Source organism: Streptomyces sp. NPDC028289 (assembly GCF_055565975.1).
The window spans coordinates 744,980-969,927 of sequence record NZ_JBVHTI010000004.1 but is presented as its reverse complement, the minus strand read 5'-3'; the positions used below and the strand labels follow the sequence as shown (position 1 = coordinate 969,927).

Below are 224,948 nucleotides of genomic sequence, written 5' to 3'. Positions count from 1 at the left end.
CCAACTCTGCGCGGGAGGGCTGGTCGTGGGGCAAGCCAGTGCGGCGCAGCTCGCGGCGTACCGTGTGGCCGTCGCTCCGGTCGACACCCGACTGGAGCACGATCCCCAGACCGGCGAGCTGTTCACGCTGGTGAAGTCGCTGGTGAAGGGAGCGAAGCCGGAACCCGCCCTTCACTGCTGATGCCCCTGGACCTTCCTGAGCGGGACCCGCGGACGGCCTTGGGCCGCACGATTCGGGGTTGACCGGCGGCTGAGCCTTCCCGAACGATCCGGCGGGCAGGGAGACGATTGCCGCGGACAGGATCGCCTTCGGCGACCACCGGGACCCGAGGGGAGGGCAGTGTCCGCCACCAACACGAAGCCGGGGATTTGACGGCAGGATTCCGCCGACGGGGAGCTGCGGAGCAGCGGGCCCTGCTGGCATGCGCGAGAGTTGTGCCATGGGTGCAGCTCCTCGGGAGGAACCGCCTCACCAGCGCAGGCCTGCGGACTCGCAAGTGATACGTGACCCTTCTGGACGCTCCGCACTCTCCAGCGGCGACCATCCAGCCGATCTTGGTTACGGCTGGTGGAGCCACCTGTGGTGTTCGACCAACGAGCAGCTGTACGTCGCGTGATCGGTTTGCCGAAGTCACAGCTCAGCCAGTCCCTCCAAAGGAGCTACACCCAACCCGGTTCCGTGCTCAGCCGAACCAGACCACGAGGCGGACGTGCTCCGGGCCATGCAGCTCGGCCAGCGTCCTCATCACGTCCCAGACCGGAGCCCAATGGGTCCCCGTCCCGGCAACCGTGCTTCGGCTGAGCGTGCCGGACCGATCGGTCCCGTCCCAGTCGGCGGCTGCCAACTCGGCCCAGCTGATCCACGTTGTTCCGTGCGCGTCCTGTGGCCCACCCCAGGCGCTGAAGGTCTCTCGCAGTCCCTCGGAAGCGTCCTCCGGCAGGCCGCGGTCCTCGGACAGCGGTCGGAATCCGGGAGTTCAGGGCAGTCATGAGGTCGAAGAGCTCTCCCAGTGCTGCCGGCGGTTCGGGCGCTGCTTCCGGGTATCGGCGTCGCTGCGCCCGTGACACCACACACCCCGGGCGGCTCGTGGGGGTGATGTCCCTAGGCGCTACTTGGTCCGCGACTGGTCCGGCGGGATCTCCCTTGGATGCCAGACAGTAACTCGAAAGACCCGATTGATTACATTCGGTACCTACAATGTTAGGTTGCCTGAAGCGCAGCAATGCCTCCAGGCAACCCGACTTCAGGCTCTAGAAAAAGCCAAGTTTCTGAGGGCTGTAAGAACAAAGAATGTTCTTCGTCTGCTGGTAGTGCTCCAGCATCATCTTGTGCGTCTCGCGGCCGATTCCCGACTGCTTGTAGCCGCCGAACGCCGCGTGCGCCGGGTACGCGTGGTAGCAGTTGGTCCACACCCGACCGGCCTGGATCGAACGGCCCGCGCGGTACGCGGTGTTGATGTCGCGGGTCCAGACGCCCGCGCCGAGCCCGTACAGGGTGTCGTTGGCGATCTTGATCGCGTCGTCGAAGTCGTCGAAGGACGTCACCGAGACGACCGGGCCGAAGATCTCCTCCTGGAAGATCCGCATCCGGTTGTCGCCCTCGAAGATGGTCGGCTGGACGTAGTAGCCGCCCTTCAACTCTCCGTCGTGGTCGATGCGTTCGCCGCCGGTGAGGATCTTCGCACCCTCCTGCCGGCCGATGTCGAGGTAGGAGAGGATCTTCTCCAGCTGGTCGTTGGACGCCTGGGCGCCGATCATCGTGTCGGTGTCGAGCGGGTGCCCCGGCTTGATCTGGCGGGTGCGGGCGACCGCCGCCTCCATGAACTCGGCGTAGTGGCCGCGCTGGACGAGGGCCCGGGACGGGCAGGTGCAGACCTCGCCCTGGTTGAGCGCGAACATCGTGAAGCCTTCGAGGGCCTTGTCACGGAAGTCGTCGTCGTGCGCCCAGACGTCGTCGAAGAAGATGTTCGGGGACTTGCCGCCGAGTTCGAGCGTAACCGGTTTGATGTTCTCCGAGGCGTACTGCATGATCAGCCGCCCCGTGGTGGTCTCGCCGGTGAAGGCGACCTTCGCCACCCGAGGGCTGGACGCGAGCGGCTTGCCCGCCTCCACGCCGAATCCGTTGACGATGTTCACCACACCCGGCGGCAGAAGGTCCGCGATCAGGCTCATCCAGTAGTGGATGGAGGCCGGGGTCTGCTCGGCCGGCTTGATGACGACCGCGTTGCCGGCGGCGAGGGCCGGTGCGAGCTTCCAGGTGGCCATCAGGATGGGGAAGTTCCAGGGGATGATCTGTGCGACGACCCCGAGCGGCTCGTGGAAGTGGTACGCCACCGTGTCGTCGTCGACCTCGCCCAGCGAACCCTCCTGCGCGCGGATCGCCCCCGCGAAGTACCGGAAGTGGTCGATGGCCAGGGGGATGTCGGCGGCCAGCGTCTCGCGCACCGGCTTGCCGTTCTCCCAGCTCTCGGCGACCGCGAGCGGTTCGAGGTGGGCCTCCATCCGGTCGGCGATCTTCAGGAGGATGTCGGAACGCTCCGTCACCGACGTACGGCCCCAGCCCGGCGCGGCCGCGTGCGCCGCGTCCAGCGCCCGCTCCACGTCCTCGGCGGTGCCACGCGCCACCTCGGTGAACGGCTGCCCGTTCACCGGCGACGGGTTCTCGAAGTACTGCCCGCGGGCGGGCGGCACGTACTCGCCGCCGATGAAGTGGTCGTAGCGCGCCTGGTAGGAGACGATCGCGCCCTCGGTGCCGGGCGCCGCGAAACGGGTCATGGTGGCCTGCCTCCTTGCAGATGCGCTGCCCTCCGTCGGGCAGCTCCCGGCGCGGAGGCTAGGGCAGCGGACGTTGCGAACACGTTGCGCGGCAGGTCAGCCGGCCGGCGCCGCGAGCTCCGCCTCCAGGGCCGCCAGCCGGGACCGTACGACCGCCGTCGGCCGCACCGCCGCCAGCGCCCGCCACACCTCGACGTCGTCCTCGCCCCACGGCGCGTGCGCCCACTCCGCGAGCAGATCCGGGTCCTGACACCCGATCAGCCCGGCCCGCAGCCCGTCCGCCAGCCGCTGCCTGAGCCGTACGACCCCGGGTGCCTGCGAGCCGGGCAGCAACGGGCCGGCGTACGCCCCTACGGCGGCCGTCACCGCGCCCGCCTCCAGCCGCCGCTCCACCACGGTCACGTCCGACTCGACCGGCGCGGCCAGCCGGTACGGCCGGGAGGCGAGCAGCCCCGGGCCCAGCAGCCGGCGCAGCCGGACCAGTTCCGCCCGCAGCGTCACCGGCGTCACCGACTCGTCCTCGTACAGCGCGTACAGCAGCTCGTCACCGGTGAGCCCCTCCGGGTGGCGGGACAGCAGCACCAGCAACTCGCTGTGCCGGCGGCCGAGCCGGATCCGGCGGCCGTCCAGCCGGAGCTCGGCCTCGTCCCGGCCGAGCGCCGTCAACGCGGGCGTCTCGTCGGTGGGCATCGGCGGATCGAGCAGCGCCAGCTGAGACTCGGCGGCCCGCGCCACCGCCTGGACGAAACCCAGGCTGTGCGGGTGCGCCAGCCGGTCGCCGCCGGTGATGTCGACGGCACCCAGCACCCGCCCGGTGCGCGGATCGTGCACCGGCGCCGCCGCGCACGTCCACGGCTGCACCCGGCGGATGAAGTGCTCCGCCGCGAACACCTGCACCGGCCGGTTCACGGCCACGGCCGTCCCCGGCGCGTTGGTCCCGACCGCACTCTCCGACCAGCGGGCGCCCGGCACGAAGTTCATCCGGTCCGCCCGGCGCCGGGTCGCCGGATGCCCCTCGACCCACAGCAGCCTGCCGTCCGCGTCGCACACCGCCAGCAGATGCTCACCGTCCGCCGCGAACGTCCCCATCAGCTCCCGGAACAGCGGCATCACCCGTGCCAGCGGATGCTCCGCCCGATACGCCCCGAGGTCACCGTCCGTCAGTTCCACGCGCGCCGCGCAGTCCGGCCCCACCCCGGCCCGGGCGGAACGCCGCCACGACTCGGCCACCACGGACCGCACCGGGCGCGGCACGGTGCCCGCCGTGGTGAACGTCTCGTGCGCCCGGCGCAGCACCCGGACGCGCTCGGCAGGGTCGGTCCCCGGCTCCAGGGCCACCCACGGATCGGTCAACTCGGCCTCCCGACGGCGATGCGGCTGGGGACATCGTCATGCGGGGTGTTCGCGCCGACAACCGTTTCGACCATCCTCCCTCCGAGGACCGGTCCACCGGCCTCACTCCGACTGTCCCACCAGCCTCATGTAGCGGACCCAGTCCCAGTGCCTGCCCGGATCGGTGTGGTCGGTCCCCGGCACCTCGACATGCCCGATGACGTGCTCCCGGTCCTTCGGGATGCCGTATCTCTCGCAGATCGACGCCGTCAGCCGCGCCGACTCCTTGTACAGGGCGTCGGTGAAGTACTCCGGCCTGTCCACCCAGCCCTCGTGCTCGATGCCGATGCTCCGCGTGTTGTACTCCCAGTTCCCCGCGTGCCAGGCCACGTCGGTCTCCCGCACGCACTGCGCGACGTGCCCGTCGGCCGAGCGCACCAGGTAGTGCGCGGACACCCGCTTCTTCGGGTTCTGGAAGATGGAGAGCGTGCCGGCGTACGCCTGCTGCGTCACATGGATGATCACCCGGTCGATCGCGTACTCGTCGGGACGCTGGGCCGGGGTCCGGTTCTCGCTGCTCGCCGCCTGCCACTCGGCCGACGGATAGTCGACGACTCCGGTCTGCGCGCCCGCCCGGCCCGCGGGCAGCAGCGTGTACGGGACGGCGGCGAGGGCCGCGCCCTTCAGGAGCCGTCGTCTGCTGGGGAGCGGTCGTACCCGGTCCATGGATGGGTGCCTTCCGGAAGCGTGCTCGAAGCACGGGGAGCCGAGGGGCGGTCAGCGGCCCAGGGCCGCCGCCGTCTCGCGCAGTCGCGCATGCAGTCCGCGGTAAGTCTCGCGCGCGGGCAGCCACTCCTTGCGGAGCTTGGCCACACACGTGTAGTTGGTGTCGCACACGTTGGCCAACGGCGCTTCCACCGTCTGGGTCGCGTACTGGTACGCGTCGAGTTCGCCGAACCCGTAGTCGCGCACCAGCCACTGCACCAGGTCGAGCTGCGATATCCGGAAGGCGTCCTCCAGCGGACGGGCCGACCCCGTCGAGACGATGTGCGTGTCCGACTCCAGCCGGGGCCACGGCGTCGCGATCCCCTTCAGCAGTTCGACGATCACCACGGTGTTCATCGCGCACTCCACCGCCACCCCGCAGGTCTCGCCCTCGCCCTGCCGGGCGTGCCCGTCGCCGAGGCTGAGCAGCGCTCCCTCGACGTTGACCCCGAGATAGCAGGTGACGCCCGCCCGCATCTCGGGCGTGTCCATGTTTCCGCCGTGCGCGTCCGGCACCAGGGCCGAGCGGACCTCCAGGTTCGCGGGGGCCACCCCGACCGTGCCGTGCATCGGGTCCATCGGCAGCTCCAGCTCGATGCCGCCCTCGTGCGCCCGGAACAGGGCCGTGCGCCGGGCCCGGTCCAGCTGCCAGATCCAGACCGTCTCCGGCAGCGGCGGCTGAAGGGTGGCCGTGGTGTGCGTGGAGGTGAGCGCGCCGAACAGGGGTACCGTCGTCGACGCCGCCCAGTCCCGGGCCGGTTCGATCGACACGAAGTGCACGGCGACGGTGTCGCCCGGCTCCGCGCCCTCGATGTGGAAGGGGCCGGTCTGCGGGTTCAGGAACGGGAACTCGCACACCTCGGAAACCAGGTCCTTCTCCGACCGCACCCGGCCGGCGAAGCAGTCCTCCGTGTACAGGTCGAGGACCGTGCCGGGCGCGATCCGCGCCACCGGCGGCACCCCGCCGAACGTCCAGGCGTAGTCGTCCGGTCCGGGACGGACGGTGAGGATACGGGAGTCGCTCATCGCGGTGGTGCTCCGTTCTGTGCGGCGACGGTGCCAGGGGTGTCCTCTTCGAGGTGGACCCGTGCGGTCTCGGCTATGCGCTCGGGGTGACGCCGGATCAGCACCAGCAGGACGACCACTCCGAGCGCCATCCACACCCCGACCACCGGACCGGCGTACGACACCGGGGCGGTCAGCTTCGTCACGAAGTCGAAGACGGGCAGACCGGCCGCGGTGAGCAGGGCGGGGACGAACGCCACGATGCCCAGCAGCGGGAGGAGCAGGTGCCGTACGGGCTTGAGGGACGGGCGACCGCGACGCAGGAAGTAGCCCGCGCAGGCCAGGTTCACGACGATGTAGACGCCGATGACGACCGTGACGATCACCGTGGCCAGCAGCAGGAACGCGGTCACCGGGTCGTAGCCGAAGCCCAGCCCCAGCACCGCGCCGACCGCCACGACCGTCTGGACCGCGATGCCGGCGACGGGGGAGCGGTACCGGGGGTGGAGCGTGCCGAGGACGCGCGGGAGGACCCGGATGCGGGCCAGCGCGAAGGCCGTTCGCGTGGAGACGTTGGCACAGGCGTTGGCGTTGGCGATCGTGGAGTTCACGACCGCCAGGAACACGAGCACCCAGAAGAGCCCGAAGGAGGCCCGGGCGACTCCCTCCCAGGACGCCTCGCCCGCCGCCCCGAAGGAGGCGAACTTGCCGGGGCCGAAGTACACGCTCATCGCATAGGTCGTCACCACGTAGAACAGGCCGATCCCCACGGCGGCGCCGAGCACCGCGCGGTGCATCGTGCGGCGCGGGTCGCGGGTCTCCTCGGCGAGCGGCGCGGCCGCCTCGAAGCCGGCGAACGCCAGCACGGTGTAGACGGAACCGGCGAAGACCCCGCTGACCCCTCCGTAGCCGTCCGCGGTGTGCGACGTACCGAACACGGAGAGGGTGTTGTGGCCGCCGGCCCGGATGATCAGCCATCCTGCGAAGACGAGGAACACCGCGATCTCGAAGACCCCGAGGACGGTCCCGAAGCGCGCCGAGGCCCGCACCCCCAGATATCCGGCGACGGCGATGACGGCGGCGCCGGCCAGCGCCCACGGCCACCACAGGTCGGCCGGACAGGAGGCCCACTCGTCATGCAGGGTCCCCGCCGCGGTGAACCCGAGCTGGAGCAGCAGCAACGGCGGAACCAGCGCCTCCACGAACACGTAGCCCCAGCCGACCAGGAAGCCCACGGCCGGATGCAGCCCCTGCGCCGCGTATGTGGCCACGGAGCCGGCCGCCGGCAACTCGCGCGCCAGCTCGGCCACGCACGACGCGGTGAACAGGCAGGCCACCAGAGCGATCAACACCGCCAGCGGCAGGCTGCCTCCGGCGAACGCCGCCCCCGCCGGAATGGACGCGGCGACGGCGGCGGCGGGCGCCATCGCCGTGATGCTCTGGAACAGCACCTCCCGCAAGCCCACCGCGTCCCGCCGCAGTCCCGCGGCCGCCTCTCCCGACATACGTCCCCCTGACGTGCGTGTTCCCCTCGTTCCGGCGGATGCCTCGCGTGAATCACGGTACGGCGCTTGCGGGTTGGGCAGAAGAGCGCCTGGGGGATCCGTGGACGGAGCGGCGACTGTGGACAACCGCGCCACTCGGACGGGTGATGGGGAGGGCGAGCCTCACACGGGCTCGCCCTCCCGCAGACAGACGCAGGAACCCGAACTCGCCGCCGAATGGAGCGCGACGAGGGCCGAGAGCGGCGCGACGAGCGGCGTCGACGCCAACTCCCGCAGGGAGAACAGCGCATACCGGTCGTGCTCGTCGCTGAGCCGTACCGCCGTCTCCTCGGGGAGGATCCCGCCGTCGAAGAAGCAGTCCAGGACGGGGCCGGTGCCGTGCACATCGGCCCGATGGTCGATACCGAGCAGCCTGAGCGTCGGACCGAGAACGATGCCGGTCTCCTCCAGGGTCTCCCGCCGGGCCGCGGTCAGGGGATCCTCGCCGTGGTCGAGCATCCCGCCCGGCAGCCACCACTCGCCCGCCACCGGCCGGCCGGGGCCGTAGCGCAACAGCAGGACCCGATCACGTTCGTCCCGTATGAACACGCATGAGGCGATGAGAGCCTGGGGCTGGGTCCTGATCCACTCCTCGCGGGGAACCCACTCGGCCACGCCAACCTCCCGAAGTCCGACGGAACTTCAGGGTGACTCCCCACGACGTGGCCGCCCCGAACCACCGCGCGCGAAGGCGGAGACTTCCGGCCGCGACTCGGTCAGACCCGCTCAGCCACGGTCGCCGGATCGTCCAGGACGGCACGGATCACCGAGTGGGCCGCGCCGAGGAGAGGGCCCTCGGAGCCCAGGCGGGAGACGGAGACCGGGCAGGCCGGGCCCGTTGTGCGGTCGGCCAGTTCCGCTTCCAGGGACGGCAGGAGCCAGGGGGCGAGGCCCGCCAGGGCGCCGCCCAGGACCACGGACTCGGGGTCGAGGAGGTTGACGGCACCGGTCAGGGCGATGCCCAGGGCCGTACCGGCGTCCCGCAGGGCGCGTCGTACGCCCTCGTGGTCCGCGCCCGCCCGCTGCGCGAGCAGCCCTACCGCGTCCTCGCGGGATTCGAGGCCGGCCGCGCGCAGCAGCGCCTCCTCGCCGGCGTACTGCTCCAGGCACCCGCGCCCGCCGCAGGCGCAGCGCGGCCCGTCGGGGTGGACCGGCACATGGCCGAGCTCGCCCGCGAAACCGCGCTTGCCGCGCAGCAGTTGTCCGTCCACCACGACGGCGGCGCCGATACCGATCTCCGCCGACACGTGCAGGAAGTCGCTGGGTGTCGCGTCCCCGAGCCACAGCTCGGCGAGGGCGCCGAAGTTGGCCTCGTTGTCCACCGTCGGCGGGAGGTCGGCGGGCAGCAGCGTGGCCAGGTCCGTGTCGTGCCAGTCCAGGTTCGGGGCGTGGACGACCGTGTGTCCGTCGCGGGCCACCAGACCGGGGACGGCGACCGCGAGACCGGCCGGCCACAGACCGTCCCGTTCCGCGTCCGCCGCGACCCGCCGGACCAGCCCGGTCAGCTCCGCCAGCACCGGGCGCGGATCCCGGCCCCGGTTCGCACCGTGCCGCACGGCACGCGCGCGTACCTCGCCGCGCAGGTCCACCGCGCACACGGCGAGATGGTCGACCCCGACCTCCGCCCCGAGACCGGCCGGTCCGTGCCCGCTCACCGCGAGCGCCGAGCCCGGCCGTCCGACCCGGCTGGGCCGCTCGGGACCCAGCTCCTCCAGCAGCCCCCAGCGGATCAGCTCGTCGACGAGGGTCGACACGGCCGCTCTGGTGAGGCCGATGCGTGAGGCGACCGCGGCCCGCGACAGGGAGCCCTCCGCACTGACCGCGTGCATCACGCGCGCGAGGTTGCGCCGGCGCATGCCCTGCTGGGTGTCCGGCAGGGCACGGCCGGTCGCCGTCGGACGGGCCTCGTGCAGCGGTGCGGTCATGCCTCCATCAATCCTCTGGGACCTTCTGGAACCCTCTCGACAGTCCTCTGCCGATCAGTGGTTCTCCGGCGCCCGCTCCAGCAGCGGGGCCGCGTCGGAGAGTACCCCGGAGATCCTGGACAGCGTCGCGGAGTCCCGCTCCACCGCGTCCAGCACGGGCCCCGCGGCCGTGTTCCAGCGCCGCGCCACCGCCGCCGGGTCCTCACCGGTGAGCAGCCCGGCCGCCTGCGCGGCGGCGCCGAGGGCGACCAGCTCCTTCGCCTCGGGCACCTGCACCGGCCGTCCCGACAGTCGCCGTACCGTCTCCTGCCAGGCCCGGCCCCGGGCGCCGCCGCCGATCAGCAGCAACGGGCTGGTCCGGTCGGCGTCCTCGTCGAGCACCAGGTCCAGGGCGCCGAGCAGCGCGTGCACGGCGCCGTCATAGGCGGCCTGGAGGAGCTGGCCGGCGGTGGTGTCGTGGCGCAGACCGTGCAGCAGCCCGGAGGCGTTCGGCAGGTTCGGGGTGCGCTCGCCGTCCAGGTACGGCAGCAGGGTCACCGAGGTGCCGGGCTCGACGGCCTCGCGGTCCAGGCCGAGGAGCGCCGCGACCCGGTCGACCGCGAGGGTGCAGTTCAGCGTGCAGGCGAGCGGCAGCCAGTCGCCATGCGCGTCGGCGAAGCCCGCGACCGTACCGGTCGGGTCGGCGGGACGGTGCTTCGAGACCGCGTACACCGTCCCCGACGTGCCGAGGCTGAGCACGGGCGTGCCCGGGCGCAGCCCGAGCCCCAGCGCGGCCGCCGCGTTGTCACCGGTGCCGGGCGCCACCAGGGTGCCCTTGGAGAACGGCAGGTCGTGACTGTCGCGCACGGTGCCGGCGACCTCGCCGGGACGGACCACCCGGGGGAGGAACGCCGGGTCCAGGCCCACGTGGGCCAGGGTCTCCTCGTCGTACGCCTCTGTCGCCGACGCCCACCAGCCGGTGCCGGAGGCGTCGCCGCGGTCGGTCGTGCCCTGCCCGGTCAGCCGCTCCGTGAGGTAGTCGTGGGGGAGCCGTACGGCCCTGGTCGCGCGCACCGCCTCCGGTTCGTGCTCCGCGAGCCAGGCCCACTTGGTGACCGTGAACGACGCGCCCGGCACGCTCCCGGTGCGCTCCGCCCAGGCCTTCGGGCCGCCCAGCTCCTCGATCAGCCGCTGGGCCTGCGGCGCCGAACGGACGTCGTTCCAGAGCAGTGCGGGCCGCACCGGCTCGCCGTGCTCGTCCAGTGTGACCAGACCGTGCTGCTGCCCGCCGATCGACACGGCCGCCGCCTCGTGCGCGGCGTCCCCGCACTGGCGCAGCGCCTCGCACAGTGCGTCCCACCACTGGCGCGGATCACTCTCCCGGCCCGCGCCGGTGGTCACGGTGTGCGGTGCCTGGCCGCTCGCCACGACCTCGCCGGTGGACGCGTCGACGACCAGCGCCTTGGTGGACTGGGTGGACGTGTCCACGCCGACGACGAGCGGACCCTCGGCTGCTGACATCGGGCTCTCCCTTTTTCCGCGGCTCGCGGTTTATCTGACCTGCAGTTTTCCCGGCTCGTCGGGGTGTCGCGACCCGGTTTTTCGTCCTTCGGGGACAGGGTGACCCTTCCCAGGGACGCGTCGGCATACTAATTTGTAAACCGCGATGACGAAATAGTCGGCACGACAGTCATCCATCAGTCATCCACCGCAGTCATCGAGCACAGCCCCCGAGCAAGGAGCCGCGGCATGAGCTTCCAGCCCACCCCCGAGGACAGGTTCACCTTCGGCCTGTGGACCGTCGGCTGGCAGGGAAGGGACCCGTTCGGCGACGCCACCCGCCGCGCCCTCGACCCCGTCGAGACGGTCCAGCGCCTGTCCGAACTGGGCGCCCACGGTGTGACGTTCCACGACGACGACCTGATCCCCTTCGGGTCCTCGGACACCGAGCGCGAGTCGCACATCAAGCGCTTCCGGCAGGCCCTCGACGCCACCGGCATGAAGGTGCCGATGGCCACCACCAACCTCTTCACCCACCCGGTCTTCAAGGACGGCGCGTTCACCGCGAACGACCGTGACGTGCGTCGCTACGCGCTGCGCAAGACCATCCGCAACATCGACCTGGCCGTCGAGCTGGGCGCCGAGACGTACGTCGCCTGGGGCGGCCGGGAGGGCGCCGAGTCAGGCGCCGCCAAGGACGTCCGGGTCGCCCTCGACCGCATGAAGGAGGCCTTCGACCTCCTCGGCGAGTACGTCACCTCCCAGGGCTACGACCTGCGCTTCGCCATCGAGCCCAAGCCGAACGAGCCACGCGGCGACATCCTGCTCCCCACCGTCGGCCACGCCCTCGCCTTCATCGAGCGCCTGGAGCGCCCCGAGCTGTACGGCGTGAACCCCGAGGTCGGCCACGAGCAGATGGCCGGCCTGAACTTCCCGCACGGCATCGCACAGGCCCTGTGGGCGGGCAAGCTCTTCCACATCGACCTCAACGGCCAGTCCGGCATCAAGTACGACCAGGACCTGCGCTTCGGCGCCGGTGACCTGCGCGCCGCCTTCTGGCTGGTCGACCTCCTGGAGAGCGCCGGCTACGCGGGCCCGAAGCACTTCGACTTCAAGCCGCCGCGGACCGAGGACCTCGACGGCGTGTGGGCGTCGGCCGCCGGCTGCATGCGCAACTACCTGATCCTCAAGGAGCGCGCCGCCGCCTTCCGCGCGGACCCGGAGGTCCAGGAGGCCCTGCGCGCCTCCCGTCTGGACCAGCTGGCCCAGCCGACCGCTGCGGACGGCCTCCAAGCCCTCCTCGCCGACCGCACGGCCTTCGAGGAGTTCGACGCGGACGCGACCGCCGCACGCGGAATGGCCTTCGAGCAGCTCGACCAGCTGGCGATGGACCACCTGCTGGGCGCGCGGGGCTGATCACGCACGCGCGCGTGAAGGCCGCTTTCGCAGCGACGCCCTCACGCGCGCGTGTCGTCCTCTGTGCCCGGATTTCGCGCCCGCACGGCCGGTTCGTACCGGAAATGCTCCGGAATCGTGCGGTCCACGGCATGAGTCGGTGCCAACTCCCGCGCCGGGCTCGCGCGATGACCGGAACGCGGTGACTCTGGGCGGTATGGCCACGCCGCCCGTACCGCCACGACCGCCCGGCCCGCCACACGGCACTCCGCCGCCCGGCGGAGGCTACGACCCGCCTCCGCACGGGGGTTACGGCCCGCCTCCGCACGGGGGTTACGGCCCGCCTCCGCACGGGGGTTATCGCCCGCCTCCGTACGAAGGCTCCGCACCGCCCCCGCACAGCGGCTTCGGCGCCCCGCCCGGCGACCAGGAGCCGCCCACCGCCGTCGGGTGGACGCCACCACGCCCACCGGAGCCGCCCCGCCGGCGCAGGGGCCCGTTGCTCGCCGTTCTGGCCCTGCTGGTGGCCGCGGTGGCCGTCGCCGCCGTCGTCCTGATGGTGTCCGGCGGCGACGGCTCGACCGACCGGAAACCCGGCGCGAGCAGCCCGAGCCCCTCCGGCCCGGCCCGCCCTTCGCTCGGCCTCCCGACCGAGCTGCCCAGCAGCCTGCCGTCGGGCCTGCCGAGCGCACTCCCTTCGCAATGGTCCTCGGAGCTGCCCAGCGAGCTGCCGAGCGGCCTCGACTCACTGCTGCCCTCACTGCTGGGGTAGCGAGTCGTCCCCGGAGGTCCGGCACGGCAGGCGACCGGGAGTGGTTACGCTGAGAGGGGGCTGCTTCACAATCTGTTCGAGCCGGTACGCCGGGGGCCGGTATCGGGGGCCAGTAGGGGGAGCTCGTCAGGGATGTCTCAGGGTCGTGGTCCGGAACCGCGGGAGCCGCGGGCCCGTTTTCAGATCAGAGAGCGGCAAGGGCCGCGAAGGAGGCGACGCTGATGTCGAAGAACGCGAAGATCGCCGCAGGAGGTGTGGCGGTCGGGCTCATCCTGCTGATATGGCTGCCCTGGTGGGTGACGTTCCTGATCGTGGTGGGCGTCCCGGTGGCCGCGTACCTCACCCTCGACCCCTCGCAGCGGCGCAGGCTGCGCAGGGTCACACGCAAGGAGATCGGCCGCTGAGCCACCGGCCCGGGAGGCTCACAGGGGCCGTACGGCCACCTTGTCGAGGGCTTCCAGGAGGCCGGGGAGCTCGGGCCCCCGGCCGACCGGGAGGACTTCGCCGGGTTCCTCGTCGAGGAGCACGAAGGCGATGTCGTCGGTCCGGGCCACGAGCGACCAGCCGGGCCCGTCGGCGCGCAGGGTGCGGGCGTCGCCCGGGGCGAACGAGGAGCGCACCCGGCCCAGCGGCGGAGGCGTGTCCACGTAGGCCCACGCCTCGGCCAGGACCCGCCGGACCCCGGCATGACCCTTCGGGGCCTCCGGGGCCGCCTCGGCGTCCTGCGGAGCCTCCTGGGGGGTTTCTGAGGCCACGGCGCCCGCCGCCGGTGCCGGGAAGTGGTCGTCGCTGATCTGTTCCCGCCAGATCGCCCACTGCAGCGCGATCTCGTCGGCGCCCAGCCGCCGCTGCGCCGGACCCCAGGTGCTGGTGTCCGGCGGGGCCAGCGGTGCCTGGTCCGCCACCTCCGGGCCGGGGTCGTGCGGCGCGGGGACGTCGGGAGCCGCCACGGCGACCGCCAGCGGCCAGCCGGGCAGGGCGGCGACCACCGTGCGCTCGTCGGGCGACAGGTCGTACTCCATGCCGCAGTCCCAGGACGCGATCGCGACGGCGACCAGCGAAACGTCGTCGATCACGACCGTCCAGCGCGCTCCTTCGCCGTCCTGGCCGAGCACCAGACCGTACCCGTCGGCGCGCGGTGCCAGCCCCAGCGCCGCACACGCCTGCGGATAGTCGTCGCCCAGCACACTCGGAAACTTCGCCGGCGTCAGCAGCACCGCCGTGAGCACGTACAGTGCTTCGTCCGCGGCGACGGCCTCCTCATCAGTCCCGGCCATCCCTGCCTCCCCAGTGGTTCGTCCAACGGCGCGCACCCTAGTGCGACCGGAAGGCCGTTGTCACGACCGGCCTCCACACCTAGCTGCAGGTTTCCACCGGGACGGGACGAAACGACCTCGCGAGCACGGAAGAGCCACGACCTCGGCGGTACCCAAGGGTCAGGCCACCGGCAGCCCGAGGAGGTCCCGCGCCACCGTCGCCGGCGACTCGTCGCGCTCGCGGGCCAGGGCGACCACGGCCCGGCACGCCAACTCGCTCACCCCGAACGACAGCGCCTCCGGCGACACCCAGCCCGCCGCTTCCTCGATCCGGTCCTGGTCGTCCTCCGTCCGGGCCGTGACATAGGCGGCCGCGGCCTCGAACAAGTTGTGCGCGCGACCCTCACGGTTCGCACGCCGTTCCGGCACCGCTCCGCCGCCGGCGCCGCGTCCTCTGCCTACGTACCTGCGGATCCGGTCGAACACGCGGGTCTCCTTCCCCTGTCGGCTCTCGCCTGCGAACGACTGCCCTTCTCCGTCGAACGTAGGGTTGAAGCTCCGGCAACAGAAGAGGGCGTGGCGAAGAGGGATCAGCCCCGACGCCTGAGCCGGGGTGCCGGGCACAACGTCATGTTCGGCCGTCCCGCCGCCTTCGCCGCGGCGGTCACCGGCTAGCGTCCGCGGACCGCCAGTGCCAGGAACCGGGCGTCCTCGTCCACGTACGACGTCATGTGCCAGCCCGAACCGGCCAGCAACGGGTCGAGGTTGGCCTCGGCGCGCAGGTCGTCCGGCGTGATCTGCCGTCCCTGGCGCGCGGCCAGGGCGGACCGGCCGATCGGGTGGAACAGGGCGAGGGTGCCGCCGGGGCGGACCGCGCGCGCCAACTCCCGCAGGTTCTCCGCCGGACGGGGCAGATGGGCGATCAGGCCCGCGGCGAAGACGGCGTCGAGGGACTCCGACCGCACCGGCAGCGCGGCGACGTCGGCGAGCAGCAACTGCCCGTCACGTTCGCGGCCGGCCCGCCGGGCGGCGTGGAGCATCGCCGGCGTGAGGTCCGTTGCGAGGACCACGCCGGTGGGCCCCACGGCCCGCCGAAGCGGCGGCAGGGCGCGCCCGGTGCCGCACCCCGCGTCGAGGACCCGGTCACCCGGGCGCAGCCCCAGCTGGGTGACCGCGGCCGCGTACGCGGGACCGTCGTCGGGGAACCTGCTGTCCCAGTCGGCCGCCCGTGCGGTGAAGAACTCCCGGACATGTGTGTGGTCGTCGCTCATGGTCTGCATGATCCCTCACCGTCACGGATGACGACCCTGCGCGCATGTTCGAGCGGGACGCGATCGTTCCGGCACATCTCTGAGTCATATTGCGGCACCTTTCGAAATGCGCCCCCTTTGTGCGCCCGTGCCCCCTAGCGTCCCTGGGCCATGGGACATCTGCACCACGCCACCTTCGGCTGGCTGACCCCCGTGCTGTCGTACGCCATGGCCTGCATAGGCGCCGCACTGGGGCTGCGCTGCACCGTCCGCGCGCTCGGCAGCACCGGCCGTTCGCGCCGCAACTGGCTGCTCACCGCGGCCTCCGCGCTCGGCACCGGCATCTGGACCATGCACTTCGTGGCCATGCTCGGCTTCAGCGTCAGCGGCACCGACATCCGCTACGACGTACCGCTGACCATCCTCAGCCTGCTCGTCGCCGTGGCCGTCGTCAGCGCCGGCGTCTTCGCCGTCGGCTACAGCCGCGACCGCAACCGGGCACTCCTGCTCGGCGGACTCACCACCGGGCTGGGCGTCGCCAGCATGCACTACCTCGGCATGGCGGCCGTCCGGCTGCACGGCGCCGTGCGCTACGACCCGATGCTCGTCGGGCTCTCCGTCCTCATCGCCGTGGTCGCCGCGACCGCGGCCCTGTGGGCGGCGCTCAACATCAGGTCGCCCGTCGCGGTCACCGTCGCCTCCCTGGTCATGGGAGCGGCCGTCAGCAGCATGCACTACACCGGCATGTTCGCCGTCAGCGTGCACGTCACGCCGTCCGGCAGCCCCCTGCCCGGGGCCACGGCGATGCAGTTCATCTTCCCCCTCGCCGTCGGCCTCGGGTCCTACCTGTTCCTCACCTCGGCCTTCGTCGCGCTCTCGCCCACGGCCGGGGAACGCGAGGCGTCCGCCTCGGCCCAGCGGCCCGTCGCGGGCGCCGCGCGCTGACCCGGTGCCGCCCCACCTTTCCTGAGCGAGGAGGCCATGCGTACATCCCGTAGGACCCCGACAGCAGGCCCGGAGACACCGTCACCGCGGCCGGTGCGCGGCCGTCGCGCGCACGCCGGACCACCCGCCGACGAACAGGTCGACGACCTTGGTGGCACCGCTGCGGACAACGCGGCCACCCGGCCCGGCGGCTGGCGGATCCGCCCACGGACCGTGCGGGCGAAGGTCGTCTGCCTGCTCATGGTGCCGGTGATGTCCCTGCTCGCCCTGTGGGCGTACGCCACGGTCACCACGGCACAGGACGTCGCCCGGCTGCGCCAGTCCCAGCACGTCGACGCCGCGCTGCGCACCCCGGTGGCCACCGCCGTCGCCGCGCTCCAGGCCGAACGGGCCGCGGCGGTCCGCTACGCGACCGACCCCGGCGCCGAACAGGCCGCAGACCTCAGGAAGCTGGGCACCGACACCGACCAGGCCGTCTCGGTACTACGGCTCGGCAAGGACAGCACCGTCGCCGACGGCGAGGAACTGCCCTCGGGCGTCGCCCAGCGCCTGAAGGCCTTCGTCACCGGCGCCGAGCAGTTGCGCACCCTGCGGCGCGCGGTGCAGAACCGAGGCGCCGGCTGGGACGCGGTCTACAGGCAGTACACCCAGGCCATCGCCTCGGCCTTCGGCGTGGACGGCGCCCTCACCGGCGTCCAGGCCGACGACATGGGCTCCGACGCGCGCGTGCTCCTCGAGTTCTCCCGGGCGGGCGAGGCGCTGGCCCAGGAGGACGCGGTCCTCGGCGGTGCCCGGCTGGCCGGCGGCCTCGACGGCGAGCGGCTGCGGCTGTTCACCGGCGCCGTGGACACCCGCCGGATCCTCACCGACGCGGCCGTCGCCGATCTGCCCGCTGTCCAGCGCACCGCCTGGCATCGGCTCGCCGACGGCGACGACTACACCGCGCTGGGCGCCGCCGAGGACAGGATCCTCGCGAGCTCACCCGGAGCCAAAGCGGTCGGCGCGGCCCCCGAAGCCACTTGGAACACCGCGCACGCGCGCGTGCAGGACGGCATGTGGAGCATCCAGGCCGGTACGGCACGCGCGGTGGCGGGCCGGGCCGACCCGTTCGCGCGCGGCCTGCTCACCCCGGCCGGCGCCGCCGTCCTGTTCGGTCTGCTCGCCGTGGTCGCCTCGCTCGTGATCTCCGTACGCATCGGACGCGGCCTCGTCGTCGAGCTGGTGAGCCTGCGCAACAGTGCCCTGGAAATCGCCCGCCGCAAACTCCCCGAGGCGATGCGCAGACTGCGGGCCGGCGAGGAGATCGACGTCCGTGCCGAGGCGCCCCCCGGGCCGCCCGCGGAGGACGAGACCGGACAGGTCGCCGAGGCCCTCGGTACCGTGCACCGCGCCGCCCTGCGCGCCGCCGTGGAACGCGCCGAACTCGCCAGCGGCATCTCGGGGGTCTTCGTCAACCTCGCCCGCCGCAGCCAGATCCTGGTCCACCGGCAGCTGAGTCTGCTGGACAGCATGGAACGCCGCTCCGACGACCCCAGCGAACTGAGCGATCTCTTCCGCCTCGACCACCTCACCACCCGAATGCGCCGGCACGCGGAGAGCCTGATCATCCTCTCCGGTGCCGCCCCGGGCCGGGCCTGGCGGATGCCCGTGTCCCTGATCAACGTGGTAAGGGCCGCCGTCTCCGAGGTCGAGGACTACGCGCGGGTGGAGGTGCGACAGCTCCCCGAGGCGTCCGTCGTCGGCGCGGCCGTCGCCGACCTCACGCATCTGCTCGCCGAGGTCGTGGAGAACGCCGCGCAGTTCTCGCCGCCGCACACGCGCGTGCGCGTGACGGGCGAGCCCGTCGGCAACGGCTACGCCCTGGAGGTCGAGGACCGCGGGCTCGGCATGGGCCAGGAGACCCTCGCCGAGGCCAACCGGCGCATCGAGCAGTCCGAGGCCCTCGACCTGTTCGACAGCGACCGGCTCGGGCTCTTCGTGGTCAGCAGGCTCGCGGCCCGCCACGGCATCAAGGTGCATCTGCGCACGTCACCGTATGGCGGCACCACCGCGGTGGTCCTGCTGCCGAAGGCCCTGCTGCACGGTGGCCAGGCGGAGCGTCCCGCCCGCCCGGCGGCCGACACCGAGCAGGCACCGGAACGCGCCTACGCGCGCGTACCCGGCACCGCCCTCCCGGAGCCCGCCCCCGTCGGCCGGCCCGCCCTCGCCGCCACCCACACCTCACCGCGCCCCGCGCCCGAACCGCCGCCCCCCGGAGTCACCACCTTGAGGCCGCACCGCCCACCGCGCGACTCCGATCACTCCGATAACTCCGATCATTCCGACGACGACCTGCCACGCCGGGTGCGGCAGGCGAGCCTCGCCCCCCAACTGCGTGATCCCCGCGCCGAGGAACCCGCGCCCGCCCGTGGCCGGGACGAGCGCACCCCCGAACTCGTCCGCGACCGCATGGCCGCCTACCGCGACGGCTGGGCGCGCGGCGGCGGCAGACGACCCGGCCGCGGCGCCGCCCCGGAACCCGAATCGGGCACCGACCGCACCGAAGGAGACCGCTCATGATCCAGGACCCGAGCACGAGGGCAGACCGGCGCTCCGGCGAACTCGACTGGCTGCTGGACGACCTGGTGCTGCGCGTCACCGAGGTACGGCACGCCGTCGTGCTGTCCAACGACGGCCTCGCCGTCGGCGCCTCGACCGGCCTCAAACGCGAGGACGCCGAGCACCTCGCTGCCGTGGCCTCCGGTTTCAACAGCCTCGCCAAGGGGGCCGGACGGCACTTCGGGGCGGGCGGGGTGCGCCAGACCATGGTCGAGATGGACGATGCCTTCCTCTTCGTGGCCGCCGCGGGCGACGGCTCCTGCCTCGCCCTGCTCACCGACGTGACCGCCGACATCGGCCTGGTCGCCTACGAGATGGCCCGCCTGGTCAAGCGCGTCGGCGAGCACCTCTACACCGCGCCGCGCGTCGCCGCCAGGCCGCCCGCCGCCGGCTGAGCCGGAAGACCGCCACCGATGACCGAGTACATGACCGACACCCCGCACGAGCCGGGCAGCCAGTGGTACGACGGCGAGGCCGGGCCCCTGGTCCGCCCCTACGCCATGACCGGGGGCCGCACCGAACCCGGCCCCGCCGGCGTGAAGTTCGACCTGATCGCCCTGGTCACGCTCGACCCGGGCAGGTCCGGCGCCGACGACGACACCCCGCTCGGCCCCGAACACCGCGCGCTGGTCGACCTGTGCCGGCTGGAGACGCAGTCCGTCGCCGAACTCGCCGCCGGTGCCGACCTCCCCGTCGGCGTGGTCCGGGTGCTCCTGGGCGACCTGCTGGAAATGGGCCGCGTCACGGTGAGCCGCCCGGTGCCACCCGCCCAGCTTCCCGACGAGCGGATTCTGCGCGAGGTCATCGAGGGATTGCGGGCACTGTAGATGAGCATCCGGAACCAACCGGGCCCGAGCCGGTCAGAACAGACGCGTTCCGGTCCAAACGCCCGCGACGGAACCGCAGTTGCCATGATGCTGGCTTCGCGTCGTCCCCTGCCGCTCCGCCGCTGTCCCGACGTCCGCCGCAGCAGGTCCTCCAGGCACTCCCGCAGGCCCTCCCGAGAGAAGTGATCATGGTCTCCGAGCACCCCGAGTCCACCACCGACGACACGTCGGCCATGGCGCTCAAGATACTGGTCGCCGGCGGCTTCGGCGTCGGAAAGACGACCCTGGTCGGCGCCGTCAGCGAGATCCGGCCCCTGCGCACCGAGGAGATGCTCAGCGAAGCGGGCCAACTGGTGGACGACACGGACGGCGTGGACCAGAAGGTCACCACCACCGTCGCCATGGACTTCGGACGTATCACCATCCGCTCCGGCCTCTCCCTGTACCTCTTCGGCACCCCCGGCCAGGACCGCTTCTGGTTCCTCTGGGACGAACTGTCGCAAGGAGCGCTCGGTGCCGTCGTCCTCGCCGACACCCGCCGCCTGGAGGACTGCTTCCCGGCAGTCGACTACTTCGAGCACCGGCACATCCCGTTCGTCGTCGCCGTCAACTGCTTCGCCGGCGCCCGCTCCTACGGTGCCCACGACGTCTCCCGCGCCCTCGACCTGGACCAGGGCACGCCCGTGGTCCTGTGCGACGCCCGCGACCGGGACTCCGGCAAGGAGGTGCTGATCCGGCTCGTCGAGTACGCCGGGCGGATGCACACCGCCCGGCTCCTCGACTCGGTGGGCTGAGCCTCAGCCCGTCAGGTCCTTGAGCGCCACCACCTTCTCCACGGTGACCCGGACCAGCAGTTCGCCCGGGACGCCGTTGCGGGCACCGAACTCCTCCGCGCGCTCCGCTCCCATGTAACGAGCCGCGATCCGGGTGGCCGAATCACGCAGTTCGCCCAGGTCCTCCGACAGCCGGGCGCGCCCGTTCAGCACCACGAAGTGGAAGGGGGGCCGGTCGTCGTCCACACAGAGGGCGACACGCCCGTCACGGGCGATATTGCGCCCTTTCACCGTGTCCTTGCCGGTGTTGAAGACCAGCTCGTCACCGTCGAGCAGGAACCAGATGGGGGCCACATGAGGGCTGCCGTCTGCGTTGACGGTGGACAGTTTGCCGGTGCGGGTGCCGTGCGAGACGAACGCCCGCCATTCCTCGTCGGTCATCTTCTCTGCCATGCCCCCATCCTCCTTGCCCGGACGCCGGTGGTGGGGAAGGCTGGCGGGGAGATCCTCCAGCCAGGGGGAGACGGCACACGGGGAGACGCGACGACATGGCGCAGAACCAGGGACTCGGCTGGCTGCTCGACGACCTGACCGAGCGCGTGGAGCACGTACGGCACGCGCTGGTCCTGTCGAACGACGGGCTGGTCACGGGAGCGAGCACCGGCCTCCGCCGGGAGGACGCGGAGCATCTGGCCGCCGTCGCCTCCGGGTTGCACAGCCTTGCCAAGGGCTCCGGACGGCACTTCGGGGCCGGCCAGGTCCGCCAGACGATGATCGAGTACGACGAGGCGGTCCTGTTCGTCACCGCGGCCGGAACCGGCAGCTGCCTGTGCGTGCTCAGCGGTGCCGAGGCCGACATCGGTCAGATCGCCTACGAGATGACCCTGCTGGTCAACCGCGTCGGCGAGCACCTCGCAGTGGACGCCCGGCAACCGGAACGCTCCTCCGCGATGGAGCTCTGACCAGCGGATTCACCCCCGCCCTGGAGTTATCCACAGGCCCGCCACGGGTCTCGCCGAACCGGCTACGGTTTTTTGCACGGCTAGCGCACCCGGCGCCAGCCACCCGCTCCACGGGGGAGAACGACCATGTCCGGTACCACTCTTGCCCACAACCGCCCGCCCACCTGTGCACCGAGCCGCGCCGCCCGCGAACTGGGGCTCAAGCGGGGTGAGTTCGACCTCGCGGTGCACCTCGGACGGATCCGCACCGTGCCCGACGAGGGAGGCGGTGGAGGCCGGCGGGTGCCACGGACCGAGATCGACCGGCTCCGGGGCCGATCCGCATCCCTCAGCGAGAGCGTGCGGGTCGTGGGGACGACCGAGGCCGCGGCCCTGATGGGGATCCCGGCGGGCAGGTTCACCCGCGTCGCGAAACTCGGCCTTGTGACCCCGGTGAAGTGGTACCCCAATCGCTACCGGGCCGTGGTCTGGCTCTACCTCGCGGAGGAGCTGCGGCGGTTCGCGGCCGAGGAGAAGAACACGCGGCTGCTGACGGGCCGTACGCCCGCGGAACTGAGCGACCGGCTGAGGGGCGGCGCGGACCAGCGGGCCCGGAACTGGCGCGGACGCCACTGCGGCTTCCTGCTGAGGCAGGCGGACGGACCGTGGGAGCGGGCCGGGGTGGTGGCCGGTTTCCTGGACCCCGGTGAGATCGACGACGTGCTCACCGACCCGCACGAGCGCGCCCACGTGACGGCCCTGCGGCCGGCCCCGCCCGCGCACGGCGCACCGGGTTCGCCGGCCGCGCAGCTCGCCGAGGACATCATGACGGCGGCCGACCCGGACGAGATCGACTGGTTCAGGCACGACCTGGCACGGGAAGCGGCGCAGGCCCGCGCACACCGGCCGGCACCCCGCCCGGCCGTACCGTCCAGGCACCCTGCGCCCGACCGGCCGGCACCCGCCCGAGGCCTGCGCGGCTGGCTGCTCCGCAGAAGCACGCGGCCCGTCCGGTGACCGGCGGCCCGGACCGCGCCCGCGCCGGCATCCGCTTCCGCCTCCGTCAGAGCGCGCGGAACAGCCCCTCCTGGACGACCGACACCAGCAGCCGTCCTTCGAGGTCGTAGACCCGCCCGCGGGCCAGGCCCAGGCCGCCCGTGGCGATGGGGGACTCCTGCTCGTAGAGGAACCACTCGTCCGCGCGGAACGGCCGGTGGAACCACATGGCGTGGTCGAGCGAGGCGATGTCGAAGTTCCGCGGCCCCCACAGCGGTTCGACGGGGACGCGGACAGCGTCCAGGAGCGTCATGTCGCTGGCGTAGGTCAGCGCGCAGGTGTGCACCAGCGGATCGTCGCCCAGTGGGCCGACCGCGCGCATCCACACGGCGCTGCGCGGCTCGGTGCCGGTTATCTCCTCCGGGTGCCAGCGCAGCCGGTCGACGTAGCGGATGTCGAAGGGCTGGCGGCGCGCCATCCGCTCCAGCTGCTCCGGCAGCTCGCCCAGATGCTTGCGGATCTCCTCCGCGAGCGTCGGCAGCGACTCCGGGTGCGGCACCTCGCGGAACTGCGGCAGCTGGTGCTCGAAAGCTCCCACCTCAGGCTCGTGGAAGGAGGCGGTCAGATTGAAGATCGTGCGGCCCTGCTGCACGGCGGTGACCCGGCGCGTCGTGAACGACCGCCCGTCGCGGACCCGCTCGACCTGGTACACGATCGGAACGCCAGGCCGGCCCGGGCGCAGGAAGTACGCGTGCAGCGAGTGGACAGGGCGGTCGCCCTCCACGGTGCGGCTGGCGGCGACCAGCGCCTGGCCCGCCACCTGGCCGCCGAAGACCCGCTGGAGGGACTCCTGGGGGCTGCGGCCACGGAAGATGTTGACCTCGATCTGCTCCAGGTCGAGCAGGTCGACCAGTCTCTCGGCCGGGTTGGTCATCGGTTGGATTCTCCTGTGCTGGGACCTGTGCGCGGATCTGTGCGCGGATCTGTGCGTGAAGCTGTTCCGGGGCTCGTGCTCAGAGCTGGCCGACATCGGTGACGCGGACGACCGCGCGGCCCTCGGCGTCGGAGGCCGTCAGGTCGATCTCCGCGCTGATGCCCCAGTCGTGGTCGTCGTTGGGGTCGTCGAAGATCTGCCGGACCCGCCACAGCCCGTTCTGCGGTTCCTCCCGGATCACGAGAAGCTTGGGACCGCGGGCGTCGGGGCCGGTGCCCAGGTCCTCGTACTCGTCCCAGTACTTGTCCATCGCCTCGCCCCAGGCATCGGCGTCCCAGCCGGAGTCCGCGTCCATCTCGCCCAGTTCGTCGACCTTGTCGAGGGCGGCGAGCTCCACCCGGCGGAACATCGCGTTGCGCACCAGGACCCGGAAGGCGCGTGCGTTGGCGGTGACCGGCTTGACCTCGTCGGCCTTCTCCTGGGCCTCCTCGGCGGTCATCTCCTCCGGGTTGGCGAGCTGTTCCCACTCGTCCAGCAGACTGGAGTCGACCTGGCGGACCATCTCGCCCAGCCACTCGATCAGGTCCTGCAGGTCCTCGGACTTCAGGTCGTCCGGGATGTTGTGGTCGAGGGCCTTGTAGGCGCTCGCGAGGTAGCGGAGCACGATGCCCTCGGTGCGGGCCAGCTCGTAGACCGACACCAACTCCGTGAAGGTCAGCGCCCGTTCGTACATGTCCCGGATGACCGACTTCGGCGACAGCGGGTGGTCGCCGACCCAGGGGTGGCTCTTGCGGTACGTGTTGTACGCGTGGAAGAGCAGCTCCTCCAGGGGCTTCGGGTAGGTGATGTCCTGGAGGCGCTCCATGCGCTCCTCGTACTCGACGCCGTCCGCCTTCATCGCGGCGACGGCCTCACCCTTCGCCTTGTTCATCTGGGCGGCCAGGATCTGGCGCGGGTCGTCCAGGGTGGACTCGACGACGGACACCATGTCGAGGGCGTAGGACGGCGATTCGGGGTCGAGGAGTTCGAACGCGGCCAGGGCGAAGGTCGACAGCGGCTGGTTGAGCGCGAAGTCCTGCTGGAGGTCGACGGTGAGGCGGACGATACGGCCGGTGGCGTCGGGCTCGTCGAGCTTCTCGACGATGCCGCCGTCGAGCAGCGAGCGGTAGATGGCGATCGCCCGGCGGATGTGCCGCAACTGCTGCTTGCGCGGCTCGTGGTTGTCCTCCAGGAGGTGGCGCATCGCATCGAAGGCGTTGCCCGGGCGGGCGATCACCGACAGCAGCATCGTGTGCGTCACCCGGAACCGCGACGTCAGCGGCTCCGGCTCGGACGCGATCAGCTTCTCGAAGGTGTTCTCCGTCCAGCCGACGAAGCCCTCCGGCGCCTTCTTGCGCACCACCTTGCGCCGCTTCTTCGGGTCGTCGCCCGCCTTCGCCAGCGCCTTCTCGTTCTCGATGACATGCTCGGGCGCCTGCGCGACCACCAGCCCCGCCGTGTCGAAGCCGGCCCGGCCGGCGCGGCCGGCGATCTGGTGGAACTCACGGGCGCGCAGGGTGCGCACCCGGTTGCCGTCGTACTTGGTGAGGGCGGTGAACAGCACCGTGCGGATGGGCACGTTGACGCCCACGCCCAGGGTGTCGGTGCCGCAGATGACCTTCAGCAGACCGGCCTGGGCGAGCTTCTCCACCAGGCGCCGGTACTTGGGGAGCATGCCGGCGTGGTGCACGCCGATGCCGTGCCGGACGTAACGGGAGAGGTTCTGGCCGAACTTGGTGGTGAAGCGGAAGTTGCCGATCAGCTCGGCGATCTGCTCCTTCTCCTCCTTCGAGCACATGTTGATGCTCATCAGCGCCTGCGCCCGCTCCACCGCCTGTGCCTGCGTGAAGTGCACGATGTACACCGGCGCCTGCCTGCTCTCCAGGAGCTCGGTGAGCGTCTCGGTCATCGGGGTGAGCTGGTACTCGTAGGAGAGCGGCACCGGGCGGGTCGCCGAGCGGACCACCGCGGTGGGGCGGCCGGTGCGGCGGGTCAGGTCCTTCTCGAAGAAGGAGACGTCGCCGAGGGTCGCCGACATGAGGATGAACTGCGCCTGGGGCAGTTCGAGGAGCGGGATCTGCCAGGCCCAGCCGCGGTCGCCCTCGGCGTAGAAGTGGAACTCGTCCATGACGACCTGGCCGACATCGGCCTGCTTGCCGTCGCGCAGCGCGATGGAGGCGAGGACCTCGGCGGTGCAGCAGATGACGGGCGCGTCGGAGTTCACGGAGGCGTCGCCGGTGAGCATGCCGACGTTCTCGGTGCCGAAGAGCTTGCACAGCTCGAAGAACTTCTCCGACACCAGCGCCTTGATCGGGGCCGTGTAGAAGGTGACCTCGTCCCGGGCCAGCGCGGCGAAGTGCGCGCCCGCGGCGATCATGCTCTTGCCGGAGCCGGTCGGCGTCGACACGATCACGTTCGCCCCGGAGACCGCCTCGATGAGCGCCTCCTCCTGGTGGGGGTAGAGCGTGAGACCGCGCTCCTGGGCCCACGCCTCGAAGGCTTCGTACAGGGCGTCGGGGTCGGCGGTCGGCGGCAGCTGATCGATGAGGGTCACGCCCCCATCTTGCCTGGCCCACCCGCCGAGGGGGGAATCGGCTTCGAGGACGAAGATCATGGCCGCTACGCTGTGTCGCCGACGGAGCGTCAACGCACCCGGTCAACTGGACAGCGGTACACGAGGAATGGGGCGGACAACGGCCATGATGGGACCAGCACACTCACTGTCGGGAGCCGCCGCCTGGCTCGGCGTCGGAGCGGCGGCCGCCGCGGCCGGGCACGCGATGCCCTGGCCGGTGCTGCTGGTCGGGGCGCTGATCTGCGCCGGTGCCGCGCTCGCCCCCGACCTCGACCACAAGGCCGCGACCATCTCACGCGCCTTCGGACCGCTGTCGCGCTGGCTCTGCGAGATCGTCGACAAGCTCTCCTACGCCGTCTACAAGGCGACCCGGAAGCAGGGCGACCCGCGCCGCTCCGGCGGCCACCGCACCCTGACCCACACCTGGCTGTGGGCGGTGCTGATCGGCGGGGGCTGCTCGGCCGCCGCGATCCTCGGCGGCCGCTGGGCGGTGCTGGCGATCCTCTTCGCGCACATGGTGCTGGCGATCGAGGGGCTGCTGTGGCGGGCGGCCCGCGGCTCCAGCAGCGACGTCCTGGTGTGGCTGCTGGCCGCGACCAGCGCCTGGATCCTGGCCGGCACCCTGGACAAGCCGGGCAACGGCTCGGACTGGCTGTTCACCCAGCCCGGCCAGGAGTACCTGTGGCTGGGGCTGCCGGTGGTGCTGGGGGCGCTGGTGCACGACATCGGGGACGCGCTGACCGTCTCCGGCTGCCCGATCCTGTGGCCCATCCCGATCGGCCGCAAGCGCTGGTACCCGGTGGGCCCGCCGAAGGTGATGCGGTTCCGCGCGGGCAGCTGGGTCGAGCTGAAGGTGCTCATGCCGGTGTTCATGGTGCTCGGCGGCATAGGCTGTGCGGCCGCCCTGAACGTGATCTGAGCCGTGGCCCGGCCGGCCGCCGGACCGGTGCGCCCCGCGGGTCAGCCCGCCGTCCCCGAGCCGCTCCCGTAACGGCGCTCGAACGCGGCGACGCGCCCCTCGGTGTCCACCGTGCGGGCCTTCCCGGTGTAGAAGGGGTGGCTCTCGGACGAGATCTCCACGTCGACCACCGGGTAGGTCTCGCCGTCGTCCCACTCGATGGTCTGGTCGCTGGTCGCCGTGGACCGGGTCAGGAAGGCGTATCCGGCGGCGCGGTCGCGGAAGACCACGGGGTGGTAGTCGGGGTGCTTGTCCTGCTGCATGGCGGCTCCTCGAAGGACGGGGCGGACGGGCAGGGGCGGGCGGGCTCAGCCGTAGGCGGTGTCCTCGTCGACGATGTGCATCGCGGCCTCCTCCGCGGAGGCCCCGGCGCCGTCGATGCCGATGTCGGTCGCGACGAGGCCGTTCTCGTCGTCCTCGTGCGCCCCCTCGTTCGGGGCCACGAGCCGGCCGGAGCGCAGGTCGCCCACCTCGTTGTCCAGAAGTTCGCCGTCGCTGCCCTGGCAGTCGCCGATGCCGTCGCCGTCGGGGACGGCCGGCTCGGGCAGCTCCTCGGCGAGCCGCTGGTCCAGGGTCTCGCCCCGGTGGCGCTCCGCCGCGGTCACCCCGGTGTGCTCCACCGCCCACGGCCGCTCGGGCGGGGACCAGCCACGGTCCAGGGGATCGCTGACGCCGTCGGACTCCAGTGTGTCCTCCACGTCGAGCAGCCCCGTGTCCTCACGGATCTCGGATCCGTCGGGCTGGTAGACGTCGTCCCCCCATCCGTCGGCGGTGGTCACGGCTACCTCCAGGGAGTGAGGACGCGGTCCGCGGGGCGGGCCGCCGGCACGCCCGGCACGGGTGCGCGGCGCGAACCGTACGGTTCCCGGCCGGTCCCCGAACCGGTGCCGCTCTCCAGCCTTCCACCCCAGCTCGCACCCGCGCAACGGCACGGGGCGCGACCTGCGGCGCACCGCACCCCGTGCCCCGGCCGCCGCGGCCTGTCACCCGTGCCACGACCGCCACAGCGCCGCGTAGGCGCCGTCGGCGGCCACCAGCGCGTCATGGCTGCCCAGCTCGCTGATCCGGCCGTTCTCCACCACGGCGATGACGTCCGCGTCATGGGCGGTGTGCAGCCGGTGCGCGATGGCGACCACCGTGCGGCCGTCCAGGACCCGGGCCAGGGACCGCTCCAGGTGGCGGGCCGCGCGCGGGTCCAGGAGCGAGGTCGCCTCGTCCAGGACCAGCGTGTGCGGGTCGGCCAGCACCAGACGGGCGAGCGCGATCTGCTGCGCCTGCGCCGGGGTCAGGGCGAGCCCGCCGGAGCCGACCTCGGTGTCCAGGCCCTCCTCCAGGGCCCGTGCCCAGCCGTCCGCGTCGACCGCCCCGAGCGCCGCCCACAGCTCGGCGTCCGCCGCGTCGGTCCGGGCCAGCAGCAGGTTGTCGCGCAGGGAGCCCACGAAGACGTGGTGCTCCTGGTTGACGAGGGCGACGTGGGAACGGACCCGTTCGGCGGTCATCCGGGACAGTTCGGCGCCGCCCAGGGTGATCCGGCCGGCCCGGGGCGCGTAGATCCCGGCGAGCAGCCGGCCGAGAGTGGACTTGCCCGCGCCCGAGGGGCCGACCAGGGCCAGCCGGGTGCCGGGCGCCACCTCCAGCGAGACCTGGCGCAGCACGTCGACGCCTTGCAGGTACCCGAAGCGGACCTCGTCGGCGTGCACCTCGCGGCCCGCGGGGGCCAGCGAGGCGTCGCCGGGGTCCGGCTCGATGTCCCGCACGCCCACCAGCCGGGCCAGCGACACATGCGCGACCTGGACCTCGTCGTACCAGCGCAGGATCAGGTTCACCGGTTCGACGAGCATCTGCGCGATGAGGGCGCCCGTGGTCAGCTGGCCGACGTCGAGCCAGCCGTGGAGGACGAAGACGCCCCCGATCAGCAGCACCGAGCCGAGCACGGTCGTGTGGGTGGCGTTGGTGACCGGGAAGAGCACCGAGCGCAGCCACAGCGTGTACCGCTCCCAGGCGGTCCATTCCTTGACCCGGCGATCGGACAGGGCGATGCGGCGGGCGCCGAGACGGTGCGCCTCGATGGTGCGCCCGGCGTCCACGGACTCGGTGAGGGCGGCGGCCACGGACGCGTACCCGGCGGCTTCGGACCGGTAGGCGGAGGGGGCCCGCCTGAAGTACCAGCGGCAGCCGACGACCAGGGCCGGGAGGGCGAGCAGCACGGCCGCGGCCAGCGGCGGCGCCGTGACCACGAGCCCGCCGAGCAGCAGCACCACCCACACGACACCGATCGACAGCTGCGGCACGGCCTCCCGCATGGCGTTGGCGAGCCGGTCGATGTCGGTGGTGATCCGGGACAGCAGATCGCCGGTGCCCGCCCGCTCCAGGACGCCCGGCGGCAGCCCGACCGACCGGACGAGGAAGTCCTCGCGCAGGTCGGCCAGCATCCGTTCGCCGAGCACGGCACCCCGCAGCCGTACCTCCCGCACGAACACGGCCTGGACGGCGAGCGCGAGCACGAACAGGCCGATGGTCAGGCCCAGACGGAGCTCGCGGGCACCGTCCGACATCCGCTCGATCAGCCCGCCGAGCAGGTACGGGCCGACCATGGAGGCGATCACGGCCACCGTGTTGACCAGTACGAGCAGGGAGAAGGCCCGGCGGTGCCGGCGGAACAGTTCGGCCACATAGGCGCGCACGGTGGAGGCGGCGCCGATGGGCAGGGTGGTGGCTGTCGTCGGGGCCGCCGGGTCGTAAGCCGGTGGTGCGACGCCGATCATGCGCTTTCCTCGATCTCTTCCAGCGCGCCGCTCAGCAGCGCGGTTTCGTCGGCCGTCTCCCGGGTCACGACCGCCCGGTACCGAGGCTCGGTGCGCAGCAGTTCGCGGTGTACCCCGACCGCTTCGACCTTGCCCTCGTGGACGAGGACGACCCGGTCGGCCCGGTCGAGCAGCAGCGGCGAGGAGGTGAACACCACGGTCGTACGGCCGGACCGCACCTCGCGGATGCCTTCCGCGATCCGCGCCTCGGTGTGCGAGTCGACGGCGGAGGTCGGCTCGTCCAGGACGAGCACCCCGGGGTCGGTGATCAGCGACCGGGCCAGCGCGAGCCGCTGGCGCTGGCCCCCGGACAGGGACCGGCCCCGCTCGGTGATCCGGGCGTCCAGCGGGTCGGTGACGTCCAGCGAGCCCTGGACCAGGGCCTCCAGGACGTCGGCGCACTGGGCGGCGGCCAGCGCGTCCTCCGCGCGCACGGACCCGGAGGCCGGCACGTCGAGCAGCTCCCGCAGCGAACCGGAGAGCAGCACCGGCTCCTTGTCCTGGACGAGCACCGCGGTGCGGGCGGACTCCAGCGGCAGTTCGTCGAGGGGGACATCGCCGAGCAGTACGGAGGGGGCGGCCTCGGCGGGGTGGCCGCCGAGCCGTTCGGCGAGGCGACCGGCCGCGTCGGGGTCGCCGCAGACCACGGCGGTCAGCCTGCCCGCGGGCGCCAGCAGACCGGAGTCGGGGTCGTGCAGGTCGCCGTCCGGCACGGCCTCCGCGCGCGAGCCGCCGATGTCCGTGGCCCGCTCCAGGGAGAGCACCCGGGCGGCCCGTTTCGCCGACGGCCGCGAGAAGGAGTACGCCATGGCGATCTCGGTGAAGTGCTGCAACGGGTAGTTGAGGATCATGACGGAGCTGTAGACGGTGACCAGTTCGCCGACGGTCACCCGGCCCTGCCGGGCGAGGTGGACGCCGTGCCAGACCACCGCGATCAACAGCAGGCCGGGCACCAGTACCTGGATCGCGGCGATCAGGGACCACATCCGGGCGCTGCGTACGGCGGCGTGCCGCACCTCCTGGGAGGCGCGCCGGTAGCGGTCGAGGAAGAGGTCCTCGCCGCCGATGCCGCGCAGTACCCGCAGCCCCGCCACGGTGTCCGAGGCCAGCTCGGTGGCCCGGCCGGCCTTGGCCCGCTGGAAGTCGGCGCGCCGGGTCGCCCGGGGCAGCAGGGGCAGCACGGCGAGCGCCACGAGCGGCAGCCCAGCCGCGACCACCCAGCCGAGCGCGGGCTGGTAGAAGAGCAGGCCGACGCCGACCACGACGACCGTCAGCGCGGCGGCGGTGAAGCGGGAGACCGCCTCCACGAACCAGCCGATCTTCTCGACGTCGCCGGTGGAGACGGCCACCACCTCGCCGGCCGCCACTCGCCGGGTCAGCGCGGAGCCCAGCTGGGCGGCCTTTCGGGCGAGTAGTTGCTGGACCCGGGCGGCCGCGGTGATCCAGTTGGTGACGGCGGCCCGGTGCAGGAAGGTGTCGCCGACGGCGATCGCCGTGCCGCACAGCACCAGCAGGCCGCCCGTCAGGGCCAGCCGGGTGCCGGAGCGGTCGACCACGGCCTGGACGGCGAGGCCCACGCAGAACGGGAGCGCGGAGACGGAGACGAAGTGCAGCAGTCCCCAGGCCAGTGCCTTGAGCTGACCGCCCAGCTGATTCCGCCCCAGCCACCACAGGAATCGGGGACCCGAACGCGCGTCCGGCACGCCTGGATCGGAGTACGGAAGATCTTGAATCTGCATGGCGTCCCAGCGGCTCGGGTCGGGGGAGGGGTGGCGACAAGCCGTGAAAGGTTCGCGTCGGAGCATCGTCGAAATCAAACGGTTTTCCCGGCCGGCCGTCGAAATCCGCCCCCTTCCGGCCAGGGCTTGCCGCTCAACACGCACCGAATGACAGCAGATCTAATAGATTGCTCGGTATGTGATGTCAGGATGGCCGGGTGCAGATCAAGAGCGTGCGGCGGACGACCGTCACGGCGGCGGCGGTCATCGGGGCCGTCCTGCTGACCCTGAGCGCCTGCGACGCCTCACCGAGCGGTGGCGCGAAGAACGGTCTGCCGCGGCCGCACGCCGGAGCCCCGAGAACCCCGTCGGCCCCGGGAACCGCCGTGTCGGCCCCGGACTGGCAGCAGCCGGACCGGGCCGTGCCCGCCGGGGATCCCGGCCGGCTGCCGGGGGTCGGCGAGCTGCTGCGGGCGGAGATCCCCGCGGACTCCCGCCAGGTCGTCGCCGTGTACGGGGAGGGCGCGGACTCGGCCGACTCCACGGTCGTGCTCTACACCCGGGACGAGGGCGGCTGGCGCCCGGTGGGCAGCTGGCCCGCCCACAACGGGCGGTCCGGCTGGACCACCGACCACTTCGCGGGCGACGGACGCAGCCCGGTCGGCGTGTTCACCGTCACCGACGCCGGCGGTGTGCTCCCCGACCCGGGCACCCGGCTCTCCTACGCCCAGGGCCGGGATCTCTACACGCCCCCGCGCTACTGGAGTCCGGCCTACCGGCACGACTTCGACTACGTCATCGCCATCGACTACAACCGCCTGCGGGGCACACCGCCGCACGACACCACCCACCCGTGGGGCGCCGGCCGGGGCGGCGGCATCTGGCTGCACCTCGACCACGGCAGCGGCACCTCGGCATGCATCGGCCTGCCCAGGGAGGCCATGGAGTACCTGCTGCGCACCCTCGACCCGGCCCGGGATCCCGTCGTGGTGATGGGGGACAGGCCGAACCTGCTGTCCTAGCGCGGCCCCGGGCCCCGGTGCGGTGGTCACTGTTCGTCCGGGACGGCCTCGCTCCCTGCCGAGCCCGTCGTGCCGATCGTGCCGGTGGTGCCGGAGGTGCCGGAGGTGCGCGAGTCCAGCACGTCCACGTCGTCCGCCCGGACGTAGGCGAGCCGGTGACCGAACTGGATCTCGTAGTACTTCTCCTGACCCACCACCACGGGCTGAGGAGTGGCGGAGAAGGTCGACCGGTCGACGTAGGAGCCGCCGAGGGCGGACTGCGTCACATACCGCTGGCCCGCCCGCAGGCTGTACGGCAGCGGCGACTCGTCCTCCTCCTCCATCCCGTCCGGGTAGGCCTCCTCCTCCGGGAGGGCCCGTCCGAACACCGGGATCTCGTCCAGGCCCTCCTTGGGCGTCACCATGCGGCCGCTCGCACCGACGGCCGTCGGGTGCGCCGTGGGGTTCTTGAACCACGCCTTGTTGCCCTGGTACCAGATCGCCGTCCACTCGCCGCTGCGGTCGGCCACGGCGAAGGTCTGGCCGGTGGAGACCCGCGAACCCAGGTCGCTCACGTCCTCCGTGGACGGGTCGCCGTCCGGCCGGCGGCCCGGGTCCTGGATGAGCGGGGCGTTCTCGTCCGGCCGGGTGTGGAGGCGGACGGCGCTGGAGCCGTGCGGCAGGCATCGTTTGCCGTCGCCGTCGCACCCCGTGTACCGCGGTTTGTGAGTGGCGTAGTCCGGCAGGATCATCACCATGGGGCTGTCCGGTCCTGCCGTGGCCTTCAGCGGTGCGCCGAGGAGGTCGAAGTAGTGCCGCCAGTCCCAGAACGGCCCCGGGTCCTCGTGCATCTCGGGGATGCTGTCGCCGGTCGGGGACGGCACGTTGTCATGGCCGAAGATGTGCTGCCGGTCGATCGGGACGCCGTACTTCTTCGCCAGGTAGCGCACCAGCCGGGCCGATGACCGGTACATCTGCTCGGTGTACCAGGTCCCCGGGTGGGTGAGGAAACCCTCGTGCTCGATGCCGATCGAGCGGGCGTTCACGAACTTGCTGCCGGAGTGCCAGGCCTCGTCCTTGGTCCTGACGTGCTGGGTGATGTGGCCGTCGCTGGAGCGGATCGAATAGTGCCAGGACGCCTCGGTCGGGTCCTGCACGGTCTTGAACATGTTCGGCAGCGTCGACTCGGTGTCGTGGATGACGATGTACTCGATCCGCTGGTCCCGGGGCCGGTCGGCGAGGTCGTGGTTGCCGTAGTCGCCGTCGTCGTCGATCTCCTCGTAGGGCGCGGCGAGCCAGTCGCAGGCCAGTTCGGGCGGGCACTCGACGTTCTTGGGCCGTTTGGGGGCCTGCGGGCCGGGGTGCGGGCTGACGCCGGGGGTGGCGGGGAGGGTGACCTCCTGTCCGTCGGCGGTGGTGCGGTGCGCGCCCCGGCGGATCAGACCGAAGACGTCGTTGGCGTACGTCGTCGCCGACGCGACGTCACGGGTGCCGGGGAAACGTTCCACCGCCTGCCACCAGTCCTCCGGGTCGGCGCTGAGCGGCTTGCCGAGATGCCGTTGCGTCGCGGCCAGCAGCGCCGCGCCGCCGCGTACGTTGGCGACGGCGTCCGTCCGCAGCTTTCCGGCGGGTACCTTGATCAGCCGTGCGGCGTGTTCCAGGTCCGCCGGCTGCACGGCGTGGCCGCCCACCGCGAACGCCGTTCCCGCGAGCGGGTCGCTCTTCCCGCCGTCCGGCGCCGCGGGGCCCGCTGCGGGTGACCGCTCCGCGACGCGGGTACGGGCGGTGTCCACCAGGTGCATCGGACCGTAGCCCCCCGCGATGCTCGGGGTGCCCGCGTGGATGTCCCAGCGCGACTGCATGTAGGACACACTCATGAGCACGCTGCGCGGCACGTGGAACTCACGTGCGGCGTCCGTGAAGGCGTTCTGCAGACGCTGGTCCTCCGCTTCGTCGGTGCCGGACGCCGGGAGGATCAGCAGGGGTGGCAGCAGCGCGGCCGTCGCGATCAGGCAGGCCGTCAGACGGCACGTCCGGAGGGCACCGGGCACACGTGGAGCGTCAGTTCTTCTCATACCAGAGGGTCTCCAACCGCTTGCTGAGGGTCTCCAAGCACGCTCGTCGCAACCAGGGCAAGGGGGTTGCCCTTCACGTCACCCCTCGTACGTTTCCGTGCCCGGCGCGACCCGGCGCGCCGAGCGTCGACCGGGTGGCCCAGCGGTCCGGCAGAGGCCACCCGGTCGGCGGCAGTGGCCGGGCAGCCTGGCGGGCCGCGACGCGCCGGGCGGGATCAGTCCTCGACCGGGTCCACGTGCCAGTCGGGGTGGCCCGGCATCGGCGGGGTGTCGGGCCCGTACAGCCACGGCGTCAGAAACGGCGTCAGATCCTCGCCCGCGACCCTGGAGGCGAGTGCGACGAAGTCCCGGGTGCCGGCCGCGCGGCCCCGGTACTCGGTCACCCAGGCCCGCTCGATCCGGTCGAACGTCTCGTCACCGACCTTCTGCCGCAGGGCATACAGCACCAGTGCCGAACCGTCGTAGCGCATCACCTTGAAGAGCGTCGGCCCGGTGGGCTCGGCGGGCGCCCCGTCGTCGTGGCGCCACTGGTCGTGCTGCTCGTACGCCGCCCGCATGGCGTCCTCCATGCCGACGCCGCCGTGCTCGTCGGAGTACAGCCGTTCGTAGTAACGGGCATGACCCTCACTCAGCCACAGGTCGGACCACCGCCGGACGGCGACGCTGTCCCCCGTCCAGTGGTGCGCCAGCTCGTGGATCAGATTGCGTTCGGCGTCGACCCGGTCGCCCAGCAGGTCGTCCTTCGGTACGAGGGACAGCGACTGCGTCTCCAGCGCCACCGGCAGATCGGTGTCCCCGACCAGTACGCCGTAGCGGCGGAACGGGTACGGGCCGAGCCGCCGTTCCAGCCAGGCGAGGTGCTCCGGGGTGAGCGAGCGTTCGGCCTCGGTGTCCGCGACCAGGTCGTCCGGCACCACGTCCCGCACGGCCAGCCCGCCCGGCCCCCTGCCGGCGACGAACGTGAACTTCCCGATCGCCAGCTGGACCAGCTGTGCCGCGATGGGCTCCTCGGAGTCGTACGTCCACTGCATCCGCCCGTCGGGCCGCCGGACGCGTTCGACGAGCCGGCCGTTGGCCACCGCGCTCAGACCGGGCGGGGTGGTGATGTGGAAGGTGACGGGCGCCCGGAGGCTGGGGTGGTCGTCGGCCGGGAAGATCATCTTGGCGCCGTCGGGCTGTGCGCAGACCAGGGTGCCGTCGGGGGTGGGCACCCAGCCGTACTCGCGGATCGCATCGCTCCGGTGCCGTCGCTGGGTCGGATCGGCCGTGTAGGCGACGTGGACGGTGAACGTGCTGCCGCGTGGGATCGGCCGCGCGGGCGTGACGACGAGTTCGTCGCCGTCGCGAACGGCGGTCGCCGGCGCGCCGTCGACGGTGACCCGGTGCAGCGTGTTGCCCGCGAAGTCGAGGTCGAAGCGCGACAGGGCCTGGGTGGCGGTGGCGCTGATGGTGGTACCGGCAGGGAAAGGTGTCCCGGGCGCCCGCCAGTCGAGGTCGAGCGTGTAACGGCGGACCGTGTAGCCGCCGTTGCCGTCCAGCGGCATGAGCGGGTCGCCGATCCCGGGGGCGCCGGGAGACGGGGCGGCGCCGGCCGGGACGGCCGAGGCGCCGGGGGCGGCGGAGCCGTGGCCCCGGTGCGGGACACCGCCCGAACAGCCGGTGCCGGTGAGCGCGACGACTCCCGTGAGCGCCAGGACGGTGCGCAGGGCGCGAGCGGTCATGATCTCCATGCCAGCACTGTGACAGCGTCATCCGCTAATAGCACTATTTGTGCCCATGGCGTGCGCCCGTCCGGGCCGGGTGGCCGAACGGGCCGCTGTCGACCGGCCCGGGCGTTGCGGCCGACGGCCAACTCCCCGTAGAACACCGGCCATGAGAAGACGGATCGTCATGTCCATGCTCGCAGGAGTGACCCTCCTGGCGAGCGCGCTCCTCGGTACGGGGGCGCCCGCCGCCCGTGCCGCCGACGTCCCGGCCGAGTTCGGCACCGACTGGCACGACCCGGTGACCGCGGCCCCGCCGGTGTCCGTGCCCAAGGCGGCCACGTCCTGCCAAGTCGTCCTGGCCGAGGCCCAGTTCCGCGACTTCACGCCGTACCGGGGAACGTACACGCCCCCGCAGGGCTGCGGCGACCGGTGGAGCAAGGTCGTCCTGCGGCTGGACGGCAAGGTGAAGGGCCGTCAGTACGACCGCCTGGGCTACCTGCACGTCGGCGGCGTCGAGGTGCTGCGCACCTCCACCCCCGAGCCCTCGCCGGACGGCATCGAGTGGCACGTGGAGAAGGACGTCACCCGCTACAGTGACACCTTCCGCGGCACGCAGGACGTCGAGATGCTCATCGGCAACGTTGTCGACGACACCTACACCGGCGTCATCGACGTCAAGGCCACGCTCACCTTCTACGCGGGACGCCCCGCGGCCTCGGTCCCCGACAAGGTGCTGACCCTGGCCGACGGCACCACCCTCACCACCCCGCGCAACAGCGAACGCGTCGTCGCCGAGGTGTACGCCACCGGATCCGGCGGCGGCTGCGAGGAGTTCTGGTATCTGACCGTGGCCGACCCGGCGTCGTACTCCTGCAAGGCGGACAAGGGCCCCTACCGGGAGGTGCAGATCAGGGTCGACGGCCGGCTGGCCGGAATCGCCGCGCCGTTCCCGAACGTGTGGACCGGCGGCTGGTCCAACCCGTTCCTCTGGTACGTCATACCGGGCCCGGGCGCCTTCGACGTCCGACCGATCGCATACGACCTGACGCCGTTCGCGGGACTCCTCGACGACGGCCGCCCGCACCAGGTCGAGGTCTCCGTCGCCGGCGTGCCCGAGGGCCAGGCCGGCTGGAGCGCCCCCGTGAACGTGCTGGTCTGGCAGGACGCGCACCGGTCCCAGGTCACCGGCGGGCTCACCGAGGTGAAGGCCTCCGAGCCCGTCAACTCCTCGGTCTACACACCGGGGTCGGGGGAGTACCGGGTCGACACCGACGCCGGGCACCGGCTCACCGTCTCCGGATACGTCGACACCTCGCACGGCCGGGTGACCACCACCGTCAGCCGCACGCTGGCCAACACCTCCGTGCACCGCTGGAACGACGGCGAGACGACGGACGCGCTCGACGCCACCTGGACGGACGACCAGAGCGTCACGGTGAAGGCCGGCGGTGCACCCCGGACGACCCGCACCGACCGGACCTACACCATGAACGGCGCCACCACCATCGGCACCGACGACCGGCTGCGCACCCAGCTCACCCTCGGCGACCGGGCGGCGGTCGGAGGGTCCGGAGGCGCCTGGGCACGGCTCGACGACACCTACAGCGGGGACGCGACGTACACGCTCGGCGTGCCGCGCGACCAGCGGCACGCGGTCGGGACGTCGAGCGAACGCTACCGGCTGTACGGCCCGGACGGCTGCTACGACCGCTCGCTGGCGACCGAACAAGGAGTGCTGACGGTGGACCGCAGCCGCTGCTGAGCGGTCGCTGCCGAGCGTCGGCCGCCGAGCCGAGCCGGCCGAGTTGTGTGCGACGCGTCACTCCGCCCGTGATTTACACGGCCGTGACACGGCGGTCTCGAACGGGATCAAGAACACCCCCAGAGTGATCGGCGCGGAAGCTGGTTTCCGTATCGCAGAAGTCCCGCTCGGCTTCGGCGAGTCGATCCCCCCACCAGGAGTGCCCGTGCCGCCGTCCGTATCGTCCCTGCCGGGACGCGTCGCACGCATACTGCGTACCTCTCTCTTCGCGCAGGTCGCCTGCGCGCTCGTGCTCGGCATCGTCGTCGGGCGGCTGTGGCCCGGGTTCGCCTCGGATCTCCAGCCGCTCGGCGACGGTTTCACCCGGCTCATCAAGACGATCATCTCGCCGCTGGTGTTCTGCGTGGTCGTCGTCGGCATCGCCAAGGCCGGCGACCTCAGGGCCTTCGGGCGGATCGGACTCAAGGCGCTGGTCTGGTTCGAGGTGGCCAGTACGCTCGCGCTGGTCATCGGACTCCTCGCCGCCAACCTCGTCCAGCCCGGCGCCGGGATGCACGTCGATCCGGCCACGCTGAGCGCCAAGGCGGTCGACGCCAAGACGGGCGGCGGCTCGCTGCCCTCGACCACCGAGTTCGTCCTCGACGCCCTGCCCACCAGTTTCATAGGCGCCTTCGCCGAGAACTCCCTGCTTCAGGTGCTCGTCCTGGCCTGTCTGGTGGGCGCGGCGCTGCTCCACCTCGGGCACACCAAGGTGCCCCAGGTGCTGCCCGCCGTCGAGCAGGCCCAGGAGGTCGTCTTCGCGATCGTCGGCTTCGTGATGCGCCTCGCCCCGATCGCCGTCTTCGGGGCGACGGCCGTCCTGATCGGCCAGTACGGGCTCGGGGTCATCGAGACCTACGCCAAGCTCATCGTCCTCTGCTACGCGGCCGCCGCGCTCTTCGTCGCCCTGCTCGCCGTCGCCCTGAAGGCGCTCACCGGGCTCAGCCTCTGGAAGTTCGTCCGCTACATCCGTGAGGAGTTGCTGCTCGCGCTCGGCACCGCCTCCACGGAGTCCGTGCTGCCGCGCGTGATGCAGAAGCTGCGCGGGGCGGGTGCCCGGGACGACGCGGTCGGCCTGGTGGTGCCCACCGGCTACTCCTTCAACCTGGACGGCGCCTCGCTCTACCTCTCCATCGGCACCTTGTTCATCGCCCAGGCCGTGGGCGTCGACCTGAGCCTCGGTCAGCAGATCACCGTGGTCCTGGTGCTGATGCTCACCAGCAAGGGCATGGCCGGCATCCCCGGTTCGGCCTTCCTCGCCCTGTCCGCGACCGTCTCCTCGCTCGGGGCGATCCCGGCCGGTGCCGTCGCCCTGCTGCTCGGCGTCGACCGCATCATGGACTCGATGCGCGTCGTCACCAACCTGCTCGGCAACTGCGTCGCCGTCTTCGCGGTCTCCCGCTGGGAGGGCGCACTGGACGTGGAACGGGCGAAGCGGGTGCTGGGCGGTGGGACCGCGGTCGTCGAGACGGCGGAACAGGCCGAGGAACTGGTGTCCGAGAGCTGACCGGACGACGAGAAGCGGCTCCCCCTCCGGAAGGACGGGCAGGGTGAGCCGCTTCGCCGTGCCTCAGCAGTGCTTCGCCGCCACCGGCCCGTCGACCAGCGTGTCCAGGAGTCTGCCCAGCACCTCCCGCTGCTCCGGCGAGAGTGGAGCCAGGATCTCCGCGGCCGCCGACCTCCGTGCCGCCCGCAGCTCGCGCAGGGTCTCGTGCCCCTCGTCCGTGATCTCGATCCGGGTCACCCGGCGGTTCGTCGGATCCGGCACCCGGCACACCTTGCCGCTCGCCTCCAGGCCGTCGACCAGGGTCGTCACCGCGCGCGGCACCACCTCCAGACGCTCGGCCAGGTCGGCCATGCGCGGGGGTGCCTCGTAGTGCGCGAGGGTGCGCAGCAGCCGAGACTGGGCCGGGGTGACGCCCAGATCGCGCGCCGCGAGATGGTGCTTCTGGATGCGCCACACCCGTCGTGTGAGGCGCAGCAACTGCTCGGCGAGCGGGCCGTCGGGGTCGGGGGTGCTCATACGGGAACAATATCAGGACTATGTTCATTGTGAGCATAGGTAACAGTGAGCTAAGCTCCGTTAGTCCGTACACACCGAACCATCCGTAGGAGCCATGCCCCGAGACGAGATCAACTGGACCCCTGACGCCACCGCGGCCGGTCAACCCCGCCAGGTGCGCCGCATCCTCAAGCTCTTCCGCCCCTACCGCGGCCGGCTCGCGATCGTCGGCCTGCTGGTCGGCGCCGCCTCGCTGGTCTCGGTCGCCACCCCCTTCCTCCTGAAGGCGACCCTCGACACCGCCATCCCGCAGGGCCGCACCGGACTGCTCAGCCTGCTCGCGCTGGGCATGATCCTCAGTGCCGTCCTCACCAGCGTCTTCGGCGTCCTGCAGACGCTGATATCCACCACGGTCGGCCAGCGCGTCATGCACGACCTGCGCACCGCCGTCTACGGCCGGCTGCAGCGCATGTCGCTCGCCTTCTTCACCCGCACCCGCACCGGCGAGGTGCAGTCCCGCATAGCCAACGACATCGGCGGCATGCAGGCCACCGTCACCTCGACGGCCACCTCCCTGGTCTCCAACCTGACCAGCGTCGTCGCCACGATCGTCGCGATGATCGCCCTCGACTGGCGGCTCACCGTCGTCTCGCTCGTCCTGCTCCCGCTCTTCGTGTGGATCAGCCGCCGGGTCGGCAACGAGCGCAAGAAGATCACCACACAGCGCCAGAAGCAGATGGCCGCGATGGCCGCGACGGTCACCGAGTCGCTCTCCGTCAGCGGCATCCTGCTCGGCCGCACCATGGGCCGCGCCGACTCGCTCACCGCCTCCTTCGCCGAGGAGTCCGAGCAACTGGTCGGCCTGGAAGTCCGGTCGAACATGGCGGGGCGCTGGCGCATGGCCGTGATCACCATCGTGATGGCCGCGATGCCCGCCGTCATCTACTGGGCCGCCGGCATGGCTCTCCGGATGGGCGGCCCGCAGATCTCGCTCGGCACCATCGTCGCCTTCGTCTCCCTCCAGCAGGGCCTGTTCCGCCCGGCCGTGAGCCTGCTGGCGACCGGCGTCCAGATCCAGACCTCGCTCGCTCTCTTCCAGCGCATCTTCGAGTACCTCGACCTGCCCGTCGACATCACCGAGCGCGACGAGCCGGTCCACCTCGACCGCGTGAAGGGCGAGGTCCGCTTCGAGAAGGTCGAGTTCCGGTACGACAGGGACAACGACAAGGTGGGTCCCGTCCTCGACGGCATCGACATCACCGTCCCGGCCGGCACCGGCCTGGCCGTCGTCGGCCCGACCGGCGCCGGCAAGTCCACGCTCGGCTACCTGGTGCCCCGGCTCTACGACGTCACCGGCGGCCGGGTCACCCTGGACGGCGTCGACGTCCGTGACCTCGACTTCGACACCCTCGCCCGCGCGGTCGGCGTCGTCTCCCAGGAGACGTACCTCTTCCATGCCTCGGTCGCCGACAACCTGCGCTTCGCCAAGCCGGACGCCACCGACGAGGAACTGCACGCGGCCGCCCGCGCGGCCCAGATCCACGACCACATCGCCGCGCTGCCCGACGGCTACGACACCGTCGTCGGCGAACGCGGACACCGGTTCTCGGGCGGCGAGAAGCAGCGGCTGGCCATCGCGCGCACCATCCTGCGCGACCCGCCGGTCCTCATCCTGGACGAGGCGACCAGCGCCCTGGACACCCGCACCGAACACGCGGTCCAGGACGCCATCGACGCCCTGTCGGCCAACCGGACGACCATCACCATCGCCCACCGGCTCTCCACGATCCAGGACGCCGACCAGATCGTCGTCCTCGACTCCGGGCGGGTGGCCGAACGCGGAACGCACGAGGAACTGCTGGAACTCGACGGCCGGTACGCGGCGCTGGTGCGCCGGGACGCCCGGCTGGAGACGGCGGCGGAGTCGGCACCGGGGCAGCCCGGAACCGGCGAGCCCGCTCAGCGGGGGGCGGCCCTGCGGCCGGTGCGCAGGCGGGGTGACCGGGGACGCAGGCACGCGACACCGCCGACAGGCTGAGGCCGACACATCGCAGCCGACAAGCTGAAGATATGTCGGGTTTGTAGCGTTGTGCGAGCTAACGTGCCCGCATGCAGACCAACACTCCGCCACGGAACCCGGGCCGTCGGACGGCCATCGGCCGTGGCGCCTCGACGCGCGGCAAGTCGATGCGGCTGACCCGCCGGGGCAGGCTCGTGCTCGTCGTGGCCGGTGCCGTCGTGGCCGGTGCCGCCGTGGCGGTGCCCCTGCTGTCCCTGGCCCGCGGCACGGCCGGACCCGCCACCCTGGTCATCCCGGAGGGCTGGCGCGCGTCCCAGGTCTACGACGCCGTCGACAAGGCCCTCGCCCTCCCCGCCGGAAGCACCAAGAGCTCCGTCGGCACCGCGGGCCTGAAACTCCCCGGCGACGCCGGGGGCAACCCGGAGGGCTATCTCTTCCCGGCCACCTACCCCCTGGACAAGGACGCGACCCCGCAGTCGGTGCTGCGGTTCATGGTCGACACGGCGAACCGGCGGTTCGGCTGGGCGCCCGTCGCGGCCGGCGCGCAGCGCGACGCGATGAACGTCTACCAGGCGGTGACCATCGCGAGCATCGTCCAGGCCGAGGCCGCCGACAAGGCCGACATGGGCAAGGTGGCACGCGTCGTGCTCAACCGGCTGCAGCGCGGCATGCCGCTCCAGATGGACTCCACCCTCAACTACGCCCTCAACCGCAGCACCCTCAACACCACGGTGAACGACACCCGCATCGAGAACCCGTACAACTCCTACCAGCGCATGGGCCTGCCGCCCACGCCGATCGACAACCCGGGCGAGGACGCCATGCGTGCCGCGCTCAACCCGCCGCCGGGCAACTGGCTGTACTTCGTCACGGTCAAGCCGGGCGACACGCGGTTCACCGCCGACTTCGCCGAACACCAGCGCAATGTCGCCGACTTCAACGCCGTGCAGAACACGAAGACGCGGCGGCCGCCGCAGGTCACGCAGCCACCGCAGGTCACGCAGCCACCGCAGGTCACGCAGCCGCCGCGGTGAGCCGCCGGTGCGTCAGGCGGCGACGGGTTCTCCGGCCAGCAGCCGCCTGATGTCCCGTACGGCGTCGCGCCCCGCGCGGTTGGCACCGATGGTGCTGGCGGACGGGCCGTAGCCGACGAGGTGGACGCGGGGGTCGGCGACCGCGCGGGTCCCCTCGACCTTGATCCCGCCGCCCGGCTCGCGCAGCCGCAGCGGCGCCAGATGGTCCAGGGCCGCCCGGAAACCGGTGGCCCACAGGATGACGTCGGCGTCGACGTGCCGCCCGTCGTTCCAGGCCACGCCGTCGGGAGTGACGCGGTCGAACATCGGCTGCCGGTCCAGGATCCCGTCCTCGAGGCCCTGCCGGATCGCGTCGTTGAGCGGGAGCCCGGTGACCGAGACCACACTCCGCGGTGGCAGCCCCTGCCGTACCCGCTCCTCCACGAGCGCCACCGCGGCCCGGCCCGCGCCCTCGTCGAAGGGGCCCTCGCGGAAGACCGGCGGGCGCCGGGTGACCCAGGTGGTGGCGGCCGCGTACGGGGCGAGTTCCAGCAGGTGCTGGGTGCCGGAGGCCCCGCCGCCGACGACCACGACCCGCTGACCGGCGAACTCCTCGGGTCCGGCGTACTGCGCGGTGTGCAACTGCCGTCCGTGGAAGGTCTCCTGGCCCGGGTAGCGCGGCCAGAACGGCCGGTCCCAGGTGCCGGTGGCGTTGATCAGCGCCCGCGTCGACCAGTCACCGCGGTCGGTCTCCACGAGCAGCCGCCCGTCCTCGCCCTCGCGCACCGCGCGGACGTCGACCGGCCGGTGCACCCGCAGATCGAAGGTCCGCTCGTAGTCCGCGAAGTACTCCCCGATGACCTCGGCGGACGGCCGCGCCGGGTCGGCCCCGGTCAGCTCCATGCCCGGGAGCGCGTGCATCCCGTGCACCTTGCCGTACGTCAGGGACGGCCACCGGAACTGCCAGGCCCCGCCGGGCGCGGGGGAGTGGTCGAGCACCACGAAGTCGCGGTCCGGCTCGAAACCGGTGCGCCGCAGGTGATAGGCGCTGGACAGACCGGCCTGACCAGCGCCGATGACGACTACCTCGACCTCTTCGACCGCACGCGCGTTGTTCACGCTTCTACCAACAGCCGGGACGGCCGTGGATCTTCCCGGCCCGGCCGCTTGCCCGCTCGCCCGCGCGTCCGGGGCATGGGTCACGATGGGGGCATGTCGGATGCCTTCACCACACGAGAACTCGATGTCGCCACCGGTAGCCGGGAGCGGGTCGTCGACCTGACCGGCGACTGCGAGGCCTTCCTCCGCGAGGCCGCGGCCGGCCGCGACGGACTGCTGAACATCTTCGTCCCGCACGCGACGGCCGGCATCGCGGTCCTGGAGACCGGCGCCGGCAGTGACGACGACCTCCTGGCCGCCCTGCACACCCTGCTCCCCGCCGACGACCGCTGGCAGCACCGGCACGGCAGCCCCGGGCACGGCCGCGACCACGTCCTCCCGGCGATCGTCCCCCCGCACGCCACCCTCCCGGTGATCGACGGCCGCCTGGCGCTGGGCACCTGGCAGTCGGTGTGTTTGGTCGACACGAACAAGGACAATCCCTCGCGAAAAGTCCGTTTCACCTTCCTGGCGGGCTCCTGACGGATTGACGGAAGTCGTGTACGGCAGGGCGAGTTGGCTATACGAATGGAGCTGTGCACTCACTGCGCCCGCGCGACAACCGGTGGTCACTGACGGTTCGCATACTGATCCACCTGCTGCCCGGGGTGGCGGTCGGGGCCGGGGCCCTGCTCGGGCTGGTCTCCGCCGACCGGGTCACACCCACCACGGTCGTACTCACCGTTCTGCTGGTGGTGAGTGGCACAGGGGTTCCACCGATCGTCGACCGGCTCAGGGCGCGAGCCGCACGCCAGACCGAGCGGCAACAACGCCTCGCGCAAAGGCTGGAGAGCGCGGCCACGGAGCGTGCGGCGCAGCTGCGCGGTCACTTCCGCCCGCGAGGGCGTGGTGTGCTGCCGTCCAGCCTCCGGGAAGGCTCCTACTTCGCGGGTCGGACGCAGGTGCTGAGCGAGCTGACGGCGTGGATCAACAGCGAGGGTCCGGACGTCGCGGGCTCCCGGGTGGTGACCGGGGCACCCGGATCGGGGAAGTCGGCCGTTCTCGGACGGTTGGTGAGCATGGCCGATGCCCAGGTGCCCGGTGGGACGCCCATGGGCGCCGCCCTCCACGTGCGAGGCCGGACGGCCGACGAGGTCGCCGCGGAGATCTCGCGGGCGCTGACCATCGACGAGGCGACGGCCGGTGGTCTGCTCGCCCATCTCCGAGACGCCCGGGAACGCCACTCCACCGTGGTGGTCGTGGACGGCGTCGACGAGGCGGTCGACGCCCAGCGGCTCATCGTCGATCTGCTGGAACCCCTTGCGACGGCAGGGAGCAGGACGGGCATACGTCTCCTCGTCGGCACCCGGCCAGGAGGCGAGGACGACCTGTTGCGCCTGTTCGGGGGTTCGGCACGCATCATCGACCTGGACGAGGCCCGCTATCTGGACCGGCGTGACATCGCCGAGTACGTCCGCCTGACGTTGCTCGCCGAGAGCGACCCACAGGTCTCCACGCCCTACCGGTCCCGTCCGGGACTCGCGGCATCGGTCGGCACCGCCGTGGCGGTTCGCTCCGGCCGCAGTTTCCTGGTGGCACAGCTCACCGCACTCTCCCTCATGGCAGCGGACGAACCCGTCGACACGGACAGTGCAGGCTGGCAGGAGACGTTTCCCACCACCGTCGGTGCGGCGATGGAACGCTACCTGCAGGACATGAGGCCCGGCGGACCGTGGTTGCGCGACCTGCTGATGGCGCTGGCCTGGTCGCAGGGGGATGGCTTCGACGACCCGCGCACCTGGGCGGCCGCGGCCACGGCACTGGGGACTGACACCTACTCGGAACGCGACGTCACCCGGTTGCTCCTGGACACCCCTGCGACCGACCTGTTGCACCGCACCGAACGCGGATCGGGAGTCCGGTTCCGCCTCTTCCACGAAGCGCTCGGTGAACACCTGCGCCAACTCAGCGTCCGGCAACGTCCTGCAGCCGAGATCCACCGGCGTCTCACGGAAGTACTTATCGAGCGACTGTCGCCGACGTCCGCGGACGGGCCGGTCTGGGCGGACGCCGACGCCTACACGCGCACGTACCTGCCCTTCCACGCGGGAGAGGGCCACCTGCTCGACAGTCTGCTGCGTGATGCGAGGTTCCTGACCGCGATGGATCCTGCCCGCCTGCTCGCAGCCCTGTCGGCGGCGCGCACCCCCTCGGGCCGGAGGGTGGCCCGCACGGTCCAGCGAGTCGGACAGCAACTGCTCGTGGCGCCCGAGGACGAGCGCGTCTGCTACCTGGAGATGGCGGCCCGCATGACCGGCGACGAGGACCTGGCCGCCGACCTGGCCGCCGCGTTTCCCGACCGGCCCTGGGCGGTGCGCTGGGCGCGTTGGGACGACCTCATCGCGACGCGCATGCTCGGCCACCACGACGACTATGTCCTCGCCCTCGCCACCGTCGAGCATCCGAGGGGCCCCGTGGTGCTCTCGGCGAGCGCGTGGGCCGTTCAGGCGTGGTTCCTCCGGGACGGCGCACCGCTGGCATCGGGGGTGCACGAGCCCGAATCGGCCGTCTTCGACATGACGGCTTTCATGGCGAGTGACGGCATCGCCGTCCTCACGCTGCACGACGACGGTCGTCTGCTGCGTACGGTGCCGGGCACGACCGACCGGCAGAGTGTTCTCGCGGACCGGCGTGCCCTCCATGGTGTGTGGCCCGTCGTCATCGGGGGCGAGGCCGCGATCGCGACCGTCAGCGAGGAAGGCGTCATCGAGGTTCTGTCCGCCGAGGACGGCCGGGTGCTGGAGCTGCCCCGCATCGTTCTCCGCGATCAGGATCAAGTCTTGACCGTGGGTGACGCGGGCGGACTCTGCCTGGCTGTGGTCACCACCGAGGGAGGTGAGGTCAGCACGTGGGACGTCCGGACCGCTCGGCCGATCGGCGAGCCGTTCAAAGCCGCTGTGGAGGTACCGAACTGGCGCGCGGACTTACATGTTTGGACCGCTTCCGTAGCGGATCACGAGGACGGACCGGTTGTCCTTCTCGGAACACAGACCGGCCTGGCGATGGCCTGGGATCCGGTGCGGGCGACGAGGATCGGCGAACCGGATCGCGGCGGAGCCGGCGTGTTCTCCACTCTGGTCGTCGGCCGGCACCGCGATCTGTGGTGCTGGGGCGATTGGAACGGAGACGTGTTCGCTCGTCCGTCAGGTCAGGGGGAGACAAGGCGACTTGCCGTCCACGACGGCGGAGTGCAGTCCCTGGCGCAGTGTGAGCTGGACGGAACCAGCTGGGTCGTCACAGGTGGCCGCGACGGCGCCGTCCGGGTCTGGGACAGCCGAACTCCTTCTCCGGAAGCACCGGCCAACGAGTACTACGGAGTGGTCGCGGGTGTCGGGGAGACGGGGACCCACTGTGTCGCGGCGCTCGGCGCGGACGGAGGCCTCGTCGTCTTCGATGCGGACACCGGCGACGTGCTCGCGAGACTCGAATCCTCGGCCGAGAGGCGTTACCGCGGTGCGGCGGCCCTGCCCGGTGATCCGACGGCCTTCCTCACTCTGGAGACGGAAGGGCGCGTCGCGCTGCGGCGATTCCCGAACGGTGAGATGTCGTACGAGCACCGACTTCCGGAGGAAGAGGAGTGGGCCCGTATCGCGGTCCTCGAGCGTGAGCGACCGCTGCTGCTGGCCACCGCCCTCAGCGGCCGGCTGGCGTTCTTCGATCTGCCCTCGGGCCAGGAGGTGCGGCCACCGCTGCACTGCCACCCGGGCAGATTCTCCGTGGCCCCTCTTCCCGATCAGCCGGACGACGTCCTGCGATTCGTCACCTGGGGCTGGGAGGAACGCCGAACGCTTTTGTGGACCGTTTCCGGCGAGGAGACCAGGACGGTGGATCTGGTCCGTTCCGCGGGCGTCGAAGGCCCGTTCCGGACCACGGCTGTCTCCTTCGGCCATTGGGGCCAGGGCTCAGTGGTCGTGGGTGTCGGGTCCTACTCACGGTTGCTCGTATGCAATGCCGAGGACGGGGCATTGATCACCCAGGTCCAACTCGAGCGCGGGCACCACATGGAGCTGACGGACGTCGACCTGGCTCAGTACGGCGAGCGTTCCATCGCTGTCACCGGCGGCCATACCTGTTCCGTCGGGCTCTGGTCCCTGGAAAGCGGACGGGAGCACCACGTGCGAGTCGGCTCACCCCTGTGGCGAACCAAGGTTCTCCCCCCACGTGGAGTGGTCATGGCCGGACCGCGCGGCATCATGGTGGTGGAGCTGGGCTCCCGGACATTCGACCGACTCGTCTAGCTGCTCACGAGGCGTCCGCGGCCGTCGGCAGCGCGACGGATTAGGTGTCCGCGCGCTGACCTGACGTACCCGCTCTCTCCGTATCTCGGTTGGGACAACGTTGTCGATCGGTCAGGGCGCCGCATTCAGCAGATCGACGGCGCTCTGCTGGCGGGCGGCGTCCACTTGGTCGAGCGGGCCGTACCAGCGCAGCCCGTACTGGTCGAGGGCGTTGCGGTCGCTCGCCCGGGCGCGGTCGGCCTGGCGCTTGAGGTAGGCGGTGTAAGGGTGGTCCGGGAGCACCGAGTTGAGCTTGCCGAGGCCGCGTACGTCCGCACCCTTGAAGGACGGGCCGTCGCCTCCGCAGTCGCCGCTCTCGCACGGATCGCGCAGGATGCCGTCGGAGGTGTGGAGGAGAGAGGTCGTGGTGGCGGCATCGGCGATCTGCCGGGCGCTGGTGAGCAGCCCGCCGTCGTCCGTGGCCCGGTACAGCTCGGCGAGCGCGCCGAGGAGCACACCCTGGTTGTACGACCACACGGCCTGCCCGTTGTTGCCGCAGGTGGACAGGTCGATGCCGTCGTTGACCAGGTGCGAGCCGTTGACCATGCCGGTGCCCTGGAACCAGGTCCAGCCGGCCCGGGCCCGGGCGAGGTATGCCGTGTCGCCCTGGACGCGGTTGTGGAGCGCCGCGTTGAGCTGGATGTAGAGGGAGTTGGCGATCGCGTTCTTGTAGGTCTTCGCCGTGCTCCACCACACCCCGCCGCCGCAGGTGGAGTCCCAGTAGGCGGCCATGTGGTCGGCGTCCGCGCGGGCCGTGTCCAGGTAGCGGCTGTCGCCGGTCAGGTCGTAGGCGGCGACCCAGGCGAGGCCCCACCACCCGGTGTCGTCGATGTAGTCGTTGCGGAACTGCCCGCCCTGCGCGTCGACGTTGAGGTCGTAGGTGCGGGCGATCGCGTACCGGTAACTGCCCATGCCCGTCACACGGATGTTGTCGATGACCGCCGTCAGCGCGTTGGCGGAGTTCCACCAGCCGGTGGTGTCGAACAGGCCGGTTCCGTAGTCGTAGAAGGTCATCAGGCCGGTGGCCGCGGCGGTGCGCGGCTCGCCCGCGTTCCAGGTGGTTCGGGCCCAGGGGGTGCACGCGATCTCGGCGCGGTCCCCGGCCTTTCCGCAGGCGCGCAGGGCGCCGACGCCGAGGTTGTTCCAGTCGTCGACGTTGTACATGAGCGTGCGCCAGCCGCGCTGACCGGTGGGCACGCTGGTGTCACCCAGTTTGCTGCCCGAGCTCCACGTGCGGCCGCCGTCGAAGGAGCGGTCGAGCCACACCTCGTCGCCGGGGTTGCCGTTGTCGATGGAGGCCCAGCCCATGGCGTCGGCGTCGTCGAAGTGCAGGACGACCGACCGCGAGTAGATGCTCGCCGTGACCGGGGTGCGGTCGCCCGGGGAGAGGGCGGGGTCCCGGGTGTCGCAGTACTTGTTGCAGACGGCGGCCGCCGCGCTGGTGTCGGCGGCGGACGCCGGGGGTGTGAGGGGGACGAGGACGGTGAACAGTGCCGGAGCGAGTGCCGCCGCCAGCCGGTGAAGGGGGCGGCCGGCGGGTCTGCGCACGGGGAACATGGCACCTCCCTGCTTCGATGGACCTGCTTCGAGGGACGGATGTGAGAGCGCTCTCGGAAGGTAGGGAAGGGGAGGATGGCCGTCAACGTTGCTCACGGGCACGGACGTTGCACTCAGGTCCGTACCAAGGTGCACTCAGGTCTGCACTAAAGGGCACCCGCCAGCACCTCTGCGGCGGCCACCCCGGAGGCGGCCGTGGCGCCGTGCGTGAAGATCTGCGCGGCCGAGGGGACGACGGTGCCCGGCAGGCCCATCTCCACGACGATCGCGTCGGGCCGGGCGGCGACGAGCTCCGCGAGGGCCTGCGCCATCCACGCGTGCCGGGCGGCATCGCGCACCACCACGACCAGCGGGCGCCCCGACGCGGGCGCGAGCGCTCGCGTCTCCAGGGTGCCGGCGCGGGACAGCAGCTCCTCGTGGCCCACCCGGACGGAGGTCGTCCCGGGCAGCCGCTCGCCCAGCGGGGCGGCCACGCCCCACGGGGTCTCCTTCCCGATGGCGAGGTTGGTGGTGGGCACCAGTTCCACCACGTGCGGCGCGTTGACCAGGGGCAGGACGTGCCGCACGGCTCCGGTCAGCCGGATGGCGCGGCGGGCCGCCGTGAAGCCGATGCCGTCCGCGTCCCAGACGGCGGCGCCGGCCGGGTTGAGCCCCGCCGACCAGACCGCGAACTCCCGCACGCGAAGGCTCGCCTCGGTGAGCCGCTCCTCCGGGAGGCCGCCCGCCAGGACGGCGTCCGCGAGTGCGTTCACGAGCAGGCCGGCGGTGGCCTCGTCGGCGTTCTCGCCGCCGACGCAGACGGCGTCGGCACCGGCGGCGACGGCCCGGACCGTGGCCCCGCCGATCCCGTAACGGCCGGTCACGGCGCCCATCTCGATGGCGTCGGTGACGATGATGCCGTCGAACCCGAGCTCCTGGCGCAGCAGTTCCTCCAGGATGCGGCGGCTCAGCGTGGCGGGCAGGTCGGGGTCGTAGGCGGGGACCAGCAGGTGGCCGCTCATCACCGCACGGACGCCCGCGTCGACGGCGGCCCGGAACGGCGGCAGGGCCTGCTCGGCGATCCGTTCGCGGTCGGCCTCGTAGACGGGCAACCCGTGGTGGGAGTCGACGGCCACGTCGCCGTGGCCGGGGAAGTGCTTGGCGCAGGCGGCGACACCGGCCGACTGGAGCCCCCGGATCCAGGCGCCGGTGTGCCGCGCCACCACCTTGGCGTCGACTCCGAAGGACCTGACCCCGATGATCGGGTTGTCGGGATTGGAGTTCACGTCCGCGCTCGGCGCGTAGTCGAGGCTCACGCCGGCCGTGCGCAGCTGGCGGCCCAGATCGGCGGCGACGGCCTCGGTCAGCTCGGTGTCGTCGACGGTGCCGAGTGCGAAGTTGCCCGGCCGGGTCGAGCCGGTCGCCGACTCGATCCGGGTGACGTCGCCGGCCTCCTCGTCGATCGCGATGATCAACTCCGGGTTCTCCGCGCGTAGTTGCCCGGTCAGGCGCGCCACCTGCTCGGGCGTGACGATGTTGCGGGAGAAGAGCACGACCGAGGCCAGCCCGTCACCGATCTCGCGCAGCACCCAGTCCGGGGCCTCGGTGCCCACGAACCCCGGCTGCAGGACGGAGCGCGCCAGTCGTCGCAACTCCTTGCTGTGCTTGCTGGAGACCATAGCGTGCGCCCTCCTGTTGGTACAGACCAATGCGTCTCCGCCAGGCTAACCGCACGTGTCAAGTGGGCCCGGAACGTGCCCTGTTGGCGGAAACGCGCCCTCAACTGCGATGTTTGACAGGAAGAGTTGGTCTAGTCCAAGTTGGAGGTACGCGAGTTCGAAGAGGGGCTGGTGTGGCCCGCGGTGCAGTGACCCTGCCGGCACGGTCCCCGCCCCTCACTCCGCGCAGTTGGCGACCCGGTCGGGCCGCCGGTACCTGATATCGAGGTGTGGAGCACCGCATGCCCACGACTGACCGTTATCTCCATCGAGCCCCCTCGGACATCCCCTACTTCAGCTCGGACGGCGAGACCTACCTCGCCCAGACACCCCTGCGGGACCTGACCAAGACCCGCCCGCTGCGAGTCCTCTCCGAGGAGGACCTCGCCTTCTGGCAGACGTACGGCTACGTGGTGGTCAAGCAGGCCATCCCCGCCACCTCGGCCCGCGAACTGCTGGACTTCGCCTGGGAGTTCCAGGGACTGGACCCCGAACGCCCCGAGACCTGGTACGAGGAGCGCGAGTACCGCTCCGACCTCGACCGGGACCTGCACATCTACGGCTTCGTCGAGGCCTACCACCACCAGCTCATCTGGGACAGCCGCCAGACCCGCCGGGTCTACGACGCCTTCGTCGACGTCTGGGACTGCGAAGAGCTGTGGGTGACGCTCGACCGGCTCAACCTGAACCCGCCCAACATCAGAAACCGTGACCGGGCGCTGATCCCGGGCACGGCCGAGGGCTTCGACATCGAGCTGCACTGGGACGTCGACACCACGCTCGGCGTGCTGCCGCAGCGGGTCCAGGGGATCATCGCCCTGACCGACACCAGGCCGGAACTGGGCGGCTTCCAGTGCTGCCCCGAGCTGTTCAAGCGGTTCGACCAGTGGAAGGCGTTCCAGCCGGAGGACCGCGACCCGATCCGGCCCAGGATCGACCGCGCAGAGTTCCCCGTGGTGCGACCCGAGCTCGAGGCCGGCGACCTGCTGATCTTCAACGGCCTGCTGGCGCACGGCGTGGCACCGAACACCTCCGAGCGGACGGTGCGCGCCGTCCAGTACCTGTCGATGATGCCGGCGCTGGAGTCCCACGAAGCGCTCCGGCGTTCCCGGGTCGAGTCCTGGCGCACCCTCGCCACGCCCGACTGGAACGCCACGCTGCTGGGCGACGCCACACGGCACGAGTCCCTGAGGTACGGCAGGGCCACGCTCGACGACCTCGGGGCCAGACTGCTGGGCCTCACGTCCTGGACCGGGGCGGACCTCGACGGCGCGCAGCGGCCGGCCGGAGAAGAGACATGCGCCGAATCTGCCTGACCCTGCCGACCAACAGGCCCTGCGCGGCGACGATCACGGCCCTGGCCGAGGAAGCGGCCTACGCCGCCCGGCACTTCGACGCCGAGGTGCACCTCCTGATCCTGGACTCCTGCGCCGCGCCGGCCTACGCCGAACACGCAGAAGCCGTGCGCCGGATACCCGAGCACCCGCGGATCGTCGTCCACCACCTCGACGAGGCACGGCAGCGGGACTTCCTGCGACGCGCGATCGACCGGTCCGCTGCCACGAAGCCCGACCTCCTGCTGGACCTGATGCTGCCGGCCGGCGTGTCCTACGGCGCCTGCACCAACCGCGCCTTCCTTCTGGCCGCCGCGCTCGGCTGCGAGTCCGTGCACCGCAGGGACTCCGACAGCCGGTACCAGTCCCTCGACGGCGAGCCCCTCTTCCCCGTCCACCACGAACTGCTCTCGCTCGGCAGGCGCGCGGCCGACGCCGCCCGCCACGTCACCGAGACCGCACTCGCCGCCGACCGCATGGACCGGCGGGTGGCGATGGTCGGCAGCTCCTTCGTCGGCGAACTGTCCGTGGACATCGGCGAGATACTCCGCATCGACCCGGACGTCTACCACGACATGGTCGCTCTGTGGGCCCCCGTGCACTGGTCGCCCGAGCAGAAGAGGGAACTCGTCGACGAGTCCTTCCGGGGCGCGGGCACGGACGCCTTCACCGCCGACCGCGCCACCCTGACCGTGGTCGACCCCATGCGCGTGGACATGTGCAACATCGCCTTCCACGGCGTGCACGAGCACGTGCCCCTGCCGCCCGCCACCGACACGATCGGCAGCGACTACTTCCTGATCCACCTGGTCCACGACGCCGCGCTGCCGGGCGTCCTGCACAACCGCAACATCGTCAACTACTACACCGGCGAACGCCGCACCGACTCCGGGTTCACGGCGTACCAGCTGCGCTTCGTCAAGTTCCTGCTGTCGATGCTCTACTTCAACTTCGTCTACGAGCACATGGCCCGGGCGGGCGAGTCGCTGCTCGACGCGCAGGGGCGGGTGCGCGCATCCGTCGTGGCCCGGCTGGCGAGGGAGAGCGCGGGACTCGACCGGAGCGAGAACGTCCACCGGCTGGACGTCCTCGACACCGCGTACCGGAAACTCGGCGGCCGCTACGCCGAGTTCGCCGACCTCCTGAGCGGGCGCCGCGAACGCCTCCTGGACGAAGCACGCGGCGACATCGAGGACTTCGCCCTGCTCACGGAGGCGTGGGAGCCGCTGGTCGGCGCGGCCCGCCGCACGTCCGTACCCCGGACACCCGGGCCGCAGCGGTGACGGCGACCACGGCCCACGCCTCCGCGCCCCTGCTCGCCGCACTGGCGGGCGCCACCGAGGACGGGATCTTCTTCGACCTGGCCGGAATCCGGCGCGGCTACGCCACACTGCGGCGTGAACTGCCCGGCGTCGACGTCAGGTTCGCCCTGAAGTCCTGCCCCGTGGACGAGGTGCTCGGCTGCCTCGCGAGCGAGGGCGCGGGGGTCGACGGGGCGAGCCCCCGCGAACTGGAGCAGGCGCTGCGCGCGGGCGTCCCGGTCGGCAGGACGCACTACGGCAACACCGTCAAGTCCGACCGGGACATCGCCGACGCCCACCGCCTCGGCGTCCGGGACTTCGCGACCGACAGCGTCGAGGACCTGGCGGCGATCGCGGCCCACGCCCCGGGAGCCCGCGTCTTCTGCCGGCTGGCGACGAGCGGCGACGGCGCGCTGTGGGGACTGAGCCACAAGTTCGGCTGCTCGCCCGCGGACGCGGTGCGGATCCTGGAGGCGGCCCAGGGGCTGGGGCTGACACCCTCCGGTCTGTCCGTGCACGTCGGCTCCCAGCAGATGACGGCCGACGCCTGGCACAGCGCCGTCGAGTGCCTGGCGGACGTCCTGACCGCCCTGGGCAGGCGCGGGATCGTCCTGGACCACGTCAACCTCGGCGGCGGACTGCCGGCCCTGGGCTACCTCGACCGGCACGGCCTGCCCCTGGAACCGCCGCTGGACAAGATCTTCGCCGTCATCCGCGAGGGGATGCGGCACCTCAGGAAGGTCCACGGCGAACACCTCTCGTTCGTCATGGAGCCGGGACGTCACCTCGTCGCCGACCACGGGGCCGTCCGCGCCCACGTGGCCCGCCTGGCCGAGCGGCGCCGGCCGGACGGCGAACGGCAGCACTGGCTCTACCTCAGCTGCGGCAAGTTCAACGGCCTCTACGAGATGGACGCGCTCCAGTACCCGCTCGTCTTCCCGACCCACCCCGACCACGACTGCGAGCACCTACCCGCCGTCCTGGCGGGGCCCACCTGCGACAGCGACGACGCCTACCCCCAGGGGCACGCCCTCGTCCACGTCCCCCGCAACCTGGCCTCCGGCGACCCGGTCTGGGTGCTCTCCAGCGGCGCCTACGCGATCAGCTACACGACCCAGGGCTTCAACGGCTTCGCCCCGCTCCCGTACACCTGCGTCGGCGGAGAACAGCCGTGAGCGGCGACGGCGTACGCATACGCCCCATCACCGAGGCGGACTGGGACGCCATCACCGCGATGGAAGCCCGGGCCTACGCGGAACTCGGCCTCTCGGAGGGGCGTGCCGCCCTGCGGTCCAGGGCGGACGCCTCGCCGGAGACGTGTTTCGTCCTGGACGTCGGCCCCCGCCCGGCCGGCTACGTGCTGGCACTGCCCTACCCGTCCTTCGGATACCCCGACCTCGAACGGGCGGAGCAGCCCGCGTTCCCCTCCCTCCCGCCACGCAACCTGCACCTGCACGACCTCGTCGTGGTGGAACGGCTGCGCGGCAGGGGGCTGGGACGGCGTCTCCTGAACCACCTCACGTGGACCGCGGCCGCCCGCGGATTCGAACGCATCTCGCTGATCGCCGTCGGCCGCAGCGAACCGTTCTGGTCGGCACGCGGATTCACCGTCCACCCCGGGATCTCCCCGGACGGATACGGCGCGAACGCCGTCTACATGTCCCGTACGACGGCCGAGTCGACGAAGCGAGTTGATGCGCGTGTTCCCTGCCCGTGATCCCTTCCAGCGCAGCCAGGTGGCGATCGCCGCGCTGTTCTGTTCCCTCGGCTTCCAGTACGCCACCTGGGCCTCCAGGATCCCCGCCGTCAAGGCGGACCTCGGGCTGACCGCGGCCGAGGTGGGGGTGCTGCTGATGGCGGCCGGTATCGGCGCCGTGGCGTCGTTCCCCCTGGTGCCGGTGCTCATGAGACGGCTGGGCTCGGCACGGCTGGCACTGCTGTCGGCCCTCTGCCTGACCCTGCTGCTCCTGGCACTCGCGCTCGCCCCGGACTATCCGGTCGCCCTGCTGGTCATGGTGGCCGACGGCGTGTTCGTCGGGTGCCTGAACGTGGCCATGAACGCACAGGGAACGGCCCTGGAGACCCGGTACACACGCAACACCATGGCCCGCCTGCACGCGACGTTCAGCGCCGGCTCCCTGCTCGCCGCGCTGCTCGCCTCCGGCATGAACGCGGCCACCTCCTCGGTCGCGGCGCACTTCGGCGTGGCCGCGGTCGTCCTCGTGCTCCTGGTGGCCCTGGCGCGCCCCGGTCTGCTCGAGGACGAGACTCCCGCGGCGGAGAAGGACAAGGACAAGGACAAGGAGAGCACGAGCCGTACCGGATGGAGCCTGCCGTCCCGGGTCACGCTCTGGATGTGCTGCGCCATGGCCTTCGGCACCGTGACCGAGGGCGCCATGAACGACTGGTCCGCCCTCTACCTGCGGGAAGTCGCCAAGGCGACCGCGGAGTTGGCGCCGATGGGCATCGCCGTGTTCTCCGGCATGATGGTCCTGGCCCGGCTCTTCGCGGACGGCTGGCGCAGCCGCTGGGGCGACGGCCGTGTCGTGCTGTTCGGCAGCGCCCTGGCCGCCGCCGGGCTGGCCTTCGCCCTGCTGAGCGGGGGAGTGGCGGCGGCGCTCGTCGGGTTCGCCTGCGTCGGACTGGGCTGTGCGGCGGTGACCCCCTGCGTCTACGTCGCCGCGGCGAAACAGGGCTCGGAGGCGCTGGCCCTGGTCGCGGCCATGGGCACGACGGGCCTGCTGGCCGGGCCGCCGCTCATCGGCTTCGTGGCGAGTTCCAGCAGCCTGGTGTGGGGCCTCGGAGTCGTCGCCGCGGCGGCTGTCGTGGTCTCCCTGTGCAGTACCCGGATCCAGTGGACGCCGGTGAGCGGCTGACCGGTGTCCGGGCCGGTCACTCCGGTTTGCGCCACACCGAGATGTGCTTCGTGGAGTCCTGGGTGAACGGCGAGCCGTCCCAGTCGGCCACCCGGCGCTCCAGCGCGAGGCCCGCGATCCGGGCCATCAGGTCCAGCTCCGCGGGCCACGCGTACCGGTGCCGGGAGGCGTTCCGGCGGTAGCGGCCGTCCTCGCCGTCGCGGGTGAGATGGTGCGAGACGAGGATCTGCTCGGTCAGGTCGAAGGTGTCGAAGCCGAGATGCCCCGCGGAGACGTCGAACGGCACCGCGACCTGGCCGGGCGGCAGCAGCCGCAGCGGTGGCACCCCCAGTTCGATCACGAACCGGCCGCCGGGCCGCAGATGCCGGGCCGCGTTGCGGAAGCACTCGACCTGCTCGTCCTGGGTGAGCAGGTTCGAGATGGTGTTGTAGACGAGGAAGACCAGGGCGAACTCACCGGGCACGGTGGCCGTGGCCATGTCCCCGACCACGACCGGCAGTGTCTCCTCGTCGGTCTTCTGCCGCAGGACCGCCACCATGTGCTCGGAGAACTCGATGCCCGCCACCGGCACCCCGCGCTCCCGGAGCGGGACACCGACCCGTCCGGTGCCGATGGCGAACTCCAAGGCCCGGCCGTCTCCGGCGAGTTCGGCGAGGAAGTCGACGGTCGGGCCGAGCACGGCGGCCGAGGACATCTCGGTCTCCTCGCCGTCGTAGCGGTCGGCCTCGGCCCGGCTCCACAGCTCACTGGTCGTCACGAGCGGTCACTGTGCCGGGCGGACGACGACGATGTCCACCGGGTTTCCCGGCCACCGGCCGCTTTCCGGCCCCGGCCGGACCGGGCGTCGGGACCAGCCCCAGCCGCTGGGCGTGCAGCACCGTGCCGAGGCGGTCGCGGGTGCCGAGCTTGCGGTAGATGTTCTCGACGTGCTTGTGCACCGTGCGCGCCGAGATGCCCAGCCGGCGGCCGATCGCGTCGGCGGTCAGGGCGTCGGTGAGCAGGAGGAGAACGGTGAGCTCCCGGGGCGTCAGCGCACAGTCCGCCGCGCTCTCCTCCGCCTCGCCGGGCGCAGCGGCCGACCGGCGCCACTGCTCCAGCAGCCGGCGCTGCTGCTCGACGGCCGCCAGCAGCGGCTGCGCGCGCTCGGCGATCCGCACGTGGTCGTCGGTGAAGTCCGCACCGGAGCGGTAGACCAGGCAGCCCGTGATCGGTGCGACCGAGTTGGGCAGCGGAAGCGCCAGCACCTCGTCGAGGTCCAGGCTGTCGCCGAGCACCCGCGCGGTCTCGCTCACCGGCCAGGCCCGGCCGGCCAGCCGACGGGCCGTCACCGGAGTACGGCCGAGGCCGGCCGCGTAGTGGTGGGCGAAGGGGTAACCGGATCGCAGCACCCCCAGCGCCTCGCCGCCGAGCCGGTCCAACGCGTCGGCGGCAGCGGGGGACAGGCCGAGCGTGCCCTTCCCCTCGCTCCAGTCGTCCAGTTTGTAGATCAGCGTCTCCCCGCCGCACAGGCCGGTCACGGCGTCGGCGAGCAGCGGCCAGAGCCGTTCGGGCTCGCGTTCGTTGAGCGCGGCGACGGCCAGTTCGGTGAGGCGTTCATAGGCCCTGTCCAGCCCCTGTACCACGTGTTCCTCTCCGCTCGTGCACCTACGCAGTTGTACGCATACCCAGGCGACGGCCGGGTGTCGCATGCTTCAACCGGGCACCGGCACCGGATGGGACGGCTCCGGTCGCACGGGCCGCCGGCACGGGGGAGCGGCGGCCCGCATCCGGTCGTCGTCGTGCCCGGTCATCCGCCCCAGGCGGCCGCACAGAGCACCCGGTCGACCTCGTCCGTGTAGCGCGCCGCGGTCAGCCAGGCCCGGGCGAACCGGCCGGTGTCCGCCGGAAGGAGACGGCCGAAGGCGTCGCGCGAGCGTTCCGCGGCCGCGGCGAGCAACGCGTCGAGGATATCGCCGGCCGTGCCCAGGCCGTGCTGGTGCAGACGGCGGGCGTCGGCCGCGGAGTCGCCGGGGAAGGCCAGCACGCGCCGCCCGCCCGAGGCCGCCTGCTCGATCCGGCGGCGCAGCAGGTGCAGGGGCGCCTCGTCGGGCGTGCGCACCACGCCGGCCGGCGCAGCCGGTGCGGAACCCGACAAGGCCGGCGGAGACGCCGGAGCCGGCAGGTCCGCGTGCCGGAGCCGGTCCAGTCCCAGGTCGGCACGGCTCCCGGTGCCCGTGGGGTGCTCGGTCGCGAGGAGCTGGGCGCGGGCGTGCGGGGCCGCGACGAGGCGGGTGATCACCCGCAGCCGGCTGCCCCGCGCGGCGGCCAGCAGCCGCAGGTTGTCGCGGTGCGGGAGCGCCGGATGGTCGTGCGCCGCCGTCAGCCGCAACGGCACACCGCCGCAGTCGGCCAGCAGACAGTCGCCCGTCGCCTCGCGCACCGCGCCGACCAGCGTCACCTCCAGGAAGAGCAGATCGTGGCCGCCGCTCAGGGCACGCCCGACCTGCTCGGCCACGGGTACCGCCCACAACCGGTCCAGAGGCTCGGCCCGCCACTCCGCCCCGGACGCGCGCACCGCCCGTACCCCCGCGCCGGCGCCCAGCCGGCCGGTCGGGGACACCGTCGCCCCCGACACCGCGAGCCCCGCCCGAGCCAACTCGCGGTGCGTGAGCGCCGTGTCCCCGACGCGTACGGCACGGTCGGCGGCGCCCACCGCCCGGCCCGCGCCGCCCGGCGCCACGTCCGAGACCGTGTACAGCCGCCCCCCGGCGTCGGCGGTCCAGGTGACGGCCCCCGCATAGCCGCTCGCGGTGAGCACCGGCTCCGCGAACAGGCCGTACAGCCGCAGCGAACCGTCCGGTGTGTACGGCTGCCGCACCGTGCCGCGCAATCCGGCCAGCTCGGCACCCGAGGCGTACGGGACACGGTGGGCCACGAACAGAGCCTCCGACACGGCGCCGACGAGTTCGGCGAGCCGGAACGCGGGGTCGGCCGCGCGGGCCGCGCGCAACGCGGTGACCGCGGAGACCGCCGCCGCGGCCGCCCGGGGCAGACCCGCGAGGCGCGCGGTGTGCGCAGCCCGCAGCAACTCCGCCTGGAGCACCGCACCGGAACCGTCCGTACCGGCGTCGAGCACGGCGGCCACGGCATCGAAAACGGCGTGCGCGGCGGCGCGTTGCGGGGGCGTCGCCGACTCGTCGACGACGGCTGCCGCACGGTCGCCCGAAAGGGGCGCCGCCTGCTCGGCGGTCCCCACGCCCGCGGCGTCGTGCGCGCCTTGTGCGCTCTCCGCAGTCCCCGTGCTCTCCGTGTTCTCGGCGGTGCCCGCCACGTCGGCCACCGGTGCCGCCGAGGCCGCCGCCGCGCGGTGCAGGCAGTCCGGGGCCAGCAGGCAGCCGCAGCGGATGGCCGCGGCGTCGGCCACGACGCCCCCGGGGGCGTGCAGTTCGAGCTCGGAGCCCTCGTCGTCGACGGTGACGCGCACGGTGTCGCCGTCGCGCGCGACCGGCCGGTCCGCCAGCTTGGCGATGCCCGCGTCCAGCCGCTTGCGCAACCGGGGCGAGAGGGCCGCGACCAGCTCGGCGGTCACGGCCGGGGCGACGGCGGGCAGTTCCCGTTCCGTGCTCATGCGATCTTCTCCCCTACCCAGCGGGCGAGTTCGAGCGGGCTGAGGGCTGCGACCGGCATCCCGGCGCCGACCAGCTGCCCCGCGATGCCGGTGGAGTAGCGGGGCCGCCCCGAGTCGTCGAGGCTCGCGCAGCCCAGGACCTGACAGCCCGCCCCGACCAGCGCCCTGACCTCGGCGAGCAGCCCGCCGACCGGATAGCCCTCCTCGAAGTCGCTCACCACGACCACCAGCGTGCGGGACGGCACGGTCACCAGCTCGCGCGCGTGCCTCAGCCCGGCCGCGATATGGGTGCCGCCGCCGACACTCACCTCGAGGAGCAGCGACAGCGGGTCGTCGACGTGGCCGGTGAGGTCGATGACCTCGGTGGAGAACGCGAGGAAGTGCGTGGACAGGGTCGGCACCCCGGCCAGCACCGAGGCGGTGAGCGCAGCCCAGATCGTCGACGCCTCCATGGACCCGGACACGTCCGTGACCAGGATCAGCCGCCAGTCGGCGGCGCGCCGGGCCCGGGTCCGGAAGACCGGGCGTTCCGGGATCACCCGGACGGTGCCGTCGGCCGCCCGGCGGGCGGTGGCCAGGTTGGCCCGCAGCGTACGCGGCAGGTCCAGGCCGCCGCCCGGGCGCCTGCTCGGCCGGGGCAGGGCGGTACCGTGCAACGCCGGGCGCAGTCGGGTCGCCAGCTCCCGGGTCAGCGCGTCCACCAGGCGCCGGACCAGCGGGCGGAGCGCGGCCAGCCGGGCCTCGGGCAGCCCGCCCGCGTGCCGCAGCACCGACCGCAGCAGGTCCACGGAGGGCCGCACGCTGTCCGGATCCAGCTCGGCCAGCACGTCCTGACGTCCCGTCGCGGCGGCCGCCGCCAGCACCTCCTCCCGGATGCCCGGCCCGAACAGGGCCGCCAGCTCCTGCGACCACTCCCGCACCCCGGGATACGACGCCTCGCGCCCGCCGCCGGTGCCGCCGAAGTCGCCCCGGCTGCCCTCGCCGCGCCCGCAGCCGTACAGTTCGTCCAGCGCGGTCGCCAAGGCGCGTGCCGACCTGGGGAGTTGATCGGCGCGGCGGCCGAGCAGCAGACGCCAGCGGTCGGCGGGGGCCAGCCGACGGCCCGGCAGGGCCGCCGCGGCCCGGTCCGGTTCGGACTCCGGGTGCGTGCGCGGCGGCGGCAACAGGCCGAGCGTGCGCAGGGATTCGCGGGCGGTGAGGTCCGCGCGGGTCCAGGTGGCCAGCGCGGCCGGGTCGACCGCGCCGGTGTCGGCCACCCGGTCGACGCCGAGCCGCTCCTCGACCCCGGACAGCAGCCGCTCGCGGTCGGCCGGGCTCAGCGTGTCGAAACCGCCGCGCAGGGCCGGCAACCGAGCCAGGAAGTCCTGGTCGGACAGGTCCGACACCCGCTCGACGAGGGGCTCCAACGCCGGTGCCGCCGCCTCCAGCAGCCGCCCGGCGGCCGTCAGCAGCCCCGTCAGCCGGGCGGTGAGCGCCGATCGCGACTCCGGGTCGGCCGCCCCGTCCACCCAGGAGGCGACCCGGTCGCCGAACGCCCCCGGATCCTCCTGCCCGAGCAGTACGCGGACGGCCCCGGCGGCACCCCGCATCAGCGGGGATCCGCCGGCGGCCAGCCGGGCCAGGGCGTCGGCGAGCCGGATGCCGCCCGCCAGGTCGGCGCGGTGCGCGAGTTCGAGCAGGGCGTGGGCGTCGGCCGGGTCCTCGGAGCCGGTCAGGCCGTCGACCTGGCGCACCGCGGCCGCCGTCAGCAGCCCGGCCACGGCGCCGGACCTGGCCGTACGGTCCTCGTCCGTGTCCAGTCCGGCGATGTGACCGGGCCGCAGCCGGTCCAACAGGGCCAGGCCGGCGAGGAGTTCGGGCAGCGTACCGGCGTCGGGCAGCACCTCGGCGGTGTCGCCGAGCCGCTCCTCGACCAGGCCCGCCAGGCCGCAGAGCGCCGCCTGCTCCAGGCCGTCGAGCACCTGCGCCGCCGTCGGGCCGCCCGCGTCCCGCTCCTTGCGGCTCCGCTCGCGCAGCAGGCCCTCGGCCGCCTGGGCCAGGGTGACCCCGCGGACTCCGGCCGCCGTCAGCATCGCGGCGGTCGCCGGGGTCCAGCGCACCTCCCAGCGCGAGGTGAGCGCGTCGGCCCCGCCCGCCCCGGTCACCGGTCTGGACTCGGCGTACGGCACGGAGCACAACGTCAGGCGGCGCAGCAGCAGTTCGCGGCGCCGGTCGAGATCCGAGCGGAGGGGGTCGAGCCGGAGGTCCCGGGCGGTGCCGCCGTCCGCGGGGCCGGGCATGCCGAGTTCGCTCAGCTCGGCCTCCACGGCCGGGGCGAGACCGCTGCGGGGCGCCTTCGGCGCGGGACGGCCGACGCGGTTGCCGACCAGGACGTTCTCCATCGCCCTCGCCACCGCCCGGCCCCTGCCGTAGGGCTCACCCTGTGCCAGTACGGTCTGGACGGCCTCGACCAACTCGCCGCGGCCCGCGGCGGGGAGGCCGCGGAGGCGGGCGAGGTCTCCGGCCAGGCGGGTGATCTCGCGGGCGTCGGCGGGGCCGGAGGGGTGGCCGAGACCGCGGAGTTCGGCGCAGATCCGGACGGCCGCGCGAGTCAGCATGTCCGTCAAAGCGCCGGGCTCACCTGCCGCTTCGAGGACCATGTGCTGCCACTCGGGGTCGCGGATTCCGGCCGGGTAGCCGGAACGCTCGTCCAGGAGGGCGTAGGTGTAGGGGATGAGGGAGGTTGTCCATTCGGGTGCGGGTGGGTGGGGGCTGGTCGCGCCCACGCGGCGGCAGCCGCATATCGAATGCAGCCCCGCGCCCCTGACGGGGCGCAGCAGTGCCGGTGTGTGAAAGGCACCCACCACCATGGCTGCCCGCGCACCGTTCTTCGTGGCCTCGGCCAGCCGGGACCGCATCCACTCCTCCCGCCGCAGGTCCACCTCCGAGACGGCCGACTCCGCCCGCAGTGCCCACCCCGTCAGCAGCGCGGCCCGCCGCAGTGCCTCCGGTGTCGAGCCGGGCGCGGCGGCCTCGACCAGCCGGTCCCAGAGGTCGTCGCCCGGCCGGCCGGTGAGTCGGCAACGCAGGGCGCCGGACAGCCGACCCGGCCCCTGCGGACCACGCTCTCCTTCCCGCCACCCCCGACCCGCGAGCGGCAGATCGCAGGCGACCACCGGCACACCGTTCCGCGCGGCCCACCGCACCGCCGCCAGTTCGGGGGAGAAGTCGGCGAACGGATAGAACGCCGGGCCGCCGCTGCCGTCGGCCGGTGCCGCGGCGAGGGCGACCGGGGCCCGGGTCTCCTCGTGGGCCAGCCACGGCAGCCACTCCTGCAGCTCCGCGGGCAGCTCGACGAGCAGAACGCCCGGGTCCGCCGCGTCCAGCAGGGCCGGGACGGCGGCGGCCAGGGAGGGCGCGTGGTGCCGTACGCCGATCAGGTAAGGCCCCGCCGGGTCGGTGAGAGCGGCGAGGGCCGCCTCGGGGGAGTCGGACACGACCGTCACGCCTCCAGGACCGTGCGCAGGTCCCACAGCGTGCGCCAGGTCGCCGAGCCCTGTTCCGCGCGCCGTCGTACCGGACCGTCCCAGTAGCCGCGCAGCCGGGCCGCGTCGGCGGGATCGTCCTTGCGCACGACGCCGAGCAGATGGCCCGGGAGCAGGCCGAGGACGTCGCGGTCCCCGGGGAAGTAGGCCGCAGCCAGGGCCAGCGCGCCCGCCACCGACACCGCTTCCGCCGTGCTCATCACCGTGGACGGGCGCTCCACCTCCCAGCCCTCCGCCGACCGTCCCTCGCGCAGGTCGCGGAACGCGGTGACCAGCGCTTCGAGGACCGCGTCGTCGACCTGGAAGGGCGCCCCGGCCCGCTCCACCGACGCCCGGGCCTGGCCGCGCACCAGCGCGGTCTCGGCGTCGAGGTCCGGAATCGGGCCCACGGTCTCGAAGTTGAAGCGCCGCTTGAGCGCGGCGGACATCTCGGAGACCCCCTTGTCCCGCAGGTTGGCGGTGGCGATGAGGGTGAACCCGGGGGCGGCATGCGCCAACGCGTCGTCCGTGCCGGCCAGTTCGGGCACCGCGATGCGCCGCTCGGACAGCAACGAGACCAGGGAGTCCTGCACCTCGGGGAGGCAGCGGGTGACCTCCTCCACGCGGGCGACGGCACCCCGGGACATCGCGGTGAGGACGGGCGAGGGCACGAGCGCCTGGCGGCTCGGGCCCTGGGCGAGCAACAGGGCGTAGTTCCAGCCGTACTTGAGCTGGTCCTCCGTCGTGCCGGCGGTGCCCTGCACGACCAGGCCGCTGGTGCCGCACACGGCGGCCGACAGCAGCTCGGACAACATCGACTTGGCGGTGCCGGGCTCGCCGACCAGCAGCAGCCCCCGCTCACCGGCGAGGGTCACCACACAGCGCTCGACGAGCGCCCGGTCGCCGACGAACTTGCCCTCCACGACAAGCCGGCGCGGCACCCCGTCCGGTGCCCCCGCGTCGTCGGGCAGCCGCAGCGCCTGGCCGCCGCTGCCCATGACGAACGTGACGACGGCCCGGGGCGTCAGCCGCCAGGCGGGCGGGCGCGGACCGGCGTCGTACGCGGCGAGGAAGGCCAGTTCGGTGGCGTACCGGTCCTCGGGCGGGACGATCTGGCGCAGGGGCGCGGTGCTGACGGTCATCGGCGGTCGTCTTTCGAGGAGGTTCGGGCGGTGGTGCGGATCGTGGTCATCGGCGGCGGCCTCCGCGGCCGGCCCGCGTGGTCAGTTGCTCGTACGCGGGGGCGTCCCCGGTGCGCACGCGCTCCCAGGCGCGGGCGAACAGCTCCGGCACCGGGACCAGAGGAAGGGTCCGGTGGCCGTCGGAGACCGGGTAGAGGGCTTCCTTCCAGGTCTCCGACGGCAGAGCCGGAGCCCTGAGATCGCGCCAGCCGCCGGGCAGGAAGAGGGTGCGGCCGGCCCGCGGGCGCTTCGCCTCGACGACGAGGCCGGTCGCCGCCAGTTCGGCGCGCGCCTTCTTGGTCCGGGCGGGCTTCCAGCCGGTCCAGCGCGCGCAGTTGCGGTCGGTGGGATCGGGCAGCGCCAGCAACTGGAGGTAGAGCGCCGCGGCGTCCGCGCCGAGACCGTGCGCCTCGGTCACCTCCGCGACCAGCGCGGGCACGGAGACCGTGGGGTCCTGGGCGTATCCGGCCGGGCCCTCGGCCGCGAGGGCCCGGGCGAGATCCTCGCCGAGAATCGTCCGGACGGCCCGCAGCCGGGACGCCCGCCCCTCGCCGAGCAGCCCCTCCAGGAGCCCGAAGACGGGGTCGTCGGCTCCGCCGAGCGCTCCCGGCCGGAGCAGCACGTGCTCCGTGTCCGCGTACCAGGGACGCAGCACCAGCGTGTCACCGGCCCTCGTCAGCCCGTGCGCGTCGCCGCCGCCGGCCTCGGGCAGGCCGAAGACCTTGCGCAGCTGCACGGAGGTCGGGCCGCCCTGCTCCGTCCACTCCAGGTCCAGGTCGAGCAGCAGCTCGGGATCGGCCAGCCGCCGGCGCAGGGCGCCGAGCCCGTCCGCCAGCCCGGCCCGCAGCGCATGCCCGTAAGGCAGCACGTACGCCAGCGCGGCCAGGCTCTCCATGGCTCCGGCCAGCGTGTACGAACCGGGCACCGCCGACGGGTCGGCAGGCATGAAGTCGCCGTCCTTGTCGGGCCGGAACACCGTGGTGCGGGCGAGCCAGGGGGTCCGCGCGGGGTTGAGCACCGCTTCGGCGTGCCCGGCGGCCACGCCGGCGAGATCCGTGCTGAGGTCCTCCGGCAGGCGCACCAGGGTGCCGAGGCGCTCCGTCCACAGTCGGCCCGCGGCGGCGGTGGCGGGGCCGGTCGTCCACAGCTCGGCCGGGTCGTCCGGCAGGAGCGCACCGAGGAGCGCCCGCTGCTCGTCCTGGCCCAGCGAGTTCAGCAGCTGTGCGCCGAAGGTCCGCTGCCGGGGCTTCAGTCCGACGGTGGCGAGCCCTTCGGCGACGGGGGCGTGCGGGTGGCCGGCCAGCAGCACGGTGGCCTGGAGGGGGCCGAGGGCGCCGTTCGTCGCGGTGACCAGTGCCTCGGGGGCCGCGGGGCGCCAGGGTGCGGCGCCCTTCTCCCGGACCAGCGTGGTCAGTTCGGCCAGCCGGTCCGCCGGGATCCCGGCGGTGTACCGGGTCTCCCGGACCAGCGTGAACGGCCCGACGGCACCGAACGCTCCGGACGGGTCGTGGTCCAGCGCCAGCCACTCGACCGCTCCCGACTGCCCGTCGACGCTCTGGCAGCCGAGCACCACCACCGTACGGCCGTCCCGACGGAGCACCTGCCCCACCCGCTGCTGCTTGTCGTGCGGCTCGCTCAGCACGACTTCGCGCAGCGTGGTCCCGAGCCCGGCGAGCGGTCCCTCGGTCAGCGCCTCGAACAGCAGGAGCAGCGGCTCGCGCTGGACGTCGGTCAGGGCCGGCGAGGCGGCGCGGTAGGCGAGGGGCCGCAGGGCGCCCAGGACGGGCGGCCAGACCGCGCCGAGGCCGGGAACGGTGTGCTCGTCGCTCAGCCAGCCGTCGCCGACGGCGGTGAGCCGCTCGTGTTCGGGCAGCGGCTTGCCGTCGGCCGGCCTGCCGGACAGCACGTGGTTCACCGCGCGGATCTGGCGGAGCGCGGCCCAGCCGCCGTGCCACGCGCTCTGCAGGGACACGACTCCGGCCGTGGCGTCGTGCAGCGTCCGGTCCGTGCCGTGCTCCGGGGAGTAGTCGGCGAACATGCCCTCGGTCCGCTGCCGGGGCTGCCGCGGCCGCTCCTGCGCGGGCCTGGAAAGGGACGCGGCCGCCTCGGCGATCCGCAGCGCGGCCTGGACGAGCGCGGCGACACCCGCCAGCAGCCGCCGGTCGGTCAGCCCGGGCAGCGCCCGTACCACCGCGGCCACGGCGACCTCGGCCGTGCTCGGCACCGCGGCCCTGGCCCTGTCGTCCTTCCCGGCCCGGGCCAGCGCCTGCTGCCGTTCGTCCAGCGCCGTCGCCGTCGCCCGCATCAGCGCACCGGCCGAGTCGTCGGTCAGGGCGCGCAGTACGGCCGATCCGCGCTCGTCGCGGGGGCGCAGCGCGTGCCAGAACGCGACCGGCGGCACCAGCCGGGTACCGGCCGCGTACGCCCCGCCGGACTCGCCGAAGGAAACCCGTCCGAGCTCGGTGCCGTTGCCCGCGTGCAGGGCGACGCTCTGGTACATCTGCGCGGCGATCGGCTCGGCCCCGCCCGGCAGCCGCAGGGCGCCCAACGGCACCCCCGGCACCCGGCCGTTGCGGGCCGCCCGCAGGGTCGCCGTCCGCCCGTCCGGCGTACCCGCGGTCGTCCGCGCCTCCGCTCCCTCGCCCTCCGCACGCACCCATCGCCCGAGGACCGTGCCGTCGGTGCCGAACGGGCTGTGCTCCAGCCCGGGTTGCAGCGGCAGCACCTCGCAGGAGCCGTGCAGCAGCGAGGCGTCCTCGCGGACGGCCGACGCCAGCAGCGCGGGCAGCGAGGCCCGCCCGTGCTCGCCGGTCGCCGGGTCGTACTCGAGCCACAGGGACTGCCGCCCCTGCCTGCCCTGACGCCAGTACGTGGTGCCGTCGCCGATGACCGGGCGGCTGGGCGGCAGCACGGTGTCCCCGGCGTGCAGGGTGCGGCCACCGGTGGCCCGGCCGCCGCCGGGCAGCGGGATCGACGCGTTGGCCGCGTCCATGCCGGACCACCAGCTCGGGATCTGCTCGCCGCCGAGGGCGACCACCTCGGACGGGCGGTTCGACCAGTAGCCGTACTGCTTCGAGCCGTCCCGCCACATCACCAGCAACTCTCCGTCGACGTACCGGAACCGGGGGCGCTGCCAGCGGTCCAGGTCCGCGGGCAGCCGCAGGTCGTGGGTGAGCAGGATCCCCTCGGGGCCGACGACGATCGCCTTGTGACCCCGGACCAGGATCAGCGCGGGCCACGCCTCGGTCACCGACAGCGCGTCGTCCCGGTCCCTGCGCACCTCGGCGTCGAGCAGCTCCAGCGCCTCCTCCAGCGCGGGCCAGCCCAGTTCGTCCAGGATCCCGGCGCGCAGCGTACGGCCGAGGACCGGGACGATGTCGTACCCGGTGAGCCGGCGCACCGCCTGCGGGCTCTCCTGCACCACCGCCCGGAAGGGGCGCAACCGCTCCAGCTGCGCGTCGGCGCCGGGCAGTCCGGCGGTGGCGGCGAACTCCGCGGTCGCCTCCTGCAGCCACTCGCGCAGCACGTCGCCGAGCACCGGATGCGCGGCCACCTTGGGAAGTTCCGCCGGCCCCTGCCCCCGGCCGAGGCCCTCGACGGCCTCGAACAGCAGCGCGCGGTAACGGGATTCGGCGGCGACGGCCTTCAGGTCCCGCTGTCCGGGCCGCTCGTCGCGCAGCCAGCCGGCCAGCGGCAGGTGCACATGGGTGTCCGCGTCGGGTACGGCCAGCCTGATTCCCTCCGCGACGCACAGGTCCAGCAGATCGAGGTCCGCCCCTGCCTGCCAGCGCCCGGTGAACAGGTCGACGGGGCGGCCGCCCGCCCGCAGCCGGGGCGCCATTCGCTCGGCGAGCGCCAGCGTCGCGGGGGAGCGGTGCGAGTACGCCGCCCCGTGCTTGCGGTGCTGGGCCCACCGGCCGAGCCAGTCCGCCGCGTCGACCTCCCCGCCGCCGTCCTCGGTGAGCAGCAGGTCCGCCCCGCACTCCGTGAGCAGCGTCAGCCAGAACTCGTCATCTTCCACGGTCCGGCCGAGTCCGGCCGGCATGATCTCCAGCAGCCGTACCCGGACCCCCGGCCGCCGCTCGGCGAGGACCGGCAGCACACTCCGGTAGGCGTTCCAGAAGGAGGCGGGCGCGCGGACGGCGGCCGGGGACGCGAGCAGGTCGGCGACGAGCACGCACTCCTCGGCGACCCGGTCGAGCCCCGCCGCCTTGATCAGCCCGCGCGCGTCCTGCGGCAGCGAGGCGTACGGCGGCATACCGGCCGCGCAGCGCTCCACCGTCAGCTGCCGGAACTGCGCCCAGGCGGTGGCCGGTTCGAGCCGCCGCGCGAGGTCCTTCACGTACTCCTTGAGCGCCTTGACGGTGAGCGCCCCGGCGAAGGCGAACTCCAGGAACACCGCCCGCTGCCGCTCCTCGTCCACGGCCAGGGCGTGCACCCGCTCGGCCTCGCGCGCCTTGCCGAAGAAGGCGGCCGCATAGGTCGTGTTCTCGTGCTGGAGGAAGATGCGGGCGGCCTGCTCGTAGAAGGTCGGCAGGAAGTGCGGGACCGCGCGGCCGAGCCGCTCGCCGAGCGCCTCGAAGCCGTCCTTCGCGTTGCCCGGCTTGGACTTGGCCTGCCGGGCCAGCCGCTCGACGTCCTTGACCAGGGCGAGGGCGTGATGGCCGTTGGCCGGGTCGTGCACCAGCGCCCAGGCCGGGAAGCCCAGGGTCTCCCGGCGCACCTGACCGACCTCGGGCGCCTCCGGCCGCCGGGTCAGGCCGAGGAACTCCAGCGCCAGGTCCTCGGCCTCGCCGAGGGTGCCCGGCACCAGCCGGACCACCGCCCGCCCGTCCAGGGCGGGGTGCGTGTAGGTGCGTGCGGTGAGGACGTCGGCGTCCTCCCGCGCGGTCGTGCCCGGGGGCAGGATCGCGCCGGCGTCGAGCAGCGCGGGCGTGGTGGTGTCGTCGTACGTGGTCATGCCGCCCGCTCCTCGTCCTCGATGTCCCGCCCCGCGTACAGCGCCGCCGCCATCCGCATCCCCTCCGACCAGGCGACCGGCCCGACCTGCCCCAGCCTCAGCGTGCGGCCTGCCGTATCGGTCCACGCCAGCGGGCCGGTCTCGGTCTCGAAGTAGCTGTCGTAGTCGCCGATCCAGACCCGGGCCTCGATCCCGCGGCCCTCCTCCAGCACGGAGCACACCGCGTAACCGCCGCGCACGCGGTACCCCAACTGCGTGGCCCTGCCGTGCAGGAACCGCAGCTCCTTGAAGACCCCGCCCGCGTACTCCTCGATCTGGGTGCCCTCGGCGTCCAGCGCGGCCGGGCGGTGCCAGACCTCTCGGAAGAGCTGCTGGGCCTTCTGCTCGACGCCGAGCTCGACGGCGAACTCCCGTAGCTCCGCCAGGTCTTCGAGGAGCACCGGGTGCGGCAGCCGGACCAGTTCCGGGGCGATGCGCACGGTGTCGCCGTCGAGGTCGACCAGGCCGAGCCCGCGCCCGGCCTCGGCGTCCCGCAGGAACCCGGCGACCTCGCCGTCGGCGCCGGTGACCACCAGGTCGCGCAGCGCCGCCTGCCAGGCGGGGTCCGGCCAGACCTGCGCAAGGACGGCGAGCGGCACCGGAAGGGACCGGGTCATCCACCGCTCCACGTCGGCCAGGCACTGCCGTTCGTGCCGCTCCAGCCACTCGGCGAGCTGCCGCAGCCCCAGCACGGCCGGGTCGTCCGCCAGCTTCGCGGGCACGGACCTCAGCCGCCGCCCCGCCGCGTTGCGGCAGACCACCTTCCCGTCGTCCAGGGCCACTTCGTAGTCCCCGGCCGTCACCCACCCCATGCGTGCCTCCCCGCACCCCAGTGATCAAGTGATGGCGACTGTAGGGGAGACCACTGACAACGCTTCGCGCGGTCCCCGCCGGGCTGGGGAAACCGCGGTTCAGCGGGGGAGCAGGAGGGGAGCCGGCCGGTACGGCGACGGCCCCGTCCGCAGGCGGAGGCGCCTGGGCCGGGGCCGTGGGAAGTCGTGCAGGAGGAGCGTCAGTTCTGCCCCGACTCCTTCTCCCGCTTCAGGTTCTTCAGCCGCACGGTCTCCTTGCGGACCTCGGCCTGCGTGGCGCGCTCCTTCTCCAGCCACTCGGGCAGTTCGCGCTTGAGCTCCTCGATCTGCTCGGTGGTGAGCGGTTCGGTCACCCCGCCGCGCGCCAGTCCGGCGATGGACACGCCCAGCTTGGCCGCGACCACCGGACGCGGGTGCGGCCCGTTGGCCTGCAGTTCGCGCAGCCACTCGGGCGGGTTCTTCTGGAGCTCGGCCAGCTCGGCGCGCGAGACGACGCCCTCCTGGAAGGCGGCGGGCGTGGCGGGCAGGTACACGCCCAGCTTCTTCGCCGCGGTCGCGGGCTTCATCGTCTGGGCGGTCTGGTGCGAACTCATGAGGTCAAGGGTATCGGCCGGGCGCGGAAGCCCTGACCACGGCCGATGGCGCCGGCCCTGCACCGCCGCCGGAGGCAGCCCGCCCCGGCCGTCGCCGGGGGCCGTCCGTGGCCGATGCCGGCCGGTCGTCCGCTCCCCGTTAACCTGGGCTGGTGACAGGCTCGGAGGAAACACCGTCGTTCCGGCTCGCGTACGTTCCCGGCGCGACGCCCGCCAAATGGGTTCGGATCTGGAACGAGCGCCATCCCGGCATCCCCCTCACCCTCCTCCAGGTCCCCGCCGCCGAGGCGTCCGGCCTGCTGCGTGCGGGCGACGCGGACGCCGGTCTCGTACGGCTCCCGGTGGACCGTACGTTCTTCAGCGCGATCCCCCTCTACACCGAGACCACCGTGGTCCTCGTCCCCAAGGACCACGTGATCACGGCGGCCGAGGAGGTCACCGTCGCCGACCTCGCCGACGAGGTCCTCTTCCACCCCCTCGACGACGTCTTCGACTGGGACGCCCCGCCCGGCGAGCCCGCCTTCGAGCGCCCCGCGACCACCGAGGACGCCGTCGAGCTGGTCGCGGCCGGCGTGGGGCTCCTGGTCGTCCCGCAGTCCCTGGCCCGGCTGTACCACCGCCGGGACCTCACCTACCGGCCACTCACCGACGGCCCGGAGTCGACCGTCGCCCTGTCCTGGCCCGAGGAGGCCACCACGGACATGGTCGACGACTTCATCGGCATCGTCCGCGGCCGCACGGTCAACAGCACCCGCGGCCGCCAGGCCGCACCGGCCTCGAAGCCGACGAAGGCGGCGCAGGCCGCGCCGGAGAAGGCCAAACGGGCGCAGAAGCCGGCCGCCGGGGCCAAGGCGACGCCGGGCGCCCGCACCGCACGCGGGCGTGCCGCCGGCGCGAAGTCCGCCAAGCCCGCGAAGCGCGGCAAGCCCCGCCGTCGCTCGTAGCCGCGGCCGGACGGGCGCCACCCTGCCTCGCACCCGCTCCCGGTCTGCTCCCTCGCGCCCCGATCGCTTTCCGTGATCCGGGGTCCGCGCAATGTCACGACGCCTGAGCGTCCGTCGGAAGGCCGAGGTCTGCCGGCTGCGGCGCCGTCGTGGCCGGTCGCGCAGTTCCTCCCCAGCCTTCGGCCGGGGGTGCCCCCAGCGCCCCTTCGGGGGCGCTGCTCCGGCCCCTCCTGGTCAGGGTGTCAGGCTCTCGGCCTCCGGCATGCCTTGCGCTTTCGGTGTCTCCGGCGCCTTCGCCCGCTCCCCCAGGTCGGCCACCGCCAGGCCCAGCGCCACCAGGATGAACCCGACGGAGGTGACCAGGCCCAGCTGAAGCGCCTCGGTGGCCGGGCCGCGGTGCGCGAGGTGGGCGAAGTACACCGAGCCCACCACCGCGATCCCGGCCGCCGAGCCGACGCGCTGGCCGGTCTGCAGCACCCCGCCGGCCGCACCGGCACGCTTCACGGGGACGCGGGTCAGGGTGAGCGTGGTGTTGGGGGAGACCGTGATGCCGGAGCCGATGCCGCCGACGATCATCGGCACCGCCGCGGCCCACCCGAAGCTCTCCAACGGCACCAGCCGCACCACCGCGATGATGCCGAGCAGCCCGAGCGTCACCCCGGTGAGGCCCATGACGACCACCTTGCGGCCGTGGCGCATCACCAGCCGGCCGCCCAGGGCGGCACCGACCGCCGAGGCGACCGCGAACGGCAGCACCGCGACTCCGGCCGCCAGGGCGCTGTATCCCGCCGCGTTCTGCAGGAACAGGGCGAGGACGAAGAAGACCGTGGTGAAGCCGGCGAAGTAGGACAGGCTGATCAGCGCGCCGAGGGTGAAGGACCGCGTCGAGAACAGGCTCAGATCGAGCAGCGGCGCCTTTCCGAGCCGGCCCTGCCGCCGCTCCCACACCCAGAACAGTCCGAGCAGCACCGCACCCACCGGCAGCAGTGCCCACTTCTCCTGTCCGGTCCACTGCTGCTCCTGCACCAGCGGCAGCATCAGCGCGAGCACGCCGCAGCCGAGGAGCAGCACCCCGAGCGGGTCGAACCGTTCCCGCCGGTCCGTCGACGCGGGACAGCGGGGCAGCAGCCGCAGGCCCGCGGCGAACGCGGCGACCCCGATGGGCAGGTTGACGAAGAACACCCAGCGCCAGCCGTCGTCGGTGCCGACGGCGTCGATGATCACACCGCCCGCCAGCGGGCCGACCGCCGTCGAGACCCCGATGACGCTGCCGAGCAGCCCGAAGGCCTTGGCGCGTTCGGAGACCTGGAACATCTGCTGGATCAGCGCCGAGGTCTGCGGCGCGACCATGCCCGCCGCCGCGCCCTGGATCAGCCGGAACACCACCAGCCGGTCGGGACTCGCCGCGAGCCCGCAGGCCGCCGAGGCCACCGTGAAGACGGCGAGCCCGATCAGGAAGGCCTGGCGCCGTCCGCGCATGTCGCCGAGCCGGCCCGCCGGGACGAGTGCCAGCCCGAAGGTCAGCGCGTACCCGGAGACCACCCAGGCCTGGGCGGCCTCCGTGGCGCCCAGGCCGCGCTCCATCGAGGGCAGCGCCACGTTGACGATCGAGGTGTCGAGCAGCGAGATGAAGCCGGCCGCGAGACAGACCCCGAGCGCCTTCCACCGCCGGTCGTCGGTGGCCGGCTGGGGCGGCTTTGAGCAGGTCGTGGTCATGCGGCCACGCTATGCAGGCATCCCGCGCCTCGCACGACCGGCGGAGCGAACGGATGGCCGGACTGCTCCTTCCGGGTGCCGGCCCGGGCGGCTTCCGCCGGAAGGCCGCCGTTCAGAGCGACGTGAGCCAGTCGTAGGCCGCGCGTGCCGTGAACTCCGCCTGGCCGCCGCGCAGGAGAAGATCGGCCGTGGTCAGGAGATCGGCCTGTGCGGCCGCATACGGGACCGCGATGCAGCGCATCCCGGCGGCGTGCGCCGCCGCCACGCCCGGAGCGGAGTCCTCCAGCACCACGCAGTCCGCCGGTGCGGCGCCGAGGCGGCGGGCCGCCTCCAGGAAGACGTCCGGCGCCGGCTTGCCGCGTGCCACCTCGTCGGCCGAGACCGCGGTGCGCAGATGCGCGCCGAGGCCCGTGCCGGCCAGGATCGCCTCGATCGCCTCGGGAGAGGAGCCGGAGGCCACCGCGGACGGGACGCCCTCGGCCGCCAGCAGCTCCACGAACTTCCGCATCTCCGGGTACGCGCGCGTACGGGTCCGGGCCAGCTCCAGATACCGCCGGTTCGTCTCCGCGAGCAGCTCGGCCACCGGGGGCCGCAGTCCATGACGGTCGCGCAGCAGGGTCACCGTCTCCAGCGTGCTGATGCCGACGAGGCGCTCGTGCACCGCCCAGGTGTAGTCCGTGACGCCGTGCCCGGCCAGCATCTGCCGCGTCGCCTCGTAGTAGTTCGGCTCGCTGTCCACGAGTGTTCCGTCGAGATCGAAGATGACCGCGAGGCCGCCGATATCGCTCATGCGATCAGGATGCCGTTAGCCGCGTGCGGCCCGGCCGACGGACTCCACCAGCGGCAGCAACCGGTGCGGAACCCGTTCGCGCAGCGCCACCTCGGTACGGGTGCGCACCACGCCCGGCAGGCTGATCAGCTTCTGGATCACGTCCTCCAGGTGCGCGTTGTCCCGCGCCACCACCCGGGTCAGCAGATCCCCGCCGCCCGTGATCGAGAACGCCTCCACGATCTCCGGCACGGCGGCCAGCGCGTCCCCGACGTCGTCCAGATGCCCCTGGGTGACCTCGATGTGGACGAAGGCCAGCACCGGGTGGCCGAGCGCGGCGGGGGAGAGGGAAGGGCCGGTGCCCGTGATCACACCGTCCCGCTCCAGCCGGTCCAGCCGGGCCTGGAGCGTGCCCCGGGCGACCCCGAGGACCCGCGCGTACTCGCGCACGCTGGTGCGCGGCTGCTCCAGCAGCAGCCGCAGGATGCGGGTGTCGAGCTCGTCCACGGTCATGACGTGCGACTGTACCAATGGCTCAGCGGTGATCCCGGCCGACCTGGACCATTGGCGCTTCGGTCGTTGAACCACACTCGTCATGACTGGACCATTGGCACAGCGGAATCGACGCCACTTGAGCCAGCAGCCCCTCTGGTGCTCTCATGGGTGTGTCGATGGCGCTGCGGATCCCCGCGGCGCCTTTTCTGTGCCGTCCGCGGGAGGGGAAGCAGTGCTGAAGAGGGTGTTCGTGGCTCCGGACCCGGGGCGGGTCCGGCTGCGCTTCGCCGCGCGCGCCGTGCTGGGCATCGGCCTCGCCGTCGTGGTCTGCGCACTGGCCGGGCACTCCGTCACGGGCGCCGTCACCGGCGGTCTCGCCGCGCTGCTGGCGCTGTTCACCGTCGCCGACGCCACCGTCCGCGGACAGGCCGTCACCACCGCGCTGCTGCCCGTCGCGGGCCTGCCGGTGCTCGCGGCCGCGGCCGAACTGCACGGCTTGCCGGTCGCCCGCGACCTGGTCTTCCTCGCCGTGGTCGGCGCGGGTGTGTACGCGCGCCGCTGGGGTCCGCGCGGACACAGCCTGGGCGTGTTCGCCTTCATGACCTTCTTCGTCGCCCAGTTCCTGCACGCCACCCCCCGACAGCTGCCCGAGCTGTACGCCGCCGTCCTGCTCTCCGTGCTCAGCGCCGCCGCCGTCCGCTTCGGTCTCTGGTGCTACGAGCGTCGCCTGCCCCCGCCGCCGGTTCCCGCTCCGCCCGCCGGCACCGGACTGGCCCGGGTGACCACCCGGCAGGCGGTCCAGGCGACCGCGGGCGCGGGTTTCGCGCTGGTCGCCGGTCAGCTGGTGTCCGGTCAGCGCTGGTACTGGGCGGTCGGCGCCACCTGGTGGATCTTCGTCAACACCGCCTCGCGCGGCGAGACCCTGGTGCGTGGCTTCCGCCGGGTCCTCGGCACCGCCATCGGCATCGCGCTGGGCCTGCTGGTCGCCGCCCCGGTGCAGGGCGCCCCGGTTCCCACCGCCGTCCTGGTCACGGCCGCCGTCTTCGGCATCTTCTACACGGCCGCCGTCTCCTACACCTGGATGATGCTCTGGGTGACCTTCCTCGCCGAGCTGCTCTACGGCCTGCTCGGCGTCCTCACCCCCGGCCTGCTGGGGCTGCGGCTGGCCGAGACCGCGGTGGGCGCCCTCGGCGCCGTCCTCGCCGTGCTGTTCGTGCTGCCGGTCACCACCCACCTCACCACCGACGCCTGGATTCGGCGCGCCCTGCGCTGCGTGCACGCCTGCACCGCCGAGGCCGCCGCCCGGCTCGCCGGCTCCGCCACCGCCGACCCGGCACCCCGGGTGGCCGAACTCGAACAGCTCCTCGGCCGGGTACGGCTCTCGGTCGCCCCGCTCGTGCACCCGCTCAACCCGATGCACGGCCGCAAGCGCCGCGCCCGCCGCGTCCTCGCCCTGCTGGACCACTGCGCCCGCGAGATCCGCGGCCTGGTGGCGGTCGCCGCCGACCCGGAGGCCTCGCACGACGCCCGGCTGGCCGCCGCCTGCTGGCGCGTCGAGGCCGCCGTCGAGGCGCTCACCAGGGGCTCGGAGCACATCACCGCCCCCGCCGAGCCGCCCGCCGAACCCGCCCTCGCCCATCTGCACGGCCTGGAGCGCGCCCTGTCCGAACTCGCCGAGCCACTGCGCGCCCCCTCGCGCTCACCCCTGGTCGGCGCCTGAGACGCGCCGCCCCACACGCCCTGGTCTAGACCGCCAGCTGCTACCGTCGGCCCGGGCGGGACCGAACCGGCCCGTTCTGACTCGTACCGGCTCGTGGTGGCTCGCAGCGATAGGGGACAGCGGTGGCAGACGGCGGCAGGCGGCGCAGGGCCTTCATCGGGTCGTTCACGGCCGCGGGCGGCCCGGGGGTCGTCACGGCGGCGGTCCGTCCGGACAGTGGCGCCCTGGCCCTCCTGGAGAGCGTCGACGGCGTCCCCGACCCGTCGTACCTCGCGCTCGCGCCCGGCGGGCGCATCCTGTACGCGGTCAGCGAGACCGCCGACGGCGCGGTGGCCGCGTACCACGTCCACGACGACAAGCCGCGCCTCGCCGGGCCGCCGGTTCCGGTCGACGCCAGCGGCCCCACCCACCTGAGCGTCTTCGACGGCCATGTCCTGACCGCCAACTACGGCTCCGGCAGCGTCACCGCCGTCCCCGTCCGCCCCGACGGCACCCTCGCCCCCGCCCCCTCCGGACTGCTCCGGCACACCGGTGCGGGCCCGCACGAACGGCGTCAGCGCGGCCCGCACGCCCACCAGGTGCAGCCCGATCCCAGCGGCCGCTGGGCGGTCAGCGTCGACCTGGGAACCGACTCGGTGCGCGTCTGCACCCTGGACGAGGGCGCCCCCTCCCTCCACCGCGAGTTCGCCCTGCGCCCCGGCTCCGGCCCCCGCCACCTGGCCTTCCACCCCGGCGGCCGGCACGCCTACGTCGTCAACGAACTCACCCCGACCGTGACCGTCTGCCGCTGGGACGCCGGCACCGGCACCCTCAAGCCGCTGACCGAGACCCCGGTCCTGCCCGGCGCCCCGGCCGGCGACGCCTACCCGTCCGGTATCGCCGTCTCACCCGACGGCCGTTTCGTCTGGACGGCGACCAGGGGCGAGGACGTCCTGACCACGTTCACGGTCGACGGGGACCAGCTGCACCTGACGGCGACGGTCCCCTGCGGGGGCCACTGGCCGCGGGCGATCACCGAGGCGGGCGGCTTCCTCTACGCCGCCAACGAGCGGTCGGGCAACATCACCTGGTTCACCATCGACCGGCGGACCGGCCAGCCCCGCTACGACGGCACGGTGGAGATCCCGGCGCCTTCCTGCATCGTTTTCGACTGACGTCGCCTGCAGCGCCCCGCAAGGGGCGCGGAGAGCTGCGCGACCACCCCCCACCGGCCTGCGGTCAAGGACCGGCCGCAGCACCACGAAAACAGCCGACGGCCCCCTCTCCGAGAAAGGGAGCCGTCGGCTTGTGTCGGCTCAGCGCACCGGCGCACCTTGCGGCTGCTGCGGCGCGATGCCCAGCGCCGTCGTGTACTTGGCCAGCGCCAGCTTCCCGATCGCCGGGTACGGCCCCAGCGGCTCGGCGGTGGCACAACCGGCCTCCTCCGCGGCCGCGGCCAGCAGCGCCGCGTCGATCTCCGGCCCTATCAGGTACGGCGCCAGCGCCAGCTGCTGCGACCCCGAACCCCGCAGCTGCTCCGCGACGGAGGCGATCGAACCCTCCTGGTCCAGCGCGGCGGCCATCACCGGCACGGCCAGGCGCGCGGCGAGCAGCATGCCGGTGATCCCGGCGGCCTGCACCGCCTCGTCGCCGCCCACCGACGCGAGGATGATGCCGTCCGCGGCCGTCGCCACGGTGAACAGCCTCGCGCGGTCGGCACGGGCCAGCCCCGCCTCCGAGAGGCGCACGTGCAGCGCCTCGGCGAGCAGCGGGTGCGGGCCGAGGACATCGGTCAGGTCGGCGGCGACCCGGCTCTCCATGACCGCGTGGCGGACCTGGCGCAGCAGCGCACTGTCCGGACCGGCCAGCAGCGGCACGACGACGGCGACCGGGCCGTCGGGGGCCTTGATCCCCTCGACGCCGGCGGCGACGGCCTGCTCGTAGCGGGCGGTGCGCTCCTCGGCGGCACCGGCCAGCACGGACTGGAGGGTGGGGAACTCCGCGTCGTCCCCGTCCAGGTACCCGATGCGGGCGTCGAGACCGGGCAGCTCGGAGCGGGCGATGCTCACGACCTCCTCGGCGAGGCTGCGCGTGGCCGCGCTGGGCTTACCCGGCACCGCGAGGACGAGCGCGGGCGCGTCCTCGGGAGCCACCAGCGGCTCGGGGCGGCGGTGCCGTCCGGGCTGGCGGGGGCGCGGCATTCGTACTGGCAGGCCGGCGGGCCCAGTGGGGGAGCTCATGGCGCCGCATGTTACTGGCTATCTGGGCTCCCTTGTTCGGGGAGGGTGCAGGTGAGCGGTATCCGTCCGCTTTTGTCTGATGAGTTACGCCTGATTCGAAGGTGATCTCGTCACCTGTCGGACACTTCATGTGCCAACAGGATCAATACCCTTTTGTGTGTACAAGTTTTATGTGTACAACGGAGAGCAGTTTCTCATCACCCGGCAGAGTGAGCCGCCCGGTGACCAGGTCACTCGCGACGCGTACCGCGCCGTGCAGCGGATCGCCCTCCGCCGGCACCTGCCGCGCCTGCGGCAGCAGCCGCGCCAACTCCTCGGCCACCGGTACCAGAAGCGGGTCGCCCAGCTTGAACAGGCCGCCGGTGAGGGCGACCAGGGGTTCACCCCCCGCGGGGCAGACGGCGGCGGCCGACTCGGCCAGGTGCCGGGCAGCGGCGCGCAGGATCGCGGCCGCGACCGGGTCGCCCGCCTCGGCGCACTCCGCGACGCGCGGGGCGAACGAGGCGAGCACGGCGGGCCGGTCGGCGCGCGGATAGAGCTGTCCGGGCAGCGCGGGCAGTGGCCCGAACCGGTCCTCGGCGCCGGCCCGCAGCGCGGCCGAGCCGCCGTCGCGCCCGTCGAAGGCGCGCAGCGCAGCCTCCAGGCCGGCCCGGCCGATCCAGGCGCCGCTGCCGCAGTCGCCCAGCAGGTGCCCCCAGCCGTCCGCCCGCCGCCACCGGGTGAGATCGGTACCGGTCGCGATCAGCCCGGTCCCGGCGGCGACCACCGCGCCGGGGCGCGGGCCCAGGGCGCCGACGTATGCCGTCACGGCGTCGGCGGCCAGCGCGACCGTCCGCACCCCGAGCTCGCGGGCCAGCGCGCCCGGCAGCTCGGCTCGCAGCGCGTCCCCGAGACTGGCCAGCCCGGCGGCACCGACGACGGCTGTCGTCATCCGCTCCAGCCCGTACGAGTCGGCCAGCGCCCGTGCCATGGGCAGGAGTTGCTCCAGCAGGTGCCCGGGGTCGATGCCCCGCGCCCCGGTCCGCACCGGCTCCCGGGACTCCTGCGGAGCGGACGGCGTACCTCCCGGCACGCCCACGACGGCCCGTAACCCGGAGCCGCCGGAGTCGACGGCGAGGAACCCCGCCCCCCGGGGCCCGCCGCCCCCGTCGCTCACGGCAGACGCCAGTCCACCGGCTGTCCCCCCTGCTCGATCAGCAGGTCGTTGGCGCGGCTGAACGGGCGGGAGCCGAAGAAGCCGCGGTCCGCCGACATGGGGGAGGGATGCGCGGACTCCACCGCCGGCAACTGGCCGAGCAGCGGGCGGAGATTGCGGGCGTCGCGGCCCCACAGGATGGACACCAGCGGCTTGCCGCGGCCGGCCAGGGCCCGTATCGCCTGCTCGGTGACCTCCTCCCAGCCCTTGCCCCGGTGCGCGGCCGGGGTGCGCGGGGCCGTGGTGAGCGCCCTGTTGAGCAGCAGGACGCCCTGCCGGGTCCACGGGGTGAGGTCGCCGTTGGACGGCTGGGGCAGACCCAGGTCGGTGTTCAGCTCCCGGTAGATGTTGATCAGGCTGCCCGGCAGCGGGCGCACCTCGGGCGCGACCGAGAACGACAGCCCCACCGCGTGCCCCGGGGTCGGGTACGGGTCCTGGCCGACGATCAGGACGCGGACGTCGTCGAAGGGCTGCTGGAAGGCCCGCAGGACGTTCGGGCCGGCCGGGAGGTAGGTGCGTCCCGCGGCGATCTCCGCGCGCAGGAAGTCGCCCATCGCGGCGATCCTCCCGGCCACCGGTTCCAGGGCCTTCGCCCAGCCCGGTTCGACGATTTCATGCAAGGGTCGTGGTGCCACGGCGTCACCCTACTGCCGTACACGGGGCGGCGATCAAGCTGAGGCCACCGTGGTCGCGGGACGACCGGCAACGACCGGACCGGCGCCCCCGATGACAGAAACCGCCCTCCTGCGGGGGACCCGGCATCAGGTGACGACCGCCGCCCGTACGCACAGCACGTCCGGAAGATGGGAGGCCAACTGGCGCCAGCTGTCGCCGTCGTCGGCCGAGGCGAACACCTCGCCGTTGCGGTTGCCGAAGTACACCCCGGCCGGATCCCCGTCGTCCGTGCAGAGCGCGTCGCGCAGCACCGTGCCGTAGTGGTCCTCCGGCGGCAGCCCCGCCGACAGCGGCTCCCAGGTCCGTCCCGCGTCGGCCGTGCGGAAGACCCGGCACCGGTGCCCGGCGGGCACCCGGTCGGCGTCCGCGTTGATCGGGAAGACGTACGCCGTCTCCCCGCGGTGCGGATGGGCGGCCGCCGCGAAACCGAACGTGGACGGCAGCCCCTCGCCGATGTCGGTCCAGTGCGCCCCCGCGTCGTCGCTCCGGTACACCCCCCAGTGGTTCTGCAGATACAGCCGGTCCGGATTCGCCGCGTCCTGCGCGATCTTGTGCACGCACTGGCCGAACTCCGGGTCGGGGTCCGGCAGGAAGACCGCGGAGACACCGGAGTTGGACGGCGTCCAGCTCGCGCCGCCGTCGCCGGTGCGGAACACGCCGGCCGTCGAGACGGCGACCGTCACCGCCTTCGGGTCGCGCCGGTCGGTGACCACGGTGTGCAGGCCCTCACCGCCGCCGCCCGGCACCCACTTGTCGCGCGTCGGGTGCTCCCACAGCGGCCGGACCAGGTCGAAGCTCTCCCCGCGGTCCTCGGACCGGTACAGCGCGGCGGGTTCCGTGCCCGCGTAGACCACGTCCGGCTCGGCGGCGGCCGGGTGGAGCTGCCAGACCCGCTCCAGCGAGGCACCGGTGTCCTTGGGGAACCGCACGGCGGGGCGGGCCGGTTCGGTCCAGGTGCGGCCCAGGTCGTCGGAGTGAAAGACCGAGGGCCCCCAGTGCGCGCTGTCGCCGCCCGCCAGGAGCCGGGGCCGCCCGCCCCGGGTGTCGATGGCGACCGAGTAGATCGCCTGCGCGTTGAAGTAGGGACTCTCGTCGAACTCCCAGGCGCCACCTCGCCGCCTCCCGAGGAAGAGCCCCTTGCGGGTTCCTACGGCGAGCAGTACCTCGGTCATGCCGATCACCTCCATGACGTCCTTGTCACAGTCCTGGCCGCGGTTGCCGTCACAGCCGGCACTCGGATATCGGCCAGTCTGCACCTCACCACTGACAGTCCCCAGGGGGACGACGTCATCGCAGGTCGGAGCCGCCGTGTCGGCCGGTCGAACACGGCGGCGGAACGCGTTCGGACAGACGCCTGCGCGAGCGGGGTCAGTCGTGCGACCGTCGACTCGGAGTTCGCCGTGAGCAACGCAGCGGCCGCTCCCGTATGGGAGGACGGTCCGGGCTGTCCGTGCGCGCGTGAGGAGGATGCCTTTGAAGGCGTTCCGTGGTCCGAAGGTCTGGCTGTGGCGCTGGCGGCGCAACCCGCTGAAGCGCCGTGCCGACACGATGGAGGCCTGGGTGCTGCTCGGCGCCTGGCTGCTCACCCTGCTCGCCGGGGTGCTCGCCGGGCTCGCGGCGGCCCGGTCGGTCGAGGACGGCCTGGCCCGCGAGCGCGTCGAGTGGCACCCGGTCGTGGCCCATGTCATGGACAAGGCTCCCGGCTCGGCGGCAGCGAAGTCCGGCTCCTCCGGCTCCTCCGAGTCCTCCGACTCGTCGAACGGCGAGCGGGTCTGGGCGCGCGTGGGCTGGACCGTCGCCGACGGCTCCGCCCACACCGGTCAGGCGCGGGTCCCGGCCGGCAGCAAGGTCGGCACCACGGTCACCGTCTGGACGGACCTGCAGGGGCACCTCGTCACCCGGCCCGCCACCACCTCCGAGGCCCACTTGCGCTCCGCGCTGATCGGCGGCCTGGTCGGGCTGAGCGCGGCCGCCGTCCCGTTCGTCGCCGGGCTGGTGGCGCGCGGCCGGCTGGAGCGGCGCCGGATGGACCGCTGGGACGCGGAATGGGCGCGGCTCGGACCGCAGTGGGGCCGCATGACCGGCTGACGCGGGCGTCGGCGCCCGTGCCCTGCGGCCCGGCTTGCCTCAGCGGGCCTGCCGGGCCAGGGCCCGGCGGCAGTCGGCGAGCAGCCGCTCGTCCTGGGCGATGTCGTGGCCGCCGTATCCGCCCGGCCGCGCCGTGTGCCGCCGGGGGGCGGCGAGTTCGGCCGTCACCAGGTCGCGCAGCGGGGCGCTCGCGGGGCCCATCGCGGCCAGACACCCGGCGATCGTGCCCCGCGTGTACGGGTTCTCCGACCAGGCGGCCCGGAACACCGGGAGTACGGGTGCCGGATCCCCGTCGATCCGCCACAGCGCCTCGGCCGCCGCCACCCGTTCCCACACCCTGCCGGACCCGGCCAGCCGGCGCAGTGCGGGCAGCGCATTGCGGGCGGCCGCCCCCAGCCGGCCCAGCTGCTCGGCGGCCGTCCGCGCGCTGCGGTTGCGGCCGTGCGTCAGCTCCCGCAGCAGCACCGGGAGTACGGCGGCCACGTCCCCCTCCGCCGACCACAGGGCCCCCGCCGCCAGGGCGGCGTGCCGGGTGTCCAGGAGCCCGCGCAGGACCGGTGCCGCCGCCCTGGCCGCCGCCCCCAGGACGTCGAGCGCCCGTACCGCCTGCCCGACGAGGGCCTCCCGGGCCCCCGACCCGTCCGGTGCGCCGCGCAGCAGCCGCAGCACCTCGGGCACCGCCGCCGGGTCCTTGAGGGCGGTGACCGCCGCCAGCAGCGGAGCGGCCAGTTCGGCGGCCTCGGGGGAGTCCGGGTCGACCTGGCCCAGCCGGCGCCGCAGCGCGGGCGCGAGCGGGGCGGCCGCCGGGCCCAGATGCACGATCTCGAAGCCCAGCCCACCGGGCACCACCGGTCTCGCCAGCAGCTGGGCCAGGGCCGGCACCGCGCGCGGATCGCCGCTCCTGGCCAGCGCCTTCAACGGGCCGCCCAGCGAGGGGCTGCCGCGCTCCCAGGTGTGCACCCACAGGTCGGGCCGCACGGTCACCAGCGCGTGCAGCTCGTCGGCCGCCGGCGCGGCCAGCCCGAACAGCTCCACGAGCACCGACACCGCCGCGTCCCGTAACTGGTCCTGTTCACGGCCCAGTTGCCTGCCTATCAGCGAGACGGGCGCCGTGAAGTCAGCCCGCCAGCCCCGGAACAGCCCGGCCGACATCCACACCGCGTTGCACCGGTCCATCGGGTCCGGGCTGCTCAACTGGCCGACGAGCAGCGCGATCCGGTCCGCCACCCGGTCCTCCAGCGCCCGGTGCAGGGTGCGCAGCAGATACGCACCCTCCTCGTCGGAGGGGCGCAGCCGCCGTATCCGGCCGACCAGGGTGTCCGCGTCCACCCGGTCCGGACCGGCCGTCCGCCGCTCCGAGCGCTCCCTGAGCAGCCGCACCACGGCCGGCACCAGATCGGCGGGCAGCCGCTCCGGCGCCCCGAGGCCCAACTGCCCGAGCGCGGCCAGCCGTGCCGTCGGGGCGTGCGGGGGTCCGCTCTGCGCGGCCAGCAACTCCACCGCCCCGGCCGCCCGGTCGGGACGGCACCGGACGAACAGCCCGAGGGCCTCGGTCAGGGCGAGCAGCACCTGTTCGTCGCGCTCGTCCGTGATCCGCCGCCGTAACAGCGCCAGCACCCGCTCCGGTTCGTCGAGGAACCGGACCAGCGCCCCGGGCACCGCGCGGCGCACCCCGGGGCACGGGTCGTCGGCCAGCGGCACGAGCGCCTCGGCACCGGCACGGACGGCGGCCCGGGCCCGGGAACCGGCGCTCTCCGCGCCGATGCTGACCAGCAGTTCCACTATGGCGCCCCGGTCCTGCACCTCCGGACGGGCAGCGAGCGCGAAGAGGAACGGGACGCAGGCGAGCGTCGAGTCGTACACGTTCCCCCGGTGATGCACCGAGCCGTACATCCCGTCGAGCGCGACCTCCCGTTCGGCCGCGTCCGCCGAGGCCAGTCCGCGCAGCAGACCGGGCACGTCCGCCGCGCTGCCGTACGCGTGCCGCAGCGAGGCCCAGTCGACCTCGTCGATCCCCGTGAACACCGTTGTCCTCCCCGGGCGAGTACCACCTGTTCGGGAGTCTGCACCACGGCACTGACAACGATGCGGAATCGGACGGCGACTGTGTGCGATCCGTCGGCGGTCACCGGCCGTCGGCGGATCGCACAGGGATCAGTTCCCGCCAGGCAGCGCCCGGTCCAGGATCGCGTCGAACCCGGTGCCGGCCGGCAGGGTGCCGAACGCGTGCCCCCAGTCGCCGCCGAGCCGGGTCGCGCAGAAGGCGTCCGCGACGGCGGCCGGGGCGTACCGGACCAGCAGCGAGGCCTGCAGCGCCAGCGCCATTCGCTCGACCAGCCGGCGCGCCCCCGCCTGATCGGTCTCGGCCAGTTCGTTCTTCAGCCGGGTCACGGCCGCGTCCAGCCGGGTGTCCGCGCCGCGCGCGTGCGCGAGCTCGCCGAACAGGGCGTCGGCGGCGCCGGGTTCGCGGGACAGCGCCCGCAGCACGTCGAGCGCGTTGACGTTCCCCGAGCCCTCCCAGATCGACAGCAGCGGGGCCTCGCGGTAGTGCCGGGGCATGCCGGAGTCCTCGACGTAACCGTTGCCGCCCAGGCACTCCAGGGCCTCCGCGGTGAAGGCCGGGCCGCGCTTGGTGACCCAGTACTTGCCGACGGCGGTCGCGATCCGCCTGAAGGCCCGCTCCCGTTCGTCCCCGCGCACCGCGCGGTCCGCCGCCCCCGCCAGCCGCAGCGTCAGCGTGGTCGCCGCCTCCGACTCCAGGGCCAGGTCGGCCAGGACGTTGCGCATCAGCGGCTGGTCGACGAGCCGGGCGCCGAACGCGCTGCGATGCCGTACATGGTGACCCGCCTCGACGAGCGTCTTGCGCATCAGGGTCGCCGAGTTCATCACACAGTCCAGCCGGGTGCAGTTGACCATCTCGATGATGGTCTTCACCCCCCGCCCCTCGGGCCCGACCAGCCAGGCCACGGTCCCGTCGAACTCCGGCTCGGAGGACGCGTTGGAGCGGTTGCCGAGCTTGTCCTTCAGCCGCTGGATGCGGAACGCGTTGCGGCTGCCGTCCGGCAGGACGCGCGGCACGAGGAAGCAGGAGAGGCCGCCCGGTGCCTGGGCCAGTACCAGGAAGACGTCGCACATCGGCGCCGAGGTGAACCACTTGTGCCCGCGCAGGGTGTAGACGCCCGGCTCGGCGGTGGGCGTGGCGGCCGTCGTGTTCGTCCGTACGTCCGAACCGCCCTGCTTCTCGGTCATGCCCATCCCGGCGAGCAGCCCCGGCTTCTCCGTCGGCACGCGCAGCCCCGGCTCGTACGCCCGGCTGGTCAGCAGCGGTTCGTACACCTTGGCCAGCTCGGGCTGGGTGCGCAACGCCGGAACGGCGGCGTAGGTCATGGACGTCGGACATCCATGGCCGGATTCGGTGTGCCCCCACACCAGTCCGCCCGCCGTCCGCGCGACATGGGCCCCCGCCCGGTCGTCCGCCCAGGCGGCCCCCGCCAGCCCTTCCTCCACCGCCGCCCGCATCAGGTGGTGCCAGCTGGGGTGGAAGTCGACCTCGTCGATCCGGTTGCCGTACCGGTCGTGGGTGCGCAGCTCCGGCTCGTGGCGGTTGGCCAGCTCCCCCCACTCCTGCGCCTCCGCGCTCCCGGCCCGTACCCCGAGCCGCCGGATCCCCTCCTCGGCCCACTCCGCCCCCTCCCGGCGCAGCCCCTCGATCAGGGCCGGGTCGTCGGAGGCGTCGTAGGGGGCGAGCGGGGGCGCCTGGTTGGTGACGTCGTGGGTGGCGTACTGCGGCTGCGGGAGCGCGACGGTCGAGTCCATGGCCTCCATGTTGCAGTAACCCTGCGGTCGCAGCAATAGTGCAATATGGCACCGCACGTACAGTACGTGACCATGCGCATGAAGGATGTGTCCGCCGAGCCCGCCGACGTCGGCCTGCGGCCCCTGTCCGCCCGGTCGGTCGTGCTGAGCCTGCTGCTGGGCACGCATCCGCCCCAGCTGCCGGTGAAGGACCTGATCCGGTTCGTCGAGCCCTTCGGGGTCGGCGGCTCCACGCTCCGGGCCGCGCTCAGCCGCATGACGGCGGCCGGCGACCTGCGCCGGACCGACGACGCCGTCTACGGCCTCAGTGACCGGCTGCTGGCCCGCCAGCGCCGCCAGGACGAGGCGGTACGGCCCCGTACGCGCACATGGCGCGGCGACTGGGAGATGCTGGTCATCACGGCCACGGGCCGCGGCCCCGCCGCACGGGCCGACCTGCGCACCCGCCTGGCCTCCCTCCGCCTGGCCGAACTCCGCGAGGGCGTCTGGCTCCGCCCCGCGAACCTGACGAGGCCCCTTCCCGCCGGCCTCGCGGACACCGCCCAGTCCTACACGGCCCGACCCGACCGGCCCGCACCCGAACTGGCCGCCGACCTCTGGCCGTTGACCACCTGGTCCGCCACCGCCCGCGCCCTTCTGGCCCGAGCCTCCGAGGCCCGCCTCCCGGCCGACCGCTTCACGGTCTTCGCGGCAGCGGTACGCCACCTGCTGACCGACCCCGTCCTGCCCCCGGAACTCCTGCCCGCCGACTGGCCGGGCGACGAGCTGCGCGCCGCGTACGCGGACTACCGGGCGGAACTGGACGGGCCGGCGGGGGACTCGGCCGGCTGACCGCTCCGTCGCTCCGTCGTGGCGGCTTGACCTTACCCTCAGGGGCAGGGTTTAGCGTTCTTCGAGGTGAGAGACATGCGGATCGGTGAGCTCGCCCGCAGGGCGGGCGTGACGGTCAAGGCGGTGCGCTACTACGAATCTTTGAGACTGCTCGCGCCCGCCCGGCTGGCCAACGGCTACCGCGACTAGGGCGAGGGCGACGTACGGCTGGCGCGGGAGATCCGGGCGCTGGGCAGGCTCGGGATCCCGGTGGAGCGCACCCGTCCCTTCCTGGACTGTCTCGTGGTCGGGCATCAGCACGCCGACGACTGTCCCGCCTCGCTGGCCGAGTACCGGGAGGCGATCGACGAGATCACCCGGCGCATCGACGGGCTCACCGCCCGCCGGACGGCTCTGGTCGCGCACCTGCACGGGGCCGCTCACCGCAACAGCCGTGGTGTCGGTCAAGATTCCCGGGGTCCCCGCCCACCCGGCCCCGGCCCGGGCCCGGGTGGAGCGGCTGCGGGAGATCCTGCCGCCGCACGTGACCGTGGGCGTGAGCGGGGACGCGCTCGGCGCCGCCGGGCTGAACGCCGGATGCGATGCCTGGTACTCGGTGACCGCCGGCACCCTCCCGCGACCGATCCTCGCCGTCACCCGGGCGGCCCGGGCGGGGCAGGCGGACCGGGCCCGCGAGGAGTCGGAGCGGCTCCAGCCGCTCTGGGACCTCTTCGCCCGGCACGGATCGCTGCGGGTCATCGCGGCAGCGGCCGCCGAACTGGGCCTCACGCCGCACCACAGCCTTCCCCTCCCGCTGCGCGGCCTGTCCGGCGACGACCACGAGCAGGTCGCCGACGTACTGCGGCGGCTCCGGCTCGACGCGTGAGACCCGGCGCGGAGCTGCCGTCCTGAGGGCCCGTCGCGCAGACATGCCGGGAACGGGGGACCGGTGTACGGTCGACCTACCGTGTGCACGCGGTTCGCAGCCGACAGACAGGCCAGTGGCCCAGATGCTCCGGGAGTGCCCATGGCACAGCAGACGAACATCGCCGCGCAGACCGCTTTCGGAGAGGCCGTCGTCGCCGGCGACCTCGACGCCCTCGACGAGATCGTGGCGGCCGACTCGACCGACCATGATCCTGCCCCGGGACAGACGCCGGGGCCCGGCGGGTACAAGACCATGTTCGGTGAGCTGCGAACGGCCTTTCCCGACCTGGACATCCGGGTGGAGCACCTGGTCGCCACCGACGACGAGCTGGCCTTCGCCTATGTCATCTCCGGCACACACCTGGGACCGCTGATGGGGCGGCCGGCGACCGGCAGGAAGGCGAGCTACCGGGGCATGCAGATCAGCCGCTTCGACAGCGACGGCAAACTCGTCGAACGCTGGGGCAGCAGCGACGAACTCGGCATGCTGCGTCAGCTCGGCCTCGTCGAGGTGTGAGACGGGCGGGTGCCGGTGGGGCCGCCGCCCGGCAGAGCGCGGCGGCCCCACCGCCCCGGCTCACTTGTAGGTGATGTCCGAGCTCGCGTACTTGCAGTACGTCCCGTCCGGCCCGCTCCCGTTCGTCGGCGGTTCCGCGCCCGTGTTGTTGCCGATGTACTTCTGGCAGGGCACGATCTTCTTGCTGCTGTCGCCGACGATCGTGATGTTCTTCAGCGTCGCGCTGTCCCCGTAGTTGGTGTTGATCCCGACCAGCGCGCTGCCCTTGTACGTCGCCTCGATGGTGTTGAGGTTGATCGTGCGCTTGTACTGCGTGGAGCAGTTGCCGCACGAGCGGACCAGCTTGCCGAAGTTCTGCACCGCGAAGCCGGACACGTTCAGCGTCCCGGCGCCGTTGAACTGGAACACCTTGTCGCCGGCCTCCTTCGCCCCGCCACCGGAGACGGTGTACACGTTGGACGACGAGGAGCCGCGGAAGGTCGCCGCGTCCTCACCGACGTCCTCCCACCACACGTTCTGCAGGGTGCAACTGCCCTCGCAGTGGATGCCGTCCGCCGCGGGCGCGCCGATGATGACGTTCTTCAGGACGGTGCCGGCAGCCAGATCGAGGATCGGGTCCTGGTCCTCGCTCTGCCCGCCGGTGCCCAGGTCGCCGCTGCCGTACAGGCGCAGCATCCCGTAGTCCTTCGTGCCCGACAGCTTGATCGTCGTGGTGACGGCCTGGCTGCCGCTCGCGGTCGGCCAGGTGGCCGCGTCCGCCGAGGCATCGGTCATCATGACCATGCCAAATGAGAGTCCCAGGGCGGCCGCGCCGCCCATCAGTGCGCGCGCACTGCTCCGTGCTCGTGAAGTCATGTGCCGTATGCCTTCTCTCGAGTGGGGGGCTATTCGCGTTCTGCTGGGGTGTTCAGGTAGTCGTCGGACATTCATGTTCCAGAACGCTCGACGCACATACCTGCGCAGATATGGGCCCGTCGTGGCCCATCGATCAGATTCCTGAACGGAACGTAGGATGCAAGCGCTTTCTAGTCAACGCTTCGCGCGGCATCCGTTCCGGTCGTTCGCGCGTTCCGCAAAGCGCTGTGGGAGCGCTTCCATGGATGGCTGTGTCCATGCCACCATGCGGGAAGTTCCCCTGCCGTCGTCCCCTCGCGACAGGAAGGCTCCCCGTGCAGCCGCAGCCCGGCAGAACGCCGCTCGCCACGCTCCTCAGCACCTGTGTGCTCGCGCTCGCCCTGGTGGTGACCGCCACGGCCGTCACCGCGCTGGTCCGCAGTCCTCGCGAGGTCACCTCGGCCACCGGCCGGGGCGGCCACTGGGTGAACACCTGGACCGGGATGCCCCAGCTCACCGAGCCCGGCAATCTGCCGCCCGCGCCCTTCACGGGGGAGAAGTCGGTCCTGGCCGACACCACCCTGCGCCAGACCGTGCGCGTGACCGTCGGCGCCCACCGGCTCCGGCTGCGGTTCTCCAACGCCTACGGTGACACCGCGCTCCCGCTCACCGCGGTGACCGTGGCGCTGCCGGCCGGCGGACGGGCGGGGGTCAGTGCGATCGTTCCCGGCAGCCTGCACCGGGTGACGTTCTCCGGGCGCGCGGCGACCGTCGTACCCGTCGGGGCCCAGGTCGTCTCCGATCCCGTGGACTTCCAGCTGGCTGCGGGGTCCGATCTCACGGTCACGGCGTACACCGCGCAGGGCCAGCCCGATCTGTCGCTCACCTCGCATCCGGGCTCGCGCACCACGTCGTACCTCCTCGGCGGTGACCACACCCAGGACCCGGACCTGACCGGCGCGACCGCGGTCGACCACTGGTACCTGCTGAGCGACGTCGAGGTCCTGGCATCGGCGGCGACCCGGGCCGTGGCCGTCCTCGGCGACTCCCTCACCGACGGCCGGGGCTCCACGACCAACGGCAACGACCGCTGGCCCGACCAGTTCTTCGACCGGCTGCAGAACCGGGCCGGTACGTCGGACATCGCCGTGCTCAACCAGGCGGCCGGCGGCAACCGGGTTCTCGACGACGGACTCGGCCCCAACGTCCTGGCCCGCCTCGACCGGGACGTCCTCTCCCGGAGCGGGGTCTCCTGGCTGATCGTCTTCGAGGGCGTCAACGACATCGGCACCGCCGCCGCCACCCCGCAGGCCCAGCAGACGGTCGCCGACGACCTCGTCGCCGCCTACCGGCAGATCGTCGTCCGCGCCCACGCCCAGGGCATCCGTGTCTACGGAGCCACTCTGCTGCCCTTCGGCGGCAATGCCTACGACGACGGCGCGGGCGTGCGCGAGGCGGCCCGGCAGCGCGTCAACGCGTGGATCCGGGGGCCCGGGCACTTCGACGCGCTGATCGACTTCGACCGGGCGGTACGGGATCCGGCCGACCCGAGCCGACTGCGGGCCGACCTCCAGGTGGGGGACTGGCTGCACCTCAACCCGACCGGGTACGGGGCGCTGGCGGCCGCGGTGCCCACGGGGCTGTTCGGCGGGCGGTGAGCGCCGGACGGGTCCGGTGCAGTCGGCTCCGGTCCGGGGCGCCCCGAAGTGGCGCGGGGCGCTTCCGGCAAAGCGCTCAGGCGGACTCGGTTTCGCCGGGGACCGGCCCGAGGGTCGAATCCGCCCTCGACGGCAGGTGGTTGAAGAGCAGGTTCAGGACGATCGCCGTCAGGCAGCCCGCGCTGATGCCGCTGTTCATCACCGTCTGGAACCAGTCCGGGAACTTCGCGTAGACCGTCGGCACGCCCACCGGCAGCACGCCGACCGCCACCGAGACGGCCACCACCGTCAGGTTGTCGTTGCCGTGGAAGTCGACGGCCGCCAGGGTGCGCAGGCCGCTGGCCGCGACCGTGCCGAACATCACCAGGCCCGCGCCGCCCAGCACCGGTGCCGGAATCGCCGCGACCACCGCGCCCAGCTTGGGCAGCAGACCGAGCAGCACCAGGATGCCGCCGGCCGCCGCGACCACCCAGCGGCTGCGCACCCGGGTCATGCCGACCAGGCCCACGTTCTGCGCGAACGCCGTGTACGGGAAGGTGTTGAAGACACCGCCGAGGACGGTCGAGAGGCCGTCGGCGCGCAGCCCGTCGGCCAGGGAGCGCGCCTCGACACGGCGGCCGGTGAGCTCGCCGACCGCGAGCAGGTCACCGGTCGTCTCGGTCATCGTGACCAGGGCCACCACCAGCATGGAGACGATCGCCGAGGCCCTGAACGTCGGCGCCCCGAAGTGGAACGGCGTGCTGACCCCGAGCCAGTCGGCGTCCCCGACCCCGCTGAAGTCCGTGAACCCGAAGGGCACCGCCACCGCAAGGCCCACCGCGATGCCGATCAGGACCGCGATCCGGGCGAGGTAGGCGGGCGCGAACCGCTGCACGCCGAGCACCACTGCGAGCACGAAGGCCGCCAGCGCCAGGTTCTTCGGCTCCCCGAAGTCCTTCGCACCGGCGCCGCCCGCCGCCCAGTTGCCGGCGACCGGCAGCAGCGAGACGCCGATGATCAGGATCACCGTGCCGGTGACCAGGGGCGGGAAGAAGCGCAGCAGTCGGCCGAAGACGGGCGCCAGCAGCATGATCGCCAAGCCCGCCACGATCACCGAGCCGTAGATCGCGGGGAGTCCGCCGCCCGTCGTACCGATGAGGACCATAGGCGAGACCGCCGCGAACGTGCAGCCCTGCATGATCGGCAGCCGGACGCCGAAGCGCCAGAAGCCGACGCACTGGATGAGCGTGGCGACGCCGCACACCAGCAGGTCGGCGGTGATCAGATACGCGAGGTCGGCGGGCGACAGCTTCATCGCGCCGCCCACGATCAGCGGGACGGCGACCGCGCCCGCGTACATCGCGAGCACGTGCTGGAGGCCGAACGCGGTCAACTGCCGTACGGGTGGCACCTCGTCGACGGGATGGACGGGAGCGCTGGTGGTGGCCATGGGGACTCCAGAGCGGGGACGACATCCGGACAGCACGAGACCGTAAGCGCTTTGAACAGTTTGTTGATTTCCGGTCTGTTGCCGATACGTGTCATGCCCACCTGAACGCGGACGGATTCGGCTCCGCTACGACCCGGTCCGCGCCGCCGTCAGCAGCGAGTTCCAGTCGGCCAGCTTGACCACGCTGCGGCCGAGCCGGGCGCCGAGCGCAGCCTCGGCCCGCTCGATCGCCTGCCACCCCGTCCACGGCACCGGCTCGATGCCGGCCGAGCGCAGCGCGGCGACCGGATCCTCCGGCACCTCCTTGCCCAGCAGCGCGGGCGCGTCCTCCAGGAGGGAGGTCACCGTCTCCTTGGCGTCGGGCCGGTTGGTGCCGATGACGCCGGTCGGGCCGCGCTTGATCCAGCCGGCCACGTAGTCGCCGGGTACGCCGAAGCAGCTGTCCAGGACGCGGCCGGCCTCGTGGGGCACGGTGCCGCTCTCCTCGTCGAACGGGAGCCCGTCCAGCGGCACTCCGCGATAGCCGACCGAGCGCAGCACCAGCTGTGCCTCGACCGTCTCGTACCGCCCGGTGCCGCGCACCCCGCCCCGGCCGTCCGGCTCGGTGCGTTCGAAGAGCACCGCGCCCACCCGTCCGCCGTCGTCGAGCAGTTCGACCGGACGCAGGAAGAACCGCAGCCGGATGCTGCGGTCCGCGCCCCGGCCGCCGGCCTCGGCCCAGCCGCGCAGCACCTCCACGTTGCGGCGCTGCGTGGCGGGCAGCACGGACGGGTCGGCGCAGGCCGGGTCGAGGGCCAGCTCATCCGCTGCCACCCGGACTTCGGTCTCCGGCAGACCGGCCAGCTCGCGCAGCTCCTTCGTGGTGAACCGGGCCTGCGAGGGGCCTCGCCGGCCCACCACGTGGACCTCTCTTATCCGGCTCGCCGCCAGCGCCGTCAGGGCCGCCTGCGGCATGTCGGTGGGGCTCAGCTCCGCGACACCCCGGGCCAGCATCCGCGCCACGTCCACCGCGACGTTGCCGACGCCGATGACCACCGCCGACCGGGCGTCCCGCACGAACCCGGCGTCGATCGCGTCCGGGTGCGCGCTGTACCAGGACACGAACTCGGTCGCCGACCAGCTGCCCGGCAGCTCCTCGCCGGGAATCCCGAGCCGCCGGTCGGTCGCGGCGCCCACGCAGTACACCACCGCGTGGTACAGCTCGCGCAGCCGCTCCACCGGCAGTCCGCCCGCGCCCCCGACCCGGACCCCGCCGAGGAACCGCACCCGCTCGTGCTCCAGGACGGTGCGCAGATTCCCCTGCAGCGACTTGATCTTCTCGTGGTCCGGGGCGACGCCGTACCGCACGAGTCCGTACGGGCACGGCAGCCGGTCCAGGACGTCCACGCGCACCGTGGGGTCCAGCTGGACGAGGTTCTGGGCGGTGTAGCACCCGCTCGGCCCGGAGCCGACGACGGCGACACGCAACACGGGGGGACTCCTTGCCCGAGGGGCTGGTGGTTCCAGCATCCCACCGGCCCGGCCGCCTGGGCAGGGGCCGCTGGGGTGACGTGGATGCGCGTCCGGGTGTCAGATGTGTGATCATGTGATCGCGTTGCGTATGCGCTGGGAGCGGTGTGGTCCGCGCCGTCCCCGGGGGGCTCGGACCGTGACTAACCGGGTTCGGACCCGGATGCCGGTTCGGTCCGGTCCTCGGTGGCGAAGAACCGGGACAGGTCCTGCCGTTCGGCCGCGGACTCCCGGGGCAGGCCCAGCTCCCGATCGAGCCCGTACCGCTCGAACAGCTCCGCGCGCAGCGCCGGGATCGGCATCGGCACCCCCGGCACCAGCGCCGCGTACACCGCGCCCATCAGCATGGCGCGCAGCAAGGGGTAGTCGACCTCCACGTGGTGGGAGCCGTACCGGGCGACGGTGTCGCCCAGCAGCTCCGCCAGCCGCCGCTGTTCGGGGCACTGCACGAAGCCCTCGCCCTGGAGCAGGCCCGCCATGTGCTGGCGCATCAGCACCGGCCGGTCCTGCGCGAGGCCCAGGATCGAGTCGATGGCCCGGGCCAGTCGCTCCCGTCCGTCCTCGGTGTGCGGCTCGTGCTCCAGCGCCTCCTCCAGCGTGCGGTGCATCAGCCGGTGCACGGCGGACTGGACCAGCTGGCGCTTGCCGGGGAAGTAGTACGACACCAGACCGCGCGCCGACCCCGCCCGGTCCGCGATGGCGCCCAGCGTGGTCGCCTCGAAACCGTGCTCGTCGACCAGTTCCACCGCGGCCTGGAGCAGCCGCTCGCGCGAACGCCTGCGCAGTTCTTCATTGACCGAGGGGCTGCGGGGGGACATCCTGGAACTCCTGCGTTGACTGGCTGCCAGCCAACTATAATCGACGCAGTGGGCACCGCCCTGCGCGGGGCCTGTTCAGGGCTGCCGTCCGTCCGGGGCGACACGGGGGAGCGTCTCGGGCGGACGGTGCGACAGGTCAGGCCTGGGTGGGCGTGGCCGGTCGGCGGGCCACGCCCACCAGGTCCAGGACCGGCAGCAGCGCGTCCGGCCGTTCGGCCACCGGCAGATGGTCCACGAAGTGCACCCGGCAGCCGACCGCCGCCGCCCCGCCGTCGGCGGACCTGCTGTCCCCGACCATCAGCGTCTCGGCCGCCCCGGCACCGAGAGCCTCCAGCGCAACCGTGAAGAGCCGCGGATCCGGCTTCTGCACACCGTGTTCGTACGACAGGACGTAGGCGTCCACGTAGGCGTCGAGCCCGTGCTCGCGGAAGACCGGGCGCAGATCCCAGCCGATGTTGCTGACCACGCCGACCCCGACGCCGTGCTCGCGCAGCGTGCGCAGGACCCGGGCGGCGTCCGGGTAGGGCGACCAGGCCCGCGGGTCCATGTGCCGCTCGTACAGGGCGTCGTGCAGGGCGGGGTCCGGCAGCGTCACCCGGCGGGACAGGCCGGTGTAGGCGGCCCGGTGCAGCTCAGCGCTCTCGTCCCGCACCGCCCACACCTCGGACAGTTCCGGGGGCAGTGCGGCCGGGAAGGCCCCGCCGGGCTGTGCCCCCGCCACCTCCAGCGCCCGTGCCGCCTCCGCCAACCCGGCCTCGGAGAGCGGCACTGCGGCCTCGGCGAGCACCGCCCGCAGCCAGGATTCGGTGGACTCGACACGGAAGAGGGTCCCGGAGAAGTCGAAGAGCACGGCAGTCATGGGCCGGACTCTACCGACGGCCGGCCGGGCGCGGGCCGCGGACGGGCTACCGTCGAGGGTGTCCGCGGCCGTCGCGCTCCCACTCGTACGCCAGCACCGCCAGTGCCACCACCAGGGCCCCGAGCAGCCAGCCGCCGAGCACGTCCGAGGGCCAGTGGACGCCGAGCCACACCCGGGTCAGGCCGACGCCCACGACCGAGAACCCGGCCGCGACGAGGGCGGTACGCCATATCGCGCGACCGGCGCCGCAGCGGTGCAGCAGCCACAGCAGCAGACCGCAGACCACCGTCGCCGTCATGGTGTGCCCTGAGGGGAAGGCGGCGTAGTGGGCGGAGTCGACGGGGTCCGGCCACACCGGGCGCGGGCGGCCGACCGCGGCCTTGAGGGACTGCTGGGCCACCGTCCCGAGCAGGCAGGTCAGGGTCAGCCACAGGGCGGTCCGCCACGCCGAGTGCCGCCACACCAGCCACACCGCGACCCCGGCGCACAGCAGGCGCATGGTCAGCGGGTCCCAGACCCAGTCCGCCAGGACGCGCAGCACCCGTGTGGTGCCGTGGTCCGCCACGGCCCAGCGGTGGGTGGCGTCGGCGATGCCCTCGTCCACCGCGACCAGGGGAGGCCACTCGCCGGCGACGAGGGCCAGCAGCAGCGCCGAGGAGAGGGCGAGAACGGCGGTCGTGAGCAGGGGAGCGGGGCGGTCGCCGGGCGGGGGGCGCATGGCGTGATCTTTGCCGAATCATTGCCCGCAGGGCAATTCCCCTGACGGATACGGCTTTACCCGAGGGCGCGCAGGCTCGGTACGAGCGCCACCAGCACCGGGATCACCGGGACCAGGGCGGCCGTCGCGGTCAACCGCAGCCGGTGCCGGGCGGGGAGGCGGTCCGGGGCGGTGAGCAACCGGTGGACCCGCTGCGGGACATGGGCCTGCGGGGTCGGCCCGGGGCCGAACACCCCCCGGTCCTCGTTGAGTTCGACCAGGGCGAGCGCGGTGGTGAGGCGGCCGTGGCGCCGGGAGGCCACGTCGTCGGCGGCCAGTTCGACCAGCCGGTGCATCTCGTCGCGGAACGCGGCGAACACCGGGATCTGCGGGAACCCGCCCGCCAGCGCCGCCGAGCAGTGCAGCAGCCAGTCGTGCCGGGCCTGCGCGTGGCCCTGCTCGTGGGCGAGGACCGCGTCCAGTTGACGCCCCTTCAGGCGGCGCAACGCCGCTGTGGTGACGATGAGTTGGGGCGCCGTTCCTGGCAGCCACCAGGCGTCCGGGCGCTCGCCCTCCAGGACGACGAGCCGGCCGTCGGCCGGCTCCTCGCCGGGCAACAGCGGGGACCGGAGCAGCAGTTCGGCCTGCTGCCGGTTGCGCCTGGCCCGGGCCCGCGCGACCTCCCGTACCAGCATCGCCCCGCTCCACAGCCCGGCGCAGGCGAGGGCCACCGCGGTCACCGCCGCCCACGGGCCGGTCGTACCGAGCGCGTAGGCGTCCACCACCCCCCTCGGGGCGGTCGCGAACACGTGCCCGCGCACCGCCAGCCAGGCCGCGGCCGCGCTCAGCGTCATCGACAGCGCACAGCACAGCAGGACGGCCGCCACCACGCACTGCCACACCCACAGTGCGACCACCGGCTCCTGGTCCGTCCAGTCGGCCCGGGCGAGCAGCCGGGGGCCGGCCACGGCGGTCAGGACGCCGAGCAGCAGCAGTGCCACGGGGACCATCATGGCCAGCACCCTATGAGCGGGGGACGGTTCACGGGTACAGGCCATTACGCCAAAGTGACGCAAGCAACGTCTGCGCCGCGTGCACCGTCAGGTCGTCACAGCGCCAGCAGCATGGCGACCATGCCGATCCCCATCGACAGCCGGCACGCCCGTGCCAGCTCCGGCCGGTCGCCCCAGCGGAGGGCTCCCGTCCCGGCGGTGACCGCGACCGGGACGAGCCGCGCGCCGGACAGCAGCACATAACCGGTGAAGTAGAGCAGCAGCAGCCCGGTCACCAGCGGGACTCCGGCGCCGCCGTGATGGTGTGCGCCGGGGGCGACCGCCATCGCGACCGCCATGTAGACCATCGCCGCCGCCCCCACCAGATGGTGCAGATGGTGCGGGCTGCTGCGGGCGCTCCACAGGGCGCGCAGCGCGGCCGCGCCGAACACCGCCGCGTACAGCGGCCACGCCCACCCCGGCGGCGTGAACACCGTCGCGGGCACGGCCATGACGGCCATGCCGAACCCCATCAGCGCCTCGCCGCCCGCGGCGCGCCGCTGTTCCCGGACGCTGCTGCGCATCCGCAGCAGGCAGTAGGCCCCGGTCGCCGCGCACAGCGCGACCAGCAGCCAGCCGGGCGAAGCCGGTCCGTGCACGGCGCACCTCCCCGCTCGACGTCGCGTCGATGGTTGCGATGCCCCGGCCGAACGGCGCGCACGCGAGCGCAAGGGTGTACACGGGGAGCATTCGCCGGAGCACAGCCTGTGACCAGGGCTGTTCGAAGATGCTTTACGGATAAAACACATGCTAAATTTATGGGTATGAGCACCGCGACCCCCACCACGCCCCGCCGTCTGCCCCTCGCCGGTGTGCTGCGCCTCGGCCGGCCCTCCGAGATCTGGTTCAAGCCCGCCTGCAGCGTGGTCGCCGCGGTCGCCCCGCCCAACCTGGCCCTGCTGGCCCTCGGCCGCCTCGACCTGGCGATGTACACGATGGCCGGATCGCTGTGCGCCCTCTACGGCCACAACCGCCCCTACCCGGCACGCGCCCGCACCCTGGCCCGGGTGATCCTCGGCATGGTCGGCGGCCTCGCCGTCGCGCTGACCGCCGCCTCGCTCACCACGAACGCCGTCGTCCTGGTCACCGTCGGCGCGCTCATGGCCGCGGTGCAGAAGGTCCTCTGCGACGCCACCCGCGTCGGGCCGCCCGGGAACGTGGTCCTCACCTTCATCAGCTCCGCCTCCCTGTTCGCCCCGCAGACCCTCGGCCAGGTGCCGGGCCATGTCGGCCTCGCCCTCGCGGCGGGCGCCTGGGCCTGGCTGGTAGGCATGGCCCCCGGGCTGCTGCGCCCGCACGGCCCCGAGCGCCGGGCCACCGCCCACGCCCTCACCGCCACCGCCACCGCCGCCTACGCCGCCGCCCCCGGCACCGGCTCCGCGTCCGGCACCGGCGACGGCCACGACCGGGCCCGCGCCGCCGCGGCCGCCGCCGTCCAGGCCGCCTGGCAGTCCCTGCTCGCCACCGGCGCCCGCACCGACCGCACCCGGCGCGCCCTCGAACACCTCGTCGTCCGCGCCGAGGTCGCCCTCGCCGCCCCGGCCGACGCCGACCCGGCGCTGCTGCGCGGCTGGGCCCGCGCCCTGCGCGGCACCGGACGCGTCCCACGCGTCGCCGGTGCCGACGACGACCTCCTCGGCGTCGACGCCGAACGCGACGTACCGCAGCCCCCGTTGTGGCGCCGGCTCGGCCCGCTCGCTCCCTTCGCCGTCCGCACCGCGCTCGGCTGCGCCCTGGCCGGCTACGCCTCCCTCGCCCTCGGCGTCGGGCGCCCCTACTGGGCGCTGGTCACCGCCGCCTCCCTCTACCAGGCCAACGTCACCCTCACCTGGAGCCGGGGCGTCCAGCGCGTCGTCGGCAACCTCCTCGGCGTCCTCGTCTTCGCCGCCGTCGTGCCGCTCGCCCACCTCCACCCGGCCGCCCTGGTGCTGTGCTGCCTCGCCTTCAACTTCGGCGCCGAGGCGCTGATCGGCCGCAACTACTGGCTCGGCAGCGTCTGCGTCACCCCGATGGCCCTGCTCGTCACCGAGTTCGCCCGTACCCAGGACGCGGGGCAGCTGATCACCGAGCGGGTCGTGGACACCCTGGTCGGTGCGCTCGTCGGCTTCGCCACCGCCGTCGTCGTCACCAACCGCCGGGCCGGCGACCGCATCGAACACGCCCTGACCGGCGTCGAACAGGCCCGCGAACAGGCCGCCCGCCTGCTCGCCGTGCCGCAGCCGGCCCCGCGCGCCCTGGAGGCAGCCCGGCGCACCCTGTCCGCGGCCCTGGCCGACCTGCGCGCCGCGGCCGACGCCGCATCCGGCGAGTGGTGGCAGCGCGCGCTGCCCCAGGAGCGGGTCGTGCTCGCCGAGCAGTCCGGACACCGTACGCTCGCCGCGACGGTACGACGCCAGGGAACGCACTCCTGGGACGGCGCGAGGACAACGGAGGACGTACGGCCATGACGGCGACCAACGGACGACCGGCGGCCGAGAGCGACGCGGGCACGGGCCCGGGAGAAGGTGTGGGCAGAGGCGCCGGCAGAGGCCTCGGCAGGGACGACACGGTCGCGGCCGTCGTCCGGCAGTGGCGGAGCGTCCATCCGGCGCTGGACACGGGTCCCATGGAGGTCATCGGCCGGATCAACCGCTGCGCCGCCCTCCTCCAGCAGTCCGAGGACGCCCCGCTGCGCCGGGCCGGCCTCAGCCGCCCCGAGTTCGACCTGCTCGGCGCGCTCCGCCGCACCGGCCACGAGCTGACCCCGAGCGAACTCGCCAAGGAGACCTTCTCCTCCGGCGCCGCCGTCACCAAACGCCTCAAACAGCTCACCGAACGCGGCCTGGTCGAGCGGCGCGGCGACGCCCGTGACCGCAGGGTCGCCCACCTGCGCCTGACCGACGCGGGCCGCGACCTCGTCGACGGCATCCTGCCCGAGCAACTCGCCTACGAGACGGCCGTGCTGTCCGTCCTCGCCCCCGAGGGCCAGGGTGAACTGGCGGGACTCCTGGCCGAGTTGCTGGGCCGGCTGGAGGGCCGGATGGGCGCGCTGCGGGCCTGACCGCCGGCTCGGCCAAGCGCTCCGCTGGAAGTGCCGCGACATGCCGTCCGTCGACTGCGACGCCGTCGTGGCTGGTCGCGCAGTTCCTCCCCCAGCGGCCCGAAGGGGCGCTGCCGAACCGCAGCCGCTCAGATCCCCGGCCGATAGCGCAGCGGGTGGTCGGCCGGTACCTCCACCAGCACGATCAGGATGCCGTCAGGATCGGCGATCCACATCTCGACCAGGCCCCACGGCTCCTTCACGGGCGGGCGCACGATCCCGACGCCCTTCGCCACCAGCTCCTCGTGCGCCGCCGAGACGTCCGCGACCTGCAGCCACAGCTGTACGTCCGGCGGGGCCGGGAGGTCCGACCGCCCGGAGACCTCCAGGAACCCGCCGCCGAGGAAGTAGACCGTGCCGCGCTCCGGGCCCTCCCCGAACTCGCGGTAGACGGCGAGCCCGAGCTGCTCCCCGTAGAAGGCGCGGGACCGCTCGGGGTCGGTGGGGCGGATCAGCGTACGGCTGCTCAGTACATGCACCATGCAACCGGAGCGTAGTGGCAGGCCGAGGCGGGAGCCGGATGGCGCGGGCGCCGGGAAGGGGAGCGGGGGAGCGGGGATAGGCTCGGGGCCGGCTCAGTAGCGCTTGAGATCGGAGAACCCGCCCATGGAGAACGCCGTCGCCGGACCGACCTTCCGCGACGCCACCGACGCCGACGTGGACGTCCTGGTCGCGTTGATCGAGTCGGCCTACCGGGGCGACGACAGCCGGGTCGGCTGGACCACGGAGGCGGACATCCTGGAGGGGCAGCGCACCGACCCCGAGGGCGTCCTCGAAGTGATCAAGGCGCCGGACGGCAAGCTGCTCGTCGTCGAGCGGGACGGCCGGGTCGTAGCCTGCTGCCAGCTCGAACACCGCGGCGACCACGCCTACTTCGGCATGTTCGCGGTGAGCCCCGCCCTCCAGGGCGCCGGCCTGGGCAAGGTCGTCATCGCCGAGGCGGAGCGCCAGGCGCGCGAGGACTGGGGCGTGACCGAGATGCACATGACGGTGATCTCGGTGCGCGACGACCTCATCGCCTGGTACGAGCGGCGCGGTTACCGCCGTACGGGAAAGACGACCCCGTTCCCGTACGGCGAGGAGCGCTTCGGCATTCCGCTCCGCGACGACCTGCGGTTCGAGCTCCTGGTGAAGCCGCTGGTGTGAGGTGCGGGCCGGTGGTCAGGCCGTGAAGCGGGCGGTGCGCTTGATCTCCGGGTAGTCGGTCGTCGCGCCGTCCAGTTGCAGCGCGCGCACCAGCCGCAGCTGGTCCTGGGTGTTCACCACCCAGCCGATCAGCCGCAGGTCCGCCTTGCGGGCGTGCTCGACGACCTCCAGGGTCAGCCGCCGGATGTTCAGGCAGAGGGTCGCCGCCCCCGCCTCCTGGGCCCGCTCCACCACGTCGGGGCCGTAGCGGCTGGCGATCAGCGCGGTCCGCACCCCCGGCACCAGCCGGCCGATCTCGGCGACGGCCTCGTCGTGGAACGAGGACACCTCCACCCGGGACACCAGGTCCCGCCGCTGCATGACCTCGGCCAGCGCCCGGGCCGCGGCCACGTCCTTGATCTCGGCCTGCAACGGCGTCCGTACCGCGTCCAGGACCTCCTCGAACACCGGCACCCGCTCGCCCCGGCCCGCGTCCAGTCCGCGCAGCTCCTCCAGGGTCTTCTCGGCGATCGGGCCGGTGCCGTCGGTCGTGCGGTCCACCTCCGCGTCGTGCATGACGACCAGGGCGCCGTCCTTGCTCAGGTGGAGATCGAGTTCGATCAGGTCGAGGCCGGCCTGTTGGGCGGCGGCGAAGGAACGGAGGGTGTTCTCGGGCTCGACGCCCATCACTCCGCGGTGACCGATGGTGAGGAAGTTCAAGATTCAACTCGCTTCCGTCGACGGCGGCGGTGGATGCAGGTGCGCGGACCGTACGACGGACGTCGCTGTCCACGCGGCTGGGCGCAGCCTAATGGCCGCCCGACGCGATGAACCCGTACGTACACGGGGGGATTGGTGTGCCGGGTGCGCGGCGCCTGGCCCGTGCCCCGGTCGGCGGTCACCCGGTGGTGGGCGCGTCCCCCCGTGCATTGACCGGCCGGATCCGTGCGGTCCGCCGGAGCTGACGCCTCGTCACGGGATGTAGTGAATGTGAGCGCCTTCACGGTTTCGGACAGGAAAAAGCGCGGTGAAGGCGGGATGTCACAGGATAATTTCCCGAGGGCCCCCTTGCTGGGGGAAACCCCGTATGCATACGGTGTCCTTACGGAAGCTTCTCCCGTGGAGGATGGGTCATGACGGAAATTCTTGTGCAGGTGGGTTCGGAGGAGCAGGTTCCTCCCGTGACCAGGGTGGTCGAGCACCCGGCGTGGCCCGTGCTCAAGGATGCCGTGGAACGGATCCGGCCATGGCAGTCGAAGGACGGGGCGATCGACTTCGACGCCGAGGGCGCGCCCGCACGGGCCGACGCGGAGGCGGCCGTACGGCGCGTCGTCGAGGCCGTCGAGGAGCTGTCCCCGCTGCTCCCGCACGACGCCGACTACCACCAGGCGCTGGTGACGGACCTGCGGCGCTGGGCCGTCGGCGGCTTCCAGGTGCCCGACTTTCTCGACTCGCTGCTCGCCTTCCAGCCCGCCGCGGGCCGCGCGGACGGCCTCCAGCACCTGGTCGTCTTCCCGATGTACACGCAGAACGGCAACCCGGACCGCAACCTGGAGGCGGTCGTGCTGCGCATGGTCTGGCCGGACTGGCTGGCCGAGCTGGAGCGCACCCGGTACGACAACCCGCTGTTCTGCGGCATCACCTTCGAGGACTTCACGGCCGGCTACGACACCAACTCCGCCGTCCTCTTCCCCGAGACCATCGCCGTGCGCGAGGCGCCGGAACGATTCTCCTGGGGTGGCATCTTCTGCGACCGCGAGGCCGCCCGGTTCCGCCGGGTCACCGACGCGGCCGTCGACATCCTGGGCCTCGAACTCCCCGAGGACATCGCCGCGATGGTCCACGACCAGAAGCGCTGCGAGGAGGCCTTCGTGCTGTGGGACATGGTCCACGACCGCACCCACAGCCACGGCGACCTGCCGTTCGACCCGTTCATGATCAAGCAGCGCCAGCCGTTCTGGATGTACGGCCTGGAGGAGCTGCGCTGCGACCTCACCGCCTTCAAGGAGGCCGTGAAGCTGGCGGCCGACGGCGTCCCGCAGGCCCGTGACGTCCAGTACGCGGTGCTCTTCGACCGCATGTTCCGCTTCCCGGTCACCGGCGACCGGGTCCGCAACTATGACGGGCTCGGCGGCCAGCTGCTCTTCGCCTACCTGCACAAGCACGACGTGGTCCGCTGGACCGACAACAAGCTCGCCATCGACTGGGAGCGTGCCCCGCAGGTCACCAACCAGCTGTGCGCCGAGATCGAGAAGCTGTACAAGGACGGGATCGACCGCCCGAAGCTCGTCCACTGGTTCGCCGGGTACGAGCTGGTCGCCACCTACCTCGCCCCGCACCCCGGCTCGAAGTGGGCCAAGGGCCCGGACGCCCTGGACCTGGCCCTGCCGCCGCGCAAGCTCGTGGACGACGTGCTTCCGGACGAGTTTCCGCTGAGCATGTTCTACGAGGCCCTGTCCAAGAAACTGAAGAACGTGATCGCTGCCACCCGCGGCATCACGGCGGACAGCGCCGAGCCGGTCGCCGCGTGAGCGACCGGCAGCGGAACACTCCTCAAGAGGGGAAGCACATGGCGGGCAACGGGTCTCTCAGTGGTGCGGTCATCGCGGTGGCCGGGGCGGGCGGACCGGCGGGCCGGGCGACGCTGCTGCGCCTGGCGGAGGCGGGCGCGACCGTCGTAGGGGCGGACAACGATCCGCAGCGGCTCTCGGAGGCCGTGGACGCGGCTCGCTACGCGTCCGGCGGCGCGAGTGTCACGGGTGACACGGTGGATCTGCTCGATCTCCAGTCCACCCGGGACTGGGCCACCCACGTCGAGAAGGACTTCGGCCGCGTCGACGGCCTGGTGCACCTGGTCGGCGGCTGGCGCGGCAGCGAGACCTTCACCAAGACCAGCCTCGACGACTGGGACTTCCTGGAGCTGCTGCTCGTCAAGACCGTGCAGCACACCTCCCTGGCCTTCCACGAGGCGCTGCAGCGCAGCGAGCGCGGCCGGTACGTCCTGATCAGCGCCGCCGCCGCGAGCAAGCCCACCGCGGGCAACGCCGCGTACGCGGCGGGCAAGGCCGCCGCCGAGGCGTGGACGCTCGCGCTGGCCGACTACTTCCGCAAGGCCGGGGGCGCCGAGGGCCCGACCTCCGCCGCTGCCATCCTGGTGGTCAAGGCGTTGGTGCACGACGCGATGCGCGCCGAGCGTCCCAACGCGAAGTTCGCGGGCTTCACCGACGTCAAGGACCTGGCCGAGGCCATCGAGGGCGTCTGGAGCAAGTCCGCCGCCGAAGTGAACGGAAACCGTCTGTGGCTGACCGAGAAGCCGTGAACCCTCCCAGGACCGACGCGCGTCGCCACCACGACCCGCAGGTCCGCGGTTTCGCCAGTGACAACTACGCCGGCGCCCACCCCGAGGTGCTGGCCGCCCTGGCCCTTGCCAACGGCGGCCACCAGGTGGCGTACGGCGAGGACGAGTACACCGAGAACCTCCAGCGGATCGTCCGCAGCCACTTCGGGGCCACCGCGGAGGCCTTCCCGGTCTTCAACGGCACCGGCGCCAACGTCGTCGCGCTCCAGGCGGTCACCGACCGCTGGGGCGCGGTGATCTGCGCCGAGAGCGCACACATCAACGTCGACGAGGGCGGGGCCCCCGAGCGCATGGGCGGCCTCAAGCTGCTCACCGTGCCCACCCCCGACGGCAAGCTCACTCCTGACCTCATCGACCGGCAGGCGTACGGCTGGGACGACGAGCACCGCGCGATGCCCCAGGTGGTGTCCATCACCCAGAGCACCGAGCTGGGCACCCTGTACACGCCGGACGAGATCCGCGCGATCTGCGAGCACGCCCACGCGCACGGCATGAAGGTGCACCTGGACGGGTCCCGGATAGCCAACGCGGCGGCCTCCCTGGACGTCCCGATGCGCACGTTCACCAACGCCGTCGGCGTCGACCTCCTCTCCCTGGGCGGCACCAAGAACGGCGCCGTGTTCGGCGAGGCGGTCGTGGTGATCAACCAGGACGCCGTCAGCCACATGAAGCACCTGCGCAAGCTGTCCATGCAGCTCGCCTCCAAGATGCGCTTCGTGTCGGTCCAGTTGGAGGCCCTGCTCGCCAAGGACCTGTGGCTGCGCAACGCCCGGCACGCCAACGAGATGGCCCAGCGGCTCGCCGAGGGCGTCCGGGCCGTGCACGGCGTGGAGATCCTCTACCCGGTGCAGGCCAACGGCGTCTTCGCGCGGCTCCCGCACGACGTGAGCCTGCGGCTGCAGAAGCGCTTCCGGTTCTACTTCTGGGACGAGGCGGCCGGGGACGTGCGCTGGATGTGCGCCTTCGACACGACGGAGGAGGACGTGGACGCGTTCGTGGCGGCGCTCAAGGAGGAGATGGCGCGCTGAGGGCTCCGCCGGGAGCGCCGTGTTCTGTCGGCTGCGGCGCCGTCGTGGCCGGTCGCGCGGTTCCCCGCGCCCCTTACGGGGCGCTGCAGAGCTCCCGCCGTTGCATAGATATGCGGTCAACTGAAAAGTCATTGACGCTCGGGTGATCGCATTCCTATGCTCTGCGGGCATGGAGCTGATCCAGAACACCGCCGACCTCTCCGCTTACCTGGGCGCCGACGAGGCCATCGATCATCACCATCCCCGGATCCGGGAGACGGCTGCCCGGCTGGCCGAGGGAGTCGACGACTCGTATGACTATGCATGCGCCGCGTACGAGTTCGTGCGGGACACCATCCCGCACTCCCAGGACGCCGGCGACCTGCGCGTGACCTGGCGGGCCTCGGACGTGCTGGAGCGGCGCACCGGCATCTGCCACGCCAAGGCCCACGCCCTGGCCGCCCTGCTGCGCGCCGAGGACATCCCCACGGCCCTGTGCTACCAGCGCCTGACGCACGACGGCGACGCCGGTGGCGGTCACGTCGTGCACGGCCTGGTCGCCGTCCGCTTCAACGGCGCCTGGCACCGGCAGGACCCGCGCGGCAACAAACCGGGAGTCGACGCCCGGTTCTCCCTCGACGGCGAACGGCTGGCCTGGGTCCCCGACCCTCGGTCCGACGAGATGGACTATCCGGTCCTGTACGCCGAACCTCATCCGGCCGTGCTCGGCGCCCTCAAAGCGGCGCCGGACCGCCCGTACCTCTGGAAGACGCTCCCCGGCACCCTCTAGGGGCTGTCCGGCGGCTCGGTCGCCCCGTGGTACCGGTCCGCTTCCTCGCATCACGCCCATGCCCCGCTTGGCCAGTCGGTCGAGCGCGCGGGAGAACTCGTTGACCAGATCGCCGAGTTCCCGGTGCAGGAGCCGTACGGCCGAGTGGGCTGCGGGGTCCAGGGCGGCGGCGCTGCGCGCTTGGTGCGAGCGGATCGCGCCGTCGACGCGGTGCGCCTTGCTGCGGACGATCCCCGGCATCTCGTAGAGCGCGAGCGGATCGGCCGCCATCGAGCACCACTTGGGGGCCGAGCGGGCGCAGCGTGGGGGCGATGCGCGCCCACTCGTTGGCAGGGGTGAGTCCGTCGAGTGCGGGCATCAGCTGGATCCTGGCCTCGACGAACGGAGCGGTGAAGGTGAGGAGTTCGGACTGCAGCGGGTCGAGCTGCGGTACCGTCGTGGCCTTGATGCCGCTCATCGACGTGTACCGGCGCCGAGCGTCGTGGCCACGGCACCCACCACCACACCACCCAGGCCACCGGCACGTCGGACTGGGCCACGGGCTCCCCCAAGGCACTCCGGGCACGCGGCCACCTTGCATGATGGCAGGTGCATGAAGTTCAGGGAAGCCGCGGGCGGGCCCCGGTGCGGGCCGCCCTCAGATCGCCTCTGCGGCCTTCAGCTGGTCCAGGGTGGGGGCCGTGCCGCCCAGGTGGGCGGGGAGCCACCAGGTGTCGGCCGCGTCCTTCGGGCGGGCGGGGTAGGCGCGCTGGGCCGCGTCCAGCAGCTCCTGGACGCGCTCGCGCAGCCGGCGGGTGATGGCGCCCGCGTACTGGTCCCTGGGGGCGTCGACCGGCTCGCCGACCCGGATGGTGATGGGCAGGTGGTTCCGCTTGAAGTTGCGGGGCTGGCCCTTGGTCCAGATGCGCTGGGTCCCCCACAGGGCCATCGGCACGAGCGGGACGCCGGCCTCCTGGGCCAGGCGTGCCGCGCCCGACTTGAAGCTCTTCAGCGTGAAGGACTGGGAGATCGTGGCCTCCGGGAAGACGCCCACGATCTCACCGGACCTCAGTGAGTCCAGCGCGTGCTGGTAGGCGGCCTCGCCCTGCTTGCGGTCCACCGGGATGTGCTTCATCCCGCGCATCAGCGGGCCGGAGATCCGGTGCCGGAACACCGACTCCTTCGCCATGAACCGCACCAGACGCTTCTGAGGCAGGGCCGCCAGGCCGTCGAAGACGAAGTCCAGGTAGCTGATGTGATTGCTCACCAGCACGGCACCGCCCGAGCGCGGGATGTTCTCCGAACCCTGGCAGTCGATCTTGAGGTCCCAGACCTTGAACAGCGTCTTGGCGAAACCGATGACGGGACGGTAGACCAGCTCTGCCATGGGCGGGGCGGACCCTTTCTGCTCTGCCTGGGAAAGGGGCTCCCGGCGGGAAGTTACGGAGCCGTAGGTTTACGGCGTCTCGCAGATCGTGCCCGAAGAACGGACGGGGAGCCAGCCCTGGTGCCCCGGCGCGGCGAGATTCTCGTCACGTTGGGTCCCTTGATCCACCTCGCGCTTTTAACGCGCCTTTACTCCGGGCGGGCCGCCAACCGCCGCATGAGCAGGAACATCTCGCAGCCCAGGCAGTACCCGAACGCCGCATTGAGGAAGGCCGCGGCGAGCGCGAGCCCGGTCGCCGCGAGGCCCAACCACGCGGGGCCCAGCGTGAATCCGACCAGACCGAGCCCCGCGAAGACCAGCCCGACCGCCTGTGCGAACCGCGGGGGCTCCGGCGGCTCGAACTCCGCCGGGGGAGCCAGCCGCGGTCGTACGGCGGTCCGGAACACCCAGCCGTACGGCGAGCGGGTCACGCCACCGGCCGCGCCGAGCGCGAACGCCAGCGTCTGCCAGGCGAGGATCCAGGGGCTTCGGGTGATGAGTGCGGCGGCCAGTACGACCGTCGTCACGGCCGCCGCGAACCGCGGCCCACGTGCGTCGATGTCCATGAACCAAGGATTCCGCCCCGCGGGCCGGCAGGGGAGTCGGGAATCTTTGCAGTCTTGTGAACGCTTTTCCCGGTGGTGAGCCCTCTCGTGGATCCTTGTCCGGTGATGACCGGACTCGTGGTGTGCGTGGCGGTGCTCGCGGCGGCGAGCGTCTACGGAGTGCTGCACAGGCGGCGGAGCGGGAGGGTACGGGTGCGCGGGCGCGACGACGGCAAGCGGCTCGGGGCGGCCGAACTCGGCGGCGAACTGGGCGAACGGGCCACACTGGTGCAGTTCTCCAGCGCCTTCTGCGCCCCCTGCCGGGCCACCCGGCGGGTGCTGGGCGAGGTCGCCGGGATGGTCCCCGGCGTCACCCACGTCGAGATCGACGCCGAGGCCCGCCTGGACCTCGTGCGCGAGCTGGGGATCCTCAAGACCCCCACCGTGCTGGTGCTCGACGCGGACGGCCGGGTGGTACGCCGGGCCACCGGACAGCCCCGCAAGGCGGACGTCATCGCGGCGCTGGGCGAGGCGGTCTGACGGCGATGCCGATGACGGTGAGGCACCTCCCATATGCCGGAACGTACTTGACTGGGCGCGCCACCTATCGTCAGCCTGACCGTATGCCTCAGGAACTCCTTCTCTTCGGGCGGGTCCACGTGGACCTGGCCCGCACCGCGAGCGCGCGCTGTCCGGGCTGTTGAGCAGCTCCGGACCCGACGACCGCCTCCCGCAGAAGGACAACTCCATGACGGCCACGCCCGACCTCGGCATCCCTCGGCTCGCCTCTCCCGACCTGCTCCGCTCCGCCTTCCGGCGGCACGCGGCCGGTGTGGCGGTGATCACCGCGCGCGGCGCCCACGGCCCGGTCGGCTTCACCGCCACCTCCCTCACCTCCGTCTCCGCCGAGCCCCCGATGCTCTCCTTCGGCGTCGGTACGGGCGCCTCCAGCTGGCCCGCGATATCCACCGCCGAGCACATCGGCGTCCACATCCTCGGCGAGCACCAGGCAGAGCTCGCGGCCACCTTCGCGCGCAGCGGCGCCGACCGGTTCGGGGCGCCCACCAACTGGCGCGACGGCCATGCGGGTGTCCCGGTCCTCGACGACGTACTGGTGTGGCTGGTGTGCCGGGTCACGGCACGCGTGCCGGCCGGTGACCACCGGATCGTGCTGGCCGAGGTGCTCGTCGGCGATTCCTCCCGCGCCGGCCGCCCGCTCCTGTACCACCAGGGCGGCTTCAACGGACTGCGGGACTGATCACACGCCCTCGGTTCCGGGAATCACATGCCACTCGTTCTGCGAACGCGTCGAGTTCCGGTTACGCTGCGTTGCGAAGGTCACAGTTCAAAGCGCTTGCTTAGCGGGCATGAACTGAGTGTACTGGTGAGTAATATTTCGTTCGGAGCGCGCGGCCGCCCCGACCGGGATGAGCCGCTTGAGGCGCCTATGCTGCCTGCAAGAGGCAGCCCAGAAGAGACGATGCAGTAGGAGAGCCGGCGTGAGCCTGAGGATCGTTGTCACTGTGAAGTACGTGCCCGACGCCACTGGCGACCGGCACTTCGCCGATGACCTGACCGTCGACCGTGACGACGTGGACGGTCTCCTCTCCGAGCTGGACGAGTACGCGGTCGAGCAGGCGCTGCAGATCGCGGAGAACTCGGACGACGACGTCGAGGTGACCGTCCTGACCGTGGGTCCCGAGGACGCCAAGGACGCGCTGCGCAAGGCGCTCTCGATGGGAGCGGACAAGGCGATCCACGTCGAGGACGACGACCTGCACGGCACCGACGCCATCGGCACCTCGCTGGTGCTGGCGAAGGCGATCGAGAAGGCCGGCTTCGACCTGGTGGTCTCCGGCATGGCCTCCACCGACGGCACCGCCGGTGTGGTCCCGGCCCTGCTGGCGGAGCGTCTGGGTGTCCCGCAGGTCACCCTGCTCTCCGAGGTCTCGGTCGAGGACGGCACGGTCAAGGGCCGCCGCGACGGCGACGCCGCCAGCGAGCAGCTGGAGGCCTCCCTGCCGGCGGTCGTGTCGGTGACCGACCAGTCGGGTGAGGCGCGTTACCCGTCCTTCAAGGGCATCATGGCCGCCAAGAAGAAGCCGGTTCAGTCCTGGGACCTGTCCGACCTCGACATCGAGGCGGAGGAGGTCGGCCTGGAGGGCGCCTGGACCGCGGTCGAGGACGCCACCGCGCGTCCGGCCCGTACCGCGGGCACGATCGTCAAGGACGAGGGCGAGGGCGGCAAGCAGCTCGCCGAGTTCCTCGCGGGCCAGAAGTTCATCTGAGCCCAGCACTCGCTGACCGCCCCTCAACTGATCCAAGCAGGAGAGCATTCCCATGGCTGAAGTCCTCGTCTACGTCGACCACGTGGACGGTGCCGTCCGCAAGCCCACCCTGGAGCTGCTGACCCTGGCCCGCCGCATCGGCGAGCCCGTCGCCGTCGCGCTGGGCAACGGCGCCGCCGACACCGCCGCCGCGCTGGCCGAGCACGGCGCGGTGAAGGTCCTCACCCACGACGCCTCGGAGTACGCCGACTACCTGGTCGTCCCGAAGGTCGACGCCCTGCAGGCCGCGGTGGCCGCCGTCTCCCCGGCCGCCGTGCTGGTCCCGTCCTCCGCGGAGGGCAAGGAGATCGCCGCCCGTCTGGCGCTGCGCATCGGCTCGGGCATCATCACCGACGCCGTCGACCTGGAGGCCGGCGAGGAGGGTCCGGTGGCCACCCAGTCGGTGTTCGCCGCGTCCTTCACCACCAAGTCCCGTGTCTCCAAGGGCACCCCGGTCATCACGGTCAAGCCCAACAGCGCCGCCGTGGAGGCCGCCCCGGCCGCCGGTGCGGTCGAGGCCCTCGCGGTGACCTTCTCGGAGAAGGCGACCGGCACCAAGGTGACCGGCCGTACCCCGCGTGAGTCGACCGGGCGTCCGGAGCTGACCGAGGCCGCGATCGTGGTCTCCGGCGGCCGTGGCGTCAACGGCGCCGAGAACTTCGCGATCATCGAAGCCCTCGCCGACTCGCTCGGCGCGGCCGTCGGCGCCTCGCGTGCCGCGGTGGACGCCGGCTGGTACCCGCACACCAACCAGGTCGGCCAGACCGGCAAGTCGGTCTCCCCGCAGCTGTACATCGCCAACGGCATCTCCGGCGCCATCCAGCACCGCGCGGGCATGCAGACCTCGAAGACCATCGTCGCGGTCAACAAGGACGCGGAGGCCCCGATCTTCGAGCTGGTCGACTTCGGCGTGGTCGGCGACCTCTTCGACGTCGTCCCGCAGCTCACCGACGAGGTCAAGGCCCGCAAGGGCTGATCGCCGCCGCCGGGCACTCCGAGGCCCCCGCGACCGACGCCGGTCGCGGGGGCCTCGCCGTGCGGGCGCGGCCTCGGTTCAACGCAGGCTCAGCGAGACCTGCACGGGCAGGTGGTCGCTCGGGAACTGGCCGTGTATCGAGAAGGTGTCCATCGTCGCCCGGTGCGTGGTCACGCCCGGCGAGGTCAGGATCCAGTCGATGCGGTCGCCGTCGGGCTTGAGGCGGTGGTAGCCGTGGAAGGTCGCGTACTGGGGGCCGCGGTGCTCCGCAGCGTCCCAGGTGTCGACGAGCCCCGCGTCCACCAGGGTGTCGTAGGCCCGGTTCCGGTGGGCATAGGCGTTGAAGTCGCCGGTCACCACGACGGGCAGCCTCGGGTCGAACTCCGCGATCCGTTTCACCAGGAGCGTGGCGCTGCGCTCGCGGGCGTACTGGCTCTTCTGGTCGAAGTGCGTGTTGGCGACGTAGAACTCCCGCCCGCTGTCGGCGAGATCGCGGAAGCGGACCCAGGTGACGATGCGGGGGAAGGCGGCGTCCCAGGTGTTGGAGCGGATGACCTCCGGGGTGTCGGAGAGCCAGAAGGTGTAGTGCTCCAGCGGGACCAGGCGCCGGATGTCGTAGTAGATGGCGGTCGACTCGTCCCGGCTGCCGCCCTCGCGGCCGGTGCCGACCCAGTCGTAGTGCGGTCCGAGGTCGCTGTCGATGTCGCGCAGCTGCTGGTAGAGACCCTCCTGGGTGCCCATGACCTGGGGCTGCGCACGGCGCAGCAGTTCGGCCATCACCGGGCGGCGGTCGGCCCAGCTGTTGGGCTCGGCGGTGCTGGCGTACCGCAGGTTGAAGGTCATGACGTCGAGGCGGGGCGCCGGCCGCGCCGGTGCCGCGAGGGTCGCGACCCGGCGGGCCCGCGATCCGGTGGCGGAGACGGAGGAGGCGGAGGAGGAGGTGATCGCGGCACTGGAGAGGGGCACGGTGACCGCTGCGGCCAACAGGGCCTGCAGTCCCAGCCGGCGGGTGACTCGGCGCTGGTTCGGCACGACGGCTCCTTCAGGGGGCACAAGCCGGACGGGCGGGCGTTGAGCAGTGTGATACCCAGGAGTGTGATGAGCGTGAACATGCCCAGATGGGGGCGTGTCGCCCCGTGGACACGGTGTTGACCGCCCCGAAGGCGCCCGGATACCTTCATTCAACGGATTGTTGATTCCGTACAGTGGAAAACAGGAGGGTCTGGGATGGGTCAGGGCCGGCAGGAGAAGGTGGCGACGAGCCTCGCGGGTGCCGTCAGCGAGGAGATCAGCGCCTCCCTCGCACCCGTCGACGCCGAACTGGAGCGCCGCTATCCGGGTGATCCGGGGACCCGCCAGCCCGTCCACACCGTGTACGTCCCCGGCGACGCCTTCACGGCCGGGACGATCCGCTCCTGGGGCGACCAGGCCCTCGCCGCCCTCGACGAACACGCCCCCGGCGCCGCCGCGTTCGCCGCCGTCCTCGGCCTGCCCGACGACCTCGCCGAGCCCGTCCACTCCCGGGTCCGCGCCAAACTGGAGCGGGAGCCGGTGGAAGACCTGCGCGTCGACTTCGAGGACGGCTACGGCCCCCGCCCCGACGCCGAGGAGGACGAGGCGGCCGCCCGCGCCGCCCGGCTGATCGCCGAGGCGTACGCCGAGGGCACCGCGGCGCCGTACATGGGCATCCGGATGAAGTGCATGGAGGCCGCGGTGCGCGACCGGGGCATCCGCACCCTCGACATCTTCCTCACCGGACTGATCGCGGCCGGCGGACTGCCCGGCGGGCTCGTGCTGACCCTGCCCAAGGTGACCTACCCCGAACAGGTCACCGCGATGGTCCGGCTCCTGGAGGCTTTCGAGAAGACCCACGGACTGGAGCCCGGCCGGATCGGGTTCGAGATCCAGATCGAGACCAGCCAGTCCATCCTCGCCACCGACGGCACCGCCACCGTCGCCCGGATGATCCAGGCCGCCGAGGGCCGCGCCACCGGACTGCACTACGGCACCTTCGACTACAGCGCCTGCCTCGGGGTCTCCGCCGCCCACCAGGCGAGCGACCACCCGGCCGCCGACCACGCCAAGGCGGTCATGCAGGTCGCCGCCGCCGGTACGGGCGTACGCGTGTCGGACGGCTCCACCAACGTCCTGCCGGTCGGCCCGACGGCGAAGGTGCACGACGCCTGGCGGCTGCACTACGGTCTGACCCGGCGCGCCCTGGCCCGCGCCTACTACCAGGGCTGGGACATGCACCCCGGCCACCTCCCGACCCGGTACGCGGCCGTGTTCGCCTTCTACCGCGAGGGCCTGGAGCAGGCGGCCGCCCGGCTCGCCCGGTACGCCGACCGCGCCGGCGGCGACGTCATGGACGAACCCGCCACCGCCAAGGCCCTCAGTGGCTACCTGCTGCGCGGCCTGGACTGCGGTGCCCTCGACAACGGCGAGGTGGCCCGGCTGACCGGGCTGACCCGGGCCGATCTGGAGGGCTTCGCGATGCCCCGGCGCGGCGATCTGACGGCCTCGGGGAAGTAGCGCGTACCGGTCAAGTCACGGCTTTCCCCGCCGACTTGAACCGACCCTGTCATCGCCCCGTACTCTGGTGCGCCATTCGGGGACGTGTTCAGGATCGGGGCTGTGGTGTCGGGTTCGTACGGACAGGCTGACGGGACCGGTCGCCTGCTGGCAGGGCGGTATCGGGTCGTGGCCCGGCTCGGGCGCGGTGGTATGGGTGTGGTGTGGCGCGCCGTCGACGAGGTCCTCGGCCGTGAGGTCGCCGTCAAGGAGCTGCGTGCCCACACCGACAGCGCCGGACCCGAACTGGCCGATCTGCGGCTGCGCATGCAGCGCGAGGCGCGGGCCGCCGCCCGGGTACGACACCGCGGTGTGGTCGTCGTGCACGACATCGCCGAGGTCGACGGCCGCCCGCTGATCGTCATGGAACTGGTCGACGGCCCCTCCCTGGACGACCTGCTGCGCGAGCGCGGCACGCTCGGGGCGCAGGAGGCCGCCCGCGTCGGCGCCGAGGTCATGGACGCCCTGGCCGCGGCCCACCGGGTCGGCGTCCTGCACCGCGACGTCAAGCCCGGCAACATCCTCCTCGACCGCTCGGGCCGGGTCGTCCTCACCGACTTCGGCATCGCCACCATGGCCGATCCCGGCGACGGCTCCGCCACGAATCTGACCGGCAGCGGCGAACTCGTCGGTTCCCTCGACTACCTGGCGCCCGAGCGGGCCAAGGGCGCGGCCCCCGGCCCGCCCTCCGACATCTGGGCCCTCGGCGCGGCGCTGTACGCCGCCGTGGAGGGCGCCTCGCCCTTCCGCCGTACGTCCACCTTCTCGACGCTCACCGCGATCGTCGACGAGCCCCTCCCGGAGCCCCGCAGGGCCGGCCCGCTCGCCCCCGTCCTGCGGCGCCTGATGGACAAGCTTCCCGACGCCCGCCCGGACGCCGAGGAGGCCTGCGGGCTGCTGCGGGCGGTGGCGCTGGAGCCGGTCCCGGACACGCCGACGACTCTCCTGCGGGAGCGGGAGCCCGCGCGGCAGGAGAACGGGTTCGGGGCGGCAGCGCCGGCTCCGGGAGACGGACCTGTCGCAGGAGCCGGAGAGGGGACCGACGAGAGGGCAAGCGAGGGATCGGACCCGGAGGCCGGTCGGGGTGCTGACGACGCACGGGTCGAGAAGTCCGCCGAGGGGCCCGCTCCGCAGCATGCCGGACAGCTCGCCCCGGTACCCGCCGCCGGACTCGCCGAGGGAGCCGGAACCCCGGGGGCCGGCCTCGTACCCGCCCGAAGATTAGAGCCCGCGCTCCGGCCCGGCGCCCCGGACGGCGCGATGAGCCCCGCCCGCCCGGACCGCAGCCGCCGCCGGGCCCGGCTGCTCGTCGTGGTGGCGGTCGCCGTCGTCCTCACGGCGACCGGGCTGACCGTCGCCCTGCGGAACGACAGAGGCCAGACGGCGAGGACGGACGCGGGGCCGGTCGCCCCGACCGTGACCGGCGCTTCGGAGAGCGCCCGCGGCACCGGTGCCCGACATCAGGCCGGGGCGGATCCCGTGGGGCAGGGCGAGGAGACGGCTGCCGTACCCGTCACCGGTGCCACGTACGCCCCCGGGGGCGAACCGGCGACCCCGGCGGACCGCGCCTCCGCCACGCCGTCCGCGGCGCAGACCTCCGGCCCCAGCTCCTCCGGCGGTTCCGGCACCGCCGGGGCCACCGCTCCCGCCACCGCAACGGCCACCACCGTGGTCCCGGTCTGCCAGTCCGCAGGGGACGGCACGTACACCTGTCAGGTGCGCAGCGGCGGCGCCAAGTCCTACACCGCCGACGGCGTGAAGGTGGGCAGGGTCGGCCAGGGCGCCCACTCGTTCTCCTGCCAGGTCGACCTGGGCCGCCGGGAGACCCACGGGCAGCGGACCAACGTCTGGTGGGCCGAGACCGACGACGACAAGGGCAACACCGGCGTGTACATCAGCGACGTCTACATCAAGGGCGGCGGGAACGACGAGCCGCTCCCCGGACTTCCCGTCTGCTGAGCGCGGACGTACCGTTCCAGTCCCGACGCGACCGCCCACTTCCGCTCCGCGAACAGCCGGGTGCCCCGCCGGCACAGCGCCGAGTCGGCCCGTGCCCGCGCGCAGAACTGCTCGGGCGTGACGCCGAACAGCTCTCTCAACTCGTGCGACTCCGCGAGGAGTTCGGTGAGCAGGGCGTGTTCGCCGGGGTGGCGGCGGGGCGCGCCGGTGCCGTCGTGCAATACGCCGTGCCGGTTGACGTACGCGTGGACGCCGGGGAGCGTCGTGCCGTCCGCGAGAGTGGCGCGGACGGCCGGTGCGGGCAGCCAGGCCCGCTCGAAGTTGCCGTTCGGCAGCGGTACCCCCTCGCTCGCGTCGACCACCCCCAGCTGCCGGCCGTCCAGCCAGAGGACGAACAACTCCCGTACCGCCGAAGGCGATGCGACCGGGGACGCCGAGACATAGCCGAGGCGGCTGACATGGGCGGAGACGCCGACGTCGAGGCCGCTCACCCGGGTGCGCACCATGGGGATTGGGCCGGTGACGCCGGACTCGGCCATCTTGTGCTGGAGTTGGGCGGGTGAGGCGTTGGAGCCGACCGCGAGCACCGGCACCCGGTCCCCGTCGTGCACCAGACGGTCGAGCGGCAGCAGCCGGTCGCCGTCGAGGAGCCCGGAGTCGGTCGGCCAGACACCGGGATAGGTCAGCGGATGGTCTCGCGGCGCCTCGTCGAGGCCCAGTTCGGCGAGCGTACGGCCGGTCACGGGCGGCTCGGTTCGGCGAGCGCGGGGCAGGCCCGGGCCGTCGTCCGGCTCGGTTCGGCGGACGCCCGTCCGGTCGCCCGGCGGCTCGACGCCGCGCGCGTACGGCCGGTCATCGGCGGCTCGCCCCGGCGAACGTCCGGCCGGTGGCCGCGCTGCCCGGTCCTGTGAGCGTCCGATCCGTCATGCGCGGCTCAGTCCGCCGGGGGCAGTTCGCCCGAGCCACGGGTGATCAGCCGGGTCGGCAGTTCGATGCGTTCCGGTGCCATGAGGGTGCCGTCCAGCTGGCGGAAGAGCCGTTCGGCGGCCGTGCGGCCGAGCAGGGCCGCGTCCTGGGCGACGACCGTGAGGCCGGGGTGCAGCAGGTCGGCGAGCTCGATGTCGTCGAAGCCGACGAGCGCGACCGGCCGGGCCTGTTCGGCAAGGACCCGGATCACGGTGACGCTGACACGGTTGTTGCCCGCGAAGATCGCGGTGATCGGGTCCGGCCCCGCCAGCATCTCCTCGGCGGCCCGGCGCACCCGCTCCGGGTCCGTCACGCCGAGGGAGGTCCAGGCGTCCTCGACGGCTATCCCGGCGTCCTCCATCGCCGCCTGGTAGCCGCGCAGCCGCTCGGCCGCCGTGTGGATGTGGGGCATGTCGCCGATGAACCCGATCCGGCGGTGGCCGTGCGCGATCAGGTGGGCGACCCCGTCCCGGGCACCGCCGTAGCTGTCCGACAGTACGACGTCGGCGTCGATCTTCCCGGCCGGGCGGTCCACGAACACCGTCGCCACGCCCGCCCTGATCTCCGGCTCCAGATAGCGGTGGTCGTCCCCGGCCGGGATCACCACCAGGCCGTCCACCCGCCGCGCGCACAGCGCGAGCGCCAGCTCCTGCTCCCGCTCCGGGTCCTCGGCGCTGGAGCCGTTGATGAGCAATGCCCCGTGCGCCCGGGCCACTTCCTCCACCGCGCGGCTGAGCGGGCCGTAGAACGGGTCGGCGAGGTCCTCCAGGACGAGGCCGATGCTCGCGGTACGGCCCTTGCGGAGCACCCGCGCGCTGTCGTTGCGGCGGAAGCCCAGCGCGTCGATCGCCTCCTGGACCCGGCGCTCGGTGTCAGGAGTCACCCCGGGCTCGCCGTTGACCACCCGGGACACCGTCTTGAGGCCCACACCGGCCCGCGCCGCCACGTCCTTCATCGTCGGCCGGGTCCCGTAACGGGAGCCGGGGAGACGGTCTGCGCGGCGGGAGGTGTCGGGCACGATGCGGCGTCCTGTCCTGTCGTCCACGGGATGCATGGGCTCACGAATTGCGTCTGGGCTCATGGGTTTGTATCAGGGATACACAGGCTCGTGGGTTTGTATGAGGATGTGGCGTCGAGCATAGAGCCTGGACAACGTTGTCAGATGCAAGGGAGACTGTCCACCGCAATCTCCGGCCTGCGCCCCCACCGCTTGACCGGCCTGTTGTGTCACTCGGCTACTCATGGTTGACGGGGAGAACTGACTCTGATGCACACCGACCTAGTGGCGGCCCTCGACATCGGCGGCACCAAGATCGCCGGCGCGCTGGTGGACGGTCACGGACGGATCCAGGCGCGCGCCCAGCGCGCGACACCCGCCCAGCAGGACGGCGAGACGGTCATGGGGGCCGTCGAGGAGGTGGTCGGCGAACTCGCCGGTTCACCTCTGTGGGAGCGGGCCGGTTCGCTCGGGATCGGCAGCGCGGGCCCGGTGGACGCCTCCGCCGGCACCGTGAGCCCGGTCAACGTGCCCGGCTGGCGGGACTATCCGCTCGTGGAGCGGGTGCGGGCGGCCGCCGGCGGGCTGCCGGTCGAGCTGATCGGCGACGGCGTCGCCATCACGGCCGCCGAACACTGGCAGGGCGCGGCCCGCGGCCACGACAACGCGCTGTGCATGGTGGTCTCGACGGGCGTCGGCGGCGGCCTGGTGCTCGGCGGCAAGCTGCACCCCGGTCCGACCGGCAACGCCGGGCACATCGGTCACATCAGCGTCGACCTCGACGGGGATCCCTGCCCCTGCGGGTCGCGCGGCTGCGTCGAGCGCATCGCGAGCGGCCCCAACATCGCCCGGCGCGCGCTGGAGGGCGGCTGGCGGCCGGGTCCCGACGGCGACACCTCGGCCGCGGCGGTGGCGGCCGCGGCCCGGGCCGGCGACCCGGTCGCCGTCGCCTCCTTCGAGCGGGCCGCGCAGGCGCTCGCGGCCGGGATCGCGGCCACCGCGACCCTGGTCGAGATCGACATCGCGGTGATCGGCGGGGGCGTCGGCAAGGCGGGGGACATCCTCTTCACGCCCCTGCGCAAGGCCCTCACCGACTACGCGACCCTCTCCTTCGTCCAGCGCCTGACGGTCGTACCGGCCCAGATGGGTACGGACGCGGGTCTGGTCGGCGCCGCCGCGGCCGCGCTGGCCGCCAGGCCGGACGCGGAGGCGGCGGGGGTCTGACGGCGGTCCGACGCCGGTCGTCAGGCCGCGCAGGAACGTTCAGGCCGGGTCGGCCGGGGTTCAGGACCGGCCGCCCCGGGCTGCGGGCGGACGTGCCGTGGCCGGTCGTCCGGTGTCCGGATCGGCGGCCGCCCGGTTTCCGCTCGGCCCGCCGCGTTGCTCCCCTCGCGGGTACGCCCGTGACCCCCGGCCGCCGGCGCAGTTGAAACGGGCATGAAGAAGCGCAGCATGCTCGCCATCGCCAGCCTGGCCACCGGTTTCGTCGTGGCCGCCATCACCCCGTCCCATGCGGCAGACGAAGGCCCGCTCGACGACCTGCACGTCTCGGACACCCTGGAGCACGTCGGCCACGTGGTCGGCGAGGGCAGCTTCCAGACCGACCCGGACTTCCTGGGGCAGGAGTAGCCCGGCGGAGCCCGAGCGGACGACGGTGCCGGTGTTCCGGGCAGGGGACACCGGCACCCCGTTTGCGCACCCTCAACGGGAACTGGTTTCCGTGGCAGTGTGGAGCGGGCAAGCCACAGGGGGCCAACAGAAGAGGGGGAGTCCGTGATCGTCTGGGTCAACGGCGCGTTCGGTGCGGGTAAGACCACCACCGCACGTGAACTGATCGAACTGATCCCGAACAGCACGCTCTTCGACCCCGAGCTCGTCGGCGGGGCACTGACACACCTGCTGCCTGCCAAGCACCTCGCGGAGGTCGGCGACTTCCAGGATCTGCCGATCTGGCGCCGGCTGGTGATCGACACGGCCGCCGCGATGCTCGCGGAGCTGGGCGGAACCCTGGTGGTTCCGATGACGCTGCTGCGCCAGGAGTACCGCGACGAGATCTTCGGCGGCCTCGCCGCCCGCCGGATCGCCGTCCGGCACCTGTGCCTCACCCCGGCGGAAACGATCCTGCGCGAGCGGATAGCCGGCCGGGAGATCCCGCCCGACCTGCCCGACGGAGAGATACGGATCCGGCAGTGGTCGTACGACCAGATCGAGCCCTACCGCGCCGCCCTCGCCTCCTGGATCAGCGCCGACGCGCATCTCGTCGACACCAGCGCGCTCAGTCCGTACGAGACGGCGGTGCGGATCGCGGGGGCGGTGGGCAGTGGCGAAGTGGCGGTATGTGACATAGTACAAACCCCCGAACCCACCGCCGAGACCGTCGCCGCAGGCGTCCTCCTCTTCGACGAACAGAACCGCGTCCTCCTCGTGGACCCCACCTACAAGGCCGGCTGGGAGTTCCCCGGCGGTGTCGTCGAGCCCGGTGAGGCCCCCGCGCGGGCAGGCGTACGGGAGGTCGAGGAGGAGACCGGGATACGGCTGGAGGAGCTGCCCAGGCTGCTCGTCGTCGACTGGGAGCAGCCCGCGCCACCCCGCTACGGCGGTCTGCGCCTGCTCTTCGACGGCGGTCGGCTGGACTCCGCCGAGGCCGGGCGGCTGGTGCTGCCGGGGCCGGAGCTGCGGGACTGGCGGTTCGTCACCGAGCAGGAGGCCGCCGACCTGCTGCCGCCGGTGCGCTACGAACGGCTGCGCTGGGCGCTGCGGGCCCGCGAGCGCGGTGCCGCGCTCTATCTGGAGGCCGGCGTCCCGGTCGGTTGACAATTCCTGATGATTCGTCAAGTCCTTGCCGCATCCGAGGTGTTGGCGGGGACTTTGGCATTTCCGGGGGGTGTGTAGGGGACTTTGCGCGGGGTGGAAGGTTCCGAGGGGAAAACGAGGGTGAATTGTCGCCGTCCCGGTATGAACAAGAACGTGAAGAAGGTACACAAGCGTTCTACCGTCGGTGCGCAGCTCAACTTCCTCGCGGCCGCTGGCCGCCGTGCACAGGCCGGACGACAGCCGGCTGAAGGAGGGACATGCGCGCGCATTCTTCGGCCCTCACAAGGGGACTCGCACTGGCCGCCGGGCTCGTCCTGGCGCTCGCCGCCTGCAGCAGCGGGGGAGGTGGCGGGGGCAGCGGCGGCAAGGGCACCTCGGCCGGTCTCACGTCCTGCGCCACCCAGGGCAAGGCAGACACCTGCAACTCCGGCACCACCAAGGCCGGCGGGACGTTCACCTACGTCATCGAGAAGAACATCCAGCAGTGGAACGTGCAGGACACCAACGGCAACACCTTCGAGAACGCCGAGGCGCTGAGCCCCGTGCTGCCCCAGGTCTTCGTCCCGCAGCCTGACTTCAGCGTCAAGCTCAACACCGACCTGGTGACCTCGGCGATCCAGACGAGCGCCAGTCCGCAGACCCTCGTCTACAAGATCAACCCCAAGGCGTCCTGGAACGACGGCACGCCGATCACCGCCGACGACTTCGTCTACTACTGGCGCACCAACGACGGCAAGGACTGCCCGCCGCCGCCCGCCAGCGACTCCACCCAGACCAAGGGCTGCCTGCCGGAGAGCACCGCCGGCTACGACCGCATCAAGTCGGTCACCGGTTCCGACAACGGCAAGACCGTCACCGTCGTGATGGCCAAGCCCTACGCCGACTGGAAGTCCCTGTTCGGCGCGGGCTACCCGTTCTACCCGGCGCACGTCGCCGAGAAGGTCTCCGGCACCAAGGCGGGCGACGCGGCCCACATGACGGCCGCCCAGATGACCCAGGGCTGGCAGTACTTCCAGAAGAACCCGCCCACCAAGTACGCGACCGCGGGCCCGTACAAGATGACCGAGTGGGTGGACAACGACCACGCCACCTACGAGCCCGACCCGAAGTGGACGGGCAAGAAGGCCACCCTGCAAAGGCTGATCTTCAAGGTCATCTCGGACGCCACGCAGGAGCCGATCGCGCTGCGCAACAACGAGGTCCAGGGCATCTACCCGCAGCCCGAGGTCGACCTCGTCAACCAGGTCAAGGCCATCCCCAACGTCACCTACACCATCGGCAGCGGGCTGACCTGGGAGCACTTCGACCTGAACCTGCACAACCCGGTGATCGGCAAGTACCTGGCGCTCAGGCAGGCGATGTTCACGGCCATCAGTGTCAAGGACATCATGGCCAAGACGGTCGCCCAGTTCGATCCCGGCGTGAAGCAGCTCTACAACCACAACTTCGTCCCGGGGACCGCGGGTTACAAGGACGTGGTCAGCGCCAGCGGCCAGGGCTCGGGTGACCTCACCAAGGCCAAGAAGTACCTCACCGACGCCAGGTTCACCGGAGTCGGCACAGCCCTGAAGACCCCGGACGGCAAGGCGGTCGGGCCCTTCAACTGCCGCTACACCACCGGTAACCAGATCCGGCAGAGCGAGTGCCAGATCCTGCAGAGCGACCTCGCCAACCTCGGGATCAAGGTCACGATCAAGCCGATCGGCGCCGCCGACCTCGGCACGGTCCTGGCCGGCCACCAGTACGACATCATCGTCTTCGCCTGGGTCGCCTCGCCGTTCGCGATCAGTGGTGCCCAGCAGCTGTGGACGACCGGAGGCGGCGGCAACTACGGCGGTTACAGCAACAAGCAGGTCGACTCCCTGATCAGCACGGCCATCGGCGAGACGGACCAGACCAAGGCCGCCGCCCTGCTCAACCAGGCCGACCAGATCATGGTCAACGACGCCTACGTGCTGCCGCTCTACCAGAAGCCCACCTTCCTCGCGGTGCAGACCCGGTTCGTCAACATGCGCAACAACTCCACCAACGTCGGACCGCCGTACAACGTCGGCGAGTGGGGCCTGAAGAAGTAGCCCCAGCGACCAGCCGGACCGATTCCCGGCCCCGGAGACCCCGGGGCCGGGCCTCCCGCGAGAGAAGACCGCATGCTCGCCTACACCGTGCGCCGCATCCTCGTCTCCATCCCCGTCCTGATCGTCTCGACGTTCATCGTCTTCCTGGTCGTCGTCAACTCCGGCGACCCCGTGGCCAACTTCGCCACCTCCCGGCAACCGCCGCCCAGCAAGGCCGCCGTGGCCGCCTTCGCCCGCCACATCCACGCCGATGAACCGGTCGTGGAACGCTACTGGAACTGGATCACCGGCGTCCTGCACGGCGACTGGGGCCCGTCCGTCCAGTCCAACCTGGACATCGGCCACGACCTGTTCACCCGCTTCCGGGTCACCGTCACCCTGGTCGCCGCCGCCATGCTGCTCGCCCTCGTGATGGCGATCGTCTTCGGCGTGTTCAGCGCGATCCGCCAGTACAGCGTCGCCGACTACACCATCACCTTCCTCGGCTTCCTGTTCCTCGCCATGCCCGTGTTCTGGTTCGCGGTGCTGCTCAAGCAGGCCGGGATCTGGTTCAACCAGGAGACCGGCAGCCAGTTCCTCGGCACCATCGGTGAGAAATCGCCGTACCTCGAAGTCGACACCACCTGGAACGAGTTCACCGACCGCATCGGCCACCTCATCCTGCCCACCATCACCCTGGCCCTGGTCTCCTTCGCCTCCTGGACCCGCTACACCCGCGCCGCCATGCTCGAAGTGCTGGACAGCGACTACGTCCGGCTCGCCCGCGCCAAAGGTCTGCGCCGCGGGCGGGTGCTCACCCGGCACGCCCTGCGCACCGCGCTGATCCCGCTCGCCACCGTCACCGCCCTCGACATCGCGATCATCCTCGGCGGCGCCGTCATCACCGAGACGATCTTCCAGTGGCACGGCATGGGCGAGATGCTCGTCCAGGCCGCCACCACCCTCGACGTCTACCGGACCATGGCCTGGCTGCTGCTGTCCGCCGTCGTCGTCATCGTCTTCAACCTCTTCGCCGACCTCCTCTACGCCGTACTCGACCCGAGGATCCGCTATGACTGACATCGGGGCACTCGGGCCGGCCGGCACCCGGACGCCGAGCGGCGACGACCACGAGTTCACCGTCGTGCAGCGCAGCCAGACCCAGCTCGTGCTGCGCCGCTTCCTGCGCCACCGGGCCGCGATGATCAGCCTGGTCGTCTTCGTGCTGATCGTGCTGTGGGCCTTCGCCGGCCCGCACTTCTGGCACTACTCGTACGCCAAGTACACCCCGGACAACTCCCAACCGCCTTCCTGGAAGCACCCGTTCGGCACCGACTCCTCGGGGTACGACGCCTACGCACAGGTGATGCGCGGCACCCAGACCTCCCTGAAGATCGCCATCCTGATCGCGCTCGGCTCGACCCTGGTCGGCGCCGTGTGGGGGGCCGTCGCCGGCTTCTACCGGGGGTTCGTCGACGCGCTGATGATGCGCATCGCCGATCTCGTGCTCACCCTCCCGCTGTTCGCGATCGCGCTGGTCATCTCATCGCGCAGCGGCGGTTCCTGGTACTGGATCGCCGTGGTGATCGCCGGACTCACCTGGGCGTACGTGTCCCGGGTGGTGCGCTCGTCCGTACTCTCGCTGCGCGAGAAGGAGTTCGTGGAGGCCGCCCGGGCGCTCGGTGCCTCCGACACCCGGATCATCTTCCGGCACCTGCTGCCCAACGCGCTCGGCCCGATCATCGTGAACGCCACCATCCTGGTCGCCACCGGCATCCTCACCGAGACCGCCCTGTCCTTCCTCGGGTTCGGGGTCCAACCGCCCGACACCTCCCTCGGTTTGCTGGTCGCCCAGGCCCAGACCGCGGTCGACACCCGGCCCTGGCTCTTCTACATCCCAGGCGCCTTCATCATCGCCATCGCCCTCACCATCAACTTCATCGGCGACGGACTGCGCGACGCCTTCGACCCCCGGCAGCAAAGGGTGCGACAGTGACCGACACGGGCAACCTCAAGGGCATCGACAGGGTCGTCGGGAAGGGCGAGGAGTCCGGCGCCGTACTCGAAGTCGAGGACCTGAGTGTGGCGTTCCCGACCGAGGACGGTGTCGTACGGGCCGTACGCGGCGTCGGCTACCGGCTGGAGCGGGGCGAGGCACTGGGCATCGTCGGCGAGTCCGGCTCCGGCAAGTCCGTCACCGCGCTGGCCGTGATGGGGCTGCTACCCGGCTCGGCCCGGGTGCGTGGCTCGGTCCGGTTCGAGGGCACGGAACTGCTCGGGATGTCCGACACCCGGCTCTCGGACGTACGGGGCAGCGGCATCGCCATGGTCTTCCAGGACCCGATGACCTCCCTCAACCCCGTCTACACCGTCGGCTACCAGATCGCCGAGACCCTGCTCCGGCACAACCCGAGGCTCGGCAAACGGCCCGCCCGCGCACGTGCCGTGGAACTCCTCGGCACGGTCGGCATCCCGAGCCCCGAACGGCGCGTCGACAGCTATCCGCACGAACTCTCCGGCGGCATGCGCCAGCGGGTCGTCATCGCCATCGCGATCGCCAACGACCCGGACGTGATCATCGCCGACGAGCCCACCACCGCCCTCGACGTCACCGTCCAGGCGCAGATCCTGGAGGCGCTGGAGGCCGCCCGCGCCGAGACCGGTGCCGCCCTCGTCCTGATCACCCACGACCTGGGCGTGGTCGCCGGCCATACCGACCGGGTCGCCGTCATGTACGCCGGACGGATCGTGGAGACCGGCTCGGTCGAGGACATCTTCTACACCCCGCGCATGCCCTACACCCTGGGCCTGCTCGGCTCCCTGCCCCGTCTCGACCGCGAGGAGGACCGCCTGACCCCCATCACCGGCTCCCCGCCCTCGCTGCTCAACCTGCCCCCGGGCTGCCCCTTCGCGCCCCGCTGCCCGATGCGCCGGGAGCCCTGCGACAGCACCGAACCCGCGCTGCGGCCGGTCGGATCCGACGCGCACCGCAGCGCCTGCCACTTCGCCGACGAACTCGTGGACGCGGCGGCCGGCGAGGTCTTCGACGCCGTCGGCGCCGACACCGAGGCCCTGGCCCGGTTCGCGGACCTGGAGGACGATGCCCGATGACCGATCCGCTGCCCCCGCTGCCCGGCCACGGCGGCACCGGCGACCCCGTCCTCCAGGTCCGCGACCTGGTCAAGCACTTCCCGGTGATGTCACGGGGCGTGGTCCGCCGCCGGATCGGCGACGTGCACGCCGTCTGCGGGATCTCCTTCGACCTGTACGAGAACGAGACGCTCGGCCTGGTCGGCGAGTCAGGCTCCGGCAAGACGACCGTCTCCCGGACCCTGCTCAACCTGGAGACGGCCACCTCGGGCTCCGTCCACTACCGGGGCCGGCTGCTGACCGACCTGAGCAGACGTCAGATGCGGCCGCTGCGCCGCGAGCTGCAGATCGTCTTCCAGGACCCGTACGCCTCCCTGGACCCCAGGATCTCCGTCCACGAGATCGTCGCCGAACCCCTGCGCATCCACGGCCGCTACGGCCCGGGCGCCGCCGACGAGGTACGCGAACTGCTGCGCCTGGTCGGCCTCAACCCCGAGCACGGCAACCGTTTCGCGCACGAGTTCTCCGGCGGCCAGCGCCAGCGCATCGGCATCGCACGGGCGTTGGCGCTTCGTCCCAAGGTGATCGTGCTGGACGAGCCGGTCTCCGCGCTGGACGTGTCGATCCAGGCGGGCGTCCTCAACCTGCTGATGGACCTGCAGAGCGAACTGGGCCTGTCCTTCCTGTTCGTGGCGCACGACCTCTCCGTGATGCGGCATGTCGCAGGCCGGGTCGCGGTGATGTACCTCGGCCGCCTGGTGGAGATCGCCCCCGCCCGGCAGCTCTTCGCCCGCCCCGCCCACCCCTACACCCAGGCCCTGGTCTCGGCGATCCCGCTGCCCGACCCGCGCAAGGAACGCGCCCGGAAACGGATCACCGTCCAGGGCGACGTCCCGAGCCCGGTCCGCCCGCCCAGCGGCTGCCGCTTCCGCACCCGCTGCCCCAAGTTCGCGAACCAGCTCACCGACAGCGAGCGCACCGCCTGCGTCGAGCAGGTGCCGGACCTGGTCGACCGGGGCGGCGGCAACCCGGTCGCCTGCCACTACGCGGAGAGCGTGCAGCTGCTGTGACCGTCCGGGTACGGGAACGGCGTCAGCCGGCTCTCCCGGCCCAGCCGCCGGAAGAAATCCTCCATGCCCACGGCGAGCGGGGCGTGCCGGACCACCAACTCGGCGGCGCCCCGGGGGATCCCGTCGGGCCGCCGCCCGTCGGCGCAGGCGCGCACGAACCCCGCCCGCTCCTCACCCCGGTACCCGTACAGGGCGGTGACGAGCCAGATCACCAGGTGGTAGGAGGTGTAGGTGCTGTCGTAGTGCCGATGCCGGTCGAAGAAGTCCCGCTCGTCGGGCGTGAGCCGGAAACGGGAGCTCAGTGAGAGCCCGAAGTCGGTGAGGTAGAGATCCCGGCCGTCGGTGAGGATGTTACGGAAATGGGCATCCAGATGCAGGAGCTGCCGTGCGTGGAGGAAGGACGTCAATTCCTCCAGTTGCCGCGCCACTCGGCCGCAGACCGCATCCGCCCGCTCCGTGCGCAGTTCGGCGTCCAGCCAGTCGTGCAGGGTGGACGGGAAGTGCTCCAGGAACAGGGTCACGCTCGCGGAGGCGTCCCGAAGGCCCTCGATCCGTTCACGCAGGCCCGTGGAGCCGCCCCAGTAGGCCACCACCTTCTCGACGTCGGCGAGTTCGTCGGGCAGCGGGCGGGCCGTGTCCGGCAGTACCCGCCAGTGGTGGAGCATCGGGAAGCCGGGGAAGCGGCCGGTCAGTACCCAGTTCGTCGTCGCCGTGTGCGCGGCCAGCTCCCGCCAGGCGGTGAATCCCGGGCCGCAGACGGCACCCATGCCGTAGTGGCAGTACGGCGGCAGGTCGAAGAGGTTCGCGGTGGAGCGGACGTGCAGCGGGCTCCGCTCCCGGTCGGTCAGGGGGATCCGCTTCACGAACACCGCGGTGCCGTCCACCGTGATCCGCACGGCTCTGCCGCCGACCCCCGTTCCCAGCGGCTCGCCCGCCGCGACCAGCTCGGCCAGCTCGACGTCGCTCAACAGGGCCAGGGAGGTCGCGATGTCGGCATGGGCGGCGACACGGCGCGCGGTGTCGGTCATCCCCCCATGGTCACCGCGGCGGGCCGCAGGTGTCCGCGGATTCGCGCAGCGTCCGTGTCCCGAGCGCAGGGAGGACCCCCGTCCGCGACGAGGGTCCTCCGCTGTGGGCAGGGCGATTCGGCCCACCGCGCACGGCGGCGGACCGGCGAGGTCCGCCGCGCCGGGCGCGTCAGCCCGCCGCGTAGTTCCGCAGGAACAGCGCCTCCGCCACCGACAGCCGCTCCAGTTCCTCGGGGGACACGCTCTCGTTGACGGCGTGGATCTGTGCCTCCGGCTCGCTCAGGCCGATCAGCAGGATCTCGGCCTGCGGGTAGAGGCCGGCGAGGGTGTTGCACAGCGGGATGGAGCCCCCCTGACCGGCGTACTGCATGGTCTCGTCCGGGTAGGCGACCGCCATCGCGTCGGCCATCGCCCGGTAGGCCGGGCTGGTGGTGTCGGCGCGGAAGGGCTGGCCCTGGCCGACCGCCTCGGTGCGCACCCGGGCGCCCCACGGCGTGTGCGCCTCCAGATGGGCCTGGAGCAGCTTGTTCGCCTCGGCCGCGTCCACGCCCGGCGGCACCCGCAGGCTGACCAGGGCGCGGGCGCTCGCCTGCACCGACGGGGTGGCGCCGACCACCGGCGGGCAGTCGATGCCGAGCACCGTGACCGCCGGACGGGCCCAGATGCGGTCCGCGACCGAACCGTCACCGATCAGCCCGACACCGTCGAGCACCTTGGCGTCCTTGCGGAACTGCTCCTCGTCGTACTCCAGACCCTCCCACCGCGACTGGGGCGCGAGCCCGTCGACCGTCGTGGAACCGTCCTCGGCGCGCAACGAGTCGAGGACGCGGATCAGGGCGGCCAGGGCGTCGGGGGCGGCACCGCCGAACTGGCCCGAGTGCAGATTGCCCCGCAGCGTGTCGATCTGGACGCGGACCATGGTCATGCCCCGCAGGGTCGTGGTCACCGTCGGCAGCCCGACCCGGAAGTTGCCCGTGTCGCCGATGACGATCGCGTCCGCCGTCAGCAGTTCGGGGTGCTGCTCGGCGTACCGCTCCAGGCCGCCGGTGCCCATCTCCTCGGAGCCCTCGGCGATCACCTTGACGTTGACCGGGACGCCGCCGTTCGCCTTCAGCGCGCGCAGCGCCAGCAGGTGCATGATCACGCCGCCCTTGCAGTCGGCGGCACCGCGCCCGTACCAGCGGCCGTCCCGCTCGGTCAGCTCGAACGGCGGGGTGGTCCAGGCGGCCTCGTCCAGCGGCGGCTGCACGTCGTAGTGCGCGTACAGCAGGACCGTTTTGGCACCCTCCGGGCCCGGCAGGTAGCCGTACACCGACTGCGTGCCGTCCGGGGTGTCCAGTACGGCGACGTCCGTGAAGTCCTCGGCGCGCAGTGCGTCGGCCACCCAGTTCGCGGCGCCTTCGCTCTCGCTCTTCGGGAACTGGGCGAAGTCCGCCACCGACTTGAAGGCCACCAGCTCGGCGAGCTCCGCCTTGGCCCTGGGCAGCAGGGCGGCGACGGTCTCGGCGACCGGATTGGACGACATGGGCACGCTCCTCGTGGGTGCGACGTTGAACTGGTGAGTGGACCGATCCTCCCACAGTGGCCTGCGGCGATCTCCGCCGTAGGATGCGGGGGGACAGGTGCCAGGTGTCGGCCTACGGACGGACAGAGCCTGACCTGAGGCTTGATACGGCGTGATACGGCTTCTACGGCTTGATCGGAGCAGCGGACCATCGTGAGCGGCGAGAATTCTTCGGCGGACGACGTGCGGGCGGACGACGCGCAGCGGGTGTGGGACGTCGTCGTGGTGGGCGCGGGACCCGCGGGGGCCTCGGCCGCCTACGCGGCGGCGGTCGCCGGACGGCGCGTGCTGTTGCTGGAGAAGGCTGAGCTGCCCCGCTACAAGACCTGCGGCGGCGGCATCATCGGCCCCTCGCGCGACGCGCTGCCGCCCGGCTTCGAGCTGCCCCTCAAGGACCGGGTGCACGCGGTCACCTTCTCCAACAACGGACGGTTCACCCGCACCCGCCGCTCCAAGCAGATGATGTTCGGGCTGATCAACCGGCCCGAGTTCGACCAGCAGCTGGTCGAGCACGCCCAGAAGGCGGGCGCCGAGCTGCGCACCGGCGCCGCCGTGCAGCGCGTCGAGCAGCACGGCTCGGCGGTCCCGGACCGGCGGACGGTCGCGGTCGTGCTCCAGGGCGGCGAGACCCTGCTGGCCCGCGCGGTGGTCGGCGCCGACGGCAGCGCCAGCCGCATAGGCGCCCACGTCGGGGTGAAGGTCGACCAGGTCGACCTCGGCCTGGAGGCGGAGATCCCGGTGCCCGAGACGGTCGCCGAGGACTGGAAGGGGCGGGTCCTGATCGACTGGGGCCCGATGCCCGGCAGTTACGGCTGGGTCTTCCCCAAGGGCGACACGCTGACCGTCGGCGTCATCTCGGCCCGCGGTGAAGGCGCCGCCACCAAGCGGTACTTGGAGGACTTCATCGCCCGGCTCGGCCTGGCCGGCTTCGAGCCGAGCATCTCCTCCGGCCACCTGACCCGCTGCCGCGCCGACGACTCCCCGCTGTCCCGGGGCCGGGTGCTGGTCTGCGGTGACGCGGCGGGCCTGCTCGAACCGTGGACCCGCGAGGGCATCTCCTTCGCGCTGCGCTCGGGGCGGCTCGCGGGGGAGTGGGCGGTGCGGATCGCCGAGGCCCACGACGCCGTCGACACCCGCCGCCAGGCGCTGAACTACGCCTTCGCCGTCAAGGCGGGCCTCGGCGTCGAGATGAGCGTCGGCAAGCGGATGCTCGCGGTGTTCGAGCGCCGCCCCGGGCTGTTCCACGCCGCGCTGACCGGGTTCCGTCCCGCCTGGCGGGCGTTCAAGGAGATCACCCAGGGCCGCACCTCCCTCGGCGAACTCATCCGCTCCCACCCCCTCGCCCAACGTGCCCTCACCGCCTTCGGCCCGGAGCCGGCGGCGAAGGAGAGCGCGCCGACGGAGGACCCGGCCGACGAGGAAGCCGTCAGTTCGTGACGGTGACCCGGAAGACGGGGTGGTCGGCGCCGGCCGCGACGAGTTCGTCGTCGGAGGACCCGGCCGTCACCCCCGGGAAGTACTGCTTGACCTCCCAGCCCCACCTCTCCAGGTAGGCGCGCAGCACCGGGAGCTTCTCGGCATCGGGAAGCTCCACCACGGTGAACTCCCGCACCTTCCGTCCCACCCGCAGTTCCCCGCCGCCGGCCACGCGCATGTTCCGCACCCACTGGGAGTTGCCGCGCGCCGAGACCAGGTACTGGGTGCCGTCGTAGGTGTGCGGGTTGACCGGGATGCGCTGCATCCTGCCGCTCTTGCGGCCGCGTACGGACAGCTCCGCGCTGCCCGCGAGACTGATCCCGCGCCGGGCGAGCCAGCCGACGAGGCTGTTCATACGGACGGCCACCGGGTGGGCCTCGGCGTAGTACGGCTCGGACGACGGCTGCGCTTCGGACGACGACATGGTGACCCCCACTTGTTTGGGAGAGCAGTGCTCTCGCTCAAGGAACAGTGTGGGGAGATCGGTGATCCATTGCAAGAGCGGTGCTCTCTTTTTTGAGCGGTGCACTTGTATGTGAGCGTCGCTCTGGTCCGTGATCGCCGATCCAAATCCAGTGCAGTGCTCCAAACCGTGTGCACCGCTCTGCGAACATGGCAAACTGCTCCTCATGACCACCCCGCAGGGCGCCCGCGCGCGAGCCAGGATGGAAGTCACCACGGCCATCAAGGACGAGGCGCGCAGACAGCTCGCGGCCGAGGGCGCGGCCAAGCTGTCGCTGCGGGCCGTGGCGCGCGAGCTCGGCATGGTCTCCTCGGCGCTCTACCGCTACTTCCCCAGCCGCGACGACCTGCTCACCGCGCTGATCATCGACGCCTACGACTCCCTCGGCGAGGCCGCCGAGGGCGCCCACGCCGCTGTCGCCGGCGCGGCCCCGGCACACCGCTGGGTCACCGTGTGCGAGGCGGTGCGCGGCTGGGCGCTGACCCGTCCGCACGAGTACGCGCTGATCTACGGCTCGCCCGTGCCCGGCTACTCGGCGCCGGAGACGACCATTCCGCCGGCCGCCCGGGTCGCCCTGGTCCTCATCGGGATCCTGCGCGAGGCGTTCGAGGGGCGCGGTCTGGCCCGCACTCCGGTACCCGCCGAACTCGCCTCCGAGGCCCGCCGGATGGCCGACGAACTGGTGCCCGGCCTGCCGCCGGAGGTGGCGGTGGCCATGGCCGCGGCGTGGGCCCAGCTGTTCGGGCTGGTGGGGTTCGAACTGTTCGGTCAGTTCAAGGGGGTCGTGGCGGAGGCGGAACGAGAGCGGTTCTTCCGGCACGCGGCCGCACAGCTCGCCCACGGCGTCGGGCTGGTCTTCCCCTGACGGCGCCCGGTCACCCGGTCACCTTCTCCAGGAACGCGGCGAGGTTCCCGACCGTCCGCCGGACCTTCTCCTCCAGCGTGAGCGACTCCGGCATCCGCCCGCCCACGCCCGCGTCCCGCTTTCCCCGCACGTACAGCGAACAGGCGAGGTCGCTGCAGAGGTAGGCGCCCACGGAGTTGCCCTGCTGCCCGGCCTTCCCCGCCTTGGCGGCGACCATCAGCGAGACCCCTCCGGTGTGCGTGGTCAGGCAGATCGAGCACATGCTGCGCCGGGCCTGCCAGGAGGCGGGGCTCGGGCAGCGCAGCGCCACCGCCCGCACGTGACCGTCGTCCAGTTCGGTCGCCAGGTAGGCGCGATCGGGTGCCTGGGGGTCGCGCCAGCCGAAGTAGTCCAGGTCGGCCCACGGCCGTTCGTCCAGGTCGTGCGGGATGTTCAGGCGCTTCGCCGCGCCCTTGCTGCAGTTCACGAACGCGGCACGGATCTCTTGCCCGGTCAGCTGTCTCATGCGGCGCACGCTAATTTGCCTAAAGGTTTTAGGCAAACGCATAATCGGTTCAGGCAAGAGGTGAAGGCGAGGAGCGGGCGTGGCGCGAGCGGGACTGAGCACGGAACGGCTGGTCCGGGCCGGAGCCGAGCTGGCCGACGAGGTCGGCTTCGACCAGGTGACCGTCTCGGCGCTGGCCAGACGCTTCGACGTGAAGGTCGCCAGCCTGTACTCGCACGTCAAGAGCTCCCAGGACCTGCGGACGAGGATCGCGCTGCTGGCGCTGGAGGAACTCGCCGACCGGGCCGCCGACGCACTGGCCGGACGGGCCGGCAAGGACGCCCTCGTCGCGTTCGCCGACGTCTACCGCGACTACGCCCGCGCCCACCCCGGCCGCTACACGGCGGCCCGGCTGCGCCTCGACCCGGAGACGGCCGCGGCCAGCGCCGGCGTCCGGCACTCCCAGATGACCCGGGCGATCCTGCGCGGCTACGACCTGACCGAACCGGACCAGACCCATGCCGTCCGCATGCTCGGCAGCGTCTTCCACGGCTACGTCGACCTGGAACTGACCGGCGGCTTCAGCCACAGCGCCCCCGACAGCCAGCAGTCCTGGACCCGCGTCCTCGACGCCCTCGACGCGCTGCTGCGCAACTGGCCCACCCCGACCTGACCCCCTCGTCCGCAGCGGACGGAACACAGAGCCGGAACAGAGACGGAACGCAGAGGCGATGAACACCGACCCCCGCTGGATCACCACGCCGATCACCGCCGCCCTCCTGCGCGGCGCCCTCGATCTGGAGCACACGGAGCACGGCGTCCTTCCGCACCGGCTCCCGGCCCGGGCCCGCGCCCAGTGCGCCGACCCGCAGCTCGCCATGGTCGAGTCCCAGCCCTCCGGCGTACGACTGGTGTTCCGCACCCCCGCCACCGCCGTGGAACTGGACACCCTCCCCACCAAGCGGCTCTACGCCGGCGCGCCGGCCCGTCCGGACGGCGTCTACGACCTGCTCGTCGACGGCGCCCTGGCCGGCCAGGGCAGCGTGTCCGGCGGCACGGTCCAGGTCGTCGACATGGGTGCCGGGACCATGGAACTGCGCCCCGGGCCGGTCGGCACCCTCCGCTTCACCGGCCTGCCCGGGCACGAGAAGGCCGTCGAGATCTGGTTGCCGCACAACGAGACCACCGAACTCGTCGCACTGCGCACCGACGCCCCGCTCGCCGCCGTACCCGACCACGGCCGCAGGGTGTGGCTGCACCACGGCAGTTCGATCAGTCATGGCTCCGACGCCGCGAGCCCCACCGCCATCTGGCCCGCGCTCGCGGCCGCGCTCGCCGGCGTCGAACTGGTCAACCTGGGGCTGGGCGGCAGCGCTCTGCTCGACCCGTTCACCGCCCGCGCCGTCCGGGACACGCCCGCCGACCTGATCAGCCTCAAGCTCGGCATCAACGTCGTCAACACCGACCTGATGCGGCTGCGCGCCTTCGGCCCCGCCGTGCACGGCTTCCTCGACACCGTCCGGGAGGGGCACCCCACCACCCCGCTGCTGGTCGTGTCGCCGATCCTGTGCCCCATGCACGAGGACACACCGGGCCCCACCGCCATGGACCTGAGCGCCTTCGGTGCCGGCCGCGTCACCTTCACGGCCGTGGGCGACCCGGCCGAGCGCGCGAGCGGCAAGCTCACCCTGAACGTCATCCGAGACGAGCTGTCCCGGATCGTCGCCCAGCGCGCGGCCGAGGACCCGCACCTCCACTACCTCGACGGCCGTGCCCTCTACGGCGAGGCCGACACCGCCGAACTCCCGCTGCCCGACGGTCTCCACCCGGACGCGGCCACCCACCGCCGCATCGGCGAACGCTTCGCCGGGCTGGCGTTCGCGGACGACGGCGCTTTCGCCGGGAGCGGCGGCGACCGCTGGGCCGACGGGCGGAGCTGGGTCGGCGGCCGCTGGGGCGACGGTCGCTGAGCTGACGGTCGCCGAGGCGACGGTCGCTGCCCCGGGGCTCCTCATCGCGCCGAGTCGGCCGACGCCCCGTCGCCGTCGTCCGGGACCAGTACGACCTTCCCCGCGACGGTCCCCGACTCGGCGAGCCGCAGGGCCTCGGCGGCCTGGGTCAGGGGGAGCCGGGCGGCGATGCGCGCGGTCACCTCGCCGCGCCGGAAGGCCTCGAACACCTGGGTGAGGTCGGCACTCAGCCGGGCCCGGAAGCGGTCCTTGCCGAGGGCGCGCCCCTCCCAGACGTTGAAGAAGCAGGCGTGCCGGCCGTTGGGCAGCGCGTTCCACAGCCACACCCGGCCGAGGATCTTCAGCACGGGGAGCTGCTTGGACCCGGAGTCGTCCCTGGTGGTGGCGCTGCCGTAGGCGACCAGGGTGCCGCCAGGGGCGAGGAGCCGCCAGGAGTCGATGACGCTGCGGCCGCCGAGATGGTCGAAGACGGCGTCGACGCCGCCGGGAGCCAGTTCCCGGACCCGGGCCGGGACGTCCTCGGCGCGGTAGTCGACCGGGGTCACGCCCAGCTCCCGCAGTGCGGCGTGGTGACGGGCGGAGGCCGTGCCGATCACGTGGAGGCCGGCCGCCCGTGCGAGCTGGACGAGCACCGTGCCGACGCCGCCGTTGGCGCCGTGCACCAGGATCGTGCCGCCGCTGCGCGCCCTGGCCTTGCGGTGCAGCATCTGCCAGGCCGTGATGCCGTTGACGACCAGCGTCTCCGCCTCCGCCGCGCCGACGCCGGCGGGCACCTGCACGGCGTCGGCCGCGTCGAGCACGACATGGCTGGCCCAGCCGCCGACCTTCACCAGCGACGCCACGCGCTTGCCGACGAGCCCGGGCGCCACGCCGTCCCCGGCCGCGAGCACCGTGCCGACCAGGTCGTAGCCCGGGACGAAGGGGAAGGGCGGCTGGTCGTAGTAGCGGCCGCGGCGCATCTGCTGCTCCGCGAAGGAGACACCGGTCGCCTCCACGCGGACGACGACCTGGCCGGCGGCGGGGGCCGGGATCTCCCGGCGCTCGATGCGGAGGCCTTCCGGCTCCACGATGCCCGGCAGGACGACCTCGACGAGCTGGGTGCTTCCGGCGGCTTCTGCGGTTCCTGCGGTTTCTGCGATTCCCATGACGACGGCCTCCGTGTGCCTGACGGTGTGTAGATGCATTCGCAAGCGAGAGAAGCTCTCGCTTGCGTTATAAGCTATAACAAACATGATGGGTGCTCGCTGGGGTGTCAAGCTGTCGCGTCGGATGAAACCATCGCGACTGTTAGAGCCACTCTCGAAAGTGATAGCTTGAAACGAACTGGTGCGAGAGGAGCGTGACGGCCATGGCGGCAGATGCGGACGCGGTGAGCCCCCGCGAGCGATACCGGAGCCAGGTGCGGGCGGACATCAAGGCGCGCGCCTGGGAGCAGATCGCCAGGTCAGGCGCGACGGGCCTGTCCCTCAACGCGATCGCCAAGGAACTGGGCATGAGCGGTCCGGCCCTCTACCGCTACTTCGGCAGCCGCGACGAGCTGATCACCGAGCTGATCCGGGACGCCTACCGCAGCCTGGCCGACACCTTCGGTGTCGCCGCCGGGGCCGAGGCCGGTATCGGCGGCCTCGCCCACGCCCTGCGCCGCTGGGCGCTCGCCGACCCCCAGCGTTACTTCCTCGTCTACGGCACGCCGGTCCCCGGCTACCGGGCGCCCGACGACATCACCGGCATCGCCCAGGAGATCATGGCGGCTCTGCTCGACGTCTGCGCGGCGGCCGAGCCCGAGGCGCCGCCGCCGGCCTCCGCCGGATTCACCGCGCACCTCTCCCAGCACCGCGAGTGGGCCGGCGGACACCCCGCGCCGCCGGGAGTACTGCGCCGGGCGCTGGCCTTCTGGACCCGGATGCACGGGGTTCTCTCCCTCGAACTCGCCGGCCACTTCACGGGCATGGGCTTCGACCCGGACCGGCTGTTCGACGCCGAGGTGGCGGAGCTGGCGGCGGGCCCCTGACCCCGGGCCGCTGACCAGGCCCGGCGGCCTGCTGCCGCCTACTACCCGGGGAGTACGCGTGATCACCTCGCCGGGCTGACGCTCGCGCGGGGCGACGGCGTCTAGCGTGGCGGTCATGGACGAGCAGCGGGTACGGGAGCGCGGTCCCGCCCAGTGGTGGCACTCCGGCCCCCCGTGGTGGAACCACCCGGAAGGCCCCGGCACCGCCAACGGCCGCGGCCCCGGCCCCGGCCCCGGCACCGATGGGATCCGTCGCCCCCGCATGCCCTGGCGCTCCACCCTGCTGCTGACCATCCTCGTGCTGGCGGGCTCGAACTTCGCCGCCCACACCCAGCCCCACCGTGAGCACCTCGACGCCTACGCCCGCCTGCTGCTCCTCGCCACCTGTGCCCTGCTGCTGTGGCGGCACCGGCATCCGGTGACGGTGGCGTTCGGCACCGCCGCGCTCGCCCTGGTCTATCTCGGTGCCGGCTACCCGTACGGGCCGGTCTTCGCGGCGGTCGCGGTGGCCTGCTTCAGTACCGTCGTCGCCGGGCACCGCCGGGCCGCCTGGGCGGCGCTCGGAATGCTGTGGGCCGGGCATCTGCTGATCTCGCTCTGGCTGTACCGGTGGCTTCCGCCGCCGGGCGACAGGGGGGCCGGCCTCGGCCAGGAGGTGATCGTCGCCACCTGGGTGCTGATCATCGTCTCGCTGGCCGAGCTGGCGCGGCTGAGGCGCGAGCAGTGGGCACGGGAGCGGGCCGACCGCGCCCAGGCGGCCCGGCGGCGCGCGGACGAGGAACGGCTGCGGATCGCCCGGGAGCTGCACGACGTCCTGGCGCACAGCATCTCGGTCATCAATGTCCAGGCCGGCATGGGCCTCGCGCTGCTCGACTCCGACCCGGAGCAGGCCAGGTCGGCGCTCACCACCATCAAGGCGGCCAGCAAGGAGGCGCTCGGCGAGGTGCGCCAGGTGCTCGACACCCTGCGCTCCCCGGGAGACGCGCCGCGGGCGCCCGCGCCCGGTCTCGGGCGGCTGCCGGAGCTGGTGGAACAGGCGGCGGGCGCCGGCCTCGTCGTGGACGTGACGGGGGAGCCGCCGCGCCTGGCGCCCGGCGCGGACCTGGCCGCCTTCCGCATCGTGCAGGAGGCGCTCACCAATGTCGTACGGCACTCGGGTTCGCGGCAGGCGCGCGTGCGGCTCGAACACGGGGGAGGGGAGCTGCGGTTGCGGATCGACGACGACGGTCCGGCGACCGGGGCGGACGCGGGCGGCAGCGGGAACGGGCTGGCCGGGATGCGGGAGCGGGCGGCCGCCTTGGGTGGCACGATCGAGGCGGGGCCGCGCGCCGACGGGGGCTTCCGGGTGCTCGCCGTACTGCCCTTGGACGACCGGACCGACCGGGAGGACCGATGATCCGGGTGCTGCTCGCCGACGACCAGTCGCTGGTGCGGGCCGGTTTCCGGGCGCTGCTCGACGCGCAGCCGGACATCGAGGTGACCGGTGAGGCGGCGGACGGCGAGGAGGCGTTGCGCAAGGTGTGTGAACTGCGCCCCGACGTCGTCCTGATGGACATCCGCATGCCGCGTCTGGACGGACTGGCCGCGACCCGGCGGGTCACCCGCGAACCGGAGCTGGCGGACGTCAAGGTGGTCATGCTGACGACGTTCGAGCTCGACGAGTACGTCTTCGAGGCGATCCGTTCCGGCGCCTCCGGCTTCCTGGTCAAGGACACCGAACCGGACGAACTGGTGCGCGCGGTCAGGGCGGTGGTGGCCGGTGACGCGCTGTTGTCGCCGGGGGTGACGCGCCGGTTGATCGCGGAGTTCGCGGCCCGTTCCAAGGAGCCGGCCGCCGCCGACGTGCTCGCCCGGCTCACCGAGCGGGAGCGTGAGGTGATGGCCCTGGTCGGCATCGGCCTGTCCAACGAGGAGATCGCCCGCCGCCTGGTCGTCAGCCCCCTCACCGCCAAGACCCACGTGAGCCGCACGATGATCAAGCTGGGCGCCCGCGACCGCGCCCAACTGGTCGTCCTGGCCTACGAGTCGGGGCTGGTGCGGCCGGGCTGGCTGGGCTGAGCCGAGCGCTGGAAACGGACCAGCACGCTCACCACCCGGGCGAGGAACACCACGGCGGCGAGCACCGCGCCCACGACGGGCAGCACGCGCTCCGGGCCGCGGGGCAGCGAGAACAGCAGCGCCGGACCGGCCACCGCCCCGAAGACCAGCACGGCCGCGAACACCGCACTGCACAGCGCGTATCCGATCTCGACGGTGATCGCGTCCCGCTCGGCCTGACCGCGCCGCCCCCCGTACGTCGTCATCCCGGCAGTCTCACAGCCGTGTGCCCGGCGGGGCAACAGGCCCCGCCGGGCACAGGTTCGCAGGCGTCCCCGTTCAGTCGCGTGCGGACACGCGCTCCGCCTCCAGGGAGGTGGACTTGGCGATCACGACGGTCTGCTGCGGGCGCCGGGTACGCAGACCCGTGAGCGTGATCAGCAGCCCGGCGAGGGCCACGACCGCCACCACCAGGAACCCGGGACGATAGCTGTCGAGCACGGCCTGCGGGGTCGCGTGGGCGGGCGCGCCCGCGGTGACCACGGCCGTGACGATCGCCAGGAAGATGGCCCCGCCCACCTGCACCGAGGTGTTGAGGAGCCCGGAGACCATGCCCTGCTCGTGGTCGTCGACGCCGTTGGTGGCCTGGATGTTGAGGGAGGGGAACACCAGCGCGCAGGCCGCGCCGATCAGCAGCATCGACGGGAGGATCGCCGCCGCGTAGGCCGGGCTCAGGTCGACGCGGAGGAACAGGGCGTATCCGACGACCATGAACGCGAAGCCCGCCGCGATGAGCCGCGGGGTGCCGAAGCGGTCCACGATCGCGCCGACCTTGGTCGAGGACACGGCCACCAGCGCGCCCGCGGGGAGGAAGGCCAGGGCGGTGTGCAGGGCCGACCAGCCGAGCAGGGACTGCATGTAGAGGGTGGTCAGGAACTGGAAGCCGACGTACGAGCCGAAGAAGGCGATCGCGCCGAGCTGGGCGCGGACCTGGTTGCCCGAGCGCAGCACGCCGAGGCGGATGAGCGGTCCGGGGGAACGGCGTTCGACCTGGACGAAGACGGTCAGCAGGACGGCGACCGCGAGGAAGGAGAGCAGGGTGCGGGCCGACGCCCAGCCCACCTGCGGCGCCTCCACTACGGTGAACACCAGGAGCAGCATGGAGGCGGTGCCGAGGATCGCGCCGGGGATGTCGTAGCCGTTGTGGTCGCGCTCACGGGAGCTGCGCGGCAGCAGCCTGAGGCCGGCCAGGAGCGCGATCAGGGCGATGGGCGCGGGCAGCAGCATGGTGAAGCGCCAGCTGGCCTCGGTGAGCAGGCCGGACAGCACCAGGCCCATGGAGAAGCCGGTGGCCGCGCAGGTGGTGTAGATGGAGAGGGCGCGGTTGCGCAGCGGGCCCTCCGGGAACGTGGTCGTGATGATCGAGAGGCCGGCCGGCGCGGTGAAGGCCGCGCTCAGGCCCTTGACGAAGCGGCTGGCGATCAGCAGCGGGCCCGAGTCGACGAGGCCGCCGAGGAGCGAGGCGAGCGCGAAGACGCCGAGGGCCACGAGGAACACCTGGCGCCGGCCGAGCAGGTCGGCGGTGCGGCCGCCGAGCAGGAGCAGGCCGCCGTACCCCAGGATGTAGCCGCTGACGATCCATTGCAGCGTCGAGGTGGACAGGTGCAGGTCGGAGCCGATCGACGGCAGGGCGACGCCGACCATCGACACGTCCAGCGCGTCCAGGAACATGGCGGCGCAGAGCACCAGCAGGGTGCCCCAGAGCCGGGGAGTCCAGCGTCCGTCGGAAGCGGGGGCGGTGAGCGGAGAGGTCATGGACCGAGAGACTACATGCACATGCATGAAATGCAAACGCATTTAATTACGATGCAACAATCCGAATTCTCTGCTACGGTGCCCGGATGGCGGCGAAGAAGCCCGAACAGGCACTCGTGGAGCAATGGCGGGACATCCTGGCCCTGCACGCCCGCACCCAGTGCGAGCTGGACCGTGCCCTGCACGGACACGGCCTGTGCGGCAGTGACTTCGAGGTCCTCGACCTGCTCTCCGACGGCCCGGCGGCGGACGGCGTCTGCAGCTTCCGGGTGCAGGAGATCGCCGAGCGGGTGCACCTCAGCCAGAGCGCGCTCTCCCGGCTCATCGCCCGCCTGGAGAAGGACGGCCTGGTCGAGCGGGCCATGTGCCCGGAGGACCGGCGGGGCGTGCGGGTGGCGCTCACCGGCAAGGGGCGTGCGCTGCACGGCGAGGTGCTGCCGGTGCAGCGCGCGGTGCTCACCCGGATGCTGGCCGCCGAGGCGGGCTGAGCCCGGCGGGTCCGGCGCAGGCCGGTGAGGCCGTTCGCCGTCGCCGGCCGGTCAGATCCCGGAGTTCGTCAGCCACAGGTCGGCCAGCTCCGGATCGCCGACCACCTTCGGCACCGGCACCCGGTTCCACAGGGCCAGGTACAACTGATCGGCGGGACCGGCCAGTTCGGCCGTCGCATCATGGGGCGCACCGAGTTCCGTGACCGGCGGTCCCTCCGAAAGCCGCACGGTCCAGGCCGCGTCCGTGTCCACCGTGCGCACCCCCAGCACCCGCGGGTGCTCGCTGCGGACCCGGCTGCGCGTGCGGGCGTGGAAGCCGCGCAGCAGTTCGTCGATGCCGTCGACCGCGAAGCCCGTGCCGACCGGCGTCGCCGGGCCGCCCCGCGCGGCCTCGGCGTCGTACCGGTGCACGGTCGTCTCATGGGCCTGCCGGCGGAGCCAGAAGGCCAGCGGTGAGGAGACGGGGGCGGGGTGGAAGGTCCAGCACGTCACGTCCTGCGGCGCGCCGCCCAGGGTGTCGATCAGCCGGCGGTGGCCGTCCCGGTACCAGTCCGTCAGTTCCGTGCCGTCGATGTCCGGGGGCTCCGGGACGGGGCGGGGCGAGGTCCGGGCGTCGGCGACGACACCGGCGGCCCACCGGTGGATGGTGCCGGTGTGCCGCAGCAGATCGCGCACCTGCCACTCCGGGCAGGTGGGCACCGGGGCGTCGAGCCCCGCCCCGGCGGCGGCCGCGGCCAGCAACCGGCCCTCCCGGTCGAGGATCTCGAGAAACTCAGCAGTCTCCATGCCGCGAGTCTGCCGGATGGGCGGCCGTTCCTGCCGTCAGCGCAGCAGGAACCCCACCGCGTACCCCAGGGCGTTGACCGCCCAGTGCAGGGCCATCGGCGCCAGCAGGGAGCCGCTGCGATCGCGCAGCCAGCACAGCAGACAGCCCGCGACGGCCGTGAACAGCACGGCACCGACGTCCACCAGGACCGCCCCGGCGGCCGAGTGCCCGAAGAGCGAACCCAGCGTCGGCTTCTCCTTGTCGAGGTTCAGCGAGGGCAGGATGTGCCAGAGGCCGAAGAGCACGGAGGACAGGACGGCGGCCGTCGTGGGCGTGCGCAGACGGCACAGCAGCGCGAACAGCACCCCGCGGAAGGCGGTCTCCTCCAGCAGCACCGTCCCCACGGGCACCGCGACCAGCGCCTTGAAGGCGATCTCCGAACCGCTCAGCGCGTCCGTCCGCTGGTCCGCGAACAGCCCGCGGGTGACCGGCGGCAGGGCCGCGCACAGATAGACCGCCGCGACGATCCCGATCAGGGCCGCTCCCCAACGCACCCCGTCAGCAAGGGTGTTCCGGCCCAGCCCCAGCTCCGGCCAACTGCCCCCGGCCCAGAACAGCAGCCCCACCAGGACGGCCGAGGCGACGACCGCGGTGAGCAGTATCCAGGAACCGGCCCAGCGATTGTCCAGCAGGTTCGCCAGCACCAGCACGGCCACCACCGCCGCCACGGCGGCACGGGTCGGGAGCCGGGGGAGCGGCATGGCGGGCGCGATGTCAGGACCCGGCCGGGTGGCGAAGCGGCAGGCAGGTCATGCGGTGCCCGCCGCCACGGGCCCGGCCCGGCGCGGCGCCGACGACGGTGACGACCTCGGTACCCGCCTTCCGCGGCGAGGTCTGGGGCCGGCCGGCGTGGTCCCAGCCGATGACCACGCCCGGCTCCGGCGCGACCACGCCGGCGAACGGGGTGGCGTGCTCGGTCGTCCGGGCCTCGGCCATGCCCACCACGATGGGACACCTCGTGTGGCTCCGCACCTTTTCCCGGAGGGGGGAGGGGCCCGGACGGATCTTCCGGATGCGGCGGCGGGTGCGGTGGCCGATCGTGGTCCCGAGGTGGCGAAGTGAGTGGTGCGGGCAGGGCTCTGAATCGTACGAAGGACTGGACCCGGCGGACGGCGGAGCGGGTGCGCGGGCACCTGGGCCCCGACCGGGTGGTCCGGCGGCGGCCGTGCTGGGGCGGGATCGCGGTGGCCATCCTGTGCTACTGCCTGTCCCTCACCCCCTCCCTGCTCCCGCGGGCCTGGTGGCTCCAGGGGCTCGCGGCCGGCGTCTCGGCGGCCGTCGGCTACGCCGTCGGTGCCGTACTGGAGACCCTCGCCCGGCTGCTGCTCCGCTGGGCGGCCGTCCCCGTCCGTCCCCGTGTCCGCCGCACCCTGTGGACCGCCCTGGGCGTGCTCGGCGCCGCCGCGGTGATCACCGTCACCGCCTGGAGCGTCCGCTGGGAGGGCCAGGTCCGCCGAGCGGTGACCCTGCCCCCGGACATCGTCCGGTGGCAGTGGGCGCTGGTCCCGGTCGTGGCCGCGCTCGTCGCGACGCTCCTGCTCCTGGTCGCCCGGACGGTACGGCTCGGCACCCGCCTCGCCGCCCACGCGTTCGACGCCCTCGTCGCGCGCCCCGTCGCCTACGCCACCGGGGTCGTCCTGGCCGCCTTCGTGATCGTCGGAGTCGTCCAGGGATTCCTGCTGAACGCGGCACTGGACGCGATCGAGAGCACCGCCTCCCTGGCCGACCAGGGCACCGCCGAGGGCGTCCACCAGCCCGGCCTGCCCACCCTTTCCGGCAGCCCGGAGTCCGCAGCCCACTGGGACACGCTGGGCGCCCAGGGCCGCAACTTCGTCGGTACCGCCACGACCCGCGCCGACATCACCGCGTTCACCGGCCGCCCGGCCGACGATCCGGTACGGGTCTACGTCGGCCTGCGCTCCGCCGACACCCTCGACGAACGCGCCGCCCTCGCCGTACGCGAACTCGAACGCACCGGCGGTTTCTCCCGCAGGATCCTCGCAATCATGGGAACCACCGGCACCGGCTGGATCAACGACCAGGGCAGCAAACCCCTGGAGTACATGTGGGGCGGCGACACCGCCATGGTGGCCATGCAGTACTCCTACCTCCCCAGCTGGGTCTCCGCGCTCACCGAGGACGAGGCCGCGGGCACCGGACGAGCCCTCTTCGACGCCGTCTACGCCAAGTGGCGGACCCTCCCCGCCGCCTCCCGCCCCCGGCTGCTCGTCTACGGCGAGAGCCTCGGCTCCTTCTCCATGGAGTCCGCCCTGAACGGCTCCCTGCCCACGCTCGTCACGGAGACGGGCGGCGCGCTGTTCGTCGGGCCGACCTACGACAACCCGCTGTGGAAGTCCGTCACCGCGCAACGGCAGCCGGGCAGCCCCGAGTGGCGGCCGGTGGTCGCCGACGGGGCGCATGTGCGCTTCGCGCAGGTACCCGCGGACTACGGCATCCCGGCCGCGCCCTGGGGCGAGCCCCGCGCGGTCTACCTCCAGAACGGCTCCGATCCGGTCGTCTGGTGGTCGCCCGACCTCGCCTTCCACCGGCCGGACTGGCTCGACCGGCCACGCGCCCGGGACGTCTCACCGGCGATGCAGTGGTATCCGCTGCTGACGTTCTGGCAGGTGGCCTGCGACCTGGCGGGCGCCGACAGCGTGCCGGAGGGCTTCGGCCACCGGTACGGAACCCTGCCGACGAGCGCCTGGGCGGAGATCACGACCCCACCCGGGTGGACGGACGCCGACACCGCGAGACTGGCCGGGGTGCTGGAGTCGGTGCGGGAGCCGGGGTTGCTGGACTGAGGGGGCGGGAACTCCGTCAGTGCCCCGCCGTGCGCCGGGTCAGCAGTGCGATGGCCGCGGCGGTGGCGGCGAGGGCGGCGACGGTGGTGAGGGCGGTGGGGAGAGAGAGCCAGTCCGCCATGAAGCCGATGGCGGGCGGTCCCAGGAGCATGCCGCCGTAGCCGAAGGTGGAGGCGATGGCGACGCCGTCGGGGCCGGCCAGTCTGCCCGCGCGTTCGATGGCCACGGGGAAGAGGTTGGCGAGGCCGAGCCCGGTGATCGCGAACCCGAGGAGGGCCGCCCACAGGGCCGGGGCGAGCGCGCCGACCAGCATGCCGGCCGCGGCGGTCGCGCCGCCGAACACCAGGGTGCGTGTCTGGCCGAGGGCCTCGAGCAGCTTCGTCCCGCTGAGCCGGCCGACGGTCATGGCGAGCGCGAAGCAGGAGAAGCCGATGGCGGCCGCGCCGGGTGCGGCGCCGAGGTCCTGCTCCAGGTGCAGGGCGCTCCAGTCGGCCATGGCCCCCTCGCCGTAGGCCGTGCACAGGGCGATCAGGCCGAACGTGACGACGAGCAGCCGGGTGCGGCGTGCCGGGCGGTGCGGCGTGGATGCCGCCCGGGGTGCGTCGTCCTCGGGGGTGACCGGCGGGGAAGTGCGAAGAAGCGTGCGGCCTGCGAGAAGGGTGACCACAAGGCCGACGGCGGTGAGGCAGAGCAGGTGCTGCGTGGGGGTCAGCAGGCCGGCGATCAGTGAGCCCAGGCCGGAGCCGAGCATGCCGCCCAGGCTGAAAGCGGCGTGGAAGCTGGGCATGATCGGGCGCCGGAGGGCTCGTACCAGGTCGACCGCGGCGCTGTTGAACGCGACGTTGATGCCGCCGTAGGCGCTGCCGAACACCAGCAGTACGGCGCCGAGGGCCGGGACCGAGTGGGTGAGCGGCGGCAGGGCGACGCTCAGGGAGAGCAGGACGGCGCAGGCGACGGTCACGGGGTGGGAGCCGTAGCGGCGGCACAGCCGTCCGGTGAACATCATCGTGATCACGGCTCCGGCCGAGACGCCGAGCAGGGCGAGCCCCAGGGCGCTGGCCGAGGCGCCGGTCTGTTCCTTGATGGCCGGGATGCGGACGACCCATCCGGCGAAGATGAAGCCGTCCATGGCGAAGAAGACGGTCAGCGCGATGCGGAGACGGGTCAGGACGAGCGGGCGGCCCGGCACGACGGTGTGCGAACGGGTTTTGTTTATTGGCGGCACAAACTCAGGCTAGGTGAGACCGCCGACCCGGGCAAGGGCGTATGCCGCGCGCTCGGCAGCCGGGATCCGCAGTACCGGGGAGAGTGGGCGACGCCCCTCTTTCGCGCCGCCTGGACGGTTGTCCAGGCGGCGCCCGTCGCCTTCGGACTGCTGAACTCATCCCGGCTGGACACCCGGATGGCCTGGATGGCCTGGATGGTCGCCACTGTCGCCCCGGGACGTAAGACGACGGCAAGTTGACCCAGTGGTTGCGAGGGCGAAGGGCCGGTTTGGTGCTTCCATGACGGTGCGTTGAATCTGCTGTGCTGTCCTGTTTTCGTTGACTTTCCGGGGGAGGACAGCGCGTGATCGTGACTCTGCGCACCGAGGACCTGCCGGTCGCCGACCGGTTTCCGTGGTGGTGCGAGCAGATGGCCCAGGACGTCGTGCCGTCGATGGTCAGCAGCCCGCACGCCGACGACTTCCGCTCCGAGGTGACGGTGGCGGAGCTGGGCCCGGTCGTGCTGACGGCGCTGGACTACCCGGAGATGCGGTCCGTGCGCTCGTCGGCCCTGGTGCGCCGCTCGGACCCCGAACGGTACGGGCTCAGCATCGTCATGGCGAACGAGCTGTACTTCGCCCAGGGGGACAACGAGGCCCGGCTGACCGCGGGCCAGTTGCTGCTCCACGACACCTCCCAGCCCTTCGAGACCCGTGCCCTGCCCGGGGCCGGCCGCGGGGAGCTGGTGATGCTCCAACTGCCCAGGACCGCGCTGCCGTTACGCCCTGAGCGGCTGAACCCGCTGCTCGCGCGAGGCGTGTCCGGCGCCACCGGGATGAGCGCCGTCTTCGCCCGCTACCTGGTCGGCGTCGCCGGGGCGGTCCGGCGGGGAGAGGTCGGCGAGCGCGAGGTCCGGCGGCTGGGCGAGGTGGCCCTCGACCTGGCCGCCGCCACACTGGCCTCGTACATCGACGCCGAGGACCGGCTGCTCCCGGAGACCCGACGCCAGGCGCTGCTCACCCGGATCGAGGCGTTCATCGAACTCAACCTCGCGGAACCCGAGTTGACGCCCGCCGTGGTCGCCGCCCACCACCACATATCCCTCGGCTATCTGCACCGGCTCTTCCAGCACCGTGAACTCACCGTCGCGGCCTGGATACGCCACCTGCGCCTGGAGCGCATCCGGGCCGACCTCGCCGACCCGCGGCTGCGCCACCACCCGGTCCACGCCCTCGGCGCACGCTGGGGCTTCCACCACGCCGCCGACTTCAGCCGCGCCTTCCGTACCGCGCACGGTGTGCCCCCGGGCGACTACCGCCGCCAGGTCCTGGCGGCGGTAGGTACGGCGGTGGACGCAGCGTCAATGAACCGGTGACGCTGCGCCAACGACGTCACCCCCTGCGCACTGACACCGTGTCCAACAGGTTCACGAACAGGAGTGCAGGATGAGTACTACCGCTCAGGCAACCACGGCACAGGTCCGGCAGGCGATGGTGAGCAACTGTCTGTGGGGGGTCCAGCACAACGCGGACATCCACTACTCGCAGGCCCGGCCGATGCCCATCGGCATAGCCGTGCACGCGCTTCCCTTCTCCACCGGCTGCTCGGGCTTCGCCACGATCATGGCGAAGTGGAGCGGGGCCGGGGACCCGAACGGCTCCGGGTTCAACGGGCAGGGCTACACCGGGACGATGCTCGACCACTGCGAGCACATCACCGCTGCCGAGACCCAGCCCGGGGACTTCGTGGTCTTCGGCGCGGGCACGGGTACGCACGTCGTCATCCTCGTCGAGAGCGCGGCCAAGGGCCTCGGGGCGCTGTGCGTGTCCCACGGCCAGGAGGCCGACCCGATCCGCACCACCCTTGCGGACGAGGCGAACTCGCACCGGGGCGAGCCCCTCACCTATCTCCGGTTGCCCGGCGGCGGCACCGGCTCGCCCACTCCGCCGTCCTCGAACCACAACCCGTACTGCCCGCTCGCCGTGGACGGCGGGTTCGGACCGAAAACCATCAAGGCGCTGCAGTGGGTGCTCGGCGTGACCGCTGACGGCGACTTCGGACCGAACACCAAGAAGGCACTCCAGAGCCACCTCCATGTGCCCGTCGACGGGCAGATCGGTCCGCAGACGATCAAGGCTCTCCAGGCGCACGTCGGTGTCACCCAGGACGGGGACTGGGGGAAGCGGACCACGGAAAGGCTCCAGAAGGCGCTCAACGCGGGCAGCTTCTGAGAATCCGGGGGGCAGCCCGGCCCAGAGCTTCGGATCCGGGAGGGCGTTCGCCCGTTCGGGCCGGGGGGACGCGCCGGCCCGGCATGCCGCGCGAATCGTGTGTTCGCGCGGCACCGTTTCGTCCACCTCGTCCCGTGGGCAGGGGCCGGGCCCGAAGCACCCGCGCGAACTGCCCGACCACACGGCGCCTACTCCGGGCGTCCGGCCGCTCCGGGAACGGGCCCGTCGAGCGGACCGGTGCCCACCGCATCGCCGTCCCGCCGACCGTGTCTCCCGGCCAGGGCCGTGAGGTAGCCGCGCAGCATGACCTTCGCCTCTTCGAGGAGGGCGGCGTCGCCCTCGGCGTCGCGGCGGAAGGCCTCCTGGGCGAGCGCGTCGGCGGCGAGGACGGCGGCATGGCAGGCGTGGCCGAGCCCCTCGATGTCGCCGGCGATGCCGAGCGCGAGCAGGACCCGGCACACCCCGTCGGCCATCCGGCGCTTGTGCTCCCGGTCCGCCGCCCGGGTCCGGTCCGTCAGACCGCTGCCGAACCACAGGGCCCTGAAGCCCTGTTCGGTGCGGTAGAGCTCGGCGTAGGTGTCGATCAGCACGCCGACCGGGTCGGACCAGCGCTCGGTCGCCGCGCTGCGCACGAACTCCTCCATCACCGCTTCGAGCTGGGCGAAGTAGGTCGCGGCCAGCGCGTCGATGATCGCGTCCCGGTCGGGCAGGTACTGGTACAGCGAGCCGACCGAGACCCCGGCCTCGGCCGCGACCCGGGTGGTGGTCAGGGCCGGTACGCCCTCGGCTATCAGAACGCGCTCAGCCGCCTTGAGCACACGCGCCAACCGGGCTTTGCTGCGGGCCTGTTGGGGAGTACGGCGCAGCACGGCCCCGGTCTCCTCGGCGGCCGGCCCGCTCACGTGACCACCCCTGAATCTGAACGTGACTTTGTTTCAGGTTTACGTTACCGTCGCGGCCATGACGGACTCAAGCTCCGCGCTGGTGCAGGAGCGGGCCGCGGTGGCGGACGTCTGCCGACGCCTGGGGGCGGCGGGCCTGCTGATCGGCACGGCGGGCAACGTCAGCGTGCGGGTGGGGGACCGGGTCGCGGTCACCGCGACCGGGGCGGTGCTCGCCCAACTCACCGCGGGCCAGGTGACGGTGGTCGATCTGGACGGCAAGGTCGTCGCCGGGACCCTGCAGCCGACCTCCGAACTCGACCTGCACCTGGGGGTCTACCGGCGCTACGGCGCCGGCGCGGTCGTCCACACGCACGCCCCCATGGCCACCGCCCTCTCCTGTGTCCTCGACGAACTGCCCTGCATCCACTATCAGTTGCTCGCCCTCGGCGGCACCGTGCGAGTGGCGCCGTACGCCACCTTCGGCACCCCGGAACTCGCGGAGTCGGTACTCACCGCACTCGACGGCCGCAGTGCCGCGCTGATGGCCAACCACGGCTCGGTCGCCGTCGGCCCGACCCTCGACAAGGCCGTCGAGAACGCCCTGCTGCTCGAATGGGCCTGCGGTGTCTACCAGCACGCGGCGGCCCTCGGAACGCCCCGCGTCCTGGACGAGCGGCAGCAACTCGCGGTGATCGAGGCCGCGATCGCCCGGAACTACGGCACCACCCGATCCCTGCAGGAGGGCAAGCCATGAGAGTCGTCACGATGGGCGTGCACGTGCTGGACGTGCTGGTCCGGCCGGTGGACGCGATACCCGAGGGTCAGGGCGCCACCCTGGTCGAGGACATCAGGATGACCGCGGCCGGGACCGCCGGCGGCACCGCACTGAGCCTCGCCAAGCTCGGCGCCACCGTACGGAGTGCCGGGGCCGTCGGTGCCGACGCGACCGGCGACATGCTGGTCCAACTGCTCGGCAGGGCCGGGATCGACACCGCCTTCCTCGTCCGCCGTGCCGACACCGCCACCTCGGCGAGCGTGCTGCCCATCCGCCCCAACGGCGACCGGCCCTCCCTGCACCTGCTCGGCGCCAACATCACCTATGGCGTCGACGACGTGCCCTGGGACGCCCTCGCCGAGGCCGACCATCTCCACCTCGGCGGCCCGGAGTTGATCGGCGTCGAGGCCGCCGCGCGCATCCTGCACTTCGCCAAGGAGCACGGCGTGACGACCTCCGTGGACCTGCTCGCGCCCGGCGTGCTCGGCGGCTTCGAGCAGATCGCGGCCGCGCTGCCGTACGTCGACCACCTCCTCCCCAACGACGACCAGGTACTGGGCTTCTCCGGCGAGGACGACCTGCTGGCGGGCGCGAAGAAGCTGGTCGGCGCCGGCGCCGGGCTGGTCGCGGTCACCCGGGGCGGTGACGGCGCGCTGCTGGTCACCGCCGAGGGCGCCGAGCCGGTGCCCGCCTTCGAGATCGACGTCGTCGACACCACCGGTTGCGGCGACGCCTTCTCGGCCGGATTCGTCTACGGCATCGGGCTGGGCCGCACCCCGCACGACTCCGCCGTCCTCGGCAACGCCGTGGCGGCCCTGGTCGCCCAGGGTCTCGGCAGCGATCACGGGGACTTCGACCTCGCCGCCGCCGACGCGTTCGCGGCGACGGCCGTCAAACGCGCGTAGGGCAGGTGTCGGACCTGCGTGCAACGTGACGCCGGCCACGGCCGTCCCGGACGCCCGAGAGGTACCTTCCGTCCCTCGAACCACTGAATTCCTGCGGATATGCACTCGTCCCGGGTGTCTGTGTTCGGACGGAGTCCGGCAACAGCTCGGTTAATAACTGCTCGCTAGTTGGTTACCGGAGAGTGAGCGGGCCATGATGGCCCCATGACGTTGGCCTCGCGCGCTCTGGCGCAACTGGCGACCTGGCCCGACCTGACCCAGGCCGTACCGAGCTGCGGTCTGGGGCAGGCCGTGAGCTCGGTGCAGGGCGAGATCGCGCACTTCCACTCCGACCGCGACGTGGACCTGCGTCTCACCACCCACGCCATCCGGCACTTCGCCAAGGACCTCAAGGGCACGGGGGCGATCCGGATCGTCCCGGGCTCGCAGTGGGTGACCATACGACTCGACGCCGCGAGCGACGTCGACCTGCTGCTGACCCTCGTAAGTGTCGCCCTCCAGGCCCAGCAGAGCTGGCCCGACCCGGCCGACCGGCCGGTGTTCGGCTGCAACGACCAGCGGGGCGCGGGATTCGTCAGCGCCGACACCAGCGGGATGTGACAGCGAGCCGAGTCGCAGGGCCGTACCGCGTCACACTCACACGGCCAGGACCCGGATCCCCGCCTCCTCGAACCGGCGCACCGTCTCCGGCGCCGCCGCTGCGTCCGTCACCAGCGTGTCCACCAGTTCCGCCGCGCAGATCCGGGCGAACGCCCGCCCGCCCAGCTTGCTGGAGTCGGCGGCGACGACCACGCGGGCCGCACGCTCGCACAGCAGCCGGTTGACCGCGGCCTCCGCCTCGTCATGGGCCGCGGCCCCGTGGACGACGTCGAAGCCGACCACCCCGAGCACCGCCACGTCGAGGGTGATCTGTCCCAGCACCCCGTCCGCGAGCGGCCCGATGAGCTCGTACGACTGCGGGCGCGCCACCCCGCCCGTCACCACGATCTTGAACTGGGGCCGCACCGCGAGCTCGTTCGCGATGTTGAGCGCGTTCGTGACGACCGTCAGCGCCGGCGTACCGGTGCCGAGGTCTCCGCGCACGGCCAGGGCGCGGGCCACCTCGGTGGTGGTCGTACCGCCCGTGAGCCCCACCGCCTCGCCCGGCGCGACCAGGTCCGCCACCGCCTTGGCGATCCGCTGCTTCTCCGAGGCCTGCCGGGCCGTCTTGTAGCGCAACGGCAGCTCGTACGACACCCCGTGCACCACCGCCCCGCCCCGGGTGCGCACCAGCATCTGCTGCTCGGCGAGCTGGTCGAGGTCCCGGCGGATGGTGGCCGCCGAGACCGCCAGCTCGGCCGCGGCCTCCTCGACCTCGAGGCGGCCGCGCTCGACCAGCAGCTCGAGCAGTGCCGTCCAGCGGGCGTCGCGGGACATCCGCCGCCTCCGTTCCTCGCTCTCCCGGTGACCTTAGCGCACCTGGTTTTCGGCAGGATGCTTGATTGTGATTGAAAGATGGCCTTATCTTGCAAGAACAATCACATTGGCCGTCCAGGGGAGGGGCAGTGGTATGTCACACATCACCGAGGAGCTGAACAGCCAGCCCGACTGCTGGACACGTGCCGCCACCGAGGCCACCCGCCAGGCCCACGCCCTCCCGGCCCCGGGCGAGCGGGTCGCGATCGTCGGCTGCGGCACCTCGTACTTCATGGCCCAGGCCGCCGCCGTCCTGCGCGAGTCCGCGGGGCACGGCGAGACGGACGCCTTCGCCGCCTCGGAGTTCCCGCACGGGCGGTCGTACGACCGGGTCCTGGCCCTCACCCGGTCCGGTACCACCACCGAAGTCCTTGAGCTGCTGCTTGAGTTGAAGGGACGGGTGCGCACCGCAGCGATCACCGCGGACCCCGCGACCCCCGTGACGGAGGCCGCCGACGACCTCGTCGTCCTGGACTTCGCCGACGAACGCTCGGTCGTCCAGACCCGGTTCGCCACCAGCGCGTTCACCCTGCTCCGCGCCCACCTCGGCCTGCACACCAACGCCGCGGTCGCCGACGCCCGCACCGCACTGGCGACTCCGCTGCCGCCGGGGCTGATCGACTGCATCCAGTTCACCTTCCTCGGGCGCGGCTGGACCGTCGGACTCGCGAGCGAGGCCGGGCTCAAGATGCGCGAGGCCTCGCTGTCCTGGACCGAGGCCTACCCGGCGATGGAGTACCGGCACGGCCCGATCAGCATCAGCACCCGCACCACGGCCACCTGGATGTTCGGCCCGGCCCCCGCCGGACTCGCCGAACAGGTCGGCGCCACCGGAGGGTTGTGGATCCAGGGCAGCCTCGACCCGCTCGCCGAACTGGTCCGCGCCCAGCGCCTCGCCGTCGCCGTGGCCGCCGCCCGGGGCCTCGACCCCGACCGACCGCGCCACCTCACCCGCTCGGTGATCCTCACCCCGACCGGCGAGGAGTGAGCGTGCCCCTCGCAGCCACCGGCACACTGCTGGCCCGCGCCGCCGAAGCCAGGTCCGCCGTCGCGGCGTTCAACGTCATCACCCTGGAACACGTGGAAGCCGTCGTCTCCGGTGCCGAGGCCGCCGGTTCACCCGTCGTCCTCCAGGTCAGCGAGAACGCCGTGAAGTTCCGGCACGGACGTCTCCTCCCGCTGGCCCGCGCCGCCACCGCGGCCGCCGAACGTGCGCACGTGCCCGTCGCGTTGCACCTCGACCACGTCCGCAGCGACGACCTGCTCCGGCAGGCACCCGACGCCGGATTCAGCTCGGTGATGTACGACGCGTCCCGGCTGCCGTACGCCGGGAACCTCGCCGCGACCGCGGCCGCCGTCGACTGGGCGCACGGCCAAGGCCTCTGGATCGAGGCGGAGTTGGGCGAGGTCGGCGGAAAGGACGGCCGGCCGGCCCTGGACGCGCACGCTCCCGGGGCGCGCACCGACCCCGCCGAGGCACGGGACTTCGTCGCCGGCACCGGTGTGGACGCGCTGGCCGTGGCGATCGGCAGCGCGCACGCCATGACCACCCGCACCGCCGCCCTCGACCACGACCTGCTGGGGCGTCTCTCGGCCGCCGTGCCGGTCCCGCTCGTCCTGCACGGCTCCTCCGGCGTCCCGGACGAGGGGCTGGTCGCCGCGGTCGGCGGCGGCATCGCCAAGGTCAACGTCGGCACGGCGCTCAACATGGCGATGACCGCGTCCGTCCGCCGTTTCCTCGCGGACCACCCCGATGCCGTCGACTCCCGTACGTACCTCGGTGCCGGCCGTGCGGCGATGGCCCGGGAGGTGACCAGGATCATCGGCGTACTGGCCGGCGGGACTACCCGCGCCTGACCGCCTTCAGCACCACGAACTTGGGGTCGCTCGCGACCAGTTGACTGTTGCCGAACAGGCGGCGCAAGGTCACGTGGTAGCCCAGGTGCCGGTTGCCGACCACCCACAGCTCGCCGCCCGGCCGCAGTGCCCGCTTCGCCCCGCTGAACATCCGCCACGCCGTCGCGTCGGTGGTCGCCTGATGGGAGTGGAACGGCGGGTTGTTCAGCACCACGTCCACGCTCCCGGCCGCGACCCCGGCCAGCCCGTCGCCGACCCGGAACTCGGCATGCCCGGGCACCCCGTTGGCCTTGTAGGTGGCCTCCGCCGAGGCGACCGCCTGGAACGACTCGTCCACGAACAGCACCTCGGCCGTCGGGTCGGCCAGCGCCACCGCCGTGCCCACGACCCCGTTCCCGCACCCGAGGTCCACGATCCGGCGGCCTCCCTCCGGCAGATGCGCCAGGAAGAACCGCGTACCGATGTCGAGCCGGTCGGCGCAGAAGACGCCCGCGTGGTTGACGACCGTACGCCCGGAGACCGCGCCGATCCCGGCGGGGAGCGCGTAGCTGTACGGCCACGGGTTCTCCGGGCGCTCCAGTGACGGATCCGGCGTGCAGTGGATCAGCCGGGCCTTCTGCTCGGCCAGCGAGGTCCGGGTCGGCCCGAGGATCCGCTCGAACAACCGCAGCGTCGACGTGTGGATCTCCTTGACCATGCCGGTGCCGATCACGACCGTCCCCGAGTGCACGGCGGGCGCCAGCCGCAGCAGCTGGTCCTCAAGGAGCGCCAGGCTCTTCGGCACCCGCACCAGCAGCACGTCCACCCGCTCCGGCGGCGGATCCTGGGTGGTCAGCAACCGCACCGCGCCCGGCTCGACACCCGCGCGCGCCAGGTTCGCGCGGGTCGCCTCCTGACTCAGGTACGAGTCGGTGATCTGCACCGGACGGTGCTCCGCCAGCGCGGTGACCAGCGCGCCCCAGCGGTCGCCGAGCACCACGACCGTGCCGGACAGCCCGGTCCGGTCCTGGTCGAGATACCGCAGCAGGTACGCGTCGGAGGCGTCCCAGGCACGCAGCCGGTCGCGCGGATCCTCCGGGAAACGGGACAGCTCGAACTCGCCCCAGGCAGTTGTCATACGGTCGCTCATCGTGCGTCCAGGCTAGCGGAACCGCAGCTCAGGCCCGGTCGGGCAGGATGGGGGGCATGGAGGACGAACTGTTCCCGAGGGCGTGCGCCCGCATCGCACCGGGCGCCGTGCACGTCCCCGACTGGCTGGACCCGGACCGGCAGCGCGCGCTGCTCGCCGCCTGCCGCGACTGGGCCCGGCCCCCGGCGGGCCTGCGCACGGTCCGCACGCCCGGCGGCGGCACGATGACCGCCCGCCAGGTCTGCCTGGGCTGGCACTGGCACCCGTACGCCTACGCCCGCACGGTCGTCGACGGCGACGGCAGCCCCGTGAAGCCGTTCCCCGCCTGGCTCGACGAACTGGGCCGCCACGCGGTGACCGACGCTCTGGGGCCGGAGGCGGTCGGCGGATTGTCGTACGACATCGCGCTGATCAACTTCTACGACGCCGACGCCCGCATGGGCATGCACCGCGACGCCGACGAGAAGTCGGACGCACCGGTGGTGTCGCTGAGCCTGGGGGACACGTGCGTGTTCCGCTTCGGCAACACCGAGAGCAGGGGCAGGCCGTACACGGACGTGGAGCTGCGGTCGGGGGACCTGTTCGTGTTCGGGGGAGAGTCGCGGCTCGCCTACCACGGGGTGCCGAGGGTGCACCCGGGCACGGGACCGGCGGAGCTGGGCCTGACCGGCCGACTCAACGTCACACTGAGAGTGAGCGGCTTGGGAGGTGCCCTCACTTGAGCGCCCTTTCAGGGGCGCGGGGAACTGCGCGACCAGCCACAACGCACCCGCGGCGTTCAAGACTACGGATCATGGCAGACTCCCTCCCATGAGCGGAAAGGCGGCCCCCGGCCCGACGGGGAACGGAACCTCGAAACCCCGGTTGGACCGAGGACGCGGCGCACTCGGCCCCGCGCTGGAACTCGTGCACACCGGCCGCGCCCCCACCCGCGCGGTGCTCACCGCGGAGCTCGGCGTCACCCGGGCCACGGCCGGCGCCGTCGCCGCCGAACTGGAGGCGCTCGGCCTGATCAGGGTCGACGCCCACCCCGGCGCCGCCGCGGGTTCGCAGGGCCGCCCCTCCCACCGCCTGGAGGTCGCCGAGAGCGGCCCCGTCGCCCTCGCCGCGCAGGTCCACGCCGACGGTTTCCGCGCGGCGCTGGTCGGCCTGGGCGGCCGGATCGTCGCGACCGCGCCCGGCTGCGAGGCCGTCGACGCCGACCCGGCGAAGGTGCTCGGCTCGGTGGTCGAGGCGGGCGCCGACCTCCTGCGCAGCACCGGCCGCCGCTGTGTCGGCGCGGGTCTCGCCGTGCCGTCCGCCGTCGCCGAACCGGAGGGACTGGCCCTCAACCCCCTTCACCTGGCCTGGCCGGTGGGGGCGCCGGTGCGCCGGATCTTCGCGGAGTGCGTGCGCGCGGCCGGGATCACCGGCCCGGCGTTCGCGGGCAACGACGTGAACCTGGCCGCGCTCGCCGAGCACCGGCACGGCGCGGGCCGGGGCGCCCGGGACCTGCTGTGCGTGGCCACCGGGCATCGGGGCGTCGGCGGCGCGCTGGTCCTGGACGGCCGCCTGCACACGGGCAGTTCGGGCCTCGCCCTGGAGGTCGGCCACCTGGCCGTGAACCCCGAGGGCCGCCCCTGCCACTGCGGCAGCCGGGGCTGTCTGGACGTGGAGGCCGATCCCCTGGCACTGCTGATCGAGGCGGGCCGCGATCCCGGCCCCGAGGTGTCCCTGCTCCGGCAGGCCGAGGACCTGATCCGCGACCACTACGCCGACCCGACCGTCCGCAGGGCCACCGAGGCCCTGATCGACCGCCTCGGCCTGGGCCTGGCGGGGCTGGTCAACATCCTCAACCCCGACCGGATCATCCTCGGCGGCCTGCACCGCACCCTGCTGGACGCCGACCCGGAGCGGCTGCGTGCCGTGGTCGCCGACCGCAGCCTGTGGGGCCAGAGCGGCAGCGTGCCGATCCTGCCGTGCACGCTGAGCCACAACAGCCTGGTGGGCGCGGCCGAGTTGGCCTGGCAGCCGGTACTGGACGACCCGCTCGGGGCACTTCGGTAACCCGCCACCGCGGCCCGGTCACCGCGGTGCCGTCAGGCTCCACAAGGCCGCCACCAGCGGCCGCCTGAGGTCGGACCGGCGTACGCACAGCCCGATCGGGAAAGGCTCCGGCGCGGGGTCGGCGGGCAGCACCGCGATCCGGTCCCGCACCGCGCTGTGTTCCAGGACCAGCCGGGGTACCACCCCCGTACCGCAGCCCAGGGCGACCAGGGTCAACAGGGCCTCGTGGCCGTCCGGTTCACAGGCGACGGCCACGGGCCGCCCCCGCGCCCGGAACCAGCGGTCGGCCGCCTCGCGCACCAGTCCGCGCTGGGGGAGGACGAACGGGCCGTCCAGGCCGGGGTCCGGGCGGTCGAGTGCGGTGACCAGGACCAGGTCGGTGACCGTCACCGTGCGGCCGACCAGGGACTCCGGGAGCCGCGCCGGGATCCCGGCCACGGCCACGTCGGCCTCGCCCTCGTCGAGCCGGGCAAGGGCGGCCGCCGCGTCCCCGGTACGCAGATCCAGCCGTACCTGAGGGTGCGCCGCACGGAACGGCGCCAGCAGGCCGGGCAGCAGCGCCTGACAGGCGGTCACGGTGGCGAACACCGCGAGTCTGCCGCTGAGTTCGGCCGGGTCCGGGCGTTCGTCGCGGTAGGCCTGCCACAACTCCAGTGCTTGTACGGCGTATTCGCGGAAGCGCTGGCCCTCAGCCGTCAGGGACACCCCGCGCGGACCCCGGTCGAACAGCCGGTGGCCCAGTTCCGCCTCCAGCCGCTGCACGGTCCGGGTCAGCGTCGCCGGGCTGACGTGGCAGTCCAGGCTGGTGCGCCCGAAGTTCAGTGACTGCGCGAGGTGGAGGAAGAGCCGCAGCCCTCGGTGATCGTCCCGCACTCCCTGACCAGGCCCTTTCGCGATCCGCAACAGTCCGCTGCGGAAGTTGCGCTTGCCGCAACGTCCTTCCGGAGCCTACAACTCGGCCATGACCTCGACGACCACCTACACCTCCGGCGTCTTCGCAGTGGAAACCATGGACGTGCCCGGCGGCACGGAGACCATCCTGCGCGGCGGACGGCACCTCTTCCCCCTGCTGCCCCGGGCGTTCGCCGGGGTGCGCAGGATCGGCGTCCTCGGCTGGGGCCCGCAGGGCCGCGCCCAGGCCCGCAACCTGCGCGACTCCCTCGCCGGCACCGGCATCACGGTCACCGTCGGCCTGCGCCCCGGCTCCGCCTCGGCCGCCGACGCCCGCGAGCACGGCTTCACCGAGGAGAACGGCACCCTCGGCGACTGGCTCGCCGTCGCCGCCGACAGCGACCTGCTCCTGCTGCTGATCGCCGACGCCGCCCTCGCCTCCCACCACCGGGAGATCTTCGCGGCCCTCAAGCCCGGCGCGGTCATCGGCCTCTCGCACGGCTTCCTGCTCGGCCACCTCAGGGCGACCGGCGGCGACTTCCCGGCCGGCCACGGCGTGATCGCGGTCTGCCCCAAGGGCATGGGCGACTCCGTGCGCCGCCTCTACGAACAGGGCGCGGAGATCAACGGCGCCGGGATCAACAGCAGTTTCGCCGTGCACGCCGACCCCGACGGCCGCGCCACCGACCTCGCCCTCGGCTGGTCGGTCGCGCTCGGCGCGCCATACACCTTCCGCACCACGCTGGAGAGCGAGTACCGCTCCGACATCGTCGGCGAACGCGCCGTTCTGCTCGGTGCCGTGCACGGCATCGTGGAGAGCCTGTACGCCCGCTACCGGCTCGCCGGGGACGACGAGGTGACGGCGTACGAGCGGTCCTGCGAGAACGTGACCGGGCCCGTGGCCCGGACCGTCTCGCGGGCCGGGCTGCGGGCCGTCCGCGAGGACCTCGACCCGGCCGGCCGGGAGGTCTTCGACCGGGCGTACACGGCGGCCTACGGGCCGGCCCGCGAGCTCGTCGCCGAGATCTACGACGAGGTCGCCGACGGCACCGAGCTGCGGAGCGTGATCCTCGCCGAACGGCGGCTCGGGAAGCGGGAGATGAGCCGGATCGGTGGCTCGCCGATGTGGGCGGCGGGGGAGCGGGTACGGGCCCGGCGGGCCGGACGGGAGCTGCCCGTCGAGCCGTTCACCGCCGGTGTGTTCGTGGCCACGATGACGGCGCAGATCGACGAGTTCGCCGAGCGCGGCCACCCCTGGTCGGAGATCGTCAACGAGTCCGTCATCGAGGCGGTCGACTCGCTGCTGCCCTACATGCACGCCCGCGACGTGGCGTACATGGTCGACAACTGCTCCCGCACGGCCCGCCTCGGCACCCGCCGCTGGGGCCCGCGTTTCCAGGCGGCCCTCGAGCAGATCGCCTACCCGGCGGCCCAAGGCCCGGCCGACCAGGATCTGCTGGCCGCCTTCGACGCCCACCCGGCGCACGAGGCGCTGGCCGCGGCGGCGAAGCTCCGCCCGTCGGTGGACATCTCGGTGGCCTGAGCGCATCGGGGCCGGCCACGACGGCGCCGCAGCCGGCACATGGCGGCACTGTCGGCGGAGCGCTCAGCGCCAGTCGACGGAGAAGGCCCGGGCCGGGTTGTCGGTGAGGATGCGGGCGACGTGTTCCGCGCCCAACTCGGCCACCAGCCGGGGCCGCATCCGACGCAGCAGGTACGGCATCCCGGGGCCGCCGTCCACCGACCGTGCCTGCGCCACCACGGTGTCCCCGCCGAGCAGCACCCGGTCCCCGAACCCGGCCTCGGCCAGGGCCCGTACGGCCTCGGGCATCCGCCAGTCGGTGGCGTGGTCGGCCCGGGACGGCCCGTCGAAGGCCGGCCAGCAGCCGGAGGCGGCGGCCTGCCGCTGGACGACCAGGTCGGGGGAGCGGTTGAGATGACCGAGGATCACCCGGAGCAGCTCCGGTGCGTAGTGGGCCGCTTGGTGGAGTCCCGTCGTTCTCTCGCCTATTGCAAGCTGTTGCTCCCAAGGTCAAACGGTCAGTGCCTGCTTTCGAACTCCGGGGCGAGATCGCGCGAAGCATCGGTCTGATGTCCCGTCAGCGAGCCGCCGTTCGTCGTCCGTGAGAGTGGTGGTTGCATATTTCCTGGATGTCAGTGATGGCGCATCCCCCCGATGAGGACGCAGGCCCCTAGGCGATGACAGAGCCCTCCGGACGGTTGGGCAGGTCAGGGAAGTGTCCCGCGGGTTCTTGGTCGTGGCCGCGCCGGAGGGCGAGGACGCGGTGGACGCGGTATTGCTGGTGGTGTCGGAGCTGTTCACCAACGCGGTGCGGCATGCGGGCGGGGTGACCGGGTTCCGGCTGGAGGCCGGGCCGGGATGGGTGACCGTGGAGGTCCATGACGCCAGCACCGTTTGTCCGCGGATCCTGCTCTTGGATGCCACCATGGGTGGTGCCGTCCGGGTGGTCAGTTGTGGTGTTCTCGCTGGCGGGCATGTCGCCTCGCGTGGCCCGTCGTTCAGTCGGGTGTCTCGCCCGAGTCGGCGGGCTCGGAGTCGTTGGCCGGCGCGGACCGCTCGATGTCCTCGTTGCCCGTGGCCCAGCTGGCCAGCAGGTTCAGGGCGTCCTGCGAGGGTGAGTGGGGCTCGGCGGTGTAGGTGAGGAGGAACTGGCTGGGGCCGTCGGGGAGCGGGAAGGTTTCGAAGGGCAGGTCGAGGTCGCCGACGACCGGGTGGTGGAGGAGCTTCACGCCCGTGGTGTGCATCCGGACGTTGTGGGCCGCCCAGCGGCGGCGGAATTCCTCGCTGCGGGTGGACAGCTCCCCAATCAGGTCCGTCAGCCGCCGGTCGTACAGATCGCGGCCGGCCTCGGCGCGCAGCATGGCGACCGTGTCGTTGGCGACTTCGTCCCAGTGGCGGAAGAACTCGGTCGCGTGCGGGCTGAGAAAGACGAACCGGGCGTTGTTGGGCGGCCGTACCGGGTCGGCGTAGACGGGGGAGAACAGGGCGCGCCCGAGGTGGTTGGCGGCGAGGATGTCCCCGCGTCCGCTGAGGATGAACGCGGGTGTGCCGCTCATCGAGTCGAGGACGCGCTGCACCGTGGACCGGACACGCTGCTGGGCCGGGCGGCGGCGTGGCGGGCGGGTCGTGCCGGCGCCGCGTAGGAGGTCGAGCAGGTGGATGCGTTCGGCCTCGTCGAGCTGAAGTGCTTGCGCGATGCCGTCGATGACGCTCTCAGAGACGCCGGTGGCGTTGCCGCGCTCCAGCCGGGTGTAGTACTCGCTGGAGATACCCGCGAGGAGGGCGACCTCCTCGCGGCGCAGCCCCGTGACCCGTCGGCGCTCTCCGCCGTACACGGGCAGCCCGGCCTGCTCAGGAGTGACCCTGGCCCGCCGCGTGCCCAGGAATTCCCGGATCTCCACACGGAAATCAGCACGAATGTCGCGGTTGCTGCCGTTGGGGTCGTTTCTGCCTGCCATGCGCTTCACTCTACGAGCGCTTCCGCCGGGTTGGGGGTCCCTGTCAGTGACCCCCTCATCAGGGACTCCCACCCTCGCGTGACAGCCGGTTTTGTTGGTGATGCACCGCCCACGGCGGTGTGAGCCGTCCAGACAGACGGCGCTCGTGCCGCCGGTCTCAGCCTCCTCTACGGCGCCGTCGGCGATGCATCTCCCCGCACACAGCGGGTGCCGGATCACGGCGCCTGAAAGGAACCCCCCATGAGCAAAGTCATTCTCGTCACCGGTGCCGGACGCGGTCTGGGTACGGACATCGCCCGCGAGGCCCTCGCCGCCGGCCACCAGGTCGTCGCCACCGGCCGCCGCCCCGAGGAGGGCGAGAAGACCCTGGGTGGGCCGCAGGACAATCTGCTGGTCACCAAGCTGGACGTCACCAGCCTGGACGACGCCGAGGCTGCCGCGCAGGCCGCCGTCGACCGCTTCGGCCGTATCGACGTACTGATCAACAACGCCGGGAACCTCTTCACCGGCTACTTCGAGGAGATCTCGCCCGCGCAGATGCGCCAGCAGTTCGAGACCAACCTCTTCGGCCCGATGAACGTCACCCGCGCCGTCCTGCCGATCATGCGCAAGCAGCGCGCCGGCCACGTCATCACCATCACCTCGACCGCCGGGCTGGTCGGCATGGAGTTCACCTCCGCCTACGCCGCCTCCAAGTTCGCGGAAGAGGGCTGGATGGAGTCCCTGCGCTACGACGTCGATCCGTACAACATCCACACCACGATCGTGGAGCCCGGCTACTTCCGCACCGAACTCCTCGTGGACGGCTCCACCACCTGGCCCGAGCTGTCCATCGACGACTACGCCCCGCGCACCGCACCCCGGATCGAGGGCATGAAGAGCATGAACGGCAAGCAGCCCGGCGACCCCGCCAAGCTCGCCCGCGCCCTGCTCACCATCGCCCAGCAGGAGAAGCCGCTGCTGCGATTCGTCGCCGGTGCGGACGCCATCGAGGCCGCCGAGGCCAAGGCGAAGGAGCTCCTCGCCCAGGCCGAGGCATCCCGCGAACTGGGCGACAGCCTGGCCTACGACGACGCCCACGCCTGACCAGCACGGAGAGAGCCGACATGCCCCTCAAAGGCGAGTACGAGCCGAGCAAGGCGCAGTTTGTACGTGACCAGGTGGAGCTGTACGAAAGCTCCGGCGGTACGCAGGGAACGACGCTGAGTGTCCTGGTCGCACGGGAGGAAGACGAGAGGCTCCGGGACCTGTCCGTCGTCATCCTGACCACCCTGGGCGCGAAGAGCGGCAAGATCCGCAAGACCCCGGTCATGCGGGTGGAACACGACGGCGTCTACGCCGTGGTCGCCTCCATGGCAGGAGCCCCCAAGCACCCGGTCTGGTACCACAACGCGGTGACCGACCCCCGGGTCGAGCTCCAGGACGGCCCGGTGCGCCAGGACATGCTGGCACGCGAGGTGACCGGGGACGAGAAGGCCCTGTGGTGGGCCCGAGCCGTCGAAGCGTTCCCCGACTACGCCGAGTACCAGAAGAACACGGAACGTGAGATCCCGGTCCTCGTTCTGGAGCCGGCGGCCCACGAGCACTGACCCGGCGCAGCCGGTTCAGCCCCGGACCCACCGCAGCCCGGCCCTGGCAACACCAGCGTCGGACCCCACCTGACAGCGGCCAGCTCGAATCCCCCATGGTCGGCCCGCCCGGCCGCCTGGACGAAGCACATCACCGGCGACCGCGGCATCGATGTCCTCGGCAGCCTGACCTACGACGACACCCACGCCTGAGCACCATGCCCGGCCGAGGCCGGAAGCCGTCGGGTGCACCTACGGCGCTGACCCGCTACCCGGCAACGGCGCCCGCGCCGGCAGCGCGCGGACCACCGAAGCACGGTCCGCCAGCTGGTGCCGCACCCCATTGATCACACCGGCCTGACGGCCGTCACGAAAAGGAGTACCTGATGAAGCACGTATCACTGGGCGGGCTCGATGTCTCCCGCATCGGGCTGGGAGCCATGACCATGGCCGGCATGTACACCACGGGCGGGGGGCTCGACGACGCCGAGTCGATCCGCACCATCCACCGGGCGCTGGACCTAGGGGTCACCCACATCGACACCGCCGAGATCTACGGCCCCTTCCACAGCGAGGAAATCGTCGGCAAGGCGATCAAGGGCCGCCGCGACGACGTCGTCGTGGCGACGAAGTTCGGTCTCGTCTCCCACGCCGGCGACGGCCCCGGCGTGATCGACAGCAGCGCCGGCAACGTGAAGGCCGCGGTCGAAGGCTCGCTCGTGCGGCTCGGCACCGACCACATCGACCTCTACTACCAGCACCGGGTCGACCCGAACACGCCCATCGAGGAGACCGTCGGCGCGCTGGCCGAGCTGGTTGCCGAGGGCAAGGTCCGTCACATCGGCCTCTCCGAAGCCGGTCCCGAGACGATCCGCCGGGCGCACGCCGTGCATCCGGTGGCCGCGCTGCAGACCGAATACTCGCTGTGGACCCGGGACGTCGAGGCCGAGATCCTCCCGTTGCTGCGCGAGCTCGGCATCGGATTCGTGCCCTACTCGCCGCTCGGGCACGGCCTGCTGACCGGGCAGATCCGCACCGTCGACGACTTCGCCGACGACGACTGGCGCAAGACCAACCCGCGCTTCATCGGCGAGAACTTCCAGCGCAACCTGCGCATCGTCGACGAAGTACAGGCCATCGGGGTCGAGATCGGCGCCACCCCGGCCCAGACCGCGCTGGCCTGGCTGCTGACCCGCGGCGACGACATCGCCCCCATCCCCGGCACCCGGCGGGTCGCACGCGTCGAAGAAAACACCGCAGCCGACGGCATCGAACTCAGCGCCGCTCAGCTCGACCGCCTGAACAACCTCACACCGGCCGCGGGCGAGCGCCACGACGAGGCGAACATGGCCACCATCGACCGGTGATCTGACGCCCCGGCGACGTACTGACCCGTCGCACCCGACCAACCCGCTTCCCTTCACCCATTTCGCTGATCACTGAAGAGGCTTTCTCATCATGTCCAAGGTTCTCCTTGTCGTAGGCCACCCCGACCTGTCCCAGTCGAAGGCCAACAAGGCTCTGGTGGACGCCGTCCGCGAGCTGGCCCATGTCACCGTGCACGACCTCTACGCCACCTACCCCGACTTCCAGATCGACGTCGACGCCGAGCAGGCACTGCTGGCCGAACACGATGTGATCGTCTTCCAGCACCCGGTGTTCTGGTACAACACCACCCCTCTGCTCAAGCAGTGGCAGGACAAGGTCTTCACCCTCGGCTGGGCCTTCACCATGGACGGCTCTGCCTCGCAGCTGGCCGGCAAGAAGGCCGTCGTCGCCGTCACCGCCGGCGTCCCCGCCGAGCACTACACCCCCGAAGGCGCGAACAAGACCACCCTCGAGACGCTCCTCAGCAACTGGCACGCAACCCTGCGGCTGTGCCAGTTCGACATCCAGCCGATGGTCAAGCTGTACGGCACCGCCTTCGGCCTCTCCGACCAGGACCTGTCCACCGCCGCCAAGCAGTACAACGAACTGCTCGCTTCCTTCGCCGCCTGACCGCACTCCCACGTGAACGGCCGCCCTCGCCGACAGCGGCGCCACTCAGCACTGGGCTACCGCACCCCGATCGAGTACGAACTACTCTCCGAACAAGACACCATCCCCGCCGCCAGTTAGCCAACGCAGCTGGAACCCAAACCGTGGGGCAGGTCAAGCTGGAACCCAAACAGTGGGGCAGGTCAAGCTGGAACCCAAACAGTGGGGCAGGTCAAGATGTCACCCGATCGTGGGCAGACCCCATCGATCATCAAAGAGTGAACATAAAGCCACCCACAGTCACTGAAATCCAAGCAACAGTTGCTTGTGGCTGGAGACCGCCTGCGCAGACCACGTGCACACCGGCGGACCGGGACAGCAGGGACAGGTCCGCGGCCCGCCGTCCCATCCCGTACGGCGGCCACTGCACGCCGGCCGCCCCGCCGGCCGCCCGGAACGCGGCAAGCTCGGCGCGCGGCGCTCGCGTCGTTCAGCTCCTGCTCCGGCAGCCGGGGGCTGCGCAGGAACAGGTGGTCGTGCGCGTCGCAGACGCCCAGGTCCGCGGGCCGGATGTCGCCGAGGACCGTACGGACAGCGCTCACCACTGCCGCCCGCGCGGCAGCGCGCCGCTCCCCGGCTCGGACAGATGCAGTACCTGGAAGACGTCGCCCTCGGCCTTGGGCGTGTCGTGCTCCCAGAGTGAGAAATGGACCAGTTCCCAGGCGTAGGTGTCCACGGCGGCCGCCGCCAGCACGGCCCCGTCCGCGGCCGCCAGCCGCCCCGTCTCGTCCGCCGCCCCTGCCATGAAGGCGGCCAACTCCACACCGTCCGGCACCGGTTGCCGCCGCCGCACGGCGTACGCGGCGGGGGAGCCGGCGGCGGTGCCCTCCTCGAAGGCCAGGCCCGTCCACTGCCGTACGCGCGGCCGCCCGAAGTCGTCGACAGGCCCCTGGAAGGCGCCTCCCCAGAGGAAGCCGTTCATGCCCTGCACGGTGTTCCAGAGATAGAACGGCCCGTACTGGTTCACCGGCGAGCCGTGGTGCCCCCGCTCGCGCATGAGGTAGGTCTTGATGCCGAGGCCGTCCCAGTCGTCCAGCAGATGCCCGACGCGCGCGACGCGGGAGCGGATGACGCCCATGTCGTAGTCGGCGGGCAGGGTGAACTCGTACTGCATGGCGTGCATCGCGCTGATCGCTCCTCAGGCCGGGTAGTCGGTCACGTGCTCGTGCCACTCGGTGGTCGTGCCGTCCTCGGCGGCCTCCACGACCGCGAGATGCGTCATGAAGCTGCGCGGTGCGGCTCCGTGCCAGTGCCATTCGCCCGGCTCGATCCACACCGTGTCACACGCGCGGATCGCCTCCGGCTCGACGCCCCTGCGCCGCACCAGCCCCGCGCCCTCCAGGACGTGCGGCACCTGGCCGTGCGGATGCCGGTGCCAGGCGGTGTGGGCGCCGGGCGCGAAGTGGACGCTGAACATGCGCAGCCGGGACGGTGCGGCGGGCGCGGCCGGCTCGTCCAGCCACACCGTCCCGGTGAAGTTCTCCGCCGGGCCCCACCGGGTGTCCGGGCGCTCTCTGGTGATGTGCACGTACGTCAACTCCTCAGTAGGGACAGCAGTCCGCGCACCCCGGCGTCGAACGCGGCGGGGGAACCGGACGCCCGGGCGAGCACGTAGCCGCCCTGCACGGTCGCGAGCACGGTCGCGGCGATCTCCCCGCCGTCCAGCCGGGGCCCGAACTGCCCCTGTTCCTTGCCCTCTTCGACGATCCCGGCGATCAGCTCCCGGATCCGGTCGAGCGTGTCGTCGACCGGCGCGCGCAGTTCGTCGCTCGCGATGATGTCCGGGTCCATGGTCAGCCGGCCGACCGGGCAGCCGCGCAGCACGTCGCGCTCGCGCCGCAGATACGCCTCGATCCGCTCGTAGGGCGTGCCCGGTCCGGTGAGTACGGCCTCGGCGGTGGCCAGGAGCTCCCCGGCGGTTCGCCGGATCGCGGCCAGCGCCAGGTCCGGCTTGCCCTTGAAGTGGTGGTACATGCTGCCCTGGCCGGCGCCCGCGCGCTCCAGGATCGCCTTGGGACTCGTGCCGACGTAGCCGCGCTCCCACAGCAGTTCGCGAGTGGACTCGATCAACCGTTCCGACGTGCTCATACATCGACTGTACATACTAGTAGTTACAGAGCGCCGGCCCTTTCGGGGAGCAGGGCCCCACCCGCGGCGTACTCCCCGGGAGGTACGGCCGGTGCCGTCGGCCGCACGACGACCGAGACCCCTCCCGGCGGTCAGTCTCGGTACATCACACCGAGACCCTGGGGAGTTGACCGACATGCAGACCCTGGCGAACTGGAACGGCGGGCCCGGCCCGTGGATCCTGTTCTTCCCGCTGATCTGGGCGGCCGTCGTGATCGGCGTCGGCACGTTCCTGCGCCGCACCGGGTGGCGCGGCCGCGGCGGACCCTGGCGCCCGATGGACGCCGGCCGTCCGTCCGGTGACTCGCCGCTCGCGGTCCTCGGCCGCCGGTTCGCCTCCGGCGAGATCGATGAGGACGAGTACTGGCGGAGGCTGTCCGTCCTGGAGGAGCAGTTCGGCCGCATCGGCAAGGGCGGCGCGGTATGAGGAAGCGGTGAAGCCGGGGAGAGACTCGGCGAGGAGACTCACCGCCCGCTCAACTGGCGACAGCCGAGCGGGCGGGAGCGTGTGCGGCACCGGGAACGGCGGCGGTCGCGTGTGCGGGGGCCGGGGCGCCGACGGGTGCGGGTGCGACGGCGGGCGCACCGGCGGTCGTGGGTTCCGGCTCGACGATCCGGCGGGGTGCCGGTTCGGCGGCCCGGCGCTGCGGACGGGCGGCCGCCTTCGGCGTGGCCGTCGATGCCGGCAGGGTGAACCACACGACCTTGCCGTCGTCGTGCGGCCGTACCCCCCAGCTCTCGCTGACCGCGGCCACCATCGCGAGCCCCCGCCCGCAGGTGGCCATCGGTGCGATCTCCGTGCCGTCCGCGACCACCGGAAGGCGCGGATCGTGGTCGCGGACCGACACCGTGAGGCGGTCGAGCTGGAGCTCAATCTCCACGGTGCAGTTCTTGTCGGTCTGGGCGTGCCGGTGGACGTTGGTGAGCAACTCCGTCACACCGAGCGCGGCCCGGTCGATCAACGGGTCGAGATGCCAGTAGCGCAACTGCGCAGATACGATTCTGCGGACCTGGCCGATCCGCGAGGGCAGTGCTTGGAGCTCCACCGAGCAGTGTCTGCTTGGGTGTTTGATCACGGCTGCGACTCCCCGACGTGAGGTCCGGAAGAACACGGAGAACGGATCCAGCAGGGCGCCGCCGTCCATGGGGCCGCCTGCTGTCGTGTCCGGCGGGCTGGTTCGCAGCGTTATCGCCGGTAAACCCAGAGTGACGTGAGACAAGCGTGACCCAGTGCGTACGGTCCCGCAACTCGCCGTGGCCCGGCGGTCACGTCTCGCAGTTCCGTGCGGTTCAGCGGTCACGCCCCGCGGCTCGCCGTACCGCCTCGATGAAGCGGCGCGCCGCGGGCGGGCCGGGCTCGCCCGGCGCGGGGTCGTGGTCACCCAGGGTGAGTGAGTAGCGCTGGCCGTTGAGGTCGGCCAAGGCCCGGTCCTCGGACGCGAACCACGGCTTGGAGGCGCGCACCGCCTGCACGGGCGCGCTGTCGATCTCGCTGCCGTAGCTCGTGAGCAACTGCAGCCTGCCGTCCCTTATCCGGACCTGCCCGGCCCGGGTGAGCGAACGCAGCCGCTTGTCGATCCGCACGCCCTTCGCCGTGAACTCCGGCTCCGCCATCCTGCCCCGCCCCTTTTCGAGTACGTCGGTCGCCGTCCGGAAGCTTGTGGCACCGGCCCGGCGCGCTCCGGCTCGTGTCGTGATCCAGTGTGCGCCCCCGTTCGAGACGTTCGTCCCGTCCGGTGGCAGTCTGCCCGCCCTCGGCGCGGAGCACCAGTACGCACGGACCGCCGGGCGGGGGGCGCTCGGAGCACTCGTCGCCGTGCGCCCCCGGAGGGTTCGAGCCACTGTTCATCCCTGTTCCCCAGGGGTGCCTTTGAGGCGCCCAAAGATGCGTTTATGCAGGTGAGAAGCGTGCGGAAGGTGTTTATGATCGATGCGTCGGCCGCGTTCGGACGCCGTCGGCGCGAAGCGTAAGGAGTCCCGTCGTGAGCACCACCCCGCAGATCCGGACCGGCGCCACCCTCGACGTCGACCGCAGTGACGCCGCCTACCGGGACTGGCTCAAAGAGGCCGTCCGCAAGGTCCAGGCGGACGCGAACCGCTCGGCGGACACGCACCTGCTGCGCTTCCCGCTGCCCGAGGCCTGGGGCATCGACCTCTACCTCAAGGACGAGTCGACGCATCCGACGGGGAGCCTCAAGCACCGGCTGGCGCGCTCGCTCTTCCTCTACGGCCTGTGCAACGGCTGGATCCGGCCGGGCCGCCCGGTGATCGAGGCGTCCAGCGGTTCGACGGCCGTCTCCGAGGCGTACTTCGCCAAGCTCATCGGCGTGCCCTTCATCGCCGTCATGCCGCGCACCACCAGCGCCGAGAAGTGCCGGCTCATCGAATTCCACGGCGGGCAGTGCCATTTCGTGGACGACTCCCGGAAAATGTACGAGGAGTCCGCGCGCCTCGCGGTGGAGACCGGCGGCCACTACATGGACCAGTTCACCTACGCCGAACGGGCCACGGACTGGCGCGGCAACAACAACATCGCCGAATCCATCTTCCGTCAGCTGGAGTTGGAGCGGTTCCCGGAGCCGGCCTGGATCGTCGCCACGGCGGGCACGGGCGGTACGTCCGCGACGCTCGCGCGCTATGTCCACTACACCCAGCGCGATACGCGGATCTGCGTCGCCGACCCGGAGAACTCCTGTTTCTTCGAGGGCTGGACCACCGGCGATCCGGACGTCACCTGCGACTGCGGGTCCCGCATCGAGGGCATCGGGCGGCCGCGGATGGAGCCGAGCTTCGTGCCCGGGGCCGTCGACCGCATGATGAAGGTGCCGGATGCGGCGAGCGTGGCCGCGGTGCGGGCGCTGGAGCGGACGATCGGGCGGAAGGCCGGAGGGTCGACCGGGACCGGGCTGTGGAGTGCGCTGAAGATCGTCGCCGAGATGGTGGCCGAGGGGCGGCGGGGGAGCGTGGTGACCTTGCTCTGCGATCCGGGCGACCGCTACCTCGACAAGTACTACTCGGACACCTGGCTCGCCGAACAGGGCCTGGACATCGCGCCCTACGCGGCGGCGATCGAGTCGCTGCTGGAGACAGGGGTCTGGCCCGACCGAGGCGCTACCGCGCCAGGCGCCGGTCCAGTTCGGTGACCGCGCCCCGGAAGGCGCGGCCCAGCCCGGCGCGTGCCGCCCTGACCACGAGACGGAACGGTGCGTTGCCGTCCACGGCGAAGGTCCACTGCACCCGAGTGCCGCCGCCGGACGGCACGAGCCGCCACTCCTCCGCGAGGGCGTGCGCACCGGGCGCGTTGGTCAGGTCCACCCGGTAGGCGTACACCTCCGCCTCCTTGGCCGCGATGACCGTCTCCCGGAACCGCCCGCCGCCCTTGAGCCGGATGTCGCGCCCGGCACCGTCGTCGACGGACTCGGCGTGGGTCACCGCGGCGAACCACTCCGCCCAGCCGGGCACGTCGTCGTTGAGCGCGTGGAAGACCCGCTCGGGTGGCGCGGACATCTCCTGCGCGAAGACCAGGCGTACGGGCGCGGTCTCGACGAAGTCGAGCCCCACGGGGCGCAGTCGGCGTGCCATGGGCAAGAACCCCCTTGGCTGGTAAGGCGGTTGACCGGCGTCGCCACGATAACTGCCGGACCGTCAGATGTCTGTACCGCCGACGCGATCAGGCCTCGGCCTCGCCCGCCACCACCAGCCGGCGCAGATGCTCCGAGATCTCCGCACGCGCGTCGGAGGGCAGTCCGGCGTCCGTGACCAGCGTGTCGATCTGCTCCAGCTTGGCGAACGAACTCAGGCCCACCGTGCCCCACTTGGTGTGGTCGGCGACCACCACGACCCGCCGGGCCGACTGCACCAGGCGGCGGTTGGTCTCCGCCTCCGCGAGGTTGGGCGTGGAGAGGCCGGCCTCGGTCGATATGCCGTGCACGCCGAGGAAGAGCAGGTCGAAGTGGAGCGCCGCGATCGCCTGGTCGGCCACCGGGCCCACGAGGGAGTCGGACGGGGTGCGCACCCCGCCGGTCAGGACCACCGTCGCCGCGCCCTGGCGCTGCCCGGAGACCCGCTGGGCCGCGTGGAAGACGTCCGCGACCCGCACCGAGTTCGTCACCACGGTCAGGTCGGGGACCTCCAGCAGATGATGGGCCAGCGCGTACGTCGTCGTACCGCCGGACAGGGCGATCGCCGTGCCCGGCACGACCAGTTCGGCAGCTGCCCGCGCGATGTCCTCCTTCGCGGTCAGCTCCAGCCCCGACTTGGCCTCGAACCCCGGCTCGTGGGTGCTCGCCTCGACCACCGGCACCGCACCGCCGTGCACCTTCTCCAGCACACCCTGCCGGGCCAGCGCGTCCAGGTCCCGGCGTACGGTCATGTCCGACACACCGAGCTTGCGGGTCAGCTCGTTGACCCGTACGCCGCCCCGGCGCCGGACCTCGTCCAGGATCAGGGCGCGGCGCTGCTCCGCGAGGAGGTTCTGGTTCTCGCTCACGTACGCTCCGGTCCTCTCGCCTCAAGCCGTCCGACACGCCCTGCGTACCAGCTCCGACCAGGACATTCCGTCCGGCTCCGGTGTGCGGGCGCCCCATCCTTTCACGGGACCACACAGGTTGCGCTACTCCCTGTGTCGGTGCGCACATGTCATTTGGACACCACGTGTTGCCCTGGGTGTCACACACAACGGGGAGATTCCGTGGCGAGTGGTGTGTGTCACACCGGAATCGGCGATCCTGAGACCCGCACGGACACAGACCATCGGCGCGTCACGGGGGAAGTGCGACAAGAGTGGAACGCGCGCAGGAACGCACCACCGGCACAAGCCCCGCCGAGCGACTGACGGAGACGGGGACACGGACGGAGGCCGCGCCCGCGGACCGGCCCGCCGCACCGGAGATCGACCTGGAGCTCCTGGTCCACGGGGTCGGCGGTACCACGCCGGAGAAGATGCTCGACGATCCGCGCACGGTGCGGATCACCGGCGACGACACGGCCGCGGTCTTCCGGCGTGCCGAGGACGTCGACGCCGAGTCCCGGCCCGGCGACTACCGCGACCGGACGGTGTCCGAGGCATACGTCTGGTGCAACCTCACCTCGGGCAACGCCTCCCGCGCGCTGTGGCTGCTGCTCCTGCCGTTCATGGTGGTCAACCTCGCCCACTGGATGCGCCCCGCCGCCGAGGACCGGCCGCGCACCGTGCGCTTCTACGGCCTGCTGGTCCGGATCGCCGGGCTCACCCTGACCGTGCTGCTGGTCGCCGCCGCCTGCGAGGTCGCCCTGGACCTCGCCGCCTGGCAGTGCGCGGGCGTCACCGCCTGCGCCCGCCGGCACACCTGGCTCGGTTTCCTCTCGCCCGCCGGCTCCCACGGCGGCTGGTGGAGCGCGCCCGGCCGCCGCCTAGCCCTGGCCGCCCTGGTCCCCACCGCCCTGACCGGCCTGCTCTGGTACCTCTCGCACCGCACCTGGAGCGCCTACGAGTCCACCCGTCCCCTGGCCAACGACACCGAGCCCGGCCACACCTCCCTCGGCAGCCCCGGCTTCTGGTACGGACGCCGGCTGGTCGCCCGGCTGCGTGCCGCCCACACCGCGGCGGGCCTGCTCACCGTCGCCGCCGCGGTCCTCGCGCCGGCGGCCGCCTTCGACCGCCGGCCGGGCGGAACCGCCGTACTGGACACCATCGGGTGGCTGCTGACCGGCGCCCTGATCGCCGGGGCCCTCGCCGCGGTGTGGGTGGTCTGCCGCCGGGGCCGCAGCGAGAACCTCCTCGACCAGGAGCTCGACCGGCACCTCGTACGACGCCTGCCGCTCGGCGCGCTCGCCCTGCTGGTGCTCGTGGTGCTGTACGCCGGCTGGTCCCGGCCGGGGTGGCGCTCGGTGGGGCGGCTCGCCGGGGACACCACCTTCGGAGGTCTGGCCCTGGCCCAGGGCGTGCTGGTGATCGTCCTCGCGGCCGTCGCCCACGACCTGCACCGCCGGCTGCCCGATCCGCGCGCCGCGATGCGCGGCCTCGGCGGGCCCGCGGTCGCGCTGCTCGCCTGCGCGCTCGGCGGGGTGATCTCGGGCGGGGTCGCCCAGCGGGTCTCCGACTGGCTGGACGGCACCGGCACCTCCATCGCCGGCCCTCCGGTGCTGCTGACCTGGCAGGCGTCGGTGATCCCGCCGGTGCTCGTGGTGCTGCTCGCCGCGGTCGCCTGGCTGTCGTGGCGCACCTCTCGCCTCGGCCGCGTGGAACGCGCCGCCGTCGACCTCGGCCACCCCGGGGAGCCGCAGGACGCGGCCCGCAGCCGCCGTATCGCCCGGGTCCGGGCCATGGCGGTCCTCACCGACCGGACGCCGCTCGTGGTCACCGTGCTGAGCGCCGCCACGCTGGTGCTGGGGGCCGGGGCGCTGGTGGGCGCGCTGGCCACCGGCCGGACCCCGGACGCGGCGGCCGACCGGACGTACGCCCTGGTGCACGGCGCGGCCGAGACCTCGCAGGCGCTGGGCTCCTGGCTGGTCGGACTCGGCTTCATACTCTTCGTCACCTGGGGCCGGCGCGCCTACAAGGACGCCTCCGCGCGGCGCACCATCGGCATCCTCTGGGACGTCGGCACCTTCTGGCCGCGCGCCGCCCACCCCTTCGCCCCGCCCTGCTACGCCGAGCGCGCGGTCCCCGACCTGACCTGGCGGATGGTCACCTGGACCCGCCGCACCGGCGGCCGGCTGGTCATCTCCGGTCACTCCCAGGGCAGCGTCCTCGCCGCGGCGGCCGCCTGGCAGCTGGCCCCGTCGGTCCGCAGCCGGGTCGCCCTGCTGACGTACGGCTCGCCGCTGGAACGGCTGTACGGCCGCTGGTTCCCGGCCCACTTCGGTCCCGCCGAACTCGGCTCCCTGCACCGCGAGGTCGCCTGCTGGCGCAACCTCTACCGCCTCACCGATCCCATCGGCGGCCCCGTGCGGATCCCCGACGGCGACGGCCCCGAGGTCGACCACGCGCCGCTGAAGGACCCCCTCGCCTACGGTCGCACCCCCGGTCACCCGCTCCCGGCCCCGATCCTGGGTCATTCCGACTACCAGGCGGACCCGGCCTTCGCCGAGGAACGGGAGCGGCTGCTGGCCCGGCTGCGCCCGGAGCTGCCCGGGCAGCGACCGCAACCGGGCGGCTGATCAGGCGAGTTCGGGCAGGTCCTCCGGGTACAGCAGGGTGAGGTCGTCGGTGGTCGGGTCGGCGAGCTGGGCGACCCGGCTCGCGTGCCGTTCCACCATCGCCTCGAAGGTCTGCCGGGCGGTACGGCCGTTGCCGAACGCGGGGCCCTTCGGGAGCACCGTGAAGTACTCCAGCAGCGCGTCGGAGGCACCCGGCGCCAGCCGGTACTCGTGCTCGTCGGCCTGCTGCTCCACGATCCGCAGCAGTTCGTCCGGGCCGTAGTCGCTGAAGGTGATGGTCCGGGAGAAACGCGACGCGACACCGGGGTTGACCGAAAGGAAGCGCTCCATCTCCTCGGTGTAGCCCGCGACGATCACCACCACGGCGTCCCGGTGGTCCTCCATCAGCTTCACCAGGGTGTCGATGGCCTCCTTGCCGAAGTCCCGCCCGGCGTCCTCCGGCGACAGCGCGTAGGCCTCGTCGATGAACAGCACACCGCCGTGCGCCCGCTGGAAGGCCTCCTGGGTGCGGATCGCCGTGGAGCCGATGTGCTCGCCGACCAGATCGACCCGGGACACCTCGACCAGATGACCCTTCTCCAGCACCCCGAGGGAGGCGAGGATCTCGCCGTAGAGCCGGGCCACCGTCGTCTTGCCGGTGCCGGGGGAGCCCGTGAACACCAGGTGCCGCTTGACCGAGGCGGCCTTCAGCCCGGCCTGCTGGCGGCGCCGGCCGACCTCGATCATGTCGGTCAGCGCACGGACCTCCCGCTTGACGCTGTCCAGACCCACCAGCGCGTCGAGCTCACCGAGCACGGCCTTCGAGGTCCGGGCCGACTCCCCGGGCGCGGCAGGGGCGAGGAGCGGTTCCTGCTCGGTGCTGCGCTGGCCGGGGATCGCGCCCAGCAGGCCGGGTGACTGGTGCGAGGTCTGTACGACCGTCTCGCGCGCCGCGGGCGGGCGCAGGCTGCCGCTCTCGTCGCTGGTGCAGTCCTCCACCACCGGGCCGGTGCCCGCCCCCGCGTCCGGACCGCCGTCCGCGAACTCGTAGCCCCCGCGCGCGCACCGCTCCGTACGGCACCTGCGCAGCGTCGTCCGGCAGCCGTCGATCACATGGAAGCCGTAGCCGCCGCTGCCCGTGACCCGGCAGTTCTGGAAGGTGCCACGGCCGCCCGCCGACACGTAGAAGCCCGCCTCGGCCGGGGAGTCGATCGTGCAGCGCTCGATGGTGGGGTCCGCGCCCTTGGTGACGATCACTCCGGTCTGGGTGGCGTCCACCGTGCAGTTGTTGAGGGTGCCGCCGCTGCCGTGGTCGCGGAACCAGGCGCCGGTGGCCGCGTCCCGGATCCGGCAGTCGTCGAGTTGCGCGGTGGCGCCGTCGCTCACCGACACAGCCGTGTTGCGCACCTGGGAGAGATCGCTGTCGACGACGTCCGCGCGGGAGCCGCGGTCCAGCACGAACAGGGCGTCCGGCACGTCGTGCACCCGGCAGGAGTCCAGGACCACGGTGGCGCCGTCGCTGACCCACACCGCGGGATAGTCGCCCGTGCTGTCGAAGATCTCGCACTGGTTCGCGTCCACCCGGGTGCCCGGGTCCCACACCGACAGGCCGTTGCGGCCGAACTGACGCACGGTCGTCCGGGTCAGCGTCAGCACCGACCGCGAGCGCAGGTCGACCGCGTTCTCCGGGATGTCGTGGATGCGGCAGTCGGCAAGGGTGAGCACCGCGTCGGTGTCGAGGGTGACCCCGTCGGCGGTGGTGCGGTGCACATCGCAGTCGGTGAGGTGTGCCGTGGCCCGCGCGGTGACCTGCACACCGGAGCCGCGCACCTCGTAGATCTCGCAACCCACCGCTTCCAGCGCGGAGTTCTCCCCGGTCGCCGTCATGCCGGTGCCCGAGGCGTGGTGCACCCGGCAGCGGTCGAGCCGCGGATGGCCGCCGCCGCGCACCGCCACACCCGCCTGGCCGGCCGCCACGACCTCGCACTCCTCGAACACCCCGCCGCCGCCGTCGAGTACGGCGATCCCGATGCCCGCCGGGTTGTCCACGGTGCACCGCCGCACGGTCGGCCGGGCTCCGCCGCGCACCTCGATCCCGGCGGCGGACCGGGTGACGATCCGCACGTCCAGCAGCTCGGGGGTGCCCTCCTCGACCAGCAGCGCGGGCGCGGCCGCGTCCTGGCCCTCGACGTGCAGGTCCTGTACGACCGCCGAGGCGCGCACGGTCAGCGGGACCCCGTCCGCCGGGGCGATGCGCACCGAGCCGGGCGAGCCCTCGGGCCCGCGCAGCGTCACCGCCCGCTGGACGACGAGGTTCTCCCGGTAGGTGCCGGGCGCGACCGTGAGGACGTCGCCGTCGGCGGCGGCCTCCAGGGCGGCGGCGAGCGACGCGTACTCACCCGTGCGGCGCCGCCACCTCGATGTGCCGGTGTGCGTCACCTGGACCGTGCCCTGTGCCATGGCGTTGCCGTGCCCCCACCTCGTCGTACAGATCGCTCGCTCGCCTTGCGGGCGGCACCGCGGACGGTGCCCGGCCCTGTGGTCCGCTCGCGCGCGGGTCGATGCCGAATGCGCTTCGGCCGGTCCACCGTAGCGTGCGCCGAGGTGGTGGGTTGACCAGAGACGGAAAGGCCGTCAGCTGCCCGTCCCGGCCTTGCCCCAGTCCGGGCCCGCCCGGTCCCAGGCCTGGTCCCACCGTGCGTACCTGCGACGGACCATACGCCAGACGATCGTCCGTCTGCCGCCCTCGACCAGCCCCGCGGCCAGCAGGGCCGCGCCGAACCCGGCCAGCACGGCGTGCGTCGTCGCGGTCGCGGTGTCCAGCGGACGGGCCGTGACGACCCCCTGCCGGTCCGTCCAGACGTCGAAGTGGTCGCCCTTGTGCGGGGATTTGATGGTCGTCAGGACCGGGCCCTCTTGCCGGGTGCCGTCCGGTGCCGTCCAGTCGGCGAGGACACGGCTGCGGGTGTCGTGGACGCTGGTCGCGTCGGCGTCGGGCTCCACCGGGGCGCCGCCCAGCTTGCGCACCACCGTGGCCAGGACCAGATGCCGGTCGTGCTGCTGCTGCCGAACCGACCGCTGGAGGCTGTCCTGGGCGGCGGCGCCGACGAACGAGCCGAGCAGTGGCGCGGCCACCACGATCAGCACCAGTGCCGCCAGGGCCACCCAGGCCTCGGCCAGGTCGGTCGCGCGGCGCAGCGGATTGCGCCGCCAGCGCCACAGGCCGCGGATCGCTCGCACCGGCCACCACCCCCTTCCCGCTCCGTGATAACCCCCGCCCGGTCCGTTCACCTGGGACCCCGGCCGAAGAGAGAGCGAAATCACCCCCGGCAGGGACCCTCATGAACTTCTCACGACCCCCAACGACCGGGCCGCGGGCTCGGGTTCCCGGAACGCGACGGTGATCGCCCGACGCACGGTCACCGACACCGCCCGGCCCCCCGGGGTCTCAGCCGAGGACCCGGACCGGGTCCCCCACCCGGATCGTGCCGGGGGAGCGCGGTACCAGGTTCTGCCCGAAGACCAGCTGGTTGCCGAACCTGCGGTGCCGTGCCAGCGTCCGCAGCGGCTCTCGGCCGCGCTCGGCGGTCGCCTGGTCGGTGGTGGTCACGATGCACCGCCCGCACCTCTTCGCGACCCGGAACTCGACCTCGCCGATGGCGATCCGGCTCCAGTCGTCCTCCGCCCAGGCCGGGGTGGACCGCACGACCACGTTCGGCCGGAAGCGGTCCATGGGCAGCGGGCCCTCGCCGGGGTGGTCGCCCCGCGCGACGAGGGAGTTGAGGGCGTCCAGCGAGGCCTGCGTGGTGACCAGCAGCGGATAGCCGTCGGCGAAGCTCACGGTCTCGCCCGGCAGCGCGTGGTCCGGATCGACCGGGCGGCGGCTCGCGGGGTCGTCCATGTGCGCGAGGCGGACGTCGGCCTCCAGATACGCGCCGCACCACGCATGGGCCGGCTCCGCTGCGAGGACCGCCTCCACCTTCGTGCCGAAGATGTCCACCGGCACCGTGACCCCCGGCTCCGGGACCGGCACGGTCAGGGGTGGGCGCCCGGGCGCGGACAGGCGTACGCCGCCGCCGGGCAGCAGCTCGGCAGCGGCGAGCGCGAGACGCGGCTGTACCCGCTGGGTGACGACCTTTCCCCCGTCGTCGATCAGAACCCAGCGTCGGTCACCGGCCAGCCCCCAGGGCTCCACGACGGCCTCCCGGGGCGAGAAGCCCCGGAGCGCCTTGACCGGGTGGACGTGGATCGACTGCAGTTCGGCCATTCCCATGACGCCATCGTGCCAGGCCGCACGGACATCGGGGGCTGCTGGTCAGTAGCCGCGGTACTGCTGCTGTTGCTGGTTGTTGTACGGGTCCTGGTACGGAGCCGTCGGCGCGGGGCGCGGAGCCGCCGGGCGCATCGCCTCGTAACCCGTGCCGCCCATCATCGGACGGGGCGGCTGCGGCTGCTGCGCGGGGTAGCCGCGCGGTCCCGTCGCCTGCTGCGGGATGTACGCCGTGGGCGCCTGCTGCAGTGGTGCGGGCTGCTGCATCTGCTGCGGGTAGCCGTAGCCCGGGGCCGGCTGGGAGGGGCCCGCCGGAAGGGCGGGCAGTGCCGACGGCAGCGCGGGCAGGTTGCTGAAGCTGCTCGGCGCGTCGTAGGCGGGAGGAACCCGGATCGGGGCGATCTGAGGGGTGCCCCGTTCGGCCACGAGCGAGTCGTAGATCGGAGTGTCCGGGAAGGAGGCGGAGTAGTAGCCGCCGCCATAGGTGGAGCGGGGGGAGGTCATGGCACATAAGTTAAGCCCACGATGTGCTGGTTGGGGAGACCGATAAGAGGGTTGTTTTCCGTGTCGGCAGTGACGCCGGATCCCCAATCCGAGCGAACTCGGCAAAAAAGGACGGCAATCAGCGTTCGGATCGTGTAAAGGCCGAGTTCCGAGCCGGTTACCGCCAGTTGGCCAGGGAGCTTCCTGTGCCGTTCATGGGAGATCCCTGTCCCCGGGAATAGGTTGTGAGGGTAGGGATGATCTGGGGCGGCCGGGGCGCACCCGGCGTGCGGACACATGATGGGGGCGGACATGTCAATGCCGAAAGGATCGAATACGCCGGTGCCGACCACGGCACTGCGTGTCGAATTGGGTTGGCGCTCCGGCCCGGGCGCCCCGGACGCGGACGCCTCGGCGCTGCTGCTGGTCGCCGGGAAAGTGCGCTCCGACGGGGACTTCGTCTTCTACAACCAGCCGGCGCACGCCTCGGGCGCGGTCCGGCACGAGGGCAAGCGGCGCTCCGGCGACCTGGTCACCGACACTCTTTTCGTCGACCTCGCGCGCGTGGAGACCCCGATCGAGCGGATCGTCCTGGCGGCCTCGGCCGACGGCGGAACGTTTGGGCAGGTCCCCGGCCTCTACGTCGAGGTCCGGAACGCGGCCGACGGGCAGGTGGTCGCCCGGTTCGACAGCACGGGCGCCACGGTGGAAACCGCTTTCGTGCTCGGTGAGTTGTACCGCCGCCAGGGCGGCTGGAAGTTCCGTGCGGTGGGGCAGGGGTACAGCAGCGGGCTGGAAGGGCTCGCCACCGACTTCGGGATCACGGTGGACGAGCCGCAGCACCCGGCGCGGCCGCCCATGCCGCAGGGTGCCCCGCCGACTCCGCCCCCCGCCCCGGCTCCGGTCGCCCCGCCGGTACCCGGGCCGGTCGCCCCGCAGTGGCCCGCCGGCCCGCCCACCTCGCAGTACCCGGCGCCGACCTCCGCCGCTCCGCCCGTCCCGCCGCCCCCGCCGGCCGCACCGGTACGGCTGTCCAAGGTGACACTCACCAAGGCGGCCCCCTCCGTGTCGCTGGCCAAACAGGGCGGCACCTCGGGCGCGCTGCGGGTCAACCTCAACTGGCAGGTCCGCAAACAGCTCCCGGGCTGGGGCGGCCGGCACGGCGGGGCGGGCGACCTCGACCTCGACCTGTGCGCCCTGTACGAGCTCGCCGACGGCCGCAAGGGCGTCGTCCAGGCGCTGGGCAACGCCTTCGGCTCCCTGAACCGGCCCCCGTACATCCACCTCGACGGCGACGACCGCACCGGTGCCGTGTCGAGCGGTGAGAACCTCACCGTCAACCTCGATCACAAACAGGACTTCCGGCGCATCCTGATCTTCGTGACGATCTACCAGGGCGCCACGTCCTTCGCCGACCTGCACGCCACCGTCACCCTCCAGCCCCAGCACGGCGCCCCGGTCGACTTCTCCCTGGACGAGTGCACGGTTCCCTCGACCGTGTGCGCGCTCGCCCTCCTCACCGGTGCCGGCGGCGACCTCGTCGTCCAGCGCGAGGCCCGCTACCTGGTCCCGGAGCGCGGGGTGAGCCCGCAGCGCACCGTCGACCGCGCCTACGGCTGGGGCATGAACTGGACGCCCGGCCGCAAGTGACGGACGCGGGCGGTCAGCCCTCGTCGGTGACGGCGTCGGGACGCGCGTACGTACGGCCTTTCCAGGCCGCCCCGCGCCCCCGGTAGTGCTGCACCGCCGAGTCGACCGTCATGAGGAGGTAGAGGAACGCGGTGAACGGCAGCAGGGGAGCGAGCCACAGCGGTTGCCGGTAGTAGCGGAGCATCGGCAGGTACGTCGCGGTCATCACCAGCCAGGCCGCGGCGCCGACGAGCCCCGCCCGCGTGCTGCCGGTGACCGCCCCTGCCAGTACCGCCGCCGGCGGCACCAGGTAGACCAGCGCGAGACCGGCGACCGTACCGAGGAGCAGCAGCGGGCTGTGCCGCAGTTGCGCGTACGCGCTGCGGGAGACCATTTGCCACAGGTCGTGCAGGCGCGGATAGGGGCGCACGCTGTCCACGCGGTCGGCGAGCCCCAGCCAGACGTGGCCTCCGGTGCCCTTCACCGCGCGGGCGAGCGCCACGTCGTCGATCACGGCATGCCGGATGGCGTCCGGGATGCGCGCCCGCTCCGCCGTGTCGGCGCGCAGCAGGACACAGCCGCCCGCCGCCGCCGCGGTGCGCGAGCCCTTCCGGCCGATCCGGCGGAACGGGTACAGCTGGGCGAAGAAGTAGACGAAGGCGGGCACCACGAGCCGTTCCCACAGGCTCGCCACCCGCAGCCGGGCCATCTGCGAGACCACGTCGAAGCCCCCGGTGCGGGCGGCCGCCACCAGCAGCCGCAGGCTGTCCGGCCCGTGCGCGATGTCGGCGTCCGTCAGCAGCAGGTACTCGGGGCCACGCGCGCGTGCCAGAGCGATGCCGTGCCGTACCGCCCACAGCTTGCCCGTCCAGCCCGCGGGCGGCTCACCGGGCGAGGTCACGGTCAGCGGCAGCCCGCCGTGGCGCGCGGCCAGCTCCCGGGCCAGCTCCCCGGTGCCGTCCGTACTGCCGTCGTCGACCAGGAACACCTCCGCCCGCCCCGGATAGTCCTGCGCCAGCAACGACGGCAGACTCAGGGGCAGTACGGCGGCCTCGTCCCGGGCCGGCACGACCACGCACACGTCCGGCCACTCCGCGGGCTCGCGCCGGGCCGGCAGCCGGACGTCGGTGCGCCAGAAGAAGCCCTGGCAGAGCAGCAGCCACAGCCAGGCGGCTAGGGATACGGCGGCGGTCCACGCGATGGCGCTCACCCGCGCAGTCTGCCCCATCCGACCTGCCCCCAACGGCCCATCGTCTATCGTGGCCGGGTGAAGATCGCGCTCATCGACTCCGGAATCGGCCTGCTGGCGGCCACCGCAGCGGTACGGCGGCTGCGCCCCGACGCCGATCTCGTCCTCTCCTTCGACCCCGAGGGCATGCCCTGGGGACCGCGCACCCCCGAGGGCATCACCGAGCGCGCCATGGCCGTCGCCGAGGCCGCCGCCGCCCGTCGGCCCGACGCGCTGATCGTCGGCTGCAACACGGCGACCGTGAACTCGCTCGCGGCGCTGCGCGCACGTCTGGAACCGGGCATCCCGGTCATCGGCACGGTCCCCGCGATCAAGCCGGCCGCCGCCGGCGGTGGTCACGTCGCCATCTGGGCGACCCCCGCCACCACGGGCAGCGCGTACCAGCGGGGTCTCATCGAGGACTTCGCCGACGGGGTACCGGTCACCGAGGTGCCCTGCTGGGGGCTGGCCGAGGCCGTCGAGCACGCCGACCAGGCCGCCATCGACGCCGCCGTGACCGCGGCGGCCCGGCTCACCCCCGCCGACGTCACGACCGTCGTCCTGGGCTGCACCCATTACGAACTTCTGGCGGAACGTATCCGCACCGCCGTCCAGCGCCCCGGCGCAGCCCCCCTCGTCCTGCACGGCTCAGCCGGCGCCGTAGCCGCCCAGGCGCTGCGCCGGATCGGTGCGCAGCCTGCCCCCGACGCACCGGCCACCGGCACGGTGACCGTGCTGCTCAACGGCCGGGAGGGCGACCTGCCCGAGGCCGCGCTCGGCTACGCCGAGGCCCGGCTGCTCCGCACGGCCAGTCCTGCCGCGTCCCAGTGAACCGTCCGGGGCCGGGGATACCCCCGATGTGAGCAGTCACCCTCCGCAACGCGGTGCCCGCGCAGCGAAACCTGAGTAATCTCGTAGACATGAGGGACCACCCCCGCGACCACTCCCCGGACGAGGACGTCTCGCACCCGGACGTCTGGACCGGGCGCGCCACGAACCGGGTGCAGTGGCTGCTGGCGCTGGTCGGCGCGGCCTGCATGGCGCTCGGTATCGAACTGGCCGTGGACTCCGCCTGGACCTCGGGCGTCACCGCGCTGGTGATGGCCGTCGTGGGCTGTATCGCCGCCGGACTGCTGGTCCTCTTCGGCACCCTCGCCTTCGTCCACGTCGACCTCAGGCTCGACAGGGAGTGTCTCGAAGTCCGCTGCGGTCATATAGGAGTACCGCGCCGTCGTATTCCGCTCTCCCACGTGGTCGGCGCCGACTTCTCCCCGCAGATCACCCCGCGCCACTGGGGCGGCTGGGGCTACCGCTGGCGCCCCGAGAAGGGCACGGCCGTCGTCGTCCGCCGAGGCGAGGGCATCGTCCTGAGCCTGTGGGACGGCCACACCTTCACGATCACCGTGGACAACGCCGAGTCCGCGGTGCGAGCCATCCGGGAACGCCTGCGGACCATCACACCGGGCACAGCGCACTGACGCGGGCCGCACACAGGGCTGGACCACATGGGGCTGGGGCGCATGTGCCGGGACCTTGCGTGGCGTGACCACATGTGGCTGGGCCATACGGCCGTACCTGTGGCTGGGCCACACAGCTCGACCACACAGCTTGACCCCACACTCGTACGGCCTAACTGCCTGGCACCCCCGCCACCCAGGGGCGTGCCGTCGCCAGACCCGCCAGCAGGCCCGCGCCCGCCGACACCGTCGTGAAGCTCAGCGCGTTGCCGACCGCGGCGATCACGGCCAGGGCGGTCAGTGCAGCGCCGGCGGTGAGGGCAACCGGTGTGGAGCGGGCGGACCGCCACAGGGCGTAGAGGATCCAGCAGAACGCGGTGGCCAGGAGCAGGACGCCGACCAGGCCCTGCTCGGCGGCCAGCTGGAGCGGCGCGGAGTGCGGCCTGCCGTCGGGCCGCAGGGCCTCGGACGCGGTGCCGCTCAGCTCGCCGAAGCGCCCGGGGCCGACGCCCACGGCGGTGTTCCGGTGCGCGAGACGCACCGCGTCCCGCCAGAGCTGGACGCGGTGCTCCGTGAGGGGGCCCTCCAGGGCGGCGGCGAGGCCGGCGGGCAGGACGTCCGCGGCGACCGCCCAGACCGTACCCGTCACCAGCGCGGCCGCCAGTGCCAGCCCGGCGACGGCCGGTCCCCGCCGCCGCGTCCGGCCGGCGGCGAGGGAGCACAGCAGGACGACGGCACTGACCGCGCAGCCGGTCGCCGAACCCACGGCCGCCCCGGCCACCGCGATGCCGGCGGCCAGCATCCGCAGTCCGAACCGCAGCGCCGGAACCGGCGTCGCCCATGCGGCGCAGCACGCGCCGCCCGTCGCGAGTACCAGCAGCGCCGCGACGGCCCCGGCATGGCCGAGCGGCGTCCCGAACGGGGGGCCCGGCGCCAGCCGGGGCATCGCCACCGCGAACGCCAGCCCGGCCAGCGCGCCCGCACACGGCGCGGCCACCGGCAGCAGCGCCCCGGACATCCGGCCGGCGGCATAGCCCGCGGCCACCGCGAGCACCGCCAGCAGCACCCCCTCGGGCCGTCCGTCGCGGCCGGTCGCCGAGATCAGCGGCCACGCGGCGCACGCCCCGAGCACCACGACGCCCACCGCGTCAGAAACGTTTCGTCTGTCGCTGTCCGTGTCCCTGTCGGCAGCGGACGTCATCCCGGTCGATCCCACCGTCGCCCCCCGTACCCCGGTCCCCCGACCTGCGGCGGGCCCCGCCGTCCGCCTCGGCACACCGTAACCGGTGATGTCCGCTTTGTGGACGACTTGGACCGGAACGGTGCGGTTCCTGCATGCCGAGACCGTGCTGTCGACCGCAAGGTCAACCGCCGTACACTCCCCGGGTGACCGTCACCGCAACTTCCTTGGACCAGTCGGACCAGCTCACGCCGCGTCCCGCGCCCCGCGCCCGCGCCCTCCGGCTGCTCCGCCGTCTGGTCCCGGCCGCCGCCTCCGCGCTCAGCGGAGTGCTGCTGTACGTCAGCTTCCCGCCGCGCACCCTGTGGTGGCTGGCCCTGCCCGCCTTCGCCGGATTCGGATGGGTGCTGCGCGGCCGCTCCTGGAAGGCGGCCCTCGGTCTCGGCTATGTCTTCGGGCTCGGCTTCCTGCTGCCCCTGCTGGTGTGGACCGGTGTGGAGGTCGGCGCCGGGCCGTGGCTCGCGCTGGTGGCCATCGAGGCCATCTTCGTCGCGCTGGTCGGCGTGGGTGTGGCCGCCGTCTCCAAACTGCCGGCCTGGCCGGTGTGGGCGGCCGCCATATGGGTCGCGGGCGAGGCGGCACGCGCGCGCGTGCCCTTCCGCGGCTTCCCCTGGGGCAAGATCGCCTTCGGCCAGGCGGACGGTGTCTTCCTGCCGCTGGCCGCGGTGGGCGGCACCCCGGTGCTGGGTTTCGCCGTCGTCCTGTGCGGGTTCGGTCTGTACGAGGTGGGCCGGCTGGCCGTCGAGGGCCGACGCACCCACGAGATCCGGCGCGGGGCGGCGGCCGCGGCCCTGCTGAGCGTGGCCGTGCCCGTGGTGGGCGCGGTCGCGGCGCGGGGGCTGGTGAGCGACAAGGCCGAGGACGGCTCGGTCACCGTCGCGGTCATCCAGGGCAACGTGCCGCGGGCCGGCCTGGACTTCGCGTCGCAGCGGCAGGCCGTGCTCGACTACCACGTCAAGGAGACGCTCAAGCTGGCCGCCGACGTCAAGGCGGGCAAGGCCGCCAAGCCGGACTTCGTGCTCTGGCCGGAGAACTCCTCCGACGTCGATCCGTTCGCCGACGCCGACGCGGCCGCCGTGATCGACCAGGCCTCGAAGGCGATGGGCGTGCCCATCTCGGTCGGCGGGGTAGTCGAGCGGGGCGGCAAGCTCCTCAACGAGCAGATCCTGTGGGACCCGGTCAAGGGCCCGACCGCGACGTACGACAAGCGGCAGATCCAGCCCTTCGGCGAGTACCTTCCGCTGCGCGGCCTGGTCGGTGCGATCAACAAGAACTGGACCAGCATGGTCCGCCAGGACTTCAGCCGCGGTACCAAGCCTGGTGTGTTCGACATCGACGGCACCAAGGTCGGCCTCGCCACCTGCTACGAGGCCGCCTTCGACTGGGACGTGCGGGACACCGTCACGCACGGCGCCGAGATGATCTCCGTGCCGAGCAACAACGCCACCTTCGACCGCAGCGAGATGACCTATCAGCAGCTCGCCATGTCCCGGATCCGCGCGGTCGAGCACAGCCGTACCGTCACCGTGCCGGTGACCAGCGGCGTCAGCGCGGTCATCATGCCGGACGGGAAGATCACCCAGAAGACCGGCATGTTCGTGCCCGCCTACCTGGTGCAGAGGGTGCCGCTGCGCACCTCCGAGACGCCCGCGACCAAGCTGGGCATCCTCCCCGAGATCGCGTTGGTGCTGGTCGCGGCGGGCGGGGTCGGCTGGGCCATCGGGGCCGGGGTGCGCGGCCGGCGCACCGGTGACGCGTAGCCGTACACCCGCTGTACACCCCGTGGCTTCGGCCGGGTGCGGGGAGGCGGGCGGTTAGGGTCGCCTCATGGCTACTCCTGACTTCATCCGCACGATCCGGGCCGCCGCCGGCCACCAGCTCCTCTGGCTGCCCGGGATCACCGCCATCGTCTTCGACGACGAGGGCAGAGTGCTGCTGGGCCGCCGCACCGACACCCGCAAGTGGTCGGTCATCGGCGGCATTCCGGAGCCGGGGGAGCAGCCTGCGGCCTGTGCCGTGCGGGAGGTCTTCGAGGAGACCGCGGTGCGCTGTGTCGCCGAGCGGGTGGTCCTCGTCCAGGCGCTGAACCCCGTCACCTACCCGAACGACGACGTCTGCCAGTACATGGACATCACGTTCCGCTGCCGGGCCGTCGGCGGCGAGGCCCGTGTGAACGACGACGAGTCGCTGGAGGTGGCCTGGTTCGACGTGGATGCCCTGCCGGAGCTGAACGAGTTCGGGGTGTTCCGGATCAAGCAGGCCATGTCGGATGCACCCACATGGTTTGACCCTACGGCTTATAGCTGAAGTATGTGTGCCGACGCTATGTGGGAGTGGGGGGTCGGCACCTAGGGTCGCCCCATGAGCTCGCCCAGCACCCGTACCGCCCCCGCCCTCGACCTGCACGGCCGCACCGCCCTCGTCACCGGCGCCGCCGGGGGCATCGGCCGCGCCTGCGCCCTGCGTCTCGCGGCCGCCGGGGCCCGGGTCAGAGCCGTCGACCGGGACGAGCCCGGACTGGCCGGGCTCGTGGACTCGGCCGGGCGGGCCCTGGGCCCGGCGGGCGGCGGGGCCGTCGAACCGTACGTCCTCGACCTCACCGACCTGGACGCGGCCGAACGCGCCGCCGCCGGTACCGACGTCCTCGTCAACAACGCGGGCCTCCAACTGGTCCGCCCCATCGAGGAGTTCCCGCCGGACGTCTTCCACACCGTACTGACCGTGATGCTGGAGGCGCCGTTCCGGCTCATCAGGGGCGCGCTGCCGCACATGTACGGGCAGGGCTGGGGCCGGATCGTGAACGTGTCCTCCGTCCACGGGCTGCGCGCCTCCGCCTACAAGTCCGCTTATGTGGCAGCCAAACACGGTCTGGAGGGGCTGTCGAAGACGGCCGCTCTGGAGGGCGCGCCCCATGGGGTGACCTCCAACTGTGTGAACCCGGGCTATGTCCGCACCCCGCTGGTCGAGAAGCAGCTCGCCGACCAGGCACGGGCGCACGGCATCCCCGAGGAGCGGGTGCTGTCCGAGGTCCTCCTGACCGACAGCGCCGTCAAGCGGCTCGTCGAACCGGACGAGGTCGCCGAGGCCGTGGCCTACCTCTGCGGCCCCCAGGCGTCCTTCGTCACGGGCACCTCGCTGGTGCTCGACGGGGGCTGGACGGCCCACTGACGGACCGAGTACCCGGCGGCCCGCGAGTTTTCCACAGGCCCGACGGGCCGGAGCGGCGATGCGGAATCCTGTGACCATGTCTCGCAATCACGTGCAGTCCGCCAGGCGGCCGGCTCCGGCCCCCGCGGCCGGTGCCCTCGACCTGGGCGCGGAAGCGCCCGGGGGTGCCGAGCCGGCGTACCTCGAACTGCTGGCCAGGGGCGCCTCGGCGGAGGCGTACGAGCAGCCGGTGCTGCTCGCCCGCGCCGAGAACCGGCCACCGGAGCGGATCGCCGCCCTGGAGCGGGCCAAGCTCCTCGCGCTGCGGGTGCGCAGCGAGCTGGAGGGCAGACGCCGACGCGAGGCCGAGCTGTCCGCCCTGTTCGAGACCGCTCACGACCTGGCAGGACTGCGGGACGTGGACGCCGTGCTCCAGGCCATCGTCCAGCGCGCCCGCTCCCTGCTCGGCACCGACGTCGCCTACCTGAGCCTGAACGACCCGGCGCGCGGCGACACCTACATGCGGGTGACCGAGGGCTCGGTCGCGGCCCGCTTCCAGCAGCTGCGGCTGGGCATGGGGGAGGGGCTCGGCGGACTCGTCGCACAGACCGCGCGGCCGTACGTCACCGACGACTACTTCAAGGACGACCGCTTCCAGCACACGCTCACCATCGACGCCGGAGTGCGCGACGAGGGGCTGGTCGCCATCCTCGGCGTCCCGCTCATGCTGGGACCGCACGTCATCGGGGTGCTGTTCGCGGCGGACCGGCGGGCACGCGTCTTCGAACGGGAGCAGATCGCGCTGCTCGGTTCCTTCGCCGCGCTCGCCGCGGCCGCCATCGACACGGCGAACCTGCTCACCGAGACCCGTTCGGCCATGGCCGGACTGGAGCGGGCCAACGAGATCATCAAGGACCACAGCGCGGTCATCGAACGCGCCTCGGACATCCACGACCGGCTCGCCGAACTCGTGCTGCGCGGCGGCCAGGTCCACGACGTGGCCGCCGCCGTCTCCCAGGTCCTCGGCGGCACGGTCGAGTTCACCGACACCGCCGACGCACGGTCGCTGGAGACGTCGCGCACGGAGGGGCACGCGGTACGGCACGGCAGCGACTGGATCGCCCCGGTCGCCGCGGGCGGCGAACTCCTCGGCGCGCTGGTGCTGCGCGGCCGTGCCGGCCTCGACCCCGTCGACCAGCGCACCCTGGAACGCGCCGCGATGGTCACCTCGCTGCTCCTGCTGGCCCGCCGCTCCGCCGCCGAGGCCGAACAGCGGGTGCGCGGCGAGCTGCTGGACGACCTCCTCGACGCCCGGGTCCGCGAACCGCGCCAGCTGCGGGACCGCGCCGCCCGGTTGCACGCCGACCTCGACGCCACGCACGTCGTGCTCGCAGCCCGCCCGGAAAGCCCGGTGGCGGACGCCGAGGAGGCGGCGGCAGTGCGCCGCCGGCTGTGGTCGGCCGCCTCCCACCTCGCCACCACCCGGCACGGCCTGGCCGCCGCCCGTGACGGCGGCACCGTCCTGCTGCTGCCCCTCGACCCCGGCGACACCGCCGCCGACGTGGCCCGGCGCACTGCCCGGCACCTCGGCACCGCCGTCCACCAGCCGGTGACCGTCGGCGCCTCCGCCCCCGTCGCCGACCTCGCCGCCCGCCCCGACGCCGTGGCGGCCGGCTACGCCGAGGGCCGCCGCTGCCTCGACGCGCTGAACCTCCTCGGCCGGGGCGGTGACGGCGCCGCCGCCGAGGACTTCGGCTTCCTCGGCCTGCTCCTCGCCGGTGAACGGGACGTCGCCGCGTTCGTCACCCGCACCATCGGCCCGGTGGTCGCCTACGACCGGCGGCGCGGCACGGAACTGCTGCGCACCCTCGACGCGTACTTCGCGTGCGGGATGAGCCCGGCCCGCACGAAGGACGAACTCCACGTCCATGTGAACACGGTGGCCCAGCGGCTGGAGCGGGTGGCCCGCCTCCTCGGCGACGGCTGGCAGAGTCCCGCCCGCGCCCTGGAGATCCAACTGGCGCTGCGCCTCCACCGGTTGGGGGCGCCGCCGGAGCGCCGCTGATCCCCCGGGGACGGGGGACCGGCGGCGCGGGCTCAGCGGGCGGGCACGTCTTCGCCGCGCGCCGGTTCGGTCGCGGCGCCGTCGTCGGCCAGGTCACGCCGCCGGGTCTCCTTCGCCACGCCCACCGCGACCAGGGTGAGCACCGACGCCGCGATCACGTACAGGGCGATCGGGGTCGGGCTGTCGTAGTCGGCCAGCAGGGCGGTGGCGACGAGCGGGGCGGGCGCACCCGCGGCGACGGAGGCGAACTGGGCGCCGACGGAGGCCCCGGAGTAGCGCATCCGGGTCGCGAACATCTCGGCGAAGAACGCGGCCTGGGGCGCGTACATGGCGCCGTGCAGCACCAGGCCGACGGTCACCGCCAGTACCAGGTACCCGAACCGCCCGGTGTCGGCGAGCGCGAAGAACGGGAACATCCACAGCCCGATCCCGGCCGCGCCCAGCAGATAGACGGGCCGCCGCCCGACCCGGTCCGACAGCGCGCCCCACGCCGGGATCACGGCGAAGTGCACGGCGGAGCCGATGAGTACGGCGTTCAGCGCGGTCTGCTCGGAGACACCGGCGGAGGTGGTGGCGTAGACGAGGACGAAGGCGGTGATGACGTAGTAGCTGATGTTCTCCGCCATCCGCGCGCCCATCGCGACGAGCACGTCACGCCAGTGGTGCCGCAACACGGCGACGAGCGGCGGCTGTTCGGCCCTCCCGGCGCTCCGCCGGGCCTCGGACCGTGCCAACGCCGCGCGGAAGACGGGCGATTCGTCGACGGAGAGCCGGATCCACAGACCGACGACGACCAGCACACCGGAGAGCAGGAACGGGATCCGCCAGCCCCAGCTCGCGAAGGCGTCGTCCGACAGGACGGCGGTGAGCAGCGACAGCACACCGGTCGCCAGCAGCTGGCCCGCCGGGGCCCCGGTCTGCGGCCACGACGCCCAGAAGCCGCGCCGGCGTGCGTCCCCGTGCTCGGAGACGAGCAGCACGGCGCCGCCCCACTCACCGCCCAGCGCGAACCCCTGGACGAGCCGCAGGAGGGTCAGCAGGACGGGCGCCGCACCGCCGACCGTCGCATGCGTCGGCAGCAGCCCGATCGCGAACGTCGCCCCGCCCATCAGCAGCAGACTCAGCACGAGCAGCCGCTTGCGCCCGAGCCGGTCGCCGTAGTGCCCGAACACCAGGGCACCGAGCGGCCGGGCCGCGAACCCGACGGCATACGTCAGGAACGACAGCAACGTGCCGACGAGCGGGTCGGAGTCCGGGAAGAACAGCTTGTTGAAGACGAGGGCGGCCGCGGAGCCGTAGAGGAAGAAGTCGTACCACTCGATGGTGGTGCCGATGAGGCTGGCGGCGACGATGCGCTTGAGACTGGCGAGGGTGCCGGGCGTCGGTGGAGCGGATGCTGCGGAGGTCATGTGCGCCACTTCCTCGTGTGTGGTGGGGACGGGTACGTGTCGGCACACCGTAGGAAGAGGCAGGTCAGGCGGACATGTGGTGGGACTACATAGTTCGGGGGGGAGTGTGCGTGCGCCCCCTATGCCTCCACTTCGAAGTCCGAGTGAGGAGCGTTGTGCCCATCACGTAGCGTCACGACGGTACTGGGCAGACCTGGGCTTTGTGGGCGGTCTGCCTTTGTTCAGGCGTCGTACGCGTAGAAGCCGCGGCCGTTCTTACGGCCGAGGTGGCCTGCGGCGACCATGCGGCGCAGTAGTGCCGGCGGGGCGTACAGCGGTTCCTTGAACTCCTCGTACATCGACTCGGCGACGGCTTGGGCGGTGTCCAGACCGATGAGGTCGAGCAGGCGTAGCGGGCCCATGGGATGGGCGCAGCCGAGTTCCATGCCTTGGTCGATGTCCTGGGGCCGGGCGCCGCCGGACTCCACCATCCGGACCGCGCTGAGCAGGTAGGGCACGAGGAGGGCGTTGACGACGAAGCCGGAGCGGTCGGGTGCCTGGATGGGCTGCTTGCCGAGTTGCGTGGCCAGGTCGCGGGTGCGCTGCACGGTGTCCGGGCTGGTGGTGAGGGCGGGAACGAGTTCGACCAATTTCTGTACTGGAACGGGGTTGAAGAAGTGCATGCCGATGACCTGGCGGGGCCGCTCGGTGGCGACGGCGAGGTCGACGACGGGGATGGAGGAGGTGTTGGTGGCCAGGATCGCCGCGGGGTCTTCGACCGCCTTGTCGAGGGCGCGCAGGACGTCGGTCTTGATCTCGCGGTTCTCGGCGACGGCCTCGACGACGAACTGACGGTCGGACAGGTCACTGAGGTCGTGGGTGAACGAGAGCCGGGCGAGGGCATGGTGGCGCTGTTCCTCGGTGACCTTGCCGCGCTGCACGCCTCGGTCGAGGGAGGCGGTGACTCGACGGCGGCCTGCCTCGACGGCATCGGGGGTGGCTTCGGCGACACGGACGTCGAGGCCGTTGCGGGCGGCGACTTCGGCGATGCCGGAACCCATGAGGCCGCAGCCGACGACGCCGAGACGGGTGACGGAGTCCATGTGATGTCCTATCCGGTCAGTGGTCGTGGTCAGACGTTGCGGCGGTATTGGCCGCCGACCTCGAAGAACGCGTCGGTGATCTGCTGCAGCGAGCAGACGCGGGCGGCGTCCATGAGGACGGCGAAGACGTTGTCGCCGCCCACCGCCGCGTCCTTGAGGATGGCCAGGGCGGCGTGGGCCGGCTCCTGGTGGCGGGCCTGGAAGTCCTGCACGCGCGCCAGTTGGGACTGCTTCTCCTCCTCGGTGGCGCGGGCGAGTTCGATGACGCCGGGCTCGGCGGTGTCGGCGTGGGGGCTGCGGAAGGTGTTGACGCCGATGATGGGCAGGGTGCCGTCGTGCTTGCGCTGTTCGTAGAGCATCGACTCGTCCTGGATACGGCCGCGTTGGTAGCCGGTCTCCATGGCGCCGAGCACACCGCCGCGCTCGCTGATCCGCTCGAACTCCGCCAGGACGGCCTCCTCGACCAGGTCGGTGAGTTCGTCGATGATGAACGACCCCTGCAGGGGGTTCTCGTTCATGGCCAGGCCCCATTCCCGGTTGATGATGAGCTGGATGGCCAGGGCCCGGCGGACGGAGTCCTCGGTGGGGGTGGTGACGGCCTCGTCGTAGGCGTTGGTGTGCAGGGAGTTGGCGTTGTCGTAGATGGCGATGAGTGCCTGCAGGGTGGTGCGGATGTCGTTGAAGTCCATCTCCTGGGCGTGCAGGGAGCGTCCGGAGGTCTGGACGTGGTATTTCAGCTTCTGGCTGCGTTCGTTCGCGCCGTACTTCTCCTTCATCGCGACGGCCCAGATACGGCGGGCGACGCGGCCGAGGACGGAGTACTCGGGGTCCATGCCGTTGGAGAAGAAGAACGACAGGCTGGGGGCGAAGTCGTCGATGCGCATGCCCCGGGCGAGGTAGGCCTCGACGTAGGTGAAGCCGTTGGCCAGGGTGAAGGCGAGCTGGCTGACGGGGTTCGCGCCGGCCTCGGCGATGTGGTAGCCGGAGATGGACACCGAGTAGAAGTTGCGGACCTTGTGCGCGATGAACCACTCCTGGATGTCGGCCATCATCCGCAAGCTGAACTCGGTGGAGAACAGGCAGGTGTTCTGGCCCTGGTCCTCCTTGAGGATGTCGGCCTGGACGGTGCCGCGCACGTTCGCCAGCGCGTGCGCGCGCAGTCCGGCAGCTTCGTCGGGTGACGGGTCGCGGCCCTCGGCGGCGCGGAAGCGGTCGAGTTGCTGGTCCACGGCGGTGTTGAGGAAGAACGCCAGGATGGTGGGGGCGGGTCCGTTGATCGTCATGGAGACCGAGGTGGTGGGCGCGACCAGGTCGAAGCCGTCGTACAGCGCCTTCATGTCGTCCAGCGTGGCCACCGAGACGCCGGAGGTGCCGACCTTGCCGTAGATGTCGGGGCGTTCGTCCGGGTCGCGGCCGTAGAGGGTGACGGAGTCGAAGGCGGTGGACAGGCGGGTGGCGGGCTGGTCTTCGGAGAGCAGCCTGAAGCGCCGGTTGGTGCGGAACGGGTCGCCCTCGCCGGCGAACATGCGGGCCGGGTCCTCGCCGTCGCGCTTGAAGGGGAAGACGCCGGCGGTGAAGGGGAAGTGTCCGGGCAGGTTCTCCCGTCGCCAGAAGCGCACGAGTTCGCCGTGGTCGGTGAAGCGGGGCAGGGCGACACGGGGGATCCTGTTGCCGGAGAGGGACTCGCGGGTCAGCTTGGTGCGGATCTCCTTGTCCCGCACCTTCACGACCTGCTCGTCGCCGGAGTACGCCTTCACCACGGCGGGCCAGTTCTCGATCTGCTCCGTGATGTCGCGCGGGAGCCGCCTGCGGGCGTCCTTGAGCAGCGACTGCACGTTCGCGGCGTCGGAGCCGGCCTCCACGAGCTCGCCCCTGACCGCGTCCAGGCGTTGCACCCGCCGTGCCGCCTCGGCCAGTCGACCGGTCTCGGTGTGGTAGCCGCGGACGGTGTCGGTGATCTCGGCGAGGTAGCGCACCCGGTCCGCGGGGACGACCTGCCGGATGCCGGAGGAGTGGCGTACCTCGACCGGTGCCAGCGTGCCCTCGCACAGTGGCAGCCCCTTGCCGGCCAGATCGGCCTTGAGGTGCTGGTAGAGCGCGGTGACTCCGTCGTCGTTGAACGTGGCCGCCGAGGTGCCGTACACCGGCATGTCCTCGGGCCGCATCCCGAACGCCTCGCGGTTGCGGACCAGTTGGCGGCCCACGTCGCGCAGCGCGTCCTTGGCACCGCGCCGCTCGAACTTGTTGATCGCCACGACGTCGGCGAAGTCGAGCATGTCGATCTTCTCAAGCTGCGAGGCGGCGCCGAACTCCGGCGTCATCACGTACAGCGAGGTGTCGACGAACGGCACGATCGCCGCGTCGCCCTGTCCGATGCCCGGCGTCTCCACGATCACCAGGTCGAAGCCGGCGGCCTTGACCACGTCGATCACGTCGGACAGGTGCTCGGGCAGCTCGCGGCTGCCGCGGGTGGCCAGGCTGCGGAAGAAGACCCGGCTGCCGTCGAGGGAGTTCATCCGGATCCGGTCACCGAGCAGGGCACCGCCGCCGCGGCGCCGGGTCGGGTCGACCGCGATCACCGCGATCCGCAGCTTGTCCTGCTGGTCGACCCGGAACCTGCGCACCAACTCGTCGGTGAGCGACGACTTCCCCGAACCACCGGTGCCCGTGATGCCGAGCACCGGAACCGACCCGGCGACAGCCGTGGCACGCAGCTGTGCGAGGAACTCGGGGGGCAGTTTGCCGAGTTCCGCACCGGTGATGGCGCGGGCGATCGCGAACCGGTCACCGGCCAGTACGGCGGCCGCGTCGGCCGGCTTGCCGTCCCAGAGGCCGAAGTCGCAGTCCCACACCACCGAGTTGACCATCCCGGCCAGGCCCATTCGCTGGCCGTCCTGCGGGGAGAAGATGGTCACCCCGCTGTTGCGCAGCCGGGCTATCTCGTCGGGCACGATGACACCCCCTCCGCCGCCCACCACGCGGATGTGGTCGGCGCCCTGCGCACGCAGCGACTCGACCAGGTACTCGAAGTACTCGACGTGCCCGCCCTGGTAGGACGAGACGGCCACGCCGTGTGCGTCCTCCTCCAGCGCCGCGTCCACGATCTCCCGCACCGACCGGTTGTGGCCCAGGTGGATCACCTCGGCACCCTGGGACTGGAAGATCCGCCGCATGATGTTGATCGAAGCGTCGTGCCCGTCGAACAGAGCTGAAGCGGTGACCAGGCGAACAGGGTGCACGGGCCGGTGCAGATCGCTCATGAGGGCCTTCCCGGACGGAGCGGGGTACTGCTGACGCGGAAATACTAGGACGTCCTAATAAATTGCCGGAGGTGATCGCCGTCACAGGTCGAGGACCAGGCGCGGCCCGCACGAGCGGGAGACGCAGATGAGCATGGTGTCGCCGGCGGCCCGCTCGTCCTCGGTCAGCAGCGAGTCGCGGTGGTCGGGCTCGCCGTCGAGTACGTCCGTCTCGCAGGTGCCGCACGTGCCTTCACGGCACGAGAAGTCCACCGCGACGCCTGCCTCCTCGACGGTTTGGAGCACCGAGCGGTCCGGTGGCACGGTGAGGGTGAGCCCGGAGCGGGCGAGCACCAGCTCGAAGGCCTCGGTCGGGCCCGCCCCCGTTGTCTGCGCCGGGGCGAACCGCTCGATGCCCAGCGTGCCGGGGGGCCAGCCCGCGCACTGCTCCTGTACCGCTCGCAGCAGGGGTTCGGGACCGCAGGCGTGCACGAGGGTGCCCTCCTCGGGTACGCCGAGATGGGCGGCGAGGTCCAGCAGGCCGTACTCGTCCTGCGGACGGATGAGCACGCGGTCCCCGTGCGGGGCGAGACGGTCGAGGAACGCCATGGAGCTGCGTGTGCGGCCGCCGTACAGCAGAAGCCAGTCGTCTCCCGCGGCCTCGGCGGCCTCGACCATGGGAAGGACGGGCGTGATGCCGACGCCGCCGGCGATGAACAGATGGCGTGCGGCGGGCCGCAACGGGAAGGTGTTCCGCGGTCCGCGGACGCGCACGGTGGTGCCTGCGTGCAGGTTGTCGTGGACGTACGCGGAACCGCCCCGGCCCCGCGGCTCGCGCAGCACGGCGATCTGCCAGGCCGCACGGTCGGCCGGGTGCCCGCACAGGGAGTACTGACGGATCAGGTCGCCGTCGTCGCCGTCCAGGAGAACGTCGATGTGGGCGCCCGGCGTCCAGGAGGGGAGCACACCGCCGTCGGGGCGGCGCAGGGTGAGGGAGACGACGCCGTCGGCGGCGGGGGTGCGGGTCGCCACGGTGAGGGTCGTCCCGGCGGGCAGTTGGTCGTTCATGGTGGGTCAGCTCCGGGGTTCAGGCCTGCGTCGGCACATGAAGCAGCAGCGCGTCGCCCTGGCCGCCGCCCCCGCACAGGGCCGCCGCTCCGCTGCCGCCTCCGCGCCGTCGCAGCTCGGTCGCGAGGGTCAGCACCAGCCGGGCTCCGGTCATGCCGACCGGGTGCCCGAGCGCGATCGCGCCGCCGTTGACGTTCACCTTGTCCAGAGGGATGTCCAGCTCCCGTACGGAAGCCAGGGCCACTGAGGCGAACGCCTCGTTGATCTCGAGCAGGTCCAGATCGGCGCACTTCAGCCGGCCGTCCCGGGACAGGGCGTCGCGGACCGCGCCGGCAGGCTGGACGAGCAGTGAGGGGTCGGGGCCCGCGACCGTGCCGTAGGCGCCGATCCCGGCGAGCGGGGTCAGGCCCTCCCGGCGGGCGCGCTGCGCGCTCATCACGACGACGGCCGCGGCGCCGTCGGACAGCTGTGACGAGTTGCCCGCGGTGATGGTGCCCGCGCCGGAGAAGGCCGGTTTGAGCCGCCCCAGGCTCTCTTCGGTGCTCCCCGGCCGTACGCCCTCGTCGGTGTCGACCACCGTCTCGCCCCGGCGCCCGGTCACGGTGACGGGGGTGATCTCCTTGGACAGCGCACCCGACTCCTGCGCGTGGGCGGCCCGTTGATGGGACAGCGCGCTGTACGCGTCCTGTTCCTCGCGCGTCAGGGCGTACGGCTGCTGGTACCGCTCGGTGGCCGCTCCCATGGAGACGCCGTCGAAGGCGCAGACGAGGGCGTCACGGTCGAGGGTGTCCTCCACCGCGGTCGAGCCGTACCTCCAGCCGGTGCGTGATCCGCGCAGCAGGTGCGGGGCGCCCGACATGGACTCCATGCCACCGGCGACGACCACCTCGTGACGGCCGGAGGCGATCATGAGGTCGGCCAGGGCGATGGCGTGCAGACCGGACAGGCAGAGCTTGTTGACGGTGCTCGCGGGGACGGTGAACGGAATGCCGGCGCGGATGGCGGCCTGCCGTGCCGGGTTGGGGCCGGCCCCGGCCTGCACGACGTGGCCCATCACGACGGCTTCCACGGCTGCCGGGTCCAGGTGCACGGCGGCCAGCGCCGCGCCGATGGCGTGGGCGCCGAGGCCGACCGCGGACACGGTGCTCAGGGTGCCCATCAGCTTGCCGACGGGTGTCCTTGCTCCGGCGACGATGACGGATCCGGGCATGGCCGGGACCTCCTGGGAGTGGGATGGAGTCAGGCGGCCGCGTCGACGGCACGTCGGGCGGTCATGTGGGCCGTCTCGTTCACCGAGTGCGGAACGATCCGGCCGCCGGGCATGCGCCGCACCCGGCTGACGGACGTGTAGCCGGGGTGGAACCAGAACATCGTGGGCAGGCCGAGCACCGTCGCCAGGTAGGTGTTGGTGATGCCGCCGTGGCACACGGCGGCGACCCGCCCGCTGGGATGGGCGTCAAGGATGGTGTCCATGGCCCGTACGGCACGCGCGCGGAAGGCGTCCCAGTCCAGATCGGGCACGAAGTCCTCGTAGCGTCCCTCGGCGAGTGCCGCCGCGCGGGGATCCTCCGCGCCGATCTGCTCCGGTGGCAGGTAGGGGTGGGAGACGTCGGTGTCCCACTCGCGCAGGTCGTCGAGGACGGTGGCGGTCATGCCGGTGAGCCGTTCCAGGGGAGCCACCGTCTCGCGGGCACGCTTGAACGGGCTGGTGTACAGGGCGTCGACGTCCTCGTGCACGAGCCAGGCGGCGAGACGCTCCGCCTGGGCGCTGCCCTCCGGCGACAGCCCCGGGTCGAACACGCCCGCCAGGGGGAGGCCGTGCCGGATGAGGAGGAGTTCGGTCATGGTGATCCTTCGTACGCGTGAGGGGCGGGCGGGTCGGCTCAGCCGGCGATGGTCCGTTCCGAACGCCAGTAGGGGCGGCGCATCGCACGCTTGTCGAGCTTGCCCATCGCGTTGCGCAGCAGCTCGGGGACGAACTCGTACGACTTCGGGCACTTGTAGGCGGCGAGGCGGTCGTGGCAGAACCGGTCCAGCTCTTCGGCCGGCGGCGTGTCCGCCGCGGCCACGACCAGCGCCCGCAGCGACTCGCCGAAGTCCGGGTCGGGCACGCCGATGACCGCGATCTCGGCGACCGCCGGGTGCTGCCGCAGGACTGCCTCGCTTTCGGCCGGGTACAGGTTCACGCCGCCGGAGACCACGACGTCCGCGGCCCGGTCGGTGATGAAGATGTAGCCGTTCGCGTCGACGTAGCCGATGTCGCCGAGCGTGAAGACGCCGGGGGAGAGATAGGCGGACCTGGTCTTCTCCGGGTCCGCGTGGTAGCGGACGCCCTGGTCCTCCGGAGCCCGGAAGGCCAGCAGTCCGCGTTCGCCGGGCGGCAGTTGCCCGCCGTCGTCGTCGGTGACCAGGACCTCGAACGGGGGCCGGACCCGCCCGACCGAGCCTGGGTGCGCCAGCCACTCGGCGCTGCTGATGCGGGCCACCGTTCCCGCCTCGCTGGCGCCGTACGACTCGGTCAGCACCGGGCCGAACCACTCGATCATGGCTCGCTTCACGTCCGGCGGACAGGCGGAGCCGGTGTGGGAGACCTGCCGCAGGCTGGAGACGTCGTAGCGGGCGCGGGCCTCTTCCGGGAGGGCGAGCAGCCGTTGGAAGTGGGTGGGCACCATCACCGTGGAGGAGACCCGCCACTTCTGCACTCGGCTGAGGAACGTTTCCGCGTCGTACCTGCCGAGGACGACCACCGGCTGACCGGCCGCCAGGTGCCGCAGTGAGGTCAGCGGCGCGTTGTGCTGAAGGGGGCCGCACACCAGGTGCGGTCCCGGCGGGAATCCCGGCCGGGCGGCCATCGCGGCGAGGTAGGCGGAGCTGTCGGCGACCGGGCCGCTCACCCAGCGCACCTCGGTGCCGCGCGCCCGCCCGGTGGTTCCCGAGGTGTAGACGAGCGGAGGCCGGGCGGGCCGGTCCGTCCGGACCGTGCACCCGGCGGGCGCCGCCGCGAGCCATGCGTCCCAGGCGAAGGCGTGCCCGATCGCCGGGGTTCCGTGCATCACGACCGGAAGGCCCAGTTCCCGGGCCGCGTCGAGGGCGGCACCCGCGCCCACGGGTCCGGCGATGATTCCGGTCACGCCCGCGTCGATGATCTGGTCGACGAGTTCGCCCGACGTGAGGTTCCGGGACGTGGCCACGGTCCCCACCCCGGCACGCAGGCCCGCCAGATGGGCCACCAGCGTCGGGATCGCGTTGTCGCCGAGGACGGCGACCCGGTCGTCGGGGCCGGGCGCGAGCTCCAGCAGCCGTGCCGTCGCCCGCGCCACCTGGTCGGCAAGGCCCGACCAGGACAGCACGCCCAGGTCGTCCGCCAGGGCGGGCTCGTCGGGTGTCTCCTGGGCGCGACGGTCGAGTGGCAGCAGCGACATTGGCTCCTCCGGCGGCTCCTCGGCCTCTCCCGATTCGAGGGGAGAGGGGATGCGGAGACTGTAGCGTTTATCAAGAAAGTACGGAACACTCTGATCCCAGACGCAGTCATTCCCCATGTTTCAGCAGTTGGTGGGGTGCACACCCCGATCACTGTTACTGAAACTGTCGTCTGGTAAGTGTCCTAGGAGGAGCCATGTCCCAGCCCGATCCGGACGCATGGCGCACGCAGGTTCGCCAGTGGCTGGCCGGCGTGCTCGAACCGGCGCGGGCGCCGCAGTCCGCCACCGGGGCCGCCGACCTCGCCGTGTTCCACAATCTCCCGGAGGACGAGGAGCGCCTGCTGCTGGAGCGCTGCCGCGTCTACCAGCGGGCCCGCTTCGACGCCGGGTACCAGGCGCTGACCCTCCCCGTGGACAAGGGCGGCGCGGGCCTGACCGCCGCCCACGTGGCGGCCTTCGCCCAGGAGGAGTCGGCCTTCGAGGTGCCGGCGTCCACCGAGCTGATCAGCGTCACCGTGCGCCTGGTCGCGATGGCCGTCTCCCTGTTCGGGACGGCCGAGCAGCGTGAGACGTACGCGCGCGGGTTCCTGCGCACCGACCTGCTGGCCTGCCAGCTCTTCAGCGAACCCGGTGCCGGATCGGACCTCGCGGCCCTGCGCACCCGCGCCCGGCAGGAAGGCGACGCGTGGGTGATCGACGGTCAGAAGGTGTGGACCTCGGGCGCGCAGTTCGCCGACTACGGTCTGCTGCTCGCCCGCACCGACCCGGACGTGGTCAAACAGGCCGGGATCACCGCCTTCCTGGTCCCGATGGACGCCACCGGGGTGGAGGGGCGCCCCATCCGTCAGATGAGCGGCGGCGCCTCCTTCAACGAGGTCTTCCTCAGCGGCGTCCGTGTTCCGGACCGGCTGCGGATCGGGCGACCGGGCCAGGGCTGGGAGGTCGCCACCACCACCCTCGCCTTCGAGCGGACCGCGTCCGGCGGCGGCAACCGTCGCAAGGGCGGCACATTCGCGGACGTCCTCGCACTCGCCCGCTCCCTCGGTCGCACCGAAGACCCGCTGGTCCGCCAGCGCCTCGCCGACCTGTACGTACGCGCCGCCCTGCGCGCGGCCACCGTGGACCGCGTCGCCAGGACGAGCGCCGCCGGCGGCCGGCCGGGCCCGGAGTCGTCGCTGACCAAACTCATGGCCTCCGACCTGCTCACCCGCACAGGACAGGTCGCCGCCGAGCTGATGGGCGCGCGGATCAGCGCCGACACCGGGGAGGCGGGCACCTTCGCCTGGGCGCAGCATCTGCTCGGCGCACCCGGCTACCGGCTGGCCGGAGGCACCGACCAGATCCAGCGCAACCTGATCGGCGAACGGGTGCTGAAGCTGCCGCCCGAGCCGCGGGTGGACCGGGTGCCGTTCTCGCAGCTTCCCGGCAACTGAGGCACCAGGACCTTTTCGGCCGTCGCATTCGGCCGTCGCATTGGGCAATCACAAAGGAGTGACATCGATGGATCTGGGACTGACAGGCGCGAAGGCGCTGGTGACCGGCGCGAGCCGGGGCATCGGCCGGGCGATCGCCACCACTCTGGCGGCCGAGGGCTGTGCGCTGGCGCTGTGCGCCCGGGGCGAAGAAGGCCTGGCCAAGGCCGCGGCCGAACTGCGGGCCGAGGGAGCCACGGTGTTCGCGGAACCGGTCGACGTCACCGACCCGGCTGCGCTCGCGGGCTTCGTGGAGCGGGCGGCCGGTGAGCTCGGCGGCCTGGACCTGCTGGTGTCCAACGTGTCCGCGGGCAATGTGAAGGGCCCCGAGTCCTGGGAGGACAGCCTGCGCGGCGACCTGATCCCGTTCGCAGGACTCGTCGAGGCGGCCCTTCCGCACCTGGAGACCTCCGACCGGGCCGCCGTCGTCGCCATCGGCACCACCAACGCCTCCGACACCGCGCGCCCGGCCGGCGCCAACTCGTACTCCGCGCTCAAGGCAGCCGTGGTCCAGCACGCCTCGGCACTCGCGCACGCCCTCGCGCCGAAGGGCATCCGCGTCAACACCGTCTCTCCCGGCCCGATCGACTTCCCCGGCGGCGCCTGGGAGACCATCCGCACCAGCCGCCCGGAGGTGTACGAGGAGGTGCTCGCCAAGCTTCCGATCGGCCGTTACGGCACCGCGGCGGACGTGGCCTCGGCGGTGGCGTTCCTGCTCGGTCGGACCGGCTCCTTCTGTGTCGGGGTCAACCTCGTGGTGGACGGCGGGCTGCTGACCCGCGTCCAGTACTGAGCCGTGGCGGGCCCGGCCGGCCGCCTGGACGCCGTACTGGTCTGCGGCGGCCGCTGGCACGACTTCGACTACGCGCGGCTCCGGCTGCTGGAGATGCTCGGTGAGCATCCACGAGTGCGCACCACCGTGTATCAGGACTACGACTGCGTGGCCGCACTCGAGAGGGCCGACCTGCTGGTCACCTACACCTGTGACGTCCGGCCCCGCCCGGCGCAGCGGGCCGCACTTGCACGGTTCGTCGAGCGGGGCGGCCGCTGGCTCGCCCTGCACGGCACCAACTCGGTGATCGAGCCGTCGACGAGTGGCGGGCCGCGGTTGTTCACGACCCCGCGGCTCCTGGGGGAAGTGGCGCCGGTGCTCGGCAGCCAGTTCCTGGCCCATCCGCCGATCGAGCCGTACGAGGTGCGCGTCACCCGGCCCGGCCATCCGCTGGTCGCCGGGATCGGCCCGTTCACGGTCACCGACGAACTGTACGTGTGCGAGCTGCACGGGGAGTTGGAGGTGCTGCTGCACGCCGAGTACACGGGGCCGTGCCGCGGTTTCGCCGAGGGCGACACGGCGGCCCTCGACGGCGCGCCCCGACCGGTGCTGTATCTCAAGCGGCACGGTCTCGGCGAGGTCTGCTACTTCACCCTCGGGCACTGCAGGGGCCGTTACGACGTACAGGACCTGGGCGTGGACGACACCGGCCGGGTCGACCGGGGGCCGTGGGAAACGCCGGAGTTCATGACGGTGCTGCGGCGGTGCGTGGAGCGGACGGTGAGTGGGCGAAACCCGGCAGAGGAGCGGGCCGACACCTGAGCGGGACCCGGGCGCCGGCCCTGCACGGGGCGCGGCTCAACCGTGTGGCAGTACCACCGCGCGGCCGTTGATGTCGCCGGCGTGCAGCCGCTCGTAGGCCGCCGGCGCCTCGTCGAGGGTGAAGGTCTCGACGTGGGACGAGACCAGGCCCTGCCGCGCCAGCTCGACGACCTCCATGAGTTCCGGGCGACTGCCCCAGTACGGGAACGAGGCGGAGACCTCGAACGGCAGCCCGCCGCCGAAGCCGACCGCCAGGGTGCCCCCACCGATGCCGACGATCGTCACGTCGCCCGCCACCGCCACCGACGCCGCGGCCACCGCGAGCGTCGCCTCGGCGCCCACGAAGTCCAGCACCACTTCCGCTCCCGTCCCGCCGGTGAGCTCCCGGACCCGTGCGGCCGCCGCGCCGTCGGAGAGGAGCGTCTCGTGGGCACCGACGGCGTGTGCCAGCTCGAGCTTCTCCTTGCTCACGTCGAGAGCGACCACCCTCGCCGGTGTCAGAGCGCGGAGCAGCTGTACGGCGAGGTGACCCAGGCCTCCGACACCGATCACCACCGCCGTGCTGCCCGGGACCAGTTTGGGCAGTGACTTCCTGATCGCGTGATAGGGCGTCAGCCCCGCGTCGGTGAGCGGGGCGGCCTGCACCGGGTCCAGTCCGTTCAGCGGCACCAGGTGGTGGGGCGAGTCCACCAGCATGTACTCGGCGAGAGCGCCGGGGGCGCCGAGTCCCGGCGGCAGGATGCCGAGCCCGGCAGCACGATGGCAGGAGTTCTCCTTGCCCTGGGCGCAGTTGTGGCAGTGCCCGCAGCCCCACGGGCCGTACACCGCCACGTCGTCGCCTTCCGCCACTGCAGTGACACCGCTGCCCACGGCCGCGACCGTGCCGACACCCTCGTGGCCGAGCGTCATCGGCAGCGGGTAGGGGAACTGCTCCTCGGGCCAGCCCATGACCGCCAGGTCGGAGTGGCACAGCCCCGCCGCCGTCACCTTCAACAGCACCTGGCCCGGGCCCGGTCCGGGCACGGGAACGTCGACGACCTCGGGGGCGTGTCCCACCGTCCGGTACTGCACAGCCTTCATGGTCAGATCTCCTTGCCGGTGACAGGCGGGGGGCCGCTCTCCGCGGGCGTCTCGGCGCCGGAACTCGAGGGGATTCCCTTCCGGCGGCGCAGCACGGCAGGCAGGGCGATCCGGCCACCGGTGAGGACCAGCGCCACGATGAGGACCGAGCCGGTGAACAGGCTCGCGGCCCACTGCGCGCTGGTGGCGAGCCCGAGTCCGGTGATGCCCGTACCGAGCAGGAGGACCGCGAGCACCGTGCCCCAGGCGTTGAAGCGGCCCGCGCGCAGCTGGGTCGCCCCGACGAAGGCGGCGGCGTACGCCGACAGCAGATACGGGGTGCCCGCGGTCGGCGAGCCGGATCCGACCGAGGACGCGAAGACGATGCCGGCGGAACCGGAGAGCAACGCGGAGGCCACCAGGGTCAGAAAGCGCAGTCGGTGGGTGCGTACGCCCTGCAGCCGGGCCGCTTCGGCGTTGAAGCCGGTCGCGTACAACCGGCGCCCGGTGGCGGTGTGTTCCAGCAGGAACCAGATGGCGAGCGCGGCGAGCAGCAGATACAGCACCGGCAGGGTGATGCCGCCCGCGTCCAGCTGGGCGATGCTCGCGAACGGCTTGGCGAGCAGCTGCACACCGGTGATGGAGCTGTCGTCGGTGACCATGGTGATCAGTGACTGGATCAGCGCGCCGGTGGCCAGGGTGGCGATGAACGAGTCGACGCGCAGGACCACCACCACGATCCCGTTGACGACTCCGATCAGCAGCGCGGCGGCCATCGCCAGGGTGATCGCCGCGCCGGGACCGAGTCCGGCGGAGACCAGGAAGCGGGCGGTCAACACGCTCGTGAGCGACATGGTGTAGGCGACCGAGAGGTCGAAGACCCGTGCGGCCAGTGGCGGTACGACGCTGAGTGCCACCAGGCCGGCCACGGCGTTGCCGTTCAGTACCTGCTTGACCGTGATGGTGGTCGGGAACGTGTCCGGCGCCCACACGGAGAAGAGCACGACGATGACCAGCCACACGTATACGGCGCCGATGTTCCGGAACGACAGGGCGGCCACCGCCCGTCGGCCCAGTGCCCCGGGGACGAACACCGCGGACCTTTGCGGTGCGGACGGCGGCAGCTCCGCCGCCCGTGTCGGTGTGGATGTCATGTCAGAGGGTCCCTTCCAAGGCTCATGTCACTCGGTTCCTTCCATGGCGTGCACGAGCGCGGACTCGGTGATGTCCCGGCCACTGATCTCCCGTGCGATCCGGCCGTCGCGCACCACCAGGACGCGGGTGCACAGCGCGAGCAGGTCCTGCGTGTCGGAGGAGCACACGATGACGCCCATGCCCTCGTCGGCCTGACGCTCTATCAGGTCGTACAGCTGCAGGCGGGTGGCGACGTCCACGCCCGCCGTGGGTTCGCACAGCGCCAGCACCGGTGGGCGCTGTGCCAGACAGCGGGCCATGACGACCTTCTGCTGGTTGCCGCCGCTCAGGGTGGTGATCCGCGCCCCGGGTCCTGCCGTGCGTACCCCGACCCGCCTGATCCAGTCCTCCGCCAGGGCGGACTCGCGGCGCCGGCGCAGCCGCCCGGCCCGGGCGCGCAGCCGGTGCAGGAGCGGGAGGGTGAGGTTCTCGCCGACCGAGAAGTCGCCGATCACTCCCTCGACCGCCCGGTCCGCCGGGACCAGGGGAAGGCCCAGCGCGCCGGCGTCACGCGCCTCGGTCCACCGCTCGGAGCGTTCCGGCAGCCGCAGCCTGCCGCTCACCGGCCCGGCATGGGCCCCGCACACCACGTACGGCACGATCTCGTGGCCGGCGCCGACCAGACCGGTGATGCCCAGACGCTCACCCCTGGTCAGGTCGAGGTCGACTCCCCGCAGGGGCCCGGCCCACAGGTCACGCACCTCCAGCACCGGGTCGGCGGGACCGGCGGAGGGTGCCGGGCGGTGGTCGGTCTCCGTCTCCTCGCCCGCCATCAGTTCCGCCAGCGAGCGCGGAGTGAGCTCGGCGACCCGGCGTGTGGCGATCCGGCGTCCGCCGCGGATGACGGTGACCCGGTCGGCGAGCGCGAAGATCTCGTCCATCCGGTGCGAGACGTACAGGACGCCGGCGCCGGCGTCGCGGACCTCCCGCACGATGTCGAAGAGGCGGGCCACCTCGCCGGGCGGCAGCACGGCGGTGGGCTCGTCGAGCACCAGGACACCGCGGCCGCCCTCCCAGCCCTGCAGCGCGGCGGCGATGGCCACCACCGCGCGCTGCACGGGGGTCGCCGTCACCAGGGGGCGGCGCACGTCGATACCGAGTCCGAACCGTTCGATGAGGGTGGTCGTGCGTCTCTCCATCTCCGGCCAGCGGATGTTGCCGAACGCCGTGCGGGCGAAGCCGTGGCTGAGCGCCAGGTTGTCGATGGCGTTCAACTCGCCCACCAGCCCCAGCTCCTGGTGGACGAAGCGGAGCCGGTCGTGGCGGGAGGCCGTGACATGGCCGAGGTCGAAGGGCTCGCCGTCGAGTTCGGCCACCGCACCCGGCTCCGCGGGGTGGAAGCCGGCGAGGATCTTGATGAGGGTGGACTTGCCGGAGCCGTTGGGCCCGATGAGGGCGTGGATCTCGCGGGGCGCGACCTCGAGGTCCACGTCCCTCAGGGCCTGGGTGCCGCCGAATCTCTTCGACAGGGCGGCCACCCGCAGTACCGGCCCGGTCAACTCAGGCCCCAGAGCGCCTTGAACTGCTTCTGGTAGCTCTCGACGATCGGGAAGTCGCCGTCGGCGGAAGGCAGGTTGTCCTTGGTGACGAGCATGTTGGGCAGCGCCGCCTTCTGGTCCACGGCCATGGACTGGCCGGTGAAGTGCCGGGCCAGCGCGTCGACCTGGAGCCAGGCCGTCTCATGGGAGTTCAGCGCCATCGCGCCGTCGGTGAGACCGCTCTGGATGTACTCGTAGTTCTGCGCGTCACCGACGTTGACCACGATGTGCTTGCCGGTGAGGCCGGCCGTCTTCAGCGCGGCGGGCACGCCCACGTTGAGCAGGCCCAGGGAGAAGACGACATGGGTCACCTTCGGGTGTGAGCGGAGATACGACACCACGCGGTCCGGCATGTCCTTTCCCACCGCGGTGATCGGCACGTCGACGTTGTCCAGCGCGCAACCGGAGCACCAGTCCTTGTAGTTGGCCGCGAAGGAGTCCTTGACGGGCTTGAGGATCGTGTACGCCGGCAGATCGAAGTACACGGTGTTGGCCTGGGCGTCGCTGTTCGACACCACCCACGAGGCGAGCATCCGGCCCTGGATGCCGACGTCCTTCGGTCCGTTCTTCAGCAGGGAGATGCCGTCGCCGACCACGTCGTCGGCGTTCGACTGGATGACGGGGACACCGGCCGCCTTCAGCTGTGCCAGCTGCTTGGCGTAGACGGCACGCGGGAAACCGGAGGCGACGACGGCGTCCGGCTTGTCGCGTACGGCCTGTTCGTAGGCGGCCTGGACGGACTCCGGCGTGCCCTGGGTGGCGATCTGCTCGACCTTCCAGCCGAGTTGTCCCGCGGCTTCGGTGAAGAAGTCGGCGAGGTCCTTGCAGGACTGGACGCCGCACAGGATGAAGTCGATCTTCTTGCCCGTGGGGATCTTCTTGCCGACCGGCTGGGTGACGGAGATCGCGGCGGGGCGCTGCGCATACGACTTCAGAGCCGCGCGGGCCGCCGTCAGGCCGGGCGATCCGGGCGCCGCCGCCTGCGAGGAGCCGGCGGCCGGGGTGGTGCCGCTGCCGCACGCCGCAAGGGTGAGCAGGGCAGTGACAGGGACGATCGCGGTGAGGGCGCGGCGGACCGCGCGACCGGGTCTGGAACTCATCGTTGAGTACTCCCGTGGTGTGGCGCCTGGGCTGCCGCGGCCCGCGTCGCTTCCGCGTGTGCGGTGGTCGGCTCCGGTCAGGCGGATCGATGCCGTGCCGTCCCGGGGCGGGACGGCACGCAAGAGGTGCCGGGGGATACAGGGCTGCGTCGATCGCCGGCGTGGGGTACGGCGCGGGACTCCGGGGTGAGACCCCCGGGGCGCTGGGGCCGGGACGGGCAAAGACCGTTCCGGAAACGGAGAAACTTGTGAGGAACTACAGCCTCAAGTGGGTCGGAGTGTGACACGCCCCGGCGTCCTTGGGGAGAGGGCCGCCGCAAGAAAATCCAGGATCTCAGAACGATTCCCCTATGACCTCGGGAGATGCGGGTTCATTCACCGTCGCGAGTGTTGCTCCTGAACGCAACCCGTAACTACACTCACTCTAAAGTTTCTGCCGGAGGAGAGATGATGGACGAAACATCGGAGCTGGGCACGGCGCGGTGCCCCGGGCCCAGCGTCCAGGACTACCTCGACCGGGACAGCCGCCCTGTTCCCCCCGCCCTGAGGTACGAGAGGAACGACCACCTCGGCAGCGAGGACATCGACACCGCCCGCTTCACCTCCCGCGCATGGGCTGAACGCGAGATGCGGCAGGTCTGGCGCCGCGTCTGGCAGTTCGCCTGCCTGGAGAGCGAGATTCCCGAGGTCGGCGACCACGAGGTCTACGAGATCGGCGACGACTCGCTCATCGTCGTGCGCACGGCCCCCGACGAGATCCGCGCCTTCGTCAATGTGTGCCTGCACCGCGGACGCAAACTGCGCACCGGCGGCGGCAACGTCAGCGAGTTCCGCTGCTCGTTCCACGGCTTCGCCTGGAACCTCGACGGCACGATGCAGACCCCGCCCTGTGCCTGGGACTTTCCGCACGTCACCCCGGAGAAGTTCGCCCTCCCCGAGGCCCGGGTGGCCACCTGGCGCGGCTTCGTCTTCATCAACATGGACCCGTACGCGGAGTCCTTCGACTCCTACCGCGGCACCTTCGACGACTACTACATCTGGCCGCTGGAGAACCGCTACAAGTCGCTGCACATCGCCAAGGTGCTGCCCTGCAACTGGAAGATCGCGCAGGACGCGTTCATCGAGTCCTTCCACGTGATCGCCACGCACCCGCAGATGCTGCCGTGGCTCGCCGACGCCAACTCCCAGTACGACGTCATGGCGGACCAGCCGAACTGGAACCGGATGATCAATATCCAGGGCGCGCCCAGCCCGCACGTGGCGGACTCCGTCACGGAGGAGGACGTCCTCGAGACGTTCTACGACTCGCGCGCGTTCTACGCCGCGGCCCAGGGCCGTGACCTGGTGATGCAGGAGGGCGACGAAATGCCGGCGATCCCGCCGGGCGGCACCGCCCGCCAGGTCCTCGCCGAGCGGATGCGTGCGCAACTGGCGGCCACTTCGCAGCAGGACTTCTCGCAGACCGCCGACACCGAACTCCTGGACGCCATCAACTACTTGCTGTTTCCCAACTTCAACCCCTGGGGCGGCGCCAAGTCCAACATCATCTACCGGTTCCGACCCAACGGCCTCGACCCGGACTCCTGCACCGCGGAGATCATCTTCATGTCCTCCCCGAAGCAGCCCGGCGAGATGCCGCCTCCCGTGAAGATCCGCTGGGTGCCGGAGGACATGCTCTTCGCCGACATCCCCGAACTCGGCGTGCTCGGCCCCGTCTTCGACCAGGACTGCGAAAACCTCCCCTACGTCCAGCAGGGCCTCAAGGCGATGCGCAAGCCGGGCATCACCCTGGCCAACTACCAGGAGAGCCGCATCCGCCACTTCAACCGGACGCTCGACCAGTGGATGGACCAGTGACCCACCGCGTGGCGGTCAGACCCCTGGGCGTCGAGCTCGAGGTCCTCGACGGCGAGGACCTGTTCACCGCCGCCCAGCGGCTCGGCTACCGCTGGCCCACGGTCTGCGGCGGCAAGGGCACCTGCCGTACCTGCTTCGTCCAGGTGGAGGAGGGCGCCGAGAACTGTTCCCCGGTGGGCACGTTGGAGCGCGAGGGCATCGAGGCCCTGCGCAGGCCGGTGGACGGCCTGACCCGGCTCGCCTGCCGGCTCCGGGTCGGGGGCCCGGTGACCGTGACCAAGCGCGGCGTGCGCCGCCGAGTGCAGGAGTGAGGCCCCATGTCCAAGCAAGTGATCCATCCGTTGACCGGGCATGTGTACCGGCTCACCGAGGACGGTCTGGTCGAGGTGACCGACCCCGGGACGGGGGCGCAGGGCGTCTTCGACTTCCAGGCCCGGTGGCAGTCGGGCGAACTGCGCCACGCCGACCTTCAGATGGCCGGCTGGGTCGGCCGCCTCGCACAGCGGCGCACCCCGCCTCGGCCGGAGGGGTGACGCCGTGTCCCCGCGCACCACCCGCGTGGTCTGTCTGGTACGCCGCCCCGAAAAGGAGCCGGCCCCCGGTGACTTCACCGTCGAGGAACGCCCCCTGCCACCCCTCGGTCAGGGCCAACTCCTCGTCCGCAACCTCTACATGAGCGTCGACCCGTCCATGCGCGGGCGGCTGGAGAGTACCGAGAAGCACTACACGCACAACTTCACCCCCGGATCACCGCTCGACGGCCGGGCCCTCGGTGTCGTGGAGGAGAGCCGTTGTCCCGGCGTGCCGCCCGGCGCCTACGTCCGCCACCAACTCGGCTGGCGGGAGCGGGCCGTGCTGGACGCGGCGGACACCGACGGAGCGGATCGCATCGACCCTCGACTCGCCCCGCTGCCCACCTGGCTGGGGCTGCTCGGCCAGACCGGATTCACCGCGTACGTGGGCCTGACCCGGATCGCGGCGCTGCGCCCCGGCGACACCGTCTTCGTGTCGGCGGCGGCCGGGGCCGTCGGCACCGCCGCCGGCCAGTTCGCACGCCTGCTGGGCGCGGACCGAGTCGTCGGCACCGCGGGCGGGCCGGACAAGTGCGCCCTGCTGGTCAAGGAGTTCGGCTACGACGCCGCCGCGGACTACCGTGCCGAGCCGGTGCGCGACGCCCTGGCCCGGATGGCACCCGACGGCATCGACGTGTACTTCGACAACGTCGGCGGAGAGCAGCTCGCCGCCGCCCTGCACGCGCTGCGGACCGGTGGCCGGGTCGCCCTGTGCGGCATGATGTCGCAGTTCGGCGGCGCCCGACGGACCGTGGACATCAACCATTTGATCCAGGCGGTCCTCAAACGGCTGACGCTGTGCGGTTTCATCGTCCGCGACCACGACGACCTGCGGCCGGAGTTCGAGCAGCGCGTCGCGGGCTGGCTCGCCGAGGGCCGGATCACCGCGCGCGAGACGGTCGTGGACGGCCTGGAGAACGCCGCGGCGACGCTGCTGTCCCTGCTCGGCGGCGGAAACGTCGGCAAGATGCTGGTCAGCCTGGGCGATTCCGGCTGAACGGCACTCGTCCGGCAGGCTGAAACGGCGCCCCCCGGCCGGGGGGCGCCGTTTCAACGCATGGGGTGTGACGCGGCGACGGTGTGGGCCGTCAGGGAGACCCCGACTCGGGTCAGCCCCGCCACGGCCGCCCGGAAGTCCTTGATGTGCGCGGTGGTGAAGTGCTCGTCGAGGGCCTGCCGGGAGGTCCAGTGCTCGTACACCCGGATACGCCGCTCGTCGGTGGGATCGGCGGTCATGGCGTAGTCCAGACAACCGGGTTCCTGCTCGCGGGTGCGCCGGCCCAGCTCGACGAGGGCCTTCAGCATGCCGGCGCGGTCGTCGGGCTCGTAGTCCATCCAGCCGGCGACGATGACTTCCTCAGCCACGGGATTCCTTTCGCGGTCGTGCCCGCGGGCCCGTCGCCCCGGTGCAGGGGAGCGACGGACCCGCGGTGTCTCAGATGCCCAGCGGCGCCGGAACGCTGTCCACGGTGACCGTGCCCCTGTCACCGTCGACCGTGATCACCATCCCGTCCCGCAGGCGCTGTGTCCCGCCCTCGACGGAGATGACGGCCGGGATGCCCAGTTCGCGGCAGACCACCACGGCGTGGCTGTTGAGCGCGCCCACGTCGACCACGGCCGCTCCGGCGACCAGGAACAGCGGGGTCCAGGCCGCGTCCGTGATCGGCGCGACCAGCACCTCCCCGGGCTCCAGCGCCTCGCACGAGGCCGGGTCGGTGACCACCCGCACGCGGCCCGTGTAGGTGCCGTGGCTGCCGCCCACACCGCCGAGGACATCACCCTGGACGGCCGCCTGCGTCCGCTCCTCGGCGCGCCGCGGCCAGGTGCCGATGTCGGTCTGGGCGTCGTCCGCGACGAAGAACGGCGGTTCCAGGTCGTGCAGGGCGGCGTACTCCTCGAGTCGCCGCGCGATGACGGGGCCGAAGGACTCCGGGGCGGCGACATAGTCGTCGAGCTCGGTGTCCAGAAGCATCATCACGTCCTCGGGCCGGGCGAAGAGGCCCGCCTCGACGCCGCGGCGACCGAGCTCCCGTACGGCCATGCGGATCTCGTTGACGACGGTGACGCAGTTCGCCTTGGTGCGTTCGCGGGCCGGGATCCACACCTGGGAGGCGTGCATGCCGGCGTCGAACATGGGCTGTGTCTCCTCGGGCAGCACGGCCCGGATCTCCTGCGCCGTCCGCTCGCGCCGTTCGGTCAGCCGTGTGTGGCGGGCGGCGGGGGAGTCGTCGTCGGGACTGTGGCGGATGCGGTCGACCAGGGCCAGCGCCTGGACGGGCGCCGCCTCCCAGGACAGCGCGTGGATGTCCCACTCGTTGGGGCCGCGGTCGCCCGACTCGGCCAGGAACTCCTCGAACGCGTCGCGGAACGTCTTGACGTCGCCGGTCGCCCCGTCGAGGGCCTGCTCCACGGCGGCCGGACCCCGGTCGAACAGCGCGCTCAGCTCGGCCGAGGCCGCCACCTGGCGGGACAGTGTCCACAACCCGGTCGAGGGGGAGGCGGAGTCGACGTCGCCGAGACCGCCGATGAGATCCAGCACGGCGCCGGGTCGGTCCACGCTCGCGCACAGCGGGCCGAGGATCGCCGGTCCGACGGACGCGGGCAGCGAGGACTCGACGTGCCGCTGGAAGGTCGTCTCCACCTCGTCCAGCAACGACCGTGCGTACGCCACCAGTTCGGCCTCGGACAGCCGTGTCGGGTCGGGCCGGGAGCGGCGCAGTGCGCGCAGACGCCGCCGGTCGGCGTCGGCCTCCGGGAAGCTGCTCTGGCCGAGCATCCGCTGTAGTGTCCCGCCCGCTTTGGCGGTCAGCTCCTCGTCCTGGTCGTCCGGGTGCGCCAGGTACACCGGCGTGTCGGAGCGCTGTCCGACGAAGGCCGCGTCGATCTGGTCCGCCGTCTGGCCCATACGGATGCCGAACAGCCGCATGTGGGACAGGTTGAGGTAGAAGTGGCCGCCGAACATGCCGACGAACGGCGGTCGGGGGCCGGCCACCTCCTCCTCGCGGTATATGCCGAACCCGACGAAGCCGCGACGCCAGCCCTGCAGGCCCTGCCCCCACACCAGGGTCCAGCCCAGCGGGCTGGCGGGTTCCGGCAGCGTCTCACCCGCGTTGGCGCGGGTGTAGTGCGGCAGCCGCTCACTGCGCTGCCAGTCCGTGATCCAGCTCTTCATGACCCAGGTCTCCCGCTGTCCGTACCCGCGCCTACCACTGCGCCGTTCCGCCGTCGACGCTGATCAGCGCGCCGGTGATTCCTGTGCCGGCCTCACTCGCGAGCAGCGAGGCGACAGCCGCGATCTGCTCCACCGTGGTGATCTTCTTGGTGGCGGCGTGCTCGGCGAAGCGGCTCAGCCACTCCTCGTAACTGATGCCCTCGGCCTCGGCCGCGGCCGGCCCCGCGGCACGCATCAGGTCGGTGTCGACGGCGCCGGGGCAGATGGCGTTGCAGGTGATGCCCTGGGTGCCGTACTCGAAGGCGGTCGCCTTGGTCAGGCCGTGGATCGCGTGCTTGTTGGTGATGTAGTGGCTGATCCCCGGCTTGTTGGCCTGCTTGCCCTCGACGGAGGAGATGTTGATGATGCGGCCCCAGCCGTGCTCCAGCATCTTCGGCAGCGCCCGGCGGGTGCCGTAGAAGTAGCCGTTGACGTTCAGTTTGAGGGCGTCGTGCCATGCCTCGTCGCTGAGCTGGTGGATGGGGGCGAAGCCGGAGCTGCCGCCGACGTTGTTGACCCAGATGTCGAGCCGGCCGAAGCGCTCGGCGGCGAAGTCGGCGAGGCCCTCGATGTCCTCCTGGCTGTTGGCGTCGCAGGGGTGGAAGACGGCCCGGTCCCCGGCGCCCATCTCCTCCAGGGCCTGCTTGCCCTTGATCTCGGAACGGCCGCTGATGACGACCGTGGCGCCGTCGGCCACGAAGGCCTCGGCGATGGCACGGCCGATGCTGCGCGTGCTGCCCGTGATCACCGCGACACGTCCGTCGAGGCTGCCCGTAGCCACCATGCTGTTCTCCCGCGAGTGTCGTTGGTTCGTCACCTGGTGGCTCTGGCGGCCTGGGCGCCGTCTTCCAGGTGTTGGTGGATGGTGCGGTGGAGGTGTTGGAGTCCGGGCTCGTTGCGTCCGAAGACGAATTCGGTCCCGTCGAGGGCCTTCAGACCCTGCTGGACTCCGTAGGTGGTCGCGTAGTCCTCGTCGCGGACCACCTCGTGGAACCACTCGCCGAACCGGTCGGCGGCCTGGCGCTCCTCCTCGCTGACCGCCGGCTCCCGCAGCAGGATGATCTGCTGGGTCACCGACTCGGTGGCCGTCCGCGGCAGCACCAGGGAGACGGCGATCTTCTGGCGCCAGCCGCCGGCGATCGCGAGGCCCGGGAAGAGCCAGTAGATGGGCCCGACGCAGTCGCCGGGATCGCGTTGGTCCGGGGGCAGTTCGACCGCCTGCGCGATGGGGCGCAGAGCCGGTGCGATGCGCTGGTGGGGGCCCCAGGTGTCGTGGGCCATCATGTTGGAGAGGTTCGTCTCGAACACCGTCTTCGGGTGCAGCGAGGCGAAGTGGTACGTCTCCAGATATCCGTCGAGGGTGACCTTCCAGTTGGGACTGGTCAGCTCGCGGGTGGCGTAGTGGTGGCACTCCGCCAGCCGGAGCCCCTCGAGGAGCGGCTGCAGATCGCCCAGCCAGGCGTCCAGGTCGGGCTCGGCCGCCGGGTCCAGCGAGACGAAGACGATCCCCGCCCGCTCCCCGGCAGGAAGCCTGACCAGGCTGCGCCCCTCGCGTGGAACGTCGCCGAAGGTCTTCTCGGCGTAGACGCCCCGCAGTTCGCCGGCCAGGTCGTACGACCACGAGTGGTACGGGCAGGTGAGCCGCCTCGACACCCCGCAGCCGGGTTCGAGGAGCTTGGCTCCCCGGTGCCGGCAGGCGTTGATCATCGCGTGTACGGCGCCCTGGCGGTCCCGGGTGATCAGCACGGGGATGCCGAGCACGTCGATCGCCTTGTAGGTGTTCGGACCGGGCAGCTCGCAGGACATGGCGAGCGGCAGCGGGACGCTCCGGTGGACGGCGTCCGTCTCGCGTTGCCAGCGGTCGGCGTCGAGGTAGTTGGCGATGGGTTCCGTCCACTGACCGTCCGCCTCGTGCGTCGTGTTGGCGCGGTAGTGCGCCATCACGCGCTCGACGAGTTCGGCGGCCTCCCGCCGCATCGTCAGGGACGCGGCGTCGGTGGACCGGACCTGGCTGATCCACGAGGAGTATTCGGGGGCCGAGGGCGGGTTGCGGTCGGCGTCTGTCTCCCGGATCTCCGGCGAACTGGTCTGGACCACGATGTCCTCACAATCCTCCCAGCCGCGAGCCGGTGACCGGCTTCGGAATGCGACAGCTGGGCTGTGTCCGAAACTGCAACAGGACTTAGTGTGGTCTGTCAATAGAAAGTGGCGAAGTTTCGGCTCGGTCTCCCGTAGGGGTGGGTGCGATGGTCGTGGTCCGACCGTTCGAGGTGGGCGTGGTGGTACGGGACTTGGGGTCGATGGAGCGCTTCTACCGCGACGTGATCGGTTGTCGCGCCGTGCACCGTTCGCGCGTACCGGCGGGTGTGGGCGGCCCGGCCGGACTGGGCGGCGAGGTGGTCGTCGTCTGGCTGCAGGTGCCCTCCGGGGGATGTGTCAAGCTGATTCTTCCCTCGTCGCCCGCGGTGCCGGCCCGCGCGGCGCATCCACTGGCCGGACGTCAGGGGCTGTCGTATCTCACCTTCCATGTCGACGACGTGGACCCGGTGGTGGCGGCGCTGGGGGCCGCCGGTGCCAAGCCCCTGTCGGACCCGGTCGTCGTCCGCGCGCACGGTCGGCGGATCAGCTTCTGGACGGATCCGGAGGGTAACGCGGTGGAACTGGTGGACGGTCGGGGCGAGGAGTCGGGTCCGGGGCGTAGTAATTAGAGAGCCTGTTCAGTAAGGTGCCTGGTGCTGGTTACTGTAGACAGACACTAGAAAGTCCACGTGTGTGGCACACCTCCCTCGGGCGAAGGGGCGGACGATGGCTCAGAAGAAGTCGGCCGATGCGGCCGCGCACCAGGTATCCGCGCAGGTCATCAGGGATCTGCACGAGCGCATGGTGCGCATCCGGCTGTTCGAGACCGAGGCGGGCAAACTCATGGAGGCGGGCAAACTGCCCGGCTTCCTGCACCTCTACGTCGGCCAGGAAGCCGTGGCCGCCGGGGTCATGGCGGCCCTGCGCGACGACGACCAGATCACCTCCACCCACCGGGGTCACGGGCACGCCGTGGCCAAGGGCGTCGGCCTCCGCGAGATGTACGCCGAGCTGTACGGACGCGTCACCGGCGCCTGCCTCGGCCGCGGCGGCAGCATGCACATCAACGACCTCACCCGCGGCATGCTCGGCGCCAACGGCATCGTCGGGGCGGGCGTCCCGATCGCCGTGGGTGCCGCCTTCGCCGCCCGGTACAAGGGCGAGGACAGTGTCGCCGTGACCTTCTTCGGCGACGGCGCCACCAACATCGGCGCCTTCCACGAGGGCGCCAACATGGCCGCGATCCTCGGCCTGCCCGTCGTCTTCGTCTGCGAGAACAACGGCTACGCCGAATTCACGCCACAGTCCGGGCACATGCTGCTCACCGACGTGGCCGACCGGGCCGCCGCCTACGGCATGCCCAGCGTGATCGTCGACGGCATGGACGCGCTCGCCGTCCACCGCGCCGCCGCCGACGCCGTCGAACGGGCCCGGGCCGGCGAGGGCCCGATGATGATCGAGGCCAAGACCTACCGCTACTTCGACCACCAGGGTGTCAAGGGCCTCCGGCACCCCTACCGCTCGGACGAGGAGGTCGCCGAGTGGAAGGCCCGCGACCCCATCGACCTGCTGGAGACCCGGGCCGTCGCCGACGGCGCCGCGACCCGCGCGGATCTCGACGACGTATGGCAGCGCACTCGCGACGAGATCGCCGAGGCCATCGCGTACGCCGAGGCGAGCCCGCTGCCCGACCCCGCCGACCTGCTGCTCAACGTCTACTCGGGATGACCGCCATGACCACCACCACCGAAGCACCGGCCGTCGCCCCGAACGCCGCGGCCCGCAAACTGACCTACGTCAAGGCCTTCAACGAGGGACTCGCCCAGGCCATGCGCGAGGACGAGAACGTCTTCGTCGCCGGCGAGGACGTGGCCGGATACGGCGGCGTCTTCCGCATGTTCGACAACCTGCTGGACGAGTTCGGCCCCCGCCGCATGATCGACACCCCGATTTCCGAAGCCGCCCTCGTCGGCCTCGGCGTGGGCGCCGCCGCCCGCGGCCTGCGCCCCGTCGTCGACCTCATGTTCATGGACTTCATCGGCGTCTGCCTCGACCAGATCGTCAACCAGGCGGCCAAGATGAAGTACATGTTCGGCGGCGCGCTGTCCGTGCCGCTCACCATCACCACCGCCTCCGGAGCCGGCCTCGGCGCCGCGGCCCAGCACAGCCAGAGCCTGGAGGCCTGGCTGGCCCACGTGCCCGGCCTCAAGGTCGTCATGCCGTGCGACGCGTACACCGCCAAGGGCCTGACCGTCTCGGCCATCCGGGACGACAACCCGGTCGTCGTCATGCTCAACAAGGTCCTGCTCGGCAGCGCCGGCGAGGTGCCGGAGGAGATCTACGGCATCCCGCTGGGCCAGGCGCACACCGCGCGCCAGGGCAGCGACGTCACCGTGATCGCCCTGGGCCGCATGGTGGGGGAGGCCCTCGCGGCGGCCGGCGAACTCGCGGCCGAGGGCGTCGAGATCGAGGTGATCGACCCGCGCACCGTGCAGCCCCTGGACACCGAGACGATGTTCGCCTCCGTCCGCCGCACCAACCGGGTGCTCGTGGTGCACGAGGCCGTCACGTTCGGCGGGCTCGGCGCGGAGATCGCCGCCCAGATCCAGGACGCCGCCTTCGACCACCTGGACGCGCCGGTTCTGCGCATCGGCGCTCCCTTCTCGCCCGTTCCCTTCTCCCCGGTCCTCGAGAGGGCGTACGTCCCCGATCGCACCCGGATCGCCCAGGGCTGCCGGCGTCTCCTCGAAAGGTCGTGACCGACGTGGCGGTCGAGGTTCTGCTGCCGAAGATCGGCCTGACGATGCAGGAAGGCACGATCGACGAATGGCTCGTGCCCACCGGCGCCGCGGTCGCGGAGGGCGACGCCCTGCTGCGGCTGGCCACCGACAAGGTCGACGTGGACGTCGAGGCGGAGGCCGGGGGACTGTTCCACCCGGTGGTCGCGGCCGGGGCCACCGTGCCGGCCGGGGCCCTCATCGGCTGGCTGCTGGCCGAGGGCGAACAGCCACCGGACCCGGCGGGCACGCCCACGCCGGTCGGGTCCGGGACCACCGCGCCCGCCCCCGACGCCGGCGCGGCGCCCTCCGCGAACGGCACGGGTGAGAAGCGCGTCGGTGACCGGATTCTGTCCTCACCGAACGCCCGGAGGGTCGCCGCGGCCGCCGACGTCGACCTCACCGCCGTACGGGGCACCGGTCCCGGCGGACGGATCGTCTCCGAGGACGTCGAGGACTTCCTCGCGGCCCTCCCCGGCGACCTCGTCACCCTCGTCCCGTCGGGCGACACCCCCGCCTCACCGCTGGTCCGCAAGCTGGCGAAGGAGCGGGGCATCGATCTCTCCGAGGTGAACGGCACCGGTCCCGGCGGCCGCATCCGCAGGGCGGATCTGGAGGGAGTCACTCCGGCGCCCGAGCCCCCTCTCGCTCGTCCCGGCAAGGTCATCCCGTTCACCGGGATGCGCGGCACCATCGCCCGCAGGATGCACGCCAGCCTCCAGGAGATGGCGCAGCTGACGCACGGCTACGAGGTGCGGATGGACGCCGTGGTGTCCCTGCGGGACCGGCTCAAGGAGGAGTGGGCCGGCAGCGATCTGCCGGTACCGAGCATCAACGACTTCCTGCTGAAGGCCGCGGCCCTGGCGCTGCGCGAGCACCCGCTGCTCAACGCGACGGTACGGGAGGACGGCGTCCATCTGCTCGACGAGGTCCACCTGGGCTTCGCGGTGGCGGTTCCGGGCGGCCTGATGGTCCCCGTGATCGAGGACGCGGTGGCGCTGCCGCTGCCCGAGGTCGCCCGCCGGTCGAGGTCCCTGGCCCAGGCCGCGCGCGAGGGACGGATCTCGCCCGCGCAGTTGGAAGGGGCCACCTTCACGGTCACCTCGCTCGGCGGATACGGCGTCGACTTCTTCACCCCCGTGATCAACCCCGGCAACGTCGCGATCATCGGGGTGGGCAGGCTCAGGGACGGCGTCGAGTGGGTGGACGACCGGCCGCTGCGCACGCGGGTGCTCACCCTCAGCCTCACCTTCGACCACCGTGCCGTGGACGGGGCACCCGCCGCCGAATATCTGCGCACCGTCGGCGAGTTGCTGAGCAAGCCCCTCCGCCTGCTGGTGTGATCCGAGGCCTATGTGGCCGGGTCGGCGATCCGCTCCGCGAGGTTGCCGACCTCGCGGACGAAGGAGCGGTGCCCCAGCGACCGGTAGACGTCGTCGCCCCGGACCTGCGAGATCGCCGCGGTCTCCAGCAGCGCCAGCAGGCCCAGGCCGATCACCGCCGCCTCGGCGTCGGAGACCGGCCCGCCGGCCTTGCGGATCAGCCGTACCAGTTCGTCCAGCAGTTCGGTGCGGCTCTCCTGGCGCAGTGCCTCCGCGTCCTGGCTCATGCCGGCCGACGACACGAAGAAGACGGTGGCGGCGGACCGGTGTTCGCCCAGCCAGCCCAGCAGCGAGGTGATCGCCGTGCCGATGTCCGAGCCCGGTGGGTGGGCCTGAGTGAGTGCCTGCAACTGCTCGCGCAGCGCGGCGGCGAACACCCGCATACCCTCCGCGAGGACCTGGTCCTTGGAGGAGAAGTGGTAGTACACCGCTGCCGAGGTCATCTCGGCACGAGCGGCGATGTCGGCCACCGTCACCTCGTCCGGCGGCTGGGTGGCGAACAGCTCCGTGGCTGCGTCGATGACCCACTGCTTGCGCGACGGACGATGAGCGGCGCGGGTTCCGGATGTCGTCATGGTGTCAAGTATGCCGGGAGCCCGGCGCTCCGGAGGCGCTTGTGGAGCAGGAATTATGCCGTCGGACGGCAGTAGTAACTGGATACAATGGTCAGTACGCAGGGCCCACGGACGCGGGTTCACGGCAGTCGGCAGGGAGCATGATGGCCACCACGAAGAACGGCAAGCAGCCCGCCCACCGGCCCTCGCGGCGGCAGCACATCATCTCGGCCGCCGTGCGGGTCTTCGGCCGCAACGGATTCGCGGAGACCAGCATCCAGGACATCGCGGACGAGGCACAGGTGGTGCCCACCGCCGTCTACTACCACTTCGACGGCAAAGAGGAATTGCTCGAACTCGCGATGCGACGGGTCTTCGACCAGCTGAACGCGGTCGTGGAGGCGGCGCGTCCGGAGTCCGAGCCGGGTGATGCGGAGGGTCTGGTCCGCGTCATCGACGCGGTGTGGGACTGGGTGGAGCAGAACCCGGACGAGGCCCGTCTGTACCAGGTCCAGGTCGCCTCCGCCAACGGCAGCGTCAAGGTGCTGCGGGACGAGTTCGAGCAGCGGCACATCCAGCGTGGCTACGACTATCTGCCCGAGGGCACCACTCGCAGCCCCCGGGCGGCGAAGGCTCGGCACGCGGGGCAGGCGCTCGCGGTCCGCACACTGATCAGCACGACCATGCTCGTCACCGCGCTGCGGGCGGAGGGCGGACCGCTGTCCCAGCTGCCCTCCCGGTCCGTGCTCGAGGCGGTCAGGGCGCTGGCGCTGCGCATCGTCGGCGCCGAGGAGAAGCCGGCCCCGTCCCGGACCTGAGGCGGTTCACCAGGGCAGCGGCCTCCGGTCGGCGAACAGCCCGCCCGTCGTCTCGTCGCCTTCGGGAAGGGTCGCCAGCCAGACCGGCGTGTCCGCCCCTTCCTCCGGGCCGCGCGGAGCGGACGGGCCGCCCATGCCGCTGCGGGTCCAGCCGGGGTCGGCGGCGTTGACCAGCACGCCCGTGCCGGAGAGCTCGGCGGCGAGCATACGGGTCAGGGCGTTGAGCGCCGCCTTGGAGATCCGGTAGGCGGGGTGCCGACCGGAGTCCATCAGCGCCAGCGAACCGTACGAGCTGGTGACGTTCACGACCCGCCCGTAGCCGGCTTTCACCATGCGGGGGACGACGGCCTCCGCCACCCGCCAGGCGCCGGTGAGGTTCGTGTCCAGGGTCGCCCGCAGGATGTCCTCATCGACATACGGAGGCCGCAGTTCCCGGTCCAGGGACACGCCCGCGTTGTTCACCAGCACGTCGATCCCACCGGTCAGCCCCGCCGCCTCCCGGACCGCTTCCGTGACGCTCTTCGAGGACGTCACGTCCAGGGCCAGCGGCAGTGCCGCCGGGCCGATGACGCGGCACGCCTCTGCGGCGGCCTCCCGTCCTCGCGCCCCGACCAGGACCCGCAGCCCCTGGTCCGCGAGCTGTCGGCACATCTCCAGGCCGATCCCGCGTGCCCCGCCGGTCACCAGTGCTGTTCTCCCGCCGTGCCGCATACTTCGCCCGCCGCCTCTCATACCGTCAGGACCGAGCAGGCGCTGATCCCGGGCGCCCCGTACACATGGGTGAAGCCCACCCGGGGAGCGCCCGGCACCTGCACACCGGGCGCCCGGCCCTGCAACTGCCGTACAACTTCGTGGAACTGCCGCAGACCCGAGGCGCCGACGGGCTCTCCGCCCGCCAGGCAGCCGCCGTCGGTGTTGACCGGTATCCGGCCCGTGGCCTCGGTCTCCCCGGCGGACAGCAGCTCCTCCTGCTCGCCGTGACCGCACAGCCCGGTCTCCGCCAGATGGATCAGCTCCGAGCCGCTGTCGGTGTCCTGCAACTGGGCGACCTGCACGTCCGCGGGCCGCACCCCTGCCGCGCGGAAGACCGCCTCCGCGGCGTCGACACTGGGGCTGCGGTGCGGTCCCGGCGGCAGCCAGGGCGAGAACACCTCGAAAGAACCGAATCGCCGGGTCCGGAAAGCCAACGACGCCAGCCTGACCGGTTGTTCACACAGGTCGAAGGCGCGGTCGCCGCGCGCCAGCACCAGCGCGGCCGCGCCCTGACCGGGGGAACAGAACATGTACCGGGTGAGCGGGGGACTGACCTCGGCGGAGTCGAGGATCTCCTGCTCGGTCAGTGGTTTGCGCCGCCACGCCAGCGGGTGGTCCGAGCCGTTGCGGAAGGCTCGCGCGGCGATCATCGCCAACGCCCGCTCCGAGATCCCGTGCTCGTACAGGTACCGCCGGGTCTTGAGGGCGAA

At 72.4% G+C, this 224,948-nt stretch carries 202 protein-coding genes and 3 pseudogenes (2 of these 205 running past the window's edge); 100 read left to right on the top strand and 105 right to left on the bottom strand.

Annotated elements, in window-relative coordinates; genetic code table 11:
* Positions 1-181: the final stretch of a TRAP transporter substrate-binding protein gene (locus ACZ4UV_RS24405; protein ID WP_467840613.1), read on the top strand. Its footprint begins 728 nt before the window's first position; 181 of the gene's 909 nt are visible here — the last part of the coding sequence; its start codon lies beyond the left edge, outside the window; it ends in the stop codon at positions 179-181.
* A 1,070-nt stretch (positions 182-1,251) separates the two neighbouring features.
* Here ACZ4UV_RS24405 and exaC read toward each other — a convergent pair.
* From exaC to xylB, 8 genes are all read right to left on the bottom strand, one after another.
* On the bottom strand, positions 1,252-2,775 hold the full coding sequence (exaC, locus tag ACZ4UV_RS24400) for an acetaldehyde dehydrogenase ExaC (RefSeq protein WP_451017483.1): 1,524 nt from the start codon (positions 2,773-2,775) through the stop codon (positions 1,252-1,254).
* A 96-nt stretch (positions 2,776-2,871) separates the two neighbouring features.
* Positions 2,872-4,128, bottom strand: a complete 1,257-nt coding sequence (locus ACZ4UV_RS24395) for a GAF domain-containing protein (RefSeq protein WP_451017482.1) — start codon at positions 4,126-4,128, stop codon at positions 2,872-2,874.
* 102 nt (positions 4,129-4,230) lie between these two features.
* Complete coding sequence (locus ACZ4UV_RS24390; protein WP_390048372.1) at positions 4,231-4,833, bottom strand: N-acetylmuramoyl-L-alanine amidase; 603 nt, start codon at positions 4,831-4,833, stop codon at positions 4,231-4,233.
* A 51-nt stretch (positions 4,834-4,884) separates the two neighbouring features.
* The gene (locus ACZ4UV_RS24385; RefSeq protein ID WP_467840608.1) at positions 4,885-5,898 is read right to left on the bottom strand and encodes an acetamidase/formamidase family protein; all 1,014 of its coding nucleotides are present in this window, start codon (positions 5,896-5,898) and stop codon (positions 4,885-4,887) included.
* A complete protein-coding gene (locus ACZ4UV_RS24380) occupies positions 5,895-7,382 on the bottom strand; it encodes an APC family permease (RefSeq protein ID WP_467840605.1) in 1,488 nt (495 codons plus the stop codon). Before ACZ4UV_RS24380 ends, ACZ4UV_RS24385 begins: the two co-directional genes overlap by 4 nt.
* Before the next feature lie 162 nt (positions 7,383-7,544).
* A complete protein-coding gene (locus ACZ4UV_RS24375; RefSeq protein WP_451017479.1) occupies positions 7,545-8,036 on the bottom strand; it encodes an NUDIX hydrolase in 492 nt (163 codons plus the stop codon).
* 101 nt (positions 8,037-8,137) lie between these two features.
* Entirely contained in the window at positions 8,138-9,346 is a 1,209-nt protein-coding gene (locus tag ACZ4UV_RS24370; protein ID WP_451017478.1) for an ROK family protein, read from the bottom strand.
* Between the two features lie 54 nt (positions 9,347-9,400).
* The gene (gene xylB, locus ACZ4UV_RS24365; RefSeq protein ID WP_390048381.1) at positions 9,401-10,846 is read right to left on the bottom strand and encodes a xylulokinase; all 1,446 of its coding nucleotides are present in this window, start codon (positions 10,844-10,846) and stop codon (positions 9,401-9,403) included.
* Between the two features lie 228 nt (positions 10,847-11,074).
* On the opposite strand from xylB, the gene xylA reads away from it, so the two are divergent.
* From xylA to ACZ4UV_RS24350, 3 genes are all read left to right on the top strand, one after another.
* The gene (gene xylA, locus ACZ4UV_RS24360; RefSeq protein ID WP_390048383.1) at positions 11,075-12,241 is read left to right on the top strand and encodes a xylose isomerase; all 1,167 of its coding nucleotides are present in this window, start codon (positions 11,075-11,077) and stop codon (positions 12,239-12,241) included.
* Between the two features lie 478 nt (positions 12,242-12,719).
* Entirely contained in the window at positions 12,720-12,992 is a 273-nt protein-coding gene (locus tag ACZ4UV_RS24355; protein ID WP_451017476.1) for a hypothetical protein, read from the top strand.
* Between the two features lie 221 nt (positions 12,993-13,213).
* The gene (locus ACZ4UV_RS24350) at positions 13,214-13,396 is read left to right on the top strand and encodes a hypothetical protein (RefSeq protein WP_181809683.1); all 183 of its coding nucleotides are present in this window, start codon (positions 13,214-13,216) and stop codon (positions 13,394-13,396) included.
* Between the two features lie 18 nt (positions 13,397-13,414).
* Here the strand turns inward: ACZ4UV_RS24350 and ACZ4UV_RS24345 are convergent, their stop codons facing one another.
* From ACZ4UV_RS24345 to ACZ4UV_RS24335, 3 genes are all read right to left on the bottom strand, one after another.
* The gene (locus tag ACZ4UV_RS24345) at positions 13,415-14,269 is read right to left on the bottom strand and encodes a hypothetical protein (protein ID WP_467840598.1); all 855 of its coding nucleotides are present in this window, start codon (positions 14,267-14,269) and stop codon (positions 13,415-13,417) included.
* A 159-nt stretch (positions 14,270-14,428) separates the two neighbouring features.
* Entirely contained in the window at positions 14,429-14,734 is a 306-nt protein-coding gene (locus ACZ4UV_RS24340; RefSeq protein WP_467840595.1) for a hypothetical protein, read from the bottom strand.
* A 185-nt stretch (positions 14,735-14,919) separates the two neighbouring features.
* Positions 14,920-15,519 (bottom strand): class I SAM-dependent methyltransferase, encoded by a 600-nt coding sequence (locus ACZ4UV_RS24335; protein ID WP_451017473.1) that lies wholly within the window; start codon positions 15,517-15,519, stop codon positions 14,920-14,922.
* A gap of 150 nt (positions 15,520-15,669) precedes the next feature.
* On the opposite strand from ACZ4UV_RS24335, the gene ACZ4UV_RS24330 reads away from it, so the two are divergent.
* From ACZ4UV_RS24330 to ACZ4UV_RS24310, 5 genes are all read left to right on the top strand, one after another.
* A complete protein-coding gene (locus ACZ4UV_RS24330) occupies positions 15,670-16,443 on the top strand; it encodes an MHYT domain-containing protein (RefSeq protein ID WP_390048393.1) in 774 nt (257 codons plus the stop codon).
* A 36-nt stretch (positions 16,444-16,479) separates the two neighbouring features.
* Positions 16,480-19,002 carry a sensor histidine kinase gene (locus tag ACZ4UV_RS24325; protein WP_467840590.1) on the top strand — a complete coding sequence of 841 codons (2,523 nt, stop codon included), beginning with the start codon at positions 16,480-16,482 and terminating at the stop codon, positions 19,000-19,002.
* Entirely contained in the window at positions 18,999-19,436 is a 438-nt protein-coding gene (locus ACZ4UV_RS24320; RefSeq protein WP_350781344.1) for a roadblock/LC7 domain-containing protein, read from the top strand. Before ACZ4UV_RS24325 ends, ACZ4UV_RS24320 begins: the two co-directional genes overlap by 4 nt.
* Before the next feature lie 18 nt (positions 19,437-19,454).
* Positions 19,455-19,868 carry a DUF742 domain-containing protein gene (locus ACZ4UV_RS24315; RefSeq protein ID WP_390048397.1) on the top strand — a complete coding sequence of 138 codons (414 nt, stop codon included), beginning with the start codon at positions 19,455-19,457 and terminating at the stop codon, positions 19,866-19,868.
* A gap of 188 nt (positions 19,869-20,056) precedes the next feature.
* A complete protein-coding gene (locus ACZ4UV_RS24310) occupies positions 20,057-20,662 on the top strand; it encodes a GTP-binding protein (protein WP_390048399.1) in 606 nt (201 codons plus the stop codon).
* A gap of 3 nt (positions 20,663-20,665) precedes the next feature.
* Here ACZ4UV_RS24310 and ACZ4UV_RS24305 read toward each other — a convergent pair whose 3' ends face one another.
* On the bottom strand, positions 20,666-21,094 hold the full coding sequence (locus tag ACZ4UV_RS24305; RefSeq protein ID WP_294002205.1) for a PPOX class F420-dependent oxidoreductase: 429 nt from the start codon (positions 21,092-21,094) through the stop codon (positions 20,666-20,668).
* Positions 21,095-21,189: 95 nt separating this feature from the next.
* Between ACZ4UV_RS24305 and ACZ4UV_RS24300 the strand changes: the two genes are divergently transcribed.
* Together ACZ4UV_RS24300 and ACZ4UV_RS24295 are read left to right on the top strand one after the other, a co-directional pair.
* Complete coding sequence (locus ACZ4UV_RS24300) at positions 21,190-21,603, top strand: roadblock/LC7 domain-containing protein (RefSeq protein WP_351492031.1); 414 nt, start codon at positions 21,190-21,192, stop codon at positions 21,601-21,603.
* Positions 21,604-21,729: 126 nt separating this feature from the next.
* Positions 21,730-22,599, top strand: a complete 870-nt coding sequence (locus tag ACZ4UV_RS24295; RefSeq protein ID WP_451017470.1) for a DUF6397 family protein — start codon at positions 21,730-21,732, stop codon at positions 22,597-22,599.
* Positions 22,600-22,645: 46 nt separating this feature from the next.
* On the opposite strand, the gene ACZ4UV_RS24290 is transcribed toward ACZ4UV_RS24295, so the two are convergent.
* Both ACZ4UV_RS24290 and ACZ4UV_RS24285 read right to left on the bottom strand, forming a co-directional pair.
* On the bottom strand, positions 22,646-23,512 hold the full coding sequence (locus ACZ4UV_RS24290) for an acyl-CoA thioesterase (protein WP_351492027.1): 867 nt from the start codon (positions 23,510-23,512) through the stop codon (positions 22,646-22,648).
* A gap of 79 nt (positions 23,513-23,591) precedes the next feature.
* Positions 23,592-26,105 (bottom strand): DEAD/DEAH box helicase, encoded by a 2,514-nt coding sequence (locus ACZ4UV_RS24285; RefSeq protein WP_390048404.1) that lies wholly within the window; start codon positions 26,103-26,105, stop codon positions 23,592-23,594.
* 145 nt (positions 26,106-26,250) lie between these two features.
* Here ACZ4UV_RS24285 and ACZ4UV_RS24280 point away from each other — a divergent pair, with 145 nt between their 5' ends.
* Complete coding sequence (locus tag ACZ4UV_RS24280) at positions 26,251-27,045, top strand: metal-dependent hydrolase (RefSeq protein ID WP_390048406.1); 795 nt, start codon at positions 26,251-26,253, stop codon at positions 27,043-27,045.
* A gap of 41 nt (positions 27,046-27,086) precedes the next feature.
* Here ACZ4UV_RS24280 and ACZ4UV_RS24275 read toward each other — a convergent pair whose 3' ends face one another.
* The 4 genes from ACZ4UV_RS24275 to ACZ4UV_RS24260 all read right to left on the bottom strand — a co-directional run bounded on the left by ACZ4UV_RS24275 (position 27,087) and on the right by ACZ4UV_RS24260 (position 31,627).
* Positions 27,087-27,347: a type B 50S ribosomal protein L31 gene (locus tag ACZ4UV_RS24275; RefSeq protein WP_293999140.1), complete on the bottom strand. Its 261-nt coding sequence runs from the start codon at positions 27,345-27,347 to the stop codon at positions 27,087-27,089.
* Positions 27,348-27,392: 45 nt separating this feature from the next.
* A complete protein-coding gene (locus ACZ4UV_RS24270) occupies positions 27,393-27,863 on the bottom strand; it encodes a DUF5709 domain-containing protein (RefSeq protein WP_390048408.1) in 471 nt (156 codons plus the stop codon).
* A 204-nt stretch (positions 27,864-28,067) separates the two neighbouring features.
* Positions 28,068-29,849, bottom strand: a complete 1,782-nt coding sequence (locus ACZ4UV_RS24265; RefSeq protein ID WP_451017469.1) for an ABC transporter ATP-binding protein — start codon at positions 29,847-29,849, stop codon at positions 28,068-28,070.
* Positions 29,846-31,627 carry an ABC transporter ATP-binding protein gene (locus ACZ4UV_RS24260; protein WP_351492012.1) on the bottom strand — a complete coding sequence of 594 codons (1,782 nt, stop codon included), beginning with the start codon at positions 31,625-31,627 and terminating at the stop codon, positions 29,846-29,848. Before ACZ4UV_RS24260 ends, ACZ4UV_RS24265 begins: the two co-directional genes overlap by 4 nt.
* Positions 31,628-31,824: 197 nt before the next feature.
* Here ACZ4UV_RS24260 and ACZ4UV_RS24255 point away from each other — a divergent pair, with 197 nt between their 5' ends.
* Complete coding sequence (locus ACZ4UV_RS24255) at positions 31,825-32,628, top strand: L,D-transpeptidase family protein (protein ID WP_390048414.1); 804 nt, start codon at positions 31,825-31,827, stop codon at positions 32,626-32,628.
* Positions 32,629-32,654: 26 nt separating this feature from the next.
* Here the strand turns inward: ACZ4UV_RS24255 and ACZ4UV_RS24250 are convergent, their stop codons facing one another.
* Both ACZ4UV_RS24250 and ACZ4UV_RS24245 read right to left on the bottom strand, forming a co-directional pair.
* The gene (locus ACZ4UV_RS24250; protein ID WP_451017468.1) at positions 32,655-34,682 is read right to left on the bottom strand and encodes an N-acetylmuramoyl-L-alanine amidase; all 2,028 of its coding nucleotides are present in this window, start codon (positions 34,680-34,682) and stop codon (positions 32,655-32,657) included.
* Positions 34,683-34,897: 215 nt separating this feature from the next.
* Complete coding sequence (locus ACZ4UV_RS24245; protein ID WP_467840576.1) at positions 34,898-36,412, bottom strand: M1 family metallopeptidase; 1,515 nt, start codon at positions 36,410-36,412, stop codon at positions 34,898-34,900.
* 142 nt (positions 36,413-36,554) lie between these two features.
* Here ACZ4UV_RS24245 and ACZ4UV_RS24240 point away from each other — a divergent pair, with 142 nt between their 5' ends.
* Positions 36,555-38,150 (top strand): peptide-N4-asparagine amidase, encoded by a 1,596-nt coding sequence (locus tag ACZ4UV_RS24240; RefSeq protein ID WP_467840573.1) that lies wholly within the window; start codon positions 36,555-36,557, stop codon positions 38,148-38,150.
* 205 nt (positions 38,151-38,355) lie between these two features.
* Positions 38,356-39,696, top strand: coding sequence for a cation:dicarboxylate symporter family transporter (locus ACZ4UV_RS24235; protein ID WP_451016433.1), 1,341 nt, complete (start codon positions 38,356-38,358; stop codon positions 39,694-39,696).
* A gap of 63 nt (positions 39,697-39,759) precedes the next feature.
* Here ACZ4UV_RS24235 and ACZ4UV_RS24230 read toward each other — a convergent pair whose 3' ends face one another.
* Positions 39,760-40,212 carry a MarR family winged helix-turn-helix transcriptional regulator gene (locus ACZ4UV_RS24230; RefSeq protein WP_467840570.1) on the bottom strand — a complete coding sequence of 151 codons (453 nt, stop codon included), beginning with the start codon at positions 40,210-40,212 and terminating at the stop codon, positions 39,760-39,762.
* A gap of 94 nt (positions 40,213-40,306) precedes the next feature.
* On the opposite strand from ACZ4UV_RS24230, the gene ACZ4UV_RS24225 reads away from it, so the two are divergent.
* Positions 40,307-42,229 carry an ABC transporter ATP-binding protein gene (locus ACZ4UV_RS24225; protein WP_467840568.1) on the top strand — a complete coding sequence of 641 codons (1,923 nt, stop codon included), beginning with the start codon at positions 40,307-40,309 and terminating at the stop codon, positions 42,227-42,229.
* A gap of 71 nt (positions 42,230-42,300) precedes the next feature.
* Entirely contained in the window at positions 42,301-43,245 is a 945-nt protein-coding gene (gene mltG / locus ACZ4UV_RS24220) for an endolytic transglycosylase MltG (protein ID WP_467840565.1), read from the top strand.
* A gap of 12 nt (positions 43,246-43,257) precedes the next feature.
* Here the strand turns inward: mltG and ACZ4UV_RS24215 are convergent, their stop codons facing one another.
* The gene (locus tag ACZ4UV_RS24215) at positions 43,258-44,343 is read right to left on the bottom strand and encodes an NAD(P)-binding domain-containing protein (protein ID WP_467840562.1); all 1,086 of its coding nucleotides are present in this window, start codon (positions 44,341-44,343) and stop codon (positions 43,258-43,260) included.
* A gap of 93 nt (positions 44,344-44,436) precedes the next feature.
* Between ACZ4UV_RS24215 and ACZ4UV_RS24210 the strand changes: the two genes are divergently transcribed.
* Positions 44,437-44,865: a secondary thiamine-phosphate synthase enzyme YjbQ gene (locus ACZ4UV_RS24210; protein WP_451016429.1), complete on the top strand. Its 429-nt coding sequence runs from the start codon at positions 44,437-44,439 to the stop codon at positions 44,863-44,865.
* 53 nt (positions 44,866-44,918) lie between these two features.
* A complete protein-coding gene (locus ACZ4UV_RS24205) occupies positions 44,919-48,620 on the top strand; it encodes a hypothetical protein (protein WP_451016428.1) in 3,702 nt (1,233 codons plus the stop codon).
* A gap of 111 nt (positions 48,621-48,731) precedes the next feature.
* Here the strand turns inward: ACZ4UV_RS24205 and ACZ4UV_RS24200 are convergent, their stop codons facing one another.
* Complete coding sequence (locus tag ACZ4UV_RS24200) at positions 48,732-50,216, bottom strand: glycoside hydrolase family 76 protein (protein ID WP_467840557.1); 1,485 nt, start codon at positions 50,214-50,216, stop codon at positions 48,732-48,734.
* A gap of 146 nt (positions 50,217-50,362) precedes the next feature.
* Positions 50,363-51,874 carry a glycoside hydrolase family 3 protein gene (locus tag ACZ4UV_RS24195; RefSeq protein ID WP_467840554.1) on the bottom strand — a complete coding sequence of 504 codons (1,512 nt, stop codon included), beginning with the start codon at positions 51,872-51,874 and terminating at the stop codon, positions 50,363-50,365.
* A gap of 281 nt (positions 51,875-52,155) precedes the next feature.
* On the opposite strand from ACZ4UV_RS24195, the gene ACZ4UV_RS24190 reads away from it, so the two are divergent.
* The 5 genes from ACZ4UV_RS24190 to ACZ4UV_RS24170 are packed head-to-tail and all read left to right on the top strand — an operon-like array spanning position 52,156 to position 57,424.
* Complete coding sequence (locus ACZ4UV_RS24190) at positions 52,156-53,229, top strand: phytanoyl-CoA dioxygenase family protein (RefSeq protein WP_451016425.1); 1,074 nt, start codon at positions 52,156-52,158, stop codon at positions 53,227-53,229.
* Positions 53,211-54,530, top strand: coding sequence for a DUF6271 family protein (locus ACZ4UV_RS24185; protein WP_451016424.1), 1,320 nt, complete (start codon positions 53,211-53,213; stop codon positions 54,528-54,530). The genes ACZ4UV_RS24190 and ACZ4UV_RS24185 overlap by 19 nt, the downstream gene beginning before the upstream one ends.
* Complete coding sequence (locus ACZ4UV_RS24180; protein ID WP_451016436.1) at positions 54,527-55,723, top strand: type III PLP-dependent enzyme; 1,197 nt, start codon at positions 54,527-54,529, stop codon at positions 55,721-55,723. The genes ACZ4UV_RS24185 and ACZ4UV_RS24180 overlap by 4 nt, the downstream gene beginning before the upstream one ends.
* 59 nt (positions 55,724-55,782) lie before the next feature.
* Positions 55,783-56,265, top strand: coding sequence for a GNAT family N-acetyltransferase (locus ACZ4UV_RS24175; protein WP_451016435.1), 483 nt, complete (start codon positions 55,783-55,785; stop codon positions 56,263-56,265).
* Entirely contained in the window at positions 56,243-57,424 is a 1,182-nt protein-coding gene (locus tag ACZ4UV_RS24170) for an MFS transporter (protein ID WP_451016423.1), read from the top strand. The genes ACZ4UV_RS24175 and ACZ4UV_RS24170 overlap by 23 nt, the downstream gene beginning before the upstream one ends.
* A 16-nt stretch (positions 57,425-57,440) precedes the next feature.
* Here ACZ4UV_RS24170 and ACZ4UV_RS24165 read toward each other — a convergent pair whose 3' ends face one another.
* The 8 genes from ACZ4UV_RS24165 to ACZ4UV_RS24130 all read right to left on the bottom strand — a co-directional run bounded on the left by ACZ4UV_RS24165 (position 57,441) and on the right by ACZ4UV_RS24130 (position 72,119).
* Positions 57,441-58,181 carry a class I SAM-dependent DNA methyltransferase gene (locus ACZ4UV_RS24165; RefSeq protein ID WP_390048446.1) on the bottom strand — a complete coding sequence of 247 codons (741 nt, stop codon included), beginning with the start codon at positions 58,179-58,181 and terminating at the stop codon, positions 57,441-57,443.
* A complete protein-coding gene (locus tag ACZ4UV_RS24160; RefSeq protein WP_451016422.1) occupies positions 58,168-59,046 on the bottom strand; it encodes a helix-turn-helix transcriptional regulator in 879 nt (292 codons plus the stop codon). The genes ACZ4UV_RS24165 and ACZ4UV_RS24160 overlap by 14 nt, the downstream gene beginning before the upstream one ends.
* Before the next feature lie 164 nt (positions 59,047-59,210).
* Positions 59,211-61,031 carry a hypothetical protein gene (locus ACZ4UV_RS24155; protein ID WP_467840547.1) on the bottom strand — a complete coding sequence of 607 codons (1,821 nt, stop codon included), beginning with the start codon at positions 61,029-61,031 and terminating at the stop codon, positions 59,211-59,213.
* Positions 61,028-64,507 carry a vWA domain-containing protein gene (locus tag ACZ4UV_RS24150; RefSeq protein WP_467840544.1) on the bottom strand — a complete coding sequence of 1,160 codons (3,480 nt, stop codon included), beginning with the start codon at positions 64,505-64,507 and terminating at the stop codon, positions 61,028-61,030. The genes ACZ4UV_RS24155 and ACZ4UV_RS24150 overlap by 4 nt, the downstream gene beginning before the upstream one ends.
* 5 nt (positions 64,508-64,512) lie before the next feature.
* Complete coding sequence (locus ACZ4UV_RS24145; RefSeq protein ID WP_390048454.1) at positions 64,513-65,676, bottom strand: ATP-binding protein; 1,164 nt, start codon at positions 65,674-65,676, stop codon at positions 64,513-64,515.
* 46 nt (positions 65,677-65,722) lie between these two features.
* On the bottom strand, positions 65,723-70,675 hold the full coding sequence (locus ACZ4UV_RS24140; RefSeq protein ID WP_467840540.1) for a hypothetical protein: 4,953 nt from the start codon (positions 70,673-70,675) through the stop codon (positions 65,723-65,725).
* On the bottom strand, positions 70,672-71,526 hold the full coding sequence (locus tag ACZ4UV_RS24135; RefSeq protein WP_451016418.1) for a DUF4132 domain-containing protein: 855 nt from the start codon (positions 71,524-71,526) through the stop codon (positions 70,672-70,674). The genes ACZ4UV_RS24140 and ACZ4UV_RS24135 overlap by 4 nt, the downstream gene beginning before the upstream one ends.
* A gap of 200 nt (positions 71,527-71,726) precedes the next feature.
* On the bottom strand, positions 71,727-72,119 hold the full coding sequence (locus ACZ4UV_RS24130; RefSeq protein WP_451016417.1) for a DUF5997 family protein: 393 nt from the start codon (positions 72,117-72,119) through the stop codon (positions 71,727-71,729).
* A gap of 152 nt (positions 72,120-72,271) precedes the next feature.
* Here ACZ4UV_RS24130 and ACZ4UV_RS24125 point away from each other — a divergent pair, with 152 nt between their 5' ends.
* Positions 72,272-73,063 carry a LysR family substrate-binding domain-containing protein gene (locus tag ACZ4UV_RS24125; RefSeq protein ID WP_467840535.1) on the top strand — a complete coding sequence of 264 codons (792 nt, stop codon included), beginning with the start codon at positions 72,272-72,274 and terminating at the stop codon, positions 73,061-73,063.
* Positions 73,064-73,297: 234 nt separating this feature from the next.
* On the opposite strand, the gene ACZ4UV_RS24120 is transcribed toward ACZ4UV_RS24125, so the two are convergent.
* From ACZ4UV_RS24120 to ACZ4UV_RS24110, 3 genes are all read right to left on the bottom strand, one after another.
* Complete coding sequence (locus ACZ4UV_RS24120; RefSeq protein ID WP_467840532.1) at positions 73,298-74,779, bottom strand: MFS transporter; 1,482 nt, start codon at positions 74,777-74,779, stop codon at positions 73,298-73,300.
* Positions 74,780-74,891: 112 nt separating this feature from the next.
* Positions 74,892-75,569: an HAD family hydrolase gene (locus ACZ4UV_RS24115; RefSeq protein WP_467840529.1), complete on the bottom strand. Its 678-nt coding sequence runs from the start codon at positions 75,567-75,569 to the stop codon at positions 74,892-74,894.
* 15 nt (positions 75,570-75,584) lie between these two features.
* Positions 75,585-76,061: an Lrp/AsnC family transcriptional regulator gene (locus ACZ4UV_RS24110; RefSeq protein WP_351500967.1), complete on the bottom strand. Its 477-nt coding sequence runs from the start codon at positions 76,059-76,061 to the stop codon at positions 75,585-75,587.
* Between the two features lie 214 nt (positions 76,062-76,275).
* Here ACZ4UV_RS24110 and ACZ4UV_RS24105 point away from each other — a divergent pair, with 214 nt between their 5' ends.
* The gene (locus tag ACZ4UV_RS24105) at positions 76,276-77,763 is read left to right on the top strand and encodes an FUSC family protein (protein WP_451016413.1); all 1,488 of its coding nucleotides are present in this window, start codon (positions 76,276-76,278) and stop codon (positions 77,761-77,763) included.
* A 122-nt stretch (positions 77,764-77,885) separates the two neighbouring features.
* Positions 77,886-78,917: a lactonase family protein gene (locus tag ACZ4UV_RS24100; protein WP_451016412.1), complete on the top strand. Its 1,032-nt coding sequence runs from the start codon at positions 77,886-77,888 to the stop codon at positions 78,915-78,917.
* Between the two features lie 141 nt (positions 78,918-79,058).
* On the opposite strand, the gene ACZ4UV_RS24095 is transcribed toward ACZ4UV_RS24100, so the two are convergent.
* The 4 genes from ACZ4UV_RS24095 to ACZ4UV_RS24080 all read right to left on the bottom strand — a co-directional run bounded on the left by ACZ4UV_RS24095 (position 79,059) and on the right by ACZ4UV_RS24080 (position 83,024).
* Complete coding sequence (locus ACZ4UV_RS24095) at positions 79,059-79,982, bottom strand: sirohydrochlorin chelatase (RefSeq protein WP_451016411.1); 924 nt, start codon at positions 79,980-79,982, stop codon at positions 79,059-79,061.
* Positions 79,983-80,124: 142 nt separating this feature from the next.
* The gene (locus tag ACZ4UV_RS24090) at positions 80,125-81,138 is read right to left on the bottom strand and encodes an N-acetylglucosamine kinase (RefSeq protein ID WP_467840523.1); all 1,014 of its coding nucleotides are present in this window, start codon (positions 81,136-81,138) and stop codon (positions 80,125-80,127) included.
* Positions 81,135-81,812, bottom strand: a complete 678-nt coding sequence (locus ACZ4UV_RS24085) for a uracil-DNA glycosylase (protein ID WP_451016409.1) — start codon at positions 81,810-81,812, stop codon at positions 81,135-81,137. Before ACZ4UV_RS24085 ends, ACZ4UV_RS24090 begins: the two co-directional genes overlap by 4 nt.
* A gap of 126 nt (positions 81,813-81,938) precedes the next feature.
* Positions 81,939-83,024, bottom strand: coding sequence for a WD40/YVTN/BNR-like repeat-containing protein (locus tag ACZ4UV_RS24080; protein ID WP_451016408.1), 1,086 nt, complete (start codon positions 83,022-83,024; stop codon positions 81,939-81,941).
* Between the two features lie 295 nt (positions 83,025-83,319).
* On the opposite strand from ACZ4UV_RS24080, the gene ACZ4UV_RS24075 reads away from it, so the two are divergent.
* On the top strand, positions 83,320-83,940 hold the full coding sequence (locus ACZ4UV_RS24075; RefSeq protein ID WP_467840519.1) for an Rv1733c family protein: 621 nt from the start codon (positions 83,320-83,322) through the stop codon (positions 83,938-83,940).
* Between the two features lie 39 nt (positions 83,941-83,979).
* Here ACZ4UV_RS24075 and ACZ4UV_RS24070 read toward each other — a convergent pair whose 3' ends face one another.
* Positions 83,980-85,965 (bottom strand): HEAT repeat domain-containing protein, encoded by a 1,986-nt coding sequence (locus ACZ4UV_RS24070; RefSeq protein WP_467840516.1) that lies wholly within the window; start codon positions 85,963-85,965, stop codon positions 83,980-83,982.
* Between the two features lie 129 nt (positions 85,966-86,094).
* The gene (locus ACZ4UV_RS24065; RefSeq protein ID WP_467840513.1) at positions 86,095-87,756 is read right to left on the bottom strand and encodes a DNA alkylation response protein; all 1,662 of its coding nucleotides are present in this window, start codon (positions 87,754-87,756) and stop codon (positions 86,095-86,097) included.
* Between the two features lie 72 nt (positions 87,757-87,828).
* Between ACZ4UV_RS24065 and ACZ4UV_RS24060 the strand changes: the two genes are divergently transcribed.
* From ACZ4UV_RS24060 to ACZ4UV_RS24045, 4 genes are all read left to right on the top strand, one after another.
* Entirely contained in the window at positions 87,829-88,587 is a 759-nt protein-coding gene (locus ACZ4UV_RS24060; protein ID WP_451020108.1) for a PaaX family transcriptional regulator C-terminal domain-containing protein, read from the top strand.
* Between the two features lie 75 nt (positions 88,588-88,662).
* Positions 88,663-88,776, top strand: coding sequence for a MerR family DNA-binding transcriptional regulator (locus tag ACZ4UV_RS24055; RefSeq protein ID WP_467840510.1), 114 nt, complete (start codon positions 88,663-88,665; stop codon positions 88,774-88,776).
* A 244-nt stretch (positions 88,777-89,020) separates the two neighbouring features.
* Positions 89,021-89,452: a dihydrodipicolinate synthase family protein gene (locus tag ACZ4UV_RS24050; protein WP_451020110.1), complete on the top strand. Its 432-nt coding sequence runs from the start codon at positions 89,021-89,023 to the stop codon at positions 89,450-89,452.
* A 141-nt stretch (positions 89,453-89,593) separates the two neighbouring features.
* A complete protein-coding gene (locus tag ACZ4UV_RS24045) occupies positions 89,594-90,010 on the top strand; it encodes an ester cyclase (protein WP_451020111.1) in 417 nt (138 codons plus the stop codon).
* A 60-nt stretch (positions 90,011-90,070) separates the two neighbouring features.
* On the opposite strand, the gene ACZ4UV_RS24040 is transcribed toward ACZ4UV_RS24045, so the two are convergent.
* Complete coding sequence (locus ACZ4UV_RS24040) at positions 90,071-90,865, bottom strand: pectate lyase (RefSeq protein WP_451020112.1); 795 nt, start codon at positions 90,863-90,865, stop codon at positions 90,071-90,073.
* Positions 90,866-91,179: 314 nt separating this feature from the next.
* On the opposite strand from ACZ4UV_RS24040, the gene ACZ4UV_RS24035 reads away from it, so the two are divergent.
* The gene (locus tag ACZ4UV_RS24035; protein WP_451020113.1) at positions 91,180-92,502 is read left to right on the top strand and encodes an SGNH/GDSL hydrolase family protein; all 1,323 of its coding nucleotides are present in this window, start codon (positions 91,180-91,182) and stop codon (positions 92,500-92,502) included.
* A 76-nt stretch (positions 92,503-92,578) separates the two neighbouring features.
* Here the strand turns inward: ACZ4UV_RS24035 and ACZ4UV_RS24030 are convergent, their stop codons facing one another.
* The 7 genes from ACZ4UV_RS24030 to ACZ4UV_RS24000 all read right to left on the bottom strand — a co-directional run bounded on the left by ACZ4UV_RS24030 (position 92,579) and on the right by ACZ4UV_RS24000 (position 99,465).
* Complete coding sequence (locus ACZ4UV_RS24030) at positions 92,579-93,931, bottom strand: nucleobase:cation symporter-2 family protein (RefSeq protein WP_390048495.1); 1,353 nt, start codon at positions 93,929-93,931, stop codon at positions 92,579-92,581.
* A 126-nt stretch (positions 93,932-94,057) separates the two neighbouring features.
* A complete protein-coding gene (locus ACZ4UV_RS24025; protein ID WP_467840504.1) occupies positions 94,058-95,401 on the bottom strand; it encodes an FAD-dependent oxidoreductase in 1,344 nt (447 codons plus the stop codon).
* A gap of 182 nt (positions 95,402-95,583) precedes the next feature.
* Entirely contained in the window at positions 95,584-96,258 is a 675-nt protein-coding gene (locus ACZ4UV_RS24020; RefSeq protein ID WP_451020116.1) for a TetR/AcrR family transcriptional regulator, read from the bottom strand.
* A gap of 136 nt (positions 96,259-96,394) precedes the next feature.
* Positions 96,395-97,117 (bottom strand): HAD family hydrolase, encoded by a 723-nt coding sequence (locus ACZ4UV_RS24015; protein ID WP_451020117.1) that lies wholly within the window; start codon positions 97,115-97,117, stop codon positions 96,395-96,397.
* A 46-nt stretch (positions 97,118-97,163) separates the two neighbouring features.
* A complete protein-coding gene (locus ACZ4UV_RS24010; RefSeq protein ID WP_467840499.1) occupies positions 97,164-97,835 on the bottom strand; it encodes a phosphatase PAP2 family protein in 672 nt (223 codons plus the stop codon).
* A gap of 56 nt (positions 97,836-97,891) precedes the next feature.
* Positions 97,892-98,827, bottom strand: coding sequence for a M56 family metallopeptidase (locus tag ACZ4UV_RS24005; RefSeq protein ID WP_467840497.1), 936 nt, complete (start codon positions 98,825-98,827; stop codon positions 97,892-97,894).
* Positions 98,828-98,922: 95 nt separating this feature from the next.
* Positions 98,923-99,465, bottom strand: coding sequence for a DUF5134 domain-containing protein (locus tag ACZ4UV_RS24000; RefSeq protein WP_451020120.1), 543 nt, complete (start codon positions 99,463-99,465; stop codon positions 98,923-98,925).
* 165 nt (positions 99,466-99,630) lie between these two features.
* Between ACZ4UV_RS24000 and ACZ4UV_RS23995 the strand changes: the two genes are divergently transcribed.
* Both ACZ4UV_RS23995 and ACZ4UV_RS23990 read left to right on the top strand, forming a co-directional pair.
* Positions 99,631-101,313, top strand: a complete 1,683-nt coding sequence (locus ACZ4UV_RS23995) for an FUSC family protein (protein ID WP_467840494.1) — start codon at positions 99,631-99,633, stop codon at positions 101,311-101,313.
* Positions 101,310-101,906 (top strand): MarR family winged helix-turn-helix transcriptional regulator, encoded by a 597-nt coding sequence (locus ACZ4UV_RS23990; protein ID WP_390048511.1) that lies wholly within the window; start codon positions 101,310-101,312, stop codon positions 101,904-101,906. Before ACZ4UV_RS23995 ends, ACZ4UV_RS23990 begins: the two co-directional genes overlap by 4 nt.
* A 128-nt stretch (positions 101,907-102,034) precedes the next feature.
* On the opposite strand, the gene ACZ4UV_RS23985 is transcribed toward ACZ4UV_RS23990, so the two are convergent.
* Complete coding sequence (locus tag ACZ4UV_RS23985) at positions 102,035-102,427, bottom strand: VOC family protein (RefSeq protein ID WP_467840490.1); 393 nt, start codon at positions 102,425-102,427, stop codon at positions 102,035-102,037.
* A 124-nt stretch (positions 102,428-102,551) separates the two neighbouring features.
* Between ACZ4UV_RS23985 and ACZ4UV_RS23980 the strand changes: the two genes are divergently transcribed.
* Positions 102,552-103,091 (top strand): GNAT family N-acetyltransferase, encoded by a 540-nt coding sequence (locus tag ACZ4UV_RS23980; protein ID WP_351501282.1) that lies wholly within the window; start codon positions 102,552-102,554, stop codon positions 103,089-103,091.
* A 15-nt stretch (positions 103,092-103,106) separates the two neighbouring features.
* Here the strand turns inward: ACZ4UV_RS23980 and ACZ4UV_RS23975 are convergent, their stop codons facing one another.
* Positions 103,107-103,790 carry a glycerophosphodiester phosphodiesterase gene (locus tag ACZ4UV_RS23975; RefSeq protein WP_451019549.1) on the bottom strand — a complete coding sequence of 228 codons (684 nt, stop codon included), beginning with the start codon at positions 103,788-103,790 and terminating at the stop codon, positions 103,107-103,109.
* Positions 103,791-104,203: 413 nt separating this feature from the next.
* Between ACZ4UV_RS23975 and ACZ4UV_RS23970 the strand changes: the two genes are divergently transcribed.
* The 4 genes from ACZ4UV_RS23970 to ACZ4UV_RS23955 all read left to right on the top strand — a co-directional run bounded on the left by ACZ4UV_RS23970 (position 104,204) and on the right by ACZ4UV_RS23955 (position 108,225).
* Positions 104,204-105,601, top strand: coding sequence for a DUF6421 family protein (locus ACZ4UV_RS23970; RefSeq protein ID WP_451019550.1), 1,398 nt, complete (start codon positions 104,204-104,206; stop codon positions 105,599-105,601).
* A 38-nt stretch (positions 105,602-105,639) separates the two neighbouring features.
* Positions 105,640-106,389: an SDR family NAD(P)-dependent oxidoreductase gene (locus tag ACZ4UV_RS23965; RefSeq protein ID WP_451019551.1), complete on the top strand. Its 750-nt coding sequence runs from the start codon at positions 105,640-105,642 to the stop codon at positions 106,387-106,389.
* Positions 106,386-107,456 carry a threonine aldolase family protein gene (locus tag ACZ4UV_RS23960; protein WP_351711737.1) on the top strand — a complete coding sequence of 357 codons (1,071 nt, stop codon included), beginning with the start codon at positions 106,386-106,388 and terminating at the stop codon, positions 107,454-107,456. Before ACZ4UV_RS23965 ends, ACZ4UV_RS23960 begins: the two co-directional genes overlap by 4 nt.
* A gap of 169 nt (positions 107,457-107,625) precedes the next feature.
* The gene (locus tag ACZ4UV_RS23955) at positions 107,626-108,225 is read left to right on the top strand and encodes a transglutaminase domain-containing protein (protein ID WP_467840483.1); all 600 of its coding nucleotides are present in this window, start codon (positions 107,626-107,628) and stop codon (positions 108,223-108,225) included.
* A 637-nt stretch (positions 108,226-108,862) separates the two neighbouring features.
* On the opposite strand, the gene ACZ4UV_RS23950 is transcribed toward ACZ4UV_RS23955, so the two are convergent.
* Together ACZ4UV_RS23950 and ACZ4UV_RS23945 are read right to left on the bottom strand one after the other, a co-directional pair.
* Entirely contained in the window at positions 108,863-109,591 is a 729-nt protein-coding gene (locus tag ACZ4UV_RS23950; protein WP_351501296.1) for a lysophospholipid acyltransferase family protein, read from the bottom strand.
* Between the two features lie 188 nt (positions 109,592-109,779).
* Positions 109,780-110,196 (bottom strand): DUF4395 domain-containing protein, encoded by a 417-nt coding sequence (locus ACZ4UV_RS23945; RefSeq protein ID WP_390048528.1) that lies wholly within the window; start codon positions 110,194-110,196, stop codon positions 109,780-109,782.
* Positions 110,197-110,301: 105 nt separating this feature from the next.
* Between ACZ4UV_RS23945 and ACZ4UV_RS23940 the strand changes: the two genes are divergently transcribed.
* The 4 genes from ACZ4UV_RS23940 (at position 110,302) to ACZ4UV_RS23925 (ending at position 113,478) form a co-directional block, all read left to right on the top strand.
* On the top strand, positions 110,302-110,715 hold the full coding sequence (locus ACZ4UV_RS23940; protein WP_351501299.1) for a TlpA family protein disulfide reductase: 414 nt from the start codon (positions 110,302-110,304) through the stop codon (positions 110,713-110,715).
* Positions 110,716-110,923: 208 nt separating this feature from the next.
* Positions 110,924-111,433, top strand: coding sequence for a flavin reductase family protein (locus ACZ4UV_RS23935; RefSeq protein ID WP_451019555.1), 510 nt, complete (start codon positions 110,924-110,926; stop codon positions 111,431-111,433).
* 241 nt (positions 111,434-111,674) lie between these two features.
* On the top strand, positions 111,675-112,463 hold the full coding sequence (locus tag ACZ4UV_RS23930; protein WP_390048532.1) for an electron transfer flavoprotein subunit beta/FixA family protein: 789 nt from the start codon (positions 111,675-111,677) through the stop codon (positions 112,461-112,463).
* A gap of 52 nt (positions 112,464-112,515) precedes the next feature.
* Entirely contained in the window at positions 112,516-113,478 is a 963-nt protein-coding gene (locus ACZ4UV_RS23925) for an electron transfer flavoprotein subunit alpha/FixB family protein (RefSeq protein ID WP_390048534.1), read from the top strand.
* A gap of 78 nt (positions 113,479-113,556) precedes the next feature.
* Here the strand turns inward: ACZ4UV_RS23925 and ACZ4UV_RS23920 are convergent, their stop codons facing one another.
* Positions 113,557-114,510, bottom strand: a complete 954-nt coding sequence (locus tag ACZ4UV_RS23920; protein ID WP_451019556.1) for an endonuclease/exonuclease/phosphatase family protein — start codon at positions 114,508-114,510, stop codon at positions 113,557-113,559.
* 195 nt (positions 114,511-114,705) lie between these two features.
* Between ACZ4UV_RS23920 and ACZ4UV_RS23915 the strand changes: the two genes are divergently transcribed.
* Both ACZ4UV_RS23915 and ACZ4UV_RS23910 read left to right on the top strand, forming a co-directional pair.
* Positions 114,706-116,010 carry a DUF6986 family protein gene (locus ACZ4UV_RS23915; RefSeq protein WP_451019557.1) on the top strand — a complete coding sequence of 435 codons (1,305 nt, stop codon included), beginning with the start codon at positions 114,706-114,708 and terminating at the stop codon, positions 116,008-116,010.
* A gap of 102 nt (positions 116,011-116,112) precedes the next feature.
* The gene (locus ACZ4UV_RS23910) at positions 116,113-118,008 is read left to right on the top strand and encodes a serine/threonine-protein kinase (protein WP_467840476.1); all 1,896 of its coding nucleotides are present in this window, start codon (positions 116,113-116,115) and stop codon (positions 118,006-118,008) included.
* Here the strand turns inward: ACZ4UV_RS23910 and ACZ4UV_RS23905 are convergent.
* Positions 117,954-118,751, bottom strand: coding sequence for a hypothetical protein (locus ACZ4UV_RS23905; protein WP_467840473.1), 798 nt, complete (start codon positions 118,749-118,751; stop codon positions 117,954-117,956). The genes ACZ4UV_RS23910 and ACZ4UV_RS23905 overlap by 55 nt on opposite strands.
* Positions 118,752-118,942: 191 nt before the next feature.
* A complete protein-coding gene (locus tag ACZ4UV_RS23900; RefSeq protein ID WP_390048544.1) occupies positions 118,943-120,028 on the bottom strand; it encodes a LacI family DNA-binding transcriptional regulator in 1,086 nt (361 codons plus the stop codon).
* A 213-nt stretch (positions 120,029-120,241) separates the two neighbouring features.
* Here ACZ4UV_RS23900 and ACZ4UV_RS23895 point away from each other — a divergent pair, with 213 nt between their 5' ends.
* The 8 genes from ACZ4UV_RS23895 to ACZ4UV_RS23860 all read left to right on the top strand — a co-directional run bounded on the left by ACZ4UV_RS23895 (position 120,242) and on the right by ACZ4UV_RS23860 (position 128,999).
* Positions 120,242-121,195: an ROK family protein gene (locus ACZ4UV_RS23895; RefSeq protein WP_351494807.1), complete on the top strand. Its 954-nt coding sequence runs from the start codon at positions 120,242-120,244 to the stop codon at positions 121,193-121,195.
* Positions 121,196-121,408: 213 nt separating this feature from the next.
* Positions 121,409-121,600 (top strand): hypothetical protein, encoded by a 192-nt coding sequence (locus tag ACZ4UV_RS23890; protein ID WP_451019561.1) that lies wholly within the window; start codon positions 121,409-121,411, stop codon positions 121,598-121,600.
* A gap of 144 nt (positions 121,601-121,744) precedes the next feature.
* The gene (locus ACZ4UV_RS23885; protein ID WP_451019562.1) at positions 121,745-122,785 is read left to right on the top strand and encodes an NUDIX hydrolase; all 1,041 of its coding nucleotides are present in this window, start codon (positions 121,745-121,747) and stop codon (positions 122,783-122,785) included.
* A 257-nt stretch (positions 122,786-123,042) separates the two neighbouring features.
* A complete protein-coding gene (locus ACZ4UV_RS23880) occupies positions 123,043-124,860 on the top strand; it encodes an ABC transporter family substrate-binding protein (protein WP_467840467.1) in 1,818 nt (605 codons plus the stop codon).
* A 72-nt stretch (positions 124,861-124,932) separates the two neighbouring features.
* The gene (locus tag ACZ4UV_RS23875) at positions 124,933-125,919 is read left to right on the top strand and encodes an ABC transporter permease (RefSeq protein ID WP_467840464.1); all 987 of its coding nucleotides are present in this window, start codon (positions 124,933-124,935) and stop codon (positions 125,917-125,919) included.
* Positions 125,912-126,835, top strand: coding sequence for an ABC transporter permease (locus ACZ4UV_RS23870; protein ID WP_390048556.1), 924 nt, complete (start codon positions 125,912-125,914; stop codon positions 126,833-126,835). Before ACZ4UV_RS23875 ends, ACZ4UV_RS23870 begins: the two co-directional genes overlap by 8 nt.
* Positions 126,832-127,950, top strand: a complete 1,119-nt coding sequence (locus ACZ4UV_RS23865) for an ABC transporter ATP-binding protein (protein WP_451019018.1) — start codon at positions 126,832-126,834, stop codon at positions 127,948-127,950. Before ACZ4UV_RS23870 ends, ACZ4UV_RS23865 begins: the two co-directional genes overlap by 4 nt.
* Positions 127,947-128,999 (top strand): ABC transporter ATP-binding protein, encoded by a 1,053-nt coding sequence (locus ACZ4UV_RS23860; RefSeq protein WP_451019019.1) that lies wholly within the window; start codon positions 127,947-127,949, stop codon positions 128,997-128,999. The genes ACZ4UV_RS23865 and ACZ4UV_RS23860 overlap by 4 nt, the downstream gene beginning before the upstream one ends.
* Here ACZ4UV_RS23860 and ACZ4UV_RS23855 read toward each other — a convergent pair.
* The gene (locus ACZ4UV_RS23855; RefSeq protein WP_451019020.1) at positions 128,972-130,027 is read right to left on the bottom strand and encodes a BUD32 family EKC/KEOPS complex subunit; all 1,056 of its coding nucleotides are present in this window, start codon (positions 130,025-130,027) and stop codon (positions 128,972-128,974) included. The two genes, ACZ4UV_RS23860 and ACZ4UV_RS23855, sit on opposite strands and share 28 nt — an antisense overlap.
* Before the next feature lie 169 nt (positions 130,028-130,196).
* Positions 130,197-131,552, bottom strand: coding sequence for a dipeptidase (locus ACZ4UV_RS23850; protein WP_451019021.1), 1,356 nt, complete (start codon positions 131,550-131,552; stop codon positions 130,197-130,199).
* Between the two features lie 192 nt (positions 131,553-131,744).
* On the opposite strand from ACZ4UV_RS23850, the gene ACZ4UV_RS23845 reads away from it, so the two are divergent.
* Positions 131,745-133,028 carry a geranylgeranyl reductase family protein gene (locus tag ACZ4UV_RS23845; RefSeq protein WP_451019022.1) on the top strand — a complete coding sequence of 428 codons (1,284 nt, stop codon included), beginning with the start codon at positions 131,745-131,747 and terminating at the stop codon, positions 133,026-133,028.
* Here ACZ4UV_RS23845 and ACZ4UV_RS23840 read toward each other — a convergent pair.
* The gene (locus tag ACZ4UV_RS23840) at positions 133,018-133,491 is read right to left on the bottom strand and encodes a nitroreductase/quinone reductase family protein (protein WP_451019023.1); all 474 of its coding nucleotides are present in this window, start codon (positions 133,489-133,491) and stop codon (positions 133,018-133,020) included. The genes ACZ4UV_RS23845 and ACZ4UV_RS23840 overlap by 11 nt on opposite strands.
* A gap of 205 nt (positions 133,492-133,696) precedes the next feature.
* Between ACZ4UV_RS23840 and ACZ4UV_RS23835 the strand changes: the two genes are divergently transcribed.
* Entirely contained in the window at positions 133,697-134,395 is a 699-nt protein-coding gene (locus ACZ4UV_RS23835; protein ID WP_451019024.1) for a TetR/AcrR family transcriptional regulator, read from the top strand.
* Positions 134,396-134,405: 10 nt separating this feature from the next.
* On the opposite strand, the gene ACZ4UV_RS23830 is transcribed toward ACZ4UV_RS23835, so the two are convergent.
* On the bottom strand, positions 134,406-134,900 hold the full coding sequence (locus tag ACZ4UV_RS23830; RefSeq protein ID WP_467840456.1) for an FBP domain-containing protein: 495 nt from the start codon (positions 134,898-134,900) through the stop codon (positions 134,406-134,408).
* A gap of 79 nt (positions 134,901-134,979) precedes the next feature.
* On the opposite strand from ACZ4UV_RS23830, the gene ACZ4UV_RS23825 reads away from it, so the two are divergent.
* Entirely contained in the window at positions 134,980-135,552 is a 573-nt protein-coding gene (locus tag ACZ4UV_RS23825; RefSeq protein ID WP_467840453.1) for a TetR/AcrR family transcriptional regulator, read from the top strand.
* 58 nt (positions 135,553-135,610) lie between these two features.
* Positions 135,611-136,849, top strand: a complete 1,239-nt coding sequence (locus ACZ4UV_RS23820) for a GDSL-type esterase/lipase family protein (RefSeq protein ID WP_451019026.1) — start codon at positions 135,611-135,613, stop codon at positions 136,847-136,849.
* Positions 136,850-136,890: 41 nt separating this feature from the next.
* Here ACZ4UV_RS23820 and ACZ4UV_RS23815 read toward each other — a convergent pair whose 3' ends face one another.
* Entirely contained in the window at positions 136,891-137,994 is a 1,104-nt protein-coding gene (locus ACZ4UV_RS23815; protein ID WP_451019027.1) for a medium chain dehydrogenase/reductase family protein, read from the bottom strand.
* 203 nt (positions 137,995-138,197) lie between these two features.
* On the opposite strand from ACZ4UV_RS23815, the gene ACZ4UV_RS23810 reads away from it, so the two are divergent.
* From ACZ4UV_RS23810 to ACZ4UV_RS23800, 3 genes are all read left to right on the top strand, one after another.
* The gene (locus ACZ4UV_RS23810) at positions 138,198-138,860 is read left to right on the top strand and encodes a TetR/AcrR family transcriptional regulator (RefSeq protein ID WP_467840449.1); all 663 of its coding nucleotides are present in this window, start codon (positions 138,198-138,200) and stop codon (positions 138,858-138,860) included.
* 115 nt (positions 138,861-138,975) lie between these two features.
* Positions 138,976-140,256, top strand: a complete 1,281-nt coding sequence (locus ACZ4UV_RS23805) for a sensor histidine kinase (protein WP_467840446.1) — start codon at positions 138,976-138,978, stop codon at positions 140,254-140,256.
* Positions 140,253-140,918: a response regulator transcription factor gene (locus ACZ4UV_RS23800; RefSeq protein ID WP_390039698.1), complete on the top strand. Its 666-nt coding sequence runs from the start codon at positions 140,253-140,255 to the stop codon at positions 140,916-140,918. Before ACZ4UV_RS23805 ends, ACZ4UV_RS23800 begins: the two co-directional genes overlap by 4 nt.
* Here ACZ4UV_RS23800 and ACZ4UV_RS23795 read toward each other — a convergent pair.
* On the bottom strand, positions 140,879-141,163 hold the full coding sequence (locus ACZ4UV_RS23795) for a DUF6332 family protein (protein ID WP_390039696.1): 285 nt from the start codon (positions 141,161-141,163) through the stop codon (positions 140,879-140,881). The two genes, ACZ4UV_RS23800 and ACZ4UV_RS23795, sit on opposite strands and share 40 nt — an antisense overlap.
* Before the next feature lie 73 nt (positions 141,164-141,236).
* Positions 141,237-142,712, bottom strand: coding sequence for an MFS transporter (locus tag ACZ4UV_RS23790; protein WP_451019031.1), 1,476 nt, complete (start codon positions 142,710-142,712; stop codon positions 141,237-141,239).
* Positions 142,713-142,798: 86 nt separating this feature from the next.
* On the opposite strand from ACZ4UV_RS23790, the gene ACZ4UV_RS23785 reads away from it, so the two are divergent.
* Positions 142,799-143,200 (top strand): MarR family winged helix-turn-helix transcriptional regulator, encoded by a 402-nt coding sequence (locus ACZ4UV_RS23785; protein ID WP_351494848.1) that lies wholly within the window; start codon positions 142,799-142,801, stop codon positions 143,198-143,200.
* A gap of 51 nt (positions 143,201-143,251) precedes the next feature.
* On the opposite strand, the gene ACZ4UV_RS23780 is transcribed toward ACZ4UV_RS23785, so the two are convergent.
* Genes ACZ4UV_RS23780 through ACZ4UV_RS23770 form a run of 3 tightly spaced genes read right to left on the bottom strand, consistent with a single transcriptional unit; the run spans position 143,252 to position 144,962 of the window.
* Positions 143,252-143,986 carry a maleylpyruvate isomerase family mycothiol-dependent enzyme gene (locus tag ACZ4UV_RS23780; RefSeq protein WP_451019032.1) on the bottom strand — a complete coding sequence of 245 codons (735 nt, stop codon included), beginning with the start codon at positions 143,984-143,986 and terminating at the stop codon, positions 143,252-143,254.
* A 36-nt stretch (positions 143,987-144,022) separates the two neighbouring features.
* Complete coding sequence (locus ACZ4UV_RS23775) at positions 144,023-144,727, bottom strand: CPBP family intramembrane glutamic endopeptidase (protein ID WP_451019033.1); 705 nt, start codon at positions 144,725-144,727, stop codon at positions 144,023-144,025.
* A 13-nt stretch (positions 144,728-144,740) separates the two neighbouring features.
* Positions 144,741-144,962, bottom strand: a complete 222-nt coding sequence (locus ACZ4UV_RS23770; RefSeq protein ID WP_451019034.1) for an arginine deiminase family protein — start codon at positions 144,960-144,962, stop codon at positions 144,741-144,743.
* Between the two features lie 122 nt (positions 144,963-145,084).
* Here ACZ4UV_RS23770 and ACZ4UV_RS23765 point away from each other — a divergent pair, with 122 nt between their 5' ends.
* Positions 145,085-146,830: an alpha/beta hydrolase gene (locus tag ACZ4UV_RS23765; RefSeq protein ID WP_467840440.1), complete on the top strand. Its 1,746-nt coding sequence runs from the start codon at positions 145,085-145,087 to the stop codon at positions 146,828-146,830.
* A 16-nt stretch (positions 146,831-146,846) separates the two neighbouring features.
* Here ACZ4UV_RS23765 and ACZ4UV_RS23760 read toward each other — a convergent pair whose 3' ends face one another.
* Complete coding sequence (locus ACZ4UV_RS23760; protein WP_467840728.1) at positions 146,847-147,959, bottom strand: MFS transporter; 1,113 nt, start codon at positions 147,957-147,959, stop codon at positions 146,847-146,849.
* Positions 147,960-148,399: 440 nt separating this feature from the next.
* Between ACZ4UV_RS23760 and ACZ4UV_RS23755 the strand changes: the two genes are divergently transcribed.
* Entirely contained in the window at positions 148,400-149,410 is a 1,011-nt protein-coding gene (locus ACZ4UV_RS23755) for an AraC-like ligand-binding domain-containing protein (RefSeq protein WP_467840437.1), read from the top strand.
* A gap of 70 nt (positions 149,411-149,480) precedes the next feature.
* Positions 149,481-150,266, top strand: a complete 786-nt coding sequence (locus ACZ4UV_RS23750) for a peptidoglycan-binding domain-containing protein (RefSeq protein ID WP_467840434.1) — start codon at positions 149,481-149,483, stop codon at positions 150,264-150,266.
* A 188-nt stretch (positions 150,267-150,454) separates the two neighbouring features.
* Here ACZ4UV_RS23750 and ACZ4UV_RS23745 read toward each other — a convergent pair whose 3' ends face one another.
* Positions 150,455-151,168 carry a TetR/AcrR family transcriptional regulator gene (locus ACZ4UV_RS23745; RefSeq protein WP_467840431.1) on the bottom strand — a complete coding sequence of 238 codons (714 nt, stop codon included), beginning with the start codon at positions 151,166-151,168 and terminating at the stop codon, positions 150,455-150,457.
* 58 nt (positions 151,169-151,226) lie between these two features.
* Here ACZ4UV_RS23745 and ACZ4UV_RS23740 point away from each other — a divergent pair, with 58 nt between their 5' ends.
* From ACZ4UV_RS23740 to ACZ4UV_RS23730, 3 genes are all read left to right on the top strand, one after another.
* Positions 151,227-151,904: a class II aldolase/adducin family protein gene (locus ACZ4UV_RS23740; protein WP_451018890.1), complete on the top strand. Its 678-nt coding sequence runs from the start codon at positions 151,227-151,229 to the stop codon at positions 151,902-151,904.
* The gene (locus ACZ4UV_RS23735) at positions 151,901-152,830 is read left to right on the top strand and encodes a carbohydrate kinase family protein (protein ID WP_451018889.1); all 930 of its coding nucleotides are present in this window, start codon (positions 151,901-151,903) and stop codon (positions 152,828-152,830) included. The genes ACZ4UV_RS23740 and ACZ4UV_RS23735 overlap by 4 nt, the downstream gene beginning before the upstream one ends.
* Positions 152,831-153,034: 204 nt before the next feature.
* On the top strand, positions 153,035-153,430 hold the full coding sequence (locus tag ACZ4UV_RS23730; RefSeq protein WP_351494871.1) for a luciferase domain-containing protein: 396 nt from the start codon (positions 153,035-153,037) through the stop codon (positions 153,428-153,430).
* 36 nt (positions 153,431-153,466) lie between these two features.
* Here ACZ4UV_RS23730 and ACZ4UV_RS23725 read toward each other — a convergent pair whose 3' ends face one another.
* The gene (locus tag ACZ4UV_RS23725; protein ID WP_451018888.1) at positions 153,467-154,246 is read right to left on the bottom strand and encodes a DeoR/GlpR family DNA-binding transcription regulator; all 780 of its coding nucleotides are present in this window, start codon (positions 154,244-154,246) and stop codon (positions 153,467-153,469) included.
* Between the two features lie 133 nt (positions 154,247-154,379).
* Between ACZ4UV_RS23725 and ACZ4UV_RS23720 the strand changes: the two genes are divergently transcribed.
* On the top strand, positions 154,380-155,273 hold the full coding sequence (locus tag ACZ4UV_RS23720) for an SIS domain-containing protein (RefSeq protein WP_467840425.1): 894 nt from the start codon (positions 154,380-154,382) through the stop codon (positions 155,271-155,273).
* 2 nt (positions 155,274-155,275) lie between these two features.
* On the top strand, positions 155,276-156,142 hold the full coding sequence (locus ACZ4UV_RS23715) for a class II fructose-bisphosphate aldolase (RefSeq protein WP_467840422.1): 867 nt from the start codon (positions 155,276-155,278) through the stop codon (positions 156,140-156,142).
* On the opposite strand, the gene ACZ4UV_RS23710 is transcribed toward ACZ4UV_RS23715, so the two are convergent.
* Positions 156,129-157,259, bottom strand: a complete 1,131-nt coding sequence (locus ACZ4UV_RS23710; protein WP_467840419.1) for a methyltransferase — start codon at positions 157,257-157,259, stop codon at positions 156,129-156,131. The two genes, ACZ4UV_RS23715 and ACZ4UV_RS23710, sit on opposite strands and share 14 nt — an antisense overlap.
* Before the next feature lie 68 nt (positions 157,260-157,327).
* Between ACZ4UV_RS23710 and ACZ4UV_RS23705 the strand changes: the two genes are divergently transcribed.
* Together ACZ4UV_RS23705 and ACZ4UV_RS23700 are read left to right on the top strand one after the other, a co-directional pair.
* Entirely contained in the window at positions 157,328-157,993 is a 666-nt protein-coding gene (locus tag ACZ4UV_RS23705; protein ID WP_451018884.1) for an alpha-ketoglutarate-dependent dioxygenase AlkB family protein, read from the top strand.
* 88 nt (positions 157,994-158,081) lie between these two features.
* Entirely contained in the window at positions 158,082-159,317 is a 1,236-nt protein-coding gene (locus tag ACZ4UV_RS23700) for an ROK family protein (protein WP_351494878.1), read from the top strand.
* An 18-nt stretch (positions 159,318-159,335) separates the two neighbouring features.
* Here ACZ4UV_RS23700 and ilvY read toward each other — a convergent pair whose 3' ends face one another.
* Entirely contained in the window at positions 159,336-160,190 is an 855-nt protein-coding gene (gene ilvY, locus ACZ4UV_RS23695) for an HTH-type transcriptional activator IlvY (RefSeq protein WP_467840415.1), read from the bottom strand.
* An 88-nt stretch (positions 160,191-160,278) separates the two neighbouring features.
* On the opposite strand from ilvY, the gene ACZ4UV_RS23690 reads away from it, so the two are divergent.
* Positions 160,279-161,751 carry a ketol-acid reductoisomerase gene (locus ACZ4UV_RS23690; protein ID WP_451018882.1) on the top strand — a complete coding sequence of 491 codons (1,473 nt, stop codon included), beginning with the start codon at positions 160,279-160,281 and terminating at the stop codon, positions 161,749-161,751.
* 63 nt (positions 161,752-161,814) lie between these two features.
* Here the strand turns inward: ACZ4UV_RS23690 and ACZ4UV_RS23685 are convergent.
* Positions 161,815-162,162: pseudogene (locus ACZ4UV_RS23685) on the bottom strand (phosphotriesterase family protein); the annotation flags it as partial.
* A 277-nt stretch (positions 162,163-162,439) separates the two neighbouring features.
* Between ACZ4UV_RS23685 and ACZ4UV_RS23680 the strand changes: the two are divergent.
* A pseudogene (locus tag ACZ4UV_RS23680) lies at positions 162,440-162,610 on the top strand (ATP-binding protein); the annotation flags it as partial.
* Between the two features lie 118 nt (positions 162,611-162,728).
* Here the strand turns inward: ACZ4UV_RS23680 and ACZ4UV_RS23675 are convergent.
* On the bottom strand, positions 162,729-163,688 hold the full coding sequence (locus ACZ4UV_RS23675; protein WP_451018881.1) for a helix-turn-helix domain-containing protein: 960 nt from the start codon (positions 163,686-163,688) through the stop codon (positions 162,729-162,731).
* Between the two features lie 240 nt (positions 163,689-163,928).
* On the opposite strand from ACZ4UV_RS23675, the gene ACZ4UV_RS23670 reads away from it, so the two are divergent.
* From ACZ4UV_RS23670 to ACZ4UV_RS23655, 4 genes are all read left to right on the top strand, one after another.
* Positions 163,929-164,774, top strand: coding sequence for an SDR family oxidoreductase (locus ACZ4UV_RS23670; RefSeq protein ID WP_451018880.1), 846 nt, complete (start codon positions 163,929-163,931; stop codon positions 164,772-164,774).
* 20 nt (positions 164,775-164,794) lie between these two features.
* Entirely contained in the window at positions 164,795-165,277 is a 483-nt protein-coding gene (locus ACZ4UV_RS23665; RefSeq protein ID WP_451018879.1) for a nitroreductase family deazaflavin-dependent oxidoreductase, read from the top strand.
* A 365-nt stretch (positions 165,278-165,642) separates the two neighbouring features.
* Positions 165,643-166,623 (top strand): aldo/keto reductase, encoded by a 981-nt coding sequence (locus tag ACZ4UV_RS23660; RefSeq protein WP_451018878.1) that lies wholly within the window; start codon positions 165,643-165,645, stop codon positions 166,621-166,623.
* A gap of 91 nt (positions 166,624-166,714) precedes the next feature.
* Entirely contained in the window at positions 166,715-167,254 is a 540-nt protein-coding gene (locus ACZ4UV_RS23655) for an NAD(P)H-dependent oxidoreductase (RefSeq protein ID WP_451018877.1), read from the top strand.
* 313 nt (positions 167,255-167,567) lie between these two features.
* On the opposite strand, the pseudogene ACZ4UV_RS23650 reads toward ACZ4UV_RS23655, so the two are convergent.
* The 4 genes and pseudogenes from ACZ4UV_RS23650 to ACZ4UV_RS23635 all read right to left on the bottom strand — a co-directional run.
* Positions 167,568-167,838: pseudogene (locus tag ACZ4UV_RS23650) on the bottom strand (phosphotriesterase family protein); the annotation flags it as partial.
* Complete coding sequence (locus ACZ4UV_RS23645; RefSeq protein ID WP_451018876.1) at positions 167,832-168,416, bottom strand: DUF4865 family protein; 585 nt, start codon at positions 168,414-168,416, stop codon at positions 167,832-167,834. The pseudogene ACZ4UV_RS23650 and the gene ACZ4UV_RS23645, both read right to left, overlap by 7 nt.
* 15 nt (positions 168,417-168,431) lie before the next feature.
* Positions 168,432-168,821 carry a (R)-mandelonitrile lyase gene (locus tag ACZ4UV_RS23640; protein WP_467840408.1) on the bottom strand — a complete coding sequence of 130 codons (390 nt, stop codon included), beginning with the start codon at positions 168,819-168,821 and terminating at the stop codon, positions 168,432-168,434.
* A 5-nt stretch (positions 168,822-168,826) separates the two neighbouring features.
* A complete protein-coding gene (locus tag ACZ4UV_RS23635) occupies positions 168,827-169,396 on the bottom strand; it encodes a TetR/AcrR family transcriptional regulator (protein ID WP_451018874.1) in 570 nt (189 codons plus the stop codon).
* A 160-nt stretch (positions 169,397-169,556) separates the two neighbouring features.
* On the opposite strand from ACZ4UV_RS23635, the gene ACZ4UV_RS23630 reads away from it, so the two are divergent.
* Entirely contained in the window at positions 169,557-169,847 is a 291-nt protein-coding gene (locus tag ACZ4UV_RS23630) for an SHOCT domain-containing protein (RefSeq protein ID WP_390039729.1), read from the top strand.
* Between the two features lie 49 nt (positions 169,848-169,896).
* Here ACZ4UV_RS23630 and ACZ4UV_RS23625 read toward each other — a convergent pair whose 3' ends face one another.
* Entirely contained in the window at positions 169,897-170,496 is a 600-nt protein-coding gene (locus tag ACZ4UV_RS23625; protein ID WP_451018873.1) for an ATP-binding protein, read from the bottom strand.
* Between the two features lie 214 nt (positions 170,497-170,710).
* Entirely contained in the window at positions 170,711-171,034 is a 324-nt protein-coding gene (locus ACZ4UV_RS23620) for a hypothetical protein (protein ID WP_217544805.1), read from the bottom strand.
* A 368-nt stretch (positions 171,035-171,402) separates the two neighbouring features.
* Here ACZ4UV_RS23620 and cds1 point away from each other — a divergent pair, with 368 nt between their 5' ends.
* A complete protein-coding gene (gene cds1, locus ACZ4UV_RS23615; RefSeq protein ID WP_451018872.1) occupies positions 171,403-172,563 on the top strand; it encodes an L-cysteine desulfhydrase Cds1 in 1,161 nt (386 codons plus the stop codon).
* Here cds1 and ACZ4UV_RS23610 read toward each other — a convergent pair.
* Positions 172,532-173,002, bottom strand: coding sequence for an SRPBCC family protein (locus ACZ4UV_RS23610; protein WP_390039642.1), 471 nt, complete (start codon positions 173,000-173,002; stop codon positions 172,532-172,534). The genes cds1 and ACZ4UV_RS23610 overlap by 32 nt on opposite strands.
* An 88-nt stretch (positions 173,003-173,090) precedes the next feature.
* A complete protein-coding gene (locus ACZ4UV_RS23605; RefSeq protein ID WP_351494892.1) occupies positions 173,091-173,909 on the bottom strand; it encodes a DeoR/GlpR family DNA-binding transcription regulator in 819 nt (272 codons plus the stop codon).
* A 401-nt stretch (positions 173,910-174,310) separates the two neighbouring features.
* On the opposite strand from ACZ4UV_RS23605, the gene ACZ4UV_RS23600 reads away from it, so the two are divergent.
* Positions 174,311-176,560 carry a hypothetical protein gene (locus ACZ4UV_RS23600; RefSeq protein WP_451022735.1) on the top strand — a complete coding sequence of 750 codons (2,250 nt, stop codon included), beginning with the start codon at positions 174,311-174,313 and terminating at the stop codon, positions 176,558-176,560.
* Here ACZ4UV_RS23600 and ACZ4UV_RS23595 read toward each other — a convergent pair whose 3' ends face one another.
* The 4 genes from ACZ4UV_RS23595 to ACZ4UV_RS23580 all read right to left on the bottom strand — a co-directional run bounded on the left by ACZ4UV_RS23595 (position 176,561) and on the right by ACZ4UV_RS23580 (position 181,313).
* Positions 176,561-178,999: a right-handed parallel beta-helix repeat-containing protein gene (locus tag ACZ4UV_RS23595; protein WP_451022734.1), complete on the bottom strand. Its 2,439-nt coding sequence runs from the start codon at positions 178,997-178,999 to the stop codon at positions 176,561-176,563.
* A gap of 174 nt (positions 179,000-179,173) precedes the next feature.
* Complete coding sequence (locus ACZ4UV_RS23590; protein ID WP_467840401.1) at positions 179,174-179,779, bottom strand: Rv1733c family protein; 606 nt, start codon at positions 179,777-179,779, stop codon at positions 179,174-179,176.
* 208 nt (positions 179,780-179,987) lie between these two features.
* Positions 179,988-180,812: an MOSC domain-containing protein gene (locus ACZ4UV_RS23585; RefSeq protein WP_451022878.1), complete on the bottom strand. Its 825-nt coding sequence runs from the start codon at positions 180,810-180,812 to the stop codon at positions 179,988-179,990.
* A 42-nt stretch (positions 180,813-180,854) separates the two neighbouring features.
* Positions 180,855-181,313 carry a DUF6643 family protein gene (locus ACZ4UV_RS23580; protein WP_351494900.1) on the bottom strand — a complete coding sequence of 153 codons (459 nt, stop codon included), beginning with the start codon at positions 181,311-181,313 and terminating at the stop codon, positions 180,855-180,857.
* Positions 181,314-181,592: 279 nt separating this feature from the next.
* Here ACZ4UV_RS23580 and ACZ4UV_RS23575 point away from each other — a divergent pair, with 279 nt between their 5' ends.
* Positions 181,593-182,942 carry a TerD family protein gene (locus ACZ4UV_RS23575; protein ID WP_451022881.1) on the top strand — a complete coding sequence of 450 codons (1,350 nt, stop codon included), beginning with the start codon at positions 181,593-181,595 and terminating at the stop codon, positions 182,940-182,942.
* A gap of 13 nt (positions 182,943-182,955) precedes the next feature.
* Here the strand turns inward: ACZ4UV_RS23575 and ACZ4UV_RS23570 are convergent, their stop codons facing one another.
* Complete coding sequence (locus ACZ4UV_RS23570; RefSeq protein WP_467840396.1) at positions 182,956-184,149, bottom strand: glycosyltransferase; 1,194 nt, start codon at positions 184,147-184,149, stop codon at positions 182,956-182,958.
* A gap of 39 nt (positions 184,150-184,188) precedes the next feature.
* Between ACZ4UV_RS23570 and ACZ4UV_RS23565 the strand changes: the two genes are divergently transcribed.
* Both ACZ4UV_RS23565 and ACZ4UV_RS23560 read left to right on the top strand, forming a co-directional pair.
* Positions 184,189-184,980: a glutamate racemase gene (locus tag ACZ4UV_RS23565; protein WP_467840394.1), complete on the top strand. Its 792-nt coding sequence runs from the start codon at positions 184,189-184,191 to the stop codon at positions 184,978-184,980.
* A gap of 89 nt (positions 184,981-185,069) precedes the next feature.
* Positions 185,070-185,627, top strand: a complete 558-nt coding sequence (locus tag ACZ4UV_RS23560; protein WP_451022820.1) for a hypothetical protein — start codon at positions 185,070-185,072, stop codon at positions 185,625-185,627.
* Between the two features lie 151 nt (positions 185,628-185,778).
* Here the strand turns inward: ACZ4UV_RS23560 and ACZ4UV_RS23555 are convergent, their stop codons facing one another.
* Positions 185,779-186,807, bottom strand: coding sequence for an O-antigen ligase family protein (locus ACZ4UV_RS23555; protein ID WP_451022821.1), 1,029 nt, complete (start codon positions 186,805-186,807; stop codon positions 185,779-185,781).
* Between the two features lie 185 nt (positions 186,808-186,992).
* Here ACZ4UV_RS23555 and lnt point away from each other — a divergent pair, with 185 nt between their 5' ends.
* The 4 genes from lnt (at position 186,993) to ACZ4UV_RS23535 (ending at position 192,058) form a co-directional block, all read left to right on the top strand.
* On the top strand, positions 186,993-188,606 hold the full coding sequence (gene lnt, locus ACZ4UV_RS23550; protein WP_451022822.1) for an apolipoprotein N-acyltransferase: 1,614 nt from the start codon (positions 186,993-186,995) through the stop codon (positions 188,604-188,606).
* Positions 188,607-188,673: 67 nt separating this feature from the next.
* Entirely contained in the window at positions 188,674-189,153 is a 480-nt protein-coding gene (locus tag ACZ4UV_RS23545; protein ID WP_390039621.1) for an NUDIX hydrolase, read from the top strand.
* Positions 189,154-189,207: 54 nt separating this feature from the next.
* Positions 189,208-190,014 carry a 3-hydroxybutyrate dehydrogenase gene (locus ACZ4UV_RS23540; protein ID WP_467840390.1) on the top strand — a complete coding sequence of 269 codons (807 nt, stop codon included), beginning with the start codon at positions 189,208-189,210 and terminating at the stop codon, positions 190,012-190,014.
* A 76-nt stretch (positions 190,015-190,090) separates the two neighbouring features.
* Positions 190,091-192,058: a helix-turn-helix domain-containing protein gene (locus tag ACZ4UV_RS23535; RefSeq protein WP_451019065.1), complete on the top strand. Its 1,968-nt coding sequence runs from the start codon at positions 190,091-190,093 to the stop codon at positions 192,056-192,058.
* A gap of 32 nt (positions 192,059-192,090) precedes the next feature.
* Here the strand turns inward: ACZ4UV_RS23535 and ACZ4UV_RS23530 are convergent, their stop codons facing one another.
* The 7 genes from ACZ4UV_RS23530 to ACZ4UV_RS23500 form a co-directional block, all read right to left on the bottom strand.
* On the bottom strand, positions 192,091-193,467 hold the full coding sequence (locus ACZ4UV_RS23530; RefSeq protein WP_467840387.1) for an MFS transporter: 1,377 nt from the start codon (positions 193,465-193,467) through the stop codon (positions 192,091-192,093).
* Positions 193,468-193,688: 221 nt separating this feature from the next.
* Positions 193,689-194,549: a 3-hydroxybutyryl-CoA dehydrogenase gene (locus ACZ4UV_RS23525; RefSeq protein WP_451019063.1), complete on the bottom strand. Its 861-nt coding sequence runs from the start codon at positions 194,547-194,549 to the stop codon at positions 193,689-193,691.
* A gap of 29 nt (positions 194,550-194,578) precedes the next feature.
* The gene (gene icmF, locus ACZ4UV_RS23520; RefSeq protein ID WP_467840384.1) at positions 194,579-197,809 is read right to left on the bottom strand and encodes a fused isobutyryl-CoA mutase/GTPase IcmF; all 3,231 of its coding nucleotides are present in this window, start codon (positions 197,807-197,809) and stop codon (positions 194,579-194,581) included.
* Between the two features lie 81 nt (positions 197,810-197,890).
* Positions 197,891-198,856: a PDR/VanB family oxidoreductase gene (locus ACZ4UV_RS23515; protein WP_351488053.1), complete on the bottom strand. Its 966-nt coding sequence runs from the start codon at positions 198,854-198,856 to the stop codon at positions 197,891-197,893.
* Positions 198,857-198,875: 19 nt separating this feature from the next.
* Positions 198,876-200,066: an acetyl-CoA C-acyltransferase gene (locus ACZ4UV_RS23510; protein ID WP_467840380.1), complete on the bottom strand. Its 1,191-nt coding sequence runs from the start codon at positions 200,064-200,066 to the stop codon at positions 198,876-198,878.
* A 29-nt stretch (positions 200,067-200,095) separates the two neighbouring features.
* Positions 200,096-200,701, bottom strand: coding sequence for a histidine phosphatase family protein (locus ACZ4UV_RS23505; protein ID WP_351488048.1), 606 nt, complete (start codon positions 200,699-200,701; stop codon positions 200,096-200,098).
* 38 nt (positions 200,702-200,739) lie between these two features.
* Positions 200,740-202,278 carry an AMP-binding protein gene (locus tag ACZ4UV_RS23500; protein ID WP_351488045.1) on the bottom strand — a complete coding sequence of 513 codons (1,539 nt, stop codon included), beginning with the start codon at positions 202,276-202,278 and terminating at the stop codon, positions 200,740-200,742.
* A 194-nt stretch (positions 202,279-202,472) separates the two neighbouring features.
* On the opposite strand from ACZ4UV_RS23500, the gene ACZ4UV_RS23495 reads away from it, so the two are divergent.
* The 3 genes from ACZ4UV_RS23495 (at position 202,473) to ACZ4UV_RS23485 (ending at position 205,344) form a co-directional block, all read left to right on the top strand.
* Positions 202,473-203,711, top strand: a complete 1,239-nt coding sequence (locus tag ACZ4UV_RS23495) for an acyl-CoA dehydrogenase family protein (RefSeq protein ID WP_451019060.1) — start codon at positions 202,473-202,475, stop codon at positions 203,709-203,711.
* Between the two features lie 67 nt (positions 203,712-203,778).
* Complete coding sequence (locus tag ACZ4UV_RS23490) at positions 203,779-204,543, top strand: SDR family NAD(P)-dependent oxidoreductase (protein ID WP_467840375.1); 765 nt, start codon at positions 203,779-203,781, stop codon at positions 204,541-204,543.
* 3 nt (positions 204,544-204,546) lie between these two features.
* The gene (locus ACZ4UV_RS23485; protein ID WP_351488037.1) at positions 204,547-205,344 is read left to right on the top strand and encodes a ThuA domain-containing protein; all 798 of its coding nucleotides are present in this window, start codon (positions 204,547-204,549) and stop codon (positions 205,342-205,344) included.
* Between the two features lie 36 nt (positions 205,345-205,380).
* Here the strand turns inward: ACZ4UV_RS23485 and ACZ4UV_RS23480 are convergent, their stop codons facing one another.
* Genes ACZ4UV_RS23480 through ACZ4UV_RS23465 form a run of 4 tightly spaced genes read right to left on the bottom strand, consistent with a single transcriptional unit; the run spans position 205,381 to position 210,235 of the window.
* Positions 205,381-206,424 carry an NAD(P)-dependent alcohol dehydrogenase gene (locus tag ACZ4UV_RS23480; protein ID WP_451019058.1) on the bottom strand — a complete coding sequence of 348 codons (1,044 nt, stop codon included), beginning with the start codon at positions 206,422-206,424 and terminating at the stop codon, positions 205,381-205,383.
* Positions 206,425-206,426: 2 nt separating this feature from the next.
* Positions 206,427-207,557 (bottom strand): ABC transporter permease, encoded by a 1,131-nt coding sequence (locus ACZ4UV_RS23475; RefSeq protein WP_351488032.1) that lies wholly within the window; start codon positions 207,555-207,557, stop codon positions 206,427-206,429.
* A gap of 27 nt (positions 207,558-207,584) precedes the next feature.
* On the bottom strand, positions 207,585-209,096 hold the full coding sequence (locus tag ACZ4UV_RS23470; protein WP_467840371.1) for a sugar ABC transporter ATP-binding protein: 1,512 nt from the start codon (positions 209,094-209,096) through the stop codon (positions 207,585-207,587).
* On the bottom strand, positions 209,093-210,235 hold the full coding sequence (locus ACZ4UV_RS23465; RefSeq protein WP_467840368.1) for a sugar ABC transporter substrate-binding protein: 1,143 nt from the start codon (positions 210,233-210,235) through the stop codon (positions 209,093-209,095). Before ACZ4UV_RS23465 ends, ACZ4UV_RS23470 begins: the two co-directional genes overlap by 4 nt.
* Positions 210,236-210,682: 447 nt before the next feature.
* On the opposite strand from ACZ4UV_RS23465, the gene ACZ4UV_RS23460 reads away from it, so the two are divergent.
* From ACZ4UV_RS23460 to ACZ4UV_RS23445, 4 genes are read left to right on the top strand one after another with little or no spacing between them, the layout of a single operon-like run.
* A complete protein-coding gene (locus tag ACZ4UV_RS23460) occupies positions 210,683-212,092 on the top strand; it encodes an aromatic ring-hydroxylating oxygenase subunit alpha (RefSeq protein ID WP_351488025.1) in 1,410 nt (469 codons plus the stop codon).
* 8 nt (positions 212,093-212,100) lie between these two features.
* Positions 212,101-212,403 carry a 2Fe-2S iron-sulfur cluster-binding protein gene (locus ACZ4UV_RS23455; protein WP_451019054.1) on the top strand — a complete coding sequence of 101 codons (303 nt, stop codon included), beginning with the start codon at positions 212,101-212,103 and terminating at the stop codon, positions 212,401-212,403.
* 6 nt (positions 212,404-212,409) lie between these two features.
* On the top strand, positions 212,410-212,625 hold the full coding sequence (locus ACZ4UV_RS23450) for a transposase (RefSeq protein WP_351488019.1): 216 nt from the start codon (positions 212,410-212,412) through the stop codon (positions 212,623-212,625).
* Between the two features lie 4 nt (positions 212,626-212,629).
* Positions 212,630-213,661: an NADP-dependent oxidoreductase gene (locus ACZ4UV_RS23445; protein ID WP_351488017.1), complete on the top strand. Its 1,032-nt coding sequence runs from the start codon at positions 212,630-212,632 to the stop codon at positions 213,659-213,661.
* 53 nt (positions 213,662-213,714) lie between these two features.
* Here the strand turns inward: ACZ4UV_RS23445 and ACZ4UV_RS23440 are convergent, their stop codons facing one another.
* From ACZ4UV_RS23440 to ACZ4UV_RS23425, 4 genes are all read right to left on the bottom strand, one after another.
* Complete coding sequence (locus tag ACZ4UV_RS23440; RefSeq protein WP_351488014.1) at positions 213,715-214,029, bottom strand: putative quinol monooxygenase; 315 nt, start codon at positions 214,027-214,029, stop codon at positions 213,715-213,717.
* Positions 214,030-214,099: 70 nt separating this feature from the next.
* Positions 214,100-215,836, bottom strand: coding sequence for a PEP-utilizing enzyme (locus ACZ4UV_RS23435; protein ID WP_467840361.1), 1,737 nt, complete (start codon positions 215,834-215,836; stop codon positions 214,100-214,102).
* Between the two features lie 31 nt (positions 215,837-215,867).
* Positions 215,868-216,659: an SDR family NAD(P)-dependent oxidoreductase gene (locus tag ACZ4UV_RS23430; RefSeq protein WP_351564154.1), complete on the bottom strand. Its 792-nt coding sequence runs from the start codon at positions 216,657-216,659 to the stop codon at positions 215,868-215,870.
* 29 nt (positions 216,660-216,688) lie between these two features.
* Positions 216,689-217,972 carry an aromatic ring-hydroxylating oxygenase subunit alpha gene (locus ACZ4UV_RS23425; RefSeq protein WP_351488006.1) on the bottom strand — a complete coding sequence of 428 codons (1,284 nt, stop codon included), beginning with the start codon at positions 217,970-217,972 and terminating at the stop codon, positions 216,689-216,691.
* Positions 217,973-218,121: 149 nt separating this feature from the next.
* On the opposite strand from ACZ4UV_RS23425, the gene ACZ4UV_RS23420 reads away from it, so the two are divergent.
* The 4 genes from ACZ4UV_RS23420 (at position 218,122) to ACZ4UV_RS23405 (ending at position 222,074) form a co-directional block, all read left to right on the top strand.
* Positions 218,122-218,583, top strand: coding sequence for a VOC family protein (locus ACZ4UV_RS23420; RefSeq protein ID WP_351488004.1), 462 nt, complete (start codon positions 218,122-218,124; stop codon positions 218,581-218,583).
* A gap of 97 nt (positions 218,584-218,680) precedes the next feature.
* Positions 218,681-219,682, top strand: a complete 1,002-nt coding sequence (locus ACZ4UV_RS23415) for a thiamine pyrophosphate-dependent dehydrogenase E1 component subunit alpha (RefSeq protein WP_467840356.1) — start codon at positions 218,681-218,683, stop codon at positions 219,680-219,682.
* 5 nt (positions 219,683-219,687) lie between these two features.
* Positions 219,688-220,713 (top strand): alpha-ketoacid dehydrogenase subunit beta, encoded by a 1,026-nt coding sequence (locus ACZ4UV_RS23410; RefSeq protein WP_351487998.1) that lies wholly within the window; start codon positions 219,688-219,690, stop codon positions 220,711-220,713.
* Between the two features lie 5 nt (positions 220,714-220,718).
* Positions 220,719-222,074 (top strand): 2-oxo acid dehydrogenase subunit E2, encoded by a 1,356-nt coding sequence (locus ACZ4UV_RS23405; protein ID WP_467840353.1) that lies wholly within the window; start codon positions 220,719-220,721, stop codon positions 222,072-222,074.
* Between the two features lie 8 nt (positions 222,075-222,082).
* Here ACZ4UV_RS23405 and ACZ4UV_RS23400 read toward each other — a convergent pair whose 3' ends face one another.
* Entirely contained in the window at positions 222,083-222,688 is a 606-nt protein-coding gene (locus ACZ4UV_RS23400) for a TetR/AcrR family transcriptional regulator (RefSeq protein WP_351487994.1), read from the bottom strand.
* Between the two features lie 140 nt (positions 222,689-222,828).
* Between ACZ4UV_RS23400 and ACZ4UV_RS23395 the strand changes: the two genes are divergently transcribed.
* Entirely contained in the window at positions 222,829-223,485 is a 657-nt protein-coding gene (locus ACZ4UV_RS23395; protein WP_351487992.1) for a TetR/AcrR family transcriptional regulator, read from the top strand.
* Between the two features lie 6 nt (positions 223,486-223,491).
* Here ACZ4UV_RS23395 and ACZ4UV_RS23390 read toward each other — a convergent pair whose 3' ends face one another.
* Positions 223,492-224,169, bottom strand: coding sequence for an SDR family NAD(P)-dependent oxidoreductase (locus ACZ4UV_RS23390; protein WP_467840348.1), 678 nt, complete (start codon positions 224,167-224,169; stop codon positions 223,492-223,494).
* A 44-nt stretch (positions 224,170-224,213) separates the two neighbouring features.
* Positions 224,214-224,948 carry the 3' portion of a thiolase family protein gene (locus ACZ4UV_RS23385; RefSeq protein ID WP_451020436.1) on the bottom strand. The gene runs 420 nt beyond the window's last position, so only the last 735 of its 1,155 coding nucleotides appear in the window; the start codon falls outside the window, past its right edge; it ends in the stop codon at positions 224,214-224,216.

What these genes read in the sequence shown, in the direction of transcription:
- ACZ4UV_RS23530 (WP_467840387.1), bottom strand. Translation starts at nt 193,467, where the DNA reads ATGACCTCCGCAGCATCCGCTCCACCGACGCCCGGCACCCTCGCCAGT.
- ACZ4UV_RS24330 (WP_390048393.1), top strand. Translation starts at nt 15,670, where the DNA reads ATGGGACATCTGCACCACGCCACCTTCGGCTGGCTGACCCCCGTGCTG.
- ACZ4UV_RS23545 (WP_390039621.1), top strand. Translation starts at nt 188,674, where the DNA reads ATGGCTACTCCTGACTTCATCCGCACGATCCGGGCCGCCGCCGGCCAC.
- ACZ4UV_RS23935 (WP_451019555.1), top strand. Translation starts at nt 110,924, where the DNA reads ATGACGGCCACGCCCGACCTCGGCATCCCTCGGCTCGCCTCTCCCGAC.
- ACZ4UV_RS24300 (WP_351492031.1), top strand. Translation starts at nt 21,190, where the DNA reads ATGGCGCAGAACCAGGGACTCGGCTGGCTGCTCGACGACCTGACCGAG.
- ACZ4UV_RS23785 (WP_351494848.1), top strand. Translation starts at nt 142,799, where the DNA reads ATGGCGGCGAAGAAGCCCGAACAGGCACTCGTGGAGCAATGGCGGGAC.
- ACZ4UV_RS23395 (WP_351487992.1), top strand. Translation starts at nt 222,829, where the DNA reads ATGATGGCCACCACGAAGAACGGCAAGCAGCCCGCCCACCGGCCCTCG.
- ACZ4UV_RS23560 (WP_451022820.1), top strand. Translation starts at nt 185,070, where the DNA reads ATGAGGGACCACCCCCGCGACCACTCCCCGGACGAGGACGTCTCGCAC.
- ACZ4UV_RS23830 (WP_467840456.1), bottom strand. Translation starts at nt 134,900, where the DNA reads ATGAGACAGCTGACCGGGCAAGAGATCCGTGCCGCGTTCGTGAACTGC.
- ACZ4UV_RS24265 (WP_451017469.1), bottom strand. Translation starts at nt 29,849, where the DNA reads ATGATCGGCGTCGCACCACCGGCTTACGACCCGGCGGCCCCGACGACA.
- ACZ4UV_RS23965 (WP_451019551.1), top strand. Translation starts at nt 105,640, where the DNA reads ATGGCGGGCAACGGGTCTCTCAGTGGTGCGGTCATCGCGGTGGCCGGG.
- ACZ4UV_RS23985 (WP_467840490.1), bottom strand. Translation starts at nt 102,427, where the DNA reads ATGGTGCATGTACTGAGCAGCCGTACGCTGATCCGCCCCACCGACCCC.
- ACZ4UV_RS24060 (WP_451020108.1), top strand. Translation starts at nt 87,829, where the DNA reads ATGCGCATGAAGGATGTGTCCGCCGAGCCCGCCGACGTCGGCCTGCGG.
- ACZ4UV_RS23775 (WP_451019033.1), bottom strand. Translation starts at nt 144,727, where the DNA reads ATGCCGCTCCCCCGGCTCCCGACCCGTGCCGCCGTGGCGGCGGTGGTG.
- ACZ4UV_RS23880 (WP_467840467.1), top strand. Translation starts at nt 123,043, where the DNA reads ATGCGCGCGCATTCTTCGGCCCTCACAAGGGGACTCGCACTGGCCGCC.
- ACZ4UV_RS24385 (WP_467840608.1), bottom strand. Translation starts at nt 5,898, where the DNA reads ATGAGCGACTCCCGTATCCTCACCGTCCGTCCCGGACCGGACGACTAC.
- ACZ4UV_RS24200 (WP_467840557.1), bottom strand. Translation starts at nt 50,216, where the DNA reads ATGTTCCCCGTGCGCAGACCCGCCGGCCGCCCCCTTCACCGGCTGGCG.
- ACZ4UV_RS24140 (WP_467840540.1), bottom strand. Translation starts at nt 70,675, where the DNA reads ATGACCACGTACGACGACACCACCACGCCCGCGCTGCTCGACGCCGGC.
- xylB (WP_390048381.1), bottom strand. Translation starts at nt 10,846, where the DNA reads ATGTCAGCAGCCGAGGGTCCGCTCGTCGTCGGCGTGGACACGTCCACC.
- ACZ4UV_RS24175 (WP_451016435.1), top strand. Translation starts at nt 55,783, where the DNA reads ATGGAAGCCCGGGCCTACGCGGAACTCGGCCTCTCGGAGGGGCGTGCC.
- ACZ4UV_RS24290 (WP_351492027.1), bottom strand. Translation starts at nt 23,512, where the DNA reads ATGACCAACCCGGCCGAGAGACTGGTCGACCTGCTCGACCTGGAGCAG.
- ACZ4UV_RS23505 (WP_351488048.1), bottom strand. Translation starts at nt 200,701, where the DNA reads ATGACCGAACTCCTCCTCATCCGGCACGGCCTCCCCCTGGCGGGCGTG.
- ACZ4UV_RS23585 (WP_451022878.1), bottom strand. Translation starts at nt 180,812, where the DNA reads ATGGGAATGGCCGAACTGCAGTCGATCCACGTCCACCCGGTCAAGGCG.
- ACZ4UV_RS23810 (WP_467840449.1), top strand. Translation starts at nt 138,198, where the DNA reads ATGGCGGCAGATGCGGACGCGGTGAGCCCCCGCGAGCGATACCGGAGC.
- ACZ4UV_RS23925 (WP_390048534.1), top strand. Translation starts at nt 112,516, where the DNA reads ATGGCTGAAGTCCTCGTCTACGTCGACCACGTGGACGGTGCCGTCCGC.
- ACZ4UV_RS23675 (WP_451018881.1), bottom strand. Translation starts at nt 163,688, where the DNA reads ATGGCAGGCAGAAACGACCCCAACGGCAGCAACCGCGACATTCGTGCT.
- ACZ4UV_RS23795 (WP_390039696.1), bottom strand. Translation starts at nt 141,163, where the DNA reads ATGACGACGTACGGGGGGCGGCGCGGTCAGGCCGAGCGGGACGCGATC.
- ACZ4UV_RS23820 (WP_451019026.1), top strand. Translation starts at nt 135,611, where the DNA reads ATGAACACCGACCCCCGCTGGATCACCACGCCGATCACCGCCGCCCTC.
- ACZ4UV_RS23400 (WP_351487994.1), bottom strand. Translation starts at nt 222,688, where the DNA reads ATGACGACATCCGGAACCCGCGCCGCTCATCGTCCGTCGCGCAAGCAG.
- ACZ4UV_RS24015 (WP_451020117.1), bottom strand. Translation starts at nt 97,117, where the DNA reads ATGACTGCCGTGCTCTTCGACTTCTCCGGGACCCTCTTCCGTGTCGAG.
- ACZ4UV_RS23610 (WP_390039642.1), bottom strand. Translation starts at nt 173,002, where the DNA reads ATGGCACGCCGACTGCGCCCCGTGGGGCTCGACTTCGTCGAGACCGCG.
- ACZ4UV_RS23735 (WP_451018889.1), top strand. Translation starts at nt 151,901, where the DNA reads ATGAGAGTCGTCACGATGGGCGTGCACGTGCTGGACGTGCTGGTCCGG.
- ACZ4UV_RS23630 (WP_390039729.1), top strand. Translation starts at nt 169,557, where the DNA reads ATGCAGACCCTGGCGAACTGGAACGGCGGGCCCGGCCCGTGGATCCTG.
- ACZ4UV_RS23655 (WP_451018877.1), top strand. Translation starts at nt 166,715, where the DNA reads ATGTCCAAGGTTCTCCTTGTCGTAGGCCACCCCGACCTGTCCCAGTCG.
- ACZ4UV_RS24075 (WP_467840519.1), top strand. Translation starts at nt 83,320, where the DNA reads ATGCCTTTGAAGGCGTTCCGTGGTCCGAAGGTCTGGCTGTGGCGCTGG.
- ACZ4UV_RS23895 (WP_351494807.1), top strand. Translation starts at nt 120,242, where the DNA reads ATGCACACCGACCTAGTGGCGGCCCTCGACATCGGCGGCACCAAGATC.
- ACZ4UV_RS23790 (WP_451019031.1), bottom strand. Translation starts at nt 142,712, where the DNA reads ATGACCTCTCCGCTCACCGCCCCCGCTTCCGACGGACGCTGGACTCCC.
- ACZ4UV_RS24145 (WP_390048454.1), bottom strand. Translation starts at nt 65,676, where the DNA reads ATGACCGTCAGCACCGCGCCCCTGCGCCAGATCGTCCCGCCCGAGGAC.
- ACZ4UV_RS24045 (WP_451020111.1), top strand. Translation starts at nt 89,594, where the DNA reads ATGGCACAGCAGACGAACATCGCCGCGCAGACCGCTTTCGGAGAGGCC.
- ACZ4UV_RS23900 (WP_390048544.1), bottom strand. Translation starts at nt 120,028, where the DNA reads ATGCATCCCGTGGACGACAGGACAGGACGCCGCATCGTGCCCGACACC.
- ACZ4UV_RS23540 (WP_467840390.1), top strand. Translation starts at nt 189,208, where the DNA reads ATGAGCTCGCCCAGCACCCGTACCGCCCCCGCCCTCGACCTGCACGGC.
- ACZ4UV_RS24030 (WP_390048495.1), bottom strand. Translation starts at nt 93,931, where the DNA reads ATGGCCACCACCAGCGCTCCCGTCCATCCCGTCGACGAGGTGCCACCC.
- ACZ4UV_RS23555 (WP_451022821.1), bottom strand. Translation starts at nt 186,807, where the DNA reads ATGACGTCCGCTGCCGACAGGGACACGGACAGCGACAGACGAAACGTT.
- ACZ4UV_RS24040 (WP_451020112.1), bottom strand. Translation starts at nt 90,865, where the DNA reads ATGACTTCACGAGCACGGAGCAGTGCGCGCGCACTGATGGGCGGCGCG.
- ACZ4UV_RS23770 (WP_451019034.1), bottom strand. Translation starts at nt 144,962, where the DNA reads ATGGCCGAGGCCCGGACGACCGAGCACGCCACCCCGTTCGCCGGCGTG.
- ACZ4UV_RS24250 (WP_451017468.1), bottom strand. Translation starts at nt 34,682, where the DNA reads ATGAGAAGAACTGACGCTCCACGTGTGCCCGGTGCCCTCCGGACGTGC.
- ACZ4UV_RS23815 (WP_451019027.1), bottom strand. Translation starts at nt 137,994, where the DNA reads ATGGGAATCGCAGAAACCGCAGGAACCGCAGAAGCCGCCGGAAGCACC.
- ACZ4UV_RS23510 (WP_467840380.1), bottom strand. Translation starts at nt 200,066, where the DNA reads ATGCCCGGATCCGTCATCGTCGCCGGAGCAAGGACACCCGTCGGCAAG.
- ACZ4UV_RS23570 (WP_467840396.1), bottom strand. Translation starts at nt 184,149, where the DNA reads ATGGGGCAGACTGCGCGGGTGAGCGCCATCGCGTGGACCGCCGCCGTA.
- ACZ4UV_RS23705 (WP_451018884.1), top strand. Translation starts at nt 157,328, where the DNA reads ATGGAGGACGAACTGTTCCCGAGGGCGTGCGCCCGCATCGCACCGGGC.
- ACZ4UV_RS24315 (WP_390048397.1), top strand. Translation starts at nt 19,455, where the DNA reads ATGACCGAGTACATGACCGACACCCCGCACGAGCCGGGCAGCCAGTGG.
- ACZ4UV_RS24170 (WP_451016423.1), top strand. Translation starts at nt 56,243, where the DNA reads ATGCGCGTGTTCCCTGCCCGTGATCCCTTCCAGCGCAGCCAGGTGGCG.
- ACZ4UV_RS24130 (WP_451016417.1), bottom strand. Translation starts at nt 72,119, where the DNA reads ATGAGTTCGCACCAGACCGCCCAGACGATGAAGCCCGCGACCGCGGCG.
- ACZ4UV_RS23660 (WP_451018878.1), top strand. Translation starts at nt 165,643, where the DNA reads ATGAAGCACGTATCACTGGGCGGGCTCGATGTCTCCCGCATCGGGCTG.
- ACZ4UV_RS24240 (WP_467840573.1), top strand. Translation starts at nt 36,555, where the DNA reads ATGAGAAGACGGATCGTCATGTCCATGCTCGCAGGAGTGACCCTCCTG.
- ACZ4UV_RS24065 (WP_467840513.1), bottom strand. Translation starts at nt 87,756, where the DNA reads ATGGACTCGACCGTCGCGCTCCCGCAGCCGCAGTACGCCACCCACGAC.
- ACZ4UV_RS23525 (WP_451019063.1), bottom strand. Translation starts at nt 194,549, where the DNA reads ATGGACTCCGTCACCCGTCTCGGCGTCGTCGGCTGCGGCCTCATGGGT.
- ACZ4UV_RS24155 (WP_467840547.1), bottom strand. Translation starts at nt 61,031, where the DNA reads ATGAGCACGGAACGGGAACTGCCCGCCGTCGCCCCGGCCGTGACCGCC.
- ACZ4UV_RS23840 (WP_451019023.1), bottom strand. Translation starts at nt 133,491, where the DNA reads ATGTCGTCGTCCGAAGCGCAGCCGTCGTCCGAGCCGTACTACGCCGAG.
- ACZ4UV_RS23750 (WP_467840434.1), top strand. Translation starts at nt 149,481, where the DNA reads ATGAGTACTACCGCTCAGGCAACCACGGCACAGGTCCGGCAGGCGATG.
- ACZ4UV_RS23730 (WP_351494871.1), top strand. Translation starts at nt 153,035, where the DNA reads ATGACGTTGGCCTCGCGCGCTCTGGCGCAACTGGCGACCTGGCCCGAC.
- ACZ4UV_RS24275 (WP_293999140.1), bottom strand. Translation starts at nt 27,347, where the DNA reads ATGCAGCAGGACAAGCACCCCGACTACCACCCCGTGGTCTTCCGCGAC.
- ACZ4UV_RS23480 (WP_451019058.1), bottom strand. Translation starts at nt 206,424, where the DNA reads ATGAAGGCTGTGCAGTACCGGACGGTGGGACACGCCCCCGAGGTCGTC.
- ACZ4UV_RS23475 (WP_351488032.1), bottom strand. Translation starts at nt 207,557, where the DNA reads ATGACATCCACACCGACACGGGCGGCGGAGCTGCCGCCGTCCGCACCG.
- ACZ4UV_RS24345 (WP_467840598.1), bottom strand. Translation starts at nt 14,269, where the DNA reads ATGGCCGGGACTGATGAGGAGGCCGTCGCCGCGGACGAAGCACTGTAC.
- ACZ4UV_RS23780 (WP_451019032.1), bottom strand. Translation starts at nt 143,986, where the DNA reads ATGGAGACTGCTGAGTTTCTCGAGATCCTCGACCGGGAGGGCCGGTTG.
- ACZ4UV_RS23665 (WP_451018879.1), top strand. Translation starts at nt 164,795, where the DNA reads ATGCCCCTCAAAGGCGAGTACGAGCCGAGCAAGGCGCAGTTTGTACGT.
- ACZ4UV_RS23855 (WP_451019020.1), bottom strand. Translation starts at nt 130,027, where the DNA reads ATGACCGACACCGCGCGCCGTGTCGCCGCCCATGCCGACATCGCGACC.
- ACZ4UV_RS23990 (WP_390048511.1), top strand. Translation starts at nt 101,310, where the DNA reads ATGACGGCGACCAACGGACGACCGGCGGCCGAGAGCGACGCGGGCACG.
- ACZ4UV_RS23635 (WP_451018874.1), bottom strand. Translation starts at nt 169,396, where the DNA reads ATGTACAGTCGATGTATGAGCACGTCGGAACGGTTGATCGAGTCCACT.
- ACZ4UV_RS23890 (WP_451019561.1), top strand. Translation starts at nt 121,409, where the DNA reads ATGAAGAAGCGCAGCATGCTCGCCATCGCCAGCCTGGCCACCGGTTTC.
- ACZ4UV_RS23875 (WP_467840464.1), top strand. Translation starts at nt 124,933, where the DNA reads ATGCTCGCCTACACCGTGCGCCGCATCCTCGTCTCCATCCCCGTCCTG.
- xylA (WP_390048383.1), top strand. Translation starts at nt 11,075, where the DNA reads ATGAGCTTCCAGCCCACCCCCGAGGACAGGTTCACCTTCGGCCTGTGG.
- ACZ4UV_RS24310 (WP_390048399.1), top strand. Translation starts at nt 20,057, where the DNA reads ATGGTCTCCGAGCACCCCGAGTCCACCACCGACGACACGTCGGCCATG.
- ACZ4UV_RS23515 (WP_351488053.1), bottom strand. Translation starts at nt 198,856, where the DNA reads ATGAACGACCAACTGCCCGCCGGGACGACCCTCACCGTGGCGACCCGC.
- ACZ4UV_RS23800 (WP_390039698.1), top strand. Translation starts at nt 140,253, where the DNA reads ATGATCCGGGTGCTGCTCGCCGACGACCAGTCGCTGGTGCGGGCCGGT.
- ACZ4UV_RS24305 (WP_294002205.1), bottom strand. Translation starts at nt 21,094, where the DNA reads ATGGCAGAGAAGATGACCGACGAGGAATGGCGGGCGTTCGTCTCGCAC.
- ACZ4UV_RS23940 (WP_351501299.1), top strand. Translation starts at nt 110,302, where the DNA reads ATGACCGGACTCGTGGTGTGCGTGGCGGTGCTCGCGGCGGCGAGCGTC.
- ACZ4UV_RS23835 (WP_451019024.1), top strand. Translation starts at nt 133,697, where the DNA reads ATGACCACCCCGCAGGGCGCCCGCGCGCGAGCCAGGATGGAAGTCACC.
- ACZ4UV_RS23700 (WP_351494878.1), top strand. Translation starts at nt 158,082, where the DNA reads ATGAGCGGAAAGGCGGCCCCCGGCCCGACGGGGAACGGAACCTCGAAA.
- ACZ4UV_RS24225 (WP_467840568.1), top strand. Translation starts at nt 40,307, where the DNA reads ATGCCCCGAGACGAGATCAACTGGACCCCTGACGCCACCGCGGCCGGT.
- ACZ4UV_RS24230 (WP_467840570.1), bottom strand. Translation starts at nt 40,212, where the DNA reads ATGAGCACCCCCGACCCCGACGGCCCGCTCGCCGAGCAGTTGCTGCGC.
- ACZ4UV_RS23575 (WP_451022881.1), top strand. Translation starts at nt 181,593, where the DNA reads ATGGGGGCGGACATGTCAATGCCGAAAGGATCGAATACGCCGGTGCCG.
- ACZ4UV_RS23980 (WP_351501282.1), top strand. Translation starts at nt 102,552, where the DNA reads ATGGAGAACGCCGTCGCCGGACCGACCTTCCGCGACGCCACCGACGCC.
- ACZ4UV_RS24080 (WP_451016408.1), bottom strand. Translation starts at nt 83,024, where the DNA reads ATGACCGAGGTACTGCTCGCCGTAGGAACCCGCAAGGGGCTCTTCCTC.
- ACZ4UV_RS23460 (WP_351488025.1), top strand. Translation starts at nt 210,683, where the DNA reads ATGATGGACGAAACATCGGAGCTGGGCACGGCGCGGTGCCCCGGGCCC.
- ACZ4UV_RS23945 (WP_390048528.1), bottom strand. Translation starts at nt 110,196, where the DNA reads ATGGACATCGACGCACGTGGGCCGCGGTTCGCGGCGGCCGTGACGACG.
- ACZ4UV_RS23915 (WP_451019557.1), top strand. Translation starts at nt 114,706, where the DNA reads ATGGGTCAGGGCCGGCAGGAGAAGGTGGCGACGAGCCTCGCGGGTGCC.
- ACZ4UV_RS23595 (WP_451022734.1), bottom strand. Translation starts at nt 178,999, where the DNA reads ATGGCACAGGGCACGGTCCAGGTGACGCACACCGGCACATCGAGGTGG.
- ACZ4UV_RS24245 (WP_467840576.1), bottom strand. Translation starts at nt 36,412, where the DNA reads ATGGAGATCATGACCGCTCGCGCCCTGCGCACCGTCCTGGCGCTCACG.
- ACZ4UV_RS24005 (WP_467840497.1), bottom strand. Translation starts at nt 98,827, where the DNA reads ATGATGGTCCCCGTGGCACTGCTGCTGCTCGGCGTCCTGACCGCCGTG.
- ACZ4UV_RS24135 (WP_451016418.1), bottom strand. Translation starts at nt 71,526, where the DNA reads ATGGGGTGGGTGACGGCCGGGGACTACGAAGTGGCCCTGGACGACGGG.
- ACZ4UV_RS23950 (WP_351501296.1), bottom strand. Translation starts at nt 109,591, where the DNA reads ATGGCAGAGCTGGTCTACCGTCCCGTCATCGGTTTCGCCAAGACGCTG.
- ACZ4UV_RS23995 (WP_467840494.1), top strand. Translation starts at nt 99,631, where the DNA reads ATGAGCACCGCGACCCCCACCACGCCCCGCCGTCTGCCCCTCGCCGGT.
- ACZ4UV_RS24260 (WP_351492012.1), bottom strand. Translation starts at nt 31,627, where the DNA reads ATGCAGATTCAAGATCTTCCGTACTCCGATCCAGGCGTGCCGGACGCG.
- ACZ4UV_RS23415 (WP_467840356.1), top strand. Translation starts at nt 218,681, where the DNA reads ATGGCTCAGAAGAAGTCGGCCGATGCGGCCGCGCACCAGGTATCCGCG.
- ACZ4UV_RS24320 (WP_350781344.1), top strand. Translation starts at nt 18,999, where the DNA reads ATGATCCAGGACCCGAGCACGAGGGCAGACCGGCGCTCCGGCGAACTC.
- exaC (WP_451017483.1), bottom strand. Translation starts at nt 2,775, where the DNA reads ATGACCCGTTTCGCGGCGCCCGGCACCGAGGGCGCGATCGTCTCCTAC.
- ACZ4UV_RS24370 (WP_451017478.1), bottom strand. Translation starts at nt 9,346, where the DNA reads ATGACCGCACCGCTGCACGAGGCCCGTCCGACGGCGACCGGCCGTGCC.
- ACZ4UV_RS23410 (WP_351487998.1), top strand. Translation starts at nt 219,688, where the DNA reads ATGACCACCACCACCGAAGCACCGGCCGTCGCCCCGAACGCCGCGGCC.
- ACZ4UV_RS23760 (WP_467840728.1), bottom strand. Translation starts at nt 147,959, where the DNA reads ATGGACGGCTTCATCTTCGCCGGATGGGTCGTCCGCATCCCGGCCATC.
- ACZ4UV_RS23465 (WP_467840368.1), bottom strand. Translation starts at nt 210,235, where the DNA reads ATGAGTTCCAGACCCGGTCGCGCGGTCCGCCGCGCCCTCACCGCGATC.
- ACZ4UV_RS23430 (WP_351564154.1), bottom strand. Translation starts at nt 216,659, where the DNA reads ATGGTGGCTACGGGCAGCCTCGACGGACGTGTCGCGGTGATCACGGGC.
- ACZ4UV_RS24185 (WP_451016424.1), top strand. Translation starts at nt 53,211, where the DNA reads ATGCGCCGAATCTGCCTGACCCTGCCGACCAACAGGCCCTGCGCGGCG.
- ACZ4UV_RS23740 (WP_451018890.1), top strand. Translation starts at nt 151,227, where the DNA reads ATGACGGACTCAAGCTCCGCGCTGGTGCAGGAGCGGGCCGCGGTGGCG.
- ACZ4UV_RS23450 (WP_351488019.1), top strand. Translation starts at nt 212,410, where the DNA reads ATGTCCAAGCAAGTGATCCATCCGTTGACCGGGCATGTGTACCGGCTC.
- ACZ4UV_RS23870 (WP_390048556.1), top strand. Translation starts at nt 125,912, where the DNA reads ATGACTGACATCGGGGCACTCGGGCCGGCCGGCACCCGGACGCCGAGC.
- ACZ4UV_RS23435 (WP_467840361.1), bottom strand. Translation starts at nt 215,836, where the DNA reads ATGAAGAGCTGGATCACGGACTGGCAGCGCAGTGAGCGGCTGCCGCAC.
- ACZ4UV_RS23710 (WP_467840419.1), bottom strand. Translation starts at nt 157,259, where the DNA reads ATGACAACTGCCTGGGGCGAGTTCGAGCTGTCCCGTTTCCCGGAGGAT.
- ACZ4UV_RS24095 (WP_451016411.1), bottom strand. Translation starts at nt 79,982, where the DNA reads ATGAGCTCCCCCACTGGGCCCGCCGGCCTGCCAGTACGAATGCCGCGC.
- ACZ4UV_RS23500 (WP_351488045.1), bottom strand. Translation starts at nt 202,278, where the DNA reads ATGTCGCTGCTGCCACTCGACCGTCGCGCCCAGGAGACACCCGACGAG.
- ACZ4UV_RS23850 (WP_451019021.1), bottom strand. Translation starts at nt 131,552, where the DNA reads ATGTCGTCCAATCCGGTCGCCGAGACCGTCGCCGCCCTGCTGCCCAGG.
- ACZ4UV_RS24210 (WP_451016429.1), top strand. Translation starts at nt 44,437, where the DNA reads ATGTCGGATGCCTTCACCACACGAGAACTCGATGTCGCCACCGGTAGC.
- ACZ4UV_RS24380 (WP_467840605.1), bottom strand. Translation starts at nt 7,382, where the DNA reads ATGTCGGGAGAGGCGGCCGCGGGACTGCGGCGGGACGCGGTGGGCTTG.
- ACZ4UV_RS23860 (WP_451019019.1), top strand. Translation starts at nt 127,947, where the DNA reads ATGACCGATCCGCTGCCCCCGCTGCCCGGCCACGGCGGCACCGGCGAC.
- ACZ4UV_RS24280 (WP_390048406.1), top strand. Translation starts at nt 26,251, where the DNA reads ATGATGGGACCAGCACACTCACTGTCGGGAGCCGCCGCCTGGCTCGGC.
- ACZ4UV_RS24055 (WP_467840510.1), top strand. Translation starts at nt 88,663, where the DNA reads ATGCGGATCGGTGAGCTCGCCCGCAGGGCGGGCGTGACGGTCAAGGCG.
- ACZ4UV_RS23420 (WP_351488004.1), top strand. Translation starts at nt 218,122, where the DNA reads ATGGTCGTGGTCCGACCGTTCGAGGTGGGCGTGGTGGTACGGGACTTG.
- ACZ4UV_RS23495 (WP_451019060.1), top strand. Translation starts at nt 202,473, where the DNA reads ATGTCCCAGCCCGATCCGGACGCATGGCGCACGCAGGTTCGCCAGTGG.
- icmF (WP_467840384.1), bottom strand. Translation starts at nt 197,809, where the DNA reads ATGAGCGATCTGCACCGGCCCGTGCACCCTGTTCGCCTGGTCACCGCT.
- ACZ4UV_RS23955 (WP_467840483.1), top strand. Translation starts at nt 107,626, where the DNA reads ATGGAGCTGATCCAGAACACCGCCGACCTCTCCGCTTACCTGGGCGCC.
- ACZ4UV_RS23490 (WP_467840375.1), top strand. Translation starts at nt 203,779, where the DNA reads ATGGATCTGGGACTGACAGGCGCGAAGGCGCTGGTGACCGGCGCGAGC.
- ACZ4UV_RS23805 (WP_467840446.1), top strand. Translation starts at nt 138,976, where the DNA reads ATGGACGAGCAGCGGGTACGGGAGCGCGGTCCCGCCCAGTGGTGGCAC.
- ACZ4UV_RS23690 (WP_451018882.1), top strand. Translation starts at nt 160,279, where the DNA reads ATGACCTCGACGACCACCTACACCTCCGGCGTCTTCGCAGTGGAAACC.
- ACZ4UV_RS24190 (WP_451016425.1), top strand. Translation starts at nt 52,156, where the DNA reads ATGCCCACGACTGACCGTTATCTCCATCGAGCCCCCTCGGACATCCCC.
- ACZ4UV_RS23720 (WP_467840425.1), top strand. Translation starts at nt 154,380, where the DNA reads ATGTCACACATCACCGAGGAGCTGAACAGCCAGCCCGACTGCTGGACA.
- ACZ4UV_RS23620 (WP_217544805.1), bottom strand. Translation starts at nt 171,034, where the DNA reads ATGGCGGAGCCGGAGTTCACGGCGAAGGGCGTGCGGATCGACAAGCGG.
- ACZ4UV_RS24020 (WP_451020116.1), bottom strand. Translation starts at nt 96,258, where the DNA reads ATGTCCCCCCGCAGCCCCTCGGTCAATGAAGAACTGCGCAGGCGTTCG.
- mltG (WP_467840565.1), top strand. Translation starts at nt 42,301, where the DNA reads ATGCAGACCAACACTCCGCCACGGAACCCGGGCCGTCGGACGGCCATC.
- ACZ4UV_RS24010 (WP_467840499.1), bottom strand. Translation starts at nt 97,835, where the DNA reads ATGCGCCCCCCGCCCGGCGACCGCCCCGCTCCCCTGCTCACGACCGCC.
- ACZ4UV_RS24390 (WP_390048372.1), bottom strand. Translation starts at nt 4,833, where the DNA reads ATGGACCGGGTACGACCGCTCCCCAGCAGACGACGGCTCCTGAAGGGC.
- ACZ4UV_RS24295 (WP_451017470.1), top strand. Translation starts at nt 21,730, where the DNA reads ATGTCCGGTACCACTCTTGCCCACAACCGCCCGCCCACCTGTGCACCG.
- ACZ4UV_RS24115 (WP_467840529.1), bottom strand. Translation starts at nt 75,569, where the DNA reads ATGAGCGATATCGGCGGCCTCGCGGTCATCTTCGATCTCGACGGAACA.
- ACZ4UV_RS24110 (WP_351500967.1), bottom strand. Translation starts at nt 76,061, where the DNA reads ATGACCGTGGACGAGCTCGACACCCGCATCCTGCGGCTGCTGCTGGAG.
- ACZ4UV_RS23725 (WP_451018888.1), bottom strand. Translation starts at nt 154,246, where the DNA reads ATGTCCCGCGACGCCCGCTGGACGGCACTGCTCGAGCTGCTGGTCGAG.
- ACZ4UV_RS24195 (WP_467840554.1), bottom strand. Translation starts at nt 51,874, where the DNA reads ATGGTCTCCAGCAAGCACAGCAAGGAGTTGCGACGACTGGCGCGCTCC.
- ACZ4UV_RS24120 (WP_467840532.1), bottom strand. Translation starts at nt 74,779, where the DNA reads ATGACCACGACCTGCTCAAAGCCGCCCCAGCCGGCCACCGACGACCGG.
- ACZ4UV_RS23970 (WP_451019550.1), top strand. Translation starts at nt 104,204, where the DNA reads ATGACGGAAATTCTTGTGCAGGTGGGTTCGGAGGAGCAGGTTCCTCCC.
- ACZ4UV_RS23670 (WP_451018880.1), top strand. Translation starts at nt 163,929, where the DNA reads ATGAGCAAAGTCATTCTCGTCACCGGTGCCGGACGCGGTCTGGGTACG.
- ACZ4UV_RS24335 (WP_451017473.1), bottom strand. Translation starts at nt 15,519, where the DNA reads ATGAGCGACGACCACACACATGTCCGGGAGTTCTTCACCGCACGGGCG.
- ACZ4UV_RS24350 (WP_181809683.1), top strand. Translation starts at nt 13,214, where the DNA reads ATGTCGAAGAACGCGAAGATCGCCGCAGGAGGTGTGGCGGTCGGGCTC.
- ACZ4UV_RS23645 (WP_451018876.1), bottom strand. Translation starts at nt 168,416, where the DNA reads ATGCACGCCATGCAGTACGAGTTCACCCTGCCCGCCGACTACGACATG.
- ACZ4UV_RS24325 (WP_467840590.1), top strand. Translation starts at nt 16,480, where the DNA reads ATGCGTACATCCCGTAGGACCCCGACAGCAGGCCCGGAGACACCGTCA.
- ACZ4UV_RS23580 (WP_351494900.1), bottom strand. Translation starts at nt 181,313, where the DNA reads ATGACCTCCCCCCGCTCCACCTATGGCGGCGGCTACTACTCCGCCTCC.
- ACZ4UV_RS23535 (WP_451019065.1), top strand. Translation starts at nt 190,091, where the DNA reads ATGTCTCGCAATCACGTGCAGTCCGCCAGGCGGCCGGCTCCGGCCCCC.